This is a genomic window from Amycolatopsis dongchuanensis (assembly GCF_039542405.1).
Taxonomy (GTDB): domain Bacteria; phylum Actinomycetota; class Actinomycetes; order Mycobacteriales; family Pseudonocardiaceae; genus Amycolatopsis_E; species Amycolatopsis_E sacchari.
On record NZ_BAABIB010000054.1, the window covers coordinates 1 to 207,078 of the forward strand.

The 207,078-nt window shown below is 71.4% G+C and carries 198 protein-coding genes; 127 read left to right on the forward strand and 71 right to left on the reverse strand.

Annotation, left to right across the window (positions count from 1 at the left end; all coding sequences use genetic code 11):
• Nucleotides 1–177: 177 nt before the first annotated feature.
• Nucleotides 178–2,112, reverse strand: a complete 1,935-nt coding sequence (gene asnB, locus ABFX51_RS11000; protein WP_091517191.1) for an asparagine synthase (glutamine-hydrolyzing) — start codon at nt 2,110–2,112, stop codon at nt 178–180.
• Nucleotides 2,113–2,262: 150 nt separating this feature from the next.
• On the opposite strand from asnB, the gene ctaC reads away from it, so the two are divergent.
• Together ctaC and ABFX51_RS11010 are read left to right on the forward strand one after the other, a co-directional pair.
• Nucleotides 2,263–3,159, forward strand: coding sequence for an aa3-type cytochrome oxidase subunit II (gene ctaC / locus ABFX51_RS11005; RefSeq protein ID WP_091517192.1), 897 nt, complete (start codon nt 2,263–2,265; stop codon nt 3,157–3,159).
• A gap of 31 nt (nt 3,160–3,190) precedes the next feature.
• A complete protein-coding gene (locus ABFX51_RS11010; RefSeq protein ID WP_091517193.1) occupies nt 3,191–3,610 on the forward strand; it encodes a cytochrome c oxidase subunit 4 in 420 nt (139 codons plus the stop codon).
• Nucleotides 3,611–3,675: 65 nt separating this feature from the next.
• On the opposite strand, the gene trpD is transcribed toward ABFX51_RS11010, so the two are convergent.
• From trpD to ABFX51_RS11025, 3 genes are all read right to left on the reverse strand, one after another.
• Nucleotides 3,676–4,707 carry an anthranilate phosphoribosyltransferase gene (trpD, locus tag ABFX51_RS11015; protein WP_346053661.1) on the reverse strand — a complete coding sequence of 344 codons (1,032 nt, stop codon included), beginning with the start codon at nt 4,705–4,707 and terminating at the stop codon, nt 3,676–3,678.
• A 7-nt stretch (nt 4,708–4,714) separates the two neighbouring features.
• Nucleotides 4,715–5,125: a response regulator gene (locus ABFX51_RS11020; RefSeq protein ID WP_091517195.1), complete on the reverse strand. Its 411-nt coding sequence runs from the start codon at nt 5,123–5,125 to the stop codon at nt 4,715–4,717.
• A 61-nt stretch (nt 5,126–5,186) separates the two neighbouring features.
• Nucleotides 5,187–5,600, reverse strand: a complete 414-nt coding sequence (locus ABFX51_RS11025; RefSeq protein WP_346053662.1) for a hypothetical protein — start codon at nt 5,598–5,600, stop codon at nt 5,187–5,189.
• A gap of 84 nt (nt 5,601–5,684) precedes the next feature.
• Here ABFX51_RS11025 and ctaE point away from each other — a divergent pair, with 84 nt between their 5' ends.
• From ctaE to qcrB, 4 genes are read left to right on the forward strand one after another with little or no spacing between them, the layout of a single operon-like run.
• Complete coding sequence (gene ctaE / locus ABFX51_RS11030) at nt 5,685–6,314, forward strand: aa3-type cytochrome oxidase subunit III (RefSeq protein ID WP_091517197.1); 630 nt, start codon at nt 5,685–5,687, stop codon at nt 6,312–6,314.
• Nucleotides 6,315–6,360: 46 nt separating this feature from the next.
• A complete protein-coding gene (gene qcrC, locus ABFX51_RS11035) occupies nt 6,361–7,179 on the forward strand; it encodes a cytochrome bc1 complex diheme cytochrome c subunit (protein WP_091517198.1) in 819 nt (272 codons plus the stop codon).
• Nucleotides 7,176–8,312, forward strand: a complete 1,137-nt coding sequence (qcrA, locus tag ABFX51_RS11040) for a cytochrome bc1 complex Rieske iron-sulfur subunit (protein WP_346053663.1) — start codon at nt 7,176–7,178, stop codon at nt 8,310–8,312. The genes qcrC and qcrA overlap by 4 nt, the downstream gene beginning before the upstream one ends.
• Nucleotides 8,309–9,979: a cytochrome bc1 complex cytochrome b subunit gene (gene qcrB, locus ABFX51_RS11045; protein WP_346053664.1), complete on the forward strand. Its 1,671-nt coding sequence runs from the start codon at nt 8,309–8,311 to the stop codon at nt 9,977–9,979. Before qcrA ends, qcrB begins: the two co-directional genes overlap by 4 nt.
• 52 nt (nt 9,980–10,031) lie before the next feature.
• Here the strand turns inward: qcrB and ABFX51_RS11050 are convergent, their stop codons facing one another.
• Nucleotides 10,032–10,313: an Lrp/AsnC family transcriptional regulator gene (locus ABFX51_RS11050; protein ID WP_091517201.1), complete on the reverse strand. Its 282-nt coding sequence runs from the start codon at nt 10,311–10,313 to the stop codon at nt 10,032–10,034.
• Nucleotides 10,314–10,361: 48 nt separating this feature from the next.
• Nucleotides 10,362–12,071 carry a DEDD exonuclease domain-containing protein gene (locus ABFX51_RS11055; protein ID WP_346053665.1) on the reverse strand — a complete coding sequence of 570 codons (1,710 nt, stop codon included), beginning with the start codon at nt 12,069–12,071 and terminating at the stop codon, nt 10,362–10,364.
• A gap of 92 nt (nt 12,072–12,163) precedes the next feature.
• Here ABFX51_RS11055 and ABFX51_RS11060 point away from each other — a divergent pair, with 92 nt between their 5' ends.
• The 4 genes from ABFX51_RS11060 to ABFX51_RS11075 all read left to right on the forward strand — a co-directional run bounded on the left by ABFX51_RS11060 (nt 12,164) and on the right by ABFX51_RS11075 (nt 16,554).
• On the forward strand, nt 12,164–13,537 hold the full coding sequence (locus ABFX51_RS11060) for an NYN domain-containing protein (protein ID WP_177229032.1): 1,374 nt from the start codon (nt 12,164–12,166) through the stop codon (nt 13,535–13,537).
• Nucleotides 13,538–13,621: 84 nt separating this feature from the next.
• The gene (locus ABFX51_RS11065) at nt 13,622–13,837 is read left to right on the forward strand and encodes a hypothetical protein (protein ID WP_091517203.1); all 216 of its coding nucleotides are present in this window, start codon (nt 13,622–13,624) and stop codon (nt 13,835–13,837) included.
• A 452-nt stretch (nt 13,838–14,289) separates the two neighbouring features.
• Complete coding sequence (locus ABFX51_RS11070; RefSeq protein ID WP_346053666.1) at nt 14,290–15,342, forward strand: C40 family peptidase; 1,053 nt, start codon at nt 14,290–14,292, stop codon at nt 15,340–15,342.
• Nucleotides 15,343–15,414: 72 nt separating this feature from the next.
• Nucleotides 15,415–16,554 carry a glycosyltransferase family 4 protein gene (locus ABFX51_RS11075; protein ID WP_346053667.1) on the forward strand — a complete coding sequence of 380 codons (1,140 nt, stop codon included), beginning with the start codon at nt 15,415–15,417 and terminating at the stop codon, nt 16,552–16,554.
• Nucleotides 16,555–17,322: 768 nt separating this feature from the next.
• Here ABFX51_RS11075 and ABFX51_RS11080 read toward each other — a convergent pair.
• Nucleotides 17,323–17,940 (reverse strand): nucleoside/nucleotide kinase family protein, encoded by a 618-nt coding sequence (locus ABFX51_RS11080; protein WP_091516085.1) that lies wholly within the window; start codon nt 17,938–17,940, stop codon nt 17,323–17,325.
• A gap of 185 nt (nt 17,941–18,125) precedes the next feature.
• Between ABFX51_RS11080 and ABFX51_RS39625 the strand changes: the two genes are divergently transcribed.
• The 8 genes from ABFX51_RS39625 to ABFX51_RS11120 all read left to right on the forward strand — a co-directional run bounded on the left by ABFX51_RS39625 (nt 18,126) and on the right by ABFX51_RS11120 (nt 26,342).
• A complete protein-coding gene (locus tag ABFX51_RS39625) occupies nt 18,126–18,344 on the forward strand; it encodes an SRPBCC domain-containing protein (protein ID WP_425425891.1) in 219 nt (72 codons plus the stop codon).
• A 72-nt stretch (nt 18,345–18,416) separates the two neighbouring features.
• A complete protein-coding gene (locus ABFX51_RS11090; protein ID WP_346053668.1) occupies nt 18,417–19,619 on the forward strand; it encodes a cytochrome P450 family protein in 1,203 nt (400 codons plus the stop codon).
• Between the two features lie 16 nt (nt 19,620–19,635).
• The gene (locus ABFX51_RS11095) at nt 19,636–20,916 is read left to right on the forward strand and encodes an adenosylmethionine--8-amino-7-oxononanoate transaminase (protein WP_091516182.1); all 1,281 of its coding nucleotides are present in this window, start codon (nt 19,636–19,638) and stop codon (nt 20,914–20,916) included.
• Between the two features lie 295 nt (nt 20,917–21,211).
• Nucleotides 21,212–23,557, forward strand: a complete 2,346-nt coding sequence (locus ABFX51_RS11100) for a SulP family inorganic anion transporter (protein ID WP_091516091.1) — start codon at nt 21,212–21,214, stop codon at nt 23,555–23,557.
• 134 nt (nt 23,558–23,691) lie between these two features.
• On the forward strand, nt 23,692–24,414 hold the full coding sequence (gene bioD / locus ABFX51_RS11105) for a dethiobiotin synthase (protein ID WP_091516094.1): 723 nt from the start codon (nt 23,692–23,694) through the stop codon (nt 24,412–24,414).
• Between the two features lie 75 nt (nt 24,415–24,489).
• Nucleotides 24,490–25,506, forward strand: a complete 1,017-nt coding sequence (bioB, locus tag ABFX51_RS11110) for a biotin synthase BioB (RefSeq protein ID WP_346053669.1) — start codon at nt 24,490–24,492, stop codon at nt 25,504–25,506.
• Nucleotides 25,503–25,709 (forward strand): biotin synthase auxiliary protein BsaP, encoded by a 207-nt coding sequence (bsaP, locus tag ABFX51_RS11115; protein ID WP_425425892.1) that lies wholly within the window; start codon nt 25,503–25,505, stop codon nt 25,707–25,709. Before bioB ends, bsaP begins: the two co-directional genes overlap by 4 nt.
• 108 nt (nt 25,710–25,817) lie before the next feature.
• Nucleotides 25,818–26,342, forward strand: a complete 525-nt coding sequence (locus ABFX51_RS11120; RefSeq protein WP_091516187.1) for a DUF2567 domain-containing protein — start codon at nt 25,818–25,820, stop codon at nt 26,340–26,342.
• Nucleotides 26,343–27,033: 691 nt separating this feature from the next.
• On the opposite strand, the gene ABFX51_RS11125 is transcribed toward ABFX51_RS11120, so the two are convergent.
• Nucleotides 27,034–27,750: an LON peptidase substrate-binding domain-containing protein gene (locus tag ABFX51_RS11125; protein ID WP_091516098.1), complete on the reverse strand. Its 717-nt coding sequence runs from the start codon at nt 27,748–27,750 to the stop codon at nt 27,034–27,036.
• A gap of 34 nt (nt 27,751–27,784) precedes the next feature.
• Nucleotides 27,785–28,423 carry an NUDIX hydrolase gene (locus ABFX51_RS11130; protein WP_091516189.1) on the reverse strand — a complete coding sequence of 213 codons (639 nt, stop codon included), beginning with the start codon at nt 28,421–28,423 and terminating at the stop codon, nt 27,785–27,787.
• 112 nt (nt 28,424–28,535) lie between these two features.
• Here ABFX51_RS11130 and nadA point away from each other — a divergent pair, with 112 nt between their 5' ends.
• From nadA to ABFX51_RS11150, 4 genes are all read left to right on the forward strand, one after another.
• Nucleotides 28,536–29,543 carry a quinolinate synthase NadA gene (gene nadA / locus ABFX51_RS11135; RefSeq protein ID WP_428832465.1) on the forward strand — a complete coding sequence of 336 codons (1,008 nt, stop codon included), beginning with the start codon at nt 28,536–28,538 and terminating at the stop codon, nt 29,541–29,543.
• Complete coding sequence (locus tag ABFX51_RS11140; RefSeq protein ID WP_346053670.1) at nt 29,543–31,186, forward strand: L-aspartate oxidase; 1,644 nt, start codon at nt 29,543–29,545, stop codon at nt 31,184–31,186. Before nadA ends, ABFX51_RS11140 begins: the two co-directional genes overlap by 1 nt.
• Nucleotides 31,183–32,034, forward strand: coding sequence for a carboxylating nicotinate-nucleotide diphosphorylase (nadC, locus tag ABFX51_RS11145; protein WP_346053671.1), 852 nt, complete (start codon nt 31,183–31,185; stop codon nt 32,032–32,034). Before ABFX51_RS11140 ends, nadC begins: the two co-directional genes overlap by 4 nt.
• Before the next feature lie 186 nt (nt 32,035–32,220).
• Nucleotides 32,221–33,435, forward strand: coding sequence for an ATP-binding protein (locus tag ABFX51_RS11150; protein ID WP_346053672.1), 1,215 nt, complete (start codon nt 32,221–32,223; stop codon nt 33,433–33,435).
• Nucleotides 33,436–33,695: 260 nt separating this feature from the next.
• Here the strand turns inward: ABFX51_RS11150 and ABFX51_RS11155 are convergent, their stop codons facing one another.
• From ABFX51_RS11155 to ABFX51_RS11170, 4 genes are all read right to left on the reverse strand, one after another.
• On the reverse strand, nt 33,696–34,130 hold the full coding sequence (locus ABFX51_RS11155; protein ID WP_346053673.1) for a nitroreductase family deazaflavin-dependent oxidoreductase: 435 nt from the start codon (nt 34,128–34,130) through the stop codon (nt 33,696–33,698).
• A 58-nt stretch (nt 34,131–34,188) separates the two neighbouring features.
• Nucleotides 34,189–35,253, reverse strand: a complete 1,065-nt coding sequence (locus ABFX51_RS11160) for a dihydrofolate reductase family protein (RefSeq protein WP_346053674.1) — start codon at nt 35,251–35,253, stop codon at nt 34,189–34,191.
• A gap of 24 nt (nt 35,254–35,277) precedes the next feature.
• Nucleotides 35,278–35,976 carry a S1 family peptidase gene (locus tag ABFX51_RS11165; protein WP_245783410.1) on the reverse strand — a complete coding sequence of 233 codons (699 nt, stop codon included), beginning with the start codon at nt 35,974–35,976 and terminating at the stop codon, nt 35,278–35,280.
• Between the two features lie 90 nt (nt 35,977–36,066).
• Entirely contained in the window at nt 36,067–37,098 is a 1,032-nt protein-coding gene (locus tag ABFX51_RS11170; protein WP_346053675.1) for a type VII secretion protein EccE, read from the reverse strand.
• Nucleotides 37,099–37,219: 121 nt separating this feature from the next.
• Here ABFX51_RS11170 and ABFX51_RS11175 point away from each other — a divergent pair, with 121 nt between their 5' ends.
• Both ABFX51_RS11175 and ABFX51_RS11180 read left to right on the forward strand, forming a co-directional pair.
• Nucleotides 37,220–37,840: a LuxR C-terminal-related transcriptional regulator gene (locus ABFX51_RS11175; RefSeq protein WP_091516114.1), complete on the forward strand. Its 621-nt coding sequence runs from the start codon at nt 37,220–37,222 to the stop codon at nt 37,838–37,840.
• Between the two features lie 41 nt (nt 37,841–37,881).
• Complete coding sequence (locus ABFX51_RS11180) at nt 37,882–38,298, forward strand: nuclear transport factor 2 family protein (protein ID WP_346053676.1); 417 nt, start codon at nt 37,882–37,884, stop codon at nt 38,296–38,298.
• Nucleotides 38,299–38,303: 5 nt separating this feature from the next.
• Here the strand turns inward: ABFX51_RS11180 and ABFX51_RS11185 are convergent, their stop codons facing one another.
• Nucleotides 38,304–38,957 (reverse strand): VC0807 family protein, encoded by a 654-nt coding sequence (locus tag ABFX51_RS11185; RefSeq protein WP_346053677.1) that lies wholly within the window; start codon nt 38,955–38,957, stop codon nt 38,304–38,306.
• Between the two features lie 160 nt (nt 38,958–39,117).
• Here ABFX51_RS11185 and ABFX51_RS11190 point away from each other — a divergent pair, with 160 nt between their 5' ends.
• Entirely contained in the window at nt 39,118–40,059 is a 942-nt protein-coding gene (locus tag ABFX51_RS11190; RefSeq protein ID WP_346053678.1) for a DMT family transporter, read from the forward strand.
• Here the strand turns inward: ABFX51_RS11190 and ABFX51_RS11195 are convergent.
• Complete coding sequence (locus ABFX51_RS11195) at nt 40,004–40,801, reverse strand: carbon-nitrogen hydrolase family protein (RefSeq protein ID WP_346053679.1); 798 nt, start codon at nt 40,799–40,801, stop codon at nt 40,004–40,006. The two genes, ABFX51_RS11190 and ABFX51_RS11195, sit on opposite strands and share 56 nt — an antisense overlap.
• A 48-nt stretch (nt 40,802–40,849) precedes the next feature.
• Between ABFX51_RS11195 and hisD the strand changes: the two genes are divergently transcribed.
• From hisD to ABFX51_RS11215, 4 genes are read left to right on the forward strand one after another with little or no spacing between them, the layout of a single operon-like run.
• On the forward strand, nt 40,850–42,172 hold the full coding sequence (gene hisD / locus ABFX51_RS11200) for a histidinol dehydrogenase (protein ID WP_346053680.1): 1,323 nt from the start codon (nt 40,850–40,852) through the stop codon (nt 42,170–42,172).
• Nucleotides 42,169–43,266 carry a histidinol-phosphate transaminase gene (locus tag ABFX51_RS11205; protein WP_346053681.1) on the forward strand — a complete coding sequence of 366 codons (1,098 nt, stop codon included), beginning with the start codon at nt 42,169–42,171 and terminating at the stop codon, nt 43,264–43,266. The genes hisD and ABFX51_RS11205 overlap by 4 nt, the downstream gene beginning before the upstream one ends.
• On the forward strand, nt 43,263–43,862 hold the full coding sequence (gene hisB / locus ABFX51_RS11210) for an imidazoleglycerol-phosphate dehydratase HisB (RefSeq protein WP_091516127.1): 600 nt from the start codon (nt 43,263–43,265) through the stop codon (nt 43,860–43,862). The genes ABFX51_RS11205 and hisB overlap by 4 nt, the downstream gene beginning before the upstream one ends.
• The gene (locus tag ABFX51_RS11215) at nt 43,859–44,017 is read left to right on the forward strand and encodes a hypothetical protein (RefSeq protein WP_177228986.1); all 159 of its coding nucleotides are present in this window, start codon (nt 43,859–43,861) and stop codon (nt 44,015–44,017) included. Before hisB ends, ABFX51_RS11215 begins: the two co-directional genes overlap by 4 nt.
• Before the next feature lie 4 nt (nt 44,018–44,021).
• Here ABFX51_RS11215 and ABFX51_RS11220 read toward each other — a convergent pair whose 3' ends face one another.
• On the reverse strand, nt 44,022–46,157 hold the full coding sequence (locus ABFX51_RS11220) for an MMPL family transporter (protein WP_346053682.1): 2,136 nt from the start codon (nt 46,155–46,157) through the stop codon (nt 44,022–44,024).
• Nucleotides 46,158–46,326: 169 nt separating this feature from the next.
• Between ABFX51_RS11220 and ABFX51_RS11225 the strand changes: the two genes are divergently transcribed.
• Nucleotides 46,327–46,911 carry a TetR/AcrR family transcriptional regulator gene (locus ABFX51_RS11225; RefSeq protein ID WP_091516130.1) on the forward strand — a complete coding sequence of 195 codons (585 nt, stop codon included), beginning with the start codon at nt 46,327–46,329 and terminating at the stop codon, nt 46,909–46,911.
• Between the two features lie 196 nt (nt 46,912–47,107).
• Here the strand turns inward: ABFX51_RS11225 and soxR are convergent, their stop codons facing one another.
• Nucleotides 47,108–47,569: a redox-sensitive transcriptional activator SoxR gene (gene soxR, locus ABFX51_RS11230; protein ID WP_091516132.1), complete on the reverse strand. Its 462-nt coding sequence runs from the start codon at nt 47,567–47,569 to the stop codon at nt 47,108–47,110.
• Nucleotides 47,570–47,621: 52 nt separating this feature from the next.
• On the opposite strand from soxR, the gene ABFX51_RS11235 reads away from it, so the two are divergent.
• The 4 genes from ABFX51_RS11235 to priA are packed head-to-tail and all read left to right on the forward strand — an operon-like array spanning nt 47,622 to nt 50,609.
• Nucleotides 47,622–48,305, forward strand: coding sequence for a thiamine pyrophosphate-dependent enzyme (locus tag ABFX51_RS11235; protein ID WP_346053683.1), 684 nt, complete (start codon nt 47,622–47,624; stop codon nt 48,303–48,305).
• A gap of 3 nt (nt 48,306–48,308) precedes the next feature.
• Nucleotides 48,309–49,193: a transketolase family protein gene (locus ABFX51_RS11240; RefSeq protein ID WP_346053684.1), complete on the forward strand. Its 885-nt coding sequence runs from the start codon at nt 48,309–48,311 to the stop codon at nt 49,191–49,193.
• A gap of 20 nt (nt 49,194–49,213) precedes the next feature.
• On the forward strand, nt 49,214–49,843 hold the full coding sequence (gene hisH, locus ABFX51_RS11245; protein WP_346053685.1) for an imidazole glycerol phosphate synthase subunit HisH: 630 nt from the start codon (nt 49,214–49,216) through the stop codon (nt 49,841–49,843).
• A 34-nt stretch (nt 49,844–49,877) separates the two neighbouring features.
• Nucleotides 49,878–50,609 (forward strand): bifunctional 1-(5-phosphoribosyl)-5-((5-phosphoribosylamino)methylideneamino)imidazole-4-carboxamide isomerase/phosphoribosylanthranilate isomerase PriA, encoded by a 732-nt coding sequence (priA, locus tag ABFX51_RS11250; RefSeq protein WP_091516141.1) that lies wholly within the window; start codon nt 49,878–49,880, stop codon nt 50,607–50,609.
• Between the two features lie 14 nt (nt 50,610–50,623).
• Here the strand turns inward: priA and ABFX51_RS11255 are convergent, their stop codons facing one another.
• Both ABFX51_RS11255 and ABFX51_RS11260 read right to left on the reverse strand, forming a co-directional pair.
• Nucleotides 50,624–51,013, reverse strand: a complete 390-nt coding sequence (locus ABFX51_RS11255) for a PPOX class F420-dependent oxidoreductase (protein ID WP_346053686.1) — start codon at nt 51,011–51,013, stop codon at nt 50,624–50,626.
• Between the two features lie 8 nt (nt 51,014–51,021).
• Nucleotides 51,022–51,831, reverse strand: a complete 810-nt coding sequence (locus ABFX51_RS11260) for a DMT family protein (RefSeq protein ID WP_091516143.1) — start codon at nt 51,829–51,831, stop codon at nt 51,022–51,024.
• Between the two features lie 270 nt (nt 51,832–52,101).
• Here ABFX51_RS11260 and hisF point away from each other — a divergent pair, with 270 nt between their 5' ends.
• The 4 genes from hisF to ABFX51_RS11280 all read left to right on the forward strand — a co-directional run bounded on the left by hisF (nt 52,102) and on the right by ABFX51_RS11280 (nt 54,025).
• Entirely contained in the window at nt 52,102–52,875 is a 774-nt protein-coding gene (gene hisF / locus ABFX51_RS11265; protein WP_091516146.1) for an imidazole glycerol phosphate synthase subunit HisF, read from the forward strand.
• A complete protein-coding gene (locus ABFX51_RS11270) occupies nt 52,872–53,237 on the forward strand; it encodes a hypothetical protein (RefSeq protein WP_091516148.1) in 366 nt (121 codons plus the stop codon). Before hisF ends, ABFX51_RS11270 begins: the two co-directional genes overlap by 4 nt.
• Complete coding sequence (gene hisI / locus ABFX51_RS11275) at nt 53,234–53,590, forward strand: phosphoribosyl-AMP cyclohydrolase (RefSeq protein WP_091516150.1); 357 nt, start codon at nt 53,234–53,236, stop codon at nt 53,588–53,590. Before ABFX51_RS11270 ends, hisI begins: the two co-directional genes overlap by 4 nt.
• A 135-nt stretch (nt 53,591–53,725) precedes the next feature.
• Nucleotides 53,726–54,025 carry a hypothetical protein gene (locus ABFX51_RS11280; RefSeq protein ID WP_143250010.1) on the forward strand — a complete coding sequence of 100 codons (300 nt, stop codon included), beginning with the start codon at nt 53,726–53,728 and terminating at the stop codon, nt 54,023–54,025.
• Between the two features lies 1 nt (nt 54,026).
• Here the strand turns inward: ABFX51_RS11280 and ABFX51_RS11285 are convergent, their stop codons facing one another.
• Nucleotides 54,027–54,656, reverse strand: coding sequence for a TetR/AcrR family transcriptional regulator (locus ABFX51_RS11285; protein WP_091516156.1), 630 nt, complete (start codon nt 54,654–54,656; stop codon nt 54,027–54,029).
• A 243-nt stretch (nt 54,657–54,899) separates the two neighbouring features.
• Here ABFX51_RS11285 and ABFX51_RS11290 point away from each other — a divergent pair, with 243 nt between their 5' ends.
• From ABFX51_RS11290 to ABFX51_RS11340, 11 genes are all read left to right on the forward strand, one after another.
• Entirely contained in the window at nt 54,900–56,399 is a 1,500-nt protein-coding gene (locus ABFX51_RS11290) for a DUF11 domain-containing protein (RefSeq protein WP_346053687.1), read from the forward strand.
• Between the two features lie 105 nt (nt 56,400–56,504).
• A complete protein-coding gene (locus tag ABFX51_RS11295) occupies nt 56,505–58,076 on the forward strand; it encodes an anthranilate synthase component I (protein ID WP_346053688.1) in 1,572 nt (523 codons plus the stop codon).
• Nucleotides 58,054–58,599, forward strand: a complete 546-nt coding sequence (locus ABFX51_RS11300) for a Trp biosynthesis-associated membrane protein (protein ID WP_346053689.1) — start codon at nt 58,054–58,056, stop codon at nt 58,597–58,599. The genes ABFX51_RS11295 and ABFX51_RS11300 overlap by 23 nt, the downstream gene beginning before the upstream one ends.
• A gap of 116 nt (nt 58,600–58,715) precedes the next feature.
• The gene (gene trpC / locus ABFX51_RS11305; RefSeq protein WP_091516163.1) at nt 58,716–59,525 is read left to right on the forward strand and encodes an indole-3-glycerol phosphate synthase TrpC; all 810 of its coding nucleotides are present in this window, start codon (nt 58,716–58,718) and stop codon (nt 59,523–59,525) included.
• Nucleotides 59,504–60,790, forward strand: a complete 1,287-nt coding sequence (trpB, locus tag ABFX51_RS11310; protein ID WP_428832466.1) for a tryptophan synthase subunit beta — start codon at nt 59,504–59,506, stop codon at nt 60,788–60,790. Before trpC ends, trpB begins: the two co-directional genes overlap by 22 nt.
• The gene (gene trpA, locus ABFX51_RS11315) at nt 60,787–61,572 is read left to right on the forward strand and encodes a tryptophan synthase subunit alpha (RefSeq protein WP_346053691.1); all 786 of its coding nucleotides are present in this window, start codon (nt 60,787–60,789) and stop codon (nt 61,570–61,572) included. Before trpB ends, trpA begins: the two co-directional genes overlap by 4 nt.
• 46 nt (nt 61,573–61,618) lie before the next feature.
• Complete coding sequence (locus ABFX51_RS11320) at nt 61,619–62,098, forward strand: DUF3291 domain-containing protein (RefSeq protein ID WP_346053692.1); 480 nt, start codon at nt 61,619–61,621, stop codon at nt 62,096–62,098.
• On the forward strand, nt 62,095–62,742 hold the full coding sequence (locus ABFX51_RS11325) for an MOSC domain-containing protein (RefSeq protein WP_346053693.1): 648 nt from the start codon (nt 62,095–62,097) through the stop codon (nt 62,740–62,742). Before ABFX51_RS11320 ends, ABFX51_RS11325 begins: the two co-directional genes overlap by 4 nt.
• Before the next feature lie 12 nt (nt 62,743–62,754).
• Nucleotides 62,755–62,925, forward strand: a complete 171-nt coding sequence (locus ABFX51_RS11330) for a hypothetical protein (RefSeq protein ID WP_177228988.1) — start codon at nt 62,755–62,757, stop codon at nt 62,923–62,925.
• A gap of 63 nt (nt 62,926–62,988) precedes the next feature.
• A complete protein-coding gene (gene lgt, locus ABFX51_RS11335; protein ID WP_091516198.1) occupies nt 62,989–63,888 on the forward strand; it encodes a prolipoprotein diacylglyceryl transferase in 900 nt (299 codons plus the stop codon).
• A gap of 256 nt (nt 63,889–64,144) precedes the next feature.
• Nucleotides 64,145–64,285 (forward strand): hypothetical protein, encoded by a 141-nt coding sequence (locus ABFX51_RS11340; RefSeq protein ID WP_177228989.1) that lies wholly within the window; start codon nt 64,145–64,147, stop codon nt 64,283–64,285.
• Here ABFX51_RS11340 and ABFX51_RS11345 read toward each other — a convergent pair.
• Nucleotides 64,282–65,664: an FAD-dependent monooxygenase gene (locus tag ABFX51_RS11345; protein WP_346053694.1), complete on the reverse strand. Its 1,383-nt coding sequence runs from the start codon at nt 65,662–65,664 to the stop codon at nt 64,282–64,284. The two genes, ABFX51_RS11340 and ABFX51_RS11345, sit on opposite strands and share 4 nt — an antisense overlap.
• A 65-nt stretch (nt 65,665–65,729) precedes the next feature.
• Between ABFX51_RS11345 and ABFX51_RS11350 the strand changes: the two genes are divergently transcribed.
• Nucleotides 65,730–66,338, forward strand: a complete 609-nt coding sequence (locus tag ABFX51_RS11350; protein WP_346053695.1) for a TetR/AcrR family transcriptional regulator C-terminal domain-containing protein — start codon at nt 65,730–65,732, stop codon at nt 66,336–66,338.
• On the opposite strand, the gene ABFX51_RS11355 is transcribed toward ABFX51_RS11350, so the two are convergent.
• Both ABFX51_RS11355 and ABFX51_RS11360 read right to left on the reverse strand, forming a co-directional pair.
• On the reverse strand, nt 66,335–67,123 hold the full coding sequence (locus ABFX51_RS11355; protein WP_346053696.1) for an SDR family oxidoreductase: 789 nt from the start codon (nt 67,121–67,123) through the stop codon (nt 66,335–66,337). The two genes, ABFX51_RS11350 and ABFX51_RS11355, sit on opposite strands and share 4 nt — an antisense overlap.
• Nucleotides 67,124–67,143: 20 nt before the next feature.
• Nucleotides 67,144–67,737 carry a TetR/AcrR family transcriptional regulator gene (locus ABFX51_RS11360; RefSeq protein ID WP_091516178.1) on the reverse strand — a complete coding sequence of 198 codons (594 nt, stop codon included), beginning with the start codon at nt 67,735–67,737 and terminating at the stop codon, nt 67,144–67,146.
• 50 nt (nt 67,738–67,787) lie between these two features.
• Between ABFX51_RS11360 and ABFX51_RS11365 the strand changes: the two genes are divergently transcribed.
• A complete protein-coding gene (locus ABFX51_RS11365) occupies nt 67,788–68,522 on the forward strand; it encodes an SDR family oxidoreductase (RefSeq protein ID WP_091516179.1) in 735 nt (244 codons plus the stop codon).
• A gap of 3 nt (nt 68,523–68,525) precedes the next feature.
• Here the strand turns inward: ABFX51_RS11365 and ABFX51_RS11370 are convergent, their stop codons facing one another.
• The 3 genes from ABFX51_RS11370 to ABFX51_RS11380 are packed head-to-tail and all read right to left on the reverse strand — an operon-like array spanning nt 68,526 to nt 71,228.
• Complete coding sequence (locus tag ABFX51_RS11370) at nt 68,526–69,302, reverse strand: ABC transporter ATP-binding protein (protein ID WP_091512721.1); 777 nt, start codon at nt 69,300–69,302, stop codon at nt 68,526–68,528.
• Entirely contained in the window at nt 69,299–70,324 is a 1,026-nt protein-coding gene (locus tag ABFX51_RS11375) for a FecCD family ABC transporter permease (RefSeq protein ID WP_346053697.1), read from the reverse strand. Before ABFX51_RS11375 ends, ABFX51_RS11370 begins: the two co-directional genes overlap by 4 nt.
• Nucleotides 70,311–71,228, reverse strand: coding sequence for an ABC transporter substrate-binding protein (locus ABFX51_RS11380; protein ID WP_346053698.1), 918 nt, complete (start codon nt 71,226–71,228; stop codon nt 70,311–70,313). The genes ABFX51_RS11375 and ABFX51_RS11380 overlap by 14 nt, the downstream gene beginning before the upstream one ends.
• 428 nt (nt 71,229–71,656) lie before the next feature.
• Between ABFX51_RS11380 and gltB the strand changes: the two genes are divergently transcribed.
• From gltB to ABFX51_RS11400, 4 genes are all read left to right on the forward strand, one after another.
• On the forward strand, nt 71,657–76,228 hold the full coding sequence (gene gltB / locus ABFX51_RS11385; RefSeq protein ID WP_346053699.1) for a glutamate synthase large subunit: 4,572 nt from the start codon (nt 71,657–71,659) through the stop codon (nt 76,226–76,228).
• Nucleotides 76,221–77,726: a glutamate synthase subunit beta gene (locus ABFX51_RS11390; protein ID WP_346053700.1), complete on the forward strand. Its 1,506-nt coding sequence runs from the start codon at nt 76,221–76,223 to the stop codon at nt 77,724–77,726. The genes gltB and ABFX51_RS11390 overlap by 8 nt, the downstream gene beginning before the upstream one ends.
• Before the next feature lie 157 nt (nt 77,727–77,883).
• Nucleotides 77,884–80,037, forward strand: a complete 2,154-nt coding sequence (locus tag ABFX51_RS11395) for an MMPL family transporter (protein ID WP_346053701.1) — start codon at nt 77,884–77,886, stop codon at nt 80,035–80,037.
• A gap of 288 nt (nt 80,038–80,325) precedes the next feature.
• Nucleotides 80,326–81,717: a class II 3-deoxy-7-phosphoheptulonate synthase gene (locus tag ABFX51_RS11400; RefSeq protein WP_177228874.1), complete on the forward strand. Its 1,392-nt coding sequence runs from the start codon at nt 80,326–80,328 to the stop codon at nt 81,715–81,717.
• 4 nt (nt 81,718–81,721) lie between these two features.
• Here ABFX51_RS11400 and ABFX51_RS11405 read toward each other — a convergent pair whose 3' ends face one another.
• From ABFX51_RS11405 to pknB, 4 genes are all read right to left on the reverse strand, one after another.
• Entirely contained in the window at nt 81,722–82,093 is a 372-nt protein-coding gene (locus ABFX51_RS11405; protein ID WP_091512731.1) for a VOC family protein, read from the reverse strand.
• Nucleotides 82,094–82,105: 12 nt separating this feature from the next.
• The gene (locus ABFX51_RS11410; RefSeq protein ID WP_346053702.1) at nt 82,106–82,669 is read right to left on the reverse strand and encodes a 2'-5' RNA ligase family protein; all 564 of its coding nucleotides are present in this window, start codon (nt 82,667–82,669) and stop codon (nt 82,106–82,108) included.
• 36 nt (nt 82,670–82,705) lie between these two features.
• On the reverse strand, nt 82,706–84,013 hold the full coding sequence (locus tag ABFX51_RS11415; protein ID WP_346053703.1) for a wax ester/triacylglycerol synthase family O-acyltransferase: 1,308 nt from the start codon (nt 84,011–84,013) through the stop codon (nt 82,706–82,708).
• A gap of 184 nt (nt 84,014–84,197) precedes the next feature.
• Nucleotides 84,198–86,153, reverse strand: a complete 1,956-nt coding sequence (gene pknB / locus ABFX51_RS11420) for a Stk1 family PASTA domain-containing Ser/Thr kinase (RefSeq protein WP_346053704.1) — start codon at nt 86,151–86,153, stop codon at nt 84,198–84,200.
• 111 nt (nt 86,154–86,264) lie between these two features.
• Between pknB and ABFX51_RS11425 the strand changes: the two genes are divergently transcribed.
• On the forward strand, nt 86,265–86,633 hold the full coding sequence (locus ABFX51_RS11425) for an Rv2175c family DNA-binding protein (RefSeq protein WP_091512742.1): 369 nt from the start codon (nt 86,265–86,267) through the stop codon (nt 86,631–86,633).
• On the opposite strand, the gene ABFX51_RS11430 is transcribed toward ABFX51_RS11425, so the two are convergent.
• A complete protein-coding gene (locus tag ABFX51_RS11430; RefSeq protein ID WP_346053705.1) occupies nt 86,602–87,741 on the reverse strand; it encodes an MFS transporter in 1,140 nt (379 codons plus the stop codon). The two genes, ABFX51_RS11425 and ABFX51_RS11430, sit on opposite strands and share 32 nt — an antisense overlap.
• A gap of 23 nt (nt 87,742–87,764) precedes the next feature.
• On the opposite strand from ABFX51_RS11430, the gene ABFX51_RS11435 reads away from it, so the two are divergent.
• Entirely contained in the window at nt 87,765–88,289 is a 525-nt protein-coding gene (locus tag ABFX51_RS11435; protein WP_346053706.1) for a CGNR zinc finger domain-containing protein, read from the forward strand.
• Here ABFX51_RS11435 and ABFX51_RS11440 read toward each other — a convergent pair.
• Genes ABFX51_RS11440 through ABFX51_RS11450 form a run of 3 tightly spaced genes read right to left on the reverse strand, consistent with a single transcriptional unit; the run spans nt 88,261 to nt 91,579 of the window.
• Nucleotides 88,261–89,049, reverse strand: a complete 789-nt coding sequence (locus ABFX51_RS11440) for an LLM class F420-dependent oxidoreductase (protein ID WP_091512748.1) — start codon at nt 89,047–89,049, stop codon at nt 88,261–88,263. The genes ABFX51_RS11435 and ABFX51_RS11440 overlap by 29 nt on opposite strands.
• A gap of 10 nt (nt 89,050–89,059) precedes the next feature.
• Complete coding sequence (crtI, locus tag ABFX51_RS11445; protein ID WP_346053707.1) at nt 89,060–90,514, reverse strand: phytoene desaturase family protein; 1,455 nt, start codon at nt 90,512–90,514, stop codon at nt 89,060–89,062.
• The gene (locus ABFX51_RS11450; RefSeq protein WP_346053708.1) at nt 90,515–91,579 is read right to left on the reverse strand and encodes a polyprenyl synthetase family protein; all 1,065 of its coding nucleotides are present in this window, start codon (nt 91,577–91,579) and stop codon (nt 90,515–90,517) included.
• Between the two features lie 77 nt (nt 91,580–91,656).
• On the opposite strand from ABFX51_RS11450, the gene ABFX51_RS11455 reads away from it, so the two are divergent.
• Nucleotides 91,657–92,433 (forward strand): PIG-L family deacetylase, encoded by a 777-nt coding sequence (locus tag ABFX51_RS11455; RefSeq protein ID WP_346053709.1) that lies wholly within the window; start codon nt 91,657–91,659, stop codon nt 92,431–92,433.
• On the opposite strand, the gene ABFX51_RS11460 is transcribed toward ABFX51_RS11455, so the two are convergent.
• Nucleotides 92,426–93,244 (reverse strand): serine peptidase, encoded by an 819-nt coding sequence (locus ABFX51_RS11460; protein ID WP_346053710.1) that lies wholly within the window; start codon nt 93,242–93,244, stop codon nt 92,426–92,428. The two genes, ABFX51_RS11455 and ABFX51_RS11460, sit on opposite strands and share 8 nt — an antisense overlap.
• Before the next feature lie 84 nt (nt 93,245–93,328).
• Between ABFX51_RS11460 and ABFX51_RS11465 the strand changes: the two genes are divergently transcribed.
• Nucleotides 93,329–94,015: a helix-turn-helix transcriptional regulator gene (locus ABFX51_RS11465; protein WP_346053711.1), complete on the forward strand. Its 687-nt coding sequence runs from the start codon at nt 93,329–93,331 to the stop codon at nt 94,013–94,015.
• Here ABFX51_RS11465 and ABFX51_RS11470 read toward each other — a convergent pair.
• The 3 genes from ABFX51_RS11470 to ABFX51_RS11480 all read right to left on the reverse strand — a co-directional run bounded on the left by ABFX51_RS11470 (nt 94,012) and on the right by ABFX51_RS11480 (nt 96,520).
• Nucleotides 94,012–94,692 (reverse strand): polysaccharide deacetylase family protein, encoded by a 681-nt coding sequence (locus ABFX51_RS11470; RefSeq protein WP_091512759.1) that lies wholly within the window; start codon nt 94,690–94,692, stop codon nt 94,012–94,014. The two genes, ABFX51_RS11465 and ABFX51_RS11470, sit on opposite strands and share 4 nt — an antisense overlap.
• An 85-nt stretch (nt 94,693–94,777) precedes the next feature.
• Entirely contained in the window at nt 94,778–95,422 is a 645-nt protein-coding gene (locus ABFX51_RS11475; protein ID WP_346053712.1) for a glycoside hydrolase family 11 protein, read from the reverse strand.
• A gap of 237 nt (nt 95,423–95,659) precedes the next feature.
• Nucleotides 95,660–96,520, reverse strand: a complete 861-nt coding sequence (locus tag ABFX51_RS11480; RefSeq protein WP_346053713.1) for a LysR family transcriptional regulator — start codon at nt 96,518–96,520, stop codon at nt 95,660–95,662.
• 110 nt (nt 96,521–96,630) lie between these two features.
• Between ABFX51_RS11480 and ABFX51_RS11485 the strand changes: the two genes are divergently transcribed.
• The 4 genes from ABFX51_RS11485 to ABFX51_RS11500 all read left to right on the forward strand — a co-directional run bounded on the left by ABFX51_RS11485 (nt 96,631) and on the right by ABFX51_RS11500 (nt 101,253).
• On the forward strand, nt 96,631–97,617 hold the full coding sequence (locus tag ABFX51_RS11485; RefSeq protein WP_346053714.1) for a bile acid:sodium symporter family protein: 987 nt from the start codon (nt 96,631–96,633) through the stop codon (nt 97,615–97,617).
• Between the two features lie 45 nt (nt 97,618–97,662).
• Nucleotides 97,663–98,547 (forward strand): methylenetetrahydrofolate reductase, encoded by an 885-nt coding sequence (locus tag ABFX51_RS11490; protein WP_091512978.1) that lies wholly within the window; start codon nt 97,663–97,665, stop codon nt 98,545–98,547.
• 35 nt (nt 98,548–98,582) lie between these two features.
• Nucleotides 98,583–100,244 (forward strand): DUF885 domain-containing protein, encoded by a 1,662-nt coding sequence (locus tag ABFX51_RS11495; RefSeq protein ID WP_346053715.1) that lies wholly within the window; start codon nt 98,583–98,585, stop codon nt 100,242–100,244.
• Nucleotides 100,245–100,359: 115 nt separating this feature from the next.
• The gene (locus tag ABFX51_RS11500; protein ID WP_346053716.1) at nt 100,360–101,253 is read left to right on the forward strand and encodes a DMT family transporter; all 894 of its coding nucleotides are present in this window, start codon (nt 100,360–100,362) and stop codon (nt 101,251–101,253) included.
• Here ABFX51_RS11500 and ABFX51_RS11505 read toward each other — a convergent pair.
• From ABFX51_RS11505 to ABFX51_RS11515, 3 genes are read right to left on the reverse strand one after another with little or no spacing between them, the layout of a single operon-like run.
• Nucleotides 101,234–101,827 carry a GNAT family N-acetyltransferase gene (locus ABFX51_RS11505; RefSeq protein WP_346053717.1) on the reverse strand — a complete coding sequence of 198 codons (594 nt, stop codon included), beginning with the start codon at nt 101,825–101,827 and terminating at the stop codon, nt 101,234–101,236. The two genes, ABFX51_RS11500 and ABFX51_RS11505, sit on opposite strands and share 20 nt — an antisense overlap.
• Nucleotides 101,824–102,324 carry a YbaK/EbsC family protein gene (locus ABFX51_RS11510; RefSeq protein WP_091512776.1) on the reverse strand — a complete coding sequence of 167 codons (501 nt, stop codon included), beginning with the start codon at nt 102,322–102,324 and terminating at the stop codon, nt 101,824–101,826. Before ABFX51_RS11510 ends, ABFX51_RS11505 begins: the two co-directional genes overlap by 4 nt.
• 12 nt (nt 102,325–102,336) lie before the next feature.
• The gene (locus ABFX51_RS11515; RefSeq protein ID WP_346053718.1) at nt 102,337–103,215 is read right to left on the reverse strand and encodes a DMT family transporter; all 879 of its coding nucleotides are present in this window, start codon (nt 103,213–103,215) and stop codon (nt 102,337–102,339) included.
• Between the two features lie 28 nt (nt 103,216–103,243).
• Here ABFX51_RS11515 and pdxR point away from each other — a divergent pair, with 28 nt between their 5' ends.
• From pdxR to ABFX51_RS11540, 5 genes are all read left to right on the forward strand, one after another.
• Complete coding sequence (gene pdxR / locus ABFX51_RS11520) at nt 103,244–104,725, forward strand: MocR-like pyridoxine biosynthesis transcription factor PdxR (RefSeq protein WP_346053719.1); 1,482 nt, start codon at nt 103,244–103,246, stop codon at nt 104,723–104,725.
• Nucleotides 104,726–104,874: 149 nt separating this feature from the next.
• Nucleotides 104,875–105,372, forward strand: coding sequence for an SAV_6107 family HEPN domain-containing protein (locus ABFX51_RS11525; protein ID WP_346053720.1), 498 nt, complete (start codon nt 104,875–104,877; stop codon nt 105,370–105,372).
• On the forward strand, nt 105,372–106,136 hold the full coding sequence (locus ABFX51_RS11530; RefSeq protein ID WP_346053721.1) for a maleylpyruvate isomerase family mycothiol-dependent enzyme: 765 nt from the start codon (nt 105,372–105,374) through the stop codon (nt 106,134–106,136). The genes ABFX51_RS11525 and ABFX51_RS11530 overlap by 1 nt, the downstream gene beginning before the upstream one ends.
• A gap of 888 nt (nt 106,137–107,024) precedes the next feature.
• A complete protein-coding gene (locus ABFX51_RS11535) occupies nt 107,025–107,669 on the forward strand; it encodes a VOC family protein (protein WP_091512785.1) in 645 nt (214 codons plus the stop codon).
• A 124-nt stretch (nt 107,670–107,793) separates the two neighbouring features.
• Nucleotides 107,794–108,903: a GNAT family N-acetyltransferase gene (locus ABFX51_RS11540; RefSeq protein WP_091512787.1), complete on the forward strand. Its 1,110-nt coding sequence runs from the start codon at nt 107,794–107,796 to the stop codon at nt 108,901–108,903.
• 54 nt (nt 108,904–108,957) lie between these two features.
• Here the strand turns inward: ABFX51_RS11540 and def are convergent, their stop codons facing one another.
• Nucleotides 108,958–109,458, reverse strand: coding sequence for a peptide deformylase (gene def, locus ABFX51_RS11545; protein ID WP_091512789.1), 501 nt, complete (start codon nt 109,456–109,458; stop codon nt 108,958–108,960).
• Nucleotides 109,459–109,501: 43 nt separating this feature from the next.
• The gene (locus ABFX51_RS11550) at nt 109,502–114,130 is read right to left on the reverse strand and encodes an ATP-dependent helicase (protein ID WP_346053722.1); all 4,629 of its coding nucleotides are present in this window, start codon (nt 114,128–114,130) and stop codon (nt 109,502–109,504) included.
• Between the two features lie 100 nt (nt 114,131–114,230).
• On the opposite strand from ABFX51_RS11550, the gene ABFX51_RS11555 reads away from it, so the two are divergent.
• The 4 genes from ABFX51_RS11555 (at nt 114,231) to ABFX51_RS11570 (ending at nt 118,308) form a co-directional block, all read left to right on the forward strand.
• Complete coding sequence (locus ABFX51_RS11555; protein WP_346053723.1) at nt 114,231–115,991, forward strand: Hsp70 family protein; 1,761 nt, start codon at nt 114,231–114,233, stop codon at nt 115,989–115,991.
• Nucleotides 115,992–116,110: 119 nt separating this feature from the next.
• Nucleotides 116,111–116,305, forward strand: a complete 195-nt coding sequence (locus tag ABFX51_RS11560; protein ID WP_091512796.1) for a DUF3046 domain-containing protein — start codon at nt 116,111–116,113, stop codon at nt 116,303–116,305.
• Between the two features lie 207 nt (nt 116,306–116,512).
• Nucleotides 116,513–117,556 (forward strand): recombinase RecA, encoded by a 1,044-nt coding sequence (recA, locus tag ABFX51_RS11565; protein ID WP_091512798.1) that lies wholly within the window; start codon nt 116,513–116,515, stop codon nt 117,554–117,556.
• A gap of 224 nt (nt 117,557–117,780) precedes the next feature.
• Nucleotides 117,781–118,308 (forward strand): regulatory protein RecX, encoded by a 528-nt coding sequence (locus ABFX51_RS11570; RefSeq protein ID WP_091512982.1) that lies wholly within the window; start codon nt 117,781–117,783, stop codon nt 118,306–118,308.
• Between the two features lie 81 nt (nt 118,309–118,389).
• On the opposite strand, the gene ABFX51_RS11575 is transcribed toward ABFX51_RS11570, so the two are convergent.
• The 3 genes from ABFX51_RS11575 to edd all read right to left on the reverse strand — a co-directional run bounded on the left by ABFX51_RS11575 (nt 118,390) and on the right by edd (nt 123,068).
• The gene (locus ABFX51_RS11575) at nt 118,390–119,832 is read right to left on the reverse strand and encodes a lipase maturation factor family protein (protein ID WP_346053724.1); all 1,443 of its coding nucleotides are present in this window, start codon (nt 119,830–119,832) and stop codon (nt 118,390–118,392) included.
• 724 nt (nt 119,833–120,556) lie between these two features.
• Nucleotides 120,557–121,174: a bifunctional 4-hydroxy-2-oxoglutarate aldolase/2-dehydro-3-deoxy-phosphogluconate aldolase gene (gene eda, locus ABFX51_RS11580; RefSeq protein ID WP_346053725.1), complete on the reverse strand. Its 618-nt coding sequence runs from the start codon at nt 121,172–121,174 to the stop codon at nt 120,557–120,559.
• Nucleotides 121,175–121,220: 46 nt separating this feature from the next.
• Nucleotides 121,221–123,068, reverse strand: coding sequence for a phosphogluconate dehydratase (gene edd, locus ABFX51_RS11585; protein WP_346053726.1), 1,848 nt, complete (start codon nt 123,066–123,068; stop codon nt 121,221–121,223).
• 232 nt (nt 123,069–123,300) lie between these two features.
• Here edd and ABFX51_RS11590 point away from each other — a divergent pair, with 232 nt between their 5' ends.
• Genes ABFX51_RS11590 through ABFX51_RS11605 form a run of 4 tightly spaced genes read left to right on the forward strand, consistent with a single transcriptional unit; the run spans nt 123,301 to nt 127,130 of the window.
• On the forward strand, nt 123,301–123,588 hold the full coding sequence (locus ABFX51_RS11590) for a hypothetical protein (RefSeq protein ID WP_091512808.1): 288 nt from the start codon (nt 123,301–123,303) through the stop codon (nt 123,586–123,588).
• Nucleotides 123,589–123,631: 43 nt separating this feature from the next.
• Nucleotides 123,632–124,456, forward strand: a complete 825-nt coding sequence (locus ABFX51_RS11595) for a hypothetical protein (protein ID WP_091512810.1) — start codon at nt 123,632–123,634, stop codon at nt 124,454–124,456.
• An 11-nt stretch (nt 124,457–124,467) separates the two neighbouring features.
• Complete coding sequence (locus tag ABFX51_RS11600) at nt 124,468–126,381, forward strand: fumarate reductase/succinate dehydrogenase flavoprotein subunit (RefSeq protein WP_346053727.1); 1,914 nt, start codon at nt 124,468–124,470, stop codon at nt 126,379–126,381.
• Complete coding sequence (locus ABFX51_RS11605; protein WP_346053728.1) at nt 126,378–127,130, forward strand: succinate dehydrogenase/fumarate reductase iron-sulfur subunit; 753 nt, start codon at nt 126,378–126,380, stop codon at nt 127,128–127,130. The genes ABFX51_RS11600 and ABFX51_RS11605 overlap by 4 nt, the downstream gene beginning before the upstream one ends.
• A 1-nt stretch (nt 127,131) precedes the next feature.
• On the opposite strand, the gene ABFX51_RS11610 is transcribed toward ABFX51_RS11605, so the two are convergent.
• From ABFX51_RS11610 to ABFX51_RS11625, 4 genes are all read right to left on the reverse strand, one after another.
• Nucleotides 127,132–127,428, reverse strand: a complete 297-nt coding sequence (locus ABFX51_RS11610) for a response regulator (RefSeq protein WP_245783261.1) — start codon at nt 127,426–127,428, stop codon at nt 127,132–127,134.
• Between the two features lie 438 nt (nt 127,429–127,866).
• Nucleotides 127,867–128,568 carry a P-loop NTPase fold protein gene (locus ABFX51_RS11615; RefSeq protein WP_346053729.1) on the reverse strand — a complete coding sequence of 234 codons (702 nt, stop codon included), beginning with the start codon at nt 128,566–128,568 and terminating at the stop codon, nt 127,867–127,869.
• An 18-nt stretch (nt 128,569–128,586) separates the two neighbouring features.
• Nucleotides 128,587–129,243, reverse strand: coding sequence for a glycoside hydrolase family 75 protein (locus ABFX51_RS11620; protein WP_346053730.1), 657 nt, complete (start codon nt 129,241–129,243; stop codon nt 128,587–128,589).
• A 95-nt stretch (nt 129,244–129,338) separates the two neighbouring features.
• On the reverse strand, nt 129,339–130,493 hold the full coding sequence (locus tag ABFX51_RS11625; protein WP_346053731.1) for an ROK family transcriptional regulator: 1,155 nt from the start codon (nt 130,491–130,493) through the stop codon (nt 129,339–129,341).
• Nucleotides 130,494–130,572: 79 nt separating this feature from the next.
• Between ABFX51_RS11625 and ABFX51_RS11630 the strand changes: the two genes are divergently transcribed.
• The 5 genes from ABFX51_RS11630 to ggh are packed head-to-tail and all read left to right on the forward strand — an operon-like array spanning nt 130,573 to nt 136,007.
• Nucleotides 130,573–131,898 carry an ABC transporter substrate-binding protein gene (locus ABFX51_RS11630; protein ID WP_346053732.1) on the forward strand — a complete coding sequence of 442 codons (1,326 nt, stop codon included), beginning with the start codon at nt 130,573–130,575 and terminating at the stop codon, nt 131,896–131,898.
• Nucleotides 131,898–132,716: a carbohydrate ABC transporter permease gene (locus ABFX51_RS11635; protein ID WP_346053733.1), complete on the forward strand. Its 819-nt coding sequence runs from the start codon at nt 131,898–131,900 to the stop codon at nt 132,714–132,716. Before ABFX51_RS11630 ends, ABFX51_RS11635 begins: the two co-directional genes overlap by 1 nt.
• Nucleotides 132,713–133,555 (forward strand): carbohydrate ABC transporter permease, encoded by an 843-nt coding sequence (locus tag ABFX51_RS11640; protein WP_346053734.1) that lies wholly within the window; start codon nt 132,713–132,715, stop codon nt 133,553–133,555. The genes ABFX51_RS11635 and ABFX51_RS11640 overlap by 4 nt, the downstream gene beginning before the upstream one ends.
• Nucleotides 133,552–134,625, forward strand: a complete 1,074-nt coding sequence (locus tag ABFX51_RS11645) for an ABC transporter ATP-binding protein (RefSeq protein ID WP_346053735.1) — start codon at nt 133,552–133,554, stop codon at nt 134,623–134,625. Before ABFX51_RS11640 ends, ABFX51_RS11645 begins: the two co-directional genes overlap by 4 nt.
• Nucleotides 134,622–136,007, forward strand: a complete 1,386-nt coding sequence (gene ggh / locus ABFX51_RS11650; protein ID WP_091512828.1) for a glucosylglycerate hydrolase — start codon at nt 134,622–134,624, stop codon at nt 136,005–136,007. The genes ABFX51_RS11645 and ggh overlap by 4 nt, the downstream gene beginning before the upstream one ends.
• Nucleotides 136,008–136,137: 130 nt before the next feature.
• Here ggh and ABFX51_RS11655 read toward each other — a convergent pair whose 3' ends face one another.
• From ABFX51_RS11655 to ABFX51_RS11670, 4 genes are all read right to left on the reverse strand, one after another.
• Nucleotides 136,138–137,010 carry an amino acid ABC transporter permease gene (locus ABFX51_RS11655; RefSeq protein ID WP_091512830.1) on the reverse strand — a complete coding sequence of 291 codons (873 nt, stop codon included), beginning with the start codon at nt 137,008–137,010 and terminating at the stop codon, nt 136,138–136,140.
• Nucleotides 137,007–137,654 (reverse strand): amino acid ABC transporter permease, encoded by a 648-nt coding sequence (locus tag ABFX51_RS11660; RefSeq protein WP_091512833.1) that lies wholly within the window; start codon nt 137,652–137,654, stop codon nt 137,007–137,009. Before ABFX51_RS11660 ends, ABFX51_RS11655 begins: the two co-directional genes overlap by 4 nt.
• A gap of 78 nt (nt 137,655–137,732) precedes the next feature.
• Nucleotides 137,733–138,647, reverse strand: coding sequence for a glutamate ABC transporter substrate-binding protein (locus tag ABFX51_RS11665; protein WP_091512835.1), 915 nt, complete (start codon nt 138,645–138,647; stop codon nt 137,733–137,735).
• Nucleotides 138,648–138,700: 53 nt separating this feature from the next.
• Nucleotides 138,701–139,429 carry an amino acid ABC transporter ATP-binding protein gene (locus ABFX51_RS11670; RefSeq protein ID WP_177228880.1) on the reverse strand — a complete coding sequence of 243 codons (729 nt, stop codon included), beginning with the start codon at nt 139,427–139,429 and terminating at the stop codon, nt 138,701–138,703.
• A gap of 229 nt (nt 139,430–139,658) precedes the next feature.
• Here ABFX51_RS11670 and ABFX51_RS11675 point away from each other — a divergent pair, with 229 nt between their 5' ends.
• The 6 genes from ABFX51_RS11675 to ABFX51_RS11700 all read left to right on the forward strand — a co-directional run bounded on the left by ABFX51_RS11675 (nt 139,659) and on the right by ABFX51_RS11700 (nt 145,053).
• Nucleotides 139,659–139,874 carry a ribbon-helix-helix protein, CopG family gene (locus tag ABFX51_RS11675; protein ID WP_091512986.1) on the forward strand — a complete coding sequence of 72 codons (216 nt, stop codon included), beginning with the start codon at nt 139,659–139,661 and terminating at the stop codon, nt 139,872–139,874.
• The gene (locus ABFX51_RS11680) at nt 139,874–140,221 is read left to right on the forward strand and encodes a type II toxin-antitoxin system PemK/MazF family toxin (protein ID WP_091512840.1); all 348 of its coding nucleotides are present in this window, start codon (nt 139,874–139,876) and stop codon (nt 140,219–140,221) included. Before ABFX51_RS11675 ends, ABFX51_RS11680 begins: the two co-directional genes overlap by 1 nt.
• Nucleotides 140,222–140,258: 37 nt before the next feature.
• Nucleotides 140,259–141,749, forward strand: coding sequence for a tRNA (N6-isopentenyl adenosine(37)-C2)-methylthiotransferase MiaB (gene miaB, locus ABFX51_RS11685; RefSeq protein ID WP_091512843.1), 1,491 nt, complete (start codon nt 140,259–140,261; stop codon nt 141,747–141,749).
• Complete coding sequence (locus ABFX51_RS11690; RefSeq protein WP_346053736.1) at nt 141,746–142,213, forward strand: Rv2732c family membrane protein; 468 nt, start codon at nt 141,746–141,748, stop codon at nt 142,211–142,213. The genes miaB and ABFX51_RS11690 overlap by 4 nt, the downstream gene beginning before the upstream one ends.
• A gap of 711 nt (nt 142,214–142,924) precedes the next feature.
• Entirely contained in the window at nt 142,925–144,472 is a 1,548-nt protein-coding gene (locus ABFX51_RS11695; RefSeq protein WP_091512848.1) for a Na+/H+ antiporter, read from the forward strand.
• Between the two features lie 41 nt (nt 144,473–144,513).
• A complete protein-coding gene (locus ABFX51_RS11700) occupies nt 144,514–145,053 on the forward strand; it encodes an NADPH-dependent FMN reductase (protein ID WP_091512850.1) in 540 nt (179 codons plus the stop codon).
• A 34-nt stretch (nt 145,054–145,087) separates the two neighbouring features.
• Here ABFX51_RS11700 and ABFX51_RS11705 read toward each other — a convergent pair whose 3' ends face one another.
• Nucleotides 145,088–146,398, reverse strand: coding sequence for a DUF349 domain-containing protein (locus ABFX51_RS11705; RefSeq protein ID WP_091512852.1), 1,311 nt, complete (start codon nt 146,396–146,398; stop codon nt 145,088–145,090).
• 214 nt (nt 146,399–146,612) lie between these two features.
• Between ABFX51_RS11705 and ABFX51_RS11710 the strand changes: the two genes are divergently transcribed.
• The 3 genes from ABFX51_RS11710 to dapF are packed head-to-tail and all read left to right on the forward strand — an operon-like array spanning nt 146,613 to nt 149,005.
• A complete protein-coding gene (locus ABFX51_RS11710; protein WP_091512854.1) occupies nt 146,613–147,281 on the forward strand; it encodes a DODA-type extradiol aromatic ring-opening family dioxygenase in 669 nt (222 codons plus the stop codon).
• The gene (gene miaA / locus ABFX51_RS11715; protein ID WP_218153557.1) at nt 147,275–148,177 is read left to right on the forward strand and encodes a tRNA (adenosine(37)-N6)-dimethylallyltransferase MiaA; all 903 of its coding nucleotides are present in this window, start codon (nt 147,275–147,277) and stop codon (nt 148,175–148,177) included. Before ABFX51_RS11710 ends, miaA begins: the two co-directional genes overlap by 7 nt.
• Before the next feature lie 9 nt (nt 148,178–148,186).
• Entirely contained in the window at nt 148,187–149,005 is an 819-nt protein-coding gene (gene dapF, locus ABFX51_RS11720; protein ID WP_091512858.1) for a diaminopimelate epimerase, read from the forward strand.
• Here the strand turns inward: dapF and ABFX51_RS11725 are convergent.
• On the reverse strand, nt 148,996–150,234 hold the full coding sequence (locus tag ABFX51_RS11725) for an MFS transporter (RefSeq protein WP_091512860.1): 1,239 nt from the start codon (nt 150,232–150,234) through the stop codon (nt 148,996–148,998). The genes dapF and ABFX51_RS11725 overlap by 10 nt on opposite strands.
• Nucleotides 150,235–150,296: 62 nt before the next feature.
• Here ABFX51_RS11725 and ABFX51_RS11730 point away from each other — a divergent pair, with 62 nt between their 5' ends.
• From ABFX51_RS11730 to ABFX51_RS11740, 3 genes are read left to right on the forward strand one after another with little or no spacing between them, the layout of a single operon-like run.
• Nucleotides 150,297–150,797, forward strand: coding sequence for an ArsR/SmtB family transcription factor (locus tag ABFX51_RS11730; RefSeq protein ID WP_091512862.1), 501 nt, complete (start codon nt 150,297–150,299; stop codon nt 150,795–150,797).
• 43 nt (nt 150,798–150,840) lie between these two features.
• The gene (gene hflX, locus ABFX51_RS11735; protein WP_091512864.1) at nt 150,841–152,271 is read left to right on the forward strand and encodes a GTPase HflX; all 1,431 of its coding nucleotides are present in this window, start codon (nt 150,841–150,843) and stop codon (nt 152,269–152,271) included.
• 19 nt (nt 152,272–152,290) lie between these two features.
• A complete protein-coding gene (locus ABFX51_RS11740) occupies nt 152,291–153,310 on the forward strand; it encodes an SdiA-regulated/phytase-like domain-containing protein (RefSeq protein WP_425425861.1) in 1,020 nt (339 codons plus the stop codon).
• Nucleotides 153,311–153,794: 484 nt separating this feature from the next.
• Here ABFX51_RS11740 and lexA read toward each other — a convergent pair whose 3' ends face one another.
• Nucleotides 153,795–154,520 carry a transcriptional repressor LexA gene (lexA, locus tag ABFX51_RS11745; RefSeq protein WP_091512866.1) on the reverse strand — a complete coding sequence of 242 codons (726 nt, stop codon included), beginning with the start codon at nt 154,518–154,520 and terminating at the stop codon, nt 153,795–153,797.
• Nucleotides 154,521–154,784: 264 nt separating this feature from the next.
• Between lexA and ABFX51_RS11750 the strand changes: the two genes are divergently transcribed.
• The 6 genes from ABFX51_RS11750 (at nt 154,785) to ABFX51_RS11775 (ending at nt 162,184) form a co-directional block, all read left to right on the forward strand.
• On the forward strand, nt 154,785–155,258 hold the full coding sequence (locus ABFX51_RS11750; protein ID WP_177228876.1) for a LysM peptidoglycan-binding domain-containing protein: 474 nt from the start codon (nt 154,785–154,787) through the stop codon (nt 155,256–155,258).
• Nucleotides 155,259–156,116: 858 nt separating this feature from the next.
• Nucleotides 156,117–156,590: a transcriptional regulator NrdR gene (nrdR, locus tag ABFX51_RS11755; RefSeq protein ID WP_091512868.1), complete on the forward strand. Its 474-nt coding sequence runs from the start codon at nt 156,117–156,119 to the stop codon at nt 156,588–156,590.
• 29 nt (nt 156,591–156,619) lie between these two features.
• Nucleotides 156,620–159,418, forward strand: coding sequence for a vitamin B12-dependent ribonucleotide reductase (locus tag ABFX51_RS11760; protein WP_091512993.1), 2,799 nt, complete (start codon nt 156,620–156,622; stop codon nt 159,416–159,418).
• Nucleotides 159,419–160,049: 631 nt separating this feature from the next.
• A complete protein-coding gene (locus ABFX51_RS11765) occupies nt 160,050–160,805 on the forward strand; it encodes an SDR family oxidoreductase (RefSeq protein ID WP_342743521.1) in 756 nt (251 codons plus the stop codon).
• 21 nt (nt 160,806–160,826) lie between these two features.
• Entirely contained in the window at nt 160,827–161,267 is a 441-nt protein-coding gene (locus ABFX51_RS11770) for a MarR family winged helix-turn-helix transcriptional regulator (protein WP_091512871.1), read from the forward strand.
• Complete coding sequence (locus ABFX51_RS11775) at nt 161,264–162,184, forward strand: NADP-dependent oxidoreductase (protein ID WP_091512873.1); 921 nt, start codon at nt 161,264–161,266, stop codon at nt 162,182–162,184. Before ABFX51_RS11770 ends, ABFX51_RS11775 begins: the two co-directional genes overlap by 4 nt.
• A gap of 4 nt (nt 162,185–162,188) precedes the next feature.
• On the opposite strand, the gene ABFX51_RS11780 is transcribed toward ABFX51_RS11775, so the two are convergent.
• On the reverse strand, nt 162,189–164,195 hold the full coding sequence (locus ABFX51_RS11780) for a prolyl oligopeptidase family serine peptidase (RefSeq protein ID WP_091512876.1): 2,007 nt from the start codon (nt 164,193–164,195) through the stop codon (nt 162,189–162,191).
• Nucleotides 164,196–164,342: 147 nt separating this feature from the next.
• Here ABFX51_RS11780 and ABFX51_RS11785 point away from each other — a divergent pair, with 147 nt between their 5' ends.
• Nucleotides 164,343–164,771 carry a CBS domain-containing protein gene (locus ABFX51_RS11785; RefSeq protein ID WP_091512878.1) on the forward strand — a complete coding sequence of 143 codons (429 nt, stop codon included), beginning with the start codon at nt 164,343–164,345 and terminating at the stop codon, nt 164,769–164,771.
• Nucleotides 164,772–164,780: 9 nt separating this feature from the next.
• Here ABFX51_RS11785 and ABFX51_RS11790 read toward each other — a convergent pair whose 3' ends face one another.
• The 5 genes from ABFX51_RS11790 to ABFX51_RS11810 form a co-directional block, all read right to left on the reverse strand.
• Nucleotides 164,781–165,836, reverse strand: coding sequence for a DUF2293 domain-containing protein (locus ABFX51_RS11790; RefSeq protein WP_091512881.1), 1,056 nt, complete (start codon nt 165,834–165,836; stop codon nt 164,781–164,783).
• A gap of 11 nt (nt 165,837–165,847) precedes the next feature.
• Nucleotides 165,848–166,699, reverse strand: a complete 852-nt coding sequence (locus tag ABFX51_RS11795; protein WP_091512995.1) for a serine hydrolase — start codon at nt 166,697–166,699, stop codon at nt 165,848–165,850.
• Nucleotides 166,700–166,774: 75 nt separating this feature from the next.
• Nucleotides 166,775–167,449: a response regulator gene (locus tag ABFX51_RS11800; RefSeq protein ID WP_091512883.1), complete on the reverse strand. Its 675-nt coding sequence runs from the start codon at nt 167,447–167,449 to the stop codon at nt 166,775–166,777.
• A complete protein-coding gene (locus ABFX51_RS11805; protein ID WP_091512886.1) occupies nt 167,419–168,537 on the reverse strand; it encodes a sensor histidine kinase in 1,119 nt (372 codons plus the stop codon). Before ABFX51_RS11805 ends, ABFX51_RS11800 begins: the two co-directional genes overlap by 31 nt.
• A gap of 5 nt (nt 168,538–168,542) precedes the next feature.
• The gene (locus tag ABFX51_RS11810; protein WP_091512888.1) at nt 168,543–169,043 is read right to left on the reverse strand and encodes a hypothetical protein; all 501 of its coding nucleotides are present in this window, start codon (nt 169,041–169,043) and stop codon (nt 168,543–168,545) included.
• A 376-nt stretch (nt 169,044–169,419) separates the two neighbouring features.
• Here ABFX51_RS11810 and ABFX51_RS11815 point away from each other — a divergent pair, with 376 nt between their 5' ends.
• Entirely contained in the window at nt 169,420–170,493 is a 1,074-nt protein-coding gene (locus ABFX51_RS11815) for a DUF4192 domain-containing protein (RefSeq protein ID WP_091512890.1), read from the forward strand.
• A gap of 484 nt (nt 170,494–170,977) precedes the next feature.
• Here the strand turns inward: ABFX51_RS11815 and galE are convergent, their stop codons facing one another.
• The 3 genes from galE to ABFX51_RS11830 form a co-directional block, all read right to left on the reverse strand.
• Nucleotides 170,978–171,946: a UDP-glucose 4-epimerase GalE gene (gene galE, locus ABFX51_RS11820; RefSeq protein ID WP_346053737.1), complete on the reverse strand. Its 969-nt coding sequence runs from the start codon at nt 171,944–171,946 to the stop codon at nt 170,978–170,980.
• A gap of 102 nt (nt 171,947–172,048) precedes the next feature.
• Nucleotides 172,049–173,260 (reverse strand): galactokinase, encoded by a 1,212-nt coding sequence (galK, locus tag ABFX51_RS11825; protein ID WP_091512998.1) that lies wholly within the window; start codon nt 173,258–173,260, stop codon nt 172,049–172,051.
• Between the two features lie 815 nt (nt 173,261–174,075).
• On the reverse strand, nt 174,076–174,771 hold the full coding sequence (locus ABFX51_RS11830) for an iron-dependent transcriptional repressor DtxR (RefSeq protein WP_091512894.1): 696 nt from the start codon (nt 174,769–174,771) through the stop codon (nt 174,076–174,078).
• A 107-nt stretch (nt 174,772–174,878) separates the two neighbouring features.
• Here ABFX51_RS11830 and ABFX51_RS11835 point away from each other — a divergent pair, with 107 nt between their 5' ends.
• Both ABFX51_RS11835 and ABFX51_RS11840 read left to right on the forward strand, forming a co-directional pair.
• Nucleotides 174,879–176,051, forward strand: a complete 1,173-nt coding sequence (locus tag ABFX51_RS11835; RefSeq protein WP_091512896.1) for an acetoin utilization protein AcuC — start codon at nt 174,879–174,881, stop codon at nt 176,049–176,051.
• A 551-nt stretch (nt 176,052–176,602) separates the two neighbouring features.
• Nucleotides 176,603–179,332, forward strand: a complete 2,730-nt coding sequence (locus tag ABFX51_RS11840) for a bifunctional acetate--CoA ligase family protein/GNAT family N-acetyltransferase (protein ID WP_091512898.1) — start codon at nt 176,603–176,605, stop codon at nt 179,330–179,332.
• Here the strand turns inward: ABFX51_RS11840 and ABFX51_RS11845 are convergent.
• The 3 genes from ABFX51_RS11845 to ABFX51_RS11855 are packed head-to-tail and all read right to left on the reverse strand — an operon-like array spanning nt 179,316 to nt 183,016.
• The gene (locus ABFX51_RS11845) at nt 179,316–180,833 is read right to left on the reverse strand and encodes a long-chain-fatty-acid--CoA ligase (protein WP_091512900.1); all 1,518 of its coding nucleotides are present in this window, start codon (nt 180,831–180,833) and stop codon (nt 179,316–179,318) included. The two genes, ABFX51_RS11840 and ABFX51_RS11845, sit on opposite strands and share 17 nt — an antisense overlap.
• Entirely contained in the window at nt 180,830–181,834 is a 1,005-nt protein-coding gene (locus ABFX51_RS11850) for an acyl-CoA dehydrogenase family protein (RefSeq protein WP_091512901.1), read from the reverse strand. The genes ABFX51_RS11845 and ABFX51_RS11850 overlap by 4 nt, the downstream gene beginning before the upstream one ends.
• A gap of 9 nt (nt 181,835–181,843) precedes the next feature.
• Nucleotides 181,844–183,016: an acyl-CoA dehydrogenase family protein gene (locus ABFX51_RS11855; RefSeq protein ID WP_346053738.1), complete on the reverse strand. Its 1,173-nt coding sequence runs from the start codon at nt 183,014–183,016 to the stop codon at nt 181,844–181,846.
• A gap of 102 nt (nt 183,017–183,118) precedes the next feature.
• On the opposite strand from ABFX51_RS11855, the gene ABFX51_RS11860 reads away from it, so the two are divergent.
• The 16 genes from ABFX51_RS11860 to ABFX51_RS11935 all read left to right on the forward strand — a co-directional run bounded on the left by ABFX51_RS11860 (nt 183,119) and on the right by ABFX51_RS11935 (nt 198,298).
• Complete coding sequence (locus tag ABFX51_RS11860) at nt 183,119–183,310, forward strand: ferredoxin (RefSeq protein ID WP_091512906.1); 192 nt, start codon at nt 183,119–183,121, stop codon at nt 183,308–183,310.
• Between the two features lie 90 nt (nt 183,311–183,400).
• Complete coding sequence (locus ABFX51_RS11865) at nt 183,401–184,489, forward strand: zinc-binding dehydrogenase (protein WP_091512908.1); 1,089 nt, start codon at nt 183,401–183,403, stop codon at nt 184,487–184,489.
• Nucleotides 184,486–185,313 (forward strand): SDR family NAD(P)-dependent oxidoreductase, encoded by an 828-nt coding sequence (locus tag ABFX51_RS11870; protein ID WP_091512912.1) that lies wholly within the window; start codon nt 184,486–184,488, stop codon nt 185,311–185,313. The genes ABFX51_RS11865 and ABFX51_RS11870 overlap by 4 nt, the downstream gene beginning before the upstream one ends.
• A complete protein-coding gene (locus tag ABFX51_RS11875) occupies nt 185,310–186,818 on the forward strand; it encodes an aldehyde dehydrogenase family protein (RefSeq protein WP_091512915.1) in 1,509 nt (502 codons plus the stop codon). Before ABFX51_RS11870 ends, ABFX51_RS11875 begins: the two co-directional genes overlap by 4 nt.
• Nucleotides 186,819–187,574 (forward strand): glucose 1-dehydrogenase, encoded by a 756-nt coding sequence (locus ABFX51_RS11880; RefSeq protein WP_346053739.1) that lies wholly within the window; start codon nt 186,819–186,821, stop codon nt 187,572–187,574.
• A 229-nt stretch (nt 187,575–187,803) separates the two neighbouring features.
• Nucleotides 187,804–188,598, forward strand: a complete 795-nt coding sequence (locus ABFX51_RS11885; protein ID WP_091512920.1) for an MlaE family ABC transporter permease — start codon at nt 187,804–187,806, stop codon at nt 188,596–188,598.
• Complete coding sequence (locus ABFX51_RS11890; RefSeq protein WP_177228877.1) at nt 188,598–189,458, forward strand: MlaE family ABC transporter permease; 861 nt, start codon at nt 188,598–188,600, stop codon at nt 189,456–189,458. Before ABFX51_RS11885 ends, ABFX51_RS11890 begins: the two co-directional genes overlap by 1 nt.
• Nucleotides 189,455–190,786 (forward strand): MCE family protein, encoded by a 1,332-nt coding sequence (locus tag ABFX51_RS11895; RefSeq protein WP_091512926.1) that lies wholly within the window; start codon nt 189,455–189,457, stop codon nt 190,784–190,786. Before ABFX51_RS11890 ends, ABFX51_RS11895 begins: the two co-directional genes overlap by 4 nt.
• Entirely contained in the window at nt 190,783–191,823 is a 1,041-nt protein-coding gene (locus tag ABFX51_RS11900) for an MCE family protein (RefSeq protein ID WP_346053740.1), read from the forward strand. The genes ABFX51_RS11895 and ABFX51_RS11900 overlap by 4 nt, the downstream gene beginning before the upstream one ends.
• The gene (locus ABFX51_RS11905) at nt 191,820–192,851 is read left to right on the forward strand and encodes an MCE family protein (RefSeq protein ID WP_346053741.1); all 1,032 of its coding nucleotides are present in this window, start codon (nt 191,820–191,822) and stop codon (nt 192,849–192,851) included. The genes ABFX51_RS11900 and ABFX51_RS11905 overlap by 4 nt, the downstream gene beginning before the upstream one ends.
• On the forward strand, nt 192,848–194,035 hold the full coding sequence (locus ABFX51_RS11910) for an MCE family protein (RefSeq protein WP_346053742.1): 1,188 nt from the start codon (nt 192,848–192,850) through the stop codon (nt 194,033–194,035). Before ABFX51_RS11905 ends, ABFX51_RS11910 begins: the two co-directional genes overlap by 4 nt.
• A complete protein-coding gene (locus tag ABFX51_RS11915; RefSeq protein WP_346053743.1) occupies nt 194,032–195,204 on the forward strand; it encodes an MCE family protein in 1,173 nt (390 codons plus the stop codon). Before ABFX51_RS11910 ends, ABFX51_RS11915 begins: the two co-directional genes overlap by 4 nt.
• Nucleotides 195,204–196,445 (forward strand): MCE family protein, encoded by a 1,242-nt coding sequence (locus ABFX51_RS11920; RefSeq protein WP_346053744.1) that lies wholly within the window; start codon nt 195,204–195,206, stop codon nt 196,443–196,445. The genes ABFX51_RS11915 and ABFX51_RS11920 overlap by 1 nt, the downstream gene beginning before the upstream one ends.
• Entirely contained in the window at nt 196,442–196,930 is a 489-nt protein-coding gene (locus ABFX51_RS11925) for a hypothetical protein (protein ID WP_091512939.1), read from the forward strand. The genes ABFX51_RS11920 and ABFX51_RS11925 overlap by 4 nt, the downstream gene beginning before the upstream one ends.
• Nucleotides 196,927–197,433 (forward strand): hypothetical protein, encoded by a 507-nt coding sequence (locus ABFX51_RS11930; protein WP_346053745.1) that lies wholly within the window; start codon nt 196,927–196,929, stop codon nt 197,431–197,433. Before ABFX51_RS11925 ends, ABFX51_RS11930 begins: the two co-directional genes overlap by 4 nt.
• Before the next feature lie 304 nt (nt 197,434–197,737).
• Nucleotides 197,738–198,298, forward strand: a complete 561-nt coding sequence (locus ABFX51_RS11935) for a hypothetical protein (RefSeq protein WP_346053746.1) — start codon at nt 197,738–197,740, stop codon at nt 198,296–198,298.
• Between the two features lie 6 nt (nt 198,299–198,304).
• On the opposite strand, the gene ABFX51_RS11940 is transcribed toward ABFX51_RS11935, so the two are convergent.
• On the reverse strand, nt 198,305–200,107 hold the full coding sequence (locus tag ABFX51_RS11940; protein WP_346053747.1) for an AMP-dependent synthetase/ligase: 1,803 nt from the start codon (nt 200,105–200,107) through the stop codon (nt 198,305–198,307).
• Between the two features lie 95 nt (nt 200,108–200,202).
• Between ABFX51_RS11940 and ABFX51_RS11945 the strand changes: the two genes are divergently transcribed.
• From ABFX51_RS11945 to ABFX51_RS11975, 7 genes are read left to right on the forward strand one after another with little or no spacing between them, the layout of a single operon-like run.
• The gene (locus tag ABFX51_RS11945; protein WP_346053748.1) at nt 200,203–200,595 is read left to right on the forward strand and encodes a polyketide cyclase / dehydrase and lipid transport; all 393 of its coding nucleotides are present in this window, start codon (nt 200,203–200,205) and stop codon (nt 200,593–200,595) included.
• 5 nt (nt 200,596–200,600) lie between these two features.
• Nucleotides 200,601–201,392 carry a metallophosphoesterase family protein gene (locus ABFX51_RS11950; RefSeq protein WP_346053749.1) on the forward strand — a complete coding sequence of 264 codons (792 nt, stop codon included), beginning with the start codon at nt 200,601–200,603 and terminating at the stop codon, nt 201,390–201,392.
• Nucleotides 201,393–201,413: 21 nt separating this feature from the next.
• A complete protein-coding gene (locus tag ABFX51_RS11955; protein WP_091512956.1) occupies nt 201,414–201,857 on the forward strand; it encodes an SRPBCC family protein in 444 nt (147 codons plus the stop codon).
• Nucleotide 201,858: 1 nt separating this feature from the next.
• Nucleotides 201,859–203,004: an ArsA family ATPase gene (locus ABFX51_RS11960; RefSeq protein ID WP_346053750.1), complete on the forward strand. Its 1,146-nt coding sequence runs from the start codon at nt 201,859–201,861 to the stop codon at nt 203,002–203,004.
• Nucleotides 203,001–203,375, forward strand: a complete 375-nt coding sequence (locus ABFX51_RS11965; RefSeq protein ID WP_346053751.1) for a hypothetical protein — start codon at nt 203,001–203,003, stop codon at nt 203,373–203,375. The genes ABFX51_RS11960 and ABFX51_RS11965 overlap by 4 nt, the downstream gene beginning before the upstream one ends.
• Before the next feature lie 15 nt (nt 203,376–203,390).
• Nucleotides 203,391–204,341, forward strand: a complete 951-nt coding sequence (locus ABFX51_RS11970) for an ROK family protein (protein ID WP_346053755.1) — start codon at nt 203,391–203,393, stop codon at nt 204,339–204,341.
• Nucleotides 204,322–205,203, forward strand: coding sequence for an NUDIX hydrolase (locus ABFX51_RS11975; protein ID WP_346053752.1), 882 nt, complete (start codon nt 204,322–204,324; stop codon nt 205,201–205,203). The genes ABFX51_RS11970 and ABFX51_RS11975 overlap by 20 nt, the downstream gene beginning before the upstream one ends.
• Here the strand turns inward: ABFX51_RS11975 and ABFX51_RS11980 are convergent.
• Nucleotides 205,193–206,242, reverse strand: a complete 1,050-nt coding sequence (locus ABFX51_RS11980) for a zinc-binding alcohol dehydrogenase family protein (protein ID WP_346053753.1) — start codon at nt 206,240–206,242, stop codon at nt 205,193–205,195. The genes ABFX51_RS11975 and ABFX51_RS11980 overlap by 11 nt on opposite strands.
• 62 nt (nt 206,243–206,304) lie before the next feature.
• Here ABFX51_RS11980 and ABFX51_RS11985 point away from each other — a divergent pair, with 62 nt between their 5' ends.
• Nucleotides 206,305–206,964, forward strand: coding sequence for a TetR/AcrR family transcriptional regulator (locus ABFX51_RS11985; protein ID WP_091512967.1), 660 nt, complete (start codon nt 206,305–206,307; stop codon nt 206,962–206,964).
• The last annotated feature ends 114 nt before the right edge of the window (nt 206,965–207,078 follow it).

Below are 207,078 nucleotides of genomic sequence, written 5' to 3' on the forward strand. Positions count from 1 at the left end.
GTCGAGTTGAGTGATCATCCCGTCGCCTGCGGTTTGTGCATATCACTTTGACCCAGAGCCGCAAGCCTGGCATGACAACCGCCGGTCTCGAAAAAGGTTGCGGCCCTGGCTCAAAGTGATCCACCGGTATCAGGCGACGGGATGATCACCCAACTCTCTGGGGCTTCAAAAAGCCCCTCAGATCTTCACCGGGTAGACCGGTTCCGGGATCTCCGGCTTGATGCGGTGCTCGATGAAGATCCCGTGCCACAGCATGAACACGATCAGCGCCCAGATGCGGCGGCTGTGGTCCAGCGTGCCCGCGCGGTGTTCCTCCAGCATCCGCAGCACCGCGGGCTTGTCCAGCAAGGCATCCGTCTTCGAATCGTTCACGATGCCGCGGGCCCAGTCGTACATCTCCGCGCGCAGCCAGTGCTTGATGGGCACCGGGAAGCCCAGTTTGCGCCGGTTGAGCACGTGCGCGGGGACGATGCCGTCGAGCGCGCGGCGCAGGGCGTACTTCGTGGTCTCCTTCGTCACCTTCTGGTCGAGCGGGATGCTCGCGGCGACCTTGAACACCTCGGAGTCGAGGAACGGGACCCGCAGTTCCAGCGAGTTCGCCATCGTCATCTTGTCCGCCTTGACCAGGATGTCCCCGCGCAGCCACGTGAACAGGTCCACGTGCTGCATGCGCGCGACCGGGTCCCAGCCCGCCGAGGTGCGGTAGTGCTCCGCGGTGACGTCCCGGTGCCCGACACCGTCCACATAGGTCCGCAGCACCCGCCGCAACTGGTCATCGCGGAAGATGCGGGCGTTTCCGTAATAACGCTCCTCCATCGTGAGCGCCCCGCGCCGCAGCAGGTCCTTGCCGCGTGTGCCCTCCGGGATGCGCTCCGACACCTTGCCCAGCAGCTTGCGCACCCCGCCCGGCACCTTCTCGAACGGCGCCAGCGAGATGGGCTCCTTGTAGATCGTGTAGCCGCCGAACAGCTCGTCCGAGCCCTCGCCGGACAGCACCGCCTTCACGTGCTTGCGCGCCTCGCGGGCGATGAACCACAGCGGCACGAGTGCCGGGTCGGCCACCGGGTCGTCCAGGTACCAGACGATGAGCGGCAGCACGTCCATCATCTCGTCCGCCGTGACCGTGCGGACGACGTGCTTCACCCCGATCGCCGCCGCGGACTCGGCCGCCACGTCCACCTCGGAGTAGCCCTCGCGCTCGAACCCCGTCGTGAACGCGATCAGGTTCGGGTTCTGCTCCTTCGCCAGCGCCGCGATCGCCGTCGAGTCGATGCCGCCCGACAGGAACGCGCCGACCGTGATGTCGGGGTCGGCGATCATGTGCTTGCGGACCGAGTCGCGCATCACATCGGCGATGCGCTGGTGCAGCTCCTTCGCCTCGCCGTCCGTGTGCACGGGACGCGCCGCGAACTCCGGGAAGAAGTAGCGCTCCTGCTTGAGCTCCCCACCGGGGGAGATGGTGAACGAGGTGCCCGACTCGATGCGCCGGATGCCCGTGTGCAGCGACTCGGGCTCTGGCACGTACTGCAGCGTCAGGTAGTGCTGCAGCGCCTTGGTGTCGAGTTCCTCACCCACCCCGAGCACGTCGGTCAGCTCCAGCAGGCTCTTCTTCTCACTGGAGAACGCCACGCCACCGGGCCCGGCCGAGTAGTACAGCGGCTTGATGCCGAACGGGTCGCGGGCGCCGTGCAGCACCTTCTCCTGCGCGTCCCACAGCAGGAAAGCGAACATCCCGCGCAAGCGGCTCACCGCGCCACGGCCCCAGTAGTGGATGGCGGCGACGATCGCCTCGCCGTCGCCTTCTGTGGCGAACTTCGCACCGTGCTCCGCGACCAGCTGTTCGCGCAGCTCGCGGTAGTTGTAGATCTCGCCGTTGAAGTTCAGCGTGTAGCGCTCCGGCGCCTCCGGCGGCCCCCACACCAGCGGCTGGTGGGCGTGCTCGACGTCGATGAACGCGAGCCGGTTGAACCCGTAGACGACCTCGGCGTCCGCCCAGGTGTCGGTCTCGTCCGGGCCGCGGTGCCGTTGGCAGCGCAGGGCCGCCCCGACCGCGTCGCGGGCCTTCGCCGCTTCGTTCTCACTGGGACAGACCAGTCCGAGCAGGCCGCACACGTCTACTCACACACCTTTTGGTCGACATCGAGGACTAGGAGACGCCAAGTATGCCGCGTGGACCGGCCACGAACGGTTACCCCTTGCCAAGCGGAACCTGGCAACTCAGCTAGGCTCCGGCTGTCGGGTGAGAACTTGAGGAGGCCTGGGTTGAAGAGGGTCGGTAAGGTCGCCGCACTGGCCGGGCTCGTGGCCCTGCTGGCGACCGGGTGCTCCGGTGACGAGGTGTTGCGCTTCGGCTGGCCGGTGGGGGTCACGGAGCAGGCCGACAAGATGCGCTGGCTGTGGACCTGGTCCGTGCTCGCCGCGCTCGTCGTCGGCGTCATCGTGTGGGGTCTGATCTTCTGGTCGTCTGCGTTCCACCGCAAGAAGAAGAACCAGGACCCGACCGAGCTGCCGCGCCAGTTCCAGTACAACGTGCCGCTGGAGCTCTTCTGCGTCATCACGCCGCTGGTGATGGTCTGCGTGCTGTTCTTCTTCACCGCCACCACCGAGAGCAACGTGCTCGACAAGAAGCCGGACCCGGACGTGACCGTCAACGTCACGGCCTTCCAGTGGAACTGGGAGTTCGACTACCCGAACGAGGCCAAGGACGCCAACGGGCAGGTCATCCGCACGGTCGGCAGCTCGAGCGAGATCCCGCTGCTGGTGCTGCCCGTCGGCAAGACCATCCAGTACAACCTGCGCTCGACCGACGTCATCCACTCGTTCTGGGTGCCGGAGTTCCACTTCAAGCGCGACGTCTTCCCGTACCCGGAGAAGAACAACCAGGACTCGTCGTTCCAGAACACGATCGACCGGCCCGGTTCGTTCGTGGGCCGTTGCGCCGAGCTGTGCGGCACCTACCACGCGATGATGAACTTCGAGGTCCGCGCGCTGCCGGACAACCTGTACCGGCAGTACATCCAGCTGCGGACGCAGGTCAACCCCGCGACCGGTGCGCCCAACACCGCGGCCGAGGCCCTTGGCGCGATGAACTGCGGCGAGCTGTGCTCCCCGCAGGCGGTGAGCACCAAGCCGTTCAACACCGACCGCACCATCCGCTGACGCGCCGGACACCAGGAGTGAGGACAGCTTCATGAGGGTCGAAGCCAGGATTTTCGATCTCGTCACGGCGTTCGCCTTCTTCATCGCGATCGTCTACGGCGTGACCACGTACTACTGGAGCGGGTTCGGCGTCGAGCCGGTCGGGCTGGTCGCCCTGATCCTGACCGGTGGCCTGTCGTTCATCGCCGGCAGCTACCTGCGGTTCGTGGCGCGCCGCATCGAGGCGCGCCCCGAGGACCGCGAGGACGCCGAGATCAGCGACGGCGCCGGTGAGCTGGGCTTCTTCAGCCCGGGCAGCTACTGGCCGATCGCGCTGGCCGGTTCCGCCGCCACGGCGGGCCTGGCGCTGGCGTTCTTCCACATCTGGCTGCTGGTCATCGCGGTCGTGCTGCTGCTGATCACGGTCGGCGGCCTGGTGTTCGAGTACCACACGGGCCCCAACCACGAATAAGTCCTGCCGACGCGAAAAGGGCGCCTCCCCAACGGGGAAGCGCCCTTTTCTCGTGTCCGGGGGCTTCAGCGGAAGGCGGCCCAGCGCGTCAGCAGGTCGGCGGCCGCACCGGAGTCGACGGCCTCGGCGGCCCTGGTCAGCGCGGCCCGCAGGTCGTCCACCAGCGAGCCGGAGAACCCCGCGTGCGCGGCGAGCGCGCCCGCCGCGTTGAGCAGCACCGCGTCCCGCACCGGGCCCGTCTTGCCCGCCACCAGTTCGCGCACGACTTCAGCGTTCGCCGCCGCGTCACCGCCGCGCAGGTCCTCGGCCGTGGCACGCGGAACGCCCAGCGACTCCGGGTCGAAGCGCTCCTCGTGCACCTGGCCCTCGCGCACCACCCACACCGTGCTCGTGGTGGTGGTCGTGATCTCGTCCAGCCCGTCGTCACCCCGCACGACCAGCACCGACGCGCCGCGCCGCGCGAACACGCGGGCCAGCAGCTCACTGCGGTCGGCGTAGGCGCAGCCGATCAGGCCCGCGCCCGGCTGCGCGGGGTTGGTCAGCGGGCCGAGCAGGTTGAACGTCGTGGGCACGCCCAGCTGGCTGCGCGCCGGGCCCGCGTGCCGGAACGCCGGGTGGAACACGGGCGCGAAGCAGAACCCGATGCCCAGCTCGGCGACGCAGCGCTGCACGCCCTCCGGCGGCAGGTCGATCGCCACGCCGAGCGCCTCCAGCACGTCGGCCGCGCCGGACTTCGAGGACGCCGCGCGGTTGCCGTGCTTCACCACCGGCACGCCGGCGGCGGCCACGACCAGCGCGGCCATCGTGGAGATGTTCACCGAACCCGAGCGGTCGCCACCCGTGCCGACGATGTCGACGGCCCTGGCCTCGACGTGCACCCGCCGGGCGTGCGCGAGCATCGCGCTCGCCATGCCGGAGATCTCCTCGGGCGTCTCGCCCTTCGCGCGCAGCGCCACGGCGAAACCGCCGATCTGCGCGAGCGTGGCCTCGCCGGACATCACCTGGTCCATCGCCCAGGCGGTGTCCTCCTCGGACAGGTCCGCCCGGTCGATGAGCCGGGTGAGCAGCGCGGGCCAGGAGTGCTGCTGAACGGTCATCTGGCGATCACGCGCGCACGGCCGGGACCCGCTGGGCCCGCAGCACGTCCGCGACGGTCTCCGCGGCGGTGAGGGGGTCGAGCGGGTGCACGAGGACGGCGTCGGCCTGCGACCACGTCGCCAGCCACCGGTCGTCCTTGCGGCGCACCGCGACCACGATCGGCGGGCAGTCGGGGATCTCGTTCTTCAGCTGGCGGCACAGCCCGATGCCACCGGTCGGCTGGGCCTCGCCGTCCAGGATCGCCAGGTCGACCGCGCCCTCGTCCATCTCGGCCAGCACGTCGGCGATCCCGGCCGCCTCGACGTAGTCCACGCGGCCCAGGTCCGTGGCCGGCCTGCGGCCGACGGCGGTGATGATCGACTCGCGGACTTCCGCCCGGTGGCTGAACACCAGGATCCTCATCGGCTGCTCGGTCACGTTCAAGCCTCCGGCCTCGTCGCAGTGGTGATGAACGGAATCGTAGTCCCCGCGGGCGCGCTCACCCAGCCCCTGGCCGCTGCAGCGCGTCCCAGCCCAGCGCGTCGCCGCCCAGCCGGGCGGCCAGCCCCGCCATGCGGGAGCGCTCCTGCGCGCAGTGCAGCGCGTCGAGGTGCTGGACCCGCAGCGCGTGCAGCGTGGCGACACCGTCCGATTCGGACACGGTGCGTAATTCCCACCCATCCTGGGCGAGGACCCGTTCCGCCTCCGCGACCCGGCCCGCCGGCAACGTCAGGTGATGCCGCAGCACGGCCGGTTTTCCCTCGTCCCAAAGGTGTGATCTCGCCAGCACCGCCGAATCCGCTTCGGCCGCGTCGAACGCCTCCACCACCACCGGCAGTCCGGGCTCGTCCGTGGTCAGCTGGGGTTCGGAGTTCCTTCTCAGCAGGTCACGCACCCGATCGAGCAAACTCACGTCTGATCCTCACCCTCCGCGTTCGTCGATGTGACCAACCCGCGTGGCGACCCGACCGGGCAGGCCTCACCGCAGGAGGACATAATGCGACTCGTGACAACGGCAGCTCCCAACATCAGCCAGCGGGTGCACTCGCTGAACCGGCCGAACATGGTCAGCGTCGGCACCATCGTTTGGCTCTCCAGCGAGCTCATGTTCTTCGCCGGGCTGTTCGCGATGTTCTTCACGGTCAAGGCGCAGAACTCGAGCGGCCACTGGCCGCCGATCCTCGAGTCGACCGGCGAGCCCATCCACCTCGACATCCCGTACGCGCTGCCCTTCACCATCATCCTGGTGGCGTCGTCGTTCACCTGCCAGCTCGGCGTGTTCGCCGCCGAGCGCGGGGACGTCTACGGGCTGCGCCGCTGGTACGTGCTGACGTTGATCATGGGGGCGATCTTCATCGGCGGTCAGGCCGGCGAGTACATCAGCCTCGTGAACGAGGGCGTGACCATCCCGTCCGGCGCCTGGGGCACCGTCTTCTTCCTCGCCACCGGCTTCCACGGGCTGCACGTGATGGGCGGGCTCATCGCGTTCGTGTTCCTGCTCATCCGGACGAAGCTGAGCAAGTTCACGCCCGCGCAGGCCACCTCCGCGATCGTCGTGTCCTACTACTGGCACTTCGTCGACATCGTGTGGGTCGGCCTGTTCGCGGTTATCTACATCATCCCCTGACCGCACAGCCCGTCCCCGGACTTCGAACAGCAAGGGTTGCCGCAAGATGACCACCACGAAGAAATCCTCCGAGCGCCGCTTCCGCGCGCGCACCAAGCTGCGCAGGCGCATCGCCGGCCTGCTCGCGCTGGGTGTCGCGTTGATCGGGGCCGGCGCCGTCTACGCGGTCTTCGTGCCCAAGGCGCAGACCGCGCAGGCGCAGGAGGACCCGGCGCAGCTGCGGCTGGGCCAGCAGGTCTACAACAACACCTGCATCACCTGCCACGGCGCGAACCTGCAGGGTGTGCAGGACCGCGGCCCGAGCCTGATCGGCGTCGGCGACGCGGCGGTGTACTTCCAGACCTCCTCCGGCCGGATGCCGATGGTGCGCCAGGAGGCGCAGGCCGAGCGCAAGCCGCCGAAGCTGAGCCCCGAGGAGATCGACGCGGTCGGCGCCTACATCCAGGCCAACGGCGGCGGCCCGGAGCGGCCCGCCGAGACCGGCGCGGCCCTGCGCGGCCCCGACCCGGCGCGCGGCAGCGAGCTGTTCCGGCTCAACTGCGCGTCCTGCCACAACTTCACCGGTCGCGGCGGCGCCCTGTCGGCGGGCAAGTACGCGCCGAACCTGGACCCGGCGACCGAGGACCAGATCTACACGGCGATGCTGACCGGCCCGCAGAACATGCCGAAGTTCTCCGACCGGGAGCTCACGCCGGACGAGAAGAAGGACATCATCGCCTACGTCAAGTCGGTGTCGGACGGCCAGAACAGCCCCGGTGGTAACCCGCTGGGCGGGTTCGGCCCGGCCTCCGAAGCCGTGATCGCGTGGGTAGTGGGTATCGGCGCGCTGATCGGCGTCACCCTGTGGATTGGATCGAGGGCATGAGCAGCGAAGGACAGAACCTGCCTTCCGACGCGGAACTCGCCGAGATGGACCGCGACCAGCTGGTCAAGCTGGGCACGCGGCTGGACGGCGTCGAGCTGGTCGACTACCCCGAGCCGTGGCCGGTCAAGGGCACGCGCGCGGAGAAGCGCGCCGAGCGCATGGTCGCGCTGTGGTTCACCATCGCCGGCCTTGCCGGGCTCGGTTTCGTGGTCTCCCTGATCTGGTGGCCCTGGCAGTACAAGGCGCCGGGCGAGAGCGGCACGTTCCTCTACTCGCTCTACACGCCGATGCTGGGCATCACCCTCGGGCTGACGATCCTCGGCCTCGGGATCGGCGTGATCCTCTACACCAAGCGGTTCGTCCCGAACGAGCTCGCGGTGCAGGAGCGCAACGACGGCGCGGGCGAAGGCTCGGCGGAGATCGACAAGAAGACCATCGTCGCCCAGCTCGAGGACGCGGGCTCGCGCAGCACGATCGGCCGCCGGTCGCTCGTCAAGCGCACCGTGGGCCTCGCGGGCGGTGCCCTCGGTCTCGGTGTCGTCGCGCTGCCGGTGGCGTCGTTCATCAAGAGCCCGTGGAAGGGCAAGCCGGAGGACACGCTCTGGCACACCCCGTGGGCGCCGGAGTACCCGGGCGAGCCCGTGTACCTGCGCCGCTACACCGGTGACTCGCACACGATCGACCTGGTCCGCCCCGAGGACCTCGACGCGGGCGGCATGGAGACGGTGTTCCCGTTCCACGAGTCCGAGCGCAACGACCCGGAGCGGCTCGCCGAGACGTTCGTCCGGTCCGACACGCCGGTCATGCTCATCCGCCTCCGCCCGGAGGACGCGGCGCGCGTGATCAAGCGCAAGGGCCAGGAGGACTTCAACTTCGGCGAGTACTACGCCTACAGCAAGGTCTGCACGCACGTCGGCTGCCCGGCTTCGCTGTTCGAGCAGCGCACCAACCGCATCCTGTGCCCGTGCCACCAGTCGCAGTTCAACGCGCTCGAGTACGGCAAGCCCATCTTCGGGCCGGCCACGCGCGCGCTGCCGCAGCTGCCGATCACGGTGGACGCGCAGGGCTACCTGGTCGCCCGCAGCGACTTCATCGAGCCCATCGGTCCTGCTTTCTGGGAGCGCAAGTCATGAGTTCACTCACCACGCCCACGCGGGGCTCGAGCATGCTCCAGAAGCAGGCCAACGAGGCCGCGACGAACATGGACCAGCGGTACCACCTGGCCAAGGGGCTGCGGCACCAGCTCAACAAGGTGTTCCCGACGCACTGGTCGTTCCTGCTGGGTGAGCTGGCGCTGTACAGCTTCATCATCCTGATCGCGTCGGGCGTGTACCTGACGCTGTTCTTCGACCCGTCGATGGCGGAGACCACCTACCACGGCAGCTACCAGGGGCTGCAGGGCGTGGAGATGTCGCGGGCGTTCGCGACGACGCTGGACATCTCCTTCGACGTCCGCGGCGGGCTGTTCGTGCGGCAGCTGCACCACTGGGCCGCGCTGGTGTTCGTCGCCGCGATGATGGCGCACATGTTCCGGATCTTCTTCACCGGAGCGTTCCGCCGTCCCCGTGAGGCGAACTGGGTGATCGGCGCGCTGCTGCTGATCCTGGGCATGTTCGAGGGCTTCTTCGGCTACTCGCTGCCGGACGACCTGCTGTCCGGTACCGGTATCCGCGCGACCCTGTCGGGCATCGTGCTGTCGGTGCCGATCATGGGCACCTGGCTGCACTGGGCGCTGTTCGGCGGCGAGTTCCCCGGTGACGTGATCGTGCCGCGGATGTACTCGCTGCACATCCTGCTGCTGCCGGGCATCATGCTCGCGCTCGTCGGCGTCCACCTGGCACTGGTCTGGTACCAGAAGCACACGCAGTTCCCCGGGGTGCGGCGCAAGGAGACGAACGTCGTCGGCGTGCGCATCATGCCGGTGTTCGCCCTCAAGGGCGGCGCGTTCTTCGCGATGGTCACCGGTGTGCTCGCCCTGATGGCCGGGATCTTCCAGATCAACCCGATCTGGCAGATCGGCCCGTACAACGCCTCGCAGGTGTCGGCGGGCTCGCAGCCGGACTGGTACCTCGCCTGGGCGGACGGCATCCTGCGTGTCTACCCGGCGTGGGAGCTGTACCTGGGCAACTACACGGTGCCCGCGGTGTTCTTCGCGGGTGCGGTCGGCATGCCGATCCTGTTCGGCCTGCTCATCGCGTACCCGATGATCGAGCGCAAGCTCTCCGGCGACACCGCGCACCACAACCTGTTGCAGCGCCCGCGGGACGCACCGGTACGCACGAGCATCGGCATGATGGCGCTGAGCTTCTTCATGGTGCTGGAGCTGTCCGGCTTCAACGACATCATCGCCTACCAGTTCAACATCTCGCTCAACGCGACCACGTGGGCCGGCCGCATCGGGCTGCTGGTGGTGCCACCGCTGGCGTACTTCATCACCTACCGGATCTGCCTGGGCCTGCAGCGGGCCGACCGCGAGGTGCTGGAGCACGGCATCGAGACGGGCATCATCAAGCGCCTGCCGCACGGTGAGTTCATCGAGATCCACCAGCCGCTGGGCGGGGTGGACGACCACGGCCACGCGATCCCGCTGGAGTACCAGGGCGCGCCGGTGCCGAAGAAGATGAACAAGCTCGGTGCCGCGGGCCGTCCGGTGCCCGGCACGCTGCTCGCCCCGGACCCGGCCGACGAGGTCGCGGCGCTGGAGCGGGCGAAGGCGAACGCGCACGGCAACGGTCACGGCGGCAACGGGGTGCCCTCCGAGGAGGAGGTCCCGGCGGGCTGGAAGACGCCGGACCAGTAAGAACACGGCGAAGGGCCGGTTTCCCGGAAGGGGAACCGGCCCTTCGGTGTTTTCAGTCGTCGGCGCCGAGGGCGAACGCGGACTCGGTGTCGGCGGTGGAGTAGGAGCGGAACGCGATGTGCGTGTCGGTGTCCACGACGCCGGGCACGCGGCCGATCTTCGCGGGGATCAGGTCGGCCAGCTCCTCGTGCGTGTGCACCCGCACCATCGCGATCAGGTCGACGTCGCCCGCGCACGAGTACACCTCGGACACGCCGTCGATGTCCGCGATCGCCTGCGCGGTCTCGGGAATGCTGTCCGCCACGGCGTGAATGAGCACGATCGCGGTGATCACGTCAGTCCTCCTCAGGGGTTCGGTCCGCCGCGATCGTAGCCCCGCCGCTCAGCTCGCCGCTTGCTCCAGTGCCGTCGCCGTCGAGGCGCGGGCCAGCCACTCCTCCCAGCCTCCCGCGCCGTGGGCTGGTTCGGCCCAGGGGACCGCTGTGCGCACCAGACGGACGCCGGGGCGGGTGAGCCAGCGCAGCAGGAGACCGACCTCTTCGGCCGGTGCGCCGGACAGCGGCCCCGGCCCGGGGGTGACCGTCTCCGCGGCGGCGACCAGCGCGTCCACCACGGGCATCGGCGGCACCCCGCGCCGGGCGACGCCCGCGGACGCGAGGCGGCCGTACCGGATCACCGCGAACTCCCAGCCGTAGTTGCCATCGGGCGCGGCGGCGACGAGCTCGGGGATGGCGGCCAGCGCCGACAGCCGGTGCGCCCGCGCGACGGCCCGGACCAGCACCGCCAGCTCGTCCCGGCGGCGGGCCGCCTGCTCGTAGTGCTGCGCCGTGGACAGCTCGTCGAGCTGGCGCCGCGCGGAGTGCAGCGGAGCGGCGTCCTCACCGCCGATCAGCCGGGTGACGGCCCGGACCGAGGGGAGGTAGTCCACGGTGCTCTGACGGCCCGCACAGGGCGCTCCGCAGCGGCCCAGCTCGGCGAGCGCGCACGGCCTGCCGGACGGGGAGACCGCCGAGATGCGCTGGGTGCAGGTGCGCAGCCCCGTGGCGCTCGCGAGGACGTCGGCGGCCAGCTTCGCCGTCTGCTGCGAGTTGAACGGGCCCAGCGCGCCGTCCTTGGGCAGGCGCACCACCGACAACCGGGGGAACGCCTCGTCCGTCAGCGTCACCCACCACGACTTGCGCGGGTTCTTCGAGCGGCGGTTGTACGCCGGGCGGTGCGCCGCCAGCAGCCGCAGCTCCCGCACCTGCGCCTCCAGTGCGTGCGAGCACTCGATGCCGTCCACCCGCTGCGCCAGCGCGACCATCTCGCGGATGCGCCCCCGGCTCTCGGAGCCCGTGAAGTACGTGCGCACGCGGCGCCGCAGGTTGCCCGCCGTGCCGACGTAGAGCACCTCCTCGTTCGGGCCGCGGAACAGGTACACGCCGGGCCGCTCGGGCAGGTGCGCGGCCATACCGCGTTTGCGCCGCTGCTGCGGCGTCACCTCGGGGAGGTAGTCGAGCAGCTCCTCCAGCGAGTGCACCCCCACCGAGCCGACGCGTTCGAGCAGCGCGTGCAGCACGTCCACGGTGGCGCGGGCGTCCTCCAGCGCGCGGTGGTTGGGCGTGACCCGCGAACCGAACAACGCGGCGAGCGCGGAGAGCCGGAAGCTGGGGGTGTCCTGGCGGGTCAGCACGCGGCGCGCGAGCCGGACCGTGCACACCACCGCGGGCTTCGGCCACGCGTAGCCGTGCCCCGCGCACGCGGCACGCAGGAAACCGGTGTCGAAGGGCGCGTTGTGCGCGACGAGCACCGCCCCGGCGGCGAACTCCAGGAACGCCGGCAGCACGCGTTCGATCGGGGGCGCGTCGTAGACCATCGCGCCCGTGATGCCCGTCAGGGCGACGATCTGGGGCGGGATGGGCATGCCCGGGTTGACCAGCGTGGCGAACTCACCGAGCACCTCGCCGCCCCGCACCTTGACCGCGCCGATCTCGGTGATCCCGTTCGGGCCGGGCTTGGTGCCCGTGGTTTCGAGGTCGAACACGACGAACGTGGTGTCCCTCAGCGGGGTGCCCAGCTCGTCGAAGGTCAGCTGGTCGGTGGCGGCAGGCATGATCGGCACCCTAGGTAACGGCACCGACAATTCCGGGCGACCGCACCTCCCACGACGAGAGATCTTCGTGTGGGAGCGACTACCCTGGACGGATGCCGCCCTCAGTGCACGCCGAAGAGCCCGAAGACCCCGGTCTTCGCGCCTCCGTCGCTGACCAGCGGCCGGAGGCGGAACCGGCACCGCCTTTCGCCTGGCGCGAGCTGCCGGAACCCGTCCGCGCCAGACTCGCCGAGCTCGCCGCCGAAGCCCTCGGGAAGATGCCCAGGGTCGACGTGCCGCAGCAGCTGCGGCCGGTCGCGAAGTTCGCCCCCGCCAAGCGCGCCAAGCTGGGCGCGACGGCGTTGCTGAGCACGCTGCAGGATTCGACCGCCTTCCGCACCGCCGTGCTGGAGTGGGTGCGGGAGCACCGCCAGGACGCGCTGAACCCCAACGACGAGGACTCCGTGGTCGCCGCGACGGCGGCCATCCTGCTCGGCGAGTCGAGCGCGACTTCCCGCGTGCGGCTCGTCGCGAAGAACGCGGCCGAAACGGCGTTGCGCGCGGAGCGAGATGCCGCGGTGGCACGCGGTCAGAAGCTGGAGGCCGAGCTTGCCCGCACCCGGGAGGAGCTGGCGCAGGCGCTGGAAGCCGTCGAGGCGGCGCGGCGCGAGCGTGAGGACGAGCTGAACCGGTTGCGCGGGCGGCTGCGGGAGCAGGGCGTGCTGCTGCGGCAGGCCAGGGACGCGGCCGAGGCGGCGCAGGCCGGGGTAGCGGAGGACGGCAAGCGCAAGGACGCCGAGATCGCCGCGTTGACCGCGCAGCTCGAACGGGAGCGGCAGCGGGTCGCGACCGAACGGGCGCGGGCCGAGCGGGCCGTCGCCGACGCCGAGATCGCGCGGCAGTCGGCGCGGGAGGCGAGGGACGCCGACGAGGTCCGGCTGGCGCTGCTGGTCGACACCATCGAGGGCGCGGTTTCCGGGCTGCGGCGGGAGCTGTCGCTCGGCTCGAGCACGCGCCGCCCCGCCGACCTGGTGCGCGGGGCGTCCTCGTCGCCCGGGAACGGAGCCCAGGTGCGTGATCCCGGGGTGCTCGACCGGTTGCTGGCGCTGCCGAGCGTGCACCTGATCGTGGACGGCTACAACGTCACCAAGACCGGCTATCCGGAGCTGCCCCTTGCCGACCAGCGCAACCGGCTGGTCCAGCAGCTCGGCGCGCTCGCGTCCCGGACCGGGGCCGAGGTGACGGTCGTGTTCGACGGGGCGGGCGTGCTGTCCGTGCCGGCCACCACGACCAGGGGCGTCCGGGTGCTGTTCTCCGATCCCGGGGTGCTGGCCGACGACGTCATCCGCGCGCTGGTCACCGCCGAGCCGTCCGGGCGGCCGCTGGTGGTCGCGACATCCGATCGCGCGGTCGCCGATTCGACCAGGCGTTCGGGTGCGCATCCGGTCGCCTCGGCGGTGTTGCTCACGCGATTGGGCCGCGTCTGACTTTCCGCGCGCGCCGAAAATTGTCGGTGGGTGTCCCTACCGTGTTTCCCGACAGACCGGAACAGGTCGCGAGGAGGCACGAACATGCAGGACAACACCGTGATCATCGACTGTGGCCGCTGCGTCGTGCGGGGCGTGGGCTGCGCGGACTGCGCGGTCAGCGTGCTGTTGAACGCACCTCCCACCGTGGAATGGGACGAGGAGGAATTGCGGGCCATCGACGCGCTCGCCGAGGGCGGGCTGATTCCCCGGCTGCGGCACGTGCCGATGGCCGGCCGGTCCCAGGAGCGTGCGGCCTGAGTTCCCCGCATCGCTCGGAAGCGACAAACGGTCGATTCCGACGGTGAACGGTCAGTAGTCGTTTCGGCAGCGATTGTTACCTTGGTCACACTCGACGAGTCAGCGCTGGTCCGAACGGGATTCGGGTGCGCTACGGAGAGTTTTTACCCGGCACCTGCTGGACGGCGGCCCGGCTCTTTCGTAACCTGACCGAGATCTCGCGGCAGGCAGCCGTTGCACCCCCGCGACAGCACCGCGAGATTGCCGCCGAAACAGCTTTGTCGGGGAGCTGTGCCGGAACCACCGCGCTGGCAGGACCCAGGTGGGGACACCCCTGTGCCTGGACGCCCGCCGTCGCGATGGGTATGCCGTTCGCCGGAAGCGTGACTCCGCCCGCTCCGGTGAGCAGAGGGCCCCCGACCTCTGCGTGCGGTGACCGGTAGGCGGCCGAGCGCAAAGGAGACACGCGCGGCGTGCAGTCGCAACCGATCAAGCGCGTGGTCGCAGGAGCACTCGCGGCCGCGGCGGTGATCACCGTCGTCAGCGTGGGAACCCCCGCAGGCGCGATCACCCTCCCCGCCCCCCAGAATCCCCCCACCAATTCCGCCGACGCGCTGGCCCAGTACCGGGCTGCGGCGCAGGAGGCCGAAAAGCTCAACGAGGACAAGCTCAAGGCCCAGGACGACTACAACGCCAAGCAGGCCGACCTCGCCAAGGCGAACGGCGACCTCGCCGCCGCCAACCAGCGGCTGCAGGCCGCGCAGGCCGAGGCGGCGAAGTTCCAGGTCGTCGTGGACCAGTTCGCCGACGCCTCGTTCGTCAGCGGTGCGCAGATGAGCCGGATGTCGGCGCTGCTGACCGGCACCTCGGCGCAGGACTTCCTCGACCGCTCCTCCGCGCTGGCCGTGCTGGCCGAGGACAAGAACCGGGCGATGCAGAGCTACCTGGACGCGGTGAACGCGGCCGCGGCCGCCTCCGCGCAGGCGACGGACGCGCGCAACCGCGCTCAGGCCGCCACCGACCAGTCGGCGCAGCTGCTCAACGACCTCAACGCCCGGGCCGCCGCGCTCCAGGCGCAGCTGGACCAGCTGCGCCAGCTGAGCAGCCGGCTCACGGCCGCCGACAAGGCCGCGCAGAGCGACACCGGTGGTGCCGCCCCCGGCCTGCCCGCGCCGACGTCGGCCGCGCAGACGGCGGTCAACGTGGCGCTCGGCAAGCGCGGCAGCGCCTACGTGTGGGGCGCGACCGGTCCGTCCACGTTCGACTGCTCCGGGCTGACGCAGTACGCGTACGGCAAGGCCGGCATTTCGCTGCCGAGGACCAGCTCCGCGCAGTCGACCTTCGGCAAGGCCGTGCCGCGGTCCGAGCTGCAGGTCGGTGACCTGGTGTTCTTCGGATCGCCGGTGCACCACGTCGGCATCTACATCGGTGACGGCAAGATGGTGCACGCGCCCGACACCGGTGACGTCGTGAAGATCTCGCCGCTGCAGAACGACTATTCGGGAGCGCGCCGGGTCGCCTACTGATCCAGGCCATTCCCCAGGGGGCGGTACCGTGCGCGCGGTGCCGCCCCCACTGCTTTCGGTACGCTGCTTGCCGTGCCCCGGACCCTGTTGGTGACCAACGACTTCCCGCCGCGGCCCGGGGGGATCCAGAACTACCTCGATTCGCTGGCCCGGCGGTTGCCACCCGAGGACCTCGTCGTCTACGCGCCTTCTTGGCACGGGTCGTCCGGTTCGCACCCGGAGTGGGACGCGGCCGCACCGTTCGAAGTGGTCCGGCACCCGACGTCGCTGATGCTGCCCACCCCCGATGTCCTGCGGCGCGCCAAGGAAATCCTGCGCAGCCGGGAGTGCGAGTCGGTGTGGTTCGGTGCCGCCGCGCCCCTGGCCCTGCTGTCGAGTGCGCTGCGTTCGGCCGGTGCCCGGCGGATCGTGGCGAGCACGCACGGGCACGAGGTCGGCTGGTCGATGCTCCCCGGGGCCCGGCAAGCGCTGCGGCGCATCGGCGACACGACGGACGTCGTCACGTATGTCAGCAAGTACACGCGCAGCCGTTTCGCGTCGGCGTTCGGGCCGTTGGCGGGGCTGGAGCACCTGCCGTCCGGTGTGGACGTCGAGCTGTTCCGCCCCGACGAGGGTGCGCGGCAGGAGATCCGCGCCCGGCACGGACTCGGCGACCGGCCGACGGTCGTGTGCGTGTCGAGGCTCGTGCCGCGCAAGGGGCAGGACACACTGGTGCGGACCATGCCGGAGCTGCGCAGGCGCGTCCCGGACGTGGCACTGTTGATCGTCGGCGGTGGTCCGTACCGCAAGCAGCTCGAGCGGATGGCACGGGAACTGGACGTCGCCGAGGACGTGGTCTTCACCGGTTCGGTACCGTGGCCGGAACTCCCCGCGCACTACGCGGCGGGCGACGTGTTCGCGATGCCGGCGAGGACGCGTGGCAAAGGTCTGGACGTCGAAGGCCTGGGGATCGTGTACCTGGAGGCGTCGGCGACGGGTCTGCCGGTGATCGCGGGCCGTTCGGGCGGTGCGCCGGAAACGGTGCTGGACGAGGTGACGGGCCACGTCGTCGACGGCCGGGACGTGCTGCAGCTGGCCGAAACCCTCGCCTCGCTCCTCGGAGATCCCACGCGCGCAAGGAAAATGGGCCAGGCGGGCCGCGAGTGGGTCAGCGAGAACTGGAAGTGGGAAGACCTGGCGACAAGGCTGAAGGGGCTTCTGGCGGGGGCGTAAGCCCCAGCACAACCCGAGAGTTGGGTGATCATCCCGTCGCCTGAAACCGGTCGATCACTTTGAGGGGCAGCCGCAACCTTTTTCGAGACTCGCGCTTGCCTTGCCAAGCTTGCGGCCCTGGGTCAAAGTGATATGCACAAACCGCAGGCGACGGGATGATCACTCAACTCGACCACCCACCCAAAGGTGAGATCCCTTTGGGCCCCATCATCCTGGAGCCTGCCCGCCGGCCAATACCGCTAAGTTAGTACGTTTTACCTGGTCAGGGCGTTACCGGAGGCTCTGTTCAGTCGTTCCCGCCGGTTAGGCGGTTCTCCACTTGAGACAGTCGCCGTTGCGGTTGAGGGGAATCTTCAATTGAGGCAACTGTTCTGTCGGGGTGTGACCGCTCTGTGGGCGACGCCTCCAAACGCCTCTGAGCTGCGGAAACTCGCCTAAACTTAGCGGTATTGCCCGCCGGCGAGGCATTCTTTTGATCTTTGGACCGGCTTCCTCGCTGGTCAAGTCGGGCACGGGGTCTCCCGGGCGCTGCGCGCCCTGCTTGAGCGGCCCCACCCCCGCCCCGATCTTTGAGTGTTCACGGCCGATCCGTCGCGTCAAGAGCGCCTTCGGCGTCCCTTCGGGATGGGCTTCGCCCACTCTTGACCCGGCGGATCGGCCGTAAGTGCGGCTGGGGATCGGGGCGGGGGTGGGTGTGGGCGGTGTGGCCGCTCGCGTTCGCGTTGCCGGGTGGCGGTTGTGTGTGGCCGCTTCCGTTCCGCTGCTTCCTCACGCCGCTACGGCTGGGTGCTTCGGATCATCCGCCCGCACCACGACATCGGCGACCGTTGCCGGGTCGACCTCCTCCTCGTAGCGGGCGAAGGCCGGGAGGGCCCATTGCTCCTCCTCCGGCAACCGCCGTCGCAGGGCGCTGGGTGAGATGGACAGGTGGACGGCCAGCTCGAAGGGCAGCCCCCGCCCCAGCAACAACTCCCCGTCGACGATGACCACGCCGCCCGGTGGCAACTCGACCCGGTCCAGGCGTGTTGCCCTGTCCCGCTCCGCGTCCCACAACGCGGGCAGCACCATTCCGCTTCCCCCTGGCGAGAGCGGGTTGAGGACCTCGCGCCGCAACGCGCCCTCGTCGAGCCAGTCGAAGTAACGGGCTTCCGCGTCCTGTTTGCCCTTCTCGAACCGCAGCGACGCCGGGCGCAGGAAGTCCACTGTGGACACTCGTAGCACCGGCCTGCCGCTGACGCGCAAGGGATCCACGAGCGCGTCGGCCAGCAGGGGAGTGTCCAGCGCGCCGTCGACCGCCACCCGCACCCACGGGGTGCCCGGCAGCGCGAGGATCCGTTCGGCCAGTTCGGTGGCGAGCCGGTCGAAGGAGATCGGGCGGTACCTCATGATCTCCGATTCTCCTCCAAGCCCGGAACTGTCGTACCCCACCGCCAGAATGAACCCATGACCAGCGAAGTGGGCAGGACGGCGGACGCCGGCTGGCAGGTACGGCGATCTGGCTCGGCCCCGGCGTCACGCTGCCGACCGAACGCGGCGCGCGCTACCGCACCGGGACGGGCATCGCCGGAGAGGTGCGCAGCTACCACAGCCTCGACCGCATCAGGCTGACGTGGCGGCCGCCGGACTGGGAGCACGACTCGACCGTCCAGGTCACCGTGCGCACCACGGGCGGGAAAACCACCCTGCGCTTCCACCAGGAGCGGTTGGCGGACGTCGGGGAACGCGCGCGCCAACGGGCGTACTGGACGGACGTCGTGGAGCGCATCGGTGAAACGCTCGGAAAAACCTGAGACCGGGCACCTTCGAGCACCGTTGCTCGTTGTCCCGTCGTCACGGCACCGAGTGGGAAGGCGACAGAAGGTATGCGCGTGCTCGACGAACCGATCCGGCTCGACACGGACTTCACGCGGGACCCCCACGCGCTCTACGAGCAGCTGAGGTCCGAGGCGCCGGTCCGCCCGGTGATCATGCGCCGCGGGCTCAACGCGTGGCTGGTCACGAGCTACGCCGACGCGAAGGCGGTCCTCGCCGACCCGCGGCTGAGCAAGGACAACACGCGCATGCGACGGCTCTTCGAGGCGGCCTCCGGCGCGGAGAGCACCTTCACGTCCTCGCTTGCGGCGCACATGCTCAACATGGACCCGCCCGACCACACGCGCCTGCGCAAGCTCGTGAACAAGGCGTTCACCGCCCGCACGGTGTCCCGGCTGCGCCCGCGCATCGAGGAGATCGCCGACGAACTGCTCGCCGCCATCCCCGCGCCGGGCAGCGTCGACCTGCTGGAGGCCTACGCCTTCCCGCTGCCGATCACGGTGATCTGCGAGCTGCTGGGCGTCCCCACCACGGACCGCGACGACTTCCGCGCCTGGTCCAACACGGTCGTCTCCGCCTCCGAACCCGCGCAGCTGCAGCAGCACTCGGCCGCGCTCGCGAAGTACCTGACGGAGCTCATCGCCGCCAAGCGCGCGAACCCGACCGAGGACCTGCTGTCCGACCTGGTGCACGTGTCCGAAGCCGGTGACCAGCTGTCCGAGGTCGAACTCGTGTCGATGGCGTTCCTGCTGCTCGTCGCCGGGCACGAGACCACCGTGAACCTCATCGGCAACGGGGTGCGGGCCCTGCTCGACCGGCCCGATCAGCTCTCGCTGCTGCGTGAGGACCCGTCGCTGCTGCCCAACGCCGTCGAGGAGTTCCTGCGGTTCGAGGGGCCGGTCAACATCGCGACCCTGCGCGTCACGACCGAGCCGGTGCAGGTGGGTGACGTCCTGATCCCGGCGGACCAGTTCGTCATGGTCTCGCTGCTGGCGGCCAACCGCGACGGCGAGAGGTTCGCCGACGCCGACAGCCTCGACGTGACGCGCCCGGCGGGCGGGCACCTGGCCTTCGGGCACGGCATCCACTACTGCCTCGGCGCCCCGCTGGCCCGCATCGAGGCCGAGATCGCGCTCCGCGAGCTGCTGTCCCGCTTCGGCACGATCGAGCTGGACGGGCAGCCGGAGCAGCTGCGCTGGCGGGACAGCACGCTGATGCGCGGGCTGGAGACGCTCCCGGTGCGGCTGGCCTGAAGCTAGGGTGCGGGGCATGGACCCCGCGGAGCTGCTCGCCCTCGACGCCCGGCACGTGTGGCACCCGTACGGCCCGATGCCGGGCCGCGTCGCGCCACTGCTCGTGACCGGGGCGTCGGGGGTGCGGCTGCGGCTCGCCGACGGGCGCGAGCTGATCGACGGCATGTCGTCGTGGTGGGCGGCGATCCACGGCTACCGGCACCCGGTGCTGGACGCCGCGCTCGCCGAACAGGCCGGGCGGATGAGCCACGTCATGTTCGGCGGGCTGACCCACGAGCCCGCGATCCGGCTCGCCACGAAGCTGGCCGAGCTGACCCCGCCGGGGCTGGAGCACGTCTTCCTGTGCGACTCCGGTTCGGTGTCCGTCGAGGTCGCGGTCAAGATGTGCCTGCAGTACTGGCGTTCGCTGGGGCGCGGGGAGAAGCGCCGGATGCTCACGTGGCGCGGCGGCTACCACGGCGACACCTTCCACCCGATGAGCGTGTGCGACCCCGACGGCGGCATGCACTCGCTGTGGCGCGGGGTCCTGCCGGAGCAGGTGTTCGTGCCGGAGCCGCCCGCCGGTTTCGGCGCGCCGCTCAATCCGTCCTATGTGGACACTCTCGCGCAGGCGATCGAGGAGCACGCGGACGAGCTGGCGTGCGTCATCGTCGAGCCCGTCGTGCAGGGCGCGGGCGGGATGCGGTTCCACGCGCCCGGCTACCTGCGCGTGCTGCGCGAGCTGACCGAACGCCACGACGTGCTGCTGGTCTTCGACGAGATCGCGACGGGTTTCGGCCGCACCGGCCGGTTGTTCGCGGCCGAACACGCCGAGGTCACGCCGGACGTGCTGTGCCTCGGCAAGGCGCTCACCGGCGGCTACCTCAGCATGGCGGCCGCCCTGTGCACGCCCCGCGTGGCCGACGGGATCTCGCGCGGCGAGGTGCCGGTGCTCGCGCACGGCCCGACGTTCATGGGCAACCCGCTCACCTCCGCGGTCGCGAACGCCTCGATCGACCTGCTGCTGAGCCAGGACTGGCGGGGTTCGGTGCGGCGGATCGAATCCGCGTTGCGCGACGGCCTGGCGGCCGCGCGCGAGGTGCCGGGCGTGGCCGACGTGCGCGTGCTCGGGGCGATCGGGGTCGTGCAGCTGGACCACGAGGTGGACATGGCGGCGGCCACGAAAGTGGCGACCGACTGCGGAGTGTGGCTGCGCCCGTTCCGCGACCTCGTCTACGCCATGCCGCCGTTCGTCTGCACGGACGCCGAGGTCCGGACCATCGCCGAAGCCATGACGGCGGTCGCGGCCGCCGCCTGACCGACGGTACGGGGAAAGTTCACTAGAACGGGTGTGACGGCGCGCACCGACTCGCGGCTGATCACGCAGCGTGCGAACAACTGCCCGTTCGCACGCTCCTGAGTGAGCGGGCGCGCACCCATGGCTTGTTTCGGCGAGGTTAGCCAGTCACCACCCGCTGTGAACAAAACGTGAGAGTTTCTTTGCATATCGGACAAACCGGCCGGATTTCGGTATCTGTGGATCACCGGCGGTCACTGGGGACGGTCCGGTATCTCCCGCCACCTCACCCCCGAACCCACTACGGAGGGCCAACATGATCACTGCGGCACGGGAACGCGAGCACGCTCCGCCTGGCGACGGCGCGCGCGGACAACGGATCCTGGAGAACCTGCGACACGACGTCCCGGCGTCGCTCGTGGTGTTCCTCGTGGCGGTCCCGCTTTCGCTCGGTATCGCGCTCGCCTCGGGTGCGCCGATCGTCGCCGGGCTCATCGCCGCGATCGTCGGCGGCGTCGTGGCCGGGGCGCTCGGCGGCTCGGTGCTGCAGGTCAGCGGGCCCGCCGCCGGGCTCACGGTGATCATGGCCGAGACGATCGCCGAGTTCGGCTGGGCCACGACGTGCGCGATCACCGTGCTCGCGGGCGCGCTGCAGGTCCTGCTGGGCCTCAGCCGCATCGCGCGCGCCGCGCTCGCCATCTCACCCGCCGTCGTGCACGGCATGCTCGCCGGTATCGGCGTCACCATCGTGCTGGCGCAGCTGCACGTCGTGCTGGGCGGCAGCGCCCAGAGCTCGCCGGTGCAGAACCTGCTCCAGCTGCCCCGGCAGCTGCTCGACGCCCACGGCGCGGCGACGCTCGTCGGCGTGCTGACCATCGCGATCCTGCTCGGCTGGGGCAGGCTGCCCGCCGCGGTGCGGAAGGTGCCAGGCCCGCTCGCGGCGATCGTCGCGGTCACCGTGCTGTCCGTCGTCACGGGCATGACCGTGCCGCGCGTGGACGTGCCTGCCAACGTGCTCGACATCCGGTTCGTGCCGCTGTTCCCCGACGGCGGCTGGTTCGACTTCGGGCTCGCGGTGGTGACGATCGCGCTCGTCGCCAGCGTCGAGAGCCTGCTTTCCGCCGTGGCCGTGGACAAGATGCACTCGGGCCCGCGTGCCGACCTCAACCGCGAGCTGATCGGGCAGGGCGCGGCGAACATGGCCTCCGGCGCGATCGGCGGGCTGCCCGTCACCGGCGTGATCGTCCGCAGCTCGACCAACGTGCAGTCCGGCGCGCGCACCCGTGCCTCGGCGATCCTGCACGGGCTGTGGATCCTGCTGTTCGTCGCCGTGCTGGCGGGGCTGCTGCGCAACATCCCGCTCGCGGCGCTGGCCGGGCTGCTCGTGCACGTCGGCGCCCGGCTGGTGAACTTCGCCCACATCAAGGACGTGCTGCGGCACGGGGACCTGCCGGTGTACCTGGTGACGGTCCTCGGCGTGGTCACGATCGACCTGCTCACCGGCGTGCTGATCGGCATCGGCGTCGCCGCGCTGCTCATGCTGCGGCGCCTGCTGTGGTCGGGTATCCACGCCGAGCGCGACGAGGACGGCTGGCACGTCGTCGTGGAGGGCGCGCTCTCGGCGTTGTCGATACCCCGGCTGTCCGCGGTGCTGAACGGAATCCCGCGGGGCAGCCGCGTGACGCTCGAACTCGTCGTGGACTACCTCGACCACGCGGCGTTCGACCTGCTGTCGGCGTGGCAGCAGTCGCACGAGAAGGCCGGCGGCACGGTGGTCGTCGACGAGGTCGGCCACCCGTGGTTCGAACGCGGCAAGGCGGGCGAGCCGACGGTGCACAAGAGGCGGGCGCGGCAGGTCGCGCCGCGATGGTTCGCGCCGTGGTCGGAGTGGCAGCGGGCGCAGGGGACGGCCCTGCCCGCCGTGCCCGCACAGCGCACGCGGGAGAGCTCGATGCGGCGCGGGGTGGCCGAGTTCGAACGGCGCACGGCGGACCTCGTGCGGCCGTACCTCGACGCCGACCGGCACGAGCCGCAGACGCTGTTCATCACGTGCGGGGACGCGCGGATCGTGCCCAACGTGCTCACCAGCAGCGGGCCGGGTGACCTGTTCACCATGCGCAACATCGGCAACCTCGTCCCGGCGCACGCCACCTGCGCCGAAGGGGCGGAGTCGTCGCTGGGCGCGTCGCTGGAGTTCGCGGTCGACGTGCTCAAGGTGCGTGAGGTGGTGGTGTGCGGGCACTCGTCGTGCGGAGCGATGAAGGCGCTGCTGTCCGGCACGCCGGATGACGCACCGGCGCTGCGGTCGTGGCTGCGGCACGCGGAGCCGGGCCTGGAGCGGTACCGCACCAGGCCGCCGTTGCAGGTCGAGGGCGAGACGCCGGCCGGTGCCGACCAGCTGGCCCTGCACAACGTGCTGGCGCAGCTGGCCAGGCTGCGGGAGTACCCGTCGATCGCGCGTGCCGAGGCACGCGGGGACATCGAGCTGCTGGGCATGTACTTCGACCTCGGCTCGGCGCGGGTGCACCTGTACGACCCGGAGACCGGCGTCTTCCGTTCGGCGGGCAGCAGGATCACGGGCCGGCGGCTGACTTCCGGCGACGGGGGCAGGTCGACAGAGGCACCTGTCCCCGTCGAACCGGTAGTTCCGCCTGGCGGCTGATGATCTCGCCTCCGCCACGTGTGGGTGGGCGTCGCTTGCGGACGGTGCTCCCTGCTGAATCGTGACGTCGACCGGCGTCGTTATCGAACGATGCGGTGCCGCGTCGCCCGATGCCGGTACTACGGTGGAATCCCGTGAGCATCCTCGTGGTGACCGGAACGGGTACCGGCGTCGGCAAAACGGCCGTCACCGCCGCGATCGCGGCGCTCGCCCGCGCTGGCGGGCGCCGGGTCGCGGTGCTCAAGCCCGCGCAGACCGGTGTCGCGCCGGACGAGCCGGGGGACCTGGCCGAGGTGGTCCGCCTCGCCGGGGACGTGACCACCCGGGAGCTGCAGCGCTACCCCGATCCGCTGTCCCCGGAGGCGGCGGCGCGGCGCAGCGGGCTGCCGGTGCTGAACCCGCCGGAGATCGCGGCGGCGGCAACGGAGCTGGACGAGTTCCACGACCTGGTCCTGGTCGAGGGCGCGGGCGGGCTGCTGGTGCGGTTCGGCCCGGACGGCAGCACGCTCGCCGACGTGGCGTGGGCGCTGGGCGCGCTCGTGCTCGTCGTCGCGGAGGCGGGGCTCGGCACGCTCAACGTCACGGCGTTGACGGCCGAGGTCGCCACCGCACGCGGTCTGCACGTGGCCGGGGTCGTGATCGGGTCGTGGCCCGCGGAGCCGGACCTGGCGATGTTGTCCAACGTCGCCGATCTGCCCGTCGCCGCCGGGGCGCCGCTGCTGGGCGCACTGGCCGCCGGTGCCGGGAGGCTCGACCGCGAGACCTTCCTGGAGGAGGCGCGCGCGGGGCTGTCGCCGTGGTTCGGCGGCGAGTTCGACTCCGAGCGCTTCCAGAAGGCGGCCGCTGCCCGGACGTGACGTGAGTCGCACGGGTTCTCCGCCCGCGTGCGGCAGCATGACATCCGTCCGCGCCCACGCTCGAAGGAGAGACCCGTGACCGCCGCGCCCGAACAGACCGACGTCCTCGCCGTCGCCAGGGAGCAGGTGCTCGACAGGGGCGTCGGCCTCGGTGAACAGCAGGTGCTCGACGTGCTGAGCCTGGGCGACGACCGCCTGCCCGAGCTGCTGGCGCTCGCCCACGAGGTGCGGATGCGCTGGTGCGGGCCGGAAGTCGAGGTCGAGGGCATCGTGAGCCTCAAGACCGGCGGCTGCCCCGAGGACTGCCACTTCTGCTCGCAGTCGGGCCGGTTCCCCAGCCCCGTGCGCTCGGCGTGGCTCGACATCCCCGGTCTGGTCAAGGCCGCTCGCCAGACGGCCGAGACGAGCGCGACGGAGTTCTGCATCGTGGCGGCCGTGCGCGGCCCCGACCGGCGGCTGCTTTCCCAGGTGCGCGAGGGCATCGAGGCGATCCGCGCCGACGGCAACGACATCCAGATCGCGTGCTCGCTCGGCATGCTCACCCAGGAGCAGGTCGACGAGCTGGTCGCGATGGGCGTGCACCGCTACAACCACAACCTCGAAACCGCCCGTTCGCACTTCCCGAACGTCGTCACCACGCACTCCTGGGAGGAGCGCTGGGACACGCTCCGCATGGTCCGGGACGCGGGCATGGAGGTGTGCTGCGGCGGCATCATCGGCATGGGGGAGACGCCGGCGCAGCGGGCCGAGTTCGCGGTGCAGCTGGCCGAGCTGGAGCCCGACGAGGTGCCCGTGAACTTCCTGATCCCGCAGCCGGGCACGCCGTACGAGGAGTACGAGGTCGTCGAGGGCAGGGACGCGCTGCGCGTCGTCGCCGCGTTCCGGCTCGCGATGCCCCGCACCATGCTGCGGTTCGCGGGCGGGCGCGAGCTGACGCTGGGTGACCTTGGTGCGGAGCAGGGCATGCTGGGCGGGATCAACGCGATCATCGTCGGCAACTACCTGACCAACCTCGGCCGCCCCGCGAGCCAGGACCTCGCGATGCTCGAGGAGCTGAAGATGCCGGTCAAGGCGCTGAGCGAGACGCTGTGAGCGCAGCGGGCACGTACTGCGTGCACTGCGGGGAGCCCAGGGACACCGGGGAGCACGCCCGCTGCCGCTCGCCGCGGGCGGCGCTGGAACCGCCGCGGTTCTGCGCCGAGTGCGCGCGGCGGCTGGTCGTGCAGGTGACGCCCACCGGGTGGGAAGCGCGATGCAGCCGACACGGTGCGTGCACGAGCGGGGCCACCGGCTAGTCTCGCTGTGCCAGCGGTGCGGCGAAGGGGAGTTCAGCAGTGGCACAGGGATCGGTCGGCGCGGACAGCAGGTCGAACGAGCCCGGGCTGTCGCGCCTGGTGTTCTCGATGCCCCGGCCCCGGCCGCGCGTGATCGTGAAGGCGGATCTCCTGCCGTCGGTGAGCGTGCTGTCCTTGATCGGGCTCGTCGGCATCCCGCTGGGCTGGATCTGGTCCCGGCTCGCGCCGCCGCAGCACGTCCGGGTGTACGACGGCGGCCAGCTCGTGCCGCTGCAGCTGGAGAGCTGGCACCGCTTCGACGACCTCGGGGTGTACCTGCTGCTCGCGTTCGCGATGGGGATCGTGGTGGGCGCGGCGGTCTGGCTGCTGCGGGAACGGCGTGGTCCGGTGATCCTGCTGGCGGCCGTGCTCGGCGGGCTGCTCGCGGGCTGGCTGGGCACGTCGATGGGTGCGGCGTTCGCCAACGGGCACTACGCCGTCACCGGGACCCCGCACGTCGGGGACGTGCTGGCGAAGGCGCCGCAGTTGGAGTCGATGTGGGTGCTGGTGGCGCAGCCACTGGCCACGGCGCTCGTCTACGGCCTGCTGGCAGGCTGGAACGGCCGCGACGACCTGAGCCGCCGCCTGGGCTGACCGGTCGGCCCGGAGGATGCGACCTCGGTCGCCGCCTTTGGGTTGAGCGGCTTGCCTGCCCCGGCGGAGGGGATCGGCCGCGCCTCGGTCGCCGTTCGGCTGCGCGGCTCGCCTGCTCGCGACAAGCGGCGAAGCTTGGGCTGCGCGACCTGCCGCCGCGGTGGTTGGGATCGGCCGCGACGATCTTGGCTGCCACTTGGGCTGACCGGCTTGCCACTGCGGCGGCTGAGGATCGGCCGGGACCTTGGTCGCTGCTTGGGCTGCGCGGCCTGCTGCTGCAGCGGCTGAGGATCAGCCGCGACCTCGGTTGTCGCTTGGGCTGTGCGGCCTGCGCCGCGGCGGTTGGGATTGGCCGCGCCGTCGGGTCGCCGCTTGGGCTGCGCGGCCTGCCACTGCGGCGGCTGAGGATTGGCCGCGACCTCGGGTCGCCGCTTGGGCTGCGCGGCTTGCCGCTGCGGCGGCTGAGGATCGGCCACGCCCTCGGTTGTCGCTTGGGCTGACCGGCCTGCTGCTGCGGTGGTTGGGATCGGCCGCGCCCTCGGGTCGCCGCCTGGGCTACGCGGCCTGCTGCTGCGGCGGCTGGGATCGGCCGCGCCCTTGGTCGTCGCCTGGGCTGTGCGACCTGCCGCCACAAAGCGGACCGGTCAACCGCGCGGAGCACCCGGCAAGCACGCTTCCCCGAACCGAGCGCTCAGTTCAACACCGCGCGCGTCATCAGGTGCGGCAGCTGCGCGGGGGGCGCGGGCACCGCGTGCAGCTTCGCCAGGAACGCCGCCTCCCGGGTCAGCAGGCGGTGGATCAGCCGCAGCCGCCGCAGCGGGTGCCGTTCCTCCAGCAGTTCCTGCCGGTCCGCCAGCGGGAGCAGGCAGTCCGCGGCCAGCAGGTACGCGAGATCGGCCGGGTGCGTCGCCGGGGCGGGGGGCTCGATGCGGTCGGGATCCAGTGCGGACTCGCGGTACCGCCGGTGCGCGGACCGCGCCGCGCCCGCCAGCCGGGCCGTCGCCTCCGCAGCCGCGGGCGGCAGGCGTTCGTCGTCGAGCCACTCCACTGTGCCCACCAGGTACGGCGCGCGCGTCACGTCGAGGTCGAGCAGCCGGAACCGGCGTTCCCCCTTGGTGAGGATGTCGAACCGGCCGTCGGGCAGGCGCTCGCTCTCCAGCAGCAGCGCCGTGCAGCCGATCTCGTGCACGTGCTCCAGCTTCTCGACCTCCGCGTTGCCCGCACTGCGGAGGGCCACGATCCCGAACCGCCGGTCCGGCACCGCGCCGGTGAGCAGGTCCACGGCGAGCTGCCGGTAACGCGGTTCGAACAGGTGCAGCGGCAGCGCCGCACCCGGCAGGAGCACTGTCTGCAACGGGAACAGCGGGACGGTCACCTGCTTGCTTTCCGGCCGTTCCGCATCGTTCACGGTCTACACGGTACTTCGAAAACCGGTGCGTCGCTCACCGTCGCTTCGGCGGCGGGCGGAACACCGCGAACGGATCCGTCACCTGAATTCCCTCACCGGCGAAGGAGAACAGCGCGGCGGGCCGCCCGCCGCTGCGGCCGGGCGGCGCGGTGTGCCCGGTCGGCACGAGCAGTCCGCGGCGGGACAGCACGCGTTGCAGGTTCGTCGCGGAAACCTTGTACCCCAAGGCCGCGGAGTAGATCTCGCGCAGCGCCGAGATGGTGAACTCGTGTGGTGCCAAGGCGAAGCCGATGTTGGTGTAGCTCAGTTTGGACCGCAACCGGTCCCGGGCACGCAGGATGATCTCGCGGTGGTCGAAGGCCGTGCGCGGCAACGCGTCGACCTCGTGCCACCGCGTGTCCTCGGGCACCTCGGGATCGACGTCGGACGGCACCAGCCCCAGGAACGCCGTCGCGACGACGCGCGGGCCCGGCACCCGGTCGGGGGCGCTGAACACGGCGAGCTGCTCGACGTGCTGCAGCTGCCGGACGTCCACCTTCTCCGCGAGCTGCCGCCGGATGGACGTCTCCACGTCCTCGTCGGGCCGCAACCGCCCGCCCGGCAGCGACCAGCGCCCGACGTGCGGATCGAGGGCGCGCCGCCACAGCAGCACCCGCAGTGTGGCGTAACGCACCTGCACTACGGCCGCCAAAACCTCGTGTGCCAGTGGGGCGCTGCTGTTAATATGGCTTCGCACGGTTTTCGATTATAAGGCGAAAACCCGCAACACGGTCCAGGAGGGCCACATGACTTCGACTCTGCAGGAGCTGACGCCGTACACCGGGATCGAGCCCGACGAGGCGTGGGCGGAGGAGGTGCGCAGGCTGGCCCGCGAACGCGACGCGGTGCTGCTGGCGCACAACTACCAGTCCCCGGCGATCCAGGACATCGCGGACCACACGGGCGACTCGCTCGCGCTGTCCCGCATCGCGGCCGCCAGCGACGCGTCGACCATCGTCTTCTGCGGCGTGCACTTCATGGCCGAGACCGCGAAGATCCTCTCGCCGGACAAGACGGTCCTGATCCCCGACGCCCGCGCCGGCTGCTCGCTCGCCGACTCCATCACCGGCGCGCAGCTGCGGGCGTGGAAGGCCGAACACCCCGGCGCGGTCGTGGTCTCCTACGTCAACACCACCGCCGAGGTCAAGGCCGAGACCGATATCTGCTGCACGTCGTCGAACGCGGTGGACGTGGTGGCCTCGATCCCCGAGGACCGCGAGGTGCTGTTCTGCCCCGACCAGTTCCTCGGCGCGCACGTCAAGCGCGAGACCGGGCGCGACAACATCCACGTGTGGGCGGGCGAATGCCACGTGCACGCCGGGATCAACGGACCCGAGCTGGCCGAGCGCGCCGCCGCGAACCCGGACGCCGACCTGTTCATCCACCCCGAGTGCGGCTGCGCCACCTCGGCGCTCTACCTCGCGGGCGAGGGCACCGTGCCGCGCGAGAAGGTCAAGATCCTCTCCACCGGCGACATGGTGCACGCGGCGCGGGACACGAAGGCGCGCAGCGTGCTGGTCGCCACCGAGATCGGCATGCTGCACCAGCTGCGCAAGGCCGCCCCGGAGATCGACTTCCAGGCGGTGAACGACCGCGCGTCGTGCCGGTTCATGAAGATGATCACCCCGGCCGCCCTGCTCCGCTCGCTGCGCGAGGGCGCAGACGAGGTCCACGTGGACTCCGAGACCGCGGCCAGGGCGCGTGCCTCGGTGCAGCGGATGATCGAGATCGGCCAGCCCGGCGGCGGCGAGTGATGAGACCGGTTGGCGACTTTCAGTCGAAAACCCCGGTGTGGGAAGCCCGTGCGGATCTCGTCGTGCTGGGCAGCGGGGTGGCGGGGCTGACCGCGGCGCTGCGCGCGCAGGAGCTCGGGCTGCGCGTGCTCGTGGTGACCAAGGCGGCCGTCGAGGACGGCAACACGCGCTGGGCGCAGGGCGGCGTCGCGGTCGTGCTGGAGGACCAGCACGACGAGGGCGACTCGGTGGAACGGCACGTCGAGGACACGTTGATCGCGGGCGCGGGGCTGTGTGAACCCGATGCCGTGCGGGCGATCCTGCACGCCGGGCCGCGTGCGGTGTCCTGGTTGCGTGCCACCGGTGCCCGGTTCGACCCGGGAGACGCCGGGCTGCTCGCCCGCACGCGCGAAGGCGGGCACAGCGCCTTCCGCGTGATCCACGCCGGCGGCGACGCGACGGGCGCGGAGGTCGAGCGCACGCTCGTCGCCGAGGCGACGGGGCGGCGGCTGCCGGTGCTGGAGCGGCACATCGCCGTCGACGCCCTGCTCACCCCGTTGGGGGCGGTCGCGGGCGTGACGGTGCTGGACCCGGACGGTGTGCCGGGTGTGCTGCGGGCGCCCGCCGTGCTGCTCGCCACCGGTGGTCTGGGCCAGCTGTACCAGGCGACGTCGAACCCCGAGATCGCGACGGGTGACGGGCTCGCGCTCGCCTTGCGGGCGGGGGCGCAGGCCGCGGACCTCGAGTTCGTGCAGTTCCACCCGACGGTGCTGTACACGCCCGGCGCGCGCGGCCGGTGCCCGCTGGTCACCGAGGCCGTGCGGGGCGAGGGCGCGGTGCTCCTCGACGGCGCGGGGAAGTCGGTGATGCAGGGCGTGCACCCGCTGGGCGACCTCGCGCCGCGCGACGTCGTCTCCGCCGCCATCACCCGGCGCATGATCGAGGCGCCCGGCGGCGTCGACGACCACGTTTTCCTCGACGCCACGGGGGTTTCCTCGTTCGCGGAACGGTTCCCGACAGTCTTCGCGGCGTGCCGGGCGATCGGGGTGGACCCCGCGCATGACCTCATCCCCGTGACACCGGCCGCGCACTTCGCGTGCGGTGGGGTGGTCGCGGGCACGGACGGCCGTACGGGTGTCCCGGGTCTGTACGCGGCGGGGGAGGTCGCGCGGACGGGGTTGCACGGCGCGAACCGGCTCGCGTCGAACAGCCTGCTGGAAGGCCTCGTCGCCGGCGCGGGGACGGCCGAGGCGGTCGCGGCGGATCTGGCCGCCGGGCTGCTCGCGGATCCGCGGCAGGGCGTCGTGCGGCGACCAGGCCCGGTGCCCGTCGCCGAGCGCGACGCGTTGCAGCGCGTGATGAGCCGCTACGCCGCGATCGGCCGTGACGCCGAAGGGCTCGCGGTGGTGGGCTCGGTGCTCGACCTGTCCATTGAGGACCGTCCACTGCGGACGCATCGGGACGTGGAGGACGCGGCGCTCACCCTTGTGGCGCAGGCGCTGGTCGCCGCGGCCGAGCGGCGCACGGAGTCGCGCGGCAGCCACGTCCGCGCCGACTTCCCGCACCGGGACGACGGAACGTGGCAGCGCAGCCAGCTGATCCGGCTCAGCCCGTCGGGGCAGCCGGTGCTGGCGGACCCGGTGGCGGCGAGAGGAGCGGCATGAGCGACCTGGACCTTCAGGACGTCCGGCGAGTGGTGGAACTCGCGCTCGGCGAGGACCTGCGGTACGGCCCGGACGCGACGACGAACGCGACCGTGCCCGAGAGCGCCACGGCGCTGGCGGAGATCACCCCGCGCGTGCCCGGCACGCTCGCGGGGGCGCCGGTCGCGCTCGCGGTGTTCGAGCAGGTGCTCGGCGAGGGGTACGAGGTGCTCTCCACGCTGGAGGACGGCAGCAAGCTCGTGCCCGGTGAACCCGCGCTGGTGCTGCGCGGGCCGGTGCGTGGCCTGCTGACCGCCGAGCGCACGGCGCTGAACCTGCTGTGCCACCTGTCCGGCATCGCCACCGCGACCGCCGCCTGGGTGTCCGAAGTGGACGGAACAGGGTGCCGGGTCCGTGACTCCCGCAAGACGTTGCCCGGCCTGCGGCTGCTGCAGAAGTACGCGGTGCGCTGCGGGGGCGGCGTGAACCACCGGATGGGCCTCGGCGACGCGGTGCTCATCAAGGACAACCACGTCGTCGCGGCCGGTTCGGTGACGGCGGCGCTGGCCGCGGCGCGGGCGCACGCGGCGGACCTGCCGTGCGAGGTCGAGGTGGACACGCTGGAGCAGCTGGACGAGGCGTTGCGCGCCGGGGCCGACGAGGTGCTGTTGGACAACTTCACGCCCGAGGACTGCGCGCGCGGCGTGCGGCTGCGGGACGAGCTGTCGCCGGAGACGCGGCTGGAGGCGTCGGGCGGGCTGAAGCTGCACAACGCGCGCGAGTACGCGGAGACGGGCGTGGACTTCCTCGCCGTCGGCGCGCTCACGCACTCCTCACCGGCGCTGGATCTGGGTCTCGATCTTCGCTGAGCACCCGGCTAGGGTGGGTTTCCTGAGCGGCGGAGCCGGCGCGGGTTCTGAGGGCCGCCTTGACTCGGCTCAGCCGCGGGGAGCGCGCCCGTTCTGGGACGGGTGGGGCCGGTACTCGCACCGTCGCGCAAGCCGCTTCTGAACAGTCCCCAGGGTGGCGCCGGGGGGAGAGGGAGCACGACGACCTTGACCCGTGGCTCGAAGTTCCTGCTGGCCTTGCTCCGGCGGGGCGCGCCGGTGCTGGCGTCGACCCCGCGGGAGCTGCCCGCCGAGGTCGGCGATCCGGAGCCGGTGCCCGCCCTGCGGCGGATGGGGGCGATGGCCGCGTCCGAGGCCTCCCCGCCGTCCGACCCGCTCATGATCCGCGCGACGCGGTACGCCGTGCTGCTGCCGCTGGCGTGCCGGCTCGTCGGGTTGCCGCTCACGTGGCTGTGGCTCGTCCTCGGCAGCGGCGTGCCGTGGTGGCTGACCGTGGTGGCGTGGGCCGGGACGGTGTTCACGGCGGGGAGCGCGGTGTGGGTGCTGCGGGTGCCGGACCTGCGTGGCCGGTGGACACGGCTGCTGCTGTGGGTGGACCTCGTGTTCGGGGTCGCCTTGGGCGTGTGGTGCGGGCTGTGGATCCCGTTGGTGTACCTCGCGGGGACGGTCGCGTTGTGGACGATGTGCCGCGGCGTGCTCACCGGGCTCGCGCTCGCGGCGCTGGGGTCGGTGCTGCTCGGGCTCGGCGCGGGGGATGTCGTCGGGATCGTCGGGTTGTTGCTGGTGGTGGTGACGGCGGCGGTCGGGTCACTGGTGCTGCTGGGGCTGGCGACGCGACTGGCGTTGGCGATCGGCATGCGGCTCGGGCAGGAGGCCGAGCGGGCACGCACCGAGCGGACGTTGCACGACACCGTGTTGCAGACGCTGGAGGCCATCGCGCTCACCGAGGGCGGGGAGGCGGAGCTGGCGCGCGTGCGGCAGGCGGCCCGCGTACAGGCGCACGAGCTGCGGCGGGCGCTGAACTCGTCCTCGGCGCCGGACGGGCTGGCCGCGGAACTGGCGACGCTGGCGACGGAGATGGCCCGTGAAGGCCTGCGCGCGGAGCTGGCGATCTCCGACATCGGGGACGATCAGCTGTCGGAGGCACGCCGCATCGCCGTGCGTGACGCGGCGCGGGAGGCGCTGCGCAACACGATGAAGCACGCGGGGACGCGGGACGTCGTGGTGCGGATGGAGGAGCGCGACGGCGGGGTCGTCGTGATCACCCGCGACCACGGCGTCGGCTACGACGAGGACGAGCGGCCACCGGGCTTCGGCATGAGCGAGTCGATGAAGGCGCGCCTGGCCGAGGTGGGCGGCTGGTGCCGGGTGGAAAGCCGCCCCGGCCGCGGCACCCGGGTGACGATGTGGGTGCCGCGGTAGGCGGCCGGGCCCCGTGGCGAGGAGGGGGCTGTGGTGGGCGGGACTGGGGCTGACCGCTGCCCCGCTGGACCGCCGCGCGCCACGTTGAACCGCCACCGCCACCGTCGCGCTGCCACCGCCGTGCTGCCACCGCGCTGAGCCACCACCGGCGCGCTGCCACTGCGCTGAGCCGCCCACGCCACCACCGTCGGGGCGCCAGCGCGCGGAGCTGCCGCACCGCCACCGCCGCCCCGCCCCCGCCCCGGAGCCGCCGCCCCCCGTCACCGCCGGGTGAGGCGGACCACGGGGTACTTCCGCTCCCGCTTCGCCTGGTACTTCGCGTAGCGCGGCTGCGCGGCGACGATGCGCTGCCAGGCCTGCTCCCGTTCCGCGCCTTCCAGTCGTCGCGGGGTGACCGGGACGCGGTCCTGCCCGTGCAGCTCGATCGCCGCGCGGTCGGGGTTCGCCATCAGGTTCGCGTACCAGTCCGGGTGCCTGTCGCCGCCACCCGACGCGACGAGCAGCCAGCCGTCACCATCGGCGAACCACGTCACCGGCGTCTCGCGCGCCTGTCCGCTCCGGCGGCCCACCGTGTGCAGGACCAGCATGTCCATCCCCATCATCCGGCCGCCCTTGCGCCGGATCTTCGCGGTGGTCCGCACGTTCATCCGCCGCTGGAACCGCAGCGACAACGACCGTAAGAGAGTGTCAGCCATGCGGGCAAAGCTAAGTGCCGCAACCCGCCCGGCGCTTCTTCGTTCCTGATCGATCGGCTCAGTCCACGCCCGGCAGGTGCCGGTTCGCCTGCCGCACGAGCGGTGCCAGCTCCGGGATCTCGACCACTTCACGCCCCGCGGCCCGCAGCAGCTCCGCCCCCTGCGCGTGCACGAACACGTCCGGCTCCCGCCACGCGAACACCACGCGCGGGATGCCGGCGTCCAGGATGTGCTGCGTGCAGGTGACCGGCCGGGACGCCCTTTCACTGCACGGCTCCAGCGAGCTGTAGATCGTCGCCTCCGCGAGGCGGGGGTCGCGGCCCAGCTTGGCCAGCGCCACCTCTTCCGCGTGGTCGTGCGGATCGGTCTCGCCCGAAAAACCCGTGGCCAGCACGTTGTCCGACGCGTCCGTGATCACCGCACCCACCCGGAACGTCGCCGACGGCGGGCAGCGTTCCGCCAGCTCGACCGCCTCCCGCAACCTCCGGTGATCCCGCCCCGCCAGGTACCGCAGCAGCACGACGTCCCCCAGCTGCCGCGTCTCGACGAGCATCAGCCTGCCCTGCGGGAAGCGCCCCGCGCCCACGAACCGGGGCGCTTCCCGCTGGCCGACGAAGAACGGCGCGACGACCAGGTGCAGCTCGTCGACGACGTCCTCGGTCAGGAACAGCGTGTGGACGGCACTACCGCCCTCCACCATCAGCCGCCCGATGCCCCGCTCGGCCAGGTCCGCGAGCACGCGGTGCACGTCGAGGGGATCTCCCGCGTCCACCACCGTCGCCGCGTCGCCGAGCGAAGCGCTCAGTTCCGGCACGGCGGGAGACGCGGCGTACACGAGCTTCGCCACGTCCCCCGTCGTGAAGAACTTCGCCGCCGGGTCCAGCTTCCCGCTCGTCGTGAGCGTGACCTTCACGGGGCTGGGCCCGGAGCGGGACAGCAAGCGGGGGTTGTCCGTCCGGATGGTGTTCGCGCCGACCAGGATCGCGTCCACGCCGGCCCGCACCTGGTCGACGCGGGCGAAGTCCTCCGGACTGGAGAGCAGCAACCGCTCCTGGCTGGTGTCGTCGAGAAAACCGTCGAGCGACATGGCGGCCGAGGCCAGGACGTACGGGCGCTTGCTCACCCCGTCACTTTCCCACAGCCCTGATCAGACCCCGGCGTTCGACCGGATCCACGACCGGCTGGCGGTCACCTTCGCGTAGTTCTGCGTGCCGTTGGTCTGGTAGCCGGTGTTGTTGCCGGTCGAGCAGACGCCGACCTGCTTGCCGTTGTAGACCTCGGGACCGCCCGAGTCGCCGTGCCACGACGAACCCGTCACGCCGCGGCTGGCGATCGCCGGGCCGCCGTAGGCGTCGCTGCTCGTGCCGGTCACGCGCACGTTGGCGGTCTTGAGGGTGCTCGACGGCGGGTTCGTGCCCTGCGTGCGGCCCCAGCCGTAGATCTGGTTGGTGGTGCCCGTGGCCGGGTCGCTGTCCGCGAGCTGCATGTACGTCGTGCTGACCGCGCGCGTCAGGTGCAGCAGCGCGATGTCGCCGTACGGGGACGCCAGCTGCCGGTCGACGTCGACGTCGGTGCCCTGCTGGAGGGTCACGCTGCCGACCTTGACGTGCATACCGGGGCTGTTGAGGCAGTGCTGCGCGGTGAGCACCCACTGCGAGGCGATGATCGTGCCGGAGCACTCGAACCCGCCGTAGCTGCTCACGTCGTCCCAGTAGATCTGCGCGCCCCACGGCGCCGAACTCACGGTCGTGCCACCGATGATGAGCGGGGTGGCGGCCTCTGCGGTCGCAGTGCCCGCACCGGCCATGAGGGCCGCCGCGGCGAGGATGGCGCCGGTCTTGCGCATCGAGACCTCCGAGGGGGAAGGGGAAGAGACCTGTCGAAAAGTATTTCGGTCAGAACTTCGCCTGGTACCTACGGAAGTCGGGAAACGCCGTCAGTGCGGCAACGCGAGCGGGAGGGTGCGCCGGACGGCCGCTTCGTGCCGTCCGTACAGCGGCACCACCGGGACCTCCAGCTCGTCCGCGCGGGGGACGCGGCTGCCCGCGACGCGGAACAGGACTTCTTCGTGCAGCCTGCCCTGCGACGTCCGGTGCAGCCGGTACGACGCCACCGTGAAGACGGCGCCCCGCGCGGAAGCGCGGAAAGCGCTTTCCAGCTCCGCCCTCGGCGAGAAGCAGGTCTGGACCAGTCCGGCGCCTGACCACGCCCGCCAGCCCTCGTCCACCGCCGTGCCGGGCAGCGGTTCCCCTTGCGCGCCAAGGCTCATACGCAGTTCCTCGGCTAGCTCGCCCGCTTCGAGCACCGTGGCGGGGTACCCGCGTTCGGCGAGCGCGCCGAGCACGTCCAGCGCCGCCCGGGTCAGCGCCCGGTGCTCGCCGAGCTCACCGGGACCGCGGGACAGCGCCGCGAGCGGGGCGTCGGCGGGGCGGAAGCGCAGGGCCAGCAGGTACGTCCGCTGCCCGCGGTGCGTGCGCACCAGCAGCTGGGCGCCGGAGAGCGGGATCTCGGGGGCCTCGCACGCCTGGCGCAGCACCGCCGTCAGTGCCGTCACGTCCGGCTCGACGCCCGGGTCCAGGCGCAGCACGGCGCTCCAGCCGTCCTCGACGCCGACGGCGCCGAACCGGTGACCGGCCCGGTCGTGGTGCTGGCGCAGCCGGAGGTCCGGCGCGAGCACGAGCAGCGGATCGGTGCCGAGCCTGCGGTCGGTGTGCCGCAGCAGCCGGAAGCGCACCCACGTCAGCGCCCACCCCGCGAGGTGCCGCCCGGCGACGCGGACCGAGGTGGTGCCGACCACGAGCGCCGCGAGCAGCGCGGGGCCCGCCGACGGCTCCAGCGCGCAGAAGACCAGCGCGAGCAGCCAGCAGGCCACCTGCGCGGGCCGGACCGGGAGCACGTGGGAAGCCAGGACCGCGCCGGGGCGGTGCGCCCCGGTGAGGGCGGGAATCCGTGCATCGGCGGTGGTCAAGTTCGACGCCTCTCTTCGATTCCTGGTACAGAATAAACGGCTGTGTCACGATTTCTGTCGGTAGAAATAGCCACAGCCGCCCGTGTGGGGGAGAATCCGCGGGCACGAGCGAGGAGGCGGGATGAACGAGCAGCCGCGGATCAGGGTCAGCGTGGTCGAGGATCATCCGCTCTACCGGTCCGCGGTGGCGCGGGTCCTGGCTGAGGCACCCGACGTGGAGCTGGGCGCGGTCGCCGATTCGGTGCCCCGCTTCGCCGCGGCGCGCGAGCCCGCCGGTTCCGTCGTCGTGCTCGATCTCAAACTGCGCGGGGTCACCGACGCCGCCGCCGTGCAGAAGGTCGTCGAAATGGGGCACAAGGTGCTCGTGGTTTCCGCGCACGCGGGGCAGGACGAGGTGCTCGGTGCCATTTCCGCCGGCGCGCGCGGCTACCTGTCGAAGGACGCCGACGGCGCCGACATCCTGCGCGCGGTGCGGGAGATCGCGGCGGGCGGCACGTACGTCTCACCCGCGCTGGCGTCGTTCCTGCTCAACTCGACGCGCGGGGTGAAGAGCCTGCTGTCCGACCGCGAGCGGCAGGTGTTGTCGCTGGTCGCGGCGGGTGAGCGGGACAGCGACATCGCGGAGGCCATGTCGATCAGCGTCCGGACGGTCCGCTCCTACCTGGAGCGCATCCGCGACAAGACGGGCCGCCGCCGTCGCCCGGAGCTGACCCGCCTCGCGATCGAAGAGGGGATCTCGTAGCCGGGCGGTGAGTTTTCCCGCCGGTGCCGGTCTGTCTGGATGTGGCAGATGACGAGACGCAGGTGCGGGCACTGATCCAGCGGTGGGCGGTCGCGGTCCACGAGGGCGACCTGGCGGGCGTGCTGGCCGACCACGCCGACGACATCGTGATGTTCGACGTGCCGCCGCCCTGCGAAGGGGTGCGCGGCATCGACGCGTACCGGGCGGTGTGGCCGCCCTTCTTCACCTGGCAGGCCCAGGGCGCGCTGTTCGACGTCGAATCCCTCGACGTGACCGCCGGTGCGGACGTCGCGTTCGCCCAGGCGCTCGTGCGGTGCGGGACGCCGGAGGAACTCGCGGAAAACCCCGCGTTGCGGCTGCGGCTGACCTTCGGCCTGCGCAAACAGCGGGGACGCTGGACCGTGACGCACGAGCACCACTCGTTCCCGGATCTCTCCGGCGAAGCCGCGAACCCGTGAGCCGCCTACGCCGCGACCGGCGCGCCCCAGCGCAGGGCGATGCCCTCGCCCCGCAGCACGCGGCGGAACCACAGCAGCGAAACGACGATCGCCGCGCCGACGACGCTCCACGAGCCCGCCGTGGACACCAGCAGGAAGTTCCCGACGCTCTCACGCGCGAGGATCCACAACGTCGTCACGCCGTTGGTGAGGAACACCAGCGCCCACAGCAGCGACAGCCGCCGGAACAGCTGCTCGATGCGCGGGTGCTTGCTGAACGCGGCGGGGAACGCGCAGAAGTCGTCGGCGAGCTTCGCGATGAACGGGCGGCCGAACGGCAGCGACGCGACCAGCACGAACGCGATGAGGAAGTTCTGCAGCGTCGGCTGCAGGAAGTAGAGGAACACGCTGCCGGTGACGAGCCCGAGCACGGTGCGCGCCACCAGCAGGCCGGTGGTCAGCAGCAGTACCGCCGGGATCGGCTCGCGGCGCACGACGCGGCGGACCACGGCGAGCAGCGACCACGACAGGGCCGCGATCAGGCCGCCGTCGAAGCCGACGAGCGTGAGCAGCAGGTAGAACAGCCCGAGCGGCACGACGGTGGACTCGAGCAGGTGTTTCGCGCCCTGGCGCAGGAGCGCGCCGAAAGCAGGGAGGTGGACGGTCAGGTGCGGGGGCATCGGACTCGCTGTCTTGTCTCGCGGGGGTGCGGGAGGCCGCCCACAGTACCCGGCGAACCTGTGAGATCAGGGTTGGGTCCGGGTAACGCTTCCGGGAAATTTCCGGATCCGGGAAGCCGCGGCCGGTGGTGTGATGTTCCGGTAGGAGGGAGGTGAGCCGATGGACGAGCAGTGGACCGACCTGCTGGTCGCGGTCCCCTCGGCGGTGGCGGGGGCCGCGCTGATGGGACTCGCCTCCGCGGTGCAGGCCAAGGCTTCCCACCAGGTCCGCACGAGCGCGACCCTGAACCCGCGCCTGCTGGTCGACCTCGTGCACCGGCCGCTGTGGCTCGTCGGCATCGCCGCGACCATCGGGGGGCTGCTGCTGCAGGTGCTGGCGCTCGGCTTCGGGCCGTTGCTGCTGGTGCAGCCGCTGCTGGTGACCGCGCTGCCGTTCGCGAGCGGGTTCGCCGCGTGGCTCGACCGGCGCAGGCCGGATCCGGTGGTGGTGTTCGGGACGCTGGTGTGCGTGGCGGGGCTGTCGGCGTTCCTCGCGCTGGCCCGGCCAACGGGCGGGTCGACCGAGATGGTCGCCAACGCCGGGCCGCTGGCCGTCGTGCTGACGCTGGTCGCGCTGGGCGGGATCGGGCTGTCGACGGTGCTGCGCGGACCGGGCCGGGTGCTGGGGCTCGCGCTGGCGACGGGGGTTTGCTACGGCGTGACCGCGGGGTTGCTGAAGGTCGTGGCGGGGCAGCTGCGTGAGGGTGCGGGGGTGCCGTTCACGCACTGGGCGCTGTACGTCGTCTGCGTCATCGGGCCGATCGGGTTCCTGTTGTCGCAGAACACGTTCCAGCAGGGGCGGATGATCGCGCCGGCGCTCGCGGTGATCACGACGAGCGACCCGCTGATCGGGGTCGCGATCGGGATCGGCTGGCTGGGCGAGTCCGCGGCGACGGGTGCGGGGGTGCTGGCGGGCGAGGTGCTCGCGGCGGGCGTCATCGTCGCCGGGATCGCGATCCTGTCGCACCGCAGCAGCCATCTGGTGGCGCCGCCGCGGACGGCGGGAGTCAGCCCAGGCGCCGGTTCGCGAGCGCACCCGTCGCAGCGCGTGCCTTCTCCGTGACCGCCGGGTCCACGTCGACGACGAGCAGCTCCGGCCCGGCGCCCGCCCTGGCGTGCACGTGGCCGAAGCCGTCGGACGCGGTGGAGTGGCCGATGCCCGTCGGGGCCTTCGGGTTGACCTGGGTGCCCGTCGCGGCCGGGTCGGCCTGACCGCAGCCCAGCACCCAGCAGCCGGTGTCGAGCGCGCGGGCGCGCACCAGCACGTCCCACTGCTCGACCTTGCCCTCGCCCGCGCCCCACGACGTCGGCACGACGATCGCGGACGCGCCCTGGTCCGCCAGCCGGCGGAACAGCTCGGGGAAGCGGATGTCGTAGCAGGTGGCGAACCCCAGCGTGACGCCGTCGACCGTGGTCGTGACGGCCTCGGTGCCCGGTGCGACGGTGTCGGACTCGCGGAAGCCGAACGCGTCGTAGAGGTGGATCTTGTCGTAGCCCAGGTGCTGCCCGAGCCCGGTGATGAGCAGGGTGTTGCGGACGCGCCCGTCGTCGCTGGGTGTGAACATGCCCGCGACCAGCAGCACGTCGTGCTCGTTCGCGATCGCGGCCACCGACTTCGCCCACGGCCCGTCGAGCGGTTCGGCCAGCGGCCCGAGCGGCACGCCGAACCGCACCATCGCGGCCTCGGGGAAGACGACCACGCGCGCGCCCTCGGCGGCGGCGCGGGCGGTTTCACGGCGGATGAGCTCCAGGTTCTCCGCCGGGTCCTCACTCGACGTGACCTGACTCAGCCCGATCCGGAGCACGGCTACCTCCCTGGTCGTGTACGGCTTCCCCCTCCGTACCCTAGACCCATGCTGAACCGCACCGACCTGCGTGGAAAGGTCCCGTCCGCCGCCGAGCTGCGTGCCACGCTGCCTCGCGCCGAGATCGACGTGGATGCCGCGCTGCATCAGGTGCGGCCGGTGGTCGAGGCGGTGCGTGACCGCGGTGTCGAAGCCGTGCTGGAGTACACGGAGAAGTTCGACCGCGTGCGTCCGTCGACCGTGCGCGTGCCCGCGGAGGCGCTGGCCAAGGCGCTCGAAGAGCTGGCCCCGGAGGTCCGCGCCGCGCTCGAGGAGTCCATCGCGCGGGCCCGCAAGGTGCACGCTGACCAGCGCCGCGAGGACGTCACGACGCAGGTGACCGAGGGCGGCACCGTCACCGAGCGGTGGGTGCCGGTCGAGCGCGTCGGGCTGTACGCGCCGGGCGGGCTGGCGGTGTACCCGTCGAGCGTGGTGATGAACGTCGTCCCGGCGCAGGAGGCGGGCGTCGGCTCGCTCGTGCTGTGCACGCCGCCGCAGGCGGAGTTCGGCGGCAGCCCGCACCCGACGACGCTCGCGGCCGCCGCGCTGCTCGGCGTGGACGAGGTGTGGGCGGTCGGCGGTGCGCAGGCGGTCGCGCTGCTGGCGTACGGCGGTACGGACACCGACGGCGGCGAGCTGGTGCCGGTGGACCTGGTCACGGGGCCGGGCAACATCTACCTGACCGCGGCCAAGCGCATGCTGCGCGGGTTGATCGGTATCGACTCCGAGGCGGGCCCGACCGAGATCGCGATCCTCGCCGACGAGACCGCCGACGCCGGGCACGTCGCCGCGGACCTGATCAGCCAGGCCGAGCACGACACCCTCGCCGCGAGCGTCCTCGTCACCACCTCGCCGGAGCTGGCGGACGCCGTCGACGTGGAGCTGGCGGCCCGCGTCAAGGCCACCAAGCACAGCGAGCGCGTGACGACCGCGTTGCAGGGCAAGCAGTCCGGCACCGTGCTGGTGTCCACTGTGGACGACGGGCTGCGCGTGGTGGACGCGTACGCGGCCGAGCACCTGGAGATCCAGACGGCGAACGCGCGCGAGGTCGCCGCGCGGGTGCGCAACGCGGGCGCCGTGTTCGTGGGCCCGTACGCGCCGGTTTCGCTGGGCGACTACTGCGCGGGCTCCAACCACGTGCTGCCCACGGGCGGGTTCGCGCGGCACTCGTCGGGGCTGTCGGTGCAGAGCTTCCTGCGCGGCATCCACGTCATCGACTACAGCGAGCAGGCGCTGCGCGAGGTCTCCGGCAAGGTGGTCGCGCTGGCCAACGCCGAGGACCTGCCCGCACACGGCGAGGCCGTGACGGCCCGGTTCGAGGGGGAGAAGTGAGCGCGGACGACGTGACGCTGGCGGACCTGCCGCTGCGCGAGGACCTGCGGGGCCGCTCCCCGTACGGTGCCCCGCAGCTGGACGTGCCGGTTCGGCTCAACACCAACGAAAACCCGTACCCGCCGCCGCAGGAGCTGGTGGACGACGTGACGGCGGCCGTGCGTGAGGTCGCCGCCGGGCTGCACCGCTACCCGGACCGCGACGCGATCGCGCTGCGGCAGGACCTGGCGGACTACCTGTCGGTGTCCACAGGTGTGCTGCTGTCGGAGCGGAACCTGTGGGCCGCCAACGGGTCCAACGAGGTGCTGCAGCAGATCCTGCAGGCGTTCGGCGGGCCGGGGCGCACGGCGCTGGGGTTCGAGCCGTCGTACTCGATGCACCCGATCATCGCGGCCGGCACGCGCACCGAGTGGGCGCCGACGCCACGCCGTGAGGACTTCACCCTCGACACCGCGGCAGCCGCCCGGATCGTCGCCGAACGCAAGCCGGACATCGTGTTCGTGACGAGCCCCAACAACCCGACCGGCGGGTCGATCCCGTTGGCGGAGCTGGAAGAGGTGCTGAAGGCGGCGCCGGGCATCGTCGTGGTGGACGAGGCGTATGCGGAGTTTTCGTCGCAGCCGAGCGCGGTTTCGCTGCTCGACGCGTACCCCGCGAAGCTGATCGTGTCGCGCACGATGAGCAAGGCGTTCGCGTTCGCCGGCGGGCGGCTGGGGTACCTGGCGGCCGCGCCCGCGGTGGTGGACGCGCTGCAGCTGGTGCGCCTGCCGTACCACCTGTCGCTGCTGACGCAGGCGGCCGCGCGGGCGGCGCTGCGGCACGCCGACGCCACGCTCGCGTCGGTCGCGAAGCTCGCGGCGGAGCGGGACAGGGTGGTGGAAGCCTTGCTGGGGCTGGGTTTCACGCCCGTGCCCAGTGACGCCAACTTCGTCCTCTTCGGACGCTTCGCCGACGCGAAGGCCAGCTGGCAGTCCTATGTGGACCAAGGGGTGCTGATCCGCGACGTCGGCATCGAGGGGCACCTGCGGGTGACCATCGGCACCCCGGAGGAGAACGACGCCTTCCTGGCGGCGAGCAAGGAGGTCCCCCGGTGACCCGGGTCGGCAAGGTTTCGCGCACCACCAAGGAATCCTCGATCGAGGTCGTGCTCGACCTCGACGGCACGGGCCAGGTGGAGATCTCGACGGGTGTGCCGTTCTACGACCACATGCTGACGGCGCTGGGCGTGCACGGTTCGCTGGACCTCAAGGTCGAGGCCACGGGTGACGTGCACATCGACGCGCACCACACGGTCGAGGACACCGCGATCGTGCTGGGGCAGGCGATCCGCCAGGCGCTCGGGGACAAGAAGGGCATCCGCCGCTTCGGCGACGCGTGGATCCCGATGGACGAAACACTCGCCCATGCGGCGATCGACGTCTCCGGGCGCCCGTACTGCGTGCACACCGGTGAGCCGGAGGAGTTCAACACCTTCACGATCGGCGGGAACTACCCGTTCGTGCTCACGCGGCACGTGTTCGACTCGCTGGCGTTCCACGCGCAGATCGCGTTGCACGTGCGGGTGCTCTACGGCCGCGACCCGCACCACATCGCGGAGGCGCAGTACAAGGCGCTCGCGCGGGCCCTGCGTGCCGCGACGGAGCCGGACCCGCGCGCGGGCGGCATCCCGTCGACCAAGGGCGTGCTGTGAGCAAGGAGATCGTCGGGGTCCTGCTGCTGGCGCTCGCCGGGTTCCTCGCGGGTGGCGTGTACAGCACGTGGAAGAACTCGCGGGCCCTGGCGGGGTTCCTGCTGGTCGCGACGCTGCTCGCCCTCGGCGGCGCCATCGCGTGGATCGTCGGCTGACCGCCTAGACCTCCACCGGTTCGCGCTCGTCCAGGCGCTTCGTCAGCGCTTCGCCCTCGACGTCGACGTTCGGGAGTGCCCGGTCGAGCCAGCGGGGCAGCCACCAGGCCTTCGCGCCGAGCAGCGCCATCACCGCGGGCACGATCGTCATCCGCACCACGAACGCGTCCACCAGCACGCCGAACGCCAGCGCGAACCCGATCGACTGGATCAGCGTCGTGTCCGCGAGCACGAACCCGGCGAACACGCTGATCATGATCAGCGCCGCCGCGACGACCACGCGTGAACCGTGCCGGAAGCCCTGCGCCACGGCCTCCCGCGCCTCGGTGCCGTGCACGTACTCCTCGCGCATGCGCGTCACCAGGAACACCTGGTAGTCCATCGCGAGCCCGAACAGCACACCGATCAGCAGGATCGGCAGCATGCTCATGATCGGCGCCGTCGACTTCACGCCGAGCAGGTCGTTCAGCCAGCCCCACTGGAACACCGCGACGACCGCGCCGAACGTCGCCACCACCGAGCCGAGGAAACCGAGCGTCGCCTTCAGCGGCACCACCAGCGACCGGAACACCAGCATCAGCAGCAGGAACGCGAGCCCCACGATCAACGCCAGGTACGGCAGCATCGCGTCCGCCAGCTTCTCCGACACGTCGATCTGCAGCGCCGTCTGACCCGTGACCGCCAGTTCCGTGCCGTCCGCCTGCGCCCGGATGTCGCTGACGAGCCGTTCGGTCTGCTCACTGCTCGGCCCGCTCTTCGGGATCACCGTGAACATCGCCGTGTCGTGCTGCGGGTTGAACTGCGGCGGCGTCACGGCGGCGACGTCCCCGAGCCGCGAGACGCGCTCGACGGCCGCCGTGGTGTTGGCGTCCGTGGCATCGGAGATCACCACGATCAGCGGGCCGTTCACGCCCGGCCCGAAGCCCGAGGACACGATGTCGTAAGCCTTGCGCTGCGTGGAATCCGGCGCCGCGGTCGCGTCGTTGGGCAGCCCGAGCTGCATGCTCAGCGCCGGCACCGCGACCACGAGCAGCCCGGCGACGGCGGCGATCAGCACCGGCACGCGGTGCCGCGACACGAACCGCGCCCAGCGCTCGCCGTGCGTCGCGCGGGTCCGCTGCTTGCGGGCGCGCTTGCCGAGCACCTTGCGCCCCGCGAAGCCGAGCACGGCGGGCAGCAACGTCAGCGCGATCAGCACGGCGACGGCGACGGTCGCCGCGGCCGCGACGCCCATCTGGCCGAGGAACGGGATGCCGACGACGGTGAGCCCCACCAGCGCGATGATCACCGTCAGCCCGGCGAACACCACGGCGGAACCGGCGGTGCCGACGCTGCGTGCCGCCGCCTGTTCGGGATCGTGTCCCTCGCTCAGCTCGTGGCGGTAGCGCGAAACGATGAACAACGCGTAGTCGATCCCGACGGCGAGGCCGAGCATCAGCGCCAGGATCGGGGTGTTGGAGTTCAGCTCGGTGAACCCGGAGACGGTCAGGATCCCCGTCATGCCGACGCCGACGCCGATCAGCGCCGTGAGCAGCGGCAGCCCGGCGGCGAGCAGGGAGCCGAACGTCACGGTCAGCACGATCGCCGCGACGACGACGCCGAGCCCTTCCGTGGCCCCGGTTTCCGGCATGCCCTCGATCGCGTCACCGCCGAACTCGACGGTCAGCCCGGCCTGGCGGGCGGGCCCGGCCGGCGCCATCACCGCCTCGCGGTCGCCCTCGGTCAGCTCGTACGCCTGCACGCCGTAGCTGATCTGCACGAGCGCCACCCGGCCGTCCGGCGAGACCATCTTCGACTGGAACGGATCGGTCACGGCCCGTGCCTTCGGCGCCGTTTTGAGGCGCTCGACGAGCCTTTCGACGGTCGCCTGGTTCACCGGATCGGTGAGCTTCTGCCCGGCGGGTGCCTCGACCGCGACACGTGCCGTCGCGCCGCCGACGCCGGCCTGCGGGAAGCGTTCCTTGAGGTGGTCGATCGCCCGCTGCGATTCGGTCCCCGGGATCGTCACGGAGTTCGTGAGCTGGCCGGACAGGGTCAGCGCGCCCAGTCCGAGGCAGGCCAGCAGCACGGCCCACACGGTGGCCACGAGCCAGCGCCGGCGGAAGGAGAAGCGGGCGAGTCGGTACAGCAGGGTGGCCACGAGCACGCCTCCGTTTTCAGTCCATCGGGTGAGGATTCACGCTAGCCGATCGGCAAGTGGTCGTCCAAGCCGATCGGCTAGGGGTGTGACTAGCCGCACGGCTAGCAGCTGTGTGGTTGCCGGAGGCGGGGAGGGCACGTACCCTCGGCCTGTTCACTGGGAGGGTGCGATGACAGCCGGGACGGCCCCCGCGACCGCGGGCGGTCAGGAGGACACGAGGACCCGCCTGCTCGCCACCGCATTACGCCTGTTCACCGAGCACGGCGTGGAAGCGACGTCGCTGCAGATGATCGCCGACGCGCTGGGCGTGACGAAGGCGGCGGTCTACTACCACTTCAAGACGAAGGACGAGATCGCCGGCGCGGTCGCCGAACCGGGGCTGCGCGAGCTGGAGGTCGTCCTCGAAGAGGCGTCGCGGCTGCGGCGGCGTGGCGCGCGGGTGGACCACCTGCTGTCCGGGTTCGTCGACGTCGTGGTGCGGCACCGGGCACTGATCGCGTTGTTCGCACGCGATCCCGGTGTCACGCGCGCGCTCGCGAACTCGTGGTCCGAGGTGCTCAGCATCCGCATGATGGAGCTGTTCGCCGGGCCGGAGGAGGACGAGAGCCGCGTGATCGCCGCACACGCCGCGATCGTGGGCATCGCGCTCACCGGCGGTGCGCCGCAGTTCGCGGAGATGGACGACGACACGTTGCGCGGGCACCTGCTGGAGGTCGGCCGCCGGTTGCTGGGGCGGCCGCGGCGGAGCGCCTGAGCCGTCATGACGCCTTACCGGACAGGACTCCGCACCGGCAAGCGGTTCCACGGCGCCGCGATCGGCGGGCGATCCCCGATTATGTCGTGGTCCCGGGCTCGCCGAGCGGCTCCGCGGCAAGCACCTCACCGCGGCGACCGCGCTCGTCGGCGGCGGCGGGCACGTGCACGGGAAGATCGTGATCAAGCTGTAGGCACTACGCCCCGCCCTCGACGGCGGGCTTGAGCCGCCGCGCGCCAGGGCCGAAGCGGGACATCTGGTCGTCCTGGTTGTACAGCCCGCACACGCGCAGCGAAAGGCAGCCGCAGCCCACGCAACCGGTCAGCCTGTCCCGCAGGCGCTGCAACGCGTCGATCCGCGCGTCGAGCTCCTCCTGCCAGTTCCGGGACAACCTCGCCCAGTCCGCCTTCGTCGGCGCGTGGTCCTTCGGCAGCGTGGCGAGCGCGGCGCTGATCTCCTCCAGGCTGAGCCCCACCCGCTGCGCCGCCCGGATGAACGCGATCCGCCGCAGCACCGACCTCGGGTACCGGCGCTGGTTGCCCGCGGACCGCTCGGACGAGATCAGCCCGCGGTCCTCGTAGAACCGCAACGCCGTGTGCGGTACGCCGCTGCGTTCGGCGACCTGCCCGATGCTGAGGTGGTCGGCAAGCTTGGTCACGGTGCCAGCCTAGCCTTGACCTCAACCTAAGTCGAGGTTGCACGGTGGCGGCATGACGACCACCACGCCGGACCCCACCGCACTGCTCACCCGCATGACGGGCGACGAGAAGCACCTCGCCGCCGCGACGTCCACTTTGGACGTCATCGCCGTGCTCTACGACCGCGTGCTGAACATCTCGCCCGGCACGGTCCGCGACCCCCGCCGCGACCGCTTCCTGCTGTCGAAGGGGCACGGGCCGATGGCCTACTACGCGGTGCTCGCAGCCAAGGGCTTCCTGGACCCGACGGAGCTGGACGACTGGGCCTCGGTCCGCTCGCGCCTGGGCATGCACCCGGACCGGACGCGGGTCCCCGGCGTCGAGATCTCCAGCGGCTCGCTGGGCCACGGCCTGCCCCTCGCCGTGGGCACCGCGCTGGGCCTGCGGGCGCAGGGGTTCACCGGCTCGAAGGTCGTCGTGCTCGTGGGGGACGCCGAACTCGACGAGGGCTCCAACGGCGAGGCGATCGTGCTCGCCGCCCGCTTCGGGCTCGACGCGCTCACCACCGTCGTGATCGACAACTCCTCCGCCACGTACGGCTGGCCCGGCGGCATCGACCGGCGTTTCGCCGTCGAGGGCTGGGCGACGCGCACCGTCGACGGGCACGACCGCGACGCCCTGTACGCCGCTTTCACCGAACCCCACCCAGGGCAGCCGCTGTGCGTGGTGGCCGTCGTCGAACCGAAGGAGAGCTGACCCGTGCGGGAAACCTTTCTGTCCACAATGGAGGAAGTGCTCGACGTCGATCCCCGTGTGGCACTCGTCCTCGCCGAGATCTCCGTCGCGCAGGTCGCCGGGGCGGCCCGGCGCCACCCCGACCGCGTGATCAACGTCGGCATCCGCGAACAGGCGCTCATCGGCGTCGCGGGCGGCCTCGCGCTGGCCGGGATGCGGCCCGTCGCGCACACCTTCCCGCCGTTCCTCGTCGAGCGCCCGTACGAACAGGTCAAGCTCGACCTGACCCACCAGGGCGTCGGCGCGGTGCTGGTCTCGTGGGGCGGGTCCTACGACATGTCCACGGCCGGGCGCACGCACCAGTCGCCGGGGGACGTCGCGCTGCTCGACAGCATCCCGGGCTGGACCGTGCACGTGCCGGGCCACGCCGAGGAAGCCCGGCGGTTGCTGCTGGAGTCCCTGCCCGGCGACGACAGCGTCTACTTGCGGCTCAGCGGTCAGACGAACGCCCGCCCGCACCTGGGCAGCGGATTCCAGGCGCTGCGGCGGGGCCGTTCGGGCGTGGTGCTGGCGGTGGGCCCGATGCTCGACCGCGTGCTCGCGGCGACGGAGGGGCTCGACGTGACCGTGCTGTACACGCACACCGTCCGGCCCTTCGACGCCACGACACTGCGTGCCGCGATCGGTTCCGCCGCCGACGTCGTCCTCGTGGAGCCCTACCTCGCGGGCACCTCCGCGCACCTCGTGACCGAAGCACTCGCCGACGTGCCGCACCGGTTGCGCTGCCTCGGCGTCCGGCGCGACGCCGAAGTCCGCGTCTACGGCACCCCGGAGGACCACGACGTGGCACACGGGCTCGATGTGCCTTCGCTCACCCACACGATTCGCGAGTTCTACGGGCACCTGTGAGCGCCCCCTAGACTGGACGCGTGAGTCGCGTCGTGATCCTGGATTACGGTTCCGGGAACCTCCGTTCCGCCGAACGCGCCGTCCGCCGGGTCGGCGCCGACGTCGAGGTGACCGCCGACCCGAAGGCGGCGCTCGAAGCCGACGGGCTGGTCGTGCCCGGCGTCGGTGCCTTCGCCGCCTGCATGGCGGGGCTGCTCTCGGTGGGCGGGGACAAGATCATCGGTACCCGGCTGGCCGGCGGGCGGCCTGTGCTCGGCATCTGCGTGGGCATGCAGATCCTGTTCGAGCGCGGGGTCGAGCACGGCGTCGAGTCGCAGGGCGCGGGTGAGTGGCCGGGCACGGTCGAGCGCCTGCACGCCGAGATCGTCCCGCACATGGGCTGGAACACCGTCCGCGCGCCGGAGGACTCGCAGCTGTTCGCGGGCCTCGACCCGGACACGCGGTTCTACTTCGTGCACTCCTACGCGGCGCGGAAGTGGGAGCTGGACTCCGGCCTGCCCGGGCAGCAGCCGAAGGTGACGTGGTCGCACCACGGCGAGAACTTCGTCGCGGCCGCGGAGAACGGCCCGCTGTGGGCCACCCAGTTCCACCCGGAGAAGTCCGGTGACGCGGGCGCGCACCTGCTGGAGAACTGGCTCCGGAGCCTTTGACGGCGCCTTTGAGCAGGTCAGCTATCGTGGCGGCGTGACTTTCACGCTCCTTCCCGCCGTTGACGTGGCCGATGGCCAGGCCGTCCGGCTCGTCCAGGGCGAAGCCGGCACCGAGACCTCCTACGGGGACCCGCTGGAGGCGGCCCTCGCGTGGCAGCGCGACGGGGCGGAGTGGATCCACCTCGTGGACCTCGACGCCGCGTTCGGCAAGGGCTCGAACCGGGAGCTGCTGGCGGACGTCGTCGCGCGGCTGGACGTGCAGGTCGAGCTGTCCGGCGGCATCCGCGACGACGAGTCGCTGAAGGCGGCGCTGGCCACCGGTGCCCGCCGCGTCAACCTCGGCACCGCCGCGCTGGAGGACCCGGAGTGGACCGCGAAGGCCGTCGCCGAGTACGGCGACCGCGTCGCGATCGGGCTGGACGTGCGCATCACCGAGGCGGGCCACCGGCTCGCCGCGCGCGGCTGGACGCAGGACGGCGGTGACCTGTGGGAGGTGCTGGAGCGCCTCGACCGCGACGGCGCCGCCCGTTACGTGGTCACGGACGTGAGCAAGGACGGCACGCTCAAGGGCCCGAACCTGGAGCTGCTGAGCGAGGTCGCCGCCCGCACCGACGCCCCCGTCATCGCCTCCGGCGGAGTGTCCAGTTTGGACGACCTGCGGGCGCTGGCCCGGCTGTCCGGCGACGGCGTCGAGGGCGCGATCGTCGGCAAGGCGCTGTACGCGGGCGCGTTCACCCTGCCCGAGGCGCTGGCCGCCGTCCGCTGAGGCGCGGGGACCGGTCAGGCCTCCGCGAGGCGGATCGCGACGCCGACGACGCGGTCCTTCGGGCCGCGCAGGCGGCTGAAGAACATCGACACCCGGCCCACGACGCCGTACTTCCGCGCGATGGCGTGCCGCACGTGCTCGGTGCCGGCCTCGTCCAGCACGCGGGCGTGCCCGGTGAACTCCGGCCCGTGCGTCCGCCGTCCACGCAGGTCGCACGCCTGCACGCGGACCGTGCCGTCGCGCCGGATGCGCTTGACCTTGCCGGACTTCCGCTCGGTCCACACCGCCAGCTCGCCGTGGTAGGGCGCGGCCCACACCGGCGTCGCGACGGGTGTGCCGTCCTTGCGGTAGGTCGTCACCAGCACGTACTTCTCGGCCATCAGCCGCTCGATCCCGGAAGCCATACCCGCCACTATGGACCGACTTCGCCGAACCGGGCCAGTGCGAGCGCCGCGGCGACCGCGGCCGCGAACCCGGCGACCGCGAGCCAGCCGAACCCCGGCCGCGTCGTGTCGCCCAGCGCGAGCACGCCGATGAGCGACGGCAGCACCGTCTCCCCGACGACCATCAGTGCCGTCGCCGTCGTCACGCTGCCCCGTTGCAGCGCCGAGGCGTAGAACAGCATCCCCAGCGCGCCCGCCACGCCCACCGCGTACAGCGCCGGGTCGGCGAAGAACGCGCCCACGCTGTTCGTCGAGATGGTCCGCCCGGCCAGCGCGACGAGGGCGAACTGCAGCCCGGCGACCAGCCCGAGTGTCCACGGCACGCGTCCCGCCGCGAACCCGAGCAGGCCCAGCACGGCCGTCGCCACGAGCAACGCCACGTGGAACCCCAGCCCGACGGGAGCGGACCCCTCGCTCTGCGCCGACGCGCCCAGCAGCGCCAGCCCCGCGCACACCGCCACGACGGCCGCCCACTCCCGCGCGTGCAGCCGGGCGCCGATCGCGATCGCCGCGACGGCCGTCACCGCCAGGCTCGCCGCGAGCGCGGCCTGCACGACGAACAGGGGCAGCACCCGCAACGCGACCAGCTGCGCGAGGAACCCGACCACGTCCAGCGCGGTGCCCACGACGTAACGCCACTGCCGGAACACCCGCACCAGCAGCCGCGGATCCACCCCGCCCTCGCCGACCGCGACCGACCGGGCCGCGACCGCCTGCAGCACCGAAGCCACCCCGTACGCCACCGCCGCCAGCACCGCGCACAGCAATCCCCACCACATCCCGGCAAGCCTACGGCGCGCCCTCGGAACCGCCCGGCGACAGGCACCGGTGCGCAGGGTTCGGGGTCTGCGGCGCTACGACGCCACCTGGGAGTTGCTGCACTGGAACCCGCTGTCCGCGGCCACGTTCGGCGATCCGGCGCTCCGCGGCCTGGAGGACCGGTGTCCTCGGGAAGGTCGGTCCCGTCGAGGAGTACACCGGACGGGCCGACGGGACGGTTCGCCGACCGAGCGGGCAGCCTCCCGTGGGGAACCCCTTAAGCTGGAGATATGTCCGTAGCCGTGAGGGTGATCCCCTGCCTGGACGTCGACGCAGGCCGGGTCGTGAAGGGCGTGAACTTCGCCGACCTGCGCGACGCGGGTGACCCGGTGGAGCTGGCCGCCCGGTACGACGCCGAGGGCGCCGACGAGCTCACCTTCCTCGACGTCACCGCCTCCTCGGGCAACCGGGAGACCACGTTCGACGTCGTGCGCCGCACCGCCGAGCAGGTGTTCATCCCGCTCACCGTCGGCGGTGGCGTGCGCACGTGCGAGGACGTCGACCGCCTGCTGCGCGCGGGCGCGGACAAGGTGAGCATCAACACGGCGGCCATCGCGCGGCCGGAGTTCCTGCGTGAGGCGTCGCACCGGTTCGGCGCGCAGTGCGTCGTGCTGTCCGTGGATGCGCGCCGCGTGCCCGAAGGCGGTGAGCCGACGCCGTCCGGTTTCGAGGTGACCACGCACGGCGGCCGTCGCGGCACCGGCATCGACGCGGTCGAGTGGGCCGCGCGCGGCGAGGAGCTGGGCGTCGGCGAGATCCTGCTCAACTCGATGGACGCCGACGGCACCAAGGACGGGTTCGACCTGGAGCTGATCGAGCGGACGCGGAAGGTGGTCCGCGTGCCCGTCATCGCGAGCGGTGGCGCGGGCGCGGTCGAGCACTTCCTGCCCGCGGTGCGCGCCGGGGCCGACGCCGTGCTCGCGGCCAGCGTGTTCCACTTCGGACAGTTGAAGATCGGCGACGTCAAGGAATCCCTGCGCGCCGGGGGAGTCGAGGTCCGGTGAAGCGCCTCGAAGTGAAGGTGACGGTCGGGCTGCTGCTCGGGCTGGGCCTGGCGTACCTGGTGCTGGGCATCGTCATCGTGACCACGTCCGAAGCCTCGCCGCGCACGCTGCTGCTGCCGGTCGCGAGCGTGGTGCTCGGCGGGCTCGTCGCGGGCGGGCTGGTGCTGCGCATGCCCTCCGCGCGGTTCTTCGGGTTCGCCGTCACCGCGCTGCTGGCGCTGCTGCACGCTTTCCTGCTGCTCGCGAGCGCGGTGCTGTGGTTCAAGGTGTTCTCCGGCCTGCTCGCGGCCGGGTACGTCTACGCGTGGGTCCTGCTGAACTCCGCCCCCGTGCGCCGCCACCTGCTCGGAGATGCCGCGTGAGCCTCGATCCCGCACTGTCCGCCCGGCTCAAGCGCAACGCGGACGGCCTGGTGTGCGCCGTCGTCGTGGACCACGCGACCTCCGACGTGCTGATGGTCGCCTGGATGAACGACGAGGCGCTGGAGAAAACGCTGACCACCCGCCGCGGGACGTACTACTCGCGCAGCCGTCAGGAGTTGTGGGTCAAGGGGGAGACCTCGGGGCACGTGCAGCACGTGCGCGAGGTGCGCCTCGACTGCGACGGTGACACGGTGCTCGTCCGCGTGGACCAGACCGGTCCCGCGTGCCACACGAACACCCGCACCTGCTTCGACACCGACGAACGGTTGCTCCTGGCCGACGACCGCGGTTGACCGCGGAAAGACGTTCGCCTCGATCTTCCGGGTGAACTTCCGATCTCGTTGTCTGATTCGTTGCCAAGCCCGCCCCTCTCCGGGGAATGTATGGGGGACCAAAAACGATCTCCCCGTTTCCGGAAAGGTGCGGTCATGAGCGATACGCAGTGCTATTACGGGCAAATGCGCGGCAGGGCGCGGCAGTTGGTGAGCAAGCTGGACGACGCGATGAACGACCTCGTGCTGGTCGAGGCCGCGGTGGAGGAGGTTCTCCGCGCGGACATGGACAACCCGGGTGAGCTGTCCACAACGGACGGTGCGGATCTGCGGCAGTTCCTGGATTCAGCGCAGCTCGCCGTCCGGGCGGCGGAGCGCATCGCGAACGAGCACGTGCGGGACGTGGAGCGCGCCATGCAGCGGCTGGGGCTGATGCCGGAGAAGGTGAGCGCGTGAGTCAATTCGAACGTGTGGAACCGAGGTCGCCGGTGAGGTAACGCTGCAGGGTCGGGGCGACGGCGGCCACCACCGTTTCCACGTCGGCCGAGGCGAGCGGTTCGAACCCGGCGACGTAGCGCACCATGCCGATGCCGATCAGCTGGGAGGCGCACAGCGTGGCGCGCAACTGGGGGTGGTCCGCCTCGATCCGGGCGACGATCCGGCTGAGGACGTTCTCGATGAGGAAGTCGCGCAGCCCGATCGTGGCCTGGTCGTGGCCGGCGAGGCTGCGGACGAGCGCGGGGAAGACGCCGCCGGCGGAGGAGTCCCACACGGAGACGAACCGCCGGACGATCCGTTCGCCGAGCGTGTCGAGGTCCCCCTCGACGAGGGTCGAGACGACCACCTGGGGGTCGAACGGGAACTGGAGCACGGCCTGGGCGAACAAGGCGTCCTTGCCGCCGAACCAGTGGTTGACCATGGCCGCGTCGACCCCGGCCCGCGCCGCGATCGCCCGGACGGTGGCGCCCTCGTAGCCGCTCTCGGAGAACACCGCCCGCGCGGCCTCGAGCAGCGCCGCGCGGGTGTCCTGCCCGCCGGGCCGCCGCCCGCGGCGCTTGCCGGTGTTCGGTTGCTCTGCCGTGCTCACCGCTCCATCATGCCCTGCGGCACAGGGGAATTCGACGTGGGATGAATTGTGCCCACGGGTCCGCCCGGGTCATCCGGCGCCCGGGCGCGGTAGCCCAGCGGGGGAAATACCGGTGCCGCGTGACGCCCGGCGGCCCGCACTGGTCCTCCCGCCAGGTGGTGCTGCCTCCCGAAGTGCCTCCCTGCGCGTGGTGCGCGGGCCGGTGAACCTCCGCGCCACCGCGACCAGAAGGGAACTCAGGTCATGCCATCTGTGCGGAAATACCTGAAACGGTGGGCGGGACTGGCCGTGACGGCCCTGCTCGCGGGCGGGGTGACAGCCGGGTTCGCGCTGGGCGCCGCCCAGACTGCGACGGCGGCCACCGGCTCGTGCGTGCTGTCCCCCGGTGCGGCGCCGAGCGTGTACGCGGGGGACTACACCCTGCTGACGTTCGCCGTCGGCGCCGGGACCAGTGACTGCGACGTCGCCCCCGGGGACACCGTGAACATCACCCTGCCCGCCGGGGTGCAGACCGTCGGCGGCGCTTACACCTCCAACTTCGACGACGGTCTGTGGAACTGCACGTTCTCGCCCCAGAACGAGCGGCAGACGGCCACGTGCACGCCGAGCGTCGCCCTCCACATGGCGCCGGGCCAGCTCGCCGGGGTCTTCCTGCCGGTACTCGTTCCGGCGAGCACCGCCGCCGGAACGTACGACACGACGGCGACCTCCTCCTTTGGCCAGACCGTGACCAACACGGTCACCGTCAAGATCTGTCCCGACAACGCCCAGGCGACGAGGGTGGACCTGAACGAGGTCCTGCGGAGCGCGGCCGCGAACGGCGGTGGCGGTACCGCGACGCTGACCCGCCAGGACGGTCCGGCCGTGCGGGCGGCCGGGTCCTGCGTGCTCGCGCCCGCCGCCGGCCCGACGGTGTACGCGGGCGACTACGCGCTCCTGGCGTTCCAGGTCTCCGCGGGGACGAGCAACTGCGTCGTCGATCCGGGTGACACCGTGACGATCACCTTGCCCGCCGGGGTGGAGAACGTTCCGGGTGCCTTCACCTCGAGCTTCGACGACGGCCTGTGGAAGTGCACGTTCTCGCCGCAGACCGACCGGCAGACCGCCACGTGCACGCCGACCACGTCCATCGACATGCCGGTCGGCGCCGTCGCGGGGATCTTCCTGCCCGTCTACATCCCGGCGAACACCCCGGTGGGCACGTACCCGGCCACGGCGACTTCGTCGTTCGGCCAGACGGCGACCGACCCGGTCACCGTCCGGACCTGCGCGCCGGCGCCGCAGGTGGACCTGGCGATCACCAAGGCGGTCGACAAGAGCCAGGCGGCCCCGGGCGACCGGCTGACCTACACCCTCAACGTGCACAACAACAGCACGACGGAGTCCTCCGGGTGGACGGTGACCGACCGGCTGCCTGACGGGGTCACCGGACCCTGGGTCGCCAGCGCGGGTTGCTCGGTCAACGACGCCGACCGCGTCCTCACCTGTCTCGGTGGCGCACTCGCCGCCGGCGCGGACACGGCGATCACCGTCACCGGCACGGTCGACGGCTCGGTGCAGATGGTCTACAACACCGCCGTCGTGCACGGCAACGAGCTCGACCCGGACACCGGCAACGACACCTCCAACGAGGTGCTGACGGAGGTCGTGCCGCTGCTGTCGGCCGGGTTGGCCGCGGCCGTGGCCGGGTTGGCCGGCGGCGGGTACCTGATCCGCCGTCGCCGCACCGCGCACCGGCACTGACCGGTCCGGCGGGCGGCGCCGGTGCTCTCGCCGGCGTCGCCCGCCGCGTCGCGCCCCCGCTTGCCTGCCTGCCGAGGGCGCGCTTCCCGTGGCTAGGCTTTCCGCATGGTCGCTGTCCACTCCGCGAATTCCGCATCCGGCGGGCTCGGTGCCGTGAGCCCCGCCCGGGACGAGTTCCGCGCGCTCGCCCAGGACCGCCGGGTCATCCCGGTCGTCCGGCGGCTGCTCGCCGACGGGGAGACCCCCGTCGGCGTGTACCGCAAGCTCGCCGCGGACCGCCCCGGGACGTTCCTGTTCGAGTCGGCGGAGAACGGGGAGTCCTGGTCGCGGTGGTCGTTCATCGGCGTGCGCAGCCCGGCCGCGCTCACCGTGCGCGACGGCGAGGCCGTGTGGGTGGGCACCCCGCCCGTCGGCCTGCCCACGGAGGGCAACCCGCTGCAGGTGCTGCGGGAAACCGTCGCCGCACTGCACACCGAACCACTGCCCGGCATGCCCCCGCTCACCGGCGGCATGGTCGGCTACATCGGCTACGACGCCGTCCGCTGGCTGGAGAAGCTGCCCGAGCTGGCCGAGAAGGACCTCGACATCCCCGAGCTGACCATGCTCCTGGCCACGGACCTGGCGGCGTTCGACCACCACGAGGGCACGGTCACGCTCATCGCGAACGCCGTGAACTGGGACAACTCGCCCGAGCGCGTGGACGCGGCCTACGACGACGCCGTGCGCCGCCTGCAGGAGATGACCGAGCAGCTGCGCGAACCCGCTCCCTCCACGACCGCCGTCTTCTCGCGGCCCGCGCCGGAGTTCCGGCGGCACCGCACCAAGGAGGACTACCACGCGGCGGTCGAGGCGGCGGTCGAGGCGATCAAGGCCGGGGAAGCGTTTCAAGTCGTGCCCTCGCAACGGTTTGAGATCCCCACACAGGCCGACGCGCTCGACATCTACCGCGTGCTCCGCACGTCCAACCCCAGCCCGTACATGTACCTCCTGCGGCTGGAGGGCTTCGACATCGTCGGCTCCAGCCCGGAATCCCTCGTCACCGTCCGCGACGGCCGCGCGACCACGCACCCCATCGCCGGCACGCGCTGGCGCGGGGTGGACCCCGAGGAGGACGCGCAGCTGGCGAAGGACCTGCTGGCCGACGAGAAGGAACGCGCCGAGCACCTGATGCTCGTCGACCTGGGCCGCAACGACCTCGGCAAGGTGTGCAAGCCCGGCACGGTCCGCGTGGTCGACTTCTTCACCATCGAGCGCTACAGCCACGTGATGCACATCGTGTCCACCGTCACCGGCGAGCTGCGGGACGACCGCACGGCCTTCGACGCCGTGACGGCCTGCTTCCCCGCGGGCACGCTCTCCGGCGCGCCGAAGGTGCGCGCGATGGAGCTGATCGAGGAGCTGGAGCCGGTCCGCCGCGGGCTCTACGGCGGCGTCGTCGGCTACCTCGACTTCGCCGGGGACGCCGACACGGCGATCGCGATCCGCACCGCGCTGGTGCGCGACAACGTGGCGTACGTGCAGGCAGGCGGCGGTGTCGTGGCCGACTCGGTGGCCGACTACGAGGACAACGAGTCGCTGAACAAGGCGCGCACCGTGCTCTCCGCGGTCGCCGCCGCGCAGACCATGGCCCCCGCCAGGGCGCTGGACCCGGCCGATGACGCAGCCAACGCCCAGTAAGCGTCCACTGTGGACACTCGCGGTGCTGCTCCTGCTCGGGGCGGCGGCGCTGTGGGGTGCTTCGCGCCTGGTCTGGTCGGCGGAGCAGCACGACCGCGGCGTCCGCGGCGTCGTGCTGGAAACCCACACCGGGGCGCAGGTCCAGGGCGCGCTGGTGCCGCTGGCCGTGCTCGCGGTCGCCGGGGTGGCGGGCGCGGTGGCGACCGGCGGCTGGCCCCGCCGGGTCCTCGGCGTCCTGCTCGCACTGGCCGGGCTGTGGGCCTGCTGGCTCGCCGTCGACGGGCTCTCGTTCGGCGGTTTCCCCGCCGGGACACCCGGATGGCAGATCTTCACCGGACGCGGACTCGCGTTGCTGGGGGGAATTCTCGTGCTCCTCGGCGGGTTGATCGCCACCAGGAAGGCGGGCTCCATGCCGCGACTGGGCGCACGCTACGCGGCACCCAGCGTGAAGAAGACCGCCCGTGACCCCGACACGGAACTGTGGGAGGCGCTCTCCGAAGGCGAAGACCCGACTGACCGTTGACCCGGAACCGGCCCGTGACTGTGCGCGGGTTAGCATCTTTTCTGCGGGAAGGGGAAGGTGTTTGTGAGCCAGCTTTCGAGTGAAAACCTGGATGCGCCTGGGAACGGGGGCACCCGGTGAGCGTTCTCGAAGAAATCATCGCCGGTGTCCGCGCCGATCTCGCCGAGCGCGAGAAGGCACTGCCGTTCGACGAGTTGAAGGTGCTCGCCGCCAAGGCCGCCCCGCCGCGGGACGCCGCCGGTGCGCTGCGCGAGTCGTCGATCGGCGTGATCGCGGAGGTCAAGCGCCGCAGCCCGTCCAAGGGTGAGCTGGCCCAGATCGCCGATCCGGCGGCACTCGCGAAGGACTACGAAGAGGCGGGCGCCCGCGTCATCAGCGTGCTCACCGAGCAGCGGCGGTTCGGCGGCTCCCTCGCCGACCTCGACGCGGTGCGCAAGGCCGTTGACGTTCCGGTGCTGCGCAAGGACTTCATCGTCAGCCCGTACCAGGTGCACGAGGCCCGCGCGCACGGCGCGGACATGGTGCTGCTGATCGTGGCGGCGCTGGAGCAGAACGCACTGGTCTCGCTGCTGGACCGCGTCGAGTCGCTCGGCATGGCCGCGCTCGTCGAGGTGCACAACGCCGAGGAGGCCGACCGCGCGCTGGAGGCCGGGGCGCAGGTCATCGGCATCAACGCCCGCAACCTGCACACCCTCGAGGTGGACCGCGACGTGTTCGGCAGGCTCGCGCCGGGGCTGCCGTTCGACGTGACGAAGGTCGCGGAGTCCGGCGTCCGCGGCCCCGGTGACCTGATGGCGTACGCGGGCCACGGCGCCGACGCCGTCCTGGTCGGCGAGGGGCTCGTCGCCTCGGGTGACCCGAAGGGCGCGCTGGTCAAGCTCGTCACCGCCGGTTCGCACCCGGCCTGCCCGAGGCCGAGCCGATGAGCGAGGCGCACAACGAGCACGACCCCGACGAGCGCGGCTACTACGGCCCGTACGGCGGGCGGTTCATGCCGGAGGCGCTGATCGGCGTCGTCGACGAGGTGGCCGCCGAGTACGACAAGGCCCGCACCGACCCCGACTTCGTCAACGAGTTCAACCGGCTCCTGCGGGACTACGCCGGCCGCCCGTCGCTGCTGACCGAGGCCCCGCGCTTCGGCGAGCACGCCGGCGGCGCGCGGATCTTCCTCAAGCGCGAGGACCTCAACCACACCGGCTCCCACAAGATCAACAACGTGCTGGGCCAGGCGCTGCTCACCAAGCGGATGGGCAAGAAGCGCGTCATCGCCGAGACCGGGGCCGGCCAGCACGGCGTCGCCACCGCGACCGCGTGCGCGCTGCTGGACCTCGAGTGCGTGGTCTACATGGGCGAGGTGGACACCGAGCGGCAGGCGCTGAACGTGGCGCGCATGCGGCTGCTCGGCGCCGAGGTCGTCCCGGTCAAGACGGGTTCGCGCACCCTGAAGGACGCGATCAACGAAGCGCTGCGTGACTGGGTCACCAACGCCGACACCACGCACTACCTGTTCGGCACCGCCGCCGGGCCGTACCCCTTCCCGACGATGGTCCGGAACTTCCACAAGGTCATCGGCGAGGAAGCCCGCGCGCAGATCCTGGAGCAGACCGGCAGGCTGCCCGACGCCGTCGCCGCGTGCGTCGGCGGTGGTTCCAACGCCATCGGCATCTTCCACGGCTTCATCGACGACCCGGACGTCCGGCTCGTCGGCCTGGAGCCGGGCGGGGAGGGCGTCGAGACCGGTCGCCACGGCGCGACGCTGACCAAGGGCACGCCCGGCAACCTGCACGGCGCGATGACGTACCTGCTGCAGGACGAGGACGGCCAGACGATGGAGTCGCACTCCATCTCGGCCGGGCTGGACTACCCGGGCGTCGGTCCCGAGCACTCGTGGCTCAAGGACACCGGGCGTGCCGAGTACCGCCCGATCACGGACGCGGAGGCGATGGAGGCGCTCCGGCTGCTGTCGCGGACGGAGGGCATCATCCCGGCGATCGAGTCGGCGCACGCGCTGGCGGGTGCCATGCAGCTGGGCAAGGAGCTGGGCCGCGAGGCGCTGATCCTGGTCAACCTGTCCGGGCGCGGTGACAAGGACATGGACACCGCCGCGAAGTGGTTTGGCTTAGTGGACACAGCGGCGCAGAGCGCCTCCGCTGGGGTGGCGGCGGGCGACGGGCGGGCGGACGGGAAATGACGCTCAAGGAGATGTTCGCCCAGACGCGGAGCGAGGGCAGGGCGGCGCTGGTCGGCTACCTGCCCGCCGGCTACCCGAGCGTCGAGGGCTCGAAGGACCTGCTCGCCGCGATGATCGACGGTGGTGCGGACCTCGTCGAGGTCGGCATGCCGTACTCGGACCCGGTGATGGACGGGCCGACGATCCAGCTCGCCGCGGACACCGCGCTCAAGCAGGGGTTCCGGCTCAAGCAGCTGTTCGAGGTCGTCGAGTCGGTGTCGGCGCGCGGCGGCCGGGCCGTCGTGATGACGTACTGGAACCCGGTGCACCGCTACGGCGTCGACCGCTTCGCGCGGGACCTGGCGTCCGCGGGCGGGCTGGGCATGATCACGCCGGACCTGATCCCGGACGAGGCCGCCGAGTGGATGGCCGCGTCGGAGGAGCACGGCCTGGACCGGATCTTCCTGGTCGCGCCTTCGTCCTCGGAGGAGCGGCTCGACCTGACCGCGCGGGCGGCCTCGGGCTTCCTGTACGCCACGGCCGTCATGGGCGTGACCGGGGCGCGGGACCAGGTCGGCGCGGGTGCCGCGGAGCTGGTGCGGCGCGCGCGGGCGCACACGGACCTGCCGATCGGCGTCGGCCTCGGCGTGCGGTCCCGTGAGCAGGCGGCGGAGGTCGCCGGGTTCGCGGACGCGGTGATCGTCGGCTCGGCGCTGGTGACGAAGGCCGCCGAGGGTGCCGAGGCCGTGCGGGCGCTGAGCGCCGAGCTGGCGGAGGGCGTGCGGCAGCCGGTCGCGGCCTGAAGAAAATCCGTGGCCGGGCGCGGGCCGTCGCGGGCAGAGTGATCGCATGGAACTCGCGCAGGTCAACATCGCCCGGCTCAAGGCCCCGCTGACCGATCCGCAGCTGGCCGACTTCGTCGCCGCGCTGGACCCGGTGAACGCGATCGCCGACGCCGCACCGGGTTTCGTGTGGCGGCTGCAGACCGAGGACGGCAACGCCACGGCGGTGCGCGCGTTCGAGGACGACGGGCCGGAGATCATCGTCAACATGTCCGTGTGGCGTTCGGTCGAGGACCTGGCCGCGTTCACGTACTCCGGGCAGCACCGCGAGCTGTTGCGGCGTCGGCGCGAGTGGTTCGAGCGGATGCGGGAGGCGTACACCGCGTTGTGGTGGGTGCCCGACGGGCACCGGCCGGGGACGGCGGAAGCCGAGGAGCGGATCCGGCACCTGCGGGAGCACGGCCCGACGCCGCATGCGTTCACGTTGAAGGTCACGTTCTCGCCGGAGTCCGACGCCCCGGCCCCCGGCTGGCGGTGTCCGGCGTGAGCCGCGTCGTCTCGGTGAACGTGTCGGGCGACGGCTCCGACACCGGTATCGACAAGCGCCCGGTGACGGAGCCGGTCCGGGTGTCCGCGCCGGGGCCGCTGGGCACCGGGGGCAGCGGGCTGGCGGGCGACGTGATCAAGGACCTGCGGTACCACGGCGGCGACGACCAGGCGGTGTACGCGTACGCGCGCGAGGATCTCGACGAGTGGGCCGCCCAGCTGGGGCGGACGCTGACGCCGGGGATGTTCGGGGAGAACCTGACCACGGCCGGTCTCGACGTGACGGGCGCGAAGATCGGCGAACGCTGGCGGATCGGCGACGACGTGGTGCTGGAGGTTTCCGCGCCGCGCACCGCCTGCCGCGTGTTCGCGAAGTGGCTGGGCGAGAAGCAGTGGGTCAAGCGGTTCACGCTGCACGGGAAGCCGGGCGCGTACCTCCGGGTGATCGAGCCGGGGGAGATCCGGGCGGGCGATCCGGTGACGGTCGTCTCGCGGCCCGCGCACGACGTGACGGTGGGGTTCGCGTTCCGCGCGCTGCTGCGGGAGCCGGAGTTGCTGCCGGAGCTGGTGGTCGCGGAGGCGTTGCCGGGGCCGGAGCTGCGCAGGGCGCGCAAGGCCGCCGGAGGCCGGCCGGGCGGGGCGTGAAAAGCTGGCGGCATGGCCAAACCGTCACCCCTCCAGTTGCGCAACCTGGTACTGGCCGTGCTGATGCTCCTGGCCGGCGGCTGGAACCTGTGGCGCGGCGGTCCGTGGTGGCTGACGGCCATCTTCGGGGTCGGGTGTGTCCTCGCGGTCGCGTCGGCGTTCCTCAACCGCCCTGCCGACTGACCGGACCGCCGGGCTTCACGCCGTTCTGTGACCCGGGCAGGCTACGGTGGCCCCGTGCACACGGTGTTCCTCGCGACGATCCCCAGCCCGGACCGGGGCGTCTGGTACCTCGGACCGATCCCGATCCGCGCCTACGCCCTGTTCATCATCCTGGGCATCATCCTCGCCATCTGGTGGGGTGAGCGCCGCTGGCAGGAGCGCGGCGGCACCAAGGGCACGGTCGTGGACATCGCGGTGTTCGCCGTGCCGTTCGGCATCATCGGCGGGCGGCTGTACCACGTCATCACCGACGCGGAGCTGTACTTCGGGCCCGGCAAGGACCCGGTGAAGGCGCTCTACATCTGGGACGGCGGCCTCGGCATCTGGGGCGCCATCGCACTGGGCGGTGTCGGGGCGTGGATCGCCTGCCGCCGCAGGGGGATCCCGCTCCCGGCGATGGCCGACGCGATCGCACCCGGGATCGTCACGGCGCAGGCCATCGGGCGCCTCGGCAACTACTTCAACCAGGAGCTGTACGGCGCGCACACGTCGCTGCCGTGGGGTCTGGAGATCTACCAGCGCTTCGACCCGGACAACCCGGCGATCCCCGACCAGGGTCCCGACGGGGTGGCCTTCGGGCACATCCCGCTGGCGGACAGCCCGGTGCAGCCGACGTTCCTCTACGAGCTGCTGTGGAACCTCGCGGTGGCCGCGCTCGTGGTGTGGCTGGACCGGCGGCTGAAGCTGGGGCACGGGCGGGCGTTCGCGCTGTACGTCGCGGGCTACACCCTCGGCCGGTTCTGGATCGAGCTGCTGCGCTCCGACCACGCGAACGAGATCCTCGGCCTGCGGGTGAACGTCTGGACGTCGGTACTGGTGTTCCTCGGCGCGATGATCTACTTCGTGGTCGCCCGCAAGCGCGGCCCGCGCGAGGACCCGGAACTCCTCGCCACGGTGAAGCCGGAGCCGGAGAAGGTGAACTAGCCGAACCACGCCGGGCACGACAGCCTGGAGCGGCGGAAACGGCCGTGCCCGCGGCGAACTGGACCACGCGCCCCGGCTCGTGGCGGGCACCAGTGTCAGCGTGACGACCGGCAGCAGGCAACCGCCGCCGTCGCAGACCGCGACGGTGAAGCCGGAGCCGGAGAAGGTCAACTAGCCGAACCACGTCTTCACGGCGGCGTCGAGCGCTTCGGAAACGGCTCGTGCCTGCGGCGAACTGGACCACGCGCTCCGGCTCGTGGCGGGCACCGGCGTCAGCGTGACGACCGGCAGCATCGGCAACGCCGCGGGCGTCCGCAGGATTCGCCGGTGCGGCAGCAGGCAACCGGCGCCGTCGCAGACCGCGACGGTGAAGCCGGAGCCGGAGAAGGTGAACTAGCCGAACCACGTCTTCACGGCGGCGTCGAGCGCTTCGCCGCCGGCCCAGGCGATGACGCCGTCGGGGCGCAGCAGCAGCGGGCCGGGGGTCGTCACGTCGAGTGCGTCCACCCGGTCTGTCACGGGAGCGGACGGCGTGAGCAGCAGGCCTCGGCCCGTCGTCATGTGCTCGTACAGATGTGACACAGCGCCGTCGACGCCGACGAGTTCGAGGTCGGCGCAGTGCTGTCCGACCGGCTCGGCCGCGGGGTAGGGGAACGGGTAACGCAGGTTCACCCCGGACAGCAGGTCGGCGAAGTACCGGTTCACCTCGGGGAGGTCTATCAGGTCCGCGACGATCTCGCGGAGCGCGTCGACGTGCGGGCCCGGCGCCAGCAGCGCCGACTGCGCCCGCGTGTTGCGCAGGACGGCTTCGCCCGCCGGATGCCGTTCCCGCGAGTAGGTGTCCAGCAGCGCCTCTGGGACGTCACCGCGGATCACGGCGGCCAGCTTCCAGCCGAGGTTCACCGCGTCCAGCAGCCCGAGGTTCAGCCCCTGCCCGCCGCTCGGTGAGTGCACGTGCGCCGCGTCGCCCGCCAGGAACACCCGGCCGCGGCGGTAGGTGTCGGCCTGGCGCGCCTGGTCCCCGAACCGGCGGCTCTCGGAAACCTCCTCGACGACCACGGACCGGCCTGTCACGCGCTCGATCGCTTCGGCCAGCTCGCCGGGCGTGACGGGGCCTTCCGGCTCGGAGTCCCGTGCGGGCTCCTGCACCCCGGCCATGCCGTGGCCGTGCAGGAAGGTGCCACGGGGATACCGGCCAGGCGCGGGGACTTCTCCGGCGAACCGCACCCGCCCCGCGATCATCCGGAGCAGCGCCGGGGTGCCGGGAAAACCGAACCCGGCCAGCTTGCGGACCGTGCTGCGCCCGCCGTCGCACCCGGCGAGCCACGGCGCACGCCACCGCCGGCCGCCCGCCACCACCGTCACCGAGTCCACAGTGGACTCGAGCGCGTCCACCTCGTGCCCGCGCAGGACCCGCACCCCGAGGCGTCCGGCGTGGTCGGCGAGCAGCCGTTCGAGCTGGGGTTGCCAGATGTAGGTGCCGCGCCTGCCGGGATCCGGCACGAGCTTGTGGATGTTCGCGAAGTGCCCGAGGTGGCTGCCGTGGTCGCGGGCGAAGTCCCGCACGCCGTCCTCGTGCGCCGCGTCGAGCTGGGGGCCGAGGCCCCGGCGCCGCAGCGCTTCGGTGGCGAGCACGCCGATGCCGCGTGCCTTCGGCTCCCCGCTGGGTTCGGGCAACCGCTCCAGCACGAGCGCCCGCACCCCGCCGAGGGCGAGTTCCGCGGCGAGGCAGAGGCCCACCGGCCCCGCCCCGACGACCAGCACGTCAGCGTCCACGAGGTCCTCCTTAACTTGTTAAATGCTACGCTGCCCTGAACTAGTTAAGGTGTCAAGGAGGCGTGGTGGCGGTCGACGTGCGGAAGGCGGTGCGCGTCGCACTGGACCTGCTGGAGGCGGAGGGGCTGGACAAGCTCACCGTGCGGCGGCTGGCCACGGCGCTCGGGGTCAAGGCGCCCGCGCTGTACTGGCATTTCGCGAGCAAGCGGGCGCTGCTCGATCACCTGGCGGACGCGATGGTGGCGCCGGTGGTCGACCGGCTGCCGCCGCCCGGCGGGCCCTGGCTCGAGTGGGTGGAAAACGCGGCCACGGCGCTGCGCGGCGCGCTGCTGAGCCATCGCGATGGCGCGCGCGTGGCGCTCGGTGCGGACCTGGTCGTCGCCCGTTCGCTCGGGGAGTTCGCCGAGCGAACGGTGGAAGTCCTGCACACAGCGGGGTTTTCGCTCGCCGACGCCACCCGCGTGGCCGGGGTGCTCGTGCAGTTCGTGCTCGGCCGGGCCGTCGAGGAGCAGGCGCGGCCGGACCCCGCGGGGGAGGCCGCTGTGCTGCCGTCGATCCCGTTCCCGTTGATGGTGCGGGGGATGCGTGAACGGCACGAGGCGGGTGCGACCGCGGAGGACGATTTCCGGTTCGCGCTGGGCATCCTGCTCGCGGGGCTGAGGTCCCTGCGTTAGAGGTCCGGCAGCCCGAGGTCGAGGTTCGGCGCCTGGAGCCCGCCGTCGACCTCCAGCACCTTGCCCGTGACGTACGCGCCCGCGGGTGAGGCGAGGAACAGGATCGCCGCGGCGACGTCCTCCGGGTCCCCGATGCGGCGCAACGGCGTAGCGGACTCCATCCGCTCGCGGATCTCCGGGTTGCCCGTCACGAGGTCGAGCGCGGACGTCGCCACCGAACCGACCGCGATGGCGTTCACGCGGATCTTCGGCGCGAGGTCGAACGCCGCCAGGCGCGTGTAGTGGGCGAGCGCCGCCTTCGCCGTGCCGTACGCCGCGAAGCCGCGTCCCGCGATGCGGCCCATGTTCGACGAGATGTTGACCACCGCACCGCCGCCGGCTTCGAGCATCGCGGGCGCGGCCGCCGTCGTCAGCGCGTGCGCGGTGGCGACGTTGAACCGGAACGCCTCCTCGAGGAACTCCGCCGTGGTTTCCAGCAACGGCCGCGGGTACGTGCCGCCGACGTTGTTCACCACGATGTCCAGCCGCCCGAACGCCTCTACGGCGGCGGTGGCGAGCCCGGCGGCGGCCGCGGGATCGCTGAGGTCCGTGGGCACGACGTGGGCTTTCCGGCCGGTGGCGGCGATCCGCTCGGCCACGGCCGTGAGATCCGGCTCGGTGCGGGAGGAGACGACGACGTCGGCGCCCGCCTCGGCCAGGGCGACCGCGGCCGCCGCGCCGATGCCGCGCCCGGACCCGGTGACGACGGCGACCTTGCCGGACACCCGGAAGCGATCCAGGATCATGGCCGGAACTGTAACAGGTTCTACCGCCGGGCGGAGGTCGCGAGCGCGCGGCTCGTCCCCGCCGCCGCCTCGGCCACGGCGTCGACGTCCGGAGAGTAGCGGCTCATGAACCCGCTCAGGTGCAGTACCGCGAACCCGTGTGCGGCCGCGATGTGCTGCTGCAGCAGGTCGAGTGCCGCCTGCGCGTCGCCCGTCAGCTCCAGCGCGATCGGCAGCAGGACGTCCATCACCGCGCGGCCCGCGTCGCCGAGCGCGGGATCGGCGAGCGGGCGCAGCTGCTCGGCGAAGATCAGGTCGAACCCGGCGCGGTGCCGCACCACGAACCGCACGTAGACCGCCGCGGTCGCCGCAAGCGCTTCCGCCGGGTCGGCGGTCTCCCGCACCGACGCGCGCAGGTCGGCGGCGAGCACCTCCGCCGCCCGGGTCGCGGCGGCCTTCAGCAGCGCCAGCCGGGTGGGGAAGTGCCGGTAGGGCGCGCCGGGACTGACGCCGGTGCGACGAGCCGCTTCGGCGACCGACAACGCGTCGATCCCGCGCTCCGCGATCAGCGTCAACGCCGCTTCGACGAGCGCGGCCCGGAGGTCGCCGTGGTGGTAGCTCTCGCGCTTCGGCACCCGACCAGAGTAATGTAAGAAGGGTCTTACATTTTTCGGAAGGAGTCCCGATGACGGGAATCGAAGGCAAGGTCGTCGCGATCACGGGTGCCGGCAGCGGGATCGGCGAGGCGACGGCGGTGCTGCTCGCCGAGCGCGGGGCCAAGGTCGTGCTGGGCGCGCGGCGCGCGGAACGCCTCGAGGCGGTGGCCAAGCGCATCGGGAACGACGGCGGGGAGGCGGCCTTCGCGGTCACGGACGTGACCCGGCGCGAGGACCTCGCCGGGCTCGTGGAGGTCGCGCGGGAGCGGTTCGGCAGGCTCGACGTGTTCGTGAACAACGCGGGTGTCGGCCTGATCTCGCTGATCGACGAACTGCGCGTCGACGACTGGGACGAGATGATCGACGTGAACCTGAAGGGGGTGCTGTACGGCATCGCGGCGGCCCTGCCGGTGTTCCGCGCGCAGGGCTCGGGCCAGTTCGTCACGATCGCCTCGACGGCGGCGTACCGCACGAAGCCGGTCCAGACGGTCTACTCGGCGACGAAGGTCGCGGTGCGCACGGTGTGCGACGGGCTGCAGCAGGAGGCTGGCGACAGCCTGCGGGTCACGACCATCTCGCCGGGCATGATCTCGACGGAGTTCGCCGAGCGGATGGACCCGGAGGTGCGGGCGCAGATCTCCGCGAACATGGCGGACATCGGCATCACCCCGGACGCCGTCGCCCGGGCGGTCGCGTTCGCGGTGGAACAGCCCGACGACGTGGACGTGAGCGAGATCGTCGTGCGCCCGACGGCGCAGAGCTGAGCCTCAAACCGGCCGCACCGGGGCGACGACGAGGTCGCCCCGGGTGGCGGTCAGGACGTCCGCCGTGGCGCCGTAGTGGCGCTGGAGTGCTTGCGGCGTCAGGACTTCCGCAGGTGTTCCCGACGCCACTACCGCGCCGTCCGACAGCAGGAGCACGTGGTCGGCGTACTGCGCCGCGAACGTCAGATCGTGCAATGTGGACACCACCGTGGTGCCGTCCTCGCGGCGCAGCCGGTCGATCAGCTCCAGCAGCGCCTGCGCGTGCCCGAGGTCGAGCCCGGTCGTCGGCTCGTCGAGCAGCAGCAGCCCCGCCCGCTGCGCCAGCACGCGCGCGAGCACCGCGCGCTGCCGTTCACCGCCGGACAGCTTGCCGAGGCGGCGCCCCGCCAGCGCGGACAGGTCGAGCCTGGCGAGCACTTCGTCCACAACGGACAGATCGGCCGCACCCTCGCGCGCGAGCGGGCGCAGGTGCGGGGTGCGGCCGAGCAGGGCGTAGTCGGTCACCGTCAGCCCGTCCGGCAGCACCGGGTCCTGTGGCGCGTAACCGAGCTGCCGCGCCTTTTCCTTGCGGGACAACGAGTGCACCGGCCGCCCGTCGACGAGGATCCGGCCGGCGCCGGGCAGCAGCCCCGCCATCGCCTTGAGCAGGGTCGACTTCCCGGCGCCGTTCGGCCCGACGACGGCCAGCCAGCCGCCACCGCGCACCGACACGGACACGTCACGCACGACCGGATCCCGTTCGTACCCCGCGGACACCTTTTCCAGCCGTAGCGCGGTCATGACACCTTCCCCCGCGAAGAACGCAGCACCGCCACGAAGAACGGCGCCCCGGCGAACGCGGTCACCACGCCCAGCGGCAGCTCGCCCGGCATGATCGTGCGCGCCACCTGGTCCGCCGCGATCAGGAACACCGCCCCGCCCAGCAGCGAAAGCGGGACCACCACGCGGTAACTGGCCCCGGCGAGCAGCCGCACCACGTGGGGCACCACGATGCCGACGAACCCGATCAGCCCGCTCACCGACACCGCCGCCGCCGTCGCCAGCGAGGCCGCCGCGAGCAGCAGCAGCCGGACGCGCGCGGGGTGGACGCCGAGCGATTCCGCTTCCGCGTCGCCGAGGGACAGCACGTCGAGCAGGCGCGCCGAAACGCACAGGATCACCGCCGCCACCGCGATGTACGGCAGCGCGATGAGCACCTCCCGCCAGCCGCTGACGTTCAGCCCGCCCAGCAGCCACGTGTACACCTGCCGGATCGTCTCCGTGTTGAGCTGCTGCGCGAACGTCTGCACCGCGGACAGGAACGACCCCACCGCGACCCCGGCGAGCAGCAGCGTCCCCGTGCCCCGCCCGGCGGAACGGCCGAGCAGCCACGACAACCCCACACCGCCGAGCGCGCCCGCGAACGCGGCGGGCGGCACCCAGCCGCCGGGGTCCGGCATGACGACGACCACGATCGTCGCCGCCATCCCCGCCCCCGCCGCCGCGCCCAGCAGGTACGGGTCGGCCAGCGGGTTGCGGAACACGCCCTGGAACGTCGCGCCCGACATGGCGAGCGCGGCGCCGACGAGCCCCGCGAGCAGCACCCTGGGCACGCGCAGCTGCCAGACGATCGCGGCTTCCCTTGCCGTCAACGGAGAACGCCCGCCCGTGACCTCCGCCACGAGCTCGCCCAGCACCCGCCGCCAGCCCAGGTCCGCGGCTCCGATGAGGACCGCGAGCGCGAGGACCACCAGCAGGACGAGGACCGCGACGACCACGACCCACGGGCGCAGCCGGGTGACGTGCGTCCTACTTGCCCGCATCGGTCACGGCGGCCGAGACCGCCCGGACGAGTTCGACGACCCGCGGGCTCCACCGGGACGCGATGTCGTCGTCGAGCGGGAACACGTGCCCCTCCTTCACGGCGGTCAGCGTGTTCCACCCCGGGCGCGCGCCGACGGTCTGCGCGTTCTGCCCGCAGCACCTCGTGTCGGCGAGGAAAACGAGATCCGGGTCGGCCTGCAAAATGCGTTCTGCAGAAAGCTGGGGATAGCCGCCGGAAATCGACGGGTCGTTCCCGTCCGCGATGTTCGTCAGCCCGAAGCGCGCGAGCACCTGCCCGATGAAGGTCTTCGACGTCGCGCTGTAGTAGGTCTGGTCCAGCTCGTAGTAAAAGCTCAACGGCCGCACCGGTTTCGGCGTGTCCGCCACGATCCGGTCGACGTCGGCGCGGGTCTGCCTGGCCAGGCTCTCGCCCTCGGCCTGGTGCCCGGTCGCGCGCCCGAGCTGCACGAACTCGTCGTACGCCTCGTCGAGGGTCTTCGCGTCGGGCATGACCAGCGTCCTCGTGCCGGTCTTGGCCAGCGCCGCGGCGAGGCCCGTCGTGTCGGCGGACGCGACGACCAGGTCGGGCCGGTAGCTCGCGATCGCCTCGGGATCGGGGCTGAGCGCGGAAAGCGGCGTGTGCGGCGCCTGCGCCGGGTAGTCGGACTGCGAGTCGACGGCGACCACCTGCGGGCCCGCACCCAGCGCGAACAGGGTTTCGGTCGCGGACGGGGACAGCGACACGATCCGGGTGGGCCGGGCCGGGATGGTCACCTGGCCGATCGTCACCGGGAAGCTCGCCTCGGTGTCGGGTGCGGCGTTCGACGCCTCGTCCTGCGGGTGCGAAGCGCAAGCGGAGAGTACGAGCAACAGCACGAGCAGTAGCGGGAACCTGCGCGTCATGGGACCTCTGTCAAGCGGGGGTTGGTGCGCGGCAGGCGGACCCGGCCGGACCGGACACAGCGTGTCGAAGTGATCACCCCGCGCGTTGTCGCCTTCCGCGCGTCCCTGGTCGGCAAGCCGCTGACCAGCGTGAGGAACGCTACCACCGCGAGAACTGGCCGGTTCCGGCAATGCTCACGTAATCTTGACGGGATCCGCGTGACCTACCCTGGAGCCGCTCCTCCCCGGAACGAGCGCATCAAGAACGAAGTCGTTCGCCGCAGCCAGATCGTTACCTCTCCGAGAAGAAAATCTCCTCTGCGAGAGGGTGCTGTCGTGTTTCCTGGGTGTTAAGGTCGCGCTAATCAGCGGGCCATCGTCGTCCCGAGCACAGCAGGACCGGGGGAACTTTCCGAACTGAGCACGACGACGACGAAGGAGGTCCCCGCATGATCTTCTCCGCCAACCCGGGCAAGCAGGGTCTGTACGACCCGGCCATGGAACAGGACTCCTGCGGTGTCGCCATGGTGGCCGACATCCGCGGGCGGAGTTCGCACAGCATCGTCACCGACGGCTTGACGGCGTTGATGAACCTCGACCACCGCGGCGCCGCGGGGGCAGAGCCGACCTCGGGTGACGGTGCCGGGATCCTGGTGCAGCTGCCGGACGGGCTGCTGCGCGAGGTGACCGGTTTCGCCCTGCCCGAGCCGGATGTCCAGGGGCGGCACCGGTACGCGGCGGGGATCGCGTTCCTGCCCGCGGAGGTGGAGCAGCGGGCCAAGGCCGTGTCGCTGATCGAGCGGCTGGCCGAGGAGGAGGGCCTGGACGTGCTCGGCTGGCGCGAAGTGCCGGCCGACGCGGACGCCGCGGACATCGGGCCGACCGCGCGCTCGGTGATGCCGCACTTCTCGATGCTCTTCGTGGCGGGCAAGGCGGACGCCGACGGTGTCCGTCCCGCCGGGATCGACCTGGACCGGCTCGCGTTCTGCCTGCGCAAGCGCGTGGAGCACGAGAGCGTGGTCGCGGAGTGCGGCACGTACTTCCCGTCGCTGTCGGCGCGAACGCTGGTGTACAAGGGAATGGTGACGCCGGAGCAGCTGCCGGCGTTCTTCGCCGACCTGCGTGACGAGCGGCTCACATCCGCGATCGCCTTGGTGCACAGCCGGTTCTCCACCAACACCTTCCCGTCGTGGCCGCTGGCGCACCCCTTCCGCTACGTCGCGCACAACGGTGAGATCAACACCGTCCGCGGCAACCGCAACCGCATGCGGGCCCGTGAGGCGCTGCTGGAGTCCGACCTGATCCCCGGCGACCTTTCGCGCCTGTACCCGATCTGCTCGCCGGAGGCCTCGGACTCCGCGTCCTTCGACGAGGTGCTGGAGCTGCTGCACCTGGGCGGCCGCAGCCTGCCGCACGCGGTGCTGATGATGATCCCGGAGGCGTGGGAGAACCACGCGACGATGGACCCGGAGCGCCGCGCGTTCTACCAGTTCCACTCGAACCTGATGGAGCCGTGGGACGGCCCTGCGTGCGTCACCTTCACCGACGGCACGCTCGTCGGCGCGGTGCTGGACCGCAACGGGCTGCGTCCCGCGCGCTGGTGGCGCACCGCGGACGACCGCGTGGTGCTGGCCAGCGAGGCCGGTGTCCTGGACGTACCGCCGGACAAGGTGGTCGCGAAGGGACGGCTCAAGCCGGGCCGGATGTTCCTCGTGGACACCGGCGAGGGCAAGCTTGTCGCCGACGACGAGATCAAGTCCGCGCTCGCGCGCCAGCAGCCGTACGGCGAGTGGGTGCACGCGGGCCTGCTGCAGCTGGCCGACCTGCCCGACCGCGACCACGTGACGCAGAGCCATGATTCGGTGCTGCGGCGCCAGCTTTCCTTCGGCTACACCGAGGAGGAGCTGAAGATCCTGCTCGCGCCGATGGCGCAGAAGGGTGCGGAGCCGATCGGCTCGATGGGCACCGACACCCCGCCCGCCGTGCTGTCCAAGCGATCCCGCCAGCTCTACGACTACTTCAAGCAGAACTTCGCGCAGGTGACCAACCCGCCGCTGGACGCGATCCGCGAGGAGCTGGTCACGTCCATGAGCCGGATCATGGGCCCCGAGCGCAACCTGCTCGACCCGGGACCGGCGTCGTGCCGGCACATCGAGCTGCCGTACCCGGTCATCGACAACGACGAGCTCGCCAAGCTCATCCACATCAACGACGACGGCGACCTGCCGGGCTTCGCCTGCACCGTCCTTTCCGGACTGTTCGAAGTGGACGGTGGCGGCAAGGCGCTGGCGGAGGCGATCGAGCGCGTGCGCCGCGAGGCGTCCGAGGCGATCGCGGCCGGTGCCCGCACGCTCGTGCTGTCCGACCGCGACTCCGACCACCGGATGGCGCCGATCCCGTCGCTGCTGCTGGTCTCCGCGGTGCACCACCACCTGGTGCGCACCAAGGAGCGGCTGCGCGTCGCGCTCGTCGTGGAGTCCGGTGACGCCCGCGAGGTGCACCACATCGCGCTGCTGCTCGGTTACGGCGCGGCGGCGGTGAACCCCTACCTGGCGTTCGAGACCATCGAGGACCTGATCAACCAGGGCATGCTCACCGGCATCGAGCCGCGGCAGGCCGTGCGCAACTACGTCAAGGCGCTCGTCAAGGGCGTGCAGAAGATCATGTCCAAGATGGGCATCTCGACGGTGTCCGCCTACACGGCGGCGCAGGTGTTCGAGTGCCTCGGCCTGTCGCAGGACGTGCTGGACGAGTACTTCACCGGCACCGTGTCGAAGCTCGGCGGCGTCGGGCTGGACGTGCTGGCCGAAGAGGTCGCGATGCGGCACCGCCGCGCGTACCCGGACAACCCGACCGACCGCGTGCACCGCAGGCTGGACACCGGCGGCGAGTACGCCTACCGCCGCGAGGGCGAGCTGCACCTGTTCACGCCGGAGACGGTGTTCCTGCTGCAGCACGCGTCGAAGACCCGGCGCGACGAGGCGTACCGCGCGTACACCGAGGAGGTGCACCGCCTCGCCCGCGAGGGTGGCGCGCTGCGCGGGATGTTCAAGTTCAAGCAGGGCGAGCGTGAACCGGTCCCCATCGACGAGGTCGAGTCGATCGAGTCGATCTGCAAGCGCTTCAACACCGGTGCCATGTCGTACGGCTCGATCTCGGCCGAGGCGCACCAGACGCTCGCGATCGCGATGAACCGCATCGGCGGCCGGTCCAACACCGGTGAGGGTGGCGAGGACCCCGAGCGCCTGTACGACCCGGAGCGCCGCAGCGCGATCAAGCAGGTCGCGAGTGGACGGTTCGGTGTGACGAGCGAGTACCTCGTCAACGCCGACGACATCCAGATCAAGATGGCGCAGGGCGCGAAGCCCGGCGAGGGCGGCCAGCTGCCGCCGAACAAGGTGTACCCGTGGATCGCGCGCACCCGGCATTCGACGCCGGGCGTCGGCCTCATCTCGCCGCCGCCGCACCACGACATCTACTCCATCGAGGACCTGGCACAGCTGATCCACGACCTGAAGAACGCCAACGAGAAGGCCCGCATCCACGTGAAGCTGGTGTCCTCGCTCGGCGTCGGCACGGTCGCGGCCGGTGTGTCGAAGGCCCACGCGGACGTCGTGCTGATCTCCGGGCACGACGGCGGTACCGGTGCCTCCCCGATGAACTCGCTCAAGCACGCGGGCACGCCGTGGGAGATCGGGCTGGCCGAGACGCAGCAGACGCTGATGCTCAACGGCCTGCGTGACCGGATCACAGTGCAGGTGGACGGCGCGATGAAGACCGGGCGCGACGTGGTGGTCGCGGCGCTGCTCGGGGCCGAGGAGTACGGCTTCGCGACCGCGCCGCTCATCGTCGCGGGCTGCATCATGATGCGCGTGTGCCACCTGGACACCTGTCCGGTCGGTGTCGCGACGCAGAACCCGGACCTGCGCAAGCGGTACACCGGGCAGGCCGAGCACGTGGTGAACTACTTCCGGTTCGTGGCGCAGGAAGTGCGGGAAACCCTTGCCGCGCTGGGCTTCCGCACGCTCGACGAGGCGATCGGCCGGGCCGACGTGCTCGACGTCGACGAGGCCGTGGAGCACTGGAAGGCCAAGGGCCTCGACCTGAAGCCGATCTTCGAGGTCCCGACCGAGACCCCGTACGGCGGGGCGCGGCGCAAGGTCCGCGAGCAGGACCACGGCCTGGAGCACGCGCTGGACCGCACGCTCATCCAGCTCGCCGAGGCGGCGCTGGAGGACGCGCACCCGGTGCGCCTGGAACTGCCGGTGCGCAACGTGAACCGGACGGTCGGCACGCTGCTCGGGTCGGAGATCACCCGCCGCTACGGCGGTGAAGGCCTGCCCGACGGCACGATCCACGTGCGGCTCCTGGGGTCGGCCGGGCAGTCGCTCGGCGCGTTCCTGCCGCGGGGCGTGACGCTGGAGATGGTCGGCGACGCCAACGACTACGTCGGCAAGGGACTGTCGGGCGGGCGGATCATCGTGCGCCCGCACCCGGACGCGACGTTCGCCGCGGAGCGGCAGGTAATCGCGGGCAACACGCTCGCCTACGGCGCGACCGGCGGCGAGATGTTCCTGCGTGGCCAGGTCGGCGAGCGGTTCTGCGTCCGCAACTCCGGTGCCACGGTCGTGGCCGAGGGCGTGGGGGACCACGCGTTCGAGTACATGACCGGCGGGCGGGCCGTGGTGCTCGGGCCGACGGGGCGGAACGTCGCGGCCGGCATGTCGGGCGGGATCGCCTACGTGCTGGACCTCGACCACGCGCGGGTCAACGACGAGATGGTCGACCTGCTCCCGCTGGAGCCGGAGGACCTGAGCTGGCTCAAGGAAATCGTGACGCGGCACCACGAGCTGACCCGCTCGACCGTCGCCGCGTCACTGCTCGGCGACTGGCCACGGCGGTCGGCGTCGTTCACGAAGGTCATGCCGCGTGACTACGCGCGCGTGCTGCAGGCGATGAAGACGGCGAAGGCAACGGGGCGCGACGTCGACGAGGCAGTGATGGAGGCTGCTAATGGCTGACCCCCGCGGTTTTCTCAAGTTCGAGCGCGAGGAGCCGAAGAAGCGCCCGCGTGACGAGCGCGTGCAGGACTGGCGCGAGGTCTACGCGTACACCTCCTCGGAGGAGCGCAACAAGAAGGTGCGCACGCAGGCGACGCGCTGCATGGACTGCGGCATCCCGTTCTGCCACTCCGGCAGTTCCGGCTGCCCGCTGGGCAACCTGATCCCGGAGTGGAACGACCTCGTGCGCCAGGGCCACTGGGCCGCGGCGAGCGACCGGCTGCACGCGACCAACAACTTCCCCGAGTTCACCGGGAAGCTGTGCCCCGCGCCGTGCGAGGCGGGCTGCACGCTGTCGATCTCGCCGCTGTCGGGCGGGCCCGTCGCGATCAAGCAGGTCGAGGCGACGATCGCCGACCAGTCCTGGGAAATGGGCATCGTGGAGCCGCAGGTCGCCGAGGTGTCCTCGGGGCAGCGGGTCGCGGTCGTCGGTTCCGGGCCGGCGGGTCTCGCGGCGGCGCAGCAGCTGACGCGCGCCGGGCACGAGGTGACCGTGTACGAGCGGGACGACCGGCTCGGCGGGCTGCTGCGTTACGGCATCCCCGAGTTCAAGATGGAGAAGAAGCACCTCGACCGCCGTCTCGCGCAGTTGCGCAAGGAGGGCACGAAGTTCGTCACCGGCTGCGAGGTCGGCGTGGACCTGACGGTCGAGGAGCTGCGGGCCCGGCACGACGCGGTGGTGCTGGCGGTCGGCGCGCTGCGCGGCCGTGACGACACGACGAAGCCGGGGCGCGAGCTCAAGGGTGTCCACCTCGCGATGGAGCACCTCGTGCAGGCGAACAAGCAGTGCGAGGGCGACGGGCCGCCGGAGATCGACGCCAAGGGCAAGCACGTCATCGTCATCGGCGGTGGCGACACGGGCGCCGACTGCTACGGCACCGCGACCCGGCAGGGCGCGTTGTCGGTGACGCAGCTGGACCAGTACCCGATGCCGCCGGCCACGCGTGACGACGAGCGTTCGCCGTGGCCGACCTGGCCGTACATCCTGCGCACCTACCCGGCGCACGAGGAGGGCGGCGAGCGCCTGTTCGGGGTCGCCGTGAAGCGGTTCGTGGGCGACGAGAACGGGCACGTGCGGGCGATCGAGCTGCAGAAGGTGCGCGTCTCGCGCGACGAGTCGGGGCGGCGGCAGGTCCTCCCGGTGAGCGACGAGGTCGAGGAGATCCCGGCGGACCTGGTGCTGCTGGCGATCGGTTTCGAGGGTGTCGAGGAGATGCGCCTGCTGGACGACCTGGGCATCGAGCTGAACCGGCAGGGCCGCATCACGTGTGGCGCGGACTGGCAGACCGACGCCCCCGGCGTCTTCGTCTGCGGTGACGCCCACCGCGGCGCTTCCCTGGTCGTGTGGGCGATCGCGGAGGGCCGCTCGGTGGCGAACGCCGTCGACGCGTACCTGACGGGCGCCTCGGACCTCCCCGCACCCGTCCATCCCACGGCGCTGCCGCTCGCGGTCGTCTAACGCGCACCCCCCGATCCGACGGGCACCCGGCACTGGCGCCGGGTGCCCGTTTCTTTTGTCTCAGCGAACTCTCAGCAGTGAGCGCGCACACGTGGCGGCGCGTCGGGAACGCCGGTTCACTGGCGTCATTCACAGGGGCGTCTTCTCAGGGGTGAAAATGGACAAAGGGGTGTTCGCGAGACTCGGGCGGCTGGTCGTGCACCGGCCGTGGTGGGTGATCGGCGCGTGGGTGCTGCTGGCGGTCGTCGTGATCGCGACGGCGCCGGCGTTGCCGAAGAGCACCGACGAGAGCGACGCGCTGCCACGGGACTACGAGTCGATCCAGGCGGCGACCCTGGGGCAGCAGGCTTTTCCCAGCGCCTTCACCCCGTCCATGATCATCGTGTTCGAGCGCGCCGACGGCGCGGCACTGTCCACACAGGACTCGGCGAAGGTCAACCAGGTCGTCACCGATCTCGGCAACAAGCACCTGCCCGACGTCGAGGCCGTGCTACCCGCGCAGCCTTCGCCCAACAACCTCGTGCAGCTGTCCGCGGTGAAGATGCCTCAGGTGTCCGGCCCCAACGCGCAGGAGCTGACGAAGTCGGCGAAGGCGTTGCGCACCGAGCTGCAGACGCTCGTCGCGGGCAGCGACCTCAAGGCGGGCACGACGGGAACCGTTGCGCAGCAACTGGATTCGCAGGAGTCGTCGAGCGACTCGGACGCCATCGTCGGTATCGCGACCGTGTTGCTGATCCTCGTGCTGCTGCTGGTGATCTTCCGCAGCCCGATCATCGCGTTGCTGCCGATCGTGCTCATCGGCGTCGTCTCGCAGGTCGCGAACGGGCTCATCAGCTGGATCGTGAAGCTGTTCGGGATGCAGGCCGACAGCTCCATCTCGTCGATCCTCATCGTCGTGTTGTTCGGCGTCGGCACCGACTACATCCTGTTCCTGATGTTCCGCTACCGCGAACGGCTGCGGGCCGGGGACGAACCGAAGCAGGCGATGGTGACGGCGGTCAGCCGCGTCGGCGAGGCGATCACGTCGGCGGCCGCGGTTGTCGTCATCGCGTTCCTCACGATGGCGCTGTCGTCGTTCGGGTTCTTCCGCTCGATGGGTCCCTCGCTCGCGATCGCCGTCGCCGTGACACTGCTGGCCGGGCTCACGCTGGTGCCCGCCGTGGTTTCGCTGCTGGGCACCAAGGTGTTCTGGCCGTCCAAGGCGTGGCGCCGGGAACCGGAAGCCGCGCGGTTCGCCGCGGTCGGCCGTGCGGTGGGGCGCCGGCCCGCGTTGTTCGCGGCCGTGTCCGGCGTGGTCATGGTGGCGCTGGCGATCGGGCTGGTGAACTTCAACCCGACGTTCGACCTCGCGTCCGGCTCGATGCCCGACACCGCCGAATCGCAGGTCGCGATGAAGTCGCTGGAGAAAGGCCTGCCGCCGGGCGCCACATCGCCGACCAACGTGTACGTGCACAGCGAGAACGGCGCCCCGCTGAACCAGGCTTCGCTCGCCGGGTTCGGTAACGACCTCAAGGGCGTGCCCGGTGTGGGGCAGGTCGGGCAGCCGCAGCTGAGCAAGGACGGCCTGACGGCGAACTACTCGGTCACCCTCACGGCGGACCCGGCCTCCGACGCCGCGATCGGCACCGTGTCGGGCCCGCTGCGGGACACCGCGCACGCGTCCGCGCCGTCCGGTACCAAGGCGCTCGTCGGCGGCGTCACGGCCGTGTACGTGGACATCCAGGCCACGATGAACCGCGACTACCGGGTGGTGTTCCCGGTGGCGGCGGTGCTGATCATGCTCGTGCTGGGGCTGATGCTGCGCAGCGTCGTGTCGCCGTGGTACGTGATGGCCTCGGTCGGGCTGGGCTTCGCGGCCACGCTGGGCGCGACGACGTGGCTGTTCCAGGGCATCGTCGGCGAGTCCGGGCTGATCTTCATGATCCCGCTGATCATCTACATGTTCGTGGTGGCGCTCGGCACGGACTACAACATCCTGATGATGGCGCGGCTGCGTGAGGAGGCGAAGGCCGGCAAGTCGCCCCGGGAGGCGGCGGCGCTGGCCATCCGGCACACCGGGCCCACGATCGCGGCGGCCGGCGTCATCCTGGCCGGCTCGCTGGGCGCGCTGATGCTCGCGGGCAACGCCCTGCTCGCCGAGATGGGCTTCGCGCTGGCGTTCGGCATCCTCGTGGCCGCGTTCGTGATGGCGATGTTCTTCGTGCCGAGCCTCACGGCGCTCGTCGGCAGGGCCGCCTGGTGGCCCGGCCACGGCGACCGCGCGGAGGCACCGGCCGAGCCGCGTGAGCCGGTCCACAGCGGACTGGGTTGATCCGCCCAGCCGCCTCCCCGGTGACCCGGACCAGATCACGGCCCACGCGACGACGTGGCACAACATCGCGACCGGACTCGGCGGCGGATCTCGCTGCCGCGATGCCGGCGGACGTCTGATGGTGGACCGATCCCGGGCGGACGCCCACCCCCAGTTCGTGAACGACCCGGCCGGCTGCCGGTCGCCGTGCCCGATCCGCCGGGCGCGGAGGCACCGGCCGAGCCGCGTGAGCCGGTGTACACCGGACGCGGCTGACCGGGGCGGGAGCGGGCGAATATCCTGGGTGTCGTGAACTGGACCGTGGACGTCCCCGTCGACACCCTTCCCGAACTGCCCCCGCTCCCGCCCGAGCTGCGCGAACGCCTCGACGACGCGCTGTCCCGCCCGGCCGCGCAGCAGCCGGAGTGGCCCGACCCGGACGCCACGCGGCGGGTGCGTGCCGTGCTGGAGAGCGTGCCGCCGATCACGGTGCCGGTCGAGATCGACCGGCTGCGGGAGCGGCTCGCGATGGTCGCGCGCGGCGAGGCGTTCCTGCTCCAGGGCGGCGACTGCGCGGAGACGTTCGAGTCCAACACCGAGCCGCACATCCGGGCGAACCTGCGCACGCTGCTGCAGATGGCCGTCGTGCTCACCTACGGCGCCAGCCTGCCCGTCGTGAAGGTCGGCCGCATCGCCGGGCAGTACGCCAAGCCGCGGTCCAACGCCACCGACGCGCTGGGCCTGCCGGTCTACCGCGGCGACATCGTGAACTCGCTGGTCGCCAAGCCCGAGCTGCGGGTGCCGGACCCGGGCCGGATGATCCGCGCGTACGCCAACGCGGGCGCGGCGATGAACCTGGTGCGCGCGCTGACCGCGTCCGGGCTCGCCGACCTGACCAAGGTCCACGACTGGAACAAGGACTTCGTCCGCACCTCGCCCGCCGGTGAGCGGTACGAGGCGCTGGCCGGGGAGATCGACCGCGGCCTGCGGTTCATGTCGGCGTGCGGGGTGACCGACACCTCCCTGCACTCCACGGAGATCTTCGCCAGCCACGAGGCGCTGCTGCTGGACTACGAGCGCGCCCTGCTGCGGCTGGACAACGCCGACGCCGCGAACCCGAAGCTGTACAACCTGTCCTCGCACTTCCTGTGGATCGGGGAGCGCACGCGCCAGCTCGACGGGGCGCACATCGCGTTCGCGGAGCTGCTGGCCAACCCGATCGGCGTCAAGATCGGCCCGACGACCACCCCCGAGCAGGCGGTCGAGTACGTCGAGCGGCTCGACCCGCGCAACGAGGCAGGCCGCCTGACGCTCATCGCGCGCATGGGCAACGGCAAGGTGCGGGAGGTGCTGCCCGCGATCGTGGAGAAGGTCGAGGCCACCGGGCACAAGGTCATCTGGCAGTGCGACCCGATGCACGGCAACACGCACGAGTCGTCCACCGGCTACAAGACGCGGCACTTCGACCGCATCATCGACGAGGTGCAGGGCTTCTTCGAGGTGCACCACAAGCTGGGCAGCTACCCCGGTGGCATCCACGTCGAGCTGACCGGCGAGGACGTCACCGAGTGCCTGGGCGGTGCGCAGGAGATCTCCGACACCGACCTCGCCGGCCGCTACGAGACGGCCTGCGACCCGCGGCTGAACACCCAGCAGTCGCTCGAGCTGGCGTTCCTGGTCGCGGAGATGCTCCGCGGCTGAGGCGTCAGCGGCTGGTGTCGATGACGCAGAAGAGGTTGCCCTCGGTGTCGGCGAGCACGATGAAGTCCGGGTCCTCGGGGTAGCTGTCCCAGTCGACGCGCCGCGCCCCGAGCGACACCAGCCGCTCGACCTCGGCGGCCTGTTCGGCCGCGTTCCCGGCGTAGAGGTCCAGGTGCACGCGCGGGTGGTCCTGCACGGGTGACTCGCTCACGCCCAGCGCGAGCCCCGGGCCGCCCTCGGGCGGCACCAGCACGGCGAACCGGGCGCCGGGCTCCGGTTCGCCGTCACGCGGGACGAAGCCCAGCGCCTGCCGCCAGAAGGCGAGGGCGCGCGGCAGGTCGTCGACGCCGAGGACGGTGGTGCCCAGTCGCAGCATCGCTGGATGCTCTCACACCCGTCCGGACAGGCGGAACTCCGTGATCGTGCGCCACGGGCCGTGCTCGTCCTCGCCCGCGACGAGGCGGACGCGGTCGATGCGGGCGTGCACCGGCAGGTCCGCGACGATGTCCGTGGCGATGCGGCGCTTGCCCGCGGTGTCGCCGCTGCGGCCGTCGGCCACCGTCAGGTGCGGCACCGTGTCCGGGTGCTCGCCCGCGTAGGGCAGGTGCGCCGGAAAGCGCTTGCAGACCGCCGCGGTGAGCGCGCGGAAGTGCTCGTCCGGCTTGGGCTGCAACCACACCACGTCGTCGTCGAACCAGCGGACCTCGGTGAACGCGCAGTCGAACGCGGTCATCGCGCCCAGCGTCGCCGCCAGCACGTCGAGCGTCGCCGCGTCGATGCGGCTCGGGTGGACGAAGGGGTAGAGCACGGTCACGTGGGCGGGCACCGACGACGGGTGCGCGTCGGCCAGGCTGCGCCGGTGCGTGCTGACGAGCCGCTCGGTCTCGGGCACCGGGACGATGAGCGCGCTCCTCGTGGCGCGCGAAAGCCAAGCGGCAGTGGGGACCGGCATGCCTGCAGATTCTGCCCCACCAAGGTCACGAAAACGTCAGAGCGACCTCTCGCACAACTCCGCGGCCGACTTCAGCACCGCGTCCCGCAGGGACCCGGTGTCCGCCACGGCGGCTCCGTTCGCCTGGAGTCCGATGTGGACGGACTCGCCGAACAACGCCGCCGCGATGCCCACCGCGTGCCGCGACGCGAGCGGCACCAGCGGGTACACCTCGCGCAGCGGCGCGCCGTCGAGCGTGAGGTCGAGCTTGGGCAGCGGCACGTTCGTCACCACCGTGTCGAACAGCAACCCCGCGGCCTGCCCGGCGAACCGCGTGGCCAGGCGGTGCACCGGTGCCGGGAGGCGGCCGGCCAGCACGGGCACCGCGCCCGCACCCGCCAGCGGGCCCGCGGCCTTGTTCCGGTTCATCGACCGGCGGACCGCGTGCAGCCGCTCCACCGGGTCCTCCAGGTGCACCGGCAGCTCGCACAGGTAACCGGACAGCTGGTTCCCCGCCGTGCCACCGTCCCGGCCGCGGGTGCTGACCGGGACGAGCGCACGCAGCGGGCGGATGGTCGGACGGCGCCCCTGGTCGGCCAGCCACCGGCGCAGCGCACCCGCGAGCACCGCGAGCAGCACGTCGTTGGCCGTGCCGCCGTGCGCCGCGCGGATGGTGCGGAAGTCGGCAAGGTCCAGCCGCACGAGGCCCAGCCGCCGAGTGGCCGACTCGGGCGCGGCCAGCGGCGACACCGGGTACGGCCGCGCCGCCCGCAGGACGGCCGACGCGATGCCCAGGTTCTCGCCCGCCTCGCCGATCGTGTCCTTCAGCAGCGTCAACGGTGACCTCGGCGGCGCCGGGCGCCCGGTGGCGGCGAGCAGGGTGGCGGTCACGGGCAGCTCGTCCAGCAGCCCGGCGGCGACGGCGAACGCGCCCGCCCCGTCGGTGAACGCGTGGTGCAGCTTCACCAGCAGCGCGAACCGGCCGCCGGGCAGGCCGGTGACGAGCCGCAGCTGCCACGGCGGGCGGCGCAGGTCGAGGGGTTCCTCCAGCCAGTGCGCCGCGTGCTCGGCCAGCGCGTCCTCGGTGCACCGGCCGTCCAGTTCGCGCACCTGCACGTGGCGCCTCGCGTCGAACCGCGGGTCCTCGCTCCAGTACGCGCTCCCGGGTGGCAGCAGCGACGGTGTCACCCGTTCGCGCAGCCGCGGGAGCTTCGCCGCCCGGTCCGCGAGCAGTGCCGCCAGCCGGTCCGGTGCGATCGTGCGGGCGGGGGCGAACACCGCCACCGCTCCCATGTGCATCGGGGACTTTTCCCCGTCTAGGCAGAGAAAGGCGACATCGAGCCCGCTGAGCTGACGGCCGGCCATAGGCGACCCTTCTGTGGGATTGCTCCGGATGTGGGGCCACCACTGCAGCCCACGGACATGACGAGAGGGTAGTCGTCGTGTTTCCGTGGCGCTAACACCAACATCCCTCACTCGAAAGGAGGATGCACCGTCCACAGTGGATCTTCGTGGCACCGGAAAAGGTTCGCCGGCAGAACCGATCGAGTTACGGGAACGTGCGCAGTTCCACCTTGCTGCCCTGCTTCACCAGGTCACCGGCGTCCGGGTGCTGCTGCACCACGAAACCGAAGCCGCGGTTGCGGCCCCCGCCCTTGAGGTCGGCCTGGAGGCCGGCCTGCTGCAGGGCCTCCACCGCGTCCTGGATCGGCCTGCCCACCACCGACGGCACCTCGACCGCGTTGTTGGTGAACACACCCACCCGCTTGTTGTCGGTGAGCTGGCTGTTCGCCGGAGGGCTGGTCCTCGTCACCGCGCCGGCCGGCACGTCGTCGGAGGCCTCCTGCCCCGCGTCGAACGGCTCGAACCCGGCCGCCTGCAGCCGCTGGAACGCCTGGTCGCGCGACAGCCCCACGACGTTGGGCACCGGCTGCGGCGGCGGGCCCTTCGACACGATGATCGTCACCGGCGCGTTCACGTCGAGCTGCGTGCCGGGCTGCGGGTTCACGCTGATGACGTTCCCGCTGACGACCGTGGTGCTGAACTGGTCGGCGTTCGCGTCGTGCTGGGGCACCAGCTCGGCGGCGATGATGGCGGCTTCGGCCTGCGTGAGGGACGTGTTCGTGCTGATGTCGGGCACGGTCGGGCGGCCGGAGGACAGCACGACGGTGACTTCGCTGCCCTTCGCGGCGCCGGAGCCCGCGGCCGGGTCGGTGCGCACGACGAGCCCGGCGGCGATCGTGTTGTTGCGCTGCTGGGTGAACTTCGGGGTGAACCCGGCGTCGGTCAGCGTCTTCTCGGCGCTCGCCCGGTCCAGCCCCGCGACCTGCGGGATGGCCGTGCTGCTCTTGCCCGTCGGCCCCTGCGCGACGAACCAGAGCCCGGCCACGATCAACAGCAGCGCGGCCGCGGCGATGGACCAGATCAGCGCGGTCCGCCGATTTCCGCCGGATTCCGTTGCTCCGGACGGCGGAACGGGCGGCGGCGTGTGGTGGACGGGTGCCGCGGCGCGGGGCATCGCACGCGTGCCCTGCGGCCCGGTGATCGGCGAAGTTCTCCCCACGGGGGCGAAGGCGGGGACGGTGCGTTCCGCATCCGGCAACGGAGCGGGCTGGTCACCGGGCACCGGGATGGCGACCGGGCCGATGCCGAGCGAGGCCCTGATCCGGCGCAGCTCGTGCAGGAAGGCCCCGGCGTCGGCGGGCCGGGCCTCGGGGTCGCGGCGGGTGGCGCGCAGCACGAGGTCGTCCAGCGCGGGCGGCAGGCCGGGGACGACGGTGCTGGGCGCGGGCACGTCGTCGTTCACGTGCCGGTACGCCACCGAAATCGCGGTGTCCCCGCTGTAGGGCGCCTGGCCGGTGAGCATCTCGTACAGCACGATGCCGGCCGAGTACACGTCGCCGCGCTCCCCGGCGAGGCCCGTGGTGACCTGCTCCGGCGCGAGGTAGGCGACGGTGCCGAGGATGACGCTGGAGCTGGTCGTCCCGGCGCTCGCGACGGCGCGGACGAGACCGAAGTCGGCGACCTTCACGACCCCCGTCGGCGGGGTGCCGGTGCGGCCGATCAGGACGTTCTCGGGCTTGACGTCGCGGTGCACCAGCCCCGCCTGGTGCGCGGCGGCGAGCGCGGCGAGCATCTGCTCGGCGACGGCGATCGCCAGCGGCACCTCCAGCCGGCCGCGCTCGTCCAGCAGGTCGCGCAGCGTGCCGCCGTCGACGAGCTCCATCACGAGGAACACGTGGTCCCCGTCGAAGCCCTGGTCGTGCACGGTGACCACGTTGGGGTGGTGCAGGCGGGCGGCGGAGCGGGCTTCGCGTTCGAACCGCTCGACGAAGGACCGGTCGTCGGCGAACCGGGGGTCCATGATCTTGATCGCCACCGGCCGATCGAGCCGGGTGTCGGCACCCCGGTACACCGACGACATCCCGCCCCTGGCGATCGGGGAGTCGACCCGGTAACGCCGTTCGAGGAGCGTCCCGGCCAGGCCGGTGTCGGTGGTTGTCACGCACGCGATCGTACGGACTCCCCAGGCCGGGGCGAGGGGAGGATTGAGGTTTCGTCACGCCCGGGATGCGATATTGCGCTGGGTGATACCCGATATGGCACAGTGTCAGCTGTGAGTGCGATTCCAGTCGCTGATGACGTGCTCGGGCCGGACGTCGCCGTGCTCTCGCTGGCGCAGGTCAGCGAAGCGCTGGGACTGTCCGTGAACAAGGTGCGGCAGCTGCTGCGGGACGGGCAGCTGCTCGCCGTGCGCAGGGACGGCGAACTGCGCGTGCCCGCCGACTGCATCGCCGGGAACGCGCCGGTCAAGGGGCTGAGCGGGCTGCTGACGGTGCTCGCGGACGCCGGGTTCAGCCGCACGGAGATGCTGCGGTGGCTGTACTCGGAGGACGAGTCGCTGCCCGGCACCACGCCGATCAACGCCCTGCGCACCAACCACGGGACCGAGGTCAAGCGCCGCGCACAGGCGATGGCGTTCTGACGGCCGCGTAGGCCGCCGCCGCGGCCAGCTGCACCGCGGCGGCCGCGAGCAGGCAGGCGGGTGGTGAGCCCGCCAGCGCGCCGCCGAGTGCCGTGCCCGCGGCGAACCCGGTGATCTTCACGCTCACCCCGGTTGTGAAGACCTGCGCCCGCAGGTGTTCCGGTGCTTCCCGGTGCCGCACGGCGAACAACGCGGTCAGCTGCGGTCCTTCGGCGAGACCGGCGAGCACGGCGGACAGGACGAGCACGACGGGCCCGCCCAGCGCGGTCCCCGCGGCGCTCGCGGCCAGGACGACCGTGCTGGCGAACACGAGCGTGTCCGGCCGCCCGCGCCACGGCCGCCGGGCGAGCACGGCGTCGGTCAGCAGCGCGGCGCCCGCGACGACGGCGAGCAGCAGTGCGCCCCGGCTCGCCCCGCCGAGACGGCTCGCGCCGACCAGCGGGTAGCAGACCACCACCATGCCCAGGCCGGCGTAGGAGATCGTCGAGGTGAGCGTGGCGCGCAGGAGTGCCCGGCGCCGGAAGAGCACGGTCAGCCCGGCGGTCCAGTGCGCCCTCCCGCGACTGGTGCGCCGCGCGGGCAGCGACCACGCGGCGGGCAGGGCCAGTGCCACCATCGCGGCGGCGACCGCGACCGCCGTCGCCGCACCGAACCGGTCCGCGACGACGGCCGCCAGCGCGGGCCCGGCCAGGCTCGCGACGTTGAACGTCGCCGCGTCCAGCGCGGTCGCGCGGGGCAGGCCGCCCGGTGCGGCGGGCAGCTGGGAGGTCCAGCCGCCGGAGACCGCCGGGTTGCCGAGCCCGGTGACCACCGCGAGCGCGACGACGGCAGGCAGCGGCAGGTGGCCGAGCGCGAGCAGCACCAGCGCCAGCCCCAGCGCGTACCAGGCGAGCGTCGCGGCCAGCAGCAGGCCGGGCCGTGCCACGCGGTCGAGGAACGCGCCGAACACCGGCCCGCCGAGCGCCGAGGACGCGGTGAGCCCGGTCAACAGCGCGGACGCGGCCCCCGGCGTACCCGTGACGGAGATCCCCAGCAGCAGGACCGCCGGTCCGGACAGCTCGTCGCCCGTCCGCGCGAGCGCGGCCCCTGTCAGGTAACGGCCTAGCACACAAAGCACGTTACACTGCGGCGGTGGAACTGCAGCGAGCCGCGGATCTGGTGAACCTGCTGGTGCCGGCGGAGCCGTCACCAGCCGAGGTGGCCGACGTCCTGCGGGCGCACGGTGAACCGGAGCCGGTCGAGCTGACCGAGGCCGACGTGCGCGAACTGCGTGAAGCGGCGTTCGTGCTGCGGGAGATCTTCGCGGCAGAGGACGTGGACCAGGCCGCGGCACGGCTGAACGCGGCGCTGGCCCGGCACGCCCGCCCGCCGCGGCTCACCACGCACGGCGGCACCTCGGGCTGGCACCTGCACGTCGATTCGAGCGACGACGCGCCGTGGGGGGAGTGGCTGCTGACGTCGTCGTGCCTGGCGCTGGCCGTGGCACTGGCGCAGCGCCAGGCGCCGCCGGGCGGGGTGTGCGCCGCGGCGGGGTGCGGGAGGTCCTTTGTGGACAGCGGGCGCGGCGGCCCGCGCCGCTACTGCTCGGCGCGGTGCGCGACCAGGGAGCGGGTCGCCGCGCACCGGGTCAGGAGTTCTGGGCGTCCCGCCACTTGAGCCACCTTTCCAGCAGCGTCAGGTCGTAGTCCGGGCCGTTCGCCTCGGCGATGAACAACGAGACGCCACGCTCGCGCAGCCGCGGGCCCACCTCGTCCGGTTCGGCCGTGACACCGGTCGAGATCTCGATCTCCGCCGGGTCGCGGCCCACGTCCGCGCAGTGCTGCCGCAGGATCCCGACCTTGCGCTCGATCACGTCGGCGTCACCGAAGCCGTGCCAGATGTCCGCGTGCCGCGCGACGAGCTTCAGCGTCTTCTTCTCCCCGCCGCCGCCGATGAGCACCGGGATGTCCCGCGTGGGCGCGGGGTTCAGCTTCCCGAGGCGGTTTTCGATGCGGGGCAACGCTTCCGCGAGGTCCGCCAGCCGCGAGCCCGCGGTGCCGAACTCGTAGCCGTACTCGGTGTAGTCCTTTTCGAACCACCCGGCGCCGAGACCGAGGACGAGCCTGCCGCCGCTGATGTGGTCCACGGTCCGCGCCATGTCGGCCAGCAGCTCGGGGTTGCGGTAGCTGTTGCACGTCACCAGCGCGCCGATCTCGACGCGTGACGTCTGTTCCGCCCAGGCGGCGAGCATCGTCCAGCACTCGAAGTGCTGCCCGTCGGGATCGCCGTGCAGAGGGAAGAAGTGGTCCCAGTTGAAGAGCACGTCGACCCCGAGGTCCTCCGCCCTGGCGGCGGTCTCGCGGATCGTGCGGTAGTCGGCGTGCTCGGGCTGCAGTTGCAGGCCCACGCGCACGGGCCTGGTCGAAGCGGAACTCATACCGCCAACCCTAAGCGGCGCCGGTGATCCTCGCCGCCGCGAGGCGGCCCGAGATCAACACCGGCGGGATGCCGACGCCCGGTGTCGTCCCGCAGCCGGCCAGCACGACGTTTTCCAGGCCCCGCACCAGGTTTCCCGGCCGGAAGGGACCCGTCTGGGCGAACGTGTGCGCGAGCGAGAACGGGGTGCCCGCCGCCAGGCCGCGCTCCGCCCACGTCTGGGGCGTGACGACCTCCGCGACCCGGTACTCGTCCTCGAAACCCGTGAGCCCGCGATGCGTCAGCACGCGCAGCAGCTCCTGCCGGTACGCCGGACCGACGCGGGGCCAGTCGATCCGGCCGGTCCGCAGGTTCGGCGCCGGGGCGAGCACCGACACGACCTGACCGTCGGCGGCGAGCGTGGGATCGGTCGCGGTCGGGCGGGTCACCAGCAGCGACGGGTCCGACATCAGCCGTCCCTCGCGGATGATCTCCGCGAACGTCCGCGACCACGCGCCGCCGAAGAAGATCGTGTGGTGGTCCAGTTCCGGCCAGCTGCGGCGCGTGCTGCCGTGCAGCACGACGGCGGAGGGCGAGTACCGCAACGGCAGCGGGCGCTTCGGGCGCGTGCCCAGCAGGCGGTACGCGGTCGTCAGCTCGGTCGCCAGTACCACGGCGTCACAAGGGATCCGCTCGCCCGCGCGCGTGCGCACCGCCCGCACCCGCGAGGAAACCCTTTCCAGCCAAGCGGCTTCGGTCTTGAACCGCACGTCCGCCCCGGCGCGCTCCGCCGCGTCCGCGAGCACCTGCCCGACGCGGCCCATCCCGCCGAGCGGGTAGTACACCCCGGCGATCGTGTCCATGTACGGGATGACGCCGTACGCGGCGAGCGCGGTGCGCGGGTCGAGCCCGGCGTAGAGCGACTGGAACGAGAACACCCGGCGCAGCCGGTCGTCGGCCAGGAACCGGCCGATGCGGGGCCCGAGCCGCCCGAAACCGCCCAGCGCCAGCAGTTTCAGCATCTCCGGGCGTGCGAGGTCCAGCGGGGAATCGAAGTTCGCGCCGATGAACCGGTCCTTTTCGACCTCGTACAGCTCGGTGAACCACCGGCGCAGCCTGCGGTAGCCGTCGGCCTCCCGCGGCCCCGCGAACTCGCGGATCTCCGCCTCCATCGCGTCACCATCGGTGCGCACGGCCAGCGAGCTGCCGTCGGCGAACCGCGCGCGGTAGGCGGGATCGAGCCGCACCAGGCGCAGCGGGTTCGGCTGGCCCGCGGCCGCGAGGGCTTCGTCAAGCAGCTCCGGCATGGTCAGCACCGTGGCGCCCGTGTCGGCCGTGTACCCGTCGTACTCCTGGCCGCTCACGCGCCCGCCCGGCCGGTCGTCCCGCTCCAGCAGCGTGACGCGCCGGCCCGCGCCGAGCAGGTGCAGCGCCGCGGACAGCCCGGCCAGCCCGGCTCCGATCACGACCACGTGGTCCCCGCGCATCTAGAACGTCCTCTGCGTCGCCCTGGCCGCCAGGTCCGCGAGCGCGGCCGCGGCGGGTTCGGTCAGGCCGGCCTCGTCGAGCGCGTGGAGCGCCGCGCCGGTCAGGTGCTCGATCCGCTCCTCCACCGCGGGCACCGCACCCACCTCGCGCAGCACCGCGCGCACGTCGTCGATGTCCTTTTCGGACAGCAGCGGGTTGCCCAGCGCGTGGGTGATCACGTCGGCCCTCGGCGGGTCCGCCCGCCGCAGGCCGAGCGCGATGAGCAGGGTTCGCTTGCCCTCGCGGAGGTCGTCCCCCGCCGGTTTGCCCGTGACCGACGGGTCGCCGAACACCCCGAGCAGGTCGTCACGCAGCTGGAAGGCGATGCCGAGGTCGCGGCCGAACCGCCGCAGCGCGGCGACCTGCGCGTCCCCCGCGCCCGCCAGCGCGGCACCGAGGTGCAGCGGCCGTTCCACTGTGTACGCCGCGGTCTTGAGGCGGCTGACGCGCAACGCGGCCTCGGGCGAGGCGTCACCGGTGACCTGCGTGTGCACGTCGAGGTACTGCCCTGCCAGCACTTCCGTGCGCATCGCGCGCCACACCGGGCGCGCGGCGTCGAGCGTCGCGGGCGGGAGCGGGGACGCGCCGAACATGTCGTCGGCCCACGCCAGCGCGAGGTCGCCGACCAGCACCGCGGCGGCGAGCCCGAACCCGGCCGCGGTGCCCGCCCACTGCTGGGAGGTGTGCAGGTCCGCGAACGCCACGTGCACGGTGGGCCTGCCGCGCCGGGAGCCGGAGGAGTCGATGAGGTCGTCGTGGATCAGCGCGCACGCCTGCACGAGTTCCAGGCTCGCGACGGCCTGCAGCACGCCGTCGGCGTCCGCCGTACCGCCGCCGGTACCGCGCCAGGCCCACCACGCGAACGTCGGACGGAGACGCTTCCCGCCGCGCAGCACGAACTCCGTGAGCGCGTCGACGCCGGAGGCGAACACCGGCTCCGCCCCCACGATGTCCTCACCGGCTTCGCGGAGGAACCGGGTCAGCACGCGCTCCACGTTGCCCGGCAGGTCGGCGTCGTAGTCCATGCCCCTATGGTCGTGCCTGGGGGGCACTTTCGCCGCGCGGGGTGGTCACGGTGTGAGCATTTCCGTAATCTCGCCTGGTGGCGACCTTCGTGACCTTCCATGCCCATCCCGACGACGAGTGCATCTCCTGCGGCGGGGTGATGCGCAAGGCCCACGAGGACGGCCACCGCGTCGTCCTCGTCGTGGCGACCCGCGGCGAGCAGGGCGAGATCCCGCCCGGCCTGCTGTCCGACGGCGAGTCGCTGGCCGAGCGCCGCGTGGCCGAAACCCTTGCCGCGGCCGAGATCCTGGGCGTGTCCAGGGTGGAGTTCCTCGGCTACGCGGACTCCGGGATGATGGGCGAGCCGACCAACGACGAGCCCGGCACGTTCTGGACCGCGCCGGTCGAGGAGGCCGCGGCGAAGCTCGCGGCGATCCTGCGCGAGGAGAACGCCGAGGTCCTGACGTGCTACGACGACAACGGCGGCTACGGCCACCCCGACCACATCCAGGTGCACCGCGTCGGCATGCGGGCCGCGGAGCTCGCCGGCACCCCGCGGGTCTTCCAGTCGACCGTGAACCGCGACCACATGCGCCGGGGCGTCGCCGAGATGGCCGACGCGGGTCTGCCGCTGCCCTCGCTGGAGGAGATCGAGGGGATCGGCAAGCCGGAGAGCGAGATCACGACGGTGGTGGACGTCACGCCGTGGCTGGAGTACAAGCGCCAGGCGATGCGTGCGCACCCGAGCCAGATCAGCGAGGACTCGTTCTTCCTCGGCACGCCCGACGACGTGTTCCGCTACACCTTCGGGACGGAGTGCTTCATCCGCGTCGGCGCCGAGCCGGGCGAGCTCACCGACGACCTGTTCAAGTGAGGCTGCGCCTGCCGAAGACGACGTCGGCGACGTCGCCCGAACGCAGGTAGGCGCCCGGGGTCTGGAACTCCCACATGCCCGCGGCGATCGACAGGTCCTCGTCGACGCCCTTGAACTCCCGGGAGATGCCGCGCACGGGGACCGCGACGATGTCGTCGAGGTCCGCGATGTTCACCCACCGCCGCACGAGCGGCGGCCGGGTGCGGTTCTCCGGCGGCCGCAGCCGGTCGAGCACGACCGGCTGCGCGAGCGGGCTGCCCAGCGTCACGAGCAGGTCGACGTCGTGTTCCTGGTGCGCCCACAGCGCTTCGTAGGCCACGACGCTGCCGAGCGAGTGGGCCACCACGACCTGGGGCCGCTGCTCGTCGATCGCCTCGGCGACGGACCGCGTGGCGGCCTGCCTCGCCTCTTCGGCGTCGAGGTAGGCGTGCAGCTCGCGGCAGAACGTCAGCGCGAACAGGCGGGTGCCGGGGCCGTGCGCGCGGAGGAGCCAGTCGTTCGCGAGCGCGAGGCGGTCCTCCGGTGGTGCCGCGGTCATGCCGGGGCGCAGGAGCGCGATCCACTCGGTCAGCAGGTGCTGTTCGGACGGGGAGAGCGAATCCGGGTCCTCGTCGAGGCTGTGCCCGGACTCGGGGTGCAGGTGGTGGGCGTAGTAGGCGACCTCGAGGTCCACGGAGGAGTTCGACGGCATCGCCGTGCCCAGGTGCTGGAACCAGTCCGCGGCAAGCGCTTTCGCCGCCTCCGGGGCGGAGCCCTTCCGGCGGTGGTAACGATGGGTACCGATCCCGTGCACGCCGAGTACCCGGAGCATCCGCATCCCTTCGTCGCCATCCGGACAGGGGAGAAGTCGTCCTGCCGCTGTCCGCCGTTACCTGCCGCGGCCATACTCGCACCTGTGTCCACCTATCGAGCGAGGCCCGGGTCCGGAGTCGTGCGCTGCTGGTGGGAGCAGCGGGCCGGTGCGGACGGGCGGGTGCAGCGGGTCGTGCCGGACGGCTGTTCGGACCTCGTCGTGTTCGACGACGGGGAGGCGATTTTCGTCGGGCCGGCGCTGGACGTCGCGCTCGTCCCGCTCCCGCCGGGCGCGCACCTGCGGGGGCTGAGGTTGCGCACGGAAGCGCTCGGACCCGTGCTGCGGCTGCCCGCGCACGAGCTGGCGGGAGCGACCGTGCCGGTGTCGGAGGTCCTGCCGGAGCGGCTGGCGCGCCTCGCCGTCGAGCAGGTGTGGGAGGGCGTACTGCCCGAGCCGCTGCGGAAGTCCTCGGCGGACCCCCGCGTGACCCACGCCGTGCGGAGGCTGTGGTCCGGTGGCACCACGGTCGCGGCGGTCGCCGAGGAGCTGGGTGTGGCGGACCGCCACCTGCGGCGGCTGTTCCTCGACCACACGGGGATGACGCCGAAGGCGGTGCACCGGGTGGGACGGTTCCAGCGGTTCCTGTACGCGGCGGACACCACGCGGGTTTCACTGGCGGACCTGGCAGCGGACGCGGGCTTCGCCGACCAGGCACACCTGGCCCGCGAAGTCCGCGCCCTGGCCGGGCTCCCGCCCCGCGACCTGCTGAGGGAACGGCGGGGGGACTAACCCGGCGCCACCGCCCGGCCGGTCTGCGGGGAGATCATCCCGGCGCACAGCCCCTTGCTCGCCAGCGTCTGCGCGATGCGCGGGATCGCGGCGACGGTGTTCGCCGGCCAGTCGTGCATGAGGATGATCTGCCCGTTCGTCAGCCGCGCGTTCGCCTGGACGATCGCGTCGGTGCTCGCGCCGTTCCAGTCCTGCGAGTCGACGTCCCAGATGATCTGCGTGAGGCCGTAGCGGGCGGCGACCGACTGCACCGTCGAGTTCGTCTCCCCGTAGGGCGGGCGGAACAGCCTCGGCGTGCCGCCGCCCGCGTTCGCGATCGCTTGCTGCGTACGGGAAATCTCCGAATCGACCTGTGCCTGGCTCAGCTGCGTCAGGTGCGGGTGCGTGTAGGTGTGGTTGCCCACCCACATCCCGGCGCTGACCTGCGCGGCGACCTGCGCGGGGTAGGCGGCCGCGTACTGGCCCTCGTTGAACATCGTGGCCCGCAAACCGTTCTGCCGCAGCGCGTTGAGCAGCGCCGGGGTGTTGCCGGAAGGGCCGTCGTCGAACGTGAGCCCGACGTAGCCGCTGCACGAGGCGGCCTGTGCGGGAGCGGCTGCGACGGTCAGTGCGGTGGCTCCCGCCGCCGCCACCGCGGCGGCCGCGAGCCCACGGCGGAAACGCGATTTCCTGGACATGACAATTCCTTTTTTATTGTGCGCGCGTCGGGGAGCGGTCTCCCGCGACTGGGCTGCGCGGGAGACCGCTGATCGGGGTGTTTTTTCAGCCCACCGTGATGTTCGAGTTACCGCTGCTCTGGTATCCCTCGGTCGCCAGGATCATGTAGTAATTGAAACTGCCGAGCGGCATACCGGCCCGGGCCCACGCGTCGAAATGGTTTCCGGTCGTGATCGTGCCACCGGTCCGCTTCGACTGCCGGACGCTCCAGTACTGGTTGAACGTCTTGGTGCCTTCGACGGACGGCGCGTTGTACCGCGTCGTCTCGTAGATGTCGTACGTGCCGCCGTCGGACGTGACCGTGCCCTTGTAGGTGCCGGTGGGCCGGTACGTACCCCAGTTGTCGACGATGTAGTACTCCACCAGCGGGTTCGAGGTCCACCCGTACAACGAGAGGTAAGCGTTGCCGGACGGGTTGAAGCTGCCCGAGTAGCTCACCGTCCGGCGGCTGCCGTTGCTCCATCCCTTGCCCGCGACGAAGTTCCCGCAGTTGGTCCAGTTGGTGCGGTAGTTGCCGCCCGAGGACAACGTCATCGCGACCTGGCCGCCGCCGTCGGTCCAGAACGAGTAGTAGTACCCGTTGTTCGTCCCGGTCTGGTTGGTGGTGATGGTAGTGTCCGCGCTCGCGGTACCGGGTGCGAAAACCGTGGTCACGGCCAGCAGTGCGGCGCAGATCGTGCCGAAAAGCACTTTCCTCCGACCGTTTCCGGGGGATCTGAAGGCGTGTTTCATGGGTCGATTTCCTCCTCATCGACGCTGACTGGTGGCGAGGAAGTACCGATCGGTGGACCGAGTATGCCCCTGATTTTCCAACGGTGTCAACCACGGATTTCGAAAGTTTTCGAATGCCTGGAATGGGGCTGCGCCGGAGGGGTGACCATTCCGGAAATCATGATCGCGACGATTTCCGAAAATTTTCGGAATGGTTCAGGGGGTGCCGTGCAGCCGGCTCGCGCCCGCGCGGATGGCGTCCGACAGCGCCGCCGTCGGACCGTGCAGCGCCGCGCGGCGCGCGGTGAGCACGAACTCGACCTCACCGGGATCGGGCAGACCGTGGCCGGCGGGCAGTTCGACGAGCCCGGCGGGCACCAGGCTGCGCGCGAACACCGCGACCCCGAGCCCGGCGAGCGCGGCGGCGCGCAACCCGTTGAGGCTGCCGCTCGTGCACACGCCGCGCCACTGCCGTCCCGCGCGCCGCAGGGCGTCGAGCGCGCGGGCGCGAGTGATGCTCGGGGGCGGGTAAGCGATCAGCGGCACGGGTTCGCCGGCATCGAGTTCGAAGCCCTCACGGCCCACCCACACCAGCGGCTCCGTCCACAGTGCACCGACGCCGTCCTCGCCCGCGGCCCGCTTGCCCAGCACCAGATCCAGTTCGCCCGCACGCAGCTGCTCGTGCAGCACACCGGACAACGCCACCGTCAGCTCCAGGTCCACGCGTGGGTGCGTGCGCCGGAACTCGCCGAGGATCTCCGGCAGCGGGCCGGCCACGAAGTCCTCCGAGGCGCCGAAGCGGACGCGGCCCCGCAGCTCGCCGCCTGTGAAATAGTTCATAGCCGTCTCGATCGTGTCGAGCACGTTGGCAGCGAACCCGATCATCGCCTCGCCGTCGGCCGTGAGCTCCACCGAGTGCGTGTCCCGCACGAACAGCTGCTGCGTGCTCGCCCGCTCCAGCTTGCGAACGTGCTGGCTGACGGTGGACTGCCGCAGCCCGAGCCGTTGCGCGGCGCGCGTGAAGCTGCGCGTCTCCGCGACCACGAGGAACGTCCTCAGCCACACCGGGTCCAGCACCCGTCCGAGCGTATATCACGGTTCGCGATAACAGTTAGAGCAGCGATCATACTTCACAATCGGCTCGTTCCGGCCCAAGATCGGAGGATCCCAGCGAAAGGACCGGATTCATGCGTGGGGCGGCGTTGCTCGCGAAAACCCGGATCGACCCGTTCATCCTCGGCATCCTCGCCGCGGTCGGGGTCGCCGCCCTGTTCCCCGCGCGCGGCCAGGGTGCGGACGTCGCGTCGGCGGTCAGCTCGGTCGGTGTCGGCGCGCTGTTCTTCCTCTACGGCGCGCGACTGTCCACAGCGGAGGCGATGGCCGGGCTCCGGCACTGGCGGCTGCACCTGACGATCCTCGTCTCGACCTTCGTCCTGTTCCCGCTGCTGGGCCTGGCGGCGAAACTGCTGGAACCCTCGGTGCTGAGCCCGGAACTGGTGGCGGGCGTGATCTTCCTGTGTGCGCTGCCGTCCACAGTGAACTCCTCGATCGCGTTCACGTCGATCGCCCGCGGCAACGTGGCGGCCGCGATCTGCGCCGCGTCGTTCTCCAGCCTCATCGGCATCGTGCTCACGCCGCTGCTGGTGGGCCTGCTGCTGAACACCACGGGCAACGGCTTCTCGCTGCACTCGGTGACCGACATCGTGCTGCAGCTGCTCGTGCCGTTCCTCGCCGGGCAGCTCCTCCGCCGGTGGATCGGCGGCTGGATCACCGCGCACAAGAAGGTGCTGGGCCGGGCCGACCGCGGCGTCATCCTCATCGTCGTCTACACGGCGTTCAGCGAGGGCGTGGTCGCCGGGATCTGGCACCGGCTCAGCTGGGTCTCGCTCGTCGTGTTGCTGGTCGTGAACCTGGTGCTGTTCTTCGTCGTGCTGGGCGTGCTGCGGTTCCTCACCCCGCGCCTTGGCTTCGCCCGCGAGGACCGGATCGCGATCGTCTTCTGCGGGTCGAAGAAGAGCCTGGCCAGCGGGCTGCCGATGGCCACCGTGTTGTTCCCCGCCCACAGCGTGGGGCTCATCGTGCTGCCGCTGATGCTGTTCCACCAGGCCCAGCTGATGATCTGCGCGGTGCTCGCCCGCCGGTGGGGCGCGCGGCAGCCCGAACTCGCTTCCTGAACGAGACATATGTCGCAGGCGCCTCAGGCCATTAGTATGAGCCGCATGAAGACGGTCGTCGAACGGTTGCGGGGCACGTCCCCGGTGTTCTCCGTGGAGTTCTTCCCGCCCCGCGACGCCGCCGACGAGGCCGTGCTGTGGCGCTCCATCCGCGAGCTGGAGGGCTTCGACCCGGCGTACATGTCCATCACCTACGGCGCGGGCGGGTCGAGCCGTGACGGCACGATCCGCAACATCGCGAGGGTGGCCACCGAGACCACGCTGGTCCCGATGGCCCACCTGACGGCGGTGGACCACTCGGTCGCCGAGCTGCGCAACGTCATCGGCTGGTATGCCGCCGTCGGCGTGCGCAACATCCTCGCGCTGCGTGGTGACCCGCCGGGCGACCCGTACGGCGAATGGGTGCCGCACCCCGAGGGGCTCACCTACGCGGAGGAGCTGGTCGAACTCGTCCGTTCGCTCGGTGACTTCTGCGTGGGCGTGTCGGCCTTCCCGTACGGCCACCCGCGTTCGGCCGATCTCGACACCGACACCAAGTACCTCGTGCGCAAGTTCAAGGCCGGTGCCGAGTTCGGCATCGCGCAGCTGTTCTTCGAGGCCGAGGACTTCCTGCGGCTGCGGGACAGGGTCGCCGCCGCGGGCTGTGACGCGCTGCTCATCCCCGGCGTCATGCCGCTGACCACGCCGCGCACGCTCAAGACCACGATCAAGCTGTCCGGCGCGGCGTGCCCGCAGTGGCTGCTCGACCGGCTGGGGCCGCTGGAGAGCGACCCGAAGGCGTTCCGCGCCGAGGGGCTGGACGTGGTGACCGAGCTGTGCGAGCGGCTGATCGCCGAGGGTGTGCCGGACCTGCACTTCTACACGTTCAACCGCTCGAAGGCGACGCGCGAGGTCGTGCAGCGCCTCGGGCTGGTGCCCGTACGGGCCTGAAAAACCGGCTTGCCGTGGGCAGGTAGGTTGCCCCCATGGCGTCTGTGCACGAGATCTCCGACCGGTTCGTGACCGAGTTCGCGGCGGCCCACCCCGTCGCCGCGACGGAGCTGGGGATTCCCGGCTACGACGACCAGCTCACCGACTACTCGCCGGAGGGCCACGCGGCCCGCGCTGCCCTGTCCCGCCGCGCGCTCGCGGAGATCGAAGCCACCGAACCCGCCGACGCCGGTGAGCGTGCCGCGAAGGCGGTCTTCACCGAGCGCGTCGGGCTTGACCTGGAGATCCACGAAGCGGGCTTGGACGCCGCCTCGCTGAACGTGATCGCCAGCCCGGTGCAGGACCTCCGCATGGTCTTCGACCTCATGCCGACCGACACCGAGGAGCAGTGGGCGAACATCGCCGCCCGCCTGCACAAGGTCCCCGTGGCCGTCGACGGCATCCGCGCCTCCCTGCTCGCCGCCGCCGAGGCGGGCAACGCGCCCGCGTTGCGGCAGGTCACGAAGGTCGCCGAGCAGGCCGAGACGTGGGCGGGCCTGGGCGGTGAGAAGGGCTTCTTCGACAGCTTGGTCGCGAACGGCCCGGAGGCGCTGCGCAAGGACCTCGAACACGGCGCGCGGTCGGCGCAGGAGGCGTACGCCGAGCTGGCCGGGTTCCTGCGTGCGGAGCTGGCGCCCAAGGCCCGCGTCAAGGACGCCGTCGGCGAGGACGCGTACCGCCTGTGGTCGCGCTACTTCACCGGCGCCGCGCTCGACCCGCGTGAGGCCTACGAGTGGGGCTGGGGCGAGTTCGCCCGCCTCGAAGGCGAAATGCGCGAGGTGGCCGCCCGCATCAAGCCGGGCGCGACGCTGCACGAGGTGGCCGAAGTGCTCGACGCCGACCCGAAGTACCGGGTGCACGGCCGCAAGCAGTTCGAACAGTGGATGCAGCGGCTGTCCGACACCGCGCTGCGCGAGCTGCGCGGCAAGCACTTCGACATCCCCGACGAGCTGATGGCGCTGGAGTGCCGGATCGCGCCTCCCGGTGGCGGCGCGGGTGCGTACTACACCGGTCCCAGCGAGGACTTCTCCCGTCCCGGCCGCATGTGGTGGTCGCTGCCGCCGGGCCGTGACGAGTTCTCCACGTGGCGCGAGGTCAGCACCGTCTACCACGAGGGCGTGCCGGGCCACCACCTGCAGATCGCGACCGCGGTCGCACAGCCCTCGCTCAACCGGTTCCAGCGGATGCTGGCGTTCGTCTCGGGGCACGGCGAGGGCTGGGCGCTCTACGCCGAGCGGCTGATGCAGGACCTCGGCTACCTCTCCGACGACGGTGAGCTGTTCGGCATGCTCTCCGAGCAGCTGTTCCGCGCCGGCCGCGTGCTCGTCGACTTCGGCATGCACCTGGAGCTGGAGATCCCGAAGGGCACGGGCTTCCACGAGGGCGAGCGCTGGACCCCGGAGCTGGGCCTGGAGTTCATGCTCACCCGCACCATCACCGACCCGCCGCTGGTGCACGACGAGATCGACCGCTACCTCGGCTGGCCGGGGCAGGCGCCCGCGTACAAGCTCGGTGAGCGGCTGTGGCTCGAAGCCCGCGAGGACGCCCGCCGCAGGCAGGGATCTTCCTTCGACATCAAGGAGTTCCACACCAAGGCCCTCCGCCTCGGCGGCATGGGCCTCGACACCCTTCGCACCCAACTGGCCGAACTGGACTGACATGCACCGCATCTACCGCGTCACCCCACCGCCCCGCGCCTAGCGGGGCGGAACACTCGCACGTCTTTCGCCCCGCGTCGGTGTCCTCGAAAACCTCGACGCTGGAGCGTTTCCCATGTCTTCCTCCGTTGCCGCGCCTGCGCGCGGCCGTTCGGCGTTCGCGCTGGTCCTCGCCGGCATCCTCTGGGGTACCGGTGGTCTGTCCGGCAGTCTGCTGGCCGGAAAGGCCGGGCTGCACCCGTTGTCCGTGGCGGCCTTCCGGCTGCTGCTGGGCGGCGGCTGCACGGTGCTGTTCCTCGTCGTCACGCGGCGTCGTCCACAGTGGACGGTGCCGGTGGTGCGGCGGCTGCTCGTGGCCGGGGTGCTGCTCGGCCAGTTCCAGGCGTGCTACTTCGGTGCGGTGTCGCTGACGTCGGTCAGCCTCGCGACCATGGTGACGATCGGCAGCGTGCCGGTGTTCGTCACGCTGGCCACGACCGCGGTCCGGCGCCGCCGTCCCGCCACGACCACGCTCGTTTCGACGGCGGCCGCGGTGGCCGGGCTCGCGCTGCTCACGTGGTCGCCTGCCGGGCTGTCCGGCGGCGGCCGGCTGCTCGGCGGGGTCGCGCTCGCGCTGACCGCCGGTGCCGGGTTCGCACTGCTGACCCTGGTGACCCGGCGCCCGGTCGAGGGCCTCGACTCGTTCGGCACCACCGCGTTCGGGCTGCTCGTCGGCGGGGTGCTGCTGCTGCCGCTCGGGCTGGCGTCGGGCATGGCACTGCCGCTGCGGCCCGACGTGGTCGCGGTCGCGCTGTACCTCGGCCTCGTGCCGACGGGTGTGGCCTACGGCGCGTACTTCCTGGCGCTGCGCACGGCGGCCCCCGTCGTCGCCGCGCTGTCCGCGCTGCTGGAACCGCTGACGGCGGCCGTGCTGTCGGCGTTCCTCCTGCACGACGAACTGGGCGTGACCGGGTGGACCGGCGCCGCCCTGCTCGTCACCGCACTGGCGGTCAGCTACCTGCGGGAGTGACGGAGGCCCCGCCCGGGGGCTCGAGCGGCAGGGTGCGGCCGAGGATCGCGAACGGCCGCGGATCGCCGGCGAAGTGGTAGTCGCGCAGGACGTCGACGAACCCCACCCGCCGGTAGAGCTTCCAGGCCCGGCTCGGGCCCTCGGGTGTGGACAGCAGCACGTGCCGGTTCGGCACTCCGTCGAGCAGCCGCCGCAACAGGTTCTCGCCGATGCCGTGGGCCTGGCTGCGCGGGTGCACGTGGATCTCGGTCAGCTCGAAGTAGTCGGCGAGCCAGTGGTCGGCCGCCGCCTCACCGCCGCTCCGCACCAGCCCCCGCCGCACCTGCTCGTGCCACCACTGGCCGGGGTTGCCGCGGTAGCCGTAGGCGATGCCCAGCAGCCGCCCGTCGGCGTCGAGCGCGGCGAACCCGCGCCAGCCGTCGCGCAACGCGTGCGTCAGCCACATCGGGGCCCGCTGCTCCGCCGTGCCCGGCGGGTAGCGCATCGCCTCGACGTAGATGGCCAGCGCCTCGCGCAGGCGCGCGCGGAAGTCGTCCGCGGTCAGTGGCACGAACTGGGTGGACACCGTGGTCATGTACCCACTCCCGCGGCCTGCCCGCCGGTGAGCGCCAGCAGATCGGCGAACGTCGTGGGGAACACCGACTTCGCGTGCCCGGCGGCGGCCCACACGACGTCGTACTGCTCGAGCGCGGTGTCCACGATCGTGGGAATGCGGGCCGGGTGGCCGACCGGGGCGACCCCGCCGATGACCTGACCCGTGTGCTCCTTGACGAAGGCGGGGTCGGCCTTCTCGACGGAGACGGCGCCGACGAGCTCGGCGAGCCTGCCGGTGTCCGCCCGGTGCGCGCCGGAGGTCAGCGACAACAGCGGGCCGGTGTGGTCGGCGTACACGGCCCGGAAGATCAGGCTGTTCGCGATCGCGCCCACCGTCACGCCGAGCGCTTCGGCGGCCTGTGCCGCCGTGCGCACCTCGGCGGGCAGGATGCGGATGCCGCGGGCGGCGTCGTGCTGGCCCGCTTCCGCCAGTGCGGCGGCGACCTTGGCGACGGCCGGGTGGTCGAGGCTGCTCATACCGATATGAGATCACGGACCGCCCGTGCGGGCGACGCTCGGTTCCGTTCCCGCCCGGGTGAGCACCAGGCCGACGGCGAGCCCCGCCGCGACGACCGCGATCCCGGTCCAGACCAGCGGCCCCGGCAGGTCACCGCCGGTGAGCGCGGCGGCGACGGGCGCGATCCCGGTGAGCAGCCCGCTGCGCCCCGGCCCGAGCCGGGCGACGGTCGAGTACCACAGCAGGAAGGCCGCCGCCGTGACCAGGACCGCGAGGTAGGCGATCGCGGCCCATTCCGTCCCCGTGGTGGGGAGCGTGTCTTCTTCGGCTGCTCCGAGCAGCGCGAACATGACCGCGCCGAGCCACACCGAGTGCAGCGACACGCCCCACGCGCCGTGCCTGCCGAGCACCGGCACGGCGAGCAGCGTGAACCCCGCCTCGCACAACAGCGCCACCGCGGCCCACGCGACGCCGGCCGCGTCCGTCCGGCCGGTCCCTTCGACGAGGACGCTGCCGACCGTGACGACCACCGCCGCGAGCAGGATCCGCCGGTGCGGCCGCTGTCCCTGCACCAACGGGCCGACGAGCCCGAGCAGCACCGGCACGCACGCGACGGCCACCGCGATGACGGCGGGTTCGGCGTGCTCACCGCCCCGCACGAGCGCGACGTTGAACAACACCAGCCCGCTCGCCGCGACCCCGGCCAGCCACAGCCATTCGCAACCTCGCGGGAGGAGGATCCGGTGCCCCGTGGCCCTGGCCAGCGCCAGCAGGATGACGAACGCGATGGCGTAGCGGATCGCCTGCGTCGTGAACAGGGGAGCGTCGCCGAGCGAGCCCGAAACCGTGACGCTGCCGCCGACGAACGCCATCGCGGCGGCGCCGGGCAAGGCCGTGCGGATGCTGTGCATGCGGCCAGCCTGTCGTCAGAATGGTCCGATGGACAGGGCCAAAGAAGACGCGGAACACTGGTCCAAAGCCGCGGACTTCCTGCAGCTCGACGTGCGTGAGGCTCCGCCGGGCGGGTTGTCGGACTGGCTCGCCGGACGGCTTAGGCACGCCATCACCGACGGTCGGCTGCCCGTCGGCGCCCGGCTGCCGCCGACCCGCGTGCTGGCCGGGGAACTGGGCGTCTCGCGGGGCGTCGTCACCGAGGCGTACCGGCGGTTGGCGGAAAGCGGGCAGATCGCGGGCCGCGGACGCACCGGGACCGTTGTGGTCGCCGTGCCTGCCGCGTCCCCGAGCCCGGTTGTGCGTGCGCCGTCAGGGTTTCCGGTCGAAGCCGGACCGGACGTGTTCGAGTCCCTGCGCGCCGCCCCGGCTCGCATCGACCTTTCGCCCGGCGTGCCCGACCTGGCCGCGTTCCCGCGCGCGGCGTGGCTGCGGGCCGAACGCCGCGTGCTGGACCGCTTGTCCCCGGCGGACTTCGGGTACGGCGACCCCCGGGGCGCCCCGCGCTTCCGCGCCGCGGTCGCGCAGTGGCTGGCCCGCAACCGCGGGATCGCGGTGGACCCGGACGAGGTCGTGGTCGTCGCCGGGGTCGCGCAGGCGCTCGTCCTGCTCGCGCGCGTGCTCGCCGCGGAGGGGATTTCCACGGTGGCGGTGGAGGATCCGGGCTCGCTGGGCGCGCGGCGGCAGTTCCAGGGCTGGGGGTTCGCGACCCCGCCGGTCCCGGTGGACGGCGGCGGGGTGCGGGTCGCGGACCTGCGTGCGAGCGGCGCGCCGGTGGCGCTGCTGACGCCCGCGCACCAGTTCCCGACAGGCGTGGTCCTCGACGGCGGTCGCCGGCGGGAGCTGCTGCGCTGGGTGGACGAAGGCGGCCTGGTCATCGAGGACGACTACGACGCCGAGCACCGTTACGACCGGCCGCCGGTGCCCGCGCTGCGCTCGATGCGGGCCGATGGGATCTGCTACGCGGGCAGCGTGTCGAAGCTGCTGGCGCCCGCGCTGCGGGTGGGCTGGCTGCTCGTGCCGCGGGAATACCGTTCTGCCGTGGTCGCCGCCAAACGCGAGGCGGATCTCGGAAATTCCGTCCTGCCCCAACTCGTGCTCGCGGAATTGGTGGAAACGGGCGAACTGGAGCGCCAGTTGCGGTTGCTGCGGCGACGGCACCGCCGGAGGCGGGACGTGATGATCGCCGCACTCGCCGAGCACCTGCCGGGCGCCCGCGTGCACGGCGCCTCGGCCGGGCTGCACCTGACGATCACCTTCGACGGCGAGTTCTCCGATGTCGAGCTGGCGGCGACCGCGCTGGAGCGGGGCGTGAAGGTGCAGCCGCTGTCGTGGCACCGGCAGCGGCCGGGGCCGCCGGGGCTCGTGCTGGGCTACGCGGCGAGCGCGACGGGCGACCTGGCGGAGGGAATAGCGGTGCTCGGTTCCGCGCTGAACGAAAGGGAGTTCGATCACCGGATCGAGGCTTGAACGAACACGTGTTCGAAGTTAGGCTGGAACTCGCTCGAACACAGGTTCGACACCCGGTGGAGCGCTCGCCGGTGCGGTGCCCGGCGTGGGAGCGGGGGAAGCGCCTCCGCGCCGGGCACCGTGGCCACCAGCAAGAACAGGGAGGGGCAATGTCCATTGCCACCGTCGCGTCCCGTGCCGGTTCGGGGCAGCACGAGCTGCCGTTGCCGGTGCGGCCGCCCACCGCGCCTGCCGCCGTGGCTCTGCTGAACGAGGCCCGGCAGGGGCTCGCCGAGGCGGAGCACGCCACGGACCCGGTCACGAAGTTCGTCACGTCCTACCTGGCGGCGTTGCGGGGTGGCGCCGCCGTGCTCGCCGCCCGTGGCCGCCCGCACCGCGGGCGCGCCCGGCCCGCGAGCGTGTGGGTGCTGCTGGAGTCGGCGGCGCCCGAGCTGGCCGAGTGGTCGGCGTACTTCGCGGCGAACTCGGCCGCGCGGGCCGCCGCGCAGGCGGGGATCACGCGGCGGATCACCGAGGCCTCGGCGGCGGAGCTGTGCCGTCAGGCCGGGTTGTTCCTCGAGCTGGCCGACCGGGTGGTGCACCCTCGTGCCGAGGCCGTCCGGCAGTGCGCCGAGCCGCCGGGGCGGAGGAAGGCCCAGCGCCCGTAATGGCCGGTCAAGCCCTGATCGACCACGGTCGTTTTCTCGACGCGCTCGGTATCGAGGTGGAGTTGCTGATCGACGCTTCGCACGCGGCGCCTGCCAGCACGCCCGTGCCCACGTGCCCGGGGTTCACCGTCGGCGAGGTGGTCCGGCACATCGGCGGCGTGTACCGCGTGGCGAAGCTGTGGATGACGGAGGGAAGAGCACCGAAGGACTGGCAACGGTATCCGGCGCCGGGACAGTCCCTTGAGGACTATCTGCGGCAGGGTTTCGACGCGCTGCTGGGCGAGTTCGCCGCGCACGAGCCCGATGCGTACGCGGCGAGCTGGTGGCCGGCGGATCGCACGTACGGCTTCTGGTGGCGCCGGATGGCCCACGAGACCACGGTGCACCGTTACGACCTGGAGGACGCCACGGCCGAGCCCATCACCGATGTGGCGGACGATTTCGCGGTGGACGGCATCGACGAGGTGCTGTCGGCGTGGTTCGCCCAACGGCTGCCGATGCTGGGCCTGTCGGGCACGATCACCAGGACGGTGGCGGTGCACAGCGGAGGCCACCACTGGATCGCGAGGGCGGGGCCTGGCGTGACGGAGGCCTGGCACTGCTCAGCGGAGGAAGCCGCCACGGCGGACGGCTCCGTCACCGCCGATCCGATGGCCATGTACCTGTGGACGTGGGGCCGCCTCCCCCTACGCAACGTGAACTGGTCCGGCGACGATGACGCCATCGCCCAGTTCTGGTCACTACTCCGCCTGGCCACGAAGTAACCCGCCCAGACCCGGCACGTGGGGAAGCGCAGCCGGGAGAGGACGGGAGCGGTGGCGGCGGTGGTTGTGGTGGCTTGGGCTGCGGTGGCTTGGGCTGCGGTGGTTTTGGAGGCAGCGGCGCTCTGGCTGCGGTGGTTTTAGCCGCAGTGGCGCTTGGGCTGCGGTGGTTTTGGCCACAGCGGCGCTCTGGCTGCGGTAGTGCTGCCCCGGCGGTGGCTATGGCCACTGCGGTGGCTGTCGGCTGCAGCGGTGCCGCGGCAGCGGCTGGGGCACGGGCTACGGCTGCGATGATGGCTGCGGCCGTGCCGCATGGTGGCTTTGGCCGCAGCGGTGGCTGCGGTGAGGGGATCGCCATCCCCTCACCGCACCCACAGCACCACCACCGTTGGCGGCTTCGGGCTGCGATGGCGCCGGGCAGCCGCGGTTGCGGCGACGGTGTGGATCTCCTCCCGCCACCGCAGCCACGTCGTGCCACGTCCTGGTTCCTGGTAGTGGCCTCGCCCGCCGCTGACGGCCCAACTCGACCGCCTGCCCACCCACGCCATGGGCCCGCTGCCTGCCGCCCTCCCGCCTGCCGCCCTCCCGCCTGCCGCCCTCCGCCGTCCCGCGCGTCGGCCCACCTCCTTCGCCGCTGCCCTCCCGCGCGTGGTCCACCTCCTCCGCCGCCCGCCTCCGTTGCTGCTCCGCCCGCCTCCACTGCCGCTCCGCCCGCCTCCGCCCTCGGTCTGTCCACCCTCCGCCGTCGGCCTGTTCACGCCACCCGGTCAGGCGTGCCGAGTCCCTCCTGCCCCGCAGTCACCGCCCACGCACCTCCCCCACCGCGGCAGCGGCGCCCACAACCACCCCAAACACCAAAAACCCCCGCCGTCACCCGGTACGGTGCTGCCCATGTCGACAAGGCTTGTCGCCCTGTGGGTTGATGCCGTGCGGCCCGCGGGGCTCGCCCGGTTCTGGGCCGCGCTCCTCGGGTGGGAGGTCGTCGACGATCATGTCGTGCGGGCACCGGTCACCGACGGGTGCGAACTGGATTTCGTGTTCGTCCCCGAGCGGGCCCCGAAAACCGGCAAGAACCGCGTCCACCTCGACCTGGCTAGTTACTCCGCCTCGGATCAGCGCGCGAAGGTCGAGCGGGCGCTTTCCCTTGGCGCGCAACGCAAGGACGTCGGCCAGGGCGAGGTTCCGTGGGAGGTCCTGGCCGACCCCGAGGGCAACGAGTTCTGCGTCCTCGAACCGCGCCCCGGCTACACCACCACCGAAACCGTCGCCGCGATCGTCGTCGACGTGCATGACCCGTTGGCGCTCGCATCGTTCTGGAGCGGGCAGAGCGGGTGGCGCATCGGAGCGCGGCAGGAAGTCGTCGTCGGCTTGCGGGCACCCACCGGACGCGGCCCGTGGCTCGAGTTCCTCCACACCCCGGACCCCCTCGACCGGCCCACTCGCCTCCGCCTCGCGCTCGCCGGGGCCCCGGACGCACCCGAAAGGGTCAAGACCGATCCCGAAGGAACCGAGTTCGTCCTGCTCAACCAGGGTTGAACACCTGTGTTTCGCCGACGTTGCGGAAGCCCTCGCAGGCCTGACATGCGCGAAACACCGGTGTCCTCGGAGCGCAACAAGCATCGGCGATCGTTATGGAATGGAAATTCGCCGAGTCAGACCCATGCAGGTCGTCGATGTGCCGGAGACGTGGCCGACCCCGGTCGAGCAAGAGGTCGAAGTCACCGACGCCACCACCTGGCGCCTGCGCATCCGGATGGACGACCGCCCGGGCATGCTCGCCCGGATCGCTATCCGGATGGCCGACCTGGAGTGCAACATCCTCGGCCTGACTGTCCTGCCTGTGCCGGGAGGCGTGCTCGACGAGATCGTCATCCGGCCTGCCACCGGTCTGACGAAGGAACAGCTGGTCCGCGCTATCCAGGACGAGGGCTGCGAGTGCTCGGCCATCGCCGACGCCGACGTGCGTGAACTCGTCGACGCATCCGCTGCCACCCTCACCGCCGCCAGCCGCGCCGTCGATGACCCCTCCCGGTACGCCGACGTCCTGCGTGAGGTGCTGGCCGCCGACCTCGTGACGGTGGTCCCGCTCGCCGAGGCGAATCCCGGCCGCTCCGAAGGCGGTCACCGCGCGGCCTTCGCCGTGGACGGCACCACCGCGCTCGTCGCCCGCCGCCGTTGGGCACCGTTCGTGCAGCTGGAACTGGCGCGGGCGGAAGCGCTGCTCGGCCTGCTCGACGCCGTCCGCGCCGACGTCTCCCGGCCCGCCGTCGCGACCTGTTCGAACGGTGCGGCGCTCGTGCTGCGGCAAGGACTTCCCGGCGACACTGACGCCGTCGCCGCCCTGCATGAACGCTGCTCCGCGCAAACACTGTTCCAGCGCTACCACACCGGAATGCGCACCATGCCGCGTCGCTGGTTGCACCGCCTCCTGATGCCGCCACGCGGGATGAGCCTTCTCGCCGTGTGCGGGCACGAAGTCGTCGGGCTCGGTCAGCTCATCCCCGGCAGCGGCGAACTCGCCGAGATCTCGCTGCTGGTGGACGACGCCTGGCAGCGCAAAGGCGTCGGCACGGCGCTCATGGCACGACTCGCCGTCATCGCCGCGGCCCGCGGGCACCGCAGGCTGATGGCAGTCTCGCTTCCCGGACGAGACGGCATTTTCCGTACCGCCGTGCGAGCCGGGCTGGCGCCGCAACAACCCGAGGAGGAGGGCCTGCTGCGGATCGACATCCCGGCACACCTGACCCCGCGCGTACCCGGCCGGATCTGATTCCCCGTGTACAGGGCACACCCAGGCAGCACTTCGGGAGCCCGGTGAACCCGGTCAGCGCCGCCAGAACCAGTCCTTCTCCCGGGCCTGGCGCAACGCCTCGCGCTTGGTCTCCTTGCTCAGGCGGTCGAGGTAGAGCATCCCGTTGAGGTGGTCGGTCTCGTGTTGCAGGCACTGCGCCAGCACGTCCTTGCCTTCCACCACAACGGGTTCGTTGTTCACGTCGACCCCGCGCACCACGGCACGGACGGCACGCGTGACCGGGAACCACAACTCGGGCACGGACAGGCAGCCTTCGTCGATCTCGTGCGTCGCCTCGGAGAGTTCGGCGATCTCCGGGTTGATCACGTATCCGGTCAGCCCGTCGACGTCGTAGCTGAACACCCGCAGCGACACCCCGATCTGCGGCGCGGCGAGCCCCGCGCGGCCCGCGGGTTTGACCGAGTCCAGCAGGTCGGTCACCAGCTGCCGCAGCCCCTTGTCGAAACGGGTCACCGGATCGCACACCGTCTTCAGCACCGGATCACCGAAGTACCGCAGTTCCCGCAACGCCATCCTGGGCACCCGTCCTTTCTGCCGGGCGGGAGTCTAATGCCGGTCAGGCCCGGAGCCGGAGCCCCTTCGGCGTCGCGCGGAAGCCGGCGTCACGAAGGACGTCGGCCAGTGCCGAGGTCAGCGCCTGCTCACCGTCCGCCCGCTGCACCGCCAACTGGCCCAGCCAGCCCTCCCGCACCGCACGCGACAACGCCTGCGCCGCCGAGCGCAACGCCGCGTCATCGTCGGTGAAGGACAGCAACGACTTGCCGCCTCGCTCGACGTACAGCACCGGCAGCCCGTCGACCAGCACGACGAGCGCGCCCGCCTTGCGCGCGGGCCGATGCTTGGTCTCCCCCGTCGGAGGAGGCCACGCCAGCGCCGCGCCGTACGGCTGAGCCGGGTCCGTCGCCGCGAGCACCACGGCGTCGACTGGTTTACGGCCTCCCGCAGTGTCCGACAACGCGCGCAACCGGTCCACCGCGCCCCTGGCCGCGAACTGCGCGGCGCCGAGGCCTTCGATCACATATCCCCTGATGACCTGTCCAGAGTCCTCCATTCCCCGAAGTACCTTGTAGATCCCCGAAAAGCCGCCGGTGACGCGTTCCGTTTCGAGTGCGCCGCGGGTGAGCACCCCGTGCCGTTCCAGGAACGCCTCGGTGCGCGCATGCGTGCGTCTCGTCGGATCGCTTTCCCGCAACGGCGTAAGCCCCCACCGCCCCGCGACCGTGGGCGGCCCCGTCCGGGAGGGCATCGCCGGCCGGCCGGCCCGCATCCGCGCGTACCGGCCGCGCGGCGCCGACTGCCGGGGTTTGTGCGTCGCGCCCCGGCCGGACACCAGTGCCCGCAACGGACCGAGCGTGTCACCCGTGACGTGCCCCGCCCACACGAGATCCCACAGCGCCGCGACGACCTCGCCGTCGGCGGGCGCCTTGTCGACCAGCAGCGTCACGCGGTCCACCAGCTGCCGGAAGAACAACGCGCCACCCTCCAAAGTGGACAGTATCGCGGCGTGCAGCGGACTGGCCGGCGCGTTCTCTTCGATCTCCGGCAGCAGCAGGTCGGCGACGTCGGCCGGCGCCAGCGCCACCCAGCCGTCACCACCGGCCAGCGCCCCGCACCCGGCCCACGTCACCTCACCCGCCGTGGTGAGCTCGTCCAGCAGCGCGGGGTAGTACCCCGGCAGCCGGCTCGGCAGGATCAGCGACTCGACGGCGCTCGCCGGCAACGGTGCACCCGCGAGCTGTTCGATCACCGACAGCACGTCGTCCGCCGTCGGCGCCGCCCGCATCCGGGCCCCGATGCCGTGCCACGACGGCAGGAACCGGCCCAGCGCGGCGGGTTCCACGGGTTCCACCTCGGCCCGCAACCTCGCCAGCGAGGCCCGGCGGAGCCGCCGCAACACCGCGGCGTCGCAGTACTCCACCCCGGCGCCGTGCGTGTCCGGATGGCCGACGGGACTGAGCTCGCCACGCACGAGCCGCCCCTCGGCGGTGAGCCTGTCGAGTACGCCCGCCACGACGGCCGTGCCGAGCCCGAACCGCTCTGCCGCCTGCCGCGCCGGGAACGGGCCGTGTGTCCGTGCGTACCGGGCCAGCAGATCACCCAGCGGATCGGCGACGGGCTCGGTGAACGCCTCCGGTACCCCGATCGGCAACGCGACTCCGAGCGCGTCCCGCACCCGGCCCGCGTCCTCGATCGCCAGATACCGTTCCTCGCCCGCGATCCGCACCGGGATGGCGCGCCGCTGGCCCACCAGGTCCGCCAGCCACGACTGCTCGACACCCCGCGCCGCGGCCTCCTCGGTGGAGAGGTCCCCGAGGAACCGCAACAGGTCCGCCGCGTCCTCGGCGTTGCGTGCGTGCCTGTCCGGCTCCAGGCGCTGCAGCGAGCGCTCGACCTCCACGACCACCTCCGGGTCGAGCAGCTCCCGGATCGCCTCGGTGCCCAGCAACTCGGCCAGCAGCGCGGAATCCAGCGCCAGCGCCGCCGCCCGCCGCTCCGCCAGCGGCGCGTCGGTCTCGTACAGGAACATCCCGACGTAGCCGAACATCAGGCTGCGCGCGAACGGCGAGGCGGCCGGCGTCTCCACCTCGACGACGCGGACCCGCCGCGAGCGCACGTCCGTCATCAGCTCCCGCAGCCCGCCCACGTCGTAGACGTCCTGCAGGCACTCGCGCATCGCCTCGAGCACGACCGGGAAGCGCTCGTACTTCGCCGCGACCGCGAGCAGTTGCGACGCCCGTTGCCGTTGCTGCCACAAGGGCGTCCGCCTGCGCGGGTCGCGGCGCGGCAGCAGGAGCGAGCGGGCAGCGCACTCCCGGAACCGGGCGGCGAACAACGCCGAGCCGCCGACCTCGGCGACGATCAGCTGCTCGACCTCCTCCGGATCGATCAGCACGTCCTCGGCGGTGATCGTGACCTCACCGCCGTCGTCGTCCAGCGCGTCGGGCAGGCGCAGCACGATGCCGTCGTCGGAGTGCATGACCTGGGCGTCGACCCCGCGGTTCTCGCGGAGCCGGGCCGCGATCGCCAGCGCCCACGGGGCGTTCACCTGCGCGCCGAAGGGGGAGTGCAGCACGATCCGCCAGTCACCCAGCTCGTCACGGAAGCGTTCGAGCAGGATCGTCCTGTCGTTGGGCACGTGCCGCGTCGCGGCGCGCTGCTCCTCCAGGTACGTCAGCAGGTTGTCACACGCGCGCTGGTCCAGCCCCGCGGCTTCGGCCCGCGCCCTGGCCTTCTCGCTGTCCACACTGGACACTTCACGCACGAACGCGCCCAGCGCGCGCCCCAGTTCCAGCGGCCGCCCCGGTGCGTCCCCCTTCCAGAACGGCATGCGCGCCGGTTCTCCCGGCGCGGGCACGACGATCACGCGGTCGTGCGTGATGTCGGTGATGCGCCACGACGAGGTGCCCAGCAGGATGGTGTCCCCGACCCGGGACTCGTACACCATCTCCTCGTCCAGCTCGCCGACGCGCGACCCGGCCTGCCCCTCGCCGCCCGGGGTCATCACGGTGAACAACCCGCGGTCGGGGATCGTGCCGCCCGAGGTGACGGCCAGCCGCTGCGAGCCCGGCCGCCCCCGCAGCTCACCCGTCACCCTGTCCCACGTGATCCGGGGCCGCAGCTCGCCGAACTCCTCGCTCGGATACCGGCCGGCGAGCATGTCCAGCACCGCGAGCAGCGCGTCGTCGGGCAGCGCGGCGAACGGGGCGGCCCGGCGGACGAGGGCGCCCAGCTCCTCCACCGTCCACGGTTCGAGCGCGACCATGGACACGACGTGCTGGGCCAGCACGTCGAGCGGGTTGCGGGGATACCGGACCGCTTCGATGGCCCCGCTCGTCATGCGCTCGGACACCACCGCGCACGACACGAGATCTCCCCGGAACTTGGGGAACATCACGCCGGTGGACACCGCGCCGACGTGGTGCCCGGCCCGGCCGACGCGCTGCAGCCCGGACGCGACCGTGGGCGGCGCCTCGATCTGCACCACGAGGTCGACCGCGCCCATGTCGATGCCGAGCTCCAGCGAGGACGTCGCGACGACGCACGGCAGCCGCCCCGACTTCAGCTCCTCCTCGACGTGGGTGCGCTGCTCGCGCGACATGGAGCCGTGGTGCGCCCGCGCGATGGTGACCTCGGCGCCCGTGGTGTGCCCCGACCCGCCGATCGCCTCGGCCGGGAACTGTTGCCCCGGTTCGAGTTCCGTCTGCTCGGCCGCGAGCTCGTTGAGCCTCGCGGTGAGCCGTTCGGTCAGCCGCCGGGAGTTCGCGAAGACGATCGTGGACCGGTGCTCGCGGATCAGCTCGAGCACCCGTTCCTCGACCGCCGGCCAGATCGAGGGCCTGCGCACGGCCGCGCCCGCGATCTCCTCGTTGGTCCCGATCCCGCCCTCCGACGGCAACGGCAGCGCGTCGAGCGGAGTGGGCGGGGGAGCGTCCAGGTTCGCCATGTCCTCGACCGGGACCTCGACCCGCACCTCGATCGTCTTCAGCGGTTTCGGCTGCACGACCCGCACCGGGCGCCCGCCGCCGAGGAACGCGCTCACCTCGTCGACCGGGCGGACCGTCGCGGACAGGCCGATGCGCTGAGCGGGGCGGGGCAGCAGCGCGTCGAGCCTTTCCAGTGACAGCGCGAGGTGCGCGCCGCGTTTCGAGCCGGCGACCGCGTGCACCTCGTCGACGATCACCGTCTCCACGCCCCGCAGCGACTCGCGCGCCGACGAGGTGAGGATGAGGAACAGCGACTCCGGCGTGGTGACCAGGATGTCCGGCGGGGTGCGGGCGAAGGACCGCCGGTCGGCGGCCGGCGTGTCCCCCGTGCGCATGCCCACCGTGATCTCCGGTGGCTCCTGCCCCAGCCTGCGCGCGGCCTGCGACATGCCGGCGAGCGGAGCACGGAGGTTCCGCTGCACGTCGACGGCCAGCGCCTTGAGCGGGGACACGTACAGCACCCGGCAGCGCTTCGCCGGGGTCTCCGGCGGCGGACCCACGGCGAGCCGGTCCAGCGCCCAGAGGAACGCCGCGAGGGTCTTGCCGGACCCCGTCGGCGCCACGACCAGCGCGTGCTCACCCGCCTGCGCCGCCTCCCACGCCCCGGCCTGGGCTTCGGTGGGCGCGGCGAACGCCCCCGCGAACCAGTCCCTGGTCGCGGGGGAGAACGAGTCGAGCACTCCGGTCACGTTCTCCATCATGACCCGACCCACCGACAATTTTTCGCGGGTCCGCGTCCGCGACCCCCCTTCCGCATGACAGCATCAGGTCCCGACCTGGGCGGATGGCGAGGGGGAGAGCGTGCGGATCCTGTCGGTGGACCTGGGGACGTCCAACACGGTCGCCGTCCTGTCGGCCCACGGCATGCCGCCCCGCGTGGTCGAGGTGGACGGTTCGGCGACCATGCCCTCCGCGGTGTTCGCGGCGGAGGACGGCACCCTCGTCGTCGGCCGGGACGCCGAGCGCCGCGCCCGGCTCGACCCGGCACGGTTCGAGCCCAACCCGAAGCGTCGCGTCGACGAGCAGACCCTGTTGCTGGGGCAGGACGTCGTGCCGGTCAACGAAGCGCTCGCCGCCGTGCTGCGCCGAGTGCTGGACGAGACCACACGCCAGCTCGGCGGAGAACAACTCGATGAGTTGCGCTTGACTCACCCGGCCGAGTGGGGGCAGCCGCGACGCACCGTGCTGATGACCGCGGTCCGCCTCGCGGGGTACGCCGGACCGGTACACCTCGTACCCGAACCGGTGGCCGCGGCCGCGCACTTCGCGTCCTTCCCGGGCCGCGGGCTCGCGCCCGGCCAGGCCCTCGCCGTGTACGACTTGGGGGCGGGCACGTTCGACGTCGCGGTCGTCGGCGCGGGCCCGAACGGGTTCGCCGTGCTGGCCGAAAACGGCCTTCCCGACCTCGGCGGGCTCGACGTCGACCAGGCGCTGATGGTGCACGTCGGCCGGGAGGTGTCCCACCGCGACCCGCAGCGCTGGCAGCGGTTGCTGCGCCCGGAGTCCACCGCGGACCGGCGCACCCGCCGTGCGCTCCAGGAGGACGTGAAGGCGGCGAAGGAGGCGCTGTCCCGGCTGCCGCAGACCGAGGTGCCGATGCCGGAACCGTTCACGGACGTGCTGGTCACCCGCGGCGAGCTGGAAGCGCTGGTCCGCCCGGCGCTGCTGCGCAGCGTCGAACTGCTGTCCAGGACCGTGGCCGCGGCGGGCCTGACCCCCGACCGGCTGGCCGGCATCTACCTCGTCGGCGGCGCGAGCAGGCTGCCGCTGGTCGGGTCGATGATCGCCGAGCACCTCGGGGTGGTGCCCGTCAGCCTGGACCAGCCGGAGACCGCCGTGGCCTTCGGCGCGCACCACGTCCACGGCGAGGGCATCGGCGGCCGGACGCAGCAGGTTCCACCCCCGCCCGTCGCCCCGCCGCCCGTTCCCCCGATGGTGTTCCCGACGGGTTTTCCCAGCTACCCGGCACCGGTGAAGCGGAGCAGGAAGAAGCCGGTGCTCGCGGCCGTCGCGGTGGTCGCGGTCCTGGTCGCGGCCGGGCTGACGTACCTGTTGTGGCCGTCGGGTGCCTCGGTGACCACGTACAGCGCGCAGGAGTGCGCCCGGCCGGGCGCGCCCGACGGACAGGGCTTCACCGGCTGCCTGCGCCAGCTGGCGGGCACCATCGCGGACACCTCGCAGTGCACGCCCGGCGCGGGCAGCGGCGACATCGCGCCGCCGGCGAGCCAGCGGCTCGGCGTGCTCGTCACGTGCTCGGCCCCCGCGCTCGCCGGGGCGCAGATCACCTACGTGCACGCCAGTTCGGCGGCCGACGTGAAGGAGTACACCGACCGGCTGCTCACCTCGGTGGGCGGTGACCAGGTCCAGGCGCGGTGGCAGGGCAACGCGCTGACCGGCACGTACTCCGCCGCGGGCGGGAAGTCGGCGTCGGTGCTGGTCTTCACGGTCGCCGACCGGCCGCTGGCCGGGGTGGTCTACCAGAAGGCGGGCAGCGGGCAGCAGGCGTCGAGCGCGTCCCAGCTGGCCGACTACTTCGAACGGACGGTCCAGCCGGGCACGTGATCACTTGCGCCGCATGCCCCACAGCGCGCGCAGCGCGACCACGAGGGCCCCGAGGAGCACGGCGATCGAGGCGATGGTGAGCGCGGTCTGGCTCATGTGCCCACGGTAGCCTGGGCACGATGCGAATTACCGTCTTCCGAAGGCTGATGGCCGACGAGTTCGGCCCCGGCCGGGCCGAGGTGCTGGCGAAGGACCACGTGTTCAGCGCGCTGGGCGGGCGGACCGTCGAGCAGGCGCTGGCCGCCGGGATCCCCGCCAAGGAGATCTGGCGCGAGGTGTGCGTGGCGTTCGACGTGCCCGCCGAGCGCCGGTGAGCCCGCGACCGGGAAAAACCGTGCCGAAGGTGTGTCAGTCCTTGCCTCGAACACGTGTTCGGCTATCGTGTTGTCCACAGAGGGGTCAGCTGTCCACAGATCGGCCGTCGCGATCAGGAATTGTCGGACCCCGCCCGTAGTGTCGGGCCCAACAGCTCAAAACCCGAGACAAGCCCTACCGGCTTCCGACCGACGAGGTGGATTTCAATGCCCGCAGCAGCCCCCGACAAGGACAAGGCCCTCGAGCTCGCGCTCGCGCAGATCGACAAGCAGTACGGCAAGGGGTCGGTGATGCGCCTCGGTGACGAGGGGCGCGCGCCGATCGAGGTCATCCCCACCGGCGCGATCGCGCTGGACATCGCGCTCGGCATCGGGGGCCTGCCCCGCGGCCGGATCGTGGAGATCTACGGCCCGGAGTCCTCCGGTAAGACCACCGTGGCCCTGCACGCCGTGGCCAACGCGCAGAAGGCGGGCGGCATCGCGGCGTTCATCGACGCCGAGCACGCGCTCGACCCGGAGTACGCCAAGGCGCTGGGCGTGGACACCGACGCGCTGCTGGTCTCCCAGCCCGACACCGGTGAGCAGGCGCTGGAGATCGCCGACATGCTGATCCGCTCCGGCGCGCTGGACATCCTGGTCATCGACTCGGTGGCCGCGCTCGTGCCCCGCGCCGAGATCGAGGGCGAGATGGGTGACTCGCACGTGGGTCTGCAGGCCCGGCTGATGAGCCAGGCGCTGCGGAAGATCACCGGTGCGCTGTCCAACTCCGGCACCACGGCGATCTTCATCAACCAGCTGCGTGAGAAGGTCGGCGTGATGTTCGGGTCCCCCGAGACCACGACCGGTGGTAAGGCGCTGAAGTTCTACGCCTCCGTGCGGCTCGACGTCCGCCGCATCGAGACGCTGAAGGACAGCGGCGAGGCCGTCGGTAACCGGACCCGCGTGAAGGTCGTCAAGAACAAGGTCGCGCCGCCGTTCAAGCAGGCCGAGTTCGACATCCTGTACGGCCAGGGTGTGTCCCGCGAGGGCTCGCTCATCGACATGGGTGTGGATCAGGGCATCCTGCGCAAGTCGGGCGCCTGGTACACCTACGAGGGCGACCAGCTGGGCCAGGGCAAGGAGAACGCGCGGAAGTTCCTGCGCGACAACCCGGACATCGCGAACGAGATCGAGAAGCGGATCAAGGAGAAGCTCGGTATCGGCGCCCAGGTCGACGCGGAGGACGCCGCCCCGGCTCCCGTGGAGTTCTGAGCCGCGAGGGCTGCCGGTTTGCCGGTGGCTCCCGTTCGCCGAGGGCGGCAGGTGCCCGCGAGCCCGGGTTTCGCGAGCAGCGGTTGTCGGCCGCGGTGTTCGGGGCCATGGGTCTCGGGGGTGAGCTGCGCGCTGGGCCAGTCCGGGGAACAGCGGGTGCTGTCTTCCGGACGGCCTGGCACGGCGGGGGAGGTGCCGCAGACTGAGGGAGGGGTATGCCGAAGATCGATCCTGCCGAGCTGTCGCCGGAAGAGGCGTGGAAGAAGGCGAAGGAGATCTGCTTCGACCTGCTCGCCATCCGCGCCCGGACCAAGGACGAGCTTCGGCAGGCGCTGCGCCGCAAGGGTTTCGACGAGGAGCTCAGGGAGCGCCTGCTCGGCAAGCTCGACAGCTCGGGCCTGGTGGACGACGCCGCGTTCGCCGAGCAGTGGGTGCGGTCACGGCACACCTACCAGGGGCTGGCCCGCACCGCGCTCGTCGCCGAACTCAAGCGCAAGGGGGTCGACGGGGAGGTCGCCGCGCAGGCTGCCGGGGAGATCGACCGCGAGTCCGAGGAGCAAAAGGCCCGTGAGCTGGTCCGCAAACGCCTGCGCTCGATGACGGCGGTCGACGAGCAGACGGCCATCCGGCGCCTGCTGGGCACGTTGGCGCGCAAGGGTTACCCGCAGGGGCTGGCGTACTCGGTGGTCCGTGACGAGTTGCGGAAGGCCGGTGCCGAGTCCACGCCGCTTGACGACGCCATCCCGGACTGAGCCTGCTCCGGCTTGAGGCGCGGCTGCGGATGGCTCTGGCGCGAGGAGCCGCGGGGTGTCCCCGCTGTTTCTGGCCGTGAGCTACTCGGCCGCGACGGCGGTGCCGTCAGGGCCGAGGCGTCCGGCTTTGAGTGCGCGGCCGACGGGTTCGCGCACCCACCAGTCGCCGGTCTCACGGTGCTCCTGGGGTGTGGTGAACCGGTAGCGGAACAGGCGTGCCCGCAGGTATGTGGGGCGCCGGCCGTCGAACGGATCGCGTCGGAGGAGTTTGAGCGTGGCCCGGTCGGCGGCGAGCAGTTTTTCGGCGAGCGGTTGCAGCCAGGAATCGGAGTACTGGGAGGACAACGAGGCGAACCACATCAGCCAGTCGAGCCGCAGGTGGTAGGGCGCGAACTGGCGCGGCCATCGGCGGAGGTTTCCGGGCTTGCCCTTGAACTCGTACTCGTGCCACACCGTGTCCGGCGTGAGTTCGGGTTCCTCGGTGGCCTCGATGATCACCTCGTGCCGGGTTTTCGTGATGCTGCCGAAGGCGCCGTAGGTGTTGACCAGGTGGAGCCGGTCGAAGCTGTAGTTCATCAGCTGGCTCCGGGAGATCAGGTTGCGCGCCGGCCGGTAGCTGAGCACGAGCACGAGTGCGGTCACGGCGAGCACGAGTACCCGGAACCACAAGGGCGGTTCTGTCAGTGGTGGCGGGGTGAACGGCAGCAGATGACTGTCCAAAGCGGACACCGCGATGGTGATCGTGAGGAAGTTCAGCCACGAGAAGTTCCCGCTGATCACCAGCCACAGCTGCGTCACGATCATGATCAGTGCCGCGATGCCTGCCGCCGGTTGCGGGGCGAACAGTGCGAACGGGACGATCAGCTGGGTGAAGTGGCTCGCCAGCACCTCGGCCTTGTGCAGCGGTTTGGGCAGGTGGTGGAAGTACCAGCTCAGCGGGCCGGGCATGGGCTGGGTTTCGTGGTGGTAGTACAGGCACGTCAGGTCCCGCCAGCACTGGTCGCCGCGTAGCTTGATCATCCCGGCGCCGAACTCCAGCCGGAACAACACCCACAGCAGCAACCACAGCACGGGGACCGGCGCCGCCATGTCCGCCGGTCCGAGGAAGATCGCGAGGAACCCGGTCTCCAGCAACAGGGATTCCCAGCCGAAGGAGTACCAGATCTGTCCGACGTTGACGATCGACTGGTACAGCACCCACGGCACGGCCCACACGACGAGCGACACCCACAGCGGCGCCGAATCGGTCAGCCCGAGCACGAGGACCGCGGAAACCGCGACGCCGATCCAGGCGACGGACGCGAAGAACGTGTCGGAGTAGTAGAGCTGGAAGATGCTGGGTGCCCGCCGGAACGGCACCCGCGCGACGAACTTCGGTATCGGCAACAACCCGCGCGCGCCGAGCAACGCCCGGAACTGGTTGGCGGCCACCAAGAAGGCGACGAGGTACAGGGCGGCGAGCATCCGCTGGAACGCCAGTTTCGACGCCCAGTAGTCGGGGTCGGTGAACCAAGCCCATCCCACGGCGGCCAGGCTAGTGCCCCGCCGCCCGCCCCGCCGGGTTCCACCGCCTCGCCTCGGAACACCGTCTGCTTGCAGACATGTCGACTTGCGGCTCTGCCTAGGCCTTGGGTGGGGTGAGCCACCGGCGCCACGTCGCCGACGCCGCCCGGCTGCTGCGCCAATCCCGGGAAGCACCCGGGGATGGTGCGGTCGGAGCCGCGCCAGGCGGCCCGGATCGCAGTAGAAATGGCGCGGCCGTATCAACCGCGTCCGGTTAGTCGTGGCCGCCCGGCCAGCCGTGCCCTTACCCGGCCAACTGGGCGGGCCCCGGCCAGTCGCGGCCGTACCGGGCCAACCGGACGGGCTCGTGTCCGGCCAGCCGCGGCCGCCTGGCCCAGGCCGCGCGGGGCCGCGGCCGCCTAGCCAGCCGTGCCCGTACCCGGCCAACCGGGCGGGCTTGTGTCTGGCCAGCCGTGGCCGCCCGGCCAACCGGGCGGGCTCGTGTCCGGCCAGCCGTGGCCGCCCGTCCAGGCCGCGCGGGTCCTTGGCCCAGTCAGCCGTGCCCGTACCGGGCCAGCCGCGCGTGCCACCGCCCGGCCAGCCGCGCTTCGACTTACCGCACCGCCCGTGCCCCGACGGGCACTCCGAAGCCCCGCCAGCCCCGCCCCGCCGGTCACCCCAAACCCCGCCCGCTCCGCCGCCCGGGCGAGACGGCCGGAGGCGCCCCGGCAACCTCCCGCAACAGTCACCGCAGTGCGGCGGCCTCCCGGGCCAGCGCCGTTACCCGCTCGAAGTCCTTTGCCGCTAGGGCGTCCTTCGGGGTCAGCCACGAACCGCCGACGCAGCCGACCGAGGGGAGGGCCAGGTACGCGGGCGCGGTCTCCGGCGTGATGCCACCCGTCGGGCAGAAGCGCAGGCCCGGCAGCGGCCCCGCGATCGCCTTCAGGAACGGCACCCCACCACTCGGCTCGGCCGGGAAGAACTTCAGCGCCGTCAGCCCCTGCTCGGCCAGGCGCATCGCCTCCGAGACCGTGCCCGCGCCCGGCAGGAACGGCAGCCCCGTCCCCACCACGGCCTCCAGCACGCTGTCCGTGCACCCGGGCGTCACCAGGAACTTCGCGCCCGCGTCGGCCGCCTGCTTCGCCTGCTCGGGCGTCGTCACGGTGCCGGCCCCCACCACGATCTCCGGCACCTCCGCCGCCACGCGCTCGATCGCCGCCAGCGCGACCGGCGTCCGCAGCGTCAGCTCGATCACCCGGATCCCACCCGCCAGCAACGCCCGCGCCACCGGCACCGCGTCCGCCACCTGGTCCAGCACCACGACCGGCATCACCGGCGACAGGTCCAGCAGCTCGTTGCTCACCAGCGTCCTCCTCAAACCAGGGTCCACCACCATTGTCCCGGACGCCTCAGACCCGCGCCGCCGCCGCGCCGAAGTGCCCCGGCGTCATCGGGCCGAACACGCTCGCCCCCTGGTCCGCCGGGCCCACCGCCCGCCGCAACGCCGTGAACAGCTCCCGGCCCGTACCCACCCAGGACGCCTCGTCCGGCGCCGAGTCACGCACCGGGCGCGCGGCCAGCTCAGCCTCGTCGACCAGCACGTCCAGCGTGCCCGCCTCCGCGTCGAGCACCACCACGTCCCCGTCCTCGACACGGGCGAGCGCGCCACCCGCCGCGGCCTCCGGGGTGACCTGGATGGCCGAAGGGATCTTGCCCGAGGCACCCGACATGCGTCCGTCGGTGATCAACGCGACCTGGAAACCCCGGTCCATCAACGCACCCAGCGCGGGCGTCAGGCCGTGCAGCTCCGGCATGCCGTTCGCTTGCGGACCCTGGTTGCGGATCACCACCGCCACGTCGCGGTCCAGCTCACCCGCGCGGAACGCCTCGTCGAACGCCCGCTGCGACGTGAACACCCGCGCCGGCGCCCGCACCACCCGGTGCTCGGGCGCGACGGCCGACACCTTGATCACCGCGCGGCCCAGGTTGCCGCTCAGCATCCGCAGCCCGCCGTCCTCGGCGAACGGGTCGGACACCGGGCGCAGCACCTCCGTGTCGAGGCTCCGCGTCGGCACCTCGCGCCACACCAGGCCTTCGTCGGTCAGCACCGGTTCCGACCGGTACCGCGACAACCCGTCCCCGGCGACCGTGCGAACGTCGTCGTGCAGCAACCCCGCGTCGAGCAGCGTGCCGACCAGGAACTGCACCCCGCCCGCCGCGTGGAAGTGGTTGATGTCCGCGCTGCCGTTCGGGTACACGTTCGCCAGCAGCGGCACCACGGCGGACAGGTCCGAGAAGTCGTCCCACGTCAGCTCGATCCCGGCCGCCGCGGCGATCGCCACCAGGTGCATCGTGTGGTTGGTCGAACCGCCCGTGGCCAGCAGCGACACGACACCGTTGACCACCGACCGCTCGCTGACCACCTCCGCCAGCGGGGTGTACTCGTCGCGTGCCAGCGCCACGATCCGCCGGCCCGCCTCCTCGGTGAGCGCCCGCCGCAGCGGCGTGCCCGGCGGCACGAAGCTCGCGCCCGGCAGGTGCAGGCCCATCACCTCGACGACCAGCTGGTTCGAGTTGGCCGTGCCGTAGAACGTGCAGGTGCCGGGCGAGTGGTACGACGCCGACTCCGCCTCCAGCAGGTCTTCCCGGCTCGCGCGGCCCTCGGCGTACAGCTGCCGCACGCGCGCCTTCTCCTTGTTCGGCAGCCCCGAGGGCATCGGCCCGGCGGGCACGAGGATCGCGGGCAGGTGCCCGAACGCGAGTGCGCCGATCAGCAGCCCCGGCACGATCTTGTCGCACACGCCCAGCAGCAGCGCCCCGTCGAACATCTCGTGCGACAGCGCGACGCCCGTCGCCATCGCGATCACCTCGCGGCTGAACAGCGACAGCTCCATCCCGGCGCGGCCCTGCGTGATGCCGTCGCACATCGCGGGCACGCCGCCCGCGAACTGCGCCACGCCACCGGCCTCCCGCGTCGCGGCCTTGATCCACTCCGGGTACTCGCCGAGCGGCTGGTGCGCCGAGAGCAGGTCGTTGTAGGCCGACACGATGGCGACGCCGGGCTTGCGCAGCCCGCGGATGGCGAGGCGGTCCGAGCCCCCGCACGCGGCGAAGCCGTGCGCCAGGTTGCTGCACGCCAAACCCGCCCGCACGGGTCCTTCGGACCGGGCCGCTGCGACACGTTCCAGGTACGCGGCACGGCTCGTGGCGCTGCGTGCCTCGATACGCCGGGTGACTTCCTCGACGACTGGGTGCATTACCGCCTCACGGGGTTCGGGATGGGGCCTGGAGACGGCAACGCTGGCGTCGCAGGTTCGTGACAGTGCCCACACTAACGAGAGAAATCGCCGGATCAAAATCGATTAAGAAGATCGTTTAAGGTGACGCCGATCACAACGATGAGTCACGATGTGCTACTTGTCACATTGCTACCCGACCGGCAGAGTCGCTACTGACGGCTCCGCCGCCGACCCACTCGGAGGTACACCGATGTCCAGCACCGAACTCGCGGAGATCCGCCGGGCCCTCGGCCAGTTGCGGCAGTGCGTGGGCGCGCTGCGTTCCCGCTACGGCGACGCCGCCGCTGTGCGGCGCCTGGCCAACGACGTGGACCGGCTCGACATCGACGTGTGCGAGCTGGAGAACCCGATCCCCGTGCAGGCCAAGCCCTCCACGCCCGTGCAGGTGGTCAAGATCCCCGACGCCCCGTACGACCCCTCGCTCTGGCAGGGCGCCGACGACGAAGGGGTCGGCGGTTACCACCGTGACCAGCCGTGACCGGACGACCCAGCACCGCGCCACGCGGTGAGGAGGAGGTTGAGTGAGCGCGCCCGCTGACAACGAGGTCGGCACCGGCGTGCGGGCGCCCCGGCGCGCCCGCATCGCCGAGCGCACCCTGCGGACGGACCGCTGGTGGCTGCCACCCCTGCTCACCACGCTCGGTCTCGCGACGTTCATCGTGTACGCGACCGTCCGCTCGTTCGTCCGGACCGCCTACTGGGTGCCGGAATACCACTACCTGACGCCGTTCTACTCCCCGTGCGTCTCGGCTTCCTGCGTCCCGGGCTCGAGCCATTTCGGGCACTGGTTCGGCGAATTCCCGAGCTGGATCCCGCTGGGCGCCCTCGTGTTGCCCTTTCTGCTCGGATTCCGCCTGACCTGCTATTACTACCGGAAGGCCTATTACCGTTCGGTGTGGTTCTCGCCGCCCGCTTGTGCGGTGGCGGAACCGCACCGGAAGTACACCGGGGAAACGCGGCTGCCGCTGATCGTGCAGAACGTGCACCGCTACTTCTTCTACGTCGCGATGCTCGTATCCGTGATCAACACCTACGACGCGGTCCTCGCCTTCCACGGCAGGACAGGCGGTTTCGGCTTCGGGCTGGGCAACCTCATCCTGCTCGGCAACGTCGTGCTGCTGTGGGCTTACACGCTTTCCTGCCATTCGTGCAGGCACATCACGGGCGGGCGGCTGAAACACTTCTCGAAACACCCGGTGCGGTACTGGATGTGGACACAGGTGACCAAACTCAACAACCGGCACATGCTGCTCGCCTGGACCACGCTCGGAACCCTCGTGCTCACCGATCTCTACGTGATGCTCGTGGCCAGTGGTGCGATTTCCGATCCCCGTTTCGTGAACTAAAAGGTGGCTGAATGACCGAGGTCGAGCGGCTCGACTACGACGTGGTGGTGATCGGTGCGGGTGGTGCCGGTCTGCGGGCCGTCATCGAGGCCCGCCAGCGCGGGCTGTCCGTCGCGGTGGTGTGCAAATCCCTGTTCGGCAAGGCGCACACGGTGATGGCCGAGGGCGGGTGCGCCGCGTCGATGGGCAACGCGAACCCCAACGACAACTGGCAGGTGCACTTCCGCGACACCATGCGGGGCGGGAAGTTCCTCAACAACTGGCGCATGGCGGAGCTGCACGCCAAGGAGGCGCCGGACCGCGTGTGGGAGCTGGAGACCTACGGCGCGTTGTTCGACCGCACCGCCGACGGCCGGATCAGCCAGCGGAACTTCGGCGGCCACACGTACCCGCGGCTGGCGCACGTCGGCGACCGGACCGGCCTCGAGCTGATCCGCACGATGCAGCAGAAGATCGTTTCGCTGCAGCAGGAGGACAAGCGCAAGTACGGCGACTACGAGGCCAAGCTCAAGGTGTTCGCCGAGTGCACGATCACCGAGCTGCTCAAGGACGGCGACCGCATCGCGGGCGCGTTCGGCTACTGGCGCGAGAGCGGGCGGTTCATCCTGTTCCAGGCGCCGGCGGTGGTGCTCGCGACGGGCGGGATCGGCAAGTCGTTCAAGGTCACGTCGAACTCGTGGGAGTACACCGGCGACGGGCACGCGCTGGCGATGCGCGCCGGCGCGACGCTGATCAACATGGAGTTCGTCCAGTTCCACCCCACCGGCATGGTCTGGCCGCCCAGCGTCAAGGGCATCCTCGTCACCGAGGGCGTGCGGGGTGACGGCGGCGTGCTCAAGAACTCCGACGGCAAGCGGTTCATGTTCGAGTACGTGCCGGACGTGTTCAAGGGGCAGTACGCGGACAGCGAGGAAGAGGCCGACCGCTGGTACACCGACCAGGAGAACAACCGCCGCACGCCGGACCTGTTGCCGCGGGACGAGGTGGCGCGCGCGATCAACGCCGAGGTCAAGGCGGGCCGCGGTTCGCCGCACGGCGGGGTGTTCCTCGACATCGCCAGCAGGCTCACGCCCGAGGAGATCAGAAAGCGCTTGCCGTCGATGTACCACCAGTTCAAGGAGCTGGCGGACGTGGACATCACGGCGGAGCCGATGGAGGTCGGGCCGACCTGCCACTACGTGATGGGCGGGATCGAGGTGGACCCGGACACGGCGTCGTCGTCCGTGCCGGGGCTGTTCGCCGCCGGGGAGTGCTCGGGCGGCATGCACGGGTCGAACCGGCTCGGCGGCAACTCGCTGTCGGACCTGTTGGTCTTCGGCCGGAGGGCTGGCCTCGGTGCTGCGTCCTACGTGGAGTCGCTGGCGGAGCGGCCGAAGGTCGCACAGTCCGATGTGGACGCCGCCGCACGCACCGCGCTGGTGCCGTTCGACCCGCCGCGGCAGGGCGTCGAGGAGAACCCGTACACCCTGCAGAACGAGCTGCAGCAGACGATGAACGACCTCGTCGGCATCATCCGCAAGGCCGAGGAGATCGAGCGGGCGCTGGCGAAGCTCGACGAGATCAAGGAACGCATCGGCAACGTGCTGGTCGAGGGGCACCGGCAGTTCAACCCCGGCTGGCACCTGGCGCTGGACCTGCGGAACATGCTGCTGGTGAGCGAATGCGTCGCGCGGGCGGCGTTGCTGCGCACGGAATCGCGCGGCGGGCACACGCGGGACGACTACCCCCAGATGGATTCGCACTGGCGCAACAAGCTGCTCGTGTGCGAGACGACGACGGACGACCCGCTGGCGCCGGGCGTGCGCGTCACGCCCAAGGACCAGGAGCCTCTGCGGCAGGACCTGCTGGAGCTGTTCGAACTGGACGAGCTGGCGAAGTACTACACCGACGAGGAGCTGGCGGCGCACCCCGGGAGGCAGGCGTGAGTTACAAGGCGAACTTCCGGGTGTGGCGCGGGGACGCGGCGGGCGGCGAACTGCAGGACTTCACGGTGGAGGTGAACGAGGGCGAGGTCGTGCTCGACATCATCCACCGGCTGCAGGCGACGCAGGCGTCCGACCTCGCCGTGCGGTGGAACTGCAAGGCGGGCAAGTGCGGCTCGTGCTCGGCGGAGGTCAACGGCAGGCCGCGCCTGTTGTGCATGACGCGGATGTCGGTGTTCGCCGAGGACGAGGTGATCACGGTGACGCCGATGCGCACGTTCCCGGTGATCCGCGACCTGGTGACGGACGTGTCGTTCAACTACACCAAGGCCCGCGAGATCCCGGCGTTCGCGCCGCCGCCGGAGCTGGCGCCCGGTGAGTACCGGATGCAGCAGGTCGACGTGGAGCGCTCGCAGGAGTTCCGCAAGTGCATCGAGTGCTTCCTGTGCCAGAACACGTGCCACGTGGTGCGTGACCACGAGGAGAACAAGGAGCACTTCGCCGGGCCGCGGTACCTCATGCGCATCGCGGAGCTGGAGATGCACCCGCTCGACGTGGGCGACCGGCGCGAGGCCGCACAGGCCGAACACGGGCTGGGCTACTGCAACATCACCAAGTGCTGCAGCGAGGTGTGCCCGGAGAACATCCACATCACGGACAACGCGCTGATCCCGATGAAGGAGCGCGTGGCCGACAAGCGCTACGACCCGCTGGTGTGGCTGGGCACGAACCTGTTCCGCCGCAAGAAGTAGGTCACTCGCGCTTCGCGACCCCGGCGAGCCACTCCAGTACGTCGCCGGGGTCGGTGGTGACGCCGTCCGCACCCAGCTCCTCGGCTTGCGCGAGTCGCGACGGGGTGACCTGTCCCGTGTAGAACAGGACGGGGCCGTCGTAGAGGCCGCGCTCCCGCAGGTAGCGGAGATCGGTGAAGCCGGCCTGCGGGTCGTCGCCGCGGCGGATGTCCGAGACGAGCGCGGTCGGGCGCACCCGGGGCAGGGCCTCGATCGCGTCCTCCCGGTTCGTGACCGACTCCACCTTCGCGCCGCCCATGCGCATGAGGTCGGCCAGGGCCCCCGGGACCGCCCGGGTCGTCGTCGATCCACAGCGGGAGGCTGCGCAGCAGCGTCACGAACTCCTTGTCCTTGGCCAGTTCCGGGAACTCGACGGGCAGTTCCTGGGTGACCTCGTCGAGGCGCTCGGACAGCACGGCCTTGCTCGCGTCCGGTGCGGGCGGGCGGACGCCGGTGGCCTCGAACAACTGCGCCAGGCGGAGCGGATCGGGTTCCTCGCCGTGGCGGACGGCCTCGCGGACGTCGTGGTAGTCGAGGAACCGGGTGGCCACGTCGTCGTAGGGCGAGTTGACGATCATGTTGTAGAAGCCGGGGTAGAAGTGCCGCAGCAGGATCAAGCGGCTGATCAACAGCTTCGTGGTGGAACACCACCTCGGCCGCATCGGGGACGAGCTCGGCGCCGACAACCTCGTCAAGATCATCCTGCTGCGGCACAGCTGACCTGGATGATCTTCTCCAGGTAGCGCACCCCGTCGCCGACGCGGTCGTGGCCGACGGCCCGCCACAGCACCGCCTGGTCGCACGCGTCGACGAACACGACCAGCAGGCGCTCGTGCCCGCCACCGCCCTTCGCGAGCCACGCCGTCGCCATGTCGCGGACCACGGCCTTGATCTCGTTGCGCGCCTTGGCGTCCACGGCGAGCGCGCGCCACATCGCGTCGACCGCGGCGCCGAGCCCGAAGAAGCTCGACGCCACCAGTGACGCCGCCTTGAGCGCGCCGACCACGTGCGTCCGCCGGAGCGTGCCGCGCACGGCCCGGCGGAGCACGTTGCGGTCGAAGCTGAGCAGGACGGACTTGATGAGCCCTTCGACGGCGTCGGCCCGCTCGGACGTCCACGCGTTGAACCAGACCGTGCTGACCGCGCCGTCCCTGCTGAGCGCGGTGTCGAGCGCGCGCAGCAGGCTGCTCTTGCCCATCCCCCAGCCGGCGTCGATCGCGACGGTGAACGGCGCCGCGCGCCGGGAGGACAGGATCAGGTCCGCGAGGTTGCCCGCGGTGGCCGTCGACTCCAGCAGGTCCTCGTTGCCGCCCTCGCCGACGGGGGAGTCGTTGAGGACGGCGAACGGCGAGTGACCGGACCCGGTCACGGTGAACCCCTCTGCGTCGAAAACGGTCACCGCAGGGTTATACCGGGTTCAGTTGTTCTGCAGGAACTGGCTTGCCAGTGCTTCGCCCGTCGAGGTGGCCTTGTCGTGGTTCTCGATGGGGGAGACGGTCGAGTTCTTGAAGCAGATGTACGTGACGCCGGAGTCGGTGCCGCCCGTGCTCGGGTCGGGGTCGATGCCCAGTGCCTGCGCGGTGGCGTAGGACGCTTCGCCGATGATGTCGGTCGGGCCGGTGTCACCGATGACCGCGTAGACGACCTTGCCGTTGTAGATCACCGCGCACGAGCCGCCCCCGCGCAGGCCCGACGACGAGTAGTTCCACGTGCTGCTCGGGCTCGGCACCACGATGTAGGGCAGCTTCGCGGCGTTCAGCGGCTGGTCGGTCGAGGTGTGGAAGGCCGTGTCGGGGTAGAAGCAGCAGTCGGTGTTCTCGTTGCACTGGCTGGTGCGCTGGCCGTCGCAGTCGATGTCCATGTCGGCGTGCCAGAACACGGCCCCGTTCGCGCCGCACACTCCGACGGTGCGGCTCGCCTCTTCGTCGGTCTTGTACTTCCCGCTGGAGATCTGGCTACAGCTCTGGGTTTTCGCCAGCAGCTGGGCGGCGGTGGGACCGGCGGCCTGTGCCGCGGCGGTCGGGAACAGGCTCACGACGAGCGCGAGCACGGCGAGCACGACCTTCCTGCGCATGAACAGCCTCCTAGTTAGGAAACTTTCTTAACTTTTACGGGGAGTGCTCAGGATGCTCCGGCTCGTCACCGTCCGCAAGATACTTTCGTAGGGGTTCAGGCGTGCACGAGCGCGTCCACCGCGGCTGGGGCGAGCATCTCGTCCGCCACGAGTCCGGCGACCCCGGTGAGCGTGGTGTTCACGCCCAGGCGACAGGCGCCCACGCTCACCCCTTCCAGCGCGGTCGTCTGCGCGTTGGCCCGCACCGCGTCACGCAGGCTGTCCAGGAACGGCGGCAGCACGCCGATCGCCCCGCCCACGCGCAGGTACCGCGGGTTGACGATGGTGACGACGGTGGCGAGCACGGTGCCGACGAGCCTGCCCGCGGCGGCGGTCACGCGGATCGCCTCGATGTTGCCCGCGCGCACGCGCCGCACGACGTCCTCCGCGCTGCGCACGCCGGTCGGCCGCAGCTGCCGGATCACCGCCTGCCCGCTCGCGATGGCCGACACGCACCCGCGCCGCCCGCAGTCGCAGCGCTGGTCGTTGCCCTCGATCCGGATGTGCCCGATCTCGCCCGCCGACGCCGTCTCGCCGCGGTGGGTGCGTCCCGAGATCACCAGGCCTGCCCCGATCCCGGTGCCGACCTTCACGCCGACCAGCGCCGCGTCCGGCCGTCCCAGCTCGCAGTACGCGCCGAACGCCAGCGCGTTCGCGTCGTTCTCCAGGAACACCGGCACCGACAGCGCGTCGGTGAAGCGGTCCCGCAGCGGCAGACCGGTCCACTCGCGCATGCTCGGCGGGGCGATCGTGGTGCCGCGTTCGTGGTCGATCTGGCCCGGCACGCTGAGTCCGACCGCACACAGGCTGTCCGCCCGGCCCGTCTCCGCCAGCAGTGCGCGGCCGGTGTCCAGCAGGTGGGAAAGCGTTTCCTCCGGCAGGTGGCCGACCGGCAGTGGCCGGTGCAGCTGGGCGAACACGTCACCGCGGAGGTCGACGACGGCGATCGTCGCGTGCCGCTGCCCGACATCGGCGACCAGCGCGGTGCGCCCGGTGTCGTCCGCCGCGAGCACCTGGGCGGGGCGCCCGCCGTTCGAGGCGCGCAACCCGGTCTGCCGCACGAGCCGGTGCCGCTGCAGCACGTCGAGCCGCTCCACCATGGTCGCGCGGGACAACCCGATGCGGTCCTGGAGTTCCTGCCTGGTCAACGGCCCCTCGGCGCGGAGCACGGCGAGGATGTGCCCGGCGGAGGTCGGCGGCGGCGTGCGCATGTTGACAGGCTCTCCCGGAGGGACTTATGTTCAATTACCTGACAGAAGTCTAACCGGCCCCGGAAGCGGAGAGAGACAGATGCGCGCGGCCCGCCTGCCCGGCAGCGGCCCGACCCGTCGCACCGTCCTGCGGGGACTCCTCCTGGCGGGCACGGCTTCGCTGGCCGCCGGGTGCGTCGGCTTCGCGACGACCGGCGCGGGCGGCACGGTGTTCCTGTCGACGCAGTTCCGGCCGGTCGCGGAGGCCGAGAACTTCCGCCGGTTCCTGCGCAAGGCGCACCTCGACGGCGTCAGCTACGTCACGATCGAGGAAGGGCCGTTCGCGAGCCAGGTGCAGAGCCAGGTCTCGGCCGGGCGCACGCAGGTCGGCCTGCTCGGCGGTTCGCACAGCGACCTCGCGCCGCTGGCCGGGAAGTACCTCGAAGACGTCACGCCGGTGCTGGCCGGGCTCGGCGAGCGCGGCATCCCGCAGGAGTACCTGACGCTCGCCAAGGCCGGCACGCCGCAGACCTGGTACGTGCCGTGGGCTCAGGCCACGTTCGTGCTGGCCGCGCACGAGGAGGCGCTGGCGCACCTGCCGCCCGGCGCGGACCCGGAGTCGCTCACGTACGACCAGCTGCTGGACTGGGCCATCGCCGCACGGCAGGCGGCGGGGCGACCGCTGCTGGGCCTGCCCGCCGGCCCGAAGGGGCTCATCCACCGGTTCCTGCAGGGTTACCTGCTGCCGTCCTTCACGGGCGGCCAGATCACCACGTTCCGCTCGCCGGACGCCGTCGCGGCGTGGGAGTACCTGCGTGAGCTGTGGCGCAACTGCAGCCCGTCGAGCACCAACTACGACTTCCTGCAGGAGCCGCTGGCCTCCGGGGAGGTGCGGTTCGGCTGGGACCACGTGGCGCGGCTGGTCGACGCGCCCAAGCAGGACCCCGGCAAGTGGCGGATGCTGCCCGCGCCACGCGGTCCGAAGGGGCTCGGGTACATGGCCGTCGTGCTGGGGCTGGCGATTCCCAAGGGCAGCACCGATCCCGAGCAGGCGCAGCGGGTGATCACGGCGTTGTCGGCGAAGGAGACGCAGGTCGAGCTGTTGCGGTCCAACGGTTTCTTCCCCGTCGTCGACGTCGAGATCCCGCGTGACCTGCCGCCCGCCCTCCAGCTGGAGGCCGACGCCGTGCGCAGGCAGCGTGACGCGCAGGGCGGCATCCTTTCGCTGCTGCCGGTCGGCCTCGGCACGCGCGAGGGCGAGGTGACGAAGGCGTTCAAAGACTCCTTCCAGCAGATCGTGCTCGGTGGTGCCGACATCCGTTCCACTTTGGACAAGCAGGCGGGGGTGCTGCGCAAGGTGTTCGACGACCTCAAGGTGCCGTGCTGGGCGCCCGACCCGCCGTCGGCCGTCTGCGAGGTGGCGTGATGCGCCTGCGCGGACCGTGGCTGCTGCTCCTGCCCTCGATCGTGTTCATGCTGGCGTTGTTCGGCTGGCCGCTCGTGCAGGCGCTGATCTCGGCGTTCAGCGAGGGCACCGGCGCGTGGGAACGGCTGTTCACCGACGCGTACTTCCTGCGGGCGCTGCGGAACACGCTGCTGCTGATCGTCATCGTGGTGCCGGTGCAGCTCGTGCTCGCGGTCGCGATGGCGCTGCTCGTGCAGGCCCGGCCGCGGTTCCTGGCCGGGCACTTCTACCTGTGGACCATCCCGCTCGCGGTGTCGGAACTGGCCGCCGGCCTGGTGTGGCTGTCGGTGTTCGACAGCCGTGGCTACCTGAACTCGCTGCTCGCCTCGCTCGGGCTGCCGACGGTGCAGTGGCTCAACTACACCAACACCGGCACGATGCTGCTGGCCGTCGTGGTCGCCGAGGTGTGGCGGGCGACCTCGCTGGTGTTCGTGATCGTCGTCGCCGGGATCCAGCTGGTCCCGCGCGACTACGACGAGGCCGCGCAGGTGTTCGGCGCGTCGTGGTGGCAGCGGCTGCGGCACGTGACGCTGCCGCAGCTCGGGCCGAGCCTCCAGGTCGCGCTCATCCTGCGCACGATCCTCGCGCTGCAGGCGTTCGCCGTGGCGCAGGCGCTCACCGGCCGAGACTTCCCGCTGCTCGTCGGGGAGACCTACCAGTGGTACGTGAACCTGCAGAACCCGCCGGTCGCCAGCGCGGCCGCGCTCGTGGTGCTGGTGCTCTCGCTCGGCACGGCCGTGCTGTACCTGCGGTCGATGCGGAACAGGGCGGCGGCATGAGCCTCCCCGAGATCGACCGCGCCCCACTGCGCCGCCGCCGGTGGCGGGCCATCGGCGTCCAGGTCGCCTGCCTCGTGATCACGGTGTTCATGCTGCTGCCGATGGTCCTCATCGGACTGACCGCGGTGTCGTCCCCGGCCGCGCTGCTGGAGTTCCCGCGCCCGTTCATCCCGAGCGGCTTCTCCGCCGACACGCTGCTGGCGTTCATCCAGGCCACCGGCACGATTCCCGCGCTGGGCAACTCGCTGCTCGCCGGGGTCTACACCGTGCTGCTCTCGCTCCTCGTGGGCGCGCCCGCCGGGTACGCGCTGGCGCGCTACGCTTTCCGCGGCAAGGACACCTACCAGGTCTTCATGCTCCTCGCCCGCGCGCTGCCGATCGTGGTGCTGTCGGTGCCGCTCGCCACGTTGTTCCTGAACGCCGGGGTGTACGACACGGTGTTCGCGGTGACCCTGCTGCACACCACCCTGGCCATGCCCACCACCGTGCTGATCAGCGCGAGCGTGTTCGTTTCGGTGCCCACGGACGTCGAGGAGGCGGCCCGCGTGTTCGGCTGCAGCCGGTTCGAGGCGGCGCGGCGGGTCGTGTTCCCGCTCGCCGCACCCGGCCTCGCGGCGGCGTCGATCTTCACGTTCGTGTTGTCGTGGAACGAGATCCTCGGCGCGGCGGTGATCACGCTGGGCCACCGCACGCTGCCGGCGCAGGTGCTGGCCTCGCTCGGCGAGGCGCCGCAGACGTACCGGTTCGCCGGCGGATTCGCGTTGATCCTGCCCGCGCTCGTGTTCATCTTCGTGATGCGCCGGTACCTGGTGAACATGTGGGGGACGACGCTGCGATGAGCGAACTGATCGTGCACGAGCTGGTCAAGACCTACCCCGGCGGCACGCAGCGGGCCACCGACGAGGTGTCGCTGCACGTCGCCGACGGCGAGTTCCTGGTGCTGCTCGGCCCGTCCGGCTGCGGCAAGACGACGTTGCTGCGCATGGTCGCGGGCCTGGAGACACCGGACTCGGGGCAGGTGGTGATCGGCGGCAAGGACGTCACGTACCTGGAACCGCGGCGCCGCAACCTGTCCATGGTGTTCCAGTCCTACGCGGTGTTCCCCAACAAGAAGGTCTACGACAACATCGGCTTCGGGCTGAAGGTCCGCGGGGTGCCCGCCGACGAGATCCGGCGCAAGGTCGAATGGGCCGCGGACCTGCTGCAGCTCACGCCGTACCTGGACCGTTACCCCGCGAAGCTCTCCGGTGGTCAGCGGCAGCGCGTCGCCGTCGCCCGCGCCATCGTCGTCGACTCCGACCTGCTGCTGATGGACGAACCGCTATCCAATTTGGACGCTCTGCTGCGGCTGTCCTTCCGTGCCGAGCTGAAGAAGCTGGTCTCGGAGCTGGGCATCACGACGCTGTACGTGACCCACGACCAGGTGGAAGCGCTTTCCCTCGGCGACCGGGTGGCTGTCATGCGCGAGGGCCGTGTCGTGCAGGCCGGGTCGCCGACCGAGGTGTACGCCCAGCCCGCGGACACGTTCGTCGGCGGGTTCCTCGGCAGCCCGCCGATGAACTTCCTGCGTGGCACCGTGAACGGCACGCACGTCGACTTCGGCGGGCAGTCGCTGCCACTGCCGCCCGCGCTCACGTCCTTCTCCGGCAAGGAAATCCTCCTGGGAATCCGGCCCGAAGCCATCACCGTCGACACTGGGGAGACGGGGCTGCACGCGGTGGTCGAGGTGTTCGAACCGCTGGGGTCCTCGACACTGCTCACCACGGAAGTCGCCGGTCAGGTGCTCAAGGTGCAGGCACCGGCCGACTTCCGCGCCGAACCCGGCGAACGGCTCGCGCTGCGGCTGCCGCCGGAGCGGTGCCGGTGGTACGACCCCGAAACCCAGTTGTTGTTGGAGGCCCAGGAATGACGGTGGACGCCACGCGCACGACGGAGAGCTCTCCCGGCGATAGACGGCCGGTCCGCTTCACCGAGCCCGCGCTGGCGGCCAGGGCGGCCCGGGTGTTGCGGGACAACGACACCGGTGCCGTCATCACGGCCGCGCCGAGGCTCTACCCGCACATGTGGAGCTGGGACGCGGCGTTCATCTCCATCGGCCTGGCCCGGCTGGACGTGCAGCGCGCCATCGCCGAGCTGGACACCCTGTTCGCTGCCCAGTGGCGCAACGGGATGGTGCCGCACATCGTCTTCACCGACGACGACGCCTACTTCCCCGGTCCCGACCGGTGGGGCACCGACACCGCGCCCGACGGGCCGCGGAACGTGCGCACGTCCGGGATCTGCCAGCCGCCGGTGCACGCGATCGCGGTGCGCCGCGTGCTCGACATCGCGCGCCGATCCGGGCCGAACGACCGCCTCGACGCCGAACGCTTCGCCCGCCGGATCTGGGCGAAGTTGTACGCGTGGCACCGCTGGCTCGTCGAGTACCGGACGCCGGGGTCGAGCGGACTCATCGCCATCGTGCACGGCTGGGAGTCCGGAATGGACAACTCGCCGCGCTGGGACGTGCCCTACGACGCGGTGCACCCCGGCGCCGCGCTGCCGCCGTACGTGCGCAAGGACGTCCGGCTGGTCGGTGATCCCGGCGAGCGGCCGACCGACCGCGAGTACGACCGGTACCTGTGGCTGATCGAGGAGATGCGCCGCGCGGGCTACGACCAGCGCAAGATCGTCAGCGGGTCCAGCTTCCTCGTCGGGGACGTGTTCATCACCGCGTTGTTCGCGATGTCCTGCGACGTGCTGATCGAGCTGGGCGAGGAGTTCGGGCAGGAGCCGGAGCAGCTGGCCGACCTGGCGGACTGGGCCGCCAAGGCACGCGCCGCGGTCGCGGGCAGCTGCCACTCGGTGTCGGGCATGGCACGTGACCGCGACCTGCGCACCGGCCGCTGGCTGGACACGCAGACGATCGCGGGGTTCTCGCCCCTGCTGTGCGGCGGCGCGCCGGACGACGTGCAGCTGCGCCTGCTGTCGCTGCTGGACAGCGACCGCTGGTGCGGGCACCCGGACCTGCTGGCCCCGGTGCCGCCGTCGGTGTCGCCGATGCGCCCCGGCTTCAACCCGAGGCAGTACTGGCGCGGTCCACAATGGCCGGTGGTGGTGTGGCTGTTCAGCTGGGCCTTCGAGCGCCGCGGCTGGCACGAACGGGCGAGGAAGCTGCGGGACGGCGGCATCAGGCTCACGGAGGACGGCTCCTTCGGCGAGTACTACGAGCCGTTCACGGGCGAACCGCTGGGCAGCACGGACCAGTCCTGGACGGCCGCCGTAGTGCTCGACTGGCTCTGCGGCTTCTGAGTACGAAGAGGGCCTGCGCGTTCGCTCGTGCGGGGGTTGGAGCGCCACGCCCCGCATCCCCAGCCCACTCGAGTGCCTGAACACGAAAAAGGGGCCCGCACAACCATGCGGGCCCCTTTCCGTACCGGGATCAGCCTGCCTTGAGGTCGGCTTCGAGGGCGATCTCCTCGGCCTTCGTGTCCGTACCCGCCAGGTGCTTCTTGCTGCGCCGGTTGCGCCGCTCCAGGTACGTGGCGAGCGCGGTGAGCAGCAGGCACAGCACGATGTAGATCGCCGCGACGACGAGCGTCGACGGCACGATCGGCCTGCCGAACTGGCCCTGCGTGCCGATGTAGCGCGCGTAGTACAGCAGCTCCTGGTACGTCACCACGAACCCGAGCGCCGTGTCCTTGAGCAGCACCACCAGCTGGCTGATGATCGTCGGCAGCATCGACCGGATCGCCTGCGGGATCAGGACGAGCGTCATCACCTGGGTCTTGCCCATGCCCAGCGCGTACGCGGCCTCGCTCTGGCCCTTCGGCAGCGCCTGGATGCCGGCGCGGAACACCTCCGCCAGCACCGAGCCGTTGTACAGCGTCAGCCCCAGCACCACGGCCATGAACGACGACATCTGGATGCCCAGCGCCGGCAGGCCGAAGAAGAACAGGAACATCAGGATCAGCAGCGGGATGGCGCGGAACAGCTCGACGATGAAGGTCGAGATCCCGCGCACCCACGCGTGGTCCGACAACCGCCCCGCCGCGAAGACCGCACCGAAGATCAACGCCAGCACCGCACCCAGCGCGAACGCCTTGAGGGTGAACAACAACGCGTTCGCGAGGTCGCGCTGGACCTGCGCGTACTCCAGCCATTCCCAGCGGCGCGCGGTGAACTGCCCGCTGTCGTAGAAGCGATAGACGATGAACGCGAGTACCGCCGCCACCACCAGGATGCCGATGACCGCGAACAGGCGGTACCGCATCCGGGCGCGCGGCCCGGGGATGTCGAACAGGACGTTGCTCATCGGGACACGCTCCACCGCTTCTCGAAGGCACGCTGGACCAGCGACAGGACCGCGACCAGGATGATGAACCCGAGCGCGACCCACAGCAGGCCGACCAGCTGGTTGTCCCCGCGCTCGGCGAGGTACTGCCGGATCGCGCCCGCCTCGACCACGTTGAACCCGGCGGCGATCGTGGTGTTCTTCAGCAGCGCGATGAGCATGCTCATCAGCGGCGGCACCACCGAGCGCACCGCCTGCGGCAGCACGATCTGGCCCAGCACCTGGGTGAACGACAGGCCCAGCGCCCGCGCCGCCTCGGCCTGGCCGACCGGCACGGTGTTGATGCCGGAGCGCACGACCTCGCAGATGAACGCCGACGTGTAGATCGTCAGCGAGACCACCGCGGCCGTGAAGTAGCTGAGCTTGACCACGTCCAGCAGCGGGTACGCGAAGACCAGGAACGCGAACACCAGCGTCAGCGGCGTGTTGCGCAGGATCGTCACGTACACCGTGCCGACCGCGCGGAACACCGGGACGGGGCTCACGCGCAGCATCGCCAGGAACGTGCCGAAGACCAGGCTCGCCACCGCCGCGATGACGAAGAGCTTGATCGTGGTCAGGAAGAACGGACCATAGAGGTCCAGGTTGTCGAGCAGGACGTCCATCGGGCCTTCCCCGCCGCGGGTCGAATCAACGAGGCCGGTGGGCGCTCGGCACGAGCACCCACCGGCCACTGCCGGAAATCAGTATCGCTGGATGGTGGGCTTGGTCGCGGTCGAACCCGACTTGCCCAGGGTGGCGTCGTAGATCTTCTGCCACGTGCCGTCGTCCAGCGCGGCCTGCAGCAGGTCGTCGATCTTGTTGCGCAGCACCGAGTCGTCCTTGTTCAGGCCGATGCCGTACGGCTCGGTCGAGAACGGCTCGCCGACGACCTTCAGGGTGTCGGGGTCCTGCGCGGCGAAGCCCTTGAGGATCGCGTCGTCGGTCGTGACGGCGTCCACCTCCTTGGTGTTCAGCTTCTCGACGCACTGCGAGTACTTCTGGAACTCGACGATGTTGCCCGGCTCGGTCAGGCCCTGGTCGCGCACGCGCTGGATCGGGGTCGACCCGGTCACCGAGCAGACCTTCTTGCCCTTCAGGGTGTCCTTGCCGGTGATCGAGTTGTCGTCCTTGCGCACCAGCAGACCCTGGCCCGCCTGGAAGTACGGGCCCGCGAACGACACCTGCTGCTTGCGCTTGTCGGTGATCGTGTACGTGCCGACGTAGTAGTCGACGGTGCCGTTGGCGATGGCCGCCTCGCGCGCACCGGAGTCGACGGTCTGGTAGGTGATCTTGCTTTCGTCGTAGCCGAGTCCGGCCGCGACGAGCTTCGCGATCTCGATGTCGAAGCCCGCGTACTTGCCCGTCGTCGGGTCCTTCTGGCCGAGGCCGGGCTGGTCGTCCTTGACGCCGATGGTCAGACCGCCCTTGCCCTTGATCTTGGCGAAGGTCGCCGAGCCGGGCAGGTCCACGTTCTGCGCCACCGTGTAGGACGGCGTGGCCGCGGAGTTGGCGCCCGAGTCGCCGGTGCCGCCGCTGGACGGCGTGCCCTCCTTGCCGCAGGCGGTCAGCGCGAGCGCGCCGACCAGCAGCCCTGCCGCCAGGGTGCGGATCCTCATTCGAACTTCCCTGCTTCCTCTGGTGGGGCGGCGCGCGTCGCGCCGCGGACTTCCTAGTGGGTCAGGATCTTGCCGAGAAAGTCCTTCGCACGGTCGGACTTCGGTTGCGTGAAGAACTCGTCCGGCGTGGCGTCCTCGACGATCTCACCGTCGGACATGAACACCACCCGGTGCGCGGCACGCCGGGCGAAACCCATCTCATGGGTGACGACGAGCATGGTCATGCCGTCGGCCGCGAGCGCGGTCATCGTGTCGAGCACCTCCTGGACCATTTCCGGGTCCAGCGCCGAGGTGGGCTCGTCGAACAGCATGACCTTCGGCTTCATCGCCAGCGCGCGGGCGATCGCGGCGCGCTGCTGCTGCCCACCGGACAGCTGCGCCGGGTACTTGTCCGCCTGGTTGGCGATCCCCACCCGCTCCAGCAGCTCCATCGCCGTCTTGCGGGCCTCGCCGCTCGGGACCTTGCGGACCTTCACGGGGGCGAGCATGACGTTCTCGACGATGGTCTTGTGCGCGAACAGGTTGAACGACTGGAAGACCATGCCGACGTCGGCGCGCAGGGCCGCGAGCGCCTTGCCCTCGGCGGGCAGCGGCTTGCCGTCCACCGCGATCTCGCCCGAGTTGATCGGCTCCAGGCGGTTGATGGCGCGGCACAGCGTCGACTTGCCGGACCCGGACGGGCCGAGCACCACGACCACCTGGCCGCGCGGCACCTCCAGGTTGATGTCCTTCAGCACGTGCAGGTCGCCGAAGAACTTGTTCACGCCGGCCGCCTTGATCATCGCCGGCGACGTCGCTGTGGTCATCGATCCCTCCATACACCCCGGCCCATCCGGCGATCTAACACCGAAGCGGCGGTCGCCGCCCGCAAATCGGACCAAAAGCAACCTAGGTGTCATCTGCGCACCCGGCCGAAACCTTAGTCAGCAGGTGAGCCGGTGTGCGCCCGGGTCCGGTTCCGGGTAGCATCAGGGTAGCAAAGGCATTACCACTGAGGGTAGCATGTGGGACATGAAGCTGAGTGTGAGTCTGGGTGAGGAAGACGTCGCCTTCCTGGACGAGTACGCGGCGCGGACGCAGGCGGGGTCCCGTTCCGCGGTGCTGCACCGGGCCATCGAGCTGCTGCGCGCCTCGCAGCTCGAGGACGCGTATGCCGAGGCCTGGCAGGAGTGGGAGATGGAGGAGTCGCGGTGGGAGGCCGTCGCGGGTGACGGTCTGGGCCGCTGATGCGCCGTGCCGAGATCAGGCTCGTCGACCTCGAACCGGTCCGGGGTGCGGAGTCGAACAAGACGCGGCCGGCGGTGATCGTCAGCAACGACGGCGCCAACGCGGTGGCCACCCGGCTGGGCCGCGGCGTGGTCACGGTCGTGCCGGTGACGACGAACGTGACGAAGGTGTACCCGTTCCAGGTACTCCTGCCGGCGAGGGCGTGCGGGCTGAAGGCGGACTCGAAGGCGCAGGCGGAGCAGGTGCGCTCGGTGTCGGTGGAGCGGATCGGGCGCAAGACGGGCCAGGTGCCGGCGGAGGTGATGGCGAAGCTCGACCAGGCGCTGCGGGTGCACCTGGGCCTTTAGCACGGGGCGCCGGTGAGCGGGTTTACCCTGGTGGGCGATGACTACGACAGAGGTCGGCAGAACGTACCAAATCCGTACTTTCGGCTGCCAGATGAACGTGCACGACTCCGAGCGCCTCGCCGGGCAGCTGGAGGAAGCGGGCTACGTGCCCGCTGCCGAAGGGGCCGCGCCGGACCTCGTCGTGTTCAACACCTGCGCGGTGCGGGAGAACGCGGACAACAAGCTGTACGGCACCCTCGGGCACCTGCGTCCCGCCAAGGACGCGAACCCGGGCATGCAGATCGCCGTCGGCGGCTGCCTCGCGCAGAAGGACCGCGGCGAGATCGTCAAGCGGGCCCCGTGGGTCGACGTCGTGTTCGGCACGCACAACCTCGGCTCGCTGCCGGTGCTGCTCGAACGCGCCCGGCACAACGCCGAGGCCGAGGTCGAGATCCTCGAATCGCTGGAGACGTTCCCGTCGACGCTGCCCGCCCGGCGTGACTCCGCCTACTCGGGCTGGGTGTCGATCTCGGTGGGGTGCAACAACACGTGCACGTTCTGCATCGTGCCGTCGCTGCGCGGCAAGGAGCGCGACCGGCGGCCGGGCGAGGTGCTCGCGGAGGTCGAGGCGCTCGTCGCGGAGGGCGTGCTCGAAGTGACGTTGCTGGGGCAGAACGTCAACTCCTACGGGGTCGAGTTCGGTGACCGGCAGGCGTTTTCGAAGCTGCTGCGCGCGTGCGGGGCGGTGGACGGGCTGGAGCGCGTCCGCTTCACCTCGCCGCACCCGGCCGCGTTCACCGACGACGTGATCGAGGCGATGGCCGAGACGCCGAACGTGTGCCACCAGCTGCACATGCCGCTGCAGTCCGGTTCCGACCGGGTGCTGAAGGAGATGCGCCGTTCGTACCGGGCGGCCCGCTATCTGTCCATTCTGGACAAGGTGCGCGCGGCGATGCCGGACGCGGCGATCACCACCGACATCATCGTCGGCTTCCCCGGCGAGACGGAGGAGGACTTCCAGGCGACGCTGGACGTCGTCCGCGAGGCCCGGTTCTCCAGCGCGTTCACGTTCCAGTACTCGAAGCGGCCCGGTACTCCGGCGGCGGAGATGCCGGGGCAGCTGCCGAAGGAGGTCGTGCAGGAGCGTTACGACCGGCTGGTGGAGCTGCAGAACGACATCGCGTGGCAGGAGAACAAGAAGCTGGTCGGGCGCAAGGTCGAGCTGCTGGTCGCGACGGGCGAGGGCCGCAAGGACGCCGAGACGCACCGGATGAGCGGCCGGGCGAGGGACGGCAGGCTCGTGCACTTCACGCCGACCGGTCCGGCGGTGGACCGCGAGGTGCGGCCGGGTGACGTGGTCGAGACCGTGATCACCTACGGCGCGCCGCACCACCTGGTCGCCGACGGTGACCTCCTGACGCACCGGCGCACGCGGGCGGGCGACAACGTGGCGGCGGGGCTGCGGCCGAAGACGGACGGGGTCAGCCTCGGGCTGCCGTCGTTCGGCGCCCCGAAGGCGGTGCCGGTGACGGGCGGGTGTGGCGCATGAGTGAGCACGAAACGGATCTGGACCGCCTGACCGCGGACGTCGACGCGATCGGCAAGAAGGCCGCGCGGACCGTCGAACTGGGGCGGCGCGGGTTCGTGCTGTCGGTGCTGGTGTTCGCGCTGCTGGTCGCGCAGCTGCTGCCGTGGGTCGGTCACCACGCGGGCTGGCAGGTGCTCGTCGGCCAGGGCGGGGCGATCCCGCAGCTGTTCGCCGTCACGTCGACGGTCATCGGCGTGCTGTGCTCGGCGCTGGCGCTGAGCACGCGCCTGTGGTGGCTGACGTGGGTGTGCGCGATCGGCGGCTGGTTCTCGTCGGTGGACGGCCTGCTCGCGGTGTGGTCGCAGCAGTCGGCGGGCGCGAACGGCGCCGCCGGCGGCGGTCCCGGGCTGGGCATGGTGCTCGCACTGGTGGCGATCATCCTGGTCGCGGCGAACTGGATGCGCACCGCCTTCTCCCGCAGCTGACCGCGGCCCGGGGTCGGGGAGAGATCGGCGCGGTCGACGTGCCACCGCCACGGCTTGAGCTGATCCGGCCGTTGCGCCAGCCCGCTCGGTGGCCGGTGGTCCCGGGTTCCGCCAGCCGCGCCAAGCGCGGGAGCCCGCTCAGTGGCCGCTGGCCTCGGGTTCCGCCCGTCGCGCGAGGCGCCCGTAAGCCCGCTCTGCGGCCGGTGGCCCCGGGTTAGTCCGTAGCGCCAGGTGCGCGCGAGCTCGGGTCCGCAGCCAGCGGCTCCCGGGTTCCGCCTGCTATGCCAACCGGAGCCTGCCCGGCGGCCAGTGATCCCGGTTTTCCGCCAGTCGCGCCCGATCTGCGGCCACCGAGGCCCGGTTTCCGCCAGTCACGGCAGCCCGCTCGGCGGCTGGTGGCCTCAGGTTCCGCCGGTCTTGCCAGCCACGCGCGAGCCCGGCCCGCAGCCAGTGGCCCCGGGTTTCCGCCACTCTTGCCAGCCGCGCGAGGCCGCCCGGCGGCGAGCCGCGTCGGTCCCGCCCTGCCGCCAGGCGGCGCCAGCCCGGCCGCGGGCCCACAGCGGTTCCGGCGGCCGTCCCGGCTTGCGGCAGCAAGCCCTCCCCAGCCCCACCGAGCCTCCCCGAACCTCCCCAGCCTCCCGCCCCGAACTCCCCACCCCCCAGCCCGCCGGAATCGCGAGCCCGGGTCAACCCCATTAGCCTCCTGGGCACATGCGCGCCGTTGAAACCGTTCTCGCCCTCGTCGTGCTCGCCACGGTCGTCACGGCGTTCGCGGGGCGGTTGCGGGTGCCCGCGCCCTCCCTGCTCGTCGTGGCGGGGATCGTCGCCGGGGTGCTGCCCGGGGTGCCCGACATCCGCGTGACGCCCGACGTCGTGAGCCTCGTCGTGTTGCCGCCCCTGCTGTTCGCCGCGGGGGAGGAGCTGCCGTGGCGGGACCTGCGAGCCGTGTGGCGGCCGGTCTCGGTACTGGCCGTCGGCCTGGTGGTCGCGTCCGCCGCGGTCGTCGCCGTCGTCGCGGCGGCCATCACGCCCCTGCCGCTCGGCCTGGCGTTCGTGCTCGGCGCGGTGCTCGCCAGCACCGACCCCGTCGCCGTCACCGCACTCGGGCGCAGGCTGTCGCTCCCACCCCGCGTACAGGCACTGGTGCAGGCCGAAAGCCTGTTCAACGACGCCACCAGCCTCCTGCTCTTCCGCGTCGCGCTGACCGTCGGCCTCGCGGCGGGCTCCGTGTCGTGGGGGCACACCGCGGCGCAGTTCGGCCTGCTCGTCGGAGGCGGACTACTGGTCGGCGCAGTCGTCGCGGCCGGGGCGTATGCGGTCCGGCGGCGCACGGAGGACCCGGTGCTGGAGACGGTGATCTCGCTCGTCACCCCGTACGCCGCGTACGTGCTGGCCGAGGCTGTCGAAGGTTCCGGGGTCACGGCGGTCGTCGTCGCGAGCGTCATCCTCGGCACCCAGGCCCAGCGCATGACCACCGCCCGCATCCGGCTCCAGCTCGGCGCCGTCTACGGGACCGTGGTGTTCCTGCTCGAAAGTGTCGTGTTCGGCTTGATCGGCCTGCAGCTGCCCGAACTCGTCCGGGACGTCTCGACCACCACCCCTTGGCCGCTGCAGGCCCTGGTCATCGCCGTGACGCTCCTCGTCGTGCGGCTGCTGTGGGTGTTCCCGCTGGCCGCGCTCCGCCAGCGGCGCGCCGGCGGGCGCCCGACGTGGCAGGTGCCGGCGGTGGTGTCGTGGGCGGGTGCACGCGGGGTCGTGCCGCTCGCCGCGGCGTTGTCGATCCCGCTGACCTCACCGCCGGAGCACGGCGACCTCGTCCTGCTGCTCACCACGGCCGTCATCGTCCTCACGCTCGTGGTGCAGGGCTTCACGCTCGCCCCGCTCGTGCGGCGGACAGGCGTCGCGCTGACCGCCGAGGCCGTGCGGCAGGAACACAGCTCCGCCCGGCTCCGGCTCGCGAAGGCCGGTCTGTCCTACCTCGACGAGCTGGCCGAGACCGAGGCCGCGCCGCGGTTCCTCGTCGACCAGCTGCGGGACGCGTGGCAGGCGCGGCTCCAGCGGATCTCCGAGAACGAGCCCGACGAGATGACCAACCTGACCACCGCGCAGGCGTACCGGAAGCTGCGGCGCCAGGTGCTGGCGGCGGAGGGGCGGGAGCTGGACCGGCTGTTCCGGGCGGGCGAGGTCAGCGACCACACCCGTCGCGCGATCCAGCGGGTGCTGGACCTGGAACACGCCGGCCTCGGCGACGACTCCTAGCCCGCGCCGTCCTTGACCTCGACCTTACTTCAGGTTTTGACGTGGCGCCGAACCTGGAGGTGATCGTCGGCAGTGTCCGCAGTGGACGGTTCGGTGCGCACGTCGGAGGCTGGGTGCAGAAGGCACTGCTCGACACCGGCGTCGACGTCGATCTGGTCGACCTGGCGGAGCTGAACTTCCCGCACATGATGGACGGCCACTCCGACGCGGCGGCCTTCGCGGAGCGCGTGGGGTGGGCGGACGCGATCGTGGTGGTGACGCCGGAGTACAACCACAGCTACCCGGGCCCGCTCAAGTCCGCGATCGACAGCGTGCGGGACGAGTGGAAGGCCAAGCCGGTGGGTTTCGTGTCGTACGGCGGGATGTCGGGCGGGCTGCGGGCGGTGGAGGCGCTGCGGCTGGTGTTCGCGGAGCCGCACGCCGTGACCGTGCGGGACTTCGTGAGCCTCCACAACCCGTGGGGCAGGAAGGACTACCCGGGCCCCGCGGAACGCGATGCGCTGCTGGGCATGCTGCGGCAGCTGACCTGGTGGGCGCGGGCACTCGGCAACGCCCGCGCCACGGTGCCCTACCCGGCCTGACGCCCCCGCGACGCCGACCGAAAACCGAATCGCCTCAGCGGTCCGCGACCGCCCGCTCCGCGGCGACCATCCACTCGCGCCACTGCGCGGCCTGCTCCTCGGCCTGCTTCGCACGGCGCTCGTCGCCCGCGGCACGCGCCTTCGCGGCCTGCGCCTCGAACTGGTGCACCCGCTCGCGGAACTGCTCGACCCGCGCCTGCGCCTCCGGATCGGTCCGGCGCCAGCGGCTGTCCTCGGCCTCGCGGATCCGGTCGGCGACAGCCTTGAGCCTGCCGTCCAGCTCCCGCATCCGCTCGCGCGGCACCTTGCCGATCTCGTCCCACTGCTCCTGCAACCGCCGCAGGTGCGCCTTCGCCGCCTCGAGGTTCGCCGCCGGGTCGATCTTCTCGGCCTCGGCGAGCAGTTCCTCCTTCTTCGCGGCGTTCTCGGCGAACTCGGCGTCCCGCTCGGAGAACACCGCCGACCGGCGCGCGAAGAACTTGTCCTGCGCCGCGCGGAAGCGCTGCCACAGCGCGTCGTCGGTCTCCTTCGGCGCGCGGCCGGCGGCCTTCCACTCGGCCATCAGGTCCTTGTACCGCCCGGCCGTGGGCCCCCAGTCGTCCGAGTCGACGAGGGACTCCGCCTCGGCGATCAGCTCCTCCTTGCGGGCCTTGGCCGCCGCACGCTGCTTGTCGAGCTCCGCGAAGTGCGAGCCGCGGCGCCGGTTGAACGCCTCCCGTGCCTTCGAGAACCGCTTCCACAGCTCGTCGTCGGTCTTGCGGTCGACGCCCTTGATCGTCTTCCACTCGTCGAGGATCGCGCGCAGCCGGTCGCCGGCGGCCTTCCACTGGGTCGACTCCGCGGCGATCTGCTCGGCCTCCTCGGCCAGCGCCTGCTTGCGCGCGATCGCCGCCGTGCGGGCCTCCTCGCGCTCCTGCTTGGCGCTGGCGAGCGCCTCCTCGGCCTTCGCGACGATGCGGTCCAGCCGGTCGCCCAGCGCGGCCAGGTCCCCGACCACCGCCGCGTCGGCGAGCCCGTCCCGCAGCTGGACGGCGCTCGACAGCGCGTGCTTGGGGTCGCCCGCCCCGGAGTTCAGCCGCGTGGCCAGCAGTTCGACCTCGGTCCGCAGGTCGTCGAAGCGGCGCGCGTAGTGCAGCAGCCCCTCGTCGGGACTGCCCGCCTGCCACACGCCCACCGCGCGTTCACCGTCCGCGGTCCGCACGTACACGTTGCCTTCGTCGTCCACCCGGCCCCAGCGGGACGGGTTCGGCTCGGCGGGGGGAACCGGCCGGTCCTGGCCCGCCGGCGGGTGCGGCAGCGGCATCTTGTGCGGCGCCGGGGCGCCGGGCGTGATCTCGTCGGCCATCGCAGGCTCCTTATCGCCTGTCGGGCCCGCCTGGTCCGGCGGGCGCCCCACCGGGGTGGGGCCGGGTCGTGCGGGGGAGCGCTTCGACCCCCACGCCGCATTCAAGCAGTTCAGCACGGCTTGTGGTACTCGGTGCGGTGGTCGGAGCGGGTGATTCTACTGTGGCTGGCTGTCGGGCGGGGGTGTTGCGGGCCGCCCGGTAACCTCGACCAGTGTGATCACGCGTGCCGTCGTGGTGCCACACCCCCCGTTGCTGGTGCCACGGCTTTCCCCCGGGCCGGAGCCCGAGCTGACCGCGTTGCGCGACGCCTGCGTGGCCGCCGTGCGCCGTCTCGGGCCGGTCTGGACTGCGGTCGGTGTGCACGAGAAAGACCAGGTCATCGCGCCGGGTTCGGCGGGCACCTTCCGCGGTTACGGGGTCGACGAACGGGTCCGGCTGTCGGCTTCCGGCACCGGGTCCGGCCTCCCGTTGCCCGCGCTCGTCGCGGGCTGGCTGCGGGAGCAGGCGGGTGCGGAATCGGTCGAGGTCCGGCTCGTCGCCGCGACCACACCGCCCGCGGAATGTGCCCGCTTGGGCAAGGAACTCACGGGTGACCTGCTCATCCTCGGGGACGGCTCCAACCGGCACGGCCCGCGTGCGCCCGGCAGTGAGGACGAACGCGCCCCGGCGTTCGACGACGCCGTCGCGAAGGCGCTCGCCAACGCCGACACCGAGGCCCTCCTCGCGCTGGACCCGGCGCTCGCCGACGCGCTCGGCGCCCGGGGCCGCGTGCCGTGGCAGGTGCTGGCGGGCGTCGCCGGTGACTGGCGCGCCGAACTGCTGTACTCCGCGGCACCCTTCGGCGTGGGGTACCACGTCGCGGTGTGGGAGCGCGGGTGCTGAAGCCGATCGCGGTCGTCGGCCCCACGGCGACCGGGAAGTCCGACCTCGCCATCACGCTCGCCGAACGCCTCGGCGGCGAGGTGGTCAACGCCGACGCCATGCAGCTCTACCGCGGGATGGACATCGGCACCGCCAAGGTGCCGCCGCAGGAACGCCACGGCGTCCCGCACCACCTGCTCGACGTCCTCGACGTCACCGAGACCGCTTCGGTCGCCGCGTACCAGCGTGACGCCAGGGCCGTCGTCGAACGGCTGCTGGCCGACGGCAAGGTGCCCGTGCTCGTGGGCGGATCGGGCCTGTACGTGCAGGCGGTGCTCGACGACCTCCGTTTCCCCGGCACCGACCCGGCGATCCGCGCGCGGCTCGACGCCGAGGCGGCGGAACTCGGCCCCGCAGCGTTGCACGAACGGCTCACCCGGCTCGATCCCGCGGCCGCGACGGCGATCCTGCCGTCCAACGCGCGCCGGATCGTGCGGGCGCTGGAGGTCATCGAGCTGACCGGGCAGCCGTTTTCGGCGAACCTGCCCAAACCGGGACCACCCCGTTACGACACCGTGCTCATCGGGATCGACCGCGCGGTCGAGGAACTCGACGAGCGCGTGGAACTGCGTGTGGACCGGATGTTCGCCGAGGGGCTCGTGGCCGAGGTGCGCGCCCTCGCCGCCCGTGGCCTGCGAGAAGGCAAAACCGCTTCCCGCGCTTTGGGGTACCAGCAGGTGCTGGCGGAGCTGGATGGTGCCGGGGACTTCGCGGCAGCCGCCGCGGCCACGAAACAGGCCACGCGCCGATTCGTTCGCAGGCAACGATCCTGGTTCCGGCGGGACGCGCGGATCCAGTGGTTCGACGGAAGCGATCAGGACGTGGCCGAGCGAGTGCTTTCCGTGGTGGCCCAGTAGTCTGATCGGGTGGCGATCGAGTTTCTCAAAGGGCATGGCACACAGAACGACTTCGTGCTGCTGCCCGACCCGGACGGCCTGCTGGACCTGACGCCGTCCCGGGTCGCCGCGCTGTGCGACCGGCAGCGGGGGCTCGGTGCCGACGGCGTCCTGCGGGTGGTCCGGTCCACCGCGCTGGGCCTGCCGTCCGAGGGCGAGTGGTTCATGGACTACCGCAACGCCGACGGGTCCGTCGCGGAGATGTGCGGCAACGGCATGCGCGTGTTCGCGCGGTACCTCACGGACACCGGGCTGGAGTCCGGCAGCGAGTTCGTCGTGGGCAGCCGTGCCGGGGACAAGCCCGTCCTGGTGCGCCCGGACGGCGAGGTCACGGTGCACATGGGCCCCGCGGCCATCACCGGCGCCTCGGTCGCGCTCGTGGACGGGCGCAACTTCTCCGGCGTCGCGGTGAACGTGGGCAACCCGCACCTGGTGTCCATTGTGGAGGACGACGTGGCGGAGCTGGACCTGCGCGACCAGCCGCGGTACGACGAGGATTTCTTCCCCGAGGGCGTGAACCTGGAGTTCGTGAACCCCATCGGTGAGGGCGCGTTGCGGATGCGCGTGTACGAGCGCGGGGTCGGCGAGACCCGCTCGTGCGGCACGGGCACGGTGGCGGCGGTCGCGGCCGCGCTGCACCTCGCGGGCACGGACACCGGTGAGTCCACTGTGGACATCCCCGGTGGTAGGGTCACGGTCGCGCTCGACCACGGGGCGGCGACGCTGACCGGCCCGGTGGAGTTCGTCGCGCGTGGCGAGCTGTTCGACGACTGGTGGGCTCAGGCGTAGGCGTTCTTCGGGACGTCCCGCATCCTGCGCAGCGGCGAGAACAGCAGCAGCGCCATGGGGATCACGAGCGCGGCACAGCCGATCCACAGCGTGCCGCGCACGCCCAGCCACGCGCCCAGCCCACCGCCGACGAGGCCGCCGATCGGCATCGTGCCCCACACGACGAACCGCACGGTCGCGTTCATCCGGCCCAGTAGCCGGTCCGGGCAGACCGCCTGCCGGTAGCTGACCTGCGCGACGTTGTAGACGATCACGCCGAAGCTCTCCACGGTCATGCCGAAGGCGATGAGCGCGATGCGCCAGTCCGGCCCGGCCAGCGGCGTGAGCAGCTGGAACGGCCAGGTCAGCAGCGGGACGAGCCAGATCGACCGCGCCTGCCCGAGCCTGCGGGTGACCCACCCCGCGGACAGCGCGCCGAGCACGCCGCCGACGCCGAACGCGGTCATGAGCGCGCCCACCGCGGCCGGGCTCAGCCCCAGGTCGCGGGTGAAGAACAGGATCATCATCGACTGGAAGACGGTGTTGCCGAGGTTCGCGGTGGCGGTGCACAGCGTGATCGGCCGCAAGGTCGGGTTCCGGAACACGAAGCCCAGCCCTTCGGCGATCTGCCGCCGCAGCGGCAACCCGTTGTGCGGCTCGGGTTCCGGCTCCGGAGTCCTGATGCGCCACAGGAACAACGCCGAGGCGAGGTAGCCGAGCCCGGTCGCGAACACCGCGTTCGCCGCGCCGGCGAGCTGGGTCAGCCCGCCGCCCGCGCCGGGGCCGACGACCTGGGCGACCGACTGGCTGGCCTGCAGCTTCGCGTTGCCCTCCAGCAGGTGTTCGCGCCCGACGAGCGAGGGCAGGTACGACTGGTACGACACGTCGAAGAACACCGTGGCCACGCTGACCAGCAGCGCCACCACGATGAGCTGGGTGAGCGTCAGCACGCCGGTCCACCACGCGATCGGCACGGTGCACAGCAGCGCCGCGCGGGTGAGGTCGGCGCGCAGCATCAGCGGTCTTCGGCGCATCCGGTCCACCCACACCCCGGCGGGCAGGCCGATGAGCAGGAACGCGGCGTTCTCGGCCGCGGTCAGCAGGCCCATCTGGAACGGGGTCGCCGCCAGCACGGTGGCCGCGAGCAGCGGGACCACCGTCTGCCCGACGAACGTGCCCGCCTGGCTCACCGTGTCGCCCGCCCACAGGAGCCGGAAGTCGCGATGGAACCAGAGTGAGTCGCGCCGCATGCCGGACAGCCTCCCGCAAGCGATTGGAAAGCGTCAATCACTTTGCGCCCTAAGCTGAACCGGTGGACCACCCGCGCCGTCCGGCGACCGAGGCGGAGGCGAACGCGCTCGCCTCCGGAATACGCCTGCGCATCATCCGGTTGACCTATGCGGAGGCGTTGACCAACAAGGAGCTGGCGCAGCGCCTAGGCCGGGATCCGGCGACCGTCCTGCACCACGTGCGCAAGCTGGTCGAAACCGGGTTCCTCGCCCCGCAGCCGCCGCGCCGAGGCAAGCGGGGGGCGAAGGAGATTCCCTACCTTTCGACGGGGTTGTCCTGGAGCTTGGAGGGTGCGGGCCTGCACGAGAAGGTCGGCGAGGCCATGCTCGAGGCTTACCTCGGCGAGATCGCCGAGGTGCCGCCCTCCGAACTGCGCCAAACACGGCTCGTGATGCGGTTGAAGCCGGAGGAACGGGCCGAATTCGAAACCCGGTTCCAAGACCTGCTCGAGGAGTTCCGTGCCAGGTCAGCGCCGGGTGGGGAGCAGCTGGCCGTCTACTTCGCGACCTACCCGAGCCGGTAATGCGCTCGGTTTATCCCGCGGGACGTGGGACCATGGAAGGACGATGACAGAACTGACACACACAGACTTTCTGGACGACCCGTCGATCGGCGAGCTGGAGCTGGAGGACCGCGCCTCACTGCGGCGCGTCGCCGGGCTCTCCACCGAGCTGGCGGACATCACCGAGGTCGAGTACCGGCAGCTGCGATTGGAACGGGTCGTGCTGGTCGGCGTGTGGACCGAAGGCACCGCGGCCCAGTCCGAGGCCTCGCTGGCCGAGCTGGCCCGGCTCGCCGAGACGGCGGGCTCCGAGGTGCTGGAGGGTCTCGTGCAGCGCCGCGACAAGCCGGACCCGGCCACCTACATCGGCTCGGGCAAGGTGCGCGAGCTGTTCGACATCGTCGTCTCCACCGGTGCCGACACCGTGATCTGCGACGGCGAGCTCTCGCCAGGTCAGCTGCGCAACCTGGAGCAGCGGCTCAAGGTCAAGGTGATCGACCGGACGGCGCTGATCCTCGACATCTTCGCCCAGCACGCCCGCTCCAAGGAGGGCAAGGCGCAGGTCGAGCTGGCCCAGCTGCAGTACCTCATCCCGCGGCTGCGCGGCTGGGGTGAGTCGCTGTCCCGGCAGGCCGGTGGCCGTGCCGGCGGCGCGAACGGCGGTGTGGGCCTGCGTGGTCCCGGTGAGACGAAGCTGGAGACCGACCGCCGGCGGATCAACAAGCGCGTGGCGAAGCTGCGCCGCGAGATCGCCTCGATGGACGCCATCCGCGAGACCAAACGCGGGCGCCGCGTCGCCAACGAGGTGCCGAGCGTCGCGATCGTCGGCTACACCAACGCGGGCAAGTCGAGCCTGCTCAACGCCATCACCGGCGCGGGCGTGCTCGTCGAGAACGCGCTGTTCGCCACCCTCGACCCGACCACGCGCCGCAGCGCGACGCCGGACGGGCGCACGTACACGCTGACCGACACCGTCGGTTTCGTGCGGCACCTGCCGCACCAGCTGGTCGACGCGTTCCGCTCGACGCTCGACGAGGCGGCCGACGCCGATCTGCTGCTGCACGTGGTGGACGGGTCGGACCCGGCGCCCGAGGAGCAGGTCAACGCCGTGCACGAGGTGCTGGCGGAGATCAACCAGCGGCGGTCGGGTCCGTTGCCGCCCGAGCTGATCGTGATCAACAAGGCGGACGCGGCGGACGAGCTGTCCCTGGTCCGGCTGCGGCACCTGCTGCCCGACGCCGTGGTCGTCTCGGCGCGTACCGGGTCCGGGGTGAGCGAGCTGGTCGAGGCCATCGCCGAGCGGCTGCCGCGGCCCGAGGTCACCGTCGAGGCCCTCGTGCCGTACACCCGTGGTGAGCTGGTCGCCCGCGTGCACACCGACGGTGAGGTCCTCGCGGAGGAGCACCTGCCGGAGGGCACGCGGCTGTGCGCCAGGGTCCGGCCCGACCTGGCATCGGCGCTGGAGACGTATGTCGTGAACGGCTCTCCGGCCTGACGTCGGTAACGTCGGCGGGGTGACGTCGCGTTGGGGTGCGCTGCTCGCCGTGGTTTCGTTCGTCCTCGCGCTGTCCGTGGCTCCGGCCACGGCGGCGGAGGCGCCGGCCACGGTGTGCACGGTGTCGGACAGGCGGATCAACGAGTTGTCCGGCCTCGTCAGTGACGGGCAGCGCTGGTACGCCATCAACGACGGCGGCTCGAAGGTGCAGGTCTTCGTGCTGGGCCGCGACTGCGCCGTACAGCGGGTGATCAGCAACCCGCTGGACCCGTACGACGTCGAGGACCTGGCCCGCGCGTCCGACGGCACGTTGTGGCTGTCGGACACCGGCGACAACGACAAGAAGCGCGAGACGGTGGCGCTGGTGGCCCTGACACCGCAGGGCAAGGCGACGCTGTACCGGCTGACGTACCCGGACGGCCAGCACGACGTGGAGGCGTTGCTGCTGGACCCGAAGGGGACGCCGTACCTGGTGACGAAGACGCCGTTCGGCGATTCGGGGATCTACCGCCCGGCCGGGGCGTTGAAGAGCCCTGGTCCCACTCCGCTGGAGAAGGTGGGCAGCCTCGATTTCCGCACCACCGACACCCCGGGTGGCCCCGTGGCGGGTTTCGGCTCGGTGCTGGTCACCGGCGGTGCGGTGAGCGCTGATGGCAAGGTCGTCGCCCTGCGCACCTACACGGACGCCTACCTCTACCCGGCCCCGGACGGGGACGTGGCGGCGGCGTTGAAGCGCTCGCCGGTGCGGGTGCCGTTGCCGAACGAGAAGCAGGGGGAGGCGCTGGCCTTCGAACCCGACGGCACGCTCCTGTCCGGTGGGGAGGGCGTCGGGGAACCGATCCGCGCCGTTCGCGGCGCGACGGCGCTCGTGAGCGCGGCGGACGGCGGCGCCCCGGCTGCCGCGGGCGGTCAGGCGAGCACCGGCACGGGCGACCAGAAGGGGATGGGCGCCCTGCCCGCGTTGGTGCTGGCTGTGTGCCTGGCCGCGGGCGGGTTGTTCGTGGTGGGCAAGCTCCGCCGCCGCTTCGGCCGGAAGTGAGCTGGGCGGTGGTGCTGGAGGCGCCGCCGTTGGTGTGGGTGGCGTCGTGGTGTGCTGCCGTGCACCTGCCCCGGGGTGGTTGCTGGTGGTTGGGCAAACTGCGCCGCCGCTTCGGCTGGAACTGACCCGCGGGTTGGAGCCGTCGCCGTGCGCCTGGCCGGGAGGTGGCTGCCGGTGGGCAAGCTGTACCGCCCCGTTGGCCGGAAGTGAGCCGGGCGGTGGTGCTGGAACCGCCGTTGGTGCGGGGTGTCGCGGTGTGGCGATGGCTGTGTCGCCGTGTGGCTGGCCGGAGGATCGGCAAGCTGCACCGCCCCGTTGGCCGGAAGTGAGTTGGGCGGTGGTGCTGGAGGCGCCGTTGGTGGGGGGCGTCGCGATGTGGCGATGGCTGTGTCGCCGTGTGCCTGGCCGGAGGATCGGCAAGCTCCGCCGCCGCTTCCGCCGGAGGTGACCCGGGGCGGCGGTCCCCACACCGCCGCCACCCGCGTCAGAGGCGCCGCAGCACGGCGACGACCTTGCCGAGGATGGTGGCGTCGTCACCGTTGATGGGGTCGTAGGCCTCGTTCTGCGGCATCAGCCAGACGTGCCCGCCCTTGCGCTTGAACGTCTTCACGGTGGCCTCGCCGTCGATCATCGCGGCGACGATCTCGCCGTTGTTGGCCGTGGGCTGCTGGCGCACGGCCACCCAGTCGCCGTCCGTGATCGCGGCCTCGATCATCGAGTCACCGGTGACCTTCAGCAGGAACACCTCGCCCTCGCCGACGATGTCCTTCGGCAGCGGGAACACGTCCTCGACCGACTGCTCCGCCAGCACCGGCCCGCCTGCCGCGATCCGGCCGACCACCGGTACGTACGCCGGCTTCGGCATCTCGCTCTCCGACCGCCCGATGCGCGCCGCGCGCTCGGCCGCGGCCGTGAGCACGCCGACCGCACGCGGGCGGTTCGCGTCCCGGCGGAGGTAGCCCTTGCGCTGCAGCGTGCGCAACTGGTGCGACACCGACGACGTCGACGTCAGGCCCACCGCCTCGCCGATCTCCCGCACGCTCGGCGGGTAGCCGAACCGGTCCACCCAGGCGCGGATGACCTCCAGCACCTGTTGCTGGCGCGGGCTGAGGCCCTCCTCGACGTCCTCGGGGTCGGGGAGCGGGTGCACGTCGCCGAACCGCCCGCCGGGGCGACGGGGAATTTCGGCGGTGTCGTCGATGTCTGTCATGGTGCTGCCTCCCAGCTGCGCTGCTCGTCCTACCTGCCGGGCCGCAGACTCGAACAGCGACCGGCGCGTATCGCCTTGTCCTGGTCACCCACGGTAGTCCACCGGGGCGGGAACATCAAACAACTGTTCGAGCGACACGCCGGGTGGCTCTCGATTTTGTCGGACCCTGGTGGTACACATTCGCGCAGAGGTTCGATAGAACGAGTGTTCGACCGGAGCGCCGCCGGGGCGCGGGGTCGGGCCCGACCGTGAGGAGGTGCCGCGATGGCGGTACTGCTGGACGGAAGCCGCATCGCCGGGGCGCCCGCCGAGGGCAGGACCAGGCAGGACGGGCCGGTCCGCGTCCGCAGGCACGCGGGGGAGACGCGCCGGCCACCGACGCGTGCGCGGGTGGTGGCGGGCCGCGGGCGCGCGGCCGTGCCGGGGTGCGCGCCGCGTCGTGTGTCCCCGCGGTGGCCGTGGCTCGCCGCGGTGGCCGTCGCGGTGGCCCTGGTTGTCACCGGACTGGGTGTTTTCGCCCAGGGGATGTCGCACCCGGTGCCGAGTCAGACGGCTACCGTCACGGTGGGCGAAGGGCAGACGCTGTGGGACGTCGCGCACGAGTACGCCCCAGCCTCCGACGCGGATGCGGTCGTGGCGAAGATCCGCGAACTCAACGGGCTCGGCGATGCCGCCCTCGTGCCGGGCCTGCCACTGACGGTCCCCGTGGACGCGGCGCCGGTCGGTGCTTCCCGCTGAGGTTTGCCGTTGCGTGCTGTGCCCCGTTGACCTGCCCGTGAGCTGAGGCCTGCTGTGCGATGCTGTGGCCCCGGTCGCGCTGAGGCTTGTTGTGCTGCTTACCTCGTGCTTGATCCGGCCTGTTTGCGGCTAAGGCTTGTCCCGCGCCGATGTGGTCCGTCCGTGGGCTGAGGCTTGTCGCGAGTCTCGTGATCCATCGCGCTGGCGTGGCCCGTCCGCCACGGTCCGGCGCTCCCGTTCGCCCTCGTGGCGACGTCGGTGGCCCGCCCGTCCACCGCTGCGACCCCCCGTGCGGCACCGTCACCGCCCACGTTGTCGCACCGCTCCGAGTGCCATCGCCCCGGCCGCTCCACCATCGCCCGTCCGAGGCCGCGCCTTACCGTCCGCCCGCCGGGCCCGCGATCACGGCGAACCACCCACGCTTCCGATTCCACGCAGTGACTGCGCCCCCGTCACCCTCGCGCGCCCGCGCCCCGCCCCGCGACAGCGAAACGAACCTCATCCCCGCTCCCGACGCCGCGCAGTGACCGCACCGCCACCCCTCGAACCGAACCCCAGGCCCGGCCGACCGCTCGCCGCTGGAGGACGACCTCTCGGCGACCGTACCCCTCCCTCAACCGGGCGGTCCGCTTGCACCCCGGTTGCGCGCGATCTAAGGTCAACCGCTATATCTAGTAGTTACATGGATGTAGTTGGTCCACAAGTTGGGGTAGACTGAAACGCGAGTTGTCCACAACTGCTTGATGTTCACCCACCGGATATCCACATGTTGATCGCCAGATCAGCGCCTGCCGGGCCGTTGCGTGGCGGTCGGCGGGGGTGGCCGGGGGACTGACGAGAAGGGGAAGGTGATCGGTCGTGCGGTGTCCGTTCTGCCGCCATGCCGACTCCCGGGTCGTCGACTCCCGTGAGGTGGACGAAGGGCAGGCGATCCGCCGCCGCCGGTCGTGTTCGGCGTGCGGTCGCCGGTTCACCACCTCGGAGACGATGGTGCTCGCCGTCGTCAAGCGTTCCGGGGTGACCGAGCAGTTCAGCAGGGACAAGGTGGTCCGGGGCGTGCAACGGGCCTGCCAGGGCAGGCCGGTCGACGACGACGCCCTGCAGCAGCTCGCGCAGCGGGTCGAGGAGTCGATCCGCTCGGCAGGTGTCGCGGAGATCCCGAGTCACGAGGTCGGCCTGGCCATCCTCGGCCCGCTCCGGGAGCTCGACGAGGTCGCGTACCTCCGCTTCGCCAGCGTCTACCGCTCCTTCTCGTCCGTAGAGGACTTCGAGAAGGAGATCGCGGACCTGAAGGCAGCCATGCAGCGCGAATCGGTAGCGGACGGCGAGTGAAACTCGGCCGGCGGGAGAGGGACAAGGGCATGACGGAGACCGTGACGACAGGCAGTAAGAGCGCGAAGAGGGGCAAGCGCGGGCTCACCGTGGAGCGCGTGTTCACCACCGAGGGCGTACACCCGTACGACGAGGTGAAGTGGGAACAGCGTGACGTGGTGATGACCAACTGGCGTGACGGTTCGGTCAACTTCGAGCAGCGCGGTGTGGAGTTCCCCGAGTTCTGGTCGGTCAACGCCACCAACATCGTCACCAGCAAGTACTTCCGCGGTGCGGTCGGCAGCCCGCAGCGCGAGCACAGCCTCAAGCAGCTCATCGACCGGGTCGTGAAGAGCTACGTCAAGGCGGGCACGGACAACGGCTACTTCGCCACCGGCGCCGACGCGGAGATCTTCGAGCACGAGCTGACCTGGATGCTGCTGCACCAGGTGTTCAGCTTCAACTCCCCGGTGTGGTTCAACGTCGGCACGACCTCGAAGCAGCAGGTCAGCGCCTGCTTCATCCTGGCCGTGGACGACAACATGGAGTCGATCCTCAACTGGTACAAGGAAGAGGGCCTGATCTTCAAGGGCGGCTCGGGCGCGGGCCTGAACCTGTCGCGCATCCGCTCGTCGAAGGAGCTGCTGTCCTCCGGCGGCACCGCCTCCGGCCCGGTCTCCTTCATGCGTGGTGCCGACGCCTCCGCGGGCACCATCAAGTCCGGTGGCGCCACCCGCCGCGCCGCGAAGATGGTCGTGCTCGACGTCGACCACCCGGACATCGAGGAGTTCATCGCCACCAAGGCGCGCGAGGAAGAGAAGATCAAGGTCCTGCGCGACGCCGGGTTCGACATGGACCTCTCCGGTGCCGACATCCACTCGGTGCAGTACCAGAACGCCAACAACTCGGTCCGCGTCAACGACGAGTTCATGCGTGCCGTCGAGACGGGCGGCGAGTTCGGCCTGCGGGCCCGCCTGACCGGTGAGGTCATCGAGACCGTCGACGCCAAGAAGCTGTTCCGTTCGATGGCGCAGGCGGCGTGGGAGTGCGCCGACCCGGGCGTGCAGTACGACAGCACCATCAACGACTGGCACACCTGCCCGGAGTCGGGCCGCATCACGGCGTCCAACCCGTGCAGCGAGTACATGCACCTGGACAACTCCAGCTGCAACCTGGCGTCGCTGAACCTGCTGAAGTTCCTCAAGGACGACGGCACGTTCGACGCGCAGCTGTTCGTCAAGGCGGTCGAGTTCGTCATCACCGCCATGGACATCTCGATCTGCTTCGCGGACTTCCCGACCGAGGCGATCGGTGACACCACGCGCAAGTTCCGCCAGCTGGGCATCGGCTACGCGAACCTGGGCGCGCTGCTGATGGCCACCGCGCACGCCTACGACTCCGACGGCGGGCGCGCGCTGGCCGCGGCGATCACGTCGCTGATGACGGGCACCGCGTACCGCCGCTCGGCCGAGCTGGCCGGCATCGTCGGCGCGTACGAGGGTTACGCCCGCAACGCCGAGGCGCACCAGCGCGTCATGCGCAAGCACGCCGCCGCGAACGACGCGATCCGCACCATGCACAGCAACGACGCCACGGTCCGCGACCTGGCGACGCGCGAGTGGCAGCGCGGGATCGAGATCGGCGCGAAGAACGGCTGGCGCAACGCGCAGGCCAGCGTGCTCGCGCCCACGGGCACCATCGGCTTCATGATGGACTGCGACACCACCGGTATCGAGCCGGACTTCTCGCTGGTCAAGTTCAAGAAGCTGGTCGGCGGCGGTTCGATGCAGATCGTCAACCAGACGGTGCCGCGCGCCCTGCGGGCGCTGGGTTACCAGGACGAGCAGGTCGAGGCCATCGTCGAGTACATCTCGCAGCACGGGCACGTCGTGGACGCGCCGGGGCTGCGCCCCGAGCACTACGAGGTGTTCGACTGCGCGGTCGGCGAGCGCTCGATCGCCCCGATGGGCCACGTGCGCATGATGGCCGCGGTGCAGCCGTTCATCTCGGGTGCGATCTCCAAGACCGTGAACATGCCGGAGTCGGCGACGGTCGAGGACGTCGAGCAGATCTACTTCGAGGGCTGGAAGCTGGGCCTGAAGGCGCTCGCGATCTACCGTGACAACTGCAAGGTCGGCCAGCCGCTGTCCACGGGCAAGAAGTCCGAGGCGAAGGCCGACGCGGAGCCGGAGAAGGTCGTCGAGTACAAGCCGGTCCGCAAGCGGCTGCCGAAGAAGCGCCCGAGCCAGACGCTGTCGTTCACCGTCGGCGGTGCCGAGGGCTACCTGCACGCGGGCTCGTACCCGGACGACGGGCTGGGTGAGATCTTCGTCAAGCTGGGCAAGCAGGGTTCGACGCTGGCCGGTGTCATGGACGCGTTCTCGATGTCCATTTCGGTCGGTCTGCAGTACGGCATCCCGCTGGAGTTCTACGTTTCGAAGTTCTCCAACCTGCGCTTCGAGCCGGCTGGTATGACGGACGACCCGGACATCCGCATCGCGACGAGCGTGCTGGACTACCTGTTCCGGCGGCTCGCGCTGGACTACCTGCCGTACGAGAAGCGGGCGCAGCTGGGCATCTTCACCGCCGAGGAACGCACCGCGCAGGTCGAGGCGTCGGACTACGGCGCCCCGGCGACGGACAGCGTGGACCTCGAGGCGCTGCGCAGCACGGTCGAGTCCAAGCCGGAGGTCGACACGCACGTCGCGCACAGCACGGCCGAGCTGATGGACCTGCACCTCGGCAAGGCCAACGACGCGCCGCTGTGCATGACCTGCGGCACGAAGATGCGGCCCGCGGGCTCGTGCTACGCCTGCGAGGGCTGCGGCGCCACCTCGGGCTGCAGCTGATCGTCGGGGATTTTCCGGGGCCGGAGGTCGCACACCGCGACCTCCGGCCCCGGCCGTTTGGTCAGGCGTTCGTGGTCAGATCGAGTGCACGCCCAGCGTTGTCCAGCAGCTCCTGGTAAGTGATCACCTCGATTCTCGAGTGTTCGGCGTTGCAGGTGCGCAAGGTTTCCGCGATTTCGTGCGTGGTGCACACCTGAATGCGCGATCAGTCCTGTCCGGTGACGCCGGATCAACGGGGCCTCCATGCCGTCCGTGAACCTGCGCCTGATCAACTCGCCTGCGAAATTGCCACTGAAGACCCAGTAGCAGCCACGTAGAGCCTCCTGCAGTTGAGCTTCCCTGGTGTAGGGGCATCGAAGGCACGTACCTGGGTCGCTCGCTGGTGACAGCGCCACAGTTGGTACTTGCGTTCGAGGTCATCGCTCGGAACGCGGCCCGTGGCGTGGCCGATGAGGTCTTCGAGACGCGAAGCTGTGGCGCTGTCTCCGCGATCGTGGATGATCCTGAGCAGGAACTTGGTGTTCGAGTCAGCGCGGATCTTGTTGCTCGAGCCGTCGGTCACCGCCCTTGTCACAAAACGGTCCCCTGCCTTGTCTTCCCTGTAGAGAACCATCGACGGAGGAGCGGGGCCGTGAACGAGAAGATCCTGGTCACCGGCGGCACCGGCACCCTCGGCCGGGTCGTGGCCGAGCGGTTGCTCGGCCACGACCGCGAGGTGCGCGTGCTCAGCAGGCGGCCCGCGCCGGGCGGCACGCCGTACGCCTGGCGCACTGGGGATCTCCGCACGGGGGCGGGGATCGCCGAGGCGACAGCCGGCGTCGACACCATCGTGCACTGCGCGAGCACCGTCAGCCGGGGCGGTGACGTCGAGGCGACGCGGCGGCTCCTCGAAGCCGCCCCGCGGGCGCACCTCGTCTACATCTCCATCGTCGGTATCGACCGGATCCCGTTCTTCTACTACAACGCCAAGCTCGCCACCGAACGGCTCATCGAGCGTTCCGGTGTGCCGTGGACCATCCTCCGCGCCACGCAGTTCCACGACCTCGTCGCCGGCCTGACCGCCGCCCAGCGCCGCCTGCCGGTGACCTTCACGCTCAAGGGCCGCTTCCAGCCGATCGACGTCCGTGACGTCGCGGACCGGCTGGTCGAGCTGGCGCTCGGAGCGCCCGCGGGGCGTGTGCCGGACATCGGTGGCCCCGAGGTCCGGGATGCCCGTGACCTCGCCCGGGCCTACCTCGCCGCCACGCGCCACTCACGGCCCGTCGTCACGTTGCCCGTACCTGGCAAGCCGGACGGGCCTTTCGTGCCGGAGCCAACCTCACGCCGGAGCACGCCGTGGGCCGGATCACCTTTGAGCAGTACCTGGAAGAACATCAGCGCTAATTAGTTATGTGCTAATCTAGTTGGTGTGAACCTCCCGGCCCTCTTCGACGACCTCGTGCGCTTCGAGACCCTCCTGTGGAACGCCGTCGACGCGCGCCTGCGTGACGAAACCGGCCTTCCGCTGGGCAGCCTCGACGTCATGCGGATCATCGGGGCCACGCCGCGGTGCCGCGTGTACGACATCGCCGAAGGGCTCGCCATCACCGTCGGCGGCGCGAGTCAGGCGGTGGACCGGCTCGAGAAGCGCGGGCACTGCGCGCGGCGGCCGAACCCGGACGACCGGCGCTCGTCGATCGTCGAACTCACGCCGGAGGGTCAGGCGCTGCTCGAAACCGCGAGCACCGTCTTCGAGCGCGAGCTGGCGGACTTCTTCGCCACGCCACCACTTCGGCGGGAAGCGCTCGACCACCTCGCCACCACACTCGCCACACTCCGCGCCGCCGCGCAGGAGAGGAGTCGTAGATGACCACCAGGCGTGCCGTCCGGTTCGACCGGTACGGCGACCGCGACGTGCTGTACATCGCCGAGCTGCCGGTGCCCGAGCCGGCGGCGGGCGAGGTGCTCGTCGCCGTCAAGGCAGCCGGGATCAACCCCGGCGAAGCCGCGATCCGTAAGGGGCTCATGCACGAGCGTTTCCCCGGCACACTGCCGTCCGGGCAGGGCAGCGACCTCGCCGGTGTCGTCGCTGTGCTGGGCGAGGGCGTGACGGACTTCCAGGTCGGCGACGAAGTGCTCGGCTACTCCTGGCAGCGGTCCAGCCAGGCGACGCACGTCGTCGTGCCCGCGTCGCAGCTCATCCCGAAACCAGCCGGGCTGAGCTGGGAACAGGCAGGTGCGTTGTACGTCGTGGGCTGCACGGCCTACGCCGCGGTCCGCGCTGTGGACCCGAAACCCGGCGAGACCGTCGCCGTGTCCGCGGCCGCCGGTGGCGTCGGCACGCTCGTCGTGCAGTTGCTCCGGCGGCGCGGCGTGCGCGTGCTCGGTATCGCGTCCCCCGCCAACGACGAGTGGCTCACCGCGCACGGCGTCATCCCGGTCCACTACGGCGACGGCATCGCGGAACGGCTTCAGGAAGCCGGTCCCGTCGACGCCTTCATCGACCTGTTCGGCCCGCAGTACGTCCAGCTCGCCGTCGACCTCGGCATCCCGCCCGACCGGATCGACACCATCATCGCGTTCGACAAGGCGGCCGAACTCGGCGCGAAGGCCGAGGGCAGCATGGCGGCGTCCACCCGCGAGGTGCTCACCGAGATGGCCGGCCTCGTCGCGTCCGGCGACGTCGAGCTTCCCATCGCGGCCACGTACCCGCTGGACCGGGTCGCCGACGCCTTCGCCGAGCTCGAACAGCGGCACACCCGCGGGAAGATCGTCCTGCTGCCCTGAGCCGTCAGCACTTCAGCTGCGACCACAGGAACTCGAACAGCAGGGCCCATTTCTGCGCCAGCTGCTCGTTGTCCGCGGCCGCGCCGTGCCCGCCCTCGATGTTCTCGTGGTAGCGCACGTCGTACCCGAGCTCCCGCATCTTGGCCACCATCTTGCGCGCGTGGCCGGGGTGCACGCGGTCGTCGCGGGTGGACGTCATGAACAACGTCGGCGGGTAATCTCGTCCACTGTGGACGTTCTGGTAAGGCGAGTACTTCCCGATGTACTCCCACTGCTCCGGGTCGTCCGGGTCACCGTATTCGGCCATCCACGAGGCGCCCGCGAGCAGCAGGTGGTAGCGGCGCATGTCCAGCAACGGCACCTGGCACACGATGGCCCCGAACAACTCGGGGTAGCGCGTGAGCATGACGCCCATCAGCAGGCCGCCGTTGCTGCCGCCGTGCGTGCCCAGCTTCTCGCGGGTGGTGATGCCGCGGTCGACGAGGTCCCGCGCCACCGCGGCGAAGTCCTCGTACACCAGGTAACGGTTTTCCTTCATGGCCTGCGTGTGCCACGACGGCCCGTACTCACCGCCGCCACGGATGTTGGCGAGCACGTACGTACCGCCGCGGGCCAGCCAGCCCCGGCCGAGCACGCCGCTGTAGTCGGGCAGGCGGGACACCTCGAAACCGCCGTACCCGGTCAGCATCGTCGGGCCGCCTTCGGCTCGCGGCCGCACGACGAAGTACGGGATCTGCGTGCCGTCGCGCGAGGTGGCGAAGTACTGGTCCACCGTCATGCCCTCGCTGTCGAACCGCTCCGGCGACTGCTTGAGCACCTCGATGGCGCCGCCGACGTGACCGTAGGAGAGCGTCGGCGGATCGGTGAAACCGCTGGTGCTGACCAGGAATTCGTCACTGGAGTCGGGATCGGTGTCGACGATCTGCGCGACGCCCAGTTCCGGGCCCGCCGGCATCGGCTCCCGCCGCCACCCCTCGGCCGGCGTCAGCACGTGCAGTTCGGTGCGGACGTCCGACAACGTCGTGAGCAGGAGGTGGTTGCGCGTCCAGTCGTAGGCCTCCAACGACGTGTGCGCATCCGGCTCGAACACCACTGTCAGCTCGCGTGAACCGGCGAGGTAGTCGTCGAACCGGGCGGCGAGCAGCGTGCCCGCCTCGTACACCCTGTCCTCCAGCTGCCACGGCGAGCGCGTGCGGATCAGCAGCCACTCGCGGTGGACCTCGGTCTGCGCGTCCTCGGGCACGTCGATGCGCACCAGTTCGCCGTCCGTGCGGAGGTACTTGTGGACTCGGTAGAAATCCGGGGAGCTGCCGACGAAATCGCGTTCGAACCCGGGGGTCGGGTCGTGGTAGGCGAAGGCCGCGACGTCCTCCAGCTTGCCCTCGTACACGGTGACGGCCTCGGACAGCGGCGTGCCGCGGCGCCATTCCTTCATCACCCGCGGATATCCCGACGTGGTCAGGGAACCTTCCCCGAAATCGGTGCCGACGTAGATCAGGTCCTCGTTGATCCAGCCGACGCGGCTCTTGGCCTCGGGCAGCTGGAAACCGTCCGGCACGAACTCACGGCTCTCCAGGTCGAACTCCCGCACCACCGTCGCATCGGCCCCGCCCCGCGACAGTTCCACGAGCGCGCGCCGGAACCCAGGACGCAGCACGGTCGCGCCCTGCCAGACCCAGTTCTCGCCCTCCTGCTCGGCGAGTGCGTCCACATCGAGCAGGATCTCCCAGGCCGGGCGCTCCTTGCGGTACTCCTCTAGCGTCGTACGGCGCCACAACCCGCGCGGGTTGTCCGCGTCCTGCCAGAAGTTGTAGAAGTACTCGTCGCGCCTGCGCACGTACGGGATGCGGTCGTCGGCGTCGAGCACTTCGCGGAGTTCCGCCTGGAGTCGCGTGAACCGCTCGCTCCGGCCCATCTCCTCCAGCGTCTCGGCGTTGCGCGCGCGAACCCAGTCGAGCGCCGTTTCGCCGGTCACGTCCTCGAGCCACAGGAACGGGTCTTCGTCAGCCATGCCCCTCAGTCTGCCAGGTCGGGTGCCGCCTCCGTGCCGGTCCGATTACCGTCGGTCGGGGACTGCGTCGCCCGAATCGTGGCTTTTGCCGAAGCGGTCCGCCCCCTAACCTGGTGTGAAGCAGATCACTTCTTCGGGAGGTGCCGGATGCGGATCGCGGACGTGTTGCGGGCCAAGGGCAGTGCGGTGGCGACCGTGTCCCCGGACACCACCGTCGCCGGGTTGCTCGCGGGGCTCGCCGAGCACAACATCGGGGCGATGCCCGTCGTCGGCTCCGGTGGGGTGGTGGGCATCGTCTCGGAGCGCGATGTGGTGCGCAAGCTGCACGAACGCGGTGAAGTGCTGTTGTCGCGGCCGGTCTCGGAGATCATGACGACGGTTGTCGCCACGTGCACGCCGCGTGACTCGGTGGACGATCTGAGCGTGCTCATGACGCAGCGGCGGATCCGGCACGTCCCGGTCATCGAGGACGGCAGGCTCGCGGGCATAGTCAGCATCGGTGACGTCGTGAAGACCCGGATGGAGGAACTGGAGACCAGTCAGGAGCAACTCCAGGCCTACATCGCCCACGGCTAGGGGTTTCGGCTAGGGCGTTTCCCATCGCGCGAGCACCCGGTCGATGTCGCCGCGGATGCGCTCGCGCGCCTCGGCACGCGGCACCCCGGCCATGAGCATCGCGTCGTAGTCGGTGTCCTCGTGGCGGATCGAGGCGATGACGGCGAGCCGCACGGCCTCCTCGTCCAGTGCGCGGCCCGCCGCGGACCGGCCCACCCGGCCGCTGCCGCGAGTTCCGGCGTGAGCCGCGATAGCCTGCGCCCTTTCCTGGGCGCAGCCGGGGAAGAGGCGCCGGATCTCGGCCGCCATCGCCGCCTGGAACTCGACGTCCTGCGCTGCGCGGCGCACCGCGTCGCGTTCCCGGCGCCGCGCTCGGACGTCCTCGTCGGCCAGGCATTGCGCCTCAGCCCGTTCGAGCGCGGCTTCTTCGACCAGGATTCCCTGTCGCTCGAAGCGTTTCCGCCGCTTGTTGAACCGGGTCACGAGCACGGCGAGCGTGCTTTCCTTCTTCGCGCGACGCGACAGCGCGGCGTTGCCCGAGGGCAGGAACACGAGGTGGTCGAAGTCGGCGCAGGAAAGGCAGAGCCACCGGCCTTCCTCCTCGTAGTGGAATTCGCTCGCGGGGAGCTGAATTCCGCAGCTGTCGCACGCGGAATCGTTCAGTGACATCATCACGACGAGGTCGGGCGCCTGGTTCTGCCGTGCTTCGAGCTTTTCGCGCTGTTTGTCCGACAAGTCGGTCGAGACCCAGTGGATGCGGAAGATCCGTTGCAGGGCTTCGTTTTCCGCGAACACGAGTGGCCGGCGGTCCCGGGTGCCCGCGAGGTAGGTGGCTTCACTCGCCTGCAGCCCGCGTTCCCGCGCCCAGTCGCTCAGGTGCTCGAGGGCCGCCAGCGCCTTCGCCGTGTCCACCGGCAGGCGGTCGGCGAGCGCGCCGGGGCGGCCGCGCCGCCAGTCCTCCACGGCCGCGGCCGGAAGCCAGCGCAGACCCACCAGCACGTCCACCGGGGCGACGAATTTCTGCTTGCGCAGCACCGCTTCCGCGGCTTCCGCGACGCGCCGCCGGAGCTTGGGTTGTTCGGACACGAGCGCGCAGTCTAGTGCCCGAGGACAGGTGCGAGTGCGGCGATGCCGGCGGTGAGTGCGGCCCTTCCCCGTGCGTAGGAGGTCTCCAGCGGCAGCTCCGCGAGCAGTACGACGACGTAGCGCGAGTCGACCAGGCCGGTCGTGTTCAGCACGACGGCCCGCTGGATCGTCATCCAGCCCTGCTTGACGGCCCTGGGCAGGTCCGGCAGACCGTCGGGGATGCCGAAGTACTGCGGAAACCCGTCGGCGGCCGGGTTCTGCGCCCCGGCCATCGCGCCGAGGACGAGGCCCCGCGCCTCGTCCGGCACCCGCTCGACGAGGAACCGGTACACCGCGACGAGGTCGTCGGCGGTCGTCTTCGTCATCTCCCACTGATCGCTGAACGTCGGCGGGCGCGTGTGCGCCAAGCCGATCAGCTGCACCATCCGGGTGATGATGGCGGAGCGGCCTCCGTACTCCCACAACGCCTCGGCGATGCCGTCGTCGCTCGCGGACAGCATTTCGGTGAGGTTCGCGCCCAGCCGTTCACTCGGATGCCACTCGTTCCGTTGCAGGGCGTCCAGCGCGATGAACAGCTTCACCAGTGAAGCGGTGTAGAACTGCTGGTCCCCGTTCACCGACGCGAGAGATTGCCCGGTCTGCTCGTCGTACAGCGCGAACGCGAGGTCGGTGCCGGGCGCGACCTCATTGACCGCCGCCGTCACCACGCCCGGATCGAGTGACGGCGGGGTGCTGCTGGGCGGTGGCGCGGGCTGGGCGACGACGGCCTGCGGCGGCGGCTCGCCGAGCCCGCGTGAACCGGCGACGAGGGCGAAGGCGACCAGCACCGCGACGATCGCGGGCAGTCCGGTACGCCAGAACATGGCAGCAAGCGTGACCCGGATCGGCCGGATCGGCACGCCGAGTAGACCGTTAGGTTGATCGAGTAGACCGTTCGGTTAGTGCTGCACCAGCCCGGTGCGGTACGCGAAAGCCACCGCCTGCGCCCGGTCTCGCAACCCCGCCTTCGCGAACAGGTGGTTGACGTGCGTTTTCACCGTGGCCTCGCTGATGAACAGCATGTGGGCGATCTCCGCGTTGGACAGTCCGCCCGCGATGAGGCGGAGCACCTCGATCTCGCGTGTGGTGAGCCCTTCGATCTCGTCGGTGCTGGGAATGTGCGACCGGGCGGCCGCCTCGACGAGCCTCAGCTGCAGTTGTGCGTCCACAGTGGACATCCCGCTCGCCGCGGAACGCAACGCTCCCGCGATCGAGTCGGCGTCGGCGTCCTTGGTGAGGTAGCCCCGCGCCCCGGCCTGCAGCGCCGCCAGCAGCGACTCGTCGTCCGCGTAGGTCGTCAGCACCACCACCTCGGTCGCCGGGTGTTCGGCCCGCACCCGCCGCGTCGCGGTGACCCCGTCACAACGCGGCATCCGGAGGTCGATCAGCAGCACGTCGGGACGGAGCGCGGCGACCAGCTCGAGCGCCTCGTCACCGTCTCCCGCCGCGCCCACCACCTCGATCCCCGGCAGCAGCCCGAGCAGGGTGACCAGGCCCTCTCGGACCACCGCCTGGTCATCGGCGAGCACGACCCGCAGCGGTTTCACGCCGGAACCGTCAACCGCACCTGCCATCCGTCCTCCCCAGGCCCCGTGGTCAGCCGGCCGCCGAGCAACTCGGCACGCTCGCGCATCCCGCGCAAACCGTAACCCGCGGGGCCACCGGGTCGGGGCCGCCGCCCCTGCCGGTCGAGCACGGTGACGGTGACCTCGTCCGGGGTGAAGGCCAGCTCGACCGTCACCGGGGCTCCGGTGGCGTGCTTGCGGGTGTTGGCCAGCGCCTCCTGAACCGCGCGGACGACGGCTGTGCTCGCCGCTGTCGCCACGGGTCGCGGTTCGCCGTGCACCGTCAGGTCCGCGGCGGCACCGGTGTCGAGGCGGTACGCGGTCACGAGGTCCGCCACGGCGCTTTCGAGCGGTACCAGGTCGTCGCGCAGCGTCGCGACCGCGTTCCGGGCTTCGGCGAGCCCCTCCGCGGCGAGCTGCTGCGCGCGCTCGATCTGCGCCAGCGTTTCAGGGCTCGCTCCGTCACGGACCAGCATCAGGCGTGCGCTCTGCAGGTTCAGCGCGAGGCCGGACAGCGAGTGGGCGAGCACATCGTGCAACTCCCTCGCGATCCGCGCCCGCTCGGCGAGCCTCGCGGCGACCGCGTGTTCCTCGGCCGCCGTGCGGGCGCGGGCGAGGGCCAGCTCGGTCTGTTCGAGCCGGGCCCTGCGGGCTCGCCGGTTGAGACCCAGCAGCACGGCGACCGCGATCAGGGCCAGGTCGAGCAGCGCGTTGCGCAGGCCCAGCCGGTAGTAGGAGATCAGGAAGCTCGTTGCCGTCAGCGTGACCGCACCCGCCGCGCTCGCCGCGGGCAGGCTGAGGAGCCGGGCCGCGTAGAAGAGCGCGGTGTAGACGATCACCACGGCAGGTCCGTTGGGCTCGTACACCCACAGGGCACCGCCCGCCCCCGCCAGCACGATCAGCGAAATGGGCAGCAACCACGACGGTCGCGACGGCAGCCACAGCAGTGGGACCGAGGACACGAGTGCGACAGCCGCGAGCGGCCACGTCGTGCCGTCGAGCTTGGGCACAATACTGGCCAGCGGGACGAACACGAGCAGCCAGCGCAGCGAGTCCAGGAGCGGCGCGAACCGGTCCCGGGTGAGGCCCGGCGTCATGTCGTTCAGGATGCCGCAACACGTCGCACCGCGATCGGCAGCTCCCGGCGGCGTGCCCGCTGGTAGATCAACACGTTCTGTACCCCGATGCTCAGGCCCACCGACAGCAGCACCGACGCGGAGGTGAGCGCTCCGGCGGCGCCGAGCGACGCGCCTGCCGCAGCGAACCCGACGCGGATCGCGACGGTCACCAGCCACAGGACGAGTGTCAGCGAGGTGCCCTTCTGGAACGCGTAGCCGTTCCGCAGCCCGAGCCGCGTGCTGGCCGCGCGGGCGACGCCGAGCACCAGCAGGATGGCCAGGTCCGCCACGAGCAGCGCGATTTCCCTGCCGGAGGCCTGCGGGAGGACACGTGCGCAGTTCGCCACACCCAGGACGACCAGGATGACGGGGATCAACGTGAGTCCCCGGATGGTGATGGTGCTGCCCCGCAGTTGCCGGTACACGACGCGCCACAGGACGAGCACCAGGATGACGATGTACAGCAGGAGCTCGCTGATGTTCAAGGTTCCTCCTTTCCGGTTGCTCGTGCCAGCGTCCCGCCGGAGGTGCGCCGTGCGCGTCGGCGTGGAGGTGGTTGGAGGGTTGATTCGCGTCTCCACCCTGGGGTGGAGACGTGGGTGTGAACGGGTGCCCCAAAGGCGGTTGCCTGCATTTCGAGGGCGGCGCAGTGGGCGCCGACAGCTGCCCATTCGAACTGTGCTCGTCCGGATTTCCAGCACGGGCTCGCGTGCGTGCTCTGGGCGAGGGTCTCATGTGGACATTCCGATAATGGTGCGGCGGTTCACGCCGAGCTGGTCCGACTTGTCCACATCACCCCGGTTATCCACAGGCGACCAAACTTTTCCCCCATCCCGCGCCCCGATCGTCCATCGTGGAGACATGACCACCACGACGAACACCCTCGACGGCGCGCTGCCCACCATCACCCTGGCCGACCCGGCCGAACTGATCGCTTCCCTGCCACCGTTGCTCGGATTCCGGCCCGCGGACTCGCTCCTGTTGCTCGGGCTCACCGGTGCCGAGGGCAGGCGGTTGCGCTCGATGGTCCGGGCCGACCTGCCGCCGGAAGGTAAGGAACCCGACGCCGTGTGTGCGGTGATGGACGTGTTCGGCCACAACGGCTTGCAAGCGGTGGAAATCGTCGTCGTCGGCAACCACCCCGCACAGCCGCCACCCTCGTCCGGTCCGCCGCACAGGCTCCTGGTCGACCTGCTGGGGGAGGCGTTCGAGGAGCTGCGGATCCCGGTGCGGCACGCGACCTGGACGCCGGAGATCCGCGGCGGCGCCCCCTGGTGCTGTTATCGGGAAAAGGACTGCGGAGGCACACTGCCGGACGATTTGAGCACCGTCGCGGCCGCGACGATCGCGATGCAGGGCGGCGTCACGTACCGCAGCAGGGAGGATCTGCTCCGGCAGCTGGCACCGGACGATCCCGAGGCTCTCGCGCGCCGGACCGAGATGTTGAACGCGGCGATCGACGCGCTCGACCCGTCGGTGCCACCGGCAGCGCTGACACCGGGCTACGCGAAGGCGGTCAGAGCCGCGATAGAGGCGGTGAGGCGCGGAGATCTGTCCTTTTCGGACGAGCAGCTCGTCGAACTGGCGATGGCGCTGTGCGATCCCTACATCCGGGACGCCGGCCTGGCCGCCGCGAGGGTGCCGCATTGCAGCCGTGACGCGGAACGTCTCTGGCTAGAGCTGGTCCGCCGCATCCCGGCACCGGAACGCGCCGAACCGGCTGTGTTGCTGGCGTACTCGGCGTACTTGCGGGGTGAGGGAGCGCTGGCCGGGATCGCGTTGGACAACGCGCTCGAAGCGAGTCCCGGCCACGTGCTGGCAGACCTGCTGGAGCGCTGTCGTTCGACGTCCATGCCCCCGGACCGGCTCCGGACGCTCGCCCAGCACGAGCACCATCCGGACATCTTCCCGCCGCCCGAGAACGAGCCGGCCTGAGGAATGCGCGATCTCGGGGCACGGGCACAACGTCCGGCGGAGCAAGGCCCACGAGCCGTCGTGCTCGCAGGAGCGGGGGTGGTGCGAGGTCGTGCACACCACGCCCACCGCACGATACCGACTGGAGCCGGTCAGCCGGAAGCCGTCATCCCGGGCGAGGCGCCCGGCGTCGGCGAGGATGCCGGTCAGGTGGGCACGTTCCGGTTCCCCCGGGCTCCGCGCGTGCCCGGTTGTGCACGCCACGCCACTGCGGGATCGCGGCTGGAGCCAGTCAGCCAGGGACGCCACGCCTACCCAGGCTCGGGGCGGCGCTTCGTCAACCGGAAGTCGACGTCAGGCGTCGCGTCCCTCCTCGGCGAGGCGCCACGCGTCGGCGAGGATGCCGGCAGGTGGGCACATTCGGGTTTTCCACCCCAGCTCCTGGGGTGCCCGACCGTGCCCATCCCAGGAGCGAGGCCAGTGCCCGGTCAGCCGGAGTCCAGGCTCAGGCGTTGCGCCGTTCCTGGGCGAAGCGCCACGCGTCGGCCACGATGCCGGTCAGGTCGGCGCGCTCCGGCTTCCACCCCAGCTCCTCGCGCGCCCGGTCGCTGGACGCCACGAGCACGGCAGGGTCACCCGCCCGGCGCGGCGCCACCGCGGCCGGGATCGGGTGGCCGGTGACCTCGCGGCAGGTCTCGATCACCTGCTGGACGGAGAACCCCGTGCCGTTGCCGAGGTTGTAGACGCGGTGTTCCCCGGCCACGGCGTGCTGGAGTGCCAGCAGGTGCGCGTCGGCGAGGTCGACGACGTGGATGTAGTCGCGCACGGCCGTGCCGTCGTCGGTCGGGTAGTCGTCACCGAAGATCTTGACGTCCTCCCGGTTGCCACTGGCGACCTGCAGCACGAGCGGGATCAGGTGCGTCTCGGTCGTGTGCCGCTCGCCGTAGCTGCCGTAGGCACCCGCCACGTTGAAGTAGCGGAGGCTGACGGCGGCGAGCCCGTGGGCCCGGGCGTAGCTCGTGATGGCGTGGTCGATCGCGAGCTTCGAGGCGCCGTAGGTGTTGGTCGGCCGGGTGGGCGAGGTCTCCTTGATCGGCGAGCTTTCCGGCTCGCCGTAGGTGGCCGCGGTGGAGGAGAACACCAGTCGCGGGGTGCCGTGGTCGCGCATCGCGTCGAGCAGGCGGATGGAGGTGATGACGTTACCGTGCCAGTACTTCGCCGGGTCGGTCATCGACTCGCCCACGAGTGACTTGGCGGCGAAATGCAGCACCCCGTCGAACCCTTCGCCGAGCAGGGAGGCGGTGGCCTCGGCGGCATCGCCCTCGACGAACCGCGCGCCGTCGGGGACGGCGTCGGCGTGGCCGGTCGACAGGTCGTCCACCACGACGACCTCGTGCCCGGCTTCCAGGAGGCGGGCCGTGCAGACACTGCCGACGTAGCCGGCACCGCCGGTGACGATCAGTTTGAGGGCCATGAGTTGTCGGAAGCCTTTCTCGGAGACTGCTTGAGGAGGTGGTGGCGCACAGTCTGGACCATCGTGCTGTGAGCCCCGCACAGGCGGCGCCTGTGCCTGCCGTCAGATGTCGCGTCGTGCTCCGGCCGACGGGATGGCGACGAACGTGCGCGGAGCACGCCAGCCTTCGCGCTCGTACGCCGCCGTCACGCTCGCCTCGACGGCGTCGAGCTTCGCCTCGGGCACGAGGGCGATCGCGGAGCCGCCGAACCCGCCTCCGGTCATGCGCGCGCCCAGCGCCCCCGCCTCGCGGGCCGCGTCGACTGCGGTGTCGAGTTCGGCGGTGGAGATCCGGTAGTCGTCACGCATGCTCGTGTGTGAGGCGTCCAGGTACGGACCGATGTCCTGCATCCGGCCGTCGTGCAGCAGGTCCACCACGTCGAGCACGCGCTGGTTCTCGGTCACGACGTGCCGGACCAACGGGGCGAGCGCAGCGGGCAGGCGTTCGAGAGTGGCGTCCAGGTCGGCGAGTGCGACGTCGCGCAGGGCCTTGATGCCGAGCAGCTCCGCGGCGCGTTCGGTACCGCGCCGGCGTTCGCCGTAGCCGGACTCGCTGTGGGAGTGCTTGGTGCGCGTGTCGATGACCATGACCCGCAGCCCGACGGCCGCCGCGTCGAAGGGAACCTGCTCACGCTCGCCGGACCGCACGTCGAGGAAGAGCACGTGCGATTCGGTGCAGCACAGCGACGCGGTCTGGTCGAGCAGGCCGGTCGGGGCGCCGACGAAGTCGTTCTCGGCGTGCTGGACCCAGCGGGCGATCTGCATCCGGTCCGGCGTGCCGGGCTCGTCCAGCTCCTGGCCGTGGAGTCCCAGCAGGGCGAGCGACACGGCGCACTCGAGCGCGTGCGAGGACGACAAGCCGGCTCCCGTCGGCACGTCACCGGCCAGCACGACGTCGGCGCCGCGCGTGATGCCCTGGTCGCGCAGGACCCACGCGACGCCGGCGGGGTAGGCGGCCCAGCCCTCGACCTTGCCCGGCGCCAGGTCGGGGATCGACACCGGGTCGGCCTGCTGGATGCGGCCGTCGGAGCCAAGTGTGGCGACGGTCAGCAGCTGGTCATCCCGCGGCGACGCCGCGGCGGCGATGCGGTGCGGAAGGGCGAACGGCAGGACGAAGCCGTCGTTGTAGTCGGTGTGCTCGCCGATCAGGTTGACCCTGCCGGGAGCGGACCAGACGCCGGCGGGTGACCGGTCGTGCACCGAGCGGAACGCTTCGGCGGCGGCTTCGTGTGCCTGGAACTGCGCGGGCCCTTCCGCGTCGACCGGGCTCTGCATGTCGTTCAACCTCATCCATTCGTGCTGGGGACCCGTGCCCCATGTTCCGGAGCTGGTCCCGGCCTGCTCGCCGGGATCCCGCTGTCCTGGCTCCGCGCTGCCTCCGCGGACCCGTGTCTTCCGATCCTGCCGGGAGACGCTGCCCGTGTCAGCTGGATCCCTCGTCACTCCGATCCTGCCTGCCCAACCTGTGGCGCCGCTGCCCGGGCCCGGCCAGCGCGCCACGGGAGGACGTTGGCGAGGTTGGTGAGCCACCGCCAAGCCGAGGAGGGCAGCGGCGGGCACCAGCGGCGGGAGCGACCGGGCGCAATCCGAGGACGGCGGTGAGGCGATCAACCGAGGCAGGCCGTGAGAAAAGGCCAGGTACGCGAGCATGTGGGGCGGGCCAGCGTGGGAACGGCCGGGACGTGGCCGACCGGGGCGGTCGGCGAAAGGACGGCAGGTACGCAGGCAGGCGGGGCGGGCAGCGCAGGGACCGACCGAGGCGGCCAGCGTGGGAACGGCCGGGAGGCGGCCGATCGGAGCGGCCAGCGTGGGAACGGCCGGGAGGCGGCCGATCGGAGCGGCCAGCGTGGGAACGGCCGGGAAGCGGCCGATCGGAGCGGCCAGCGCGGGGACGGCCGGGACGTGGCCGCCCGGGGCGGGCCCAAGAAAGGGCAGCAGGTACAGCGGCCAAGCGCGGCGCGTAGTAGCGGAGGCCAGTACGCAGGCGACGAGGGGACGGCAGGGCACCTGACCAGCGCGAAAAGGGCACTGACCCGCCACGGGGGCGGCACGGGGAGCCACCCTGCGGGGTGCTCCCCGTCCCCGGCGGGTCAGCGCGCCTGGGCCAGCACCGCGTGCAGCACCGACATCGGCACCTGCACGGCCGCCTCGTCTCCGCTGACCTCGACCGTGCCGCCGCCCGCGGCCCTGCCCACCTTGACCGTGCGCCCCGGCACGACCCCGGCCGACTTGAGGTCGACCATCATCTTCTCGTCGATCTGGACGTGCTCGGCGATGCGCCGGATCTCGGCGTCACCCCCGCCGGCGCGGGCGAACTCGTCCAACCGGATGAGGTCCGCCTCGGGCTGGGGCGCCGGGAGGCTGCCCTGGTCCAGCTTGTCGAGACCCGGGATCGGGTTGCCGTACGGCGACGTGGTCGGGTGGTTGAGCAGCTTGATCAGCTTCCGCTCGACCGCCTCGCTCATCACGTGCTCCCAGTGGCACGCCTCGGTGTGCACCTGCTCCCACTCGAGGCCGATGACGTCGAGCAGCAGCCGCTCGGCGAGCCGGTGCTTGCGCATCACGGCGATCGCCAGCTCCCGGCCGTGGTCGGTGAGCTGCAGGTGCCTGTCGTCGGCGACGCGCACCAGGCCGTCCCGTTCCATGCGGGCCACGGTCTGGCTCACCGTGGGCCCACTCTGCTCCAACCGCTCGGCGATGCGGGCGCGGAGCGGCACGACACCCTCTTCTTCAAGCTCGAAGATGGTTTTCAAGTACATCTCTGTGGTGTCGATGAGATCGTTCACGATGTCCCCTTCGTCCGCAGGAATCCATGGTAGTGCCTGGCACCGACACTCAGCCGAGGTGATCGGGGGCGGCCCGACCGCGCCGACCCCGGCTACGATCGGAGCGCATGGAGCCGCCCGCCGTCGTCTGGGACCCGTCGCTGCTCGGCTACGACCTCGGCGGCGACCACCCGTTCAACCCCGTCCGGCTGCAGCTGACCATCCGGCTGGCCACCGAACTGGGCGTCCTCGACGGCGTCCCCCTGCTGGTTCCCGAGCCCGCGAGTGAGACGGAACTCCTCCGCGTGCACGCCCCCGAGTACCTGGAGGCGGTCAAGCAGGCGCCGATGGCGGGCTGGGACGTCGGTCACGGCCTCGGCACCGCGGACAACCCGGTCTTCAGCGACATGCACGACTCGTCGGCCCTGGTCGTCGGCTCGACACTGCTCGCCGCGCGGAAGATCGCGGAGGGCGAGGCGCGCCGCGCCGTCAACATCGCCGGTGGGCTGCACCACGCGATGCGGGATCACGCGGCCGGTTTCTGCGTCTACAACGACTGCGCCGTGTCCATCTCGTGGCTGCTCGAACACGGCTTCGACCGCATCGCCTACATCGACACCGACGTCCACCACGGCGACGGGGTGCAGGCCGCGTTCTACGACGACCCGCGCGTGCTGACGGTCTCGCTCCACCAGCACCCGTTCACGCTGTGGCCCGGCACCGGGTATTCGGCGGAGGTGGGGACCGGCGAGGCCGAGGGCTGCGCGGTCAACCTCCCCCTGCCGCCGGGCACGCGCGACGCGGGCTGGCTGCGGGCGTTCCACGCGGTCGTGCCGTCGGTGCTCGAAGCGTTCCGGCCCCAGCTGCTCGTCACCCAGTGCGGGGTGGACTCCCACGAGGAGGACCCGCTCGCCGACCTGTCCCTCACCGTCGACGGGCACCGTGCGATCTACTCGACGCTGCGGGACCTCGCCGAGCGGTACACGGGCGGCCGGTGGCTCGCCGTCGGCGGTGGCGGGTACCAGCTGATCCGCGTGGTGCCGCGCTCGTGGACCCACCTGCTGGCGACCGTGCTCGACCGGGACGTGCCGCCGGAGACCCCGATCCCGCCGGGCTGGGCCGACCTCGTGCGCAAGGCCGCGCCGCAGGCCGAGCTGCCCCGCGAGATGACCGACGGAGCCGACCCGGCCCACCGCCCGTGGGGCGACGCCGACGACGACCCGGTGGACATCGCGATCCGGGACACGCGCCGCGCGGTCTTCCCCCTGCACGGCCTCGACCCGGACGACCCGAGGGACTAGCGGGGTGGCGCGAGCGGGGAGCCGCCGGGCGGCGGTGACACGGGCTCCGGGGCGAATCGCCTGGGGAGGTGACGGGTGGCGGGGACGGGACCGGCGGGCCGCGCCGGAGGAGGTGGGGGCCCCATTGGGGCGACGGCGACACGGACTTCGGCTCCGGCGGGCCGCGCGCCGGAGGAGGTGGGGCCCCATTGGGGCGACGGCGACACGGACTTCGGCTCCGGCAGGCCGCGCGCCAGAGGAGGTGGGGGCCTGAATGCGGTGGTGCAAGGGGAGCGGCCTCGGAGCATTGGAGGGAGGCCGCCGGGGGAAGTGGAGGCCCCATCGAGGCTGCGGGAACAACCAGGCGCAGCCTGAGCCGGAGGTGTGGCGCGAGTGCGGGAAACCGCTGGGCGAACGGACCCGCGCAGCGACGGGATGCCTCCCGGAGGTGATAAGCCGGGCGAGCGGGGGAAACCGCCGGGGGCGGCGATGACCCACACTGGGAAGCAAGGCGCGGGCGGGAAGTGACAGGAATGGGCAACGACGGACCAGGGCCGAGAGGCTGAAGCAGCATGAGCACCGGCGACACCACCACGAGCACCGGCGACGACACCGGCGCCAAGCACGTCCCGCGCGATCCGTACGACTACCCCCGCCAGTGGGAGGCCGACGTGGTGCTCTCCGACGGGGGCACCGTCCACTTGCGACCGATCGTGCCGAGTGACGCCGACCGGCTCGTCGCCTTCCACGGGCGGCTTTCGGAGCGCACCCGTTACCTGCGGTACTTCGGCGCGTACCCCCGCATCCCGCAGCGGGACCTCGAGCGCTTCACCACCGTGGACCACCACGACCGCGTCGCGTTCATCGCCCTGCTTGGGGACGACATCGTGGCCGTGGGGCGGTACGAGCGGCTCGGCGACGGGCCTTCCGCGGAGGTCGCCTTCGTCGTCGACGACGCGCACCAGGGGCGCGGGCTCGGCTCGATCCTGCTGGAACACCTGGCCGCCGCGGCGTCCGAATGCGGGCTGCGCCGCTTCGTCGCCGAGGTGCTCGCCGAGAACTCACCCATGGTGCGCGTCTTCCGCGACGCTGGGTACCAGGTCAGCCGCGCCATGGAGGAAGGCGTGCTGCACCTCGAGTTCGACATCGACCCCACCGAGGAATCCCTCGCCGTCGCCCGCGCGCGGGAACAGGCCGCGGAAGCCCGCAGCGTGCACAACCTCCTCCACCCCCGCTCGGTCGCCGTCATCGGCGCCAGCACCGATCCCACCAAGATCGGCTACGTCGTCTTCTCCAACCTCCTCGCCGCGGACTTCGCCGGCACCGTCTACCCCGTCAACCCCGAGCACCGCTCCGTGCGCGGGGTTCGCGCCTACAAATCGGTGCTGGAGATCCCCGACCCCGTCGACCTCGCCGTCGTCGCCGTGCCCGCGGACCAGGTCGAAGCCGTGCTCGACGGGGCGCTCGTGAAGGGCGTGAAAACGCTCGTCATCGTCACCGCCGGGTTCGCCGAGGCCGGGCCGCACGGCCTGCACGCCGAGCTGCGCCTGGTCGGCGAGGCCCGCGCCCACGGCATGCGCGTCGTCGGGCCGAACGCGCTCGGCGTGCTCAACACCGATTCCTCCGTGCGCCTCAACGCGACCCTCGCGCCGCGCCTGCCCGCTCGTGGGCGCGCCGGGTTCTTCTGCCAGTCGGGTGCGCTGGGCACGGCGATCCTCGCCGACGCCGAATCCCGCGGGCTCGGGCTGTCCACGTTCGTCTCCGCCGGGAACCGCGCCGACGTCTCCGGCAACGACCTCCTGCAGTACTGGGAAACCGACCCGGACACCGACCTCGTCCTGCTGTACCTGGAATCCTTCGGCAACCCGCGCAAGTTCGCGCGGCTCGCGCGGCGGCTCGGCCGGACGAAGCCGATCGTCGCGGTGAAATCCGGGCGGCACGCCGTCCGTCCGCAGCTCGCCGCGAACTCCGCCGAGGTCGACGAGTCGAGCGTGCAGGCGCTGTTCGAGCAGGCGGGGGTCGTGCGCGTCGAGAACCTGGCGCAGCTGTTCGACACCGCGCTCGTCTTCGCGCACCAGCCCCTGCCCGCCGGGCCGCGCGTGGGGATCGTGGGCAACTCCAGCGCGATCGGCCTGCTGGCCGCCGACACCGCGCGGGCGCAGGGGCTGCGGCTGGCGTTCGACCCGGTGGACATCGGCGCGCAGGCGGGGCCCGAGGAGTTCGCCTCGGCCGTGCGCGAGGCGTTGAACTCGCCGGACACGGACGCGCTCGTCGCGGTGTTCGTGCCGCCGGTGGCGACGCCGGGTTCGGCGTACGCGCGTGCTCTGCGGGAGGCCGTGCAGGAGCTGAACCTGCACAAGCCCATCGTCTCGACCTTCCTCGCCGTCGAAGGGATTCCCGCGGAGCTGGCGGTCGCCGGCCCGGACGGGGCGCCGGGCAAGGGCTCGATCCCGTCGTTCTCCAGCCCGGAACGCGCGGTGGCCGCGCTGGCGCGGGTCGTGCGGTACGCGGCGTGGCGGCAGCGGCCGCAGGGGCACCTCATCCGTCCGGCGGGGGTGCACGCCGAGGCCGCGCAGGACATCGTGCGCGAGATCCTCGACGGGCAGGACAGCAACGTCGTGCTGGAGGACGCGGACGTCGTGCGGCTGCTGGGCTGCTACGGCATCGACGTGGTGCCGTTCAAGGTGATCTCCAGCGCGGACGCGGCCGTCGCGGCGGCGGAGGAGCTGGGTTATCCCGTCGCGATGAAGGCCGTGGACGAGCGGCTGCGGGGGCGTCCCGATCTCGCGGGTGTGCGGCTCGACCTGGCCTCCGAGGACGCCGTCCGCCGCGCGTACCGAGATCTGCGCGACGTCTCCCACGAGGACGACGTGTACGTGCAGAAGATGGCGCCCAAGGGCATCTCGTGCTTCATCGGGCTGCAGGACGACCCGTCGTTCGGTTCGCTGGTGTCGTTCGGCCTGTCGGGTCTGGTGAGCACGCTGCTCGGGGACAGGGCGTACCGCGCGGTGCCGCTGACGGACGTCGATGCCGCGACGCTGGTGCGCGAGCCGAAGAGCGCGCCGCTGCTGACCGGCTACCGCGGTGACGAACCCGCGGACCTCGCGGCGTTGCAGGACATGGTGTTGCGGGTGGCGGCGCTGGCGGAGGACAACCCCGAGGTGCGGTCGTTGAGCCTGGATCCGGTGATGGCGTCTCCGGCGGGTGCGTTCGTGGCGAACGCGCGGGTGGTGCTGGGTCCGCCGCCGGCGCGGCCGGACACCGGGCCGCGGAGGTTGCGGCCGATCAACGCGGTGGACTGACGTTCGCTCGCCCGATGTGGGGATGCTGTCCGCAGAACGGTGCGTAAACCCCATCCGTCCGTACCCACACCGGATCGGGGCAGCGCACGCCCTCTACGGCCAACAGGCGTTTGACGGTCTTGAACGTGGCCGTCTTCGGGAGTCGGGGGATGATCCGCACGAAGGCGGGCACCTGTTTCGGGCCCAGGTCGGACTGTTCGGCCAGGAAGTCGCCGAACTCCGCTGGGTCGAGCGGGCGGGTGAGCACGAGGGCGGCCATCACCTGGTCGCCCGTTACGGGGTCGGGGACGCCGTACACCGCCGCCTCGGCGACCGCCGGGTGCCGCAGCAGGACGCGTTCGATCGGGGCTGTGCCGAGGTTTTCGCCGTCCACGCGGAGCCAGTCGCCGAGGCGGCCCGCGAAAAAGCAATAGCCGTCCTCGTCCACGTAGGCGAGGTCGCCCGTGTGGTACCAGCCGTCGCGCATCCGTTCGGCGTCCGCCGCCGGATCGCGGTAGTAGCCCGCGAATGCGCCCGCGCCCGCCGTGTTGACCAGCTCCCCGACGACACCGGGAGGGCACACGCGCCCCGCCTGGTCCACCACCGCAACGCCTGGAGGCAGAGGACCCAGCGAACCCGGCGGCGTTTCGGGAGTGCGGGAGAAGCCGATGCCGCCTTCCGTGGAACCGAAGGCGTCCACCACCCGGCACCCGAACCTCCGCTCGAAACTCCTCAGGTCCGCCTCCGCGCCTTCGTTGCCGTACACCAGGCGTAGCGGGTTGTCGGCATCGTCGGGACGTTCTGGTGTGGCAACCACATAGGACAGTGGCTTGCCGACGTAGTTGGCATACGTGGCACCGAACTTGCGCACGTCCGGCATGAAGCCCGAGGCGGAGAACCGGCGCCGCAACGCGATGGTCGCGCCCGCGGCGAGGCCGACCGCCCAGCCCGCCATGATCGCGTTGGAGTGGAACATCGGCATCGACACGTACACTGTGTCCGAAGAGGACAGTCCAAACCTGGAGGCGAGCATCCAACCCGGACCGGCGATCTTCTCGTGCGTGCAGCGCACCGCCTTCGGTTCGCCGCTCGTACCGGAGGTGAAGATCAGCATCAGCAGGTCGTCCGGCGCGGCGGGCACCGGGTCGAGCGGCGCGTGCGGTGGGGTTTCCAGCAGGCGCACGGGCACGTCGAGGCCGGACAGCAACGGCGCGTACCGCGGCTCGGTGAGCACGAACTGGCAGTTGGTGTGCCGGACGTCGCGGGCCAGCGCCTCGCCGCGGCGGGTCGGGTTCAGGCCCACGAGCACCGAACCCGACAGCGCGCAGCCGCCGAGCAGGAACGAGAACGCGGGCAGGTTGCCGGCCAGCAGGCCCACGTGCGGTGGCTCGCCGGGGCGCAGCATCCGCCGCAGCATCGCCGCGTGGTCCGCGCACACCTGCACGTGCTCGTCCCCGGTGTAGTACTCGTCCTCGAACCGCAGGGCCGAGCGCCCGGAGAGCAGCAGTTCGGTGACCGTCATGCCGGGTCCGCCGCGAGCAGGTCGCCCAGCGCCCGCAGGTGTGCCGTCGCGCCGCCCCACGTGAACTCCAGCCGTTTCGCCGCCGCGAAATACCGGTGCACGGGATGCTCGACGTCGATGCCGACCCCGCCGTGGACGTGGACCGCGGTGTGCGCGACGCGGTGCCCGGCGTCGGCGGCCCAGTACTTCGCCGTCGCGACCGCCTCCGTCGCGGGCAGGTCCTCCGCCACCCGCCACGCCGCCTGCCACAACGACAACCGCACCGCCTCGACGTCGAGGTAGGCGTCCGCCAGCCGGTGCCGCACCGCCTGGAACCCACCGATGGGCTGGCCGAACTGCTTGCGTTCACGTGCGTAGGACGCCGTGCGCTCCAGCGCGCTTTCCAACACCCCGAGCTGCACCGCGCACAGGCCCACGGTGGCGTGCAGCCGCAGCCACTCCGCGGGTACGTCCACCGGCTCACCGGGCACGTCGTCGAGCTGGACCAGTGCCGCGTCGGCGGTGTCGATCACGCTTTGCGGCTGGACCTCGGCCTGCTCGACGAGGAAGACCCCGTCGCCGGTGGGCACCAGGAACCCGTCGGCGAAGGCGCCGAACGGCACCGCGGTCCGGGCACCGGAAACCCTGCCACGTTCGACCGAAAACCCCGGCGCGCCACCGATATCGGGCAAAGCCACGGCGAGCACCCGTTCGCCACGCACGACCGGCATCGCCCAGCGCTCGATCTGCTCCGGCGTGCCGAAGGCGAAAAGCGCGCCTGCCGCGACGGTCCGGGACGGCAGGTACGGCACCGGCGCGAGCGCCCGGCCGATCTCCGTCAATACCGCGCACTGCTCCAGCAGCTCGAAGTCGGCGTCGATCACACCGACGCGGCCGAGTTCGCGCCACAACTCCGGGTCGAACCCGCCTTCGCCGTGCTGCCCGGGTTTCGCGCGGTCGTCGAGCACCCGGCGGGTCAACGCCGCCAGCTCCTGCTGGGTTTCGGTCATGGTGAAGTCCACGGCTGCTCCTCAGCGGGTGACGGGCAGGGAAAGCGCGGTGGCCGCGATCAGGTCGCGCTGGACCTCGTTGGTGCCGCCGCCGAAGGTGAGGATCAACGCGGCCCGGTGCGCGCGCTCGATACGGCCGCGCAGCACGGCGCCCGGCGAGCCCTCACGCACCACGGCCGCCGTGCCGAGGACCTCCATCAGCAGCCGGTACGCCTCGATCGCCATCTCCGTGCCGAACACCTTCGTCGCCGACGCCTCCGCCGGTTTCAGGTCCGGGGTCGAGGCGATGCGCCAGTTGCGCAGCTTCAGGTACTCGGCGTGGGCGTGCACGCGGGCCAGGTGCAGGCGCACCCACTCCGCGTCGATCACGCGGCTGCCGTCCGGTTGTTTCGTCTCCTGCGCCCACCGCCGCACCTCACGCAGCGCCGACCGGACCGGCGCGGCCGACGTGAGCGCGACGCGTTCGTGGTTGAGCTGGTTGGTGATCAATGGCCAGCCCGCGTTCTCCTCGCCGACCCGGGCCGTCACGGGCACGCGGACGTCGTCGTAGTAAGTCGCGCTCGTGCCGGCGCCCGCGACCGTGCGGACCTTCGTCCAGGAGAAGCCCTCGGCGTCCGTGGGCACGATCAGGATGCTCACGCCCTTGTGCCTGCGGGCCTCCGGATCGGTGCGCGCGGCGAGCCACACGTAGTCGGCGTACTCGATCAGGCTCGTCCACATCTTCTGGCCGTTGATCACGTAGGAGTCGCCGTCCCTGACGGCACGTGTGCGCAGCGACGCGAGGTCCGTGCCCGCCTCGGGTTCGGAGTAGCCGATCGAGAAGTGCAGCTCGCCCGCGGCGATCTTCGGCAGGTAGAACGCCTTCTGCTCCGCGGTGCCGAACCGCATGATGGTCGGCCCCACGGTGTTGACCGTCAGGAACGGCACGGGAACCCCGGCGACCGCCGCTTCGTCGGTGAAGATCAGCTGGTCCAGCATGGAGCGCGCCTGCCCGCCGTACTCCTCCGGCCACCCGATCGCGAGCCACCCGGCACGACCGAGGTCGCGCACGATCTCCTTGTACACCAAGCCGTTTCCGTACTCGCCGCCCTCGCCGGCAAGCGCTTCCCGCCGCTCGGGCGTCATCAGCTCCGCGAAGTAGGCGCGTAGCTCGTTCCGCAGTTCCCGTTGTCGCGGGGTGTAGTCGATCCGCACGCGTCACCTCCGGGGCGCCCGGTCGTTCTGGTAGGGGACCGGACGCGGAGCTAGTCTAGAACCTGTTCTAGTTCTACCAGCTGCGACCGACGGGAGGAAGCCGTGCGCGTGGAAGTCGACCGCGACCTGTGCGAGGCGAACGAGGTGTGTGTCGGGTTCGCGCCCGCCGTGTTCGCGCTGGACGACGAGGACGAGTTGGTCGTCAACTCCGCCGAGGTGCCGCCCGAAGAAGTAGAACGTGTTACTCAAGCTGTGGCTGCGTGCCCGAGGAATGCCCTGTTCATCCGCGATTAGCAGCCCCTTGCCTTCGGTGATAACAGATTCTAGTCTGTGCCGGAGGAGGCGGGCCGACGACGGCTCGCCGCGCCAGCGAGGAGGCTGCCCGTGAGAGCCGCCGTACTGAACGCGATCGGCGATGACAAGCTCGAGCTGCGTGACGACGTCACCACCGTGGATCCCGGGCCCCACGAGGTGCGCATCCGCGTGCGGGCCTCCGGCATCTGCCACAGCGATCTCTCCGCGATGGACGGCACGCTGCCCGCGCTCGCGCCGGGCATCGTCGGGCACGAGGGCGCCGGGGAGGTCGTCGAAGTCGGTTCGGCGGTGGCGCAGCTCGCTCCCGGCGACCACGTCACCGTCTCGTTCGTCCCGCCGTGCGGCAACTGCCCGAACTGCCTGCGGGGCGAGCCGAACCTGTGTTCCGTGCACGCGATCGCCGCGTTCACCACGCCGCGGTTCCGCCTCGGTGACACGCCGGTGTTCGGGTACGCCGGGCTCGGGACGTTCGCCGACGAGCTCGTCGTGCCGGCTTCGGGCGCGATCAAGGTCGATCCCGACGTGCCGTTCGAGACTGCCGCGCTCATCGCGTGCGGGGTGCTCACGGGCGTGGGCGCGGTGCTCAACACCGCGAAGGTGCGCCCGGGCTCGACGGTCGTCGTGATCGGGTGCGGCGGCGTGGGCATCTCGGTCATCCAGGGCGCGCGGCTGGCCGGGGCGACGACGATCGTCGCCGTCGACCCCGTCGAGGGCAAGCACGCCATCGCGAAGCGGTTCGGCGCCACGCACGCGACCACACCGGAGGGGCTGGAGGAGCTGAAGCAGCAGGTCACCAACGCCGAGGGGTTCGACTACGCCTTCGACGTCGTGGGCCTGCCGGTCACCATCCGGTCGGCGTGGGACAGCGCGCGGCGCGGCGGCTCGGTGGTCGTCGTCGGGGCGGGCCGCGGGGACGCGATGGTGCAGTTCAGCGCGCAGGAGCTGTTCCTGCACGACAAGAAGATCCTCGGCTCCTTCTACGGTTCCTCGCACGTGCACCACGACACCGGGCAGATGCTGCGGTTCTGGCGCGCCGGCCTGCTGGACCTCGACGGCATGATCTCCCGGCGGCTGACCTTCGACGAGCTCAACGACGGGCTCGCCGTCCTGCGTGAGGGCAGCACGGACGTCATCCGCCAGGTGGTGACCCTCGGGTGAACCGCGTCGCCATCGTCACCGGCGCCGGAGCCGGGCTCGGGCGCGCGGAGGCCCTCGCGCTCGCCCGCGACGGCGTCGCCGTGGTGGTCAACGACGTCGCCGAGACCGACGTGGTGGACGAGATCGAGGCGGCGGGCGGGAAAGCCTTGCTGGTCAAGGGAGATGTGGGCGAGCGGGAGACCGCCGCCGCGCTCGTGGCCGTCGCGCTCGAGCACTTCGGCGGGCTGCACGTCGTGGTGAACAACGCGGGGGTGCTGCGGGACCGGATGATCTTCTCGATGTCCGACGAGGAGTGGGACACGGTCATCAGGGTGCACCTGCGGGGGCACTTCCTGTTGACGCGCAACGCGACCGCGCACTGGCGTCAGCAGTCCAAAGTGGACGGAAATCCTGTCTACGCCAGGATCGTCAACACTTCGTCGGAGGCGTTCCTCTTCGGCTCGGCCGGACAACCCAACTACGCCGCCGCCAAGGCCGGGATCGCGGCGCTCACCGTGGCCACCGCCCGCGGCTGCGCGCGCTACGGCGTCCGTGCCAACGCGATCTGCCCCCGCGCCCGCACGGCGATGACGCAGGCGGCCTTCGGGGACGCGCCCGAAGGACCCGACCCGCTTTCGGTGGACCACGTCGCCCCGTTCGTCGCCTTCCTCGCCTCGCCCGAGGCGGAACCCGTCAACGGCCAGGTCTTCGTCGTGCACGGCGGGAAGGTCGCGCTCGTGCGGCCGCCGTCGCTGGAACGCACGTGGGATCTCGCCGGACTTTCCGAGCTGCCAGCCCATTTCGCCGGCCGCGACCAGATGTTCGCCAGTCAGGAGCTGCTATGACCCTCACCGTGCAACCGCACCGCGAATCCGTCGGGCTCAAGACCGGGCAGCTGCTCGTCGACGGCCAGTGGGGTCCCGGCGGCGGCGGAACCTGGACCCACCTGCACCCCGCCACCGGCGAGGCGATCGGCGAGTTCGCCGTGGCGACGGCCGAGGACGTGGACGCGGCGGTGTCGGCCGCCCGCCGTGCCTTCGACTCCGGCGCCTGGTCGAACTCCCGGGCGGGCACGCGGATCAAGCTGCTGCACCGCTACGCCGAGGCGTTGCGCGAGCACGCCGAGGAGCTGCGTGCGTTGCAGGCGCTGGACAACTCGGTGCCGTTGTCGTTCAGCGGGAACATCTACGCGACCTCGGTCGAGGCCGCCGCGGACGTGTTCGACCACCACGCCGGGTGGGTGGACAAGCTCGGCGGGCAGACGCTGCCGCCGTACCAGGGCGGCGACCACCTCGCGATGACGTTCCGCGAACCCGTCGGCGTCGTCGCGGCGATCCTGCCCTGGAACGCGCCGTTCCTGCTGTTCGCCCAGAAGCTCGCGCCCGCGCTGGGCGCCGGGTGCACGGTGGTGCTCAAGCCGTCGGAGTACTGCACGTTCACGGTGCTGCGGATGGTCGAGCTGCTCGTCGAGGCGGGGTTGCCGCCGGGCACGCTCAACGTCGTGACGGGGCCCGGCGATCCGGTCGGGGAAGCGCTCATCACGCACCGGGACGTGGACAAGATCAGCTTCACCGGCAGCCGTCGCGTCGGGCAGCGGATCGTCGAAGCGTCGGCCGGGACGCTCAAGCGGGTTTCGCTGGAGCTGGGCGGCAAGAGCCCGGCGCTCGTCTTCGCGGACGCGCCGAACGTCGGGCTCGCGGCCGCGACGACGATCGGCGCGGTCACGATGGGCCTGTCCGGGCAGGCGTGCGTCGCGAACACGCGCGCGCTCGTGCACCGGGAGGTCTACGACGAGTTCCTCGCCGCCGCGCAGGGCATGGCCGCGGCCATCACCTACGGCGACCCGTTCGACCCGGGCGTGCTGGCGTGCCCGCTGATCAACGAACGCCAGCTGGAGCGGGTGCTCGGCTACATCGAGCGCGGCAAGGAGGAGGGGCGGCTGGTCACCGGCGGCGAACGGCTCGGCGGCGACCTCGCGGCCGGGAACTTCGTGTCCCCGACGATCTTCGCCGACGTCGCCAACGACGCGACGATCGCGCAGGAGGAGATCTTCGGCCCGGTGCTGGCGGTCGTGCCGTTCTCCGAGGAGGACGAGGCCGTCCGGCTCGCCAACGACACCGAGTACGGGCTCGGTGCGAGCGTCTTCTCCGCCGACGCCCAGCGCGCCTTCCGCGTCTCACGCAAGCTGCGGGCCGGGACGATCGGCGTCAACGGCTTCCAGATCGAGCCGCACCTGCCGTTCGGCGGGTTCAAGCAGTCCGGGCTGGGCCGCGAGGGCGGGTTGTCGTCGATCGAGGCGTACACCGAGCTGAAGTCGGTGTTCATGCCGCTGACGGACGAGATGATGTAGATGGGCAGGCTCGACGGGAAGGTCGCGTTGATCACCGGTGCGGCACGTGGCCAGGGCGCCGCGGCCGCCCGGCGGTTCGTCGCCGAGGGCGCGCGCGTGACGATCGCCGACGTCCTCGACGACGAGGGCAAGGCGCTCGCCGACGAGCTCGGCGCGGCCTACCAGCACCTCGACGTGTCCAGCGAGGACGACTGGGCTGCGGCGGTCGAGCGCACGGTGGACGAGTTCGGCTCGCTGACCGTGCTGGTCAACAACGCGGGGATCCTGCACTTTTCGGAACTCGCGAAGACCAGCCTTGCCGACTACGAACGGGTCATCAGGGTCAACCAGATCGGCGCGTTTCTCGGCATGCGCTCGGTCGTTGAACCCATGTCCCACGCGGGAGCCGGTTCGATCGTCAACGTGTCCTCAGTGGAAGGACTGGCCGGGATGCCCTACCTCGTCGCCTACACCGCGAGCAAGTTCGCGATCCGCGGGATGACGAAGGTGGCCGCGCTGGAGCTCGGGCGCAAGGGCATCCGGGTCAACTCCGTGCACCCGGGCATGATCGACACCGCGATGGTGTCGGAGGCCGCGGGGGGCGCCGAGATCGACACGTCCTGGGTGGGCAAGAAGGTGGCGCTGGGCCGGGTCGGGCAGCCGGAGGAGATCGCGAGCCTCGTGGTCTTCCTCGCCAGCGACGAAAGCTCGTACAGCACGGGCGCGGAGTTCGTCGCCGACGGCGGTGCGACGGCGACGCATGCCTTGAAGTTGTGACCGCGGCGCGCAGCGCCTCCGTGAGGGGTGGTGGTCGGGCTGGCGGGTGGGCGTGACCGCGGCGCGACAGCGCCTCCGTGAGGGGTGGTGGTCGGGCTGGCGGGTGGGCGAGTGATCAACTTCACCGGGAGGGCGCCGATCCGATCATGTGAACACCGCTAACGGAAAGCGGGCACACATGGTGAGCGAGACTCACGAGCGACGAGGCTGAGGGGTCGGCGGAGGTGTGATGGGTTCGCGCAGTGGCACGGTCGCGGTGCCGGGCTCCGCCGCGCTGGCTCAGGTGGGGCGGCTCGCGACGCTGGGCTGGGAGGTGCTGTGCGCGATCCCGCGCCGGCCGTTCCAGTTCCGCGAGTGGATCCAGCAGTGCTGGTTCTTCGCCAGCGTCACGATCCTGCCCACCGCGCTCGTCGCGATCCCGTTCGGCGCCGTGATCGCGCTGCAGCTCGGTTCGCTCACGCAGCAGATCGGCGCGCAGTCGTTCACCGGCGCCGCGAGCGCGCTCGCGATCGTGCAGCAGGCGTCGCCGCTCATCACCGCCCTGCTCGTCGCGGGCGCGGGCGGCAGCGCGGTCTGCGCGGACATCGGCGCGCGGAAGATCCGCGAGGAGATCGACGCGATGGAGGTGCTCGGGGTCAACCCGATCCAGCGCCTCGTGGTGCCGCGCGTGCTGGCCGCGATCGTCGTGTCGATCCTGCTCAACGGGCTGGTCAGCGTGGTCGGCGTGCTCGGCGGCTACTTCTTCAACGTCGTGATGCAGGGCGGCACGCCGGGCGCGTACCTGGCGAGCTTCAACGCGCTCGCGCAGCTGCCGGACCTCTACGTCAGCGAGGTCAAGGCGCTGCTGTACGGGTTCGTCGCCGGCGTGGTCGCCGCCTTCCGCGGGCTCAACCCGTCCGGCGGGCCGAAGGGCGTCGGCGACGCGGTGAACCAGGCCGTCGTGATCACGTTCCTGCTGCTGTTCCTGATCAACGTGGTGCTGACCGCCATCTACCTGCGGGTCGTACCACCGAAGGCGTTGTGATGACGACCGAGGCGCTGGAGGCGGACGAGCGGCCGGACCGGACGCTCGAACTCATCGCGCGCCCGGGTGCGATCTTCGAGGGCTTCGGGGAACAGCTGTCGTTCTACGTGCGGGCGCTCGCGTGGGCGCCCAGGACGTTGCGCCGCTACCTCCGCGAGACGCTGCGGCTGCTGACCGAGGTGTGCTTCGGCACCGGCGGCCTCGCCGTGATCGGCGGCACGCTCGGCGTGATGATCGGCATGACGATGTTCACCGGGCTCATCGTCGGCATGCAGGGCTACGCGGCGCTCAACCAGCTCGGCACCGCCGCGCTGACCGGGTTCATCTCGGCCTACTTCAACACCCGCGAGGTCGCGCCGCTAGCCGCGGGGCTCGCGTTGTCGGCGACCGTGGGCTGCGGGTTCACCGCGCAGCTGGGTGCGATGCGCATCTCCGAGGAGATCGACGCGCTCGAAGTGATGGCCGTGCCGAGCATGCCGTACCTCGTGACCACGCGCGTGCTCGCTGGGATCGCCGCCGTGATCCCGCTCTACGCCGTGGGCCTGCTGTCGTCCTACCTCGCCTCGCGGCAGATCACCGTGTGGCTCTACGGCCAGTCCGCGGGCACCTACGACCACTACTTCACGCTGTTCCTGCCGCCGGAGGACGTGCTCTGGTCGTTCCTGAAGGTGATCTTCTTCAGCGCGATCGTGATCCTGTCCCACTGCTACTACGGCTACACGGCGACGGGCGGCCCGGCGGGCGTCGGGGTCGCGGTCGGCCGGGCGGTGCGCACGTCGATCGTGCTGATCTCGCTGCTCGACTTCTTCCTCAGCCTCGCGATCTGGGGCGCGACGACGACGGTGAGGATCTCGGGATGAACCGGGCGATCCTGCGGCGCCGCCTGTGGCACCAGCTGCTGGGACTGGTCTTCCTCGTCGTGTGCGCGTTGTTCTTCGTCACCACGGTCGCGATCTACAAGAAGGCGTTCACGCCGGTGGACATGGTGCGGCTGGAGACCGACCACGTCGGCAACCAGCTCGTCGCCGGGTCGGATGTGAAGATCCGCGGGGTCGTGGTCGGGGAGGTGCGCTCGGTCAACGCGCTGGGCGACCACGCGGCGATCGACCTGGCGCTGGACCCGGGCAAGATCGGGCAGATCCCGTCGAACGTGTCGGCGCGGCTGCTGCCGAAGACGTTGTTCGGCGAGCGTTACGTGGCGTTGCAGCTGCCCGAGCGGCCGTCACACGAGCCGCTGGCGGCGGGCGACGTCATCCCGCAGGACCGCAGCAGTTCGGCGATCGAGCTGGAGAAGGTGCTCGACGACGTGATGCCGCTGCTGCAGTCCGTGCAGCCGCAGAAGCTGTCCGCCACCTTGAGCGCCGTCTCGACGGCGTTGCAGGGCCGCGGGGAAGAGCTGGGGCGGACGCTGACGCAGCTGTCGGACTACCTCAGCGGCCTCAACCCGTCCCTGCCGGACCTCAAGGCCGACATCACGAGCTTCGCCAACGTCACCGATGTCTACGACCGGGCCGCCCCGGACTTCCTGCAAGCGTTGTCCGATCTCACCACGACCAGCAAGACGATCGTCGACGAGCAGCAGCAGCTGACCAGGGTGTACGAGTCGGTGACGAACGTGTCGGCGGACCTCGGCACCTTCCTGCGGGTCAACGAGAACAACATCATCCGGCTGACCACCACTGCGCAGTCCACATTGGACGTCCTGGCGAAGTACGCGCCCGAGTACCCGTGCATGCTGCAGCAGTTCGCGGAGTCCGTGCCCCGCGCGTACGAGGCGTTCGGTCACGGCACGGACGAGATGAACCACGTCACGATCCGGTTCATCGCCGACCGCACGAAGTACCTGCCCGGCGAGGACGAGCCGCGGTACGAGGACAAGCGCGGCCCCCGCTGCTACCCGCAGGTCCTGCCGCCGGGGCGGTGGCCGCAGTACCCGCCGGGCGGGCCGATCAAGGACGGCTCGTCGCACCCGCCGGTGCCGCCGGGCGAGAACACCCCGTTGCCCAGCAACGGGATCATCGACGGCGGTTCGGGCACGACGGGTTCGCCCGCCGGCTCGCCCGCCGAACAGGACCTCATCGGCGTGCTCGCCGCGCCCGCGATGGACACCACGCCCGACCAGGTGCCGGGCTGGGCGAGCCTGCTGGTCGGCCCGCTGTACCGCGGGGCGGAGGTGGACGTGCAGTGAGGAATTTCGCCGCTCCGCTGATCAAGATCATCGTCTTCGCCGCGGTCACGATCCTGCTCACCGGTATCCTCGGCGCCACCATCGCGAACACGAACTTCGGCGTCACCGCCGGCTACACCGCCCGCTTCACCGACGCCTCAGGGCTGCACGAGGGCGATGACGTGCGCATCGCCGGTGTGAAGGTGGGGCAGGTGGACCGGATCGAGGTCGCCGAGGACGCCGACCGCACGCTCGCCGACGTCCACTTCACGGTCTCCTCGGCCTACCGGCTGCCCGCCGCGGTGACCGCGACCGTCAAGTACCGCAACCTGGTCGGCCAGCGCTACCTCGCGCTCGGGACCACTGTGGACGGTGACGGGACCCTGCCGGAGGGTGGCGTGATCCCGCCCGAGCGCACGCAGCCCGCGCTCAACCTCACCGTGTTGTTCAACGGTTTCAAACCGCTGTTCGCCGCGCTCGACCCGCAGCAGGTCAACCAGCTGTCCTACGAGATCATCCAGGTGTTCCAGGGCGAGGGCGGCACGATACAGAGCCTGTTGACGCACACCGCGTCCGTCACCTCCGCGATCGCGGACCGGGACAAGGTGATCGGGCAGGTCATCGACAACCTCAACACCGTGCTGGCGACCGTGAACCAGCGCGGGCCGCAGCTGGGGAACCTGATCGACCAGACGCAGCAGCTCGTGACCGGCCTCGCACAGCAGCGGCAGCCGATCGGCGACGCGCTCTCGGCGCTGGGCGAGCTCACGAACGTCACCGCGGGGCTCGTGCAGGACGCCCGGCCCGCCGTCAAGGACGACATCGAGCAGCTGGGGGTGTTGTCGGCCAACCTGTCCGACTCCGGGCAGCTGCTTGACGAACTGCTGCGGAAACTGCCGGGGAACCTGGACAAGTTCACGCGGACGCTGAGCTACGGCAGCTGGTACAACTACTACCTCTGCGACCTGACCGGCACGATCGGCATCTCCTCGCTCGACATCACCCTGCCGTTGCTGCCCATCCCGGGCACCGAGCTGCCGGAGAGGTGCAAGCCGTGAAACGCCTGCGCGAACGCAACCAGGCCGCCGTCGGCGCGGTGACCCTCGTGTTGATCGTGCTCGTCACCCTGGTCTCCTACTTCTCCGACGAGCTGCCGCTGCTGGGCACGGGCACGACGTACCAGGCGTACTTCGCCGAGTCCGGCGGGCTGGTGCCGGACGACGAGGTGCAGGTCGCCGGGGTGAAGGTGGGCCAGGTCAGCTCCGTGGCGCTCGCGGGCAAGCAGGTGCTGGTCAAGTTCAAGGTCGAGGACACGAAGCTGGGGGCGGACACCACCGCCTCGATCGAGATCAAAACGTTGCTGGGCGACAAGTACCTGGCGCTGCAACCGAAGGGCGGCGGCGCGCTCGACCCGGACACGCCGATCCCGGTTTCCCGCACCACCACACCCTTCCAGCTCCAGGACGCGTTCCAGCAGCTGTCGCAGACCGTCGGCGACATCGACACCCGGCAGCTCGCGCAGAGCTTCGACGCGGTGTCCGCCGCGCTCCGCGACACCCCGCAACCGTTGCGGGACACGCTGAACGGATTGTCCGCACTGTCCAAAACGGTCTCTTCGCGCGACCAGGAACTCGCGAACCTGCTCAGCAACACCAGCCAGGTGTCGAAAACGCTTTCCGACCGCAACGCGCAGCTGCAACGCGTGATCGACGACGGCAACCTCCTGCTCACCGAGCTGCAGCAGCGCCGGGACGCGATCAGCCGCCTGCTCAAGGGCACCCAGGACCTTTCGGCGCAGCTGAGCGGGCTCGTCGCCGACAACCGCGCGCAACTGCGGCCCACGCTGGAGAAGCTGAACGACGTCACCACGATCCTCCAGCGCAACCAGGACAACCTCGGCCGCAGCCTCGCGCTGCTGGCGCCGTTCACGCGCGTGGGCACCAACGCGACCGGCAACGGCCGCTGGTTCGAGGGCTACATCTGCGGGCTGCTGCCACCGGTGATCAAGGCGGGCGGGCTGTCGGTCAACCCCGAGGGCTGCACGCCGCCGATCTCCGCGCCGGACCAGGGGGTGGGCAACCGATGACGATCGACAGCGAACCGAAGCGCAGCGCCTACCGGTGGGTGGCCACGGCGTGTGTCGCGGCGCTCGTGCTGACCGCGGGGCTGTGGCTGGTGTTCCGCGACAGCGGGGGCACGAAGGTGTCGGCGTTGTTCGACAAGACCGTCGGGCTGTACGCGGGCTCGTCGGTGCGCGTGCTGGGCGTGCAGGTCGGGCAGATCACGAACGTGACCCCGCAGGGCGACGTGGTGCGCGTGGACATGCGGGTCGACGACGGGGTGCAGATCCCGGCCGACGCGGGTGCGGTCGTCGTCGCGCCGTCACTGGTCAGCGACCGGTACGTGCAGCTCACCCCCGCCTACGACAGCGGGCCGGTCCTGGCGTCGGGCACGGTGATCCCGAAAGAACGCACCGCGACGCCGATGGAGATCGACGACCTCTACGGCAGCCTCGACAAGCTCTCGCAGAGCCTGGGGCCCAATGGTGCCAACGCGAACGGTGCGTTGTCGGACCTGCTCGACACCGCCGCGAAGAACCTCGACGGCAACGGCAAGAACATCAACGACACGGTCACCGAGCTGGCGGACCTGTCCCGGACGCTGGACGACTCCAAGGGCGACCTGTTCGCGACCGTGCGCAACCTCCAGTCGTTCACCACCGCACTGGCCGACAGCGACAGCCAGCTCAACCAGTTCTACACGCGGATGGCCGACGTCGCGGGCTTCCTGGCCGACGATTCCGCCGACGTCGGACGTGCGCTGTCGTCACTGGCCACGTCGCTCGGTGACGTGCAGAGCTTCGTCGAGGAGAACCGCGACCTGCTGACGTCGAACGTCGACAAGCTGGCGAGCGTGAGCAAGGTGCTGGTGGACCAGCGGGCCGCGCTCGCCGAGGTGCTCGACGTCGCGCCGACGGGCATGACGAACTTCATCAACTCCTACGACGCCGCCTCCGGCAGCATCGCGATCCGCTACAACGCCAACGAGTTCACCAACCCGCTCGTGACGACGTTGTGCCGGATCCTCAAGGCGTCCACGCCGGTCGGCCTGCCGGACGTGGTGTCGAACCTGTGCCAGGCGCTCCAGCCGGTGGTCGACGGCATCGCGAAGATCCCGTCGATCCCGCAGCTGATGGCCGACATCGGCAGCGGCAAACTGCCCCCGCTGCCGCTGCTGCCGCTCGTGTCGATCCCGGAGAACGGCTCGTGAAGCGGCTGCTGGGAGTGCTCGGACTGGTGCTGCTGCTGGGCGGCTGCGGCACCGGTGGTTTCGCCGGGCTGTACAGCACGCCGCTGCCCGGCGGCGCGGACCTCGGCGACCACCCGTACCACGTGACCGCGCAGTTCACCGACGTGCTCGACCTCGTGCCGCAGGCGAGCGTGAAGGTCAACGACGTGGCCGTGGGCCGCGTCGACAAGATCGACCTCGCGCCGGACACGCGCTCGGCGATCGTCAGCATGCGGGTCAACGGCGACGTGAAGCTGCCCGCGAACGCCTACGCGGACCTGCGGCAGTCGAGCCTGCTGGGCGAGAAGTTCGTCCAGCTGCGGGAACCGGAGTCCGGGGCGGAGGGCACGCTGGCGGACGGCGCGGTGATCCCGTTGCCGCGCACCAACCGCAACCCCGAGGTGGAGGAGGTGCTGGGCGCGCTGTCGCTGCTGCTCAACGGTGGCGGGGTGAACCAGCTCGCGGACATCACGCGTGAGCTGAACAAGGCGCTCACCGGCAACGAGGCGGAGATCCGCGCGCTGCTGTCGCGGGTGGACCAGCTCGCGACCGAGCTGGACGGCCAGAAGAGCGAGATCATCCGCGCCATCGACGGGCTCAACCGGTTGTCCAGCACGCTGGTCGGGCAGACGGCGAACCTGAGCAACGCGCTCGACAACCTCGCGCCGGGGCTCAAGGTGCTGACCGAGCAGCGGGACCAGCTCGTCGGGATGCTCCAGTCCCTCGACACGCTGTCCGGGGTCGCGGTGGACACGATCGACAAGAGCAAGGCGCAGCTGATCGACAACCTGAAAGCGCTGACGCCGACGCTCACGAAACTCGCCGAGGCGGGGCAGAACCTGCCCACCGCGCTGAAGATCCTGCCCACCTACCCGCTGCCGGACGTCGCGGGCGAGGTGGTGCGGGGCGACTACGCGAACGTGCGGGCGAGGCTGGACCTCGACCTCAGCGCGATCCTGCAGAACATCGCCAACGCCGGCCGGGTGCAGCTCTCCACACCCGCGGGCACGATCGGGCTGGGGCAGGGCACGCCGTCGTCGGCGCCACCGCTGCCGTTGCCCCAGCAGCCCGCGCCGCCACCGCAGCCGGAGGCGCCCAGCGGCGGGCTCCTCGGCGACCTGCTGGGTCCGCTGCTGGGAGGCGGTCGCTGATGTTCACCAGGCGGCACCGGCTCAAGCTGATCGCGTTCGGGCTCATCGCGGTCCTGTCGGTCGGCTACGTCGGCGGGAAGTACGTCGGGCTGGACCGGCTGTTCGGCGCGCGGGGCTACGTCGTGACCGCGCAGCTGGCCGACTCCGGTGGGATCTTCGTCAACGCCGAGGTGACCTACCGCGGGGTGTCGGTGGGCAAGGTCGTCGCGATGCGGCTGGACGACCAGGGCGTCGCCGTGGACCTGGACCTCGACTCGGGCACGAAGATCCCGGCCGACACGCAGGCCGTCGTCGCCGACCGGTCGGCGGTCGGGGAGCAGTACGTGGACCTGCGCCCCAGCTCCGAGGACGGGCCGTACCTGCACGACGGTTCCGTGATCCAGCGGGCGAAGACGGCGTTGCCGGTCTCGCCGGACACCGTGCTGGCCAACCTGGACCAGTTCGTGTCCAGTGTGGACCCGGCGTCGCTGCGGACGGTGGTCGACGAGACCTACGACGCGTTCGCCGGGACGGGCGGGGACCTGCAGCAGCTGCTCGACACCGCGGGCTCGTTCACGGCCACCGCCCAGGAGAACCTGCCGGAGACGGCGAAGCTGCTCGCGGACGGCCGCACCGTGCTGGCGACTCAGGAGCGGCAGGCGCAGAACATCACGGACCTCGCCGCCGGGCTGCGCCGGATCGCGGGGCAGCTGAAGACGTCGGACCCCGACCTGCGCCGGGTGGTCGACGAGCTGCCCGGGCTCGCGGACGACGTGGACCGCATCCTGTCGGTGTCCGGCACCGATCTCGGGGTGCTCATCGCGAACCTGCTCACCACCACGCAGATCACGTCCGTGCGCACGGACGCGATCGAGGAGCAGCTGGTCGCGCTGCCGGTGATCTCGGCGTTCACGCGGTCGGTGTGGTCGAACGGGGAGGGGCACCTGGGGCTGGTGCTCAACTTCTTCGACCCGCACTCCTGCACGAAGGGCTACGAGACCACGAAACAGCGTCCGGCGAACGACACCAGTGAAGCGCCCGCGAACACGCTCGCGTACTGCGCGGAACCGCCCGGCAGCCCGACCGAGGTGCGGGGCGCGGCGAACGCCCCGTACGCGGGCAAGCCCGTCAGCCCGGCGCAGACCCAGCCCGTGCCCACGCAGTCGCCGGCCGCGCAGCAGGCCCAGCTGCCGGGCCTGCTCGGGTTGTTGTCGGGGTCGGGTGCGACGGGAATCGGGCAGCTGCTGGGATTGCCGGGATGAGATCTCCCGGGTTGACGGTGGCGAGCGCGCTGGCCGCCGTGTCGGTACTGGCCGCCGCGTGGTTCGGCGGCTCGTGGTGGCGCGTCACGCACGACGACGTGGCGAAGCGGGCGGACGACCGTGACGCGGTGTCGGCCGCGGCGGGCGAGGCGCTGGCCGCGCTCAACACCATCGACTACCACGATCCCGGCCCCGCCGTGGACCGCTGGCTGGACGTGACGACGGGGCAGCTGGGCCGCACGCTCAGCGACGACCGGCAGGACCAGATCGCCCGCGCGACGGCGAGCAGGACGGTGGCGAGCGCCAAGGTGAACCAGGCGGCCGTGGCCGAGCTGAACGGCGACACCGCACGCGTCCTGGCCGTGCTGGACGTGCAGCTGAGCACGAACGGCGCGCCGTCGGCCACCAGCCGTGCCCGGCTGAACGCGACCCTGACCAGGACCGGCGGGGTCTGGAAGGTCGATTCCGTGCAGGCGGCGGCGTGAGCGGGGAGCGCAGGCGGGCGAACGTGCTCGCCGCACTGGCGGCGGTGGTCGTGCTGGCGACCGGGTTCGCGGTCTTCGCGGCGTTGCGGGCGTCGGCGGCGCACGGCGGCAACGTCGCGGTGGCGGACACGCGGGCGACGGCGGAGGTCGCGGACCAGATCAGCGCGGGCGTGAAAGCGCTCTTCTCCTACGACTACGCCAACCTCGCCCGCACCGAACGCGCGGCGGCGAGCGTGCTCGTGGACGAGGCGGTGGGGCAGTACCGGTCCGGCTACGAGGCGGCGAAACAGCAGGCAGTGGCGCAGAAACTCATCCGCACGACGACCATCGGCTCGATCGGCGTCTCCGACCTGCGCGGGGACACCGCCCGCGTCCTGGTGTTCCTCGACCAGCAGACCCTCGTCACCACGACGAACCAGCAGTCCTCGGCCTCGGCGGCCCTGTCGGTGACGGCACGCAAGGTCGACGGCACCTGGAAGATCGCGAGCATGACGGCCCTGTGAGGGGCCGCCCGTGTTTCTCGCGGCGGAGGAACGGGAAGCACCGGCGCGTCTGGTTGCGTACGAGGTGGTGAGCGGCTTGGTGGGTCATCCGGAGAGCGGCGACCGGCTGCGGGAGAAGATCGAGGCCGCGCTGGCCGCCGCCGATTTCGTGTGCACCAGAGCCGCGCGGTTGCAGGCCGAGGCCGCGCGGAAACGGGCGGAGGCGCGGCGACTCGTCCGGCGTTCGCGAGCGGCGCTCCGCGCGGATCCCATTTCGGGCGACGTTTTCGGTTGTGCATCTCCCCGGCGGTGGCACCATGAGGCGATGACTGGTGTTTCCCCCCGAAGCGACCAGAGGGACTGGGACGCGTCGCACCGTGACGACGCCGCCGAGAGGCGTGACGGCGCGGCCGAGCACCGCGACGAGCGCGCTGAAGAACGTGATCAGGCCGCCGATGCCCGCCGGACAGAGGTTCGCGGGATAGAGGGCGAACTCCGGGCCGGTCTACGCCGGGCCGGGCTGCGGGACGCCGCCGCGGCCCAGCGTGACGAGGAAGCCGGCCGGCGCGAGGACAGCGCCGTGGGCGCCGGGTTGTCCCCGGAGGAGCTGGGCGTGCTGTGGAAACACGCCAGGGCGGACCGCGAGGCCGCGGCAGCGGACCGGGCCGCGGCCGGCGCCGACCGGTACGCGCTCCGCACCTACCTGAACGAGGCGATCGGCCGGCGCGCGGCCGACGCCGGCGACCGTGGCGCGGCAGACTCGGACCGCCGGGCCGCGGCGTCGGACCGCGACCGCGCGCACACCGACCGGGACGCCGCCTCCGCCGACCGGCAGCAGAGCGCGGTCGAGCGGGCCATGAACGAGCACCCGGAGGACCTGTCGTGACGCTCGTCAGCGCGCGTAGAGGGACTCGATCGCGTTGGCGTAGTTCTTGCTCACCACGTTGCGCTTGAGCTTCAGGCTCGGCGTGATCTCGCCCGTCGCCTCGCTGAAGTCCTTGGCCAGTATCACGAACTTCTTGATCGACTCCGCGTGCGAGACCTGCTTGTTCGCCTCGTCGACCGCCGACTGGATCTCCGCGCGCAGGTCCGCGTCGTCGGCCAGGTCCGCCACCGTCGCCGACGCCGGCTTGCCGTGCTGCGACTTCCAGGCCGGGAAGAACTCCTCGTCGATCGTGATCAGCACGCCGATGAACGGCCGCCGGTCGCCGACCACCATCGCCTGGCTGATCAGCGGGTTCGCCCGCAGCGTGTCCTCAAGGCCGGAGGGCGCCACGTTCTTGCCGCCCGCGGTGACGATGATCTCCTTCTTGCGGCCGGTGATCTTCAGGAAGCCGTCGTCGTCGAGCTCGCCGAGGTCGCCGGTGTGGAACCAGCCGTCCTCCAGCGCCTCCTTGGTGGCCGTCTCGTTGTTGAAGTAGGACCGGAAGACCACGTCGCCCTTGAGCAGCACCTCGCCGTCGTCGGCGATGCGCACCGACGTGCCCGCGACGGGCCGCCCGACCGTGCCGACGCGGAACGCCGTCTGCGTGTTGACGTTCGCCGCGGCCGACGTCTCGGTCAGGCCGTAGCCCTCGAACACCGGCACGCCGATGCCGCGGAAAAAGTGGGCCAGGCGCGGGCCCAGCGGCGCGCCGCCGGACACCGCCGCGATGCACCGGCCGCCCAGCGCCGCCCGCAGCTTCGAGTACACGAGCTTGTCGAACACGAAGTGCTTCGCCTTGAGCCCGAGCCCCGCGCCGCCGGAGTCCTTCGCCTCGCTGTAGGCGACCGCTACCGACTCGGCGGTGTCGAAGATCTTGCCCTTGCCCTCGCTGTGGGCCTTCTGCTTCGCCGAGTTGTAGACCTTCTCGAACACGCGCGGCACGGCCACCACGAACGTCGGCCGGAACGTGCCGAGGTCGGCGACCAGGTTCTTGACGTCCGGGGTGTGGCCCAGCGTGACCCGCGCGGTGATGGCCGTCACGGCGATGGCGCGCGCCAGCACGTGCGCCAGCGGCAGGAAGCACAGCAACGAGTTGCCCGGCTCCATCAGCTGCGGGAACGCCGCGATGTCCGCGCGGATCTCGGCGAGCAGGTTGCGGTGGGTCAGCTCCACGCCCTTGGGGCGCCCCGTGGTGCCCGACGTGTAGACGACGGTCGCCAGCTCGTCGGCCCGCACCGCGCGGCGGCGCTCGTGCACCGTGTCGTCGGCGACCTTCGAGCCCAGCGCGGTCAGTTCCGCCACGGCGCCCGGCGCGTGCTCGGCCTCGATCTGCCACACGTACTGCAGGTCCCCGAGCCGGTCACGCACCTCGTCGACGGCCGCGAGGTGCTCGCTGGTCTCGACGAACACGCCCTTGGCACCCGAGTCGGACAGGATCCAGTGCACCTGCTCCGGGGAGGAGGTGTCGTAGATGGGGACGGTGACCGCGCCCGCGGCCCAGATCGCGAAGTCCAGCAGCTGCCACTCGTACCGGGTCTTGGACATCAGCCCGACCCGGTCCCCGTGTTCGATCCCCGCTTCGACCAGGCCTTTTGCCGCGGCGAGCACCTGGGCGGCGAACTCGCGGGAGGTGACGTCCAGCCAGGACCCGTCGACCTGGCGCCGGAAGCTGATGGCCTCCGGGAACCGCTCCGCGTTCGCCCACAGGATGTCGCTGAGGTTCTCGTCATCGGCTACCGGCTTCGCTGCCGGGGCGCTGTACTCGCGCACGGGGGACCTCCGCGTCTTCGGTGTTACTCGCCGGTCAACTTAGCGTCAGTACCACCTTACGACCAAGGCCGGGCGGCCATGACATCCTGAACCCCGTGAGCACGCCGCCCGCCATCGACGTCGTCGACGAGACCTTCCTCGCGGTGCCGCCCGCCACGGTGAAAGCGGCCTTCGCCGCGCCGGCCGCCTGGCGTCGTTACTGGCCTGACCTGCGGCTGGAGGTCTACACCGACCGCGGTGACGAGGGTCTGCGGTGGACGGTCAAGGGCGCGCTCGTGGGCACCATGGAGGTGTGGCTGGAGCCGGTGCTGGACGGCACGCTGCTGCACTACTTCCTCCGCGCGAGCCCGGCCGGGCTGGTCAGGCCACGTGATCTCCGTCGCGAAGGCGACCGGCGGGCGCGTGCCGCGAAGGCGATCGCGCTGGAGCTGAAGCAGATCCTGGAGGATGGACGCGAGCCGGGGATCCCGCCCTCGAAGATAAGCTGAAAATCATGCGCGTACATGTCGTCTCCGACGTGCACGGCAACGCGGAGGCGCTCGCCAGGGCCGGTGAGGGCGCCGACGCGCTGATCGTGCTGGGGGACCTGCTCGACTTCGTCGACTACCACCAGCACGACAAGGGCATCCTCGGCACGCTGTTCGGCGCCGAGAAGGTCGGCACCTTCGCCCGGCTGCGGCGCGAGGGCAGCCGCGACGAGACCATCGCCTTCTCCCGCTCGCTCTGGGAGAGCCTCGAAGACCCGGGCGCGGCGGTCGAGGAGGCGATCCGCGAGCAGTACGCCGAGCTGTTCGCCGCGATGACCGCACCCACCTACGCCACGCCTGGCAACGTCGATTCGCCGCACCTGTGGCCCGAGTTCGCCGGAGACGGCGTGACGCTCGTCGACGGCGAGGTGGTCGAGATCGGCGGGGTGCGGTTCGGCTTCGTCGGTGGCGTCGTGCTGCCGCCCGGCGCCACCGTCCGGCGGACGAACCCGGTGTGGCGGCCGTACCTGCGCACGCGTGACGAGTTCGACGCCGCGGTCGACAAGCTCGACGACGTGGACGTGCTGTGCACCCACGTCCCGCCCGCCTTCCCCGAGCTGACCTACGACGTCGTCGCCCGCAGGCAGGAGCTGGGTTCCACCGCGCTGCGCGCGCTGATCGCCGAGCAGCGGCCCCGCTGGTCGCTGTTCGGGCACGTGCACCAGCCGCTGTCCGCGCGCCTGCGGACGGGCCGGACCGAATGCCGCAACGTCGGGCACTTCAAGGCCACGGAACGTCCGTACGTGCTGAGGCTCTGACCGCCCGGTAACCTCTCCGCCATGGCCGACCAGTCCACGCAGTCCATCGACGTCGACGCGCCGCCGGAGCGGGTGATGGCGGTGATCGCGGACTTCGGGTCGTACCCGGAGTGGGCGAAGCAGGTCCGTGAGACCGAGGTGCTCGCCACCGACGGCGACGGCAACCCGAAGCAGGTCAAGCTGACCCTCGACGCGGGGCCGATCAAGGACGTCTACACCCTGGAGTACGACTGGGCGCCCGACGGCCGGTCGGTCAGCTGGCACCTCGTCAAGGGCCAGATGCAGAAGGCGCAGGACGGCCGCTACGAGCTGGCGCCGACCCCGTCCGGTGGCACGAAGGTCACCTACACCCTGTCCGTCGAGCTGGCGCTGCCGATGATCGGCCTGCTGCGCCGCAAGGCGGAGAAGATGGTGATGGACACCGCGCTCAAGGAGCTGAAGCGCCGGGTGGAGGACCTCGGCTGAGATGCGGCTGCTGCTGTTCACCGGCAAGGGCGGGGTCGGGAAGACGACGCTCGCCGCGGCGACGGCGGCCGGGCTCGCGACGCGCGGGTACAAGACGCTGGTGGTCTCGACCGATCCGGCGCACTCGCTGGGGGACGCGTTCGCGCAGCGGCTGGGCGCCGAGCCCGCCGAGGTGGACCACTGCCTGCACGCCGCGCAGGTGGACTCCCGTGGTCTGGTCGACGACGTGTGGCAGGAGCTGCGCGGGAAGCTGCGGTCCGCGCTCGCGGGGGCGGGGATCGACTCCCTGGACGCCGAAGAGCTGACCGTGCTACCCGGGGTCGACGAGCTGCTCGCGCTCACGGAGGTACAGCGGCTGGCCGAGTCGGGGCGGTGGGACGTGGTGGTCGTGGACTGCGGGCCGACGGCCGAGACGCTGCGCCTGCTCGCGCTTCCCGAGGCCGTTTCCGGGTATCTCAACAGGATGTGGCAAGTGAAGCTCGCGGGCCCGCGCGGCACCGTCGAGGCGGTGCGGCGGCTGGCGGCACACCTGGAGTCCCTGCGGCGGCTGCTCACCGATCCCGCGACGACCGGCGTGCGGCTCGTGCTGACCCCGGAACGCGTCGTCGTCGCCGAGGCGCGGCGGACGCTGACTTCCCTTGCGCTGCGCGGGATCCGCGTCGAGGGCGCGATCGTGAACCGGCTGATGCCCGCCCCCGGCGTGTGGCGGGGCGCGGCGGCGTCGTGGTTGCGCACGCGGCGGCGGGAGCAGGACGCCGTGCTCGCCGAGCTGGGCGGGGCGGGGCTGCCGGAGTTCGCACGGGTCGAGCACCGGGCCGCCGAGCCCGTGGGCCTGCCCGCGCTGCTGGAGATCTCCCACGAGCTTTACGGTGACCAGGATCCGTTGACGCTCAAGGACGGCACTGAAGCGCCCCTGCTGCACGTGTCCGAAGTGGACGGTGGTTACGAGCTGCGGGTGGCGATGCCGCTCGGGCCGGACGCCACACTGGAGCTGGCACGGGTGGACGACGAGCTGGCGATCACCGTCGACGGTTTCCGCCGCCTGATCGCCCTGCCCGAGGCGCTGCGGCCCTGCTCCGTCACCGGCGCCGCGTCCGACGCGCGTGGCCTGGTCGTGTCGTTTACCCACCCCGGAGGGGCCGAATGAGCGAGACCGACGCGACGAGCCTCGCCGAAGAGGTGCGGCTGCTCGTGGACATGGTGGTGGAGCGGGCCGCGCCGTGGCTGGACGGCCTGGTGGCCGCGGGCCACGGCCAGGGCGACCGTCCGGCGGGCGACTGCGGCTGGTGCCCGTTGTGCGCGGTGGTCGCCGTCGTGCGCGGGGAGCGGCCCGAGTTCGCCGCCCGGCTCGTGGAGCACCTCGGCCAGCTGGTCGCGCTGCTGCGTGCGGTGCTGGCCGACCGGTGGGATCCCGAGCACGGTTTCCACATGCCCGGCTTCGCGCCGGAACCCCCGCCGAAGCCGGAGAACCCGCGAGTGCAGCACATCCCCGTGCAGTGGCGCGGCGAGGAGTCCTGAGTGCACGCGATCGGGCTGGACGTCGGCGGCACGAGCGTCCGCGCCGCCGTGGTGGACGCGCAGGGGTCCATTCTGGACACCGACCGCGTCGGCACGCCACGGGACGAAAGCGCGCTGGAGGACGCGATCACGGGCGTCATCGAGGAGCTGCGCAACCGGCACGAGGACGTCTGCGCGGTCGGTCTCGCGGTCGCCGGGTTCGTCGCGAACGACCGGCGCACGGTCATGTTCGCCCCGCACCTGGCGTGGCGCGCGGCACCGGTCGCCGACCGCATCGCCAAGCGCGTGGACCTGCCGGTGACGCTGGAGCACGACGCGAACGCGGCCGCGCTGGGCGAGCACCGGTTCGGCGCGGCGCGGGGCTGCCGGGTCGCGGCGCTCGTGGCGATCGGCACGGGGATCGGCGCAGGGCTGCTGCTCGACGGCGAGATCTACCGCGGCGCGTACGGGGTGGCGCCGGAGCTGGGGCACCTGACGGTCGTGCCGGGCGGGCGCGCCTGCCCGTGTGGCAAGTACGGCTGCTGGGAGCGGTACTGCAGCGGCACGGCGCTCGCGGCGACGGCGATCGAGCTGCTGGCGCGGCACCCCGGGCAGTCGACGGTGCTGGCGCGCGAGGCGTCGGGCGACTTCGGGTCGATCACGGGACGGCGGGTCGCGGGCGCCGCGCGCGACGGGGACCCGATCGCGCAGCGCGCGGTGGCGGAGCTGGCGAAGTGGCTCGGCGAGGGGCTCGCGCTGGTGTCCGACGTGTTCGACCCGGAGATCGTGGTGATCGGCGGGGGCGTGTCCGGCTCCGCGCCGCTGTTCCTCGACGAGGCCCGCGAGCACTACACGGCGGCGATCACCGGTGCCCGGCACCGGCCGCTGGCGCGCATCCGCACCGCGCAGCTGGGCGACGACGCGGCGATGGTCGGGGCCGCCGCGCTGGCTCTGGAAGCGTGTGACAATGGCGGGGATGGACGGTGACGGTTTCGTCGAGTGCCTTGGCGGGCACCGGCACTGGGGCCGGTTCGGGGCCGCGGGACTGTTGCTGGCCGATCCGGAGCGGGGCGTGCTGTTGCAGCACCGCGCGTGGTGGACGCACCACGGTGACACGTGGGCGCTGCCCGGCGGTGCGCTGAACAGCTCCGAGGACCCTTGGCAGGCCGCGACGCGGGAGGCCGAGGAGGAGACCGGCATCCCCCGTGACGCGGTGCGGCCGCTCTCGTCGTGGACGGTCGACCACGGCGGCTGGACGTACACGACGGTCCTCGCGCAGACTGTGCGGCCGGTGCCGGAAATGGTGCTGAACGGCGAAAGCAACGAGCTGCGCTGGGTCGCTCCCGAGGACGTCGCGGACTACCCGCTGCACCGGGATTTCGCGTCGGCGTGGCCGGTGCTGCACCCGGAGCTGGGGCGGGAACTGGTGCTGGTCGTGGACGGGGCCAACGTCGTCGGCTCCCGGCCGGACGGCTGGTGGCGTGATCGCGCCGGTGCCGCGGGGCGGTTGCGGGACCGGTTGGCGGGCCTGGTGCGCAGCGGCGTGCGGGGCGAGGACTTCGCGGTGTCGGACGGACCGGAGTGGTCGTGGTGGCCGCGGGTCGTGCTGGTCGTGGAGGGCCGGGCGAAGGGCGTCGAACCGAGCGAGGACGTCGAGGTGGTCGCCGCCGAGCACGACGGTGACTCGGCGATCGTGGACACGGTGCGCGGCCTGCGCGCGGACCGGCCGTCGGACCACGTGACCGTGGTGACGGCCGACCGGGAGCTGCGCAGCCGCGTGACCGCGGAGGGCGCGGCGTACCTCGGGCCCGGAACCTTGCTGGCGGCGCTGGACGAGCTCACACGGTGACGACGAGTTTTTTCGCGGAGACGCCGGTTTTGAGGCGTCGCAGCGCCTCGGGGATCCGGTCGAGCCCGTTGCCGACGACGACCGCTTCCGGCGCGGCCCGGTAGGTCCCGCGCGCGAGCGCGGCGGGGAGGAAGTCCGCGTAGATCGCCGGGCCGACCTCGTTGTCCTTGAGCGTGCCGCCCCAGATCCCGCTCACCCGGACCCCGGGGCGGCGCGCGCGGGGTGAGCGCAGGCGCGTGACCTGCTCGGTCTGCGTGGACGTGACGCGCTTGCTGCCCTCGGTCCGCGACGCGATCCGGACGGCGGGCACGAGCGACCCCCGTCCGATCGCCAGCGAGCCGGCGAGCGGGCTGTCACCGATCGCACGCACCAGCTCGTCGACGGCCGTGCGGCTGTGGCGGTCCACCACCACCGCCGCGCCGAGCGACTTCACGTAGTCGAAGTTGCGCGGGGACGCCGTGGCGACAACGCGGTAACCGGCGTTGCGGACGAGCTGCACGGCGTTGCTGCCCACGCTCGTCGACGCGCCCCACACCAGGACCGTCTCGTGCCGTTCGGGGGCGTCGGCGGTGGGGAGCGCCAGCCCGAGGTGGTCCTGCTGGAACAGTCCGGTCGCGGCGGTGGACAGCGTCAGCGGCAGCACGGCAGCCTGCGTGAAGGAGAGTGAATCGGGGATGGGGGCGACCATGTGCTGCATGAGCACGACGTAGTGCTGGAAAGCGCCCTCCGCCGCACGGTTCTGCGACTTCTCGACGCCGAACGCGTGCCCGACGACGCGATCGCCGGGCCGCAACCGCGTCACCCCGGTGCCGACCTCGACCACCTCACCGGCGACGTCCGAGCCCACGACGGCCGGGTAGGTCAGCCACGGCACGACGAAGCGGTAGGCGAAACCCGGCATGCCGTCGACCGGGTTCACGGCCAGCGCCCGCGCCCGGACGACGACTTCGTTCGGCGCCGGAGGTGTGTACGGGGCGGGCCCCACTTCGAAGCGCGCGCCCCGCTTCGGCAGCCACAGCGCCAGGTTCTGTTCGGTCATGACGCTCAATCTAGGCAGTGTCTAGATTCTAGTCAATGTCTAGATTCGCGTAAGGTGGGAGGGTGCCCGATCGTCCCTTCCACCACGGCAACCTCCGCGCGGCCCTGCTCGACGAGGCGGAGAAGGTGCTGCGCGAACGGGGGGCGCGCGCGCTGTCCCTCCGCGAACTGGCGCGCGCGGCCGGTGTCAGCCACGGTGCCCCGAGGACGCACTTCATCGACCGGAACGCACTCCTCGATGCCTTGGCGGAGCGGGGTTTCCTCCGGCTGACGGCTGAGATGCGCACCGCCGCCGACGGTGCGACGGGCGACCACGCGGCACTCCTGCGAGCGGTGGCCTCGGCGTACGTGCGCTTCGCGGTGCGGGAACCGGCCCTGCTGGACCTCATGTTCGCGGCGAAGGTGGACGGGCCGTCGAAGGAGGTGCAGCACGCGGCGGAGGCCCTGTTCGAGACCATGGCGGGCATCATGAACGCGGGTGTGAAAGCGGGCGCCTACAACGCAAACGACGTAACCCGCTTCACACTCCTACTGTCGGCAACCATGCAAGGCATCGCGTCACTGGTAGCCTCCCGCCGAATCACCCCACCCCAAGGCGAATCCCTGATCGACGACGCGATCACAGTCTTCCTAGCCGGCGCAACAGCAACCGCCGCCCGGCAACGCAACGGAAGCGGCCCCACCGCCCACACCCACCCCCACACCGATCCCCAGCCTCATTAGCGGTTGGCTCACCGTGTCAAGGGTGGCGGAGCCATCGCGAAGCGACGCCGTCAGGAGGGACTGTTTCAAGATCGGTGTTTCTGGCCCGACACGCCCGGGCTGAGGTCCGGCGGG

Excerpts from the sequence above, each read along its gene's own strand:
- ABFX51_RS11010 (WP_091517193.1), top strand. The coding sequence starts at position 3,191 with ATGAGGGTCGAAGCCAGGATTTTCGATCTCGTCACGGCGTTCGCCTTC.
- trpD (WP_346053661.1), bottom strand. The coding sequence starts at position 4,707 with ATGACCGTTCAGCAGCACTCCTGGCCCGCGCTGCTCACCCGGCTCATC.
- ctaE (WP_091517197.1), top strand. The coding sequence starts at position 5,685 with ATGCGACTCGTGACAACGGCAGCTCCCAACATCAGCCAGCGGGTGCAC.
- qcrC (WP_091517198.1), top strand. The coding sequence starts at position 6,361 with ATGACCACCACGAAGAAATCCTCCGAGCGCCGCTTCCGCGCGCGCACC.
- qcrA (WP_346053663.1), top strand. The coding sequence starts at position 7,176 with ATGAGCAGCGAAGGACAGAACCTGCCTTCCGACGCGGAACTCGCCGAG.
- qcrB (WP_346053664.1), top strand. The coding sequence starts at position 8,309 with ATGAGTTCACTCACCACGCCCACGCGGGGCTCGAGCATGCTCCAGAAG.
- ABFX51_RS11055 (WP_346053665.1), bottom strand. The coding sequence starts at position 12,071 with ATGCCTGCCGCCACCGACCAGCTGACCTTCGACGAGCTGGGCACCCCG.
- ABFX51_RS11060 (WP_177229032.1), top strand. The coding sequence starts at position 12,164 with ATGCCGCCCTCAGTGCACGCCGAAGAGCCCGAAGACCCCGGTCTTCGC.
- ABFX51_RS11065 (WP_091517203.1), top strand. The coding sequence starts at position 13,622 with ATGCAGGACAACACCGTGATCATCGACTGTGGCCGCTGCGTCGTGCGG.
- ABFX51_RS11080 (WP_091516085.1), bottom strand. The coding sequence starts at position 17,940 with ATGAGGTACCGCCCGATCTCCTTCGACCGGCTCGCCACCGAACTGGCC.
- ABFX51_RS11090 (WP_346053668.1), top strand. The coding sequence starts at position 18,417 with ATGCGCGTGCTCGACGAACCGATCCGGCTCGACACGGACTTCACGCGG.
- ABFX51_RS11095 (WP_091516182.1), top strand. The coding sequence starts at position 19,636 with ATGGACCCCGCGGAGCTGCTCGCCCTCGACGCCCGGCACGTGTGGCAC.
- ABFX51_RS11100 (WP_091516091.1), top strand. The coding sequence starts at position 21,212 with ATGATCACTGCGGCACGGGAACGCGAGCACGCTCCGCCTGGCGACGGC.
- ABFX51_RS11120 (WP_091516187.1), top strand. The coding sequence starts at position 25,818 with ATGCCCCGGCCCCGGCCGCGCGTGATCGTGAAGGCGGATCTCCTGCCG.
- nadA (WP_428832465.1), top strand. The coding sequence starts at position 28,536 with ATGACTTCGACTCTGCAGGAGCTGACGCCGTACACCGGGATCGAGCCC.
- ABFX51_RS11140 (WP_346053670.1), top strand. The coding sequence starts at position 29,543 with ATGAGACCGGTTGGCGACTTTCAGTCGAAAACCCCGGTGTGGGAAGCC.
- nadC (WP_346053671.1), top strand. The coding sequence starts at position 31,183 with ATGAGCGACCTGGACCTTCAGGACGTCCGGCGAGTGGTGGAACTCGCG.
- ABFX51_RS11155 (WP_346053673.1), bottom strand. The coding sequence starts at position 34,130 with ATGGCTGACACTCTCTTACGGTCGTTGTCGCTGCGGTTCCAGCGGCGG.
- ABFX51_RS11165 (WP_245783410.1), bottom strand. The coding sequence starts at position 35,976 with ATGCGCAAGACCGGCGCCATCCTCGCCGCGGCGGCCCTCATGGCCGGT.
- ABFX51_RS11175 (WP_091516114.1), top strand. The coding sequence starts at position 37,220 with ATGAACGAGCAGCCGCGGATCAGGGTCAGCGTGGTCGAGGATCATCCG.
- ABFX51_RS11185 (WP_346053677.1), bottom strand. The coding sequence starts at position 38,957 with ATGCCCCCGCACCTGACCGTCCACCTCCCTGCTTTCGGCGCGCTCCTG.
- ABFX51_RS11190 (WP_346053678.1), top strand. The coding sequence starts at position 39,118 with ATGGACGAGCAGTGGACCGACCTGCTGGTCGCGGTCCCCTCGGCGGTG.
- hisD (WP_346053680.1), top strand. The coding sequence starts at position 40,850 with ATGCTGAACCGCACCGACCTGCGTGGAAAGGTCCCGTCCGCCGCCGAG.
- ABFX51_RS11225 (WP_091516130.1), top strand. The coding sequence starts at position 46,327 with ATGACAGCCGGGACGGCCCCCGCGACCGCGGGCGGTCAGGAGGACACG.
- ABFX51_RS11235 (WP_346053683.1), top strand. The coding sequence starts at position 47,622 with ATGACGACCACCACGCCGGACCCCACCGCACTGCTCACCCGCATGACG.
- ABFX51_RS11255 (WP_346053686.1), bottom strand. The coding sequence starts at position 51,013 with ATGGCTTCCGGGATCGAGCGGCTGATGGCCGAGAAGTACGTGCTGGTG.
- ABFX51_RS11260 (WP_091516143.1), bottom strand. The coding sequence starts at position 51,831 with ATGTGGTGGGGATTGCTGTGCGCGGTGCTGGCGGCGGTGGCGTACGGG.
- hisF (WP_091516146.1), top strand. The coding sequence starts at position 52,102 with ATGTCCGTAGCCGTGAGGGTGATCCCCTGCCTGGACGTCGACGCAGGC.
- ABFX51_RS11280 (WP_143250010.1), top strand. The coding sequence starts at position 53,726 with ATGAGCGATACGCAGTGCTATTACGGGCAAATGCGCGGCAGGGCGCGG.
- ABFX51_RS11290 (WP_346053687.1), top strand. The coding sequence starts at position 54,900 with ATGCCATCTGTGCGGAAATACCTGAAACGGTGGGCGGGACTGGCCGTG.
- ABFX51_RS11295 (WP_346053688.1), top strand. The coding sequence starts at position 56,505 with ATGGTCGCTGTCCACTCCGCGAATTCCGCATCCGGCGGGCTCGGTGCC.
- ABFX51_RS11300 (WP_346053689.1), top strand. The coding sequence starts at position 58,054 with ATGACGCAGCCAACGCCCAGTAAGCGTCCACTGTGGACACTCGCGGTG.
- trpA (WP_346053691.1), top strand. The coding sequence starts at position 60,787 with ATGACGCTCAAGGAGATGTTCGCCCAGACGCGGAGCGAGGGCAGGGCG.
- ABFX51_RS11320 (WP_346053692.1), top strand. The coding sequence starts at position 61,619 with ATGGAACTCGCGCAGGTCAACATCGCCCGGCTCAAGGCCCCGCTGACC.
- ABFX51_RS11330 (WP_177228988.1), top strand. The coding sequence starts at position 62,755 with ATGGCCAAACCGTCACCCCTCCAGTTGCGCAACCTGGTACTGGCCGTG.
- ABFX51_RS11355 (WP_346053696.1), bottom strand. The coding sequence starts at position 67,123 with ATGATCCTGGATCGCTTCCGGGTGTCCGGCAAGGTCGCCGTCGTCACC.
- ABFX51_RS11365 (WP_091516179.1), top strand. The coding sequence starts at position 67,788 with ATGACGGGAATCGAAGGCAAGGTCGTCGCGATCACGGGTGCCGGCAGC.
- ABFX51_RS11370 (WP_091512721.1), bottom strand. The coding sequence starts at position 69,302 with ATGACCGCGCTACGGCTGGAAAAGGTGTCCGCGGGGTACGAACGGGAT.
- ABFX51_RS11375 (WP_346053697.1), bottom strand. The coding sequence starts at position 70,324 with ATGCGGGCAAGTAGGACGCACGTCACCCGGCTGCGCCCGTGGGTCGTG.
- ABFX51_RS11380 (WP_346053698.1), bottom strand. The coding sequence starts at position 71,228 with ATGACGCGCAGGTTCCCGCTACTGCTCGTGCTGTTGCTCGTACTCTCC.
- gltB (WP_346053699.1), top strand. The coding sequence starts at position 71,657 with ATGATCTTCTCCGCCAACCCGGGCAAGCAGGGTCTGTACGACCCGGCC.
- ABFX51_RS11390 (WP_346053700.1), top strand. The coding sequence starts at position 76,221 with ATGGCTGACCCCCGCGGTTTTCTCAAGTTCGAGCGCGAGGAGCCGAAG.
- ABFX51_RS11395 (WP_346053701.1), top strand. The coding sequence starts at position 77,884 with ATGGACAAAGGGGTGTTCGCGAGACTCGGGCGGCTGGTCGTGCACCGG.
- ABFX51_RS11405 (WP_091512731.1), bottom strand. The coding sequence starts at position 82,093 with ATGCTGCGACTGGGCACCACCGTCCTCGGCGTCGACGACCTGCCGCGC.
- ABFX51_RS11410 (WP_346053702.1), bottom strand. The coding sequence starts at position 82,669 with ATGCCGGTCCCCACTGCCGCTTGGCTTTCGCGCGCCACGAGGAGCGCG.
- ABFX51_RS11415 (WP_346053703.1), bottom strand. The coding sequence starts at position 84,013 with ATGGCCGGCCGTCAGCTCAGCGGGCTCGATGTCGCCTTTCTCTGCCTA.
- ABFX51_RS11440 (WP_091512748.1), bottom strand. The coding sequence starts at position 89,049 with ATGAGTTCCGCTTCGACCAGGCCCGTGCGCGTGGGCCTGCAACTGCAG.
- crtI (WP_346053707.1), bottom strand. The coding sequence starts at position 90,514 with ATGCGCGGGGACCACGTGGTCGTGATCGGAGCCGGGCTGGCCGGGCTG.
- ABFX51_RS11450 (WP_346053708.1), bottom strand. The coding sequence starts at position 91,579 with ATGGACTACGACGCCGACCTGCCGGGCAACGTGGAGCGCGTGCTGACC.
- ABFX51_RS11460 (WP_346053710.1), bottom strand. The coding sequence starts at position 93,244 with ATGCTCCGGGTACTCGGCGTGCACGGGATCGGTACCCATCGTTACCAC.
- ABFX51_RS11470 (WP_091512759.1), bottom strand. The coding sequence starts at position 94,692 with ATGTCCAGGAAATCGCGTTTCCGCCGTGGGCTCGCGGCCGCCGCGGTG.
- ABFX51_RS11485 (WP_346053714.1), top strand. The coding sequence starts at position 96,631 with ATGCGTGGGGCGGCGTTGCTCGCGAAAACCCGGATCGACCCGTTCATC.
- ABFX51_RS11490 (WP_091512978.1), top strand. The coding sequence starts at position 97,663 with ATGAAGACGGTCGTCGAACGGTTGCGGGGCACGTCCCCGGTGTTCTCC.
- ABFX51_RS11495 (WP_346053715.1), top strand. The coding sequence starts at position 98,583 with ATGGCGTCTGTGCACGAGATCTCCGACCGGTTCGTGACCGAGTTCGCG.
- ABFX51_RS11500 (WP_346053716.1), top strand. The coding sequence starts at position 100,360 with ATGTCTTCCTCCGTTGCCGCGCCTGCGCGCGGCCGTTCGGCGTTCGCG.
- ABFX51_RS11505 (WP_346053717.1), bottom strand. The coding sequence starts at position 101,827 with ATGACCACGGTGTCCACCCAGTTCGTGCCACTGACCGCGGACGACTTC.
- ABFX51_RS11510 (WP_091512776.1), bottom strand. The coding sequence starts at position 102,324 with ATGAGCAGCCTCGACCACCCGGCCGTCGCCAAGGTCGCCGCCGCACTG.
- ABFX51_RS11515 (WP_346053718.1), bottom strand. The coding sequence starts at position 103,215 with ATGCACAGCATCCGCACGGCCTTGCCCGGCGCCGCCGCGATGGCGTTC.
- pdxR (WP_346053719.1), top strand. The coding sequence starts at position 103,244 with ATGGACAGGGCCAAAGAAGACGCGGAACACTGGTCCAAAGCCGCGGAC.
- ABFX51_RS11525 (WP_346053720.1), top strand. The coding sequence starts at position 104,875 with ATGTCCATTGCCACCGTCGCGTCCCGTGCCGGTTCGGGGCAGCACGAG.
- ABFX51_RS11530 (WP_346053721.1), top strand. The coding sequence starts at position 105,372 with ATGGCCGGTCAAGCCCTGATCGACCACGGTCGTTTTCTCGACGCGCTC.
- ABFX51_RS11535 (WP_091512785.1), top strand. The coding sequence starts at position 107,025 with ATGTCGACAAGGCTTGTCGCCCTGTGGGTTGATGCCGTGCGGCCCGCG.
- ABFX51_RS11540 (WP_091512787.1), top strand. The coding sequence starts at position 107,794 with ATGCAGGTCGTCGATGTGCCGGAGACGTGGCCGACCCCGGTCGAGCAA.
- def (WP_091512789.1), bottom strand. The coding sequence starts at position 109,458 with ATGGCGTTGCGGGAACTGCGGTACTTCGGTGATCCGGTGCTGAAGACG.
- ABFX51_RS11550 (WP_346053722.1), bottom strand. The coding sequence starts at position 114,130 with ATGATGGAGAACGTGACCGGAGTGCTCGACTCGTTCTCCCCCGCGACC.
- ABFX51_RS11560 (WP_091512796.1), top strand. The coding sequence starts at position 116,111 with ATGCGAATTACCGTCTTCCGAAGGCTGATGGCCGACGAGTTCGGCCCC.
- recA (WP_091512798.1), top strand. The coding sequence starts at position 116,513 with ATGCCCGCAGCAGCCCCCGACAAGGACAAGGCCCTCGAGCTCGCGCTC.
- edd (WP_346053726.1), bottom strand. The coding sequence starts at position 123,068 with ATGCACCCAGTCGTCGAGGAAGTCACCCGGCGTATCGAGGCACGCAGC.
- ABFX51_RS11590 (WP_091512808.1), top strand. The coding sequence starts at position 123,301 with ATGTCCAGCACCGAACTCGCGGAGATCCGCCGGGCCCTCGGCCAGTTG.
- ABFX51_RS11600 (WP_346053727.1), top strand. The coding sequence starts at position 124,468 with ATGACCGAGGTCGAGCGGCTCGACTACGACGTGGTGGTGATCGGTGCG.
- ABFX51_RS11610 (WP_245783261.1), bottom strand. The coding sequence starts at position 127,428 with ATGGGCGGCGCGAAGGTGGAGTCGGTCACGAACCGGGAGGACGCGATC.
- ABFX51_RS11620 (WP_346053730.1), bottom strand. The coding sequence starts at position 129,243 with ATGCGCAGGAAGGTCGTGCTCGCCGTGCTCGCGCTCGTCGTGAGCCTG.
- ABFX51_RS11625 (WP_346053731.1), bottom strand. The coding sequence starts at position 130,493 with ATGCGCACGCCGCCGCCGACCTCCGCCGGGCACATCCTCGCCGTGCTC.
- ABFX51_RS11630 (WP_346053732.1), top strand. The coding sequence starts at position 130,573 with ATGCGCGCGGCCCGCCTGCCCGGCAGCGGCCCGACCCGTCGCACCGTC.
- ABFX51_RS11635 (WP_346053733.1), top strand. The coding sequence starts at position 131,898 with ATGCGCCTGCGCGGACCGTGGCTGCTGCTCCTGCCCTCGATCGTGTTC.
- ABFX51_RS11640 (WP_346053734.1), top strand. The coding sequence starts at position 132,713 with ATGAGCCTCCCCGAGATCGACCGCGCCCCACTGCGCCGCCGCCGGTGG.
- ABFX51_RS11645 (WP_346053735.1), top strand. The coding sequence starts at position 133,552 with ATGAGCGAACTGATCGTGCACGAGCTGGTCAAGACCTACCCCGGCGGC.
- ggh (WP_091512828.1), top strand. The coding sequence starts at position 134,622 with ATGACGGTGGACGCCACGCGCACGACGGAGAGCTCTCCCGGCGATAGA.
- ABFX51_RS11655 (WP_091512830.1), bottom strand. The coding sequence starts at position 137,010 with ATGAGCAACGTCCTGTTCGACATCCCCGGGCCGCGCGCCCGGATGCGG.
- ABFX51_RS11660 (WP_091512833.1), bottom strand. The coding sequence starts at position 137,654 with ATGGACGTCCTGCTCGACAACCTGGACCTCTATGGTCCGTTCTTCCTG.
- ABFX51_RS11665 (WP_091512835.1), bottom strand. The coding sequence starts at position 138,647 with ATGAGGATCCGCACCCTGGCGGCAGGGCTGCTGGTCGGCGCGCTCGCG.
- ABFX51_RS11670 (WP_177228880.1), bottom strand. The coding sequence starts at position 139,429 with ATGATCAAGGCGGCCGGCGTGAACAAGTTCTTCGGCGACCTGCACGTG.
- ABFX51_RS11675 (WP_091512986.1), top strand. The coding sequence starts at position 139,659 with ATGAAGCTGAGTGTGAGTCTGGGTGAGGAAGACGTCGCCTTCCTGGAC.
- ABFX51_RS11680 (WP_091512840.1), top strand. The coding sequence starts at position 139,874 with ATGCGCCGTGCCGAGATCAGGCTCGTCGACCTCGAACCGGTCCGGGGT.
- miaB (WP_091512843.1), top strand. The coding sequence starts at position 140,259 with ATGACTACGACAGAGGTCGGCAGAACGTACCAAATCCGTACTTTCGGC.
- ABFX51_RS11690 (WP_346053736.1), top strand. The coding sequence starts at position 141,746 with ATGAGTGAGCACGAAACGGATCTGGACCGCCTGACCGCGGACGTCGAC.
- ABFX51_RS11695 (WP_091512848.1), top strand. The coding sequence starts at position 142,925 with ATGCGCGCCGTTGAAACCGTTCTCGCCCTCGTCGTGCTCGCCACGGTC.
- ABFX51_RS11705 (WP_091512852.1), bottom strand. The coding sequence starts at position 146,398 with ATGGCCGACGAGATCACGCCCGGCGCCCCGGCGCCGCACAAGATGCCG.
- ABFX51_RS11725 (WP_091512860.1), bottom strand. The coding sequence starts at position 150,234 with ATGCGGCGCGACTCACTCTGGTTCCATCGCGACTTCCGGCTCCTGTGG.
- hflX (WP_091512864.1), top strand. The coding sequence starts at position 150,841 with ATGACAGAACTGACACACACAGACTTTCTGGACGACCCGTCGATCGGC.
- lexA (WP_091512866.1), bottom strand. The coding sequence starts at position 154,520 with ATGACAGACATCGACGACACCGCCGAAATTCCCCGTCGCCCCGGCGGG.
- ABFX51_RS11750 (WP_177228876.1), top strand. The coding sequence starts at position 154,785 with ATGGCGGTACTGCTGGACGGAAGCCGCATCGCCGGGGCGCCCGCCGAG.
- ABFX51_RS11760 (WP_091512993.1), top strand. The coding sequence starts at position 156,620 with ATGACGGAGACCGTGACGACAGGCAGTAAGAGCGCGAAGAGGGGCAAG.
- ABFX51_RS11775 (WP_091512873.1), top strand. The coding sequence starts at position 161,264 with ATGACCACCAGGCGTGCCGTCCGGTTCGACCGGTACGGCGACCGCGAC.
- ABFX51_RS11780 (WP_091512876.1), bottom strand. The coding sequence starts at position 164,195 with ATGGCTGACGAAGACCCGTTCCTGTGGCTCGAGGACGTGACCGGCGAA.
- ABFX51_RS11785 (WP_091512878.1), top strand. The coding sequence starts at position 164,343 with ATGCGGATCGCGGACGTGTTGCGGGCCAAGGGCAGTGCGGTGGCGACC.
- ABFX51_RS11795 (WP_091512995.1), bottom strand. The coding sequence starts at position 166,699 with ATGTTCTGGCGTACCGGACTGCCCGCGATCGTCGCGGTGCTGGTCGCC.
- ABFX51_RS11800 (WP_091512883.1), bottom strand. The coding sequence starts at position 167,449 with ATGGCAGGTGCGGTTGACGGTTCCGGCGTGAAACCGCTGCGGGTCGTG.
- ABFX51_RS11805 (WP_091512886.1), bottom strand. The coding sequence starts at position 168,537 with ATGACGCCGGGCCTCACCCGGGACCGGTTCGCGCCGCTCCTGGACTCG.
- ABFX51_RS11815 (WP_091512890.1), top strand. The coding sequence starts at position 169,420 with ATGACCACCACGACGAACACCCTCGACGGCGCGCTGCCCACCATCACC.
- galE (WP_346053737.1), bottom strand. The coding sequence starts at position 171,946 with ATGGCCCTCAAACTGATCGTCACCGGCGGTGCCGGCTACGTCGGCAGT.
- galK (WP_091512998.1), bottom strand. The coding sequence starts at position 173,260 with ATGCAGAGCCCGGTCGACGCGGAAGGGCCCGCGCAGTTCCAGGCACAC.
- ABFX51_RS11835 (WP_091512896.1), top strand. The coding sequence starts at position 174,879 with ATGGAGCCGCCCGCCGTCGTCTGGGACCCGTCGCTGCTCGGCTACGAC.
- ABFX51_RS11840 (WP_091512898.1), top strand. The coding sequence starts at position 176,603 with ATGAGCACCGGCGACACCACCACGAGCACCGGCGACGACACCGGCGCC.
- ABFX51_RS11845 (WP_091512900.1), bottom strand. The coding sequence starts at position 180,833 with ATGACGGTCACCGAACTGCTGCTCTCCGGGCGCTCGGCCCTGCGGTTC.
- ABFX51_RS11875 (WP_091512915.1), top strand. The coding sequence starts at position 185,310 with ATGACCCTCACCGTGCAACCGCACCGCGAATCCGTCGGGCTCAAGACC.
- ABFX51_RS11880 (WP_346053739.1), top strand. The coding sequence starts at position 186,819 with ATGGGCAGGCTCGACGGGAAGGTCGCGTTGATCACCGGTGCGGCACGT.
- ABFX51_RS11885 (WP_091512920.1), top strand. The coding sequence starts at position 187,804 with ATGGGTTCGCGCAGTGGCACGGTCGCGGTGCCGGGCTCCGCCGCGCTG.
- ABFX51_RS11890 (WP_177228877.1), top strand. The coding sequence starts at position 188,598 with ATGACGACCGAGGCGCTGGAGGCGGACGAGCGGCCGGACCGGACGCTC.
- ABFX51_RS11895 (WP_091512926.1), top strand. The coding sequence starts at position 189,455 with ATGAACCGGGCGATCCTGCGGCGCCGCCTGTGGCACCAGCTGCTGGGA.
- ABFX51_RS11910 (WP_346053742.1), top strand. The coding sequence starts at position 192,848 with ATGACGATCGACAGCGAACCGAAGCGCAGCGCCTACCGGTGGGTGGCC.
- ABFX51_RS11920 (WP_346053744.1), top strand. The coding sequence starts at position 195,204 with ATGTTCACCAGGCGGCACCGGCTCAAGCTGATCGCGTTCGGGCTCATC.
- ABFX51_RS11925 (WP_091512939.1), top strand. The coding sequence starts at position 196,442 with ATGAGATCTCCCGGGTTGACGGTGGCGAGCGCGCTGGCCGCCGTGTCG.
- ABFX51_RS11935 (WP_346053746.1), top strand. The coding sequence starts at position 197,738 with ATGACTGGTGTTTCCCCCCGAAGCGACCAGAGGGACTGGGACGCGTCG.
- ABFX51_RS11950 (WP_346053749.1), top strand. The coding sequence starts at position 200,601 with ATGCGCGTACATGTCGTCTCCGACGTGCACGGCAACGCGGAGGCGCTC.
- ABFX51_RS11955 (WP_091512956.1), top strand. The coding sequence starts at position 201,414 with ATGGCCGACCAGTCCACGCAGTCCATCGACGTCGACGCGCCGCCGGAG.
- ABFX51_RS11960 (WP_346053750.1), top strand. The coding sequence starts at position 201,859 with ATGCGGCTGCTGCTGTTCACCGGCAAGGGCGGGGTCGGGAAGACGACG.
- ABFX51_RS11965 (WP_346053751.1), top strand. The coding sequence starts at position 203,001 with ATGAGCGAGACCGACGCGACGAGCCTCGCCGAAGAGGTGCGGCTGCTC.
- ABFX51_RS11975 (WP_346053752.1), top strand. The coding sequence starts at position 204,322 with ATGGCGGGGATGGACGGTGACGGTTTCGTCGAGTGCCTTGGCGGGCAC.
- ABFX51_RS11980 (WP_346053753.1), bottom strand. The coding sequence starts at position 206,242 with ATGACCGAACAGAACCTGGCGCTGTGGCTGCCGAAGCGGGGCGCGCGC.